Raw genomic sequence first — 178147 nt, forward strand, 5'->3', positions numbered from 1 at the left:
ATTAAAACTTTTCGAGGCAACAAATGATAGCAGCTATTTAAAGCAGGGAGTTGAAATATACGAATGGACGCAAGGTAATTTGCAGGACAAAAGTGATTTTCTGTATTTCGATAATATTGGTCTCAACGGAAAGGTAGACCGTAGGAAATTCACCTATAATAGTGGTCAGATGTTGCAGGCCTCGGCTTTGCTTTATAAGCACACAAATGACAAAAAATATTTAATTGAAGCCCAAAATATTGCAGCTTCGGCAATCAGTTATTTTACAAAGGATTTTACCACAGAAAGTGGCCAAATAATTCGATTGTTCAAGAACACCGATAACTGGTTTAATGCGGTACTTTTTCGTGGTTACATCGAACTTTATTTACTGGATAAAAATCCGGAATATCTTAACATTTTTCAACAAAATATGAATCAGATCTGGACTGCGGCAAGAGATGAGAACGGATTATTCAGTAAAGACTGGAGTGGTAAAAATGAAGATGAATACAAATGGTTGCTTGATCAGGCCAGCTTGGTGGAAATTTGGGCTAATTTAGCGGCTACATTATAATTTAAATCAACATGAACAATAGAAGAGAATTTATTAAAACAGGAGTTCTTGCAACCGGAGGTTTGGCATTGGTTGGAGGAAAAACTGCCTGGGCGATGTCAGGATCGACATACGTGACTAATCGCCCGGCAGCAGGCGAACGTAATTTTGTGTCGAAAGCTGTGGAAGAAACAATCGCAGCAGCAAAAGCAAAAATCAAAGATCCGAAACTGGCCTGGATGTTCGAAAACTGTTTCCCGAACACTTTGGATACGACAGTTGAGCACGGAACATTGAACGGCAAACCAGATACTTTTGTAATTACCGGTGATATTCATGCCATGTGGTTGCGCGATTCTACCGCACAAGTTTGGCCTTACATGCCGTTAGCCAATGAGGATGAGAAATTAAAAACTTTGCTTGCCGGAGTTGTTCATCGTCAAACGCAATGTGTTTTACTCGATAGTTATGCCAACGCTTTCAACAAAACAAAGGAAGAAGAAGTACACTGGATGAGCGATATGACGGATATGAAACCCGGTTTGCACGAGCGCAAATGGGAAATTGACTCCTTGTGTTATACCGTTCGTTTGGCCTATAATTATTGGAAAACTACCGGCGATAAAAGTGTATTTGATGCCGACTGGCAGAATGCAGCAGCTTTAATTGTAAAGACATTTAAAGAACAACAGCGCAAAGATGGCCTGGGACCTTATAAATTTCAGCGCGAAACACCTCAGCAATTAGATACGGTTGCCAATCATGGTTATGGTCGCCCACTTAAACCAGTTGGGCTGATCAACTCCACCTTCCGTCCATCGGATGATGCTACAACCTACGGCTTTTTAATTCCTTCAAATATTTTTGCAGTTGTATCCTTGAGACAGATGGCTGAAATCAGCAATGAAGTAACAGGTGATAAGGCGTTTGCAAAAGAATGTTTGGCGTTGTCAAAAGAAGTGGATGCGGCAATTAAGGAATATGCCATTGTTGACCATAAAAAATACGGTAAAGTTTATGCATTTGAGGCTGATGGTTTTGGCAACCATACTTTTATGGACGATGCCAATGTGCCAAGTTTACTGGCTTTGCCCTATCTCGGCTTGGTTGACAAGGAAGACAAAATTTACCAAAATACACGCAAGCTGGTTTGGAGCGAAGACAATCCATATTTCTTTAAAGGAAAAGCTGCCGAAGGAATTGGCGGTCCGCACGTGGGATACGATATGGTTTGGCCAATGAGTATTATTATGCGTGCGATGACGAGTTCGGATGACAAAGAGATTAGCTGGTGTATTAAAACATTACGCGATACGGATGCCGATACCGGTTTTATGCACGAAACTTTCCATAAAGATGATCCTGCGAACTTCACCCGATCGTGGTTTGCCTGGGCAAATACTTTGTTTGGCGAGTTGGTTTTAAAATTGATTAACGAAGGGAAAGAGAACCTGTTAGAAGTTTAATTTTCCATACAAAAACAGCAGTTAGAGATTCTCTGATCTCTAACTGCTGAAATAAAACTATGAATAAAATTATCTGTCTTTTCTTGCTGGCCTTGGCACTATTCTCCGGATGTAAATCTGATGAGAAGCCGAAAAAACCTAATATCGTAATCATCATGGCCGACGACCTGGGCTATTCGGATATTGGTTGTTACGGTGGCGAAATACAAACACCCAATTTGGATGGTTTGGCCGCAAACGGTGTGCGATTTACGCAGTTTCATAATGCGGCACGTTGTTGTCCAACACGTGCGTCGTTGCTAACCGGAAAATATCCACATCAGGTGGGACTTAATCTTAATGGGCAAACCCTTTCAAGAAATGCTGCAACCATTGCCGAGGTGCTAAAAGAAAATGGCTACCATACAGGAATGGCCGGGAAGTGGCATCTTTCTGAAACCAAAGGATTACCCAGTCATGAAGAGCAACTGTTGTGGCTTTCTCACCGCTTAGACAGCAGTATTTTTGCCCCACTTGAATCGTATCCGAGCAACCGTGGTTTTGAGGAACATTGGGGTGTAATTTGGGGAGTGGTTGATTATTTCGATCCGTTTAGTTTGGTGCACAACGAAGAAGCCATTGAAGAAGTTCCGGATGATTTTTATATGACAGATTTTGTTACCGACAAGTCGATCGACATGGTTGATGAATTCAGTAACGACAATAAACCTTTCTTTTTATATGTCGCCCACACAGCGCCACACTGGCCGTTGCATGCGTTGCCCGAAGACATTGCCAAATACAAAGGAGTTTACGATGAAGGCTGGGATGTTTTGCGTCAAAAACGTTATCAGGGATTGATCGAACAGGGCATTGTAGATCCGGAAAATGCTCCGTTGGCAAAAAACGAATCCGGCAAATTGTGGGCCGATTGCGAGCGAAAAGAGTGGGAAGCAAAACACATGGAAGCGCATGCAGCTATGGTCGATCGTCTGGATCAGGGAGTTGGCCGCTTAATTCAGAAACTTAAGGAAACAGGTGAGTACGACAATACTGTTATTCTTTTTCTTGCCGATAACGGAGCATCGCCCGAACGTGGTTACCCACCGGGTTTCGATCGTCCCGGACATAATCGGGAAGGTGAAGAAATTGTCTATGGAGATTTTGATCGTCCCGGAGATGAGCTAACCTGGGGATATTTGGGAGATGCATGGGCAGGCGCTATTAACGCACCTTTTCGTTACTGGAAAAAGGAATCGTACGAGGGCGGAAACTGTACGCCATTCATTGTTCATTGGCCGGCCGGTTTAAAAGGAAAAGAGAATACCATTAATCAGGGAGTAGGGCACGTAATTGATATTTTACCCACCTGTCTTGAGTTGGCAGAAGCCGATTACCCCTTAGTTGTGAACGGTTTGGAAACAACGCCGGTTGAGGGAAATTCCATCATCCCGCTTTTAAACGAGGAAATAACAACAACCCACGATACGCTTTTCTGGGAACACGAAGGTGGCAAAGCTTTACGCATTGGCGATTGGAAAATATCGGCACTGAGCAATGGAGATTGGGAATTATTTAATATGGCAAGCGATCGCACCGAAACCAATAATCTTGCCGAAGAAATGCCCGAAAAGGTGGAAGAAATGGTAGCTGTTTGGAAACAGGAATATAAACGAATATTTCCGTCGAAAGAATAATTCTCGCGATACTTTTTGTACCCGAATAGTTAAAGGTCTTAAGAAATTGTTCTTAAGTTTGTGATCAACTAAAACTAACTATTCCATTATGATATCGTATCAAACAATTCTGTCATTTCTGATTCTTTCAGTACTATTAATTTCGTGTAATTCAAAAGAAGAACAAACATCTACCTATTCTACACAACCAAATATTGTTATCATCTATCTCGATGATTTGGGCTATGGCGATGTAAGTGCTTATGGTGCTACCGAAATTCAAACGCCTAATATCGATCGTTTGGCAAGCGAAGGCGTAATGTTTACCGATGGGCATGCATCGTCGGCAACTTGTACTCCAAGTCGTTATGCACTGTTAACCGGCGTTTATCCATGGCGCAACAAGGATGCAAAGATTCTGCCAGGCACTGCGCCGCTGATCATTGATACTGCTCAGATAACCATTCCCAAAATGTTAAAAGAACAAGGTTATTACACCGGTGTTGTTGGTAAATGGCACTTGGGTTTGGGAACCGGTCATGTAAACTGGAATGAGCACGTTTCGCCCGGACCAAACGAAATTGGTTTCGACTATTCTTACATTATGGCAGCTACGCAAGACCGCGTACCAACTGTTTATCTTGAAAATGGTTTGGTTGACGGACTCGACCCCAATGACCCTATCGAGATTGATTATCAGAAAAACTTTGAAGGGGAACCAACAGGTCTTGATAATCCGGAGTTGACGACCATGGAATGGCACCACGGGCACAATAATTCAATTGTGAATGGAATTCCACGCATTGGTTTTATGAAAGGTGCCGAAAAGGCAAAATGGAGCGACATAAATATGGCAGATCATTTTCTGGAAAAGGCACAAAACTATGTGAAGCAACACAAAAACGAGCCTTTCTTTTTGTACTACGCACTGCAACAGCCACATGTTCCGCGTACTCCAAATCCGCGGTTTGTTGGAAAAACTGATTTGGGGCCGCGTGGCGATGTGATTGTAGAGGCCGACTGGTGTATCGGAGAATTTATGAAAACCCTGGAAGAAGAAGGAATTCTGGAAAATACATTGATTATATTCTCAAGCGACAACGGCCCCGTTTTGAATGACGGCTATTATGATGATGCTGTTGAACGAATTGGCGATCATGATCAAAATGGAGGATTACGAGGTGGCAAATACAGTTTGTTTGAAGCCGGTACGCGTGTTCCGTTCATCACGTATTGGAAAGGAAAGATCGAACCTATAAAATCAGATGCTTTGGTTTGTCAACTCGATATTCTGGCATCATTGGCAAAGCTAACAGGTGTTGAAGTAAGTTCAACCGACAGTCAGGATTTATTGGATGTGTTAACGGGAACATCGACAAAAGGACGGGAAGAGTTGGTTTTGGAAGCCTCAACGAGAACTGCATTTCGCAAAGAAAACTGGTTAATGATTCCGCCATACAACGGGCCTGCAGTGGCAGCGCATGTAAATATTGAATTGGGGAATTCACCAGAACTTCAGCTTTACGATTTGAGCAGCGATCTGGGACAACAAAAGAATCTTGCGAAGGATAATCCGGAAAAACTAAATGAAATGATCAGGGATTATAAGGAGATTGTAGGAGCTCAGAATTTGGAGGTGGAGGAGTTGGAATTGAAATAGGAGGTCTATAATTTCTACATCTTTGATCAAAATAAAAAAAGCAACAAACTAAATTAGATTGTTGCTTTTTTGCTGGGTGCCCAGAACAAGACTCGAACTTGCACGGGAAAATCCTCCCACAAGGCCCTCAACCTTGCGTGTCTACCAATTCCACCACCTGGGCATTAATTTTTTTGAACGTGCCTGCAAAACTATAAAATTTCTTTAAACCTTATTACTTCAATTTGTTTTTTTGCAGTTCCTCGCACTTTCCAGCCAATATTAATTATTGCGTTCGTATTGTTCTTCCAGTTCAACATTTTTAATTGTGCCATCAACAACGGTCACAGTGTAGCGCGATGTTTTTTTGACCTTAGGCGTAACCATCGGATCGAGAGCAAGTTTATGCTGGCTGATTTCAGTGCTTTCCAGCATTTCTATTTTTTGGAAAATATAAATGTCACCACTTTCCTTGTTAAAAACGGTTTGAGGTTTTCCCAATTCCGATTCTAACGACGACAACGGTTTGCCAACATATGTTTTTTGCAGATTTCGTTGCGAGCTGCACGACACCAAAATGACCAAAGCAACAATAAATAATAAAGCTCTCATGTACTTAATTTTGCCCAAAGAAAACCAGAAAAAATGAAATCCGCCGGCTTTTAATCCTATTTAACGTTTTTGGTGTTAAAAAACTGTTGTCTTATTGTTGAAACTTAACCGACTTGCCAATTAATATTTTTTATCTTTGCAGCGTGTTTTACAACATGTTCTTAAATTAATATTTCGCTGCAAAATGATCCAATTCTTTAAAACTCAAAGTAACAGTATTATCGCAGTTTATTCTGCACAGCCCTTGGGCGACGAAAATACCGAAAAATTGGTATGGCTATTTTCAGGAGCCGAAAGTTTAAAACCTCAGCAAATGGATGGCTGGTTTGTTGGCCCGCGTAAGGAAATGCTTACGCCGTGGAGTACCAACGCCGTTGAAATTACCCAGAATATGGGTATTGAAGGCATCCGCCGCATGGAGGAATTTTTCGAGGTAGAAAACGAAAAAGCAAAGTTCGATCCAATGCTTCAGGCAATCTATAAAGGGCTTGATCAGCAGATTTTTGCGATCGACAAAGAACCCGACCCGATTTTAAATATTGAAGATATTGCAGCGTACAACGAACAGGAAGGGTTGGCTTTAAGCGACGACGAGATTCAATACCTGAATTCGGTGTCGAAAGAAATGGGACGCCCGCTTACCGATGGTGAGGTTTATGGTTTTGCCCAGGTAAACTCGGAACATTGCCGCCACAAAATATTTAACGGAACCTTCATTATCGATGGAAAAGAGATGGAATCGTCGTTATTCCAAATGATTAAAAAAACATCGAAAGAGCATCCGAATAAAATTGTTTCAGCATACAAAGACAATTGTTCATTTGTACAAGGTCCGGTTGTTGAGCAGTTTGCTCCAAAAACACAAGACAAACCCGACTTTTTTGAAGTAAAAGATATTGAAACGGTTCTTTCTTTAAAGGCCGAAACACATAACTTCCCAACCACGGTTGAGCCATTTAACGGTGCAGCAACCGGTACGGGTGGTGAAATTCGCGACCGTATTGCCGGTGGAAAAGGAGCTTTGCCAATTGCAGGAACAGCAGTTTATATGACTTCTTACCCACGCACAGAATCGATGCGTTCGTGGGAGCAGGCAACCGAAGAACGCGAATGGTTGTATCAAACTCCGGAAGAAATTCTGATAAAAGCATCAAACGGTGCGAGCGATTTTGGTAACAAATTCGGTCAGCCGCTAATTACCGGTTCGTTACTTACTTTCGAGCATTTCGAAAACTTCGTGAAATACGGTTACGATAAAGTAATTATGCTTGCAGGAGGTATCGGTTTCGGAAATAAAAAAGACAGTCTGAAGGACGACCCTGAAAAAGGCGATAAAGTAGTTTTGCTTGGTGGCGATAACTACCGCATTGGAATGGGCGGTGGAGCTGTTTCGTCGGTTGCAACCGGTGAATTTGAAAACGCCATTGAGTTGAATGCTGTGCAACGTGCCAACCCTGAGATGCAAAAAAGAGCTTACAATGCCATCCGTGCATTGAGTGAAGCTGATGATAATCCAATCGTTTCCATTCACGACCACGGTGCAGGCGGTCACCTGAACTGTCTGTCGGAACTGGTTGAAACTACCGGTGGAAAAATCGATACATCGAAATTGCCTGTTGGCGATCCAACGCTTTCGCAGAAAGAAATTATTGGTAACGAGTCGCAGGAGAGAATGGGACTGGTTATGAAACCGGAACATGTTGAATTGCTTCGTAAAATTGCTGATCGCGAACGTGCACCGATTTACGAAATTGGTGAAACAACCGGCGACATGCAGTTTACTTTCGAGAACTCAACAACCGGCGAAAAATCGATCGACTGGCAGTTGGGTTACATGTTCGGAAATCCTCCGAAAACAATAATGGAAGATGAAACCATCGTTCCTGAGTTTGACGAATTAGAATACAACTGGGAAGAAATATATGACCTGGTAGAACAAACTATTCAGTTGGAGTCGGTAGCAAGCAAAGACTGGTTGACCAACAAGGTTGACCGTTCGGTAACTGGACGAATTGCCAAACAGCAATGTGCCGGCGAATTACAATTGCCATTAAATAACTGTGGTGTTATTACACTCGACTACCAGGGGAAAGCCGGTTTTGCAACTGCAATCGGTAATGCGCCGGTGGCTGCTCTTGTAGATGCTGAAAGAGGTTCGGTGCTATCAATTGCCGAATCGCTGACAAATATTATTTGGGCGCCAATGCCTGATAAAATCAAAAGTGTATCGTTGAGTGCCAACTGGATGTGGCCGGCTAAAAATCCGGGAGAAAATGCCCGAATTTACAATGCCGTAAAAGCTGCCAGCGATTTTGCCTGTGCCTTGGGAATCAATATCCCGACCGGTAAAGACTCGATGTCGATGACACAGAAATACAAAGACGATGTGGTATTGGCTCCGGGAACGGTAATCATTTCATCGTCGGGCGAAGTTACCGATGTGAAAAAAGTTGTTGAGCCTGTATTGGTGAACGACGAAAGTAAAGAGATTCTTTACATCGACCTGTCGTTTATGGAACGCGCATTGGGTGGAAGTGCTTTTGCACAGTCGATCAATAAACTGGGTAAAGTTGCTCCAACGGTTGTCGACCCTGCAAAATTTGTAACTGCATTTAATAAAGTTCAGGATCTTATCGAACAAGAACTTATTCTTGCCGGACACGATGTGGCTTCGGGAGGTTTGATCACTGCATTGTTGGAAATGTGTTTCGCCAATGTAAAAGGCGGAATGAAAATAGATGTTACTGCTTTCGAGGAAGAAGATCTGGCGAAAATATTATTGGCCGAGAACCCCGGAATTGTTATTCAGTGTGCTGATAACGACGAGGTGAAAAAGCAACTGACTGAGGCCGGTGTTGACTTCCTGTCGTTAGGTTTCCCGGTTCCTTACCGCAAAGTAAGAGTCGTGAACCGTACGGTTGAAGCCGATTTCGATATCAATACACTGCGCGATTTGTGGTTTAAAACGTCGTATTTGTTAGACCGTAAACAAAGTGGAGAAGAAAAAGCGCTAGAGCGTTACCAGAATTATAAAAATCAGGCTTTAAAATTCGATTTTAAAGATTTTACAGGAAAAGCTGCCGACTTGGGCATCGATCTGAAACGTCGCACTGCTTCGGGTGTAAAAGCTGCAATTATCCGTGAGAAAGGTGTTAACGGCGATCGCGAAATGGCATATGCGATGTACCTTGCCGGAATGGATGTGAAAGACGTTCACATGACCGACCTGATTGCAGGACGCGAAACACTGGAAGACGTAAACATGATCGTTTTCGTTGGTGGTTTCTCTAATTCCGATGTTCTTGGTTCGGCAAAAGGTTGGGCCGGAGCATTTAAATTCAACGAGAAAGCAAGAGTTGCATTGGAGAAATTCTACCAACGTGAAGATACGCTGAGTTTAGGTGTTTGTAACGGTTGCCAGGTAATGGTGGAGCTCGGCGTTGTTTATCCGGAGCACAGCATTCAGCCAAAAATGTTGCACAACGAATCGGGCAAATTCGAATCATCGTTCCTGAATGTTGATATCCAGGACAATAAATCGGTGATGTTGGAAAATATGGCCGGAATGAAACTGGGAATCTGGGTGGCACACGGCGAAGGTAAATTCTACCTGCCGTTTAACGAAGACCAGTACAATATTCCGATGAAATACAGCAACGAAGGTTATCCGGGTAATCCAAATGGATCGCACTTTAACGCTGCGTCGTTGTGTTCGGATAATGGTCGTCATTTGGTAATGATGCCTCACCTTGAGCGTGCTTTCAAACCGCACCTTTGGGCCAATTACCCTGCCGACAGAAAAGCCGATGAGGTTGCACCATGGATTCAGGCTTTTGTAAATGCCAAAAACTGGATTGAAGAGAGAACGAAATAGGAAAGTTTTGAGATACAAAAAAGCCGCTTCAATTATTTTTGAAGCGGCTTTTTTATGGTTCAATAATTTTTATTGTACGATCATTTTGGCCCCCAGTTCATCGGCAAATTCTTTACCTTTAAACTTCTCAACAATCTTTAACGCAAATTTGATGGCTACGCCGGCACCTTTTCCTGTGATTATGTTTTCGGCTTCTTCCACCGCTTCTCCGGTAATAATTGCTCCATGTAATTCATCTTCAAATCCCGGGTAACAAGTTGCTTGTTTTTCTTTAAGCAAACCCAGGTTACCAAAAACCATTGGAGCAGCACAAATAGCGGCCAGTGGTTTTTTCATATCTTCAAAATTCAAGATTTGTTCTCGCAGGCCACTGTGTGCTTTTAAATTTGCTGAGCCCGGCATTCCTCCCGGAAGCACAATCATATCGATGTTATCGTAATCCAGATCTTCAAATAAAGTATCGGCTTTAACGGTAATTTCGTGTGCTCCGCCAACTTCCATAGAATTATTCATGGAAACAACGGTAACCTCAAAACCGGCACGGCGAAGTACATCAATAATACTTATGGCTTCAATTTCTTCAAATCCTTCGGCTAAATGAACTGCAATTTTCTTCATACTCTTAATTTATAATTTGAAATAATACCCCTCTGTCAATCCGCGCTTAAGCCTTACGCTGACGTCTCCACTAAAATTAGGGAAAAAATAAGGTATAAATTATTTTATAAAAATAAAAAAGATTTAGGGTTCGCGCAGGAATAAGGATGTCTTCTTTTTAAAAGATGACATCCTTTTATTCCATAAAAAAAGGCCTTCAAAATTGAAGACCTTTTAAAAACCAATACACGTTATCTCTATTATTAATTTTCTGAATATTCGTTTAATGCTTTCTCAAGTTTTTTACGGGTAAAGAAAATGCGGCTTTTAACTGTACCTAAAGGTAAATCAAGTTTTTCAGCAATTTCTTTGTATTTGTATCCTTCTAAAAACATGCGGAAAGGAACGCGATATTCATCTTCTAAAGCGTTAATGCTTTTGTTAATTTCTTTTGAACTGTAGAACGAATCAGGCGCAGGATAAACTTTGTCTTTCGAGAACATCAGATGGAAATCGTTGTTTGTACCATCAAAGGTGTTCTTTGTTTTTACGTTTCTACGGTAGTCATTAATGAAGGTGTTCTTCATAATGGTGTAAATCCATGCCTTGAAATTCGTGTTCTGTGTAAACTTGTCACGATAAGTTAATGCCTTAAGGAAAGTCTCTTGCAACAGATCGTCAGCTCTTTCCGAGTCAGCAGTTAAACTTAATGCATAGTAATGCAATTTGTCACTCAAGCCGAGTAAAGCGTTATTAAATTGAATCTGAGTCATGGCGTCTTATTTTTAATTTGTCTAAACAAATTTAAGTCAATCGGGTCCCTTTTTGCAAATAAAAGCTGACATAAATCAGTTGATTCTATCTATGCTGGATAAAGATTCTCTATTGCGGTAACGTGTTGATTGGTCAAAGGTTACGGAAACCATTGTTAAGTCTGTGTTTCCATAGGGAATAGCTGTTATAGAGGTTGTCGATATCTGGTTGTAAAGCTTATATTTGTCATTCGAATTTGCGGCAGGATGAGTCGATAATCTAAAAAACTTACAAAATTGAGTGCATGCTGTCGTTTAAAATTCAAACAGAGACATTATGAAAAATTCAAATTTTAATCATGATGCGCCATCTGTTTTAACTTTCAGAAAGTGGGGAAGGAAGAATTATTCTTCTTTTCTAACTGTCAGGAAACAAGTTGTCATTTCAGTATTATCGGTAGTTTATTTGCTATCAGCACCGGTAATTACAATGGCTACTGTTCAAGACACTTCTGAAGTTAAAATGGAGTACGACCTTGATGAGATCGAGGTTAGTGCGCAACGAACACCTGCATTGTATTCGCAGGTTGCACGGATAATTTCCGTGATTGAGAGTAAAGAAATTGAGGCGGCGCCTGCTCAGAGTGTTCAGGACCTGTTAGAGTATGTTGCAGCTATCGACGTACGGCAACGGGGAACTGAAGGAGTACAGGCGGACGTTAGTGTTCGCGGTGGTACTTTTGACCAAACGTTAATCCTGCTTAACGGCATCAACATCACCGACCCGCAAACCGGCCATCACAATTTAAATCTTCCAGTTAGTTTAGCCCAAATCGAACGAATCGAAATTCTCGAAGGACCGGCTGCACGTGTTTACGGACCCAATGCTTTTTCGGGGGCTATTAATATTGTAACGCGTCAGTCTGCAGATTCTGAAATTTCTGCTGCTGTTTCGGGTGGTAGTTTTGGTTATTTCGATGGAAATTTAGCTGGCTCGTTTTCAACCGGAAAAATGCAGCACATGCTTGCCTTTAACGGAAAACGATCGGACGGTTACACCAACAACACTGATTTTGATGAGCTGAATGGTTTTTATTCCAACCAGTTGAATACCGAAAAAGGTGTGTTGAAGTTTCAGTTGGGCCTTTCGGAAAAAGGATTTGGTGCGAACAGCTTTTACACGCCAAAGTACCCCAATCAGTACGAAGCCACAAAAACATTGTTCACCTCGCTGAAATGGGAAGGAAACGGACCATTGCACCTCACTCCGGTGGTTTATTACAGGCGGCATCACGATCGGTTTGAACTGTACCGAACCGACAAGTATCAACCAACGAACGACGGTTACAACGTTTGGCAAAACGACACACTGCCGGGCTGGTATTCGGGGCACAATTATCACCTAACGAATGTTTATGGCGCGAACCTGAACTCGTGGGTAAAATGGGCGGCCGGAAAAACTGCATTTGGTGTTGAATTCCGCCGCGAACAAATTTACAGTAACACGCTGGGTATCGATATGGACGAGCCAAAAGATGTCCCGGGAGAAGATGCACAATTTACCAAATCGGATGACCGGAATACGGTTTCCGGATTTTTGGAACATGCCTATTACATTAATAACTGGACGTTCACTGCTGGATTGATGGCGAATTACATTTCGGGAAGTGACCTGGGATTAAATGTCTTTCCGGGAATTGATGTGAGTTATAATGTATCGGAAGCTGTGAAAATCTATTCAAGTTACAACACTTCATTACGCATGCCAACTTTTACCGACCTTTATTACGATGGTCCGTCGAACATTGGTAACCCCGATTTGAAACCTGAAAAATCAGCCACTTTAGAAGGTGGTTTAAAACTACGGTCGAAACTGGTGCGCGGACATGCAGTACTGTTTTACCGCCACGGAAAAGATATTATCGATTGGGTGAAAGAAGACCCAACATCAGAAATATGGCAACCCCAAAACTTAACCGAAATAAATAACCTGGGAACTGAAATTCAGGCACAGAGGCTGTTCCGAAATGAGTTTGGAAATCGGTATCCGAATTTGCAAATCAGTTACCTATATAATAATGTAGAAAAAGGCAATGCCGATTTTGTGTCGAACTATGCATTGGATAACCTTAAACATAAACTGGTTGGATCGCTTAGCGAGCAGCTGGCAAAAGGTTTAACACTCGATCTGCATTTTGTTTTCCAGGACAGGGAAGGAAGCTACACCCAATTTGAGAATAAAATGCCTGTTGGCGAAGTGGCTTACGATCCGTTTTGGATTTTCGATGGTAAGCTGAATTATACGAGAAATAAGTTTAGAATATTCGCTTCAGTAAACAATATTTTCAACAAAAAATACAACGATATTGGCAATGTTATACAACCGGGCCGATGGTTTAAAACCGGAATAGCGTATAAAATTGGCTTTAATTAAGTTGTTTTTATGTTTGGTTTAAATTCTTAATTATTAATATTTTGAGCCGGGAGTTTGCTTAAGGAAGCGGGCTTCCGGCTCTTTACTTGACGGCACTCACTTTTTGAAATCTACAAAAATTGTATCTTCGCCGAAAATTAGATAGTCATGTTAAAAGGTATATTAGCAATTTCAGGACATTCGGGGCTGTTCAAAATGCTTGCCGAAAGTAAAAACAGCATTATTGTTGAATCGTTAGACACAAACAAACGTATGCCGGTTTATTCAACCGCAAAGGTATCGGCTTTGGAAGATATAGCCATTTACACTTACGAAAGTGATGTGCCGTTAAAAGACGTTTTTAAAGCCATTTCTGATGCAGAGGATGGCGGAGCTGCTCTCTCTCACAAATCATCGGGAAATGAGTTAAAAACTTATTTCGAAAAAGTACTGCCAGAATATGATCAGGATCGTGTATATGTTTCTGATATAAAGAAGGTGTTACAGTGGTACAATGCTCTGCAGGAAAAGGAAATGCTTGATTTCTCAGAACCTGAAGAGGAAGAAACAACTGACGAAAAAGAAGATTAAAACAGTTTATAATTGTTAACGGCTTTGGGATTTCCCAGCGAGTCGTTTCGATCAACAAGAATATTAAAAAGTTTTGCAGTGGCAAGCGCATCGCCGGCAGCGCGGTGCCTGCCATTGATCTCAATTCCCAAATCGGTACATAGTTTTCCTAACGAATAAGATGGGTGTCCGGGAAGTAATTTTCGCGACAATTTTACCGTACACATCGTTTTTCGATGATAGTCGTAACCTAAACGCGCATATTCTTCTTTAATGAACTTATAGTCGAAACTTGCATTGTGTGCAACAAAAGTCCGGCCCATTGTCATCTCGATAATCTTTTTTGCTACCTGGTAAAATTTTGGTGCCGTTCTCACCATCTCATTATCTATTCCTGTAAGTTCTGTAATAAAAAAAGGAATATCCATTTCTGGATTTATCAGCGTGGAAAAGGAGTCAGTAACCTCTTGTCCATTATGTTGGTAGATGGCAATTTCGGTAATTTTACCGTTTTTATAACTCTGCCCGGTTGTTTCTATATCGATTATTGAAAACAAAATGTTTAATATTTTGAATTAATTGAATTGAAATCTTTAAATTTGTTAAAAAATATTATTAAGCATGAAATTAAGGCATAGAACTTTTTTTGATTCGTGGAAATTAATTTCTAAATTGCCCTAAGAATTCAACAAACAACAAAAAATAATTTCAAAACTATGAAAAAATTTACTCTTTTCTTATTTGCATTGGGTTTGTTCATTGGTTCTGCCATTGCTCAAAATTCCGATAATAAATGGGCCATCGGTGTAGGACCTGGTATTGACTACAATATTGAAACAGATGATACCGGTGTTCTCGCTAATTTCTACATTAGCCGCTATTTGAGCCCAAGATTTGATTTAATGCTCGATAACAGATTGTCTTTCACTGATGGAGGTACAGATGTATTTGCTACCTTACTTAACCTGCGTTTGAAACTTTATAATGAAGATATGGCAATCCAGCCATTCCTTTTTGGTGGACCTGGTTATATGTGGGATAATCAGGCAGACGGTGTTACATTTGATTATGGTGCCGGTTTGAAATTCCCTGTTGGCGAAAAAACATCGCTATTTATAGCAGGTTCATATGTTAATAGTATAGAGGGATATCATTCTGGGCAACCGGAAAAAGGATGGACTGACGAACATTTCATGGTTACCAGTATCTTGGAATTTGCCATGGGTAAAGCCAAAGATGAAGATGGTGACGGTGTAAGTGATCGTAAAGACGAATGTCCAGGTACGCCTGCAGGAGTACAAGTAGATGAAAAAGGTTGTCCGATCGACACTGACGGTGACGGAGTTCCTGATTATAAAGATGACTGTCCTACAGAACCTGGCCCAGCTTCTTTAAATGGTTGTCCTGACAAAGATGGTGACGGTATTGCCGATAAAGATGATGAGTGTCCTGATACTCCTGGATTGGCTAAATTCAACGGCTGTCCTGATTCAGACGAAGACGGAGTTCCTGATCCAAAAGACAAATGTCCTGATACACCAAAAGGATGTCCTGTTGACGCTGACGGTTGTCCGCTTGATTCAGACGGCGACGGTGTAATCGACTGTGAAGACGATTGTCCTTCAGAAGTAGGTCCTGCAAGCAACAATGGTTGCCCAGATTGGAGTGAAATTTCAATTCCAACTATCTACTTCGATTTCGACAAATCAACTCTGAGACCAGAAGCTCAAGCTGAATTGGATAAATTAGCTGATCAATTGAACGCTGCTAAAGAATACGACATCGTAATTGGTGGTCACACTGATGACATTGGTACAGAACAATACAACATGGGACTGTCTGAAAGACGTGCTCAGGCTGTTGTTAAGTACTTACTGAGAAAAGGTGTGAACAACGCTTATGTAGGTTCTAATAACTATGGTGAAACTAAACCGGCTGTTCCTAACACAACATTAGAGAACAAACGCAAAAACCGTAGAGCAGAATTTGAAGTTGCAAAAGTTCGCAAGTAAGCTTTAATTAAATATTATCGAAAAGCTCTGTCATTTGGCAGGGCTTTTCTCGTTTATGGCTGTAATGTATTATATTTGCGGTCTCAAAAAAATAAGCTTGATTATGAGTATCGAAAGTTTGATTCAGAAAGGAACCGTTGAAGGAATGAAGTCTTTATACGGTGCAGATTTACCAGAAAACCAGGTACAGGTGCAGAATACCCGAAAAGATTTCGAGGGCGATATAACCGTTGTGGTGTTTCCTTTTTTACGATACTCAAAAAAAGGACCGGAGCAAACTGCCGAAGATCTTGGAAAATACCTTGTTGAAAACATTGAAACCGTAGAAAACTTCAATGTAATAAAAGGTTTTCTGAATTTGGAGATCAGCCAGAATTATTGGCTCGGCGTTCTTAAAAGTAGCTTTGCGAATTCGGAATTTGGATTAAAACCGGTTACCGACGATAGTGAGTTGGTAATGGTTGAATACTCGTCGCCAAACACCAACAAACCGCTTCACCTTGGCCACATCAGAAACAACCTGTTGGGATTCTCTATCTCTGAGATTTTGAAAGCCAACGGTAAAAAAGTGGTAATGACCAACATTGTAAACGACCGTGGTATCCACATCTGTAAATCGATGTATGCCTGGAAACAATGGGGTAACGGAGAAACTCCTGAAAGCATAGGAATGAAAGGCGATCACCTAGTTGGAAAATACTACGTTGAATTCGATAAACATTACAAAGCTGAAGTTGCTGAACTGGTTGAAAAAGGTGTTTCGAAAGAAGAAGCCGAAAACCAGGCACCATCAATTATTGCAGCCCGCGAATTGCTTAGAAAGTGGGAAGCAAAAGATGAGGAGACAGTTGAGCTTTGGAAAATGATGAACAACTGGGTGTACGCAGGTTTTGACGTAACTTACAAAACACTTGGTGTTGGTTTCGATAAAATTTATTACGAGTCGGACACTTACCTTATTGGTAAAGAAGAGGTGTTGAGAGGTCTGGAAGAAGGTACTTTTACAAGACGCGAAGACAACTCGGTTTGGGCCGATCTTACCGGTGACGGATTGGATCAGAAAATACTTTTACGTAGCGATGGTACCTCGGTTTATATGACCCAGGACATTGGTACGGCCAAAATGCGTTTTAACGATTATTCGATCGACAAAATGGTTTACGTGGTGGGTAATGAGCAAAACTACCACTTCCAGGTGTTGGCTATTTTGCTGGATAAACTTGGATTTAGCTGGGGAAAAGATTTGTACCACTTCTCGTATGGCATGGTTGAATTACCATCAGGAAAAATGAAATCTCGCGAGGGAACCGTTGTTGATGCCGACGACTTGGTTGACAACATGGTGGAAGTAGCCCGCGAAATGTCGGCTGATTTAGGAAAACTTGATTCGCTAACAGGTGACGATGCCGAGAATACCTTTAAAATGATTGCCCTTGGTGCGCTGAAATATTTTATTCTGAAAGTAGACCCACGTAAGAATATGATGTTCAACCCGGAAGAATCGATCGATTTTAACGGAAATACCGGGCCATTTATTCAGTACACTTACGCACGTATTAAATCGGTTCTGCGCAAGGCTGCCGATCAAAATATTACTATTGACGAGAATGTGACTGTTGAATCGATTTCATCAAAAGAAAAGGATTTAGTGAAACGTATTTCGTTATTTCCTGCAGCTGTGGAAGAAGCCGGCGACAATTACAGCCCGGCAATTATTGCCAACTACTGCTACGAATTGGTAAAAGAATTCAACCAGTTTTATCACGATCATACAATACTTGGAGAAGCTGACGAAAGTGTGAAAAACTTCCGTCTGGTGCTGGCGTCAGCCGTTGGGCAGGTGGTACAAACCGGTATGGGCTTGTTGGGTGTTGAAATGCCAGAAAGAATGTAGATCCAATAATCAGAACAAGCGCTAAATAAGCATTACAGATAGCTGTATCATATAACAACCCGTTTCAATATTTAATTTGAAACGGGTTGTTTGTTTATAGCTTTTTATATCAATGTGATTTTAGGTCGAAAAACCTTTTAAAAAAGAAAGGAGGCCATCTTCAAAGCCTCCTTAATGTCTTTTGCAATTTGATGTTGCACTTCTGATTTAATGGTTGAAAGAGGTTTGCACTTCCTTCCTTGTCCACTTATATATTCTGAAAAATGGGGAAAGGTAACCTTTAAATCTTTAGATATGTTGCTATTTAAAACCGTTCTAATTGGAAAGTTTTGGTGGCTAACGGCTTATAAAAAATCGCTCCAGCGTTTTAATAAATCACGTTTGCAACTTTCGGCAATAAACGGATCGTTTACCGCTTCTTTTACTTTTTCATCAAATTCATCGGCATAAAGTAGGGTGTAAACTTCGTGTATCGATAGCGATTGTTTTTTGTCGATAAGCTCCATGCTGTCGCCGTGATTTACGTGGCCATTTTCCAAAATCCTGACATAAACACCCGAAAAACCGGAGTCGACAAACTGGCGTACAATATTGTTATCGTTAAACCTGAACTGCAGTTTAAAACAAGGTTGGCGTGGTTGGGTAACCTGTACGACGGCCTCACCAATTTTATAAGTGTCTCCTATATTTATTTCCTTTTCGTGCAGACCTTCCACTGTAAGGTTTTCGCCAAACATTCCCCAGGGCAATTCTAAATCAGGATAAAGGTTTTGCCAGTATTGGTAATGATCCGCTGAGTAGAGGTAACATGCTTTATCAACGCCGCCATGGTATCTGCGGTCCATCACATTGTCGTGTTTTACATCTTCTTTACCCAGAAAAATCCCCTTGTCAACACCAAATTTGTACAAACCGGTTGGGACCTCTTTTCCCTTCCATTCAATTATCCGGGCTTCAGCAATATTTGTTGAGATGATTTTCATTTTTGTGTTATTTCGATCCGTAAGTTGACGGAGAGAAATCTGGTTTAATTGGCTGCAAAGTAACAGATCTCGCAGTCATTCTTTCTTTAAGCTAACAGAGCGAACTGCTAACTGCGACTGTAAACTGATTAAGCTATCTTCCGTTCCTTTTTAATGTTCTCGTAAGCCTGATTTACTTTTTGGAATTTCTCTTTTGCAGCATTCTGCACTTCGTCACCCAGTGTGCTAACTTTATCTGGGTGGTATTTCATTGCCATACGACGGTAAGCTTTTTTCACATCGTCGTTGCTGGCCGATCGGTCAATTTCAAGTATTTTGTAATCGCCATCGGTATTAGGAACAAACATGGCCTGAATCGATTCAAAATCGTTATTTCCGATACCCATCTGATTACAAATATGTGTAATCAACTTTTGCTCTTCCACATCAACCTGACCATCGGCATGGGCAATTCCAAACAAAAAATGAACCAGCTGCAGGCGTGCCGAGTAGTTCATGTTTGCTTTTATCTGCTGGCAAACTTCGTTAACCGGAATGGTTTGTTGCAGCAGGTCGCGTAACATTTTAATGGCTTCCTGTGCCGAGTCTTCGCCAAAGTTGTGCACCATAAATTTCTTTACATAGTCGAGCTCCGATTTCAGCACTTTTCCATCGGCTTTCATTACGGCAGCCACCAAAACCAAAAGGCTCATTACATATCCGCCGGTGGTAGTTGTTCTGCTCGAGTAGCCAGTTCGTGTTCCACGTTGCACGGCTTCCTGGCCGCCATCGAATATCGAACCTATCGTAAAACCTATAATTGCGCCAATAGGACCGCCGGCAAAAGCACCTAGTCCGGCTCCTATCCATTTACCAAATTTTGCCATATTCTTTTAATTGTTTATCGATTTCAATGATTTGAGGAATCAATAATGTTTTGTTGTCGTTTTTAATTTCTTTTGAAGCGAGTTCGCGTTTCTGCTCATCGTTCCATTGTTTGCCCATCCGTTCTTTAACAGCTTCAACTGTTGAACCATCTCGCTTCGTTACGCGGTCGATCCGCATATTTTCGGGTGCAGTTACTAAAATCGTATAATCCATCATTTTATAGAAACCGCTCTCAAAAAGAATCGCCGCTTCGTGAACGACGTACGGACTGTTTTGCTGGTCTGCCCAAATCATAAATTCCTGCCGCACCACGGGATGAATTAAACCGTTTACCTTCTGCATCTCTGCGTTATCAGTAAAAATGATGCCAGCCAGCTTTTTCCGGTCAATTATGCCGTTTGGTGAATAAATGTCGTGGCCATACCAGTCAATAAGTCCGGTTTTGATTATCTCATGCGAATTCACCAGTTTTTTTGCCCAAATGTCGGCCTCAAAAACAGGAGCTCCCAGAAGCTTGAAAACCTGGCAAATTACCGATTTTCCGCTTCCAATTCCACCTGTAATACCAATCTTTAAAGCCATTTTTTAATACGTTTCAATGAGGTATTCTACCGATTCTGGAGTAAAGCGCGAAATCTCAACAAACGATGGTTTATCGGCTATGTTCACCCTCAGGCGGCTTTCGCTGTTACTAATCGATGCATAATCAACCACTGCCCGAAAGTCGGCATCCGAAATATTGTCGAATTCACTCAAGCCTACAATGCAGTTAAGCGTGAGTTCCGATGGGAACAATTTAATCCTCACATCGGCCGGTTTGTTGATAACCTGTATAGGAAGGCGAACCTGTTTTTCGGTGTATTTTTCCACATCAATTTGCAATAGCACCTCGGCCGGAACAACAGTGGTGGGCTCCGGATGAATGAGTTTTACATTTCGGGTAATCGTTTTATCCACTTCTTCGAACGACCGTTGTGTAGTGGAGAGAAAACGAACCGTATCGACTACCGACGCGGGACCTGTAATTTTAACTTCCGAAGGTTTTACCTGCACCGGATTTTTTAGATTAAACTGAGGTTTAAATTCGATTGAAACATCGGCTTTTACCGGAACCGTTTTGGTTTTTAAGCTGTCGAGAACGATTCGGATGATATCAGGATTAACCTGCTGCAGGCTAATTTCGTTACTAATCTGGCTCGAAATTCGTCGGATTAAAGTATTGCTTGCTACCAGATACGTGCCGTTGTTCGACTCCAGATTCTGCGTAATATTCGTCAGGTTTAAAATAATGGGCGAATACGAAAAATTGAGTTTATGGCGCAAAAGAGTAAAACCGTGTGCATCAACTTTTAGATCAAGTTTTTCAGGAGGTTTATTGGCCAAAAACTGGTGGTTGGGCGGACTTACATACCGAACGGGGTAAGCGATAGTTGTAGAGTAATCTTTTTCCAAAGCATTTAAAAACCAGAGCACTGTGGCGATAACCACGCAAATTAAATAAACGATTACTCGTTTGTCGTTTTTAAGTTGCTCAATTTTTAAATAGCCCGTTATTTTTTCAATGTTCTTGTTCATTCCGGTAAAACAGCAAAATTAACGAAAAGTAGCAATTAATACCGACATCAAAAACGAAGCTTGCAAAATTCCTCTTGCAAGCTTCGTTTTTTAAGAAATGTATATTTCAAAGTTTTAAATTCTCAAACGGTTTTTAAATTCCGGGGATACTCGATTTTAAAGGCGTGAAATTTGAGTCGTCGATAACTACTGTATTACCAACTGAAACATCGCGCGCCGAGAACAAACCCAGAATACGTTTCCCGTCGTTGGAACTCAGGTTGCTTGGTACATTTGCGGGCGGAACACTAAACGGACTTCCGGCCCAAGCCTGATCATTCAGTGCCCAGTAAAAGTCGTATACTGCCGATGAAATTGAAAGTTGTTCTACACGTATGGTGTCTCCATCATGCAGAATTTTATCTTCCTCTTCTTCTTCCCAGTCAAGATAGATAAGCATGTCGTAAATGTAATTACCGTCAACCAGTTCATCGCTGGCAAAAGCCAGATCCTCTGCATCGTACAGAAGCTCGTCGTTAATGTAAATATCCCATTTATAATAATGCCCCAAGCCAGGCGTTTCCTGCGAATTAATGAAAATACCCAGGTATTCGTAATCACCTATATTACTTAAATTTACTTTTACTGTATCCAATATCTCAACTTCCTGTAAATAATCTTCTGCAGTAATTACTGTTCCGTCCGGTGTTGTAATTGTTAAGGTGTATGTGCGGCCGCTAACTCCCGGATAAGTAGTTCCGGCAGGCAATACATAAATTCCTGTAGTTCCTTGTTCTTCGAGTGTTACGGAATTTGGCGAATCGGCATTGTCGCTTAACACAACCACGGCATTATTGATTACCGGGTTTTGTGCTGTTTGATTTACCGCAAGCGTGCGTTCCAATTTTACATAAACGTTGTTTTCTGCTTTTGTGTTAATGTACGCTTCAACGGCTATCAGGTCAATATCTTCGTCGTTTAGTTCCACGTCAACCACATCTTCGCAGGCGGTTAATGCAACAATCGCAAACAGAAGAATGATAATTCCTTTTATTATTTGTGCTGTTTTCATGGCGTTTAAAATTTAAAGTTATAAGTGATTGATGGGATAGGGGCTCCGATAATCGACAGGCGGATAAATTCCGTTTGATTCGGATTATCTTCGTTTGCTCCGGGAGTAATCGAATAGGCATTTCTTCGTCCGTAAACATTGTACACCGATACGTTTATCGATTGTTTAAAACGTCGGTTCACATTTTTTTTAAAGTCGTAAGTAAACGACAGGTCAAGTCGGTTATAATCAGGAATCCGGTTGCTGTTGCGGGCCGAATATTCGTATACCTGGTTTCCCTGAACATAGTATTTGGCCACCGGGTACGATGTTGGATTTCCGGTTGCATAAACAAAGTTGGCTGCAAAATTCCAGCGGTCGTTCAGTTGGTAACTCGATACCAGCGAAAGGTCGTGAGTGCGGTCGTACGACGATGGGTATGGATTTCCGTTGTTGATACCCGGAATTTCGCGTTCGGTTTTCGACCATGTGTAACCCGCCCAACCGGTAAGTTTTCCTTTCGATTTTTTCACCAGTGCTTCCAATCCTTTCGAAGTGCCCGAACCGTGCAGCAATTCAGTTTCAATTGCATCGTTCAGGAATAGTTCAGCTCCTTCAATATAGTCCAAAACATTTTGCATGTCTTTGTAATAAACCTCAACCGATGTTTCCCACATATTTTGCTGAAAGTTTCGGAAATAACCTAGCGACACCTGGTCGACTTTTAGTGGTTTTATGTATGTGCTCGATGGTAGCCAAATATCCAGCGGAGTAGGCGACTGCGTGTTCGAAATAAGGTGCAGGTTTTGCACCATCCGGTTGTACGATCCTTTTACCGAGCTGTTCCGGTCGAGCGTATATTTCATGCTGAAACGTGGCTCCAAATGTACAAATGCATCACCAATTTTATCCTTCTTCCCGTAGCTGATGGTTTCGATAAGTTCATTTTCATCAGGATTTTCAGGATCCTCGTAAATGTTTACTTCTCCTTTACCAACCTGCTGGAAATGACTTAAGCGCACGCCGTATTGCATTGAAAAACGATCGGAGATCTTCTGTTCGTTCGAAAGATAAACCGCACTTTCAATGGCGTTGTAGTGCGCCAGTTCCATATCCGAAAACATCGAGTTATCGCCGTTGGTAGTAATCTTACCCGGGCGGAATTCATGTCTGATGGTATTCACCCCAAACTTTACGGTGTTTTGGGGATTTGCAAACCAGGTAAAATCCGCTTTTCCGTTGTAGTCTTTTATTCTTGATGACCAATCGAAGTTATCAGCATTCTCTCCCGGAACTCCAAGTTTGTAATCGTAGTTGGAAAAAATGGCCGAAATATTCATAAAAATCTTATCGCCGAAAATGTGGTTCCAGCGGGCTGTTGCGGTGGCATTTCCCCAACGCATGTACATCGATTCGCCCATCTCAAAAACATCTTCGCCCATATACCCCGAAAGATAAATGCGGTTATTGTTGTTGATAACGAGATTCGATTTTCCATTTAAATCGTAGAAATACATGGTGTTATCTGCCAGCTCATCTATACCGGCAGCTTTACCTAAAATATCGTAGTAAGTGCGGCGTCCGGCCAGTAGGAAACTCCATTTATCTTTAATAATTGGGCCTTCCAAAGTTAAGCGGCTCGACAGGTTTCCAATTCCGCCATCGAAACCAAACTGTTTGGAGTTACCATCTTTTTGGCGGATATCGATTACCGACGATGCTTTTCCGCCGTATTCGGCCGGAATACCACTTTTGTACACCTGAATATCTTTAATGGCATTTGAGTTAAATACCGAAAAGAAACCCATCAGGTGCGAGGCATTGTAAACCGGTGCTTCGTCAAGGATCATCAGGTTTTCGTCGGGGCCACCGCCACGAACGTACAAACCCGAACTGGCCTCACCGCCACTTTGAATACCGGGCAACAGCTGAATGGTGCGGATAATATCCACTTCGCCCATAAATGCCGGAAGTTTCTGAATGGTTTTCACCGGAAGTTTTTCCATTCCCATTTCAATACGTTCCACATTGGCATTGGCAGCTTCGCCGCTTACAATAATCTCTTCCATTACTTCGGTGTTTTCCTGTAACGAAAGCGAAATGTTTAGACTTTCCCCGGCATCAATCTTCTGTTTAATGGTTTGGTAACCGATAAACGAAACCTGAAGCGTGTAGCTTCCTTCGGGAATGGTAAGAGAGTAAAATCCGTAGGCATTTGATGCGGTGCCCTGTTTCAGTTCTTCAACATAAACCGTAGCACCAATCAGCGCTTCTCCGTTGGAAGCGTCTCTGAGGTAACCACTTAAGGTAATGTTCTGTGCTTGTACTGCAACTCCGGTTGTAAGGAGAAGGAGTAACATCATTGTTTTCATCATTTTTTGGCTTTTGTTTCTAATTGTTTTCTGTTTTTGGATGTTTGGCTGAACATCCACATTGTTTTCTAGCTCCAACAAAAGTAATACATCATATAAATCTGCTTTTATAAATCCGACCAATGGACGTTTTTAGTCGACAAGCGATACGAATTTATATTTTTGTTGTTTCTGTAAATAGTGACAGCAAAAAATGAGGAGGGTTACAGTTTAAGGAAAACTTTTTTGAAATTAGTGTTGAATAATAACCTTTTGCGAGTGTTGAAATGCATCGGAACTAACGGTTACAATATAGGTTCCGTTGGTAAGGTCTTGAACAGTAATTCGTTCGTTGCTGTAGGCAGTTTTATAAACTTTACTTAGCTGACCTTTTGTATTATAAATTTGAACGGTTAATTGCTGGTTGAATTGTTGATCGGGGTGGAAAAACTGGAACGATGACGAGGCAGGGCTCGGGAAAATGTAAGCCGATTCGGTAGACAAATGGCTGGTGTTATCGCGCCAATCGCGAATGCCGTTATTGTTTGAATCGATTGGATTGCAGCTACTGGCAGTTGAATTTTGCCAGTCAGAACCTTTTGTCATTTGGTCAAAAAAATCGTCGAGCCCATCTCGGTCCTGGTCGGCAAACAATAACTGAATACCGGCCTTATTTTCCAAGGATAAATTGGAAGCTTCAATCAAATCACTTACACCGTCGCCATCCGAATCTTTATCTATCATATCGGGTAGCCCATCTCGGTCAGTGTCAACCGGATTGTAGCAAGTGCCACCCATTTCTGTATCGTAGGCATCGTCCCATCCGTTTTGGTTGGCATCAATACCTGAAGGCGCAATGTAGTTATGTTCCTGTTGCCATTCGATGTTATCGGTTATTCCATCGTTGTCGCTGTCGATATCGAAATTATTTGGAATACCGTCATTGTCGGAGTCCAGTCCTATTCCGTCTAGATAATCCGGAAGTCCGTCGTTATCATTATCCATGTCGGCGTAATTCGGAATGTCATCCAAATCAGCATTTTCTATAACTTTAATGAATACACTTCCCAATGCACTGTATTCATTGTCAGTAAGTTCTTTAATGTAATATTCGAAACTGAAGTTACCCACAAATTTTTCCGGTATCTGCAATCTGAAATGCCCGTTTTTCTCCATTGTAAGCAAAGCCTCTCTCGGAGAAGCAGCAAAGATGATCTCAATTTTGTCTCCGTTCGGATCATAATCGTTAATCATTACGTCTCCGTAAAATACCAGATCGTATTGGGCAGCAAGAATAAAGGTGTCGTTTTGAGCCACAGGTGGAACGTTCCAATCATTTTCGCTGGTTAGATTCGATGCTCCGAGAATTGTAGAAAAACTAATAAGAAGTACCAAAAGGAGCACGCCCTGTTTCCATATTTTGGCCTGTATTTTCAAAATGGGTTCGTATTACACAAATGTACGCAGATACTGAGGGGGTTACACAATAATAATTGCTGAATTGGAGGTGTAAGAAGTTTGTTTTTTTTGCGTATATAGCTTAGCGAAGCTAGGCATTATTGTATTATCTGTAAGGAAATATAACCTTATAGTAGGTGTTATATTGAGTGTTGTCTAAGGAATTGAGTGATAAAGCTTCGCTTACTCTATTTTAATTGTGATGAGTTTCGAACAATAAGCTCCGTTTCCATCATAATCGTTTCGTAAGTTTGGGGTTTTGTTTTGCTGCTAATTTGTTTGATTAATAGTTCAGCAGCTTTCTGCCCCATCTCAAAACCGGGCTGTTTAATGGTGGAAATTGAAGGTGTTACCAGCTCGCTAAACGGCTCGTTACTAAAACCCACAATAGCAATATCTTCAGGCACTTTAATGCCCTTTTCATTTAGATAAATAATGGCACTCAATGCTGTGGTGTCGTTGGCACAAAAAATGGCATCGGGTCTTTCTTTTGTTTTCAGAATCTTCTTAATGGCATTCAGTCCGTCTTCGCGAGTAAGGCTGTTGTGCAAAATCTGGTCTTCGTTAATCTCAAGTCCTGCATCGCTAATTGCCTGTCGGTAACCGGCTTCACGTTTTGCGTAGATTTGCAGGTTGAGAGGTCCGCCAATATGCGCCACTTTTTTTCGGCCTTGTTCAATCAAATGCTGCGTAGCCCGGTAGGCTCCGCCAAAATCGTCGACAACAATTTTATGCGCCGGAATTTCTTCAACGATCCTGTCGAAAAAGACCAGTGGAATATTTCTTTCCGAAAAAAGTTTCAGGTGATCGTAGGTTTGGGTTTCCATTCCAATCGACAAAATCAATCCATCAACACGGTTCGAAAACAAAGAGTGAGCAATGGTACTTTCCTTTTCCAGCTTATCGTTCGATTGCGAAATGGTAACCGCAAATCCCTGTTTGTAAGCTACCTCTTCAATTCCGGAAATAACCGATGAAAAAAAATGACGATTGATCAGTGGAACAATTACGCCAATAGTATTGGTGCGCCGGGTACGTAAATTTGCCGCCATAACATTGGGCCGGTACCCCATTTCAATGGCCGCTTTTTTGATCTTTTTCCGTGTCGCTTCGCTAATCAGTGGATTGTCTTTTAAGGCACGCGAAACAGTGGAAGCCGAAATATTCAGCTTTTTGGCGATATCGTGAATTGTAATTTCCGGTTTTTGCACCATTTGTAGTGTTATTTAACGGCAAAGTTAAGAATATTTTTAATCAATGCAATCGATTGCAATTCTATTTCTTTCTTCTTACATTTGCAGAATTAGATCGTTTTAAGAATAAAAAATTAAATATTATGGCAACAATTTATGAAAGAAGGTATGCTTATCATCCTGAGGATTTTAAGAAATACGATACAGAAAAAATCAGAAAAGAGTTTTTAGTGGAAAACCTGATGGAAGAAGGTAACGTTCGTATGGTTTATTCTTCGATTGAACGTTACATTGTTGGTGGTGCAGTTCCAACAACCGACGACCTTCCGCTGGAAACTATCGACCCGCTAAAAGCTGCCTATTTTTGCGAGCGCCGCGAAGTTGGTGTAATGAATGTTGGGGGCACCGGAACTGTTGTGGTTGACGGAACGGAGTACAAAATGAATTACAAAGATGCTTTGTACATTGGCCGTGGAAGCAAAGAAGTTACTTTTAAATCGGATGACGCAGCCAAGCCTGCACACTTTTATTTTAACTCGGCGCCGGCACACAAAGAATATCCAACCAAACAGGTAACACTGGCCGATGCCAATGTGCTGCATTTGGGAAGTCTGGAAACATCGAACGAGCGAAATATTAACCAGCTGATGATTAACACGGTTGTTGACACTTGCCAGCTGCAAATGGGAATGACTGAATTAAAACCGGGAAGCGTTTGGAACACCATGCCGGCACATCAGCACACTCGCCGTAACGAGGTTTATTTCTATTTTGAAGTTCCTGAAGAACAGGCTGTTTGTCATTTTATGGGCGAGCCACAGGAAACACGTCACATCTGGATGAAAAACGAACAAGCGGTGATTTCTCCTGAGTGGTCGATCCACTCGGCTGCCGGAACGTCAAACTACATTTTTATTTGGGGAATGGCAGGCGAAAACCTGGATTACACCGATATGGATGTTATTCAACCACAGGAATTGAGATAGGATACTTCGAAATCAATCAACAAAATTAACTGAAAATGATACAGGAATTATTCGACCTAAGCGGAAAAGTTGCACTGGTTACCGGTGGAACCCACGGCATTGGAATGGCCGTTGGAGTGACGCTGGCAAAGGCAGGCGCTAAAGTTTGTGTGAATGGTCGCTCGGACGATAAATTGGCCGATTGCAAAACAGAATATGCCAAAGCGGGAGTTGATGTTTATACCATAAATTTCGATGTTACCGACGAGGTAGCTGTTGATAAGGGGATTTCGACGATTGAAAAGGAAGTTGGCCCGATTGATATTCTTGTAAATAACGCAGGAATTATAAAACGTATTCCTATTCTTGATTTAAAAGTTGACGACTTTAAGGAAGTAATTGATATTGATTTGGTTGCTCCGTTTATTGTGGCTAAACGTGTTGCTCCTAAAATGATTGAGAACCGTTCGGGAAAAATCATAAATATGTGTTCGATGATGAGCGTTTACGGCCGTAATTCAGTGTCAGCTTATGCTTCGGCAAAAGGTGGTTTGAAATTGTTAACAGCAAATATGTGCTGCGAGTGGGCAAAATACAATGTGCAGATCAACGGAATTGGTCCGGGTTACATTGCCACGCCGCAAACTGCGCCGATCCGTGAGGGAGCTCATCCGTTTAACGATTTGGTGATGACACGTACGCCGGCAAACCGTTGGGGCGAACCCGAAGACGTTGGAAATGCAGCCTTGTTTTTGGCATCGAAAGCTGCCGATTTTGTAAACGGACAAGTGCTTTATGTCGACGGTGGAATTTTGGCCAATTTCGGTTACGTAAAAGGCGAAAACGATATTTAGTAATTAACTGGGAAATAGTGTATTGGAAACAAAAGTGCGAAATGGTAGCTTGTTTCTGATACACTTTTTTTATTCAATAAAACTAAACCAATCATGAAGAAAATTATTCCATTTGGTATTTTGTTTCTGATACTGTTTGCTTCGTGTACGCAGCAACCTAAAGTTTCGCTTAAAAATCCTTTGGCGGAAGAACGAAGCGATGAAGTGATCGTATTTTCCCGCGAAGAAATTGCAACAAAAATTGCGTTGGAAGAGGGCAAATTTCCTGTTTTTAAGACCAGTGATAAGACGATTCCCAGCCAGGTTGACGATTTGGACGGCGATGGAAACTGGGACGAAGTTGTTTTGTTGATGGATTTGAAAGCCAATGAAACTGTGGAAGCGACAATCGAATTGATCTCTGAATCGGATTATCCAAAAGTTGAAAAACGCACCAATCTACGATTGGGAATTCATCAGGAAGACGGATCGTACAAAGAAGTGGATTACTACGAAGCTGTTCCGGTTAGCGAGCCTTTTAAAATTATTGCACAAGGAGAAGGCGTGACCTGGGAAAATGACAAGATCGCATTCCGGGTTTATTTCGATTGCCGAAATGTAAAAGACTTGTTCGGTAAACGCAAACCGGTAATGGTGGCCGACGATGTTCATACGCCGGCTATTCCTGATTATCATGTTTTGAACGATTGGGGAATGGACGTTTTGCATTGTGGCAGCTCACTGGGATCGGGTGGAATTGCGTTAATGAGAAATGATTCATTGTATCGGTTGGGATCGACCGATGTTTACGAATACCAAAAAATAGTTGAAGGTCCGATCCGTTCGGTTTTCGATTTGAAATACGCAGGGTGGCATGTTGATGGTGAAGAGATGGAAGCTGTGGAACGCATTACCATTTATCCCGGGAAATACTGGTTTGAGTCGGATGTAACGGTTTACGGATGTGCTGAAGGCGATCAGATTGTAACAGGTATTGTTACCTCGCAATTGAAAAAGGATCCGTTCCAATTTGAGGTGGCTGATTTTACTTGTATTGGAACCCACGATGTACAATCGTTGAATAATGATGAGCTAGGAATGGCAGTGATTGTTCCTAAAACAGAAGCTGGTAAAATTGGACGGACCAGCGATATTAACTGGTTTGAAAAAGGTTTTAAAACTGTGCCGGAAAAAGGTTTTAGCAACATCATTTCAGAAACGTATTACATCGGGCAGAAATGCAAAGATGCCCAATCGGCGAAACATCATTTCTTTTCGGTTTGGGGACTGGATAAAGACCAATGGAAAACGGAAGAAGGTTTCCGGGAGTACATTTCTGACGAGGCTGGAAAGTTATCTTCACCAATTCAAAAACTTTAGTCTAATTGTGATAAAGTTACACTGAGCGAAGTCGAAGTGTAATCCAACAATCTTCGACTACGCTCAGATTGACTTTCGAAATAGAAATTCAGCAGGTGAATATTATTCCTTGCACCGTCTTTCACGGCGGTGATATCGAATAACAAGATGAAACTGATTTTTTTAGGATTTTTGTGAAATTTAGTTTACAAAAATCCTAAAAAAATCTATGATTAAAGGAGCTTTTTTATCACCGCTCTAAAGAACGGTGCAAAAGATAGTCACCTGCTGAATTTTTTATTTTAGAAACTTCAGAGTTCCCCCTTTTTGGATGTCTTCGTGATTTATTTTCGTAGCACTTTCTTTACCGTTTAATTTAACGGAAGAGAAAACGTTTGACGATGTTGCTCCGTCGGCTTTTAATACAAACTTTCCACCCGGATAATAATCCTTATCCAGATTAAGTGTTACCTGCTTAAATATTGGCGACGACAGTTGATATTCGTTGCTTCCCGGGCACATCGGGTAAAAACCCATTGCACCAAAAACATACCACGCCGAGAGTTGTCCGGCATCGTCGTTTCCTGAAAGTCCGCCGCGACCTAATCCGTATTCTGTGCGCAGGATGTATTTTACTGTTTTTTGCGTTTTGTCCCACTCGTTGGTGTAATTAAACAGGAAAGGAATATGATGACTGGGCTCGTTGCCGTGCCAGTAAAGTTTATCGTCAATAAGATTGTTCAGCTTGTCGCTAAAGGTATTTTCGCCACCCATTAAACCGATCAATCCTTCAACATCGTGCGGTACAAACCAGGTGTAATGTTTTGGTGTGCCTTCGGTAATAAAAAATTGCTCGGTATTGGCATTAAAATCTTCGTAAAAATGCCCGTCGGCATATTTTCCGTTTACCCAGCCCTGGCTTTCATCAAATACATTTGAATAATTGTACGAGCGGGTAAGCAGATCATTATAATCGTCGGTTTTTCCCAATTTCTGCGCCAATTGAGCCACGCACCAGTCGTTGTAAGCATATTCCAATGTTCTGGAAACCTGCTCATTGGTGTGAAAAGCATCGGCAACTACATCGTCAAGTGGAACATATCCAAACTCGATATATGACGTTAATGCACGGCGTCCTTTTCCATCCTTATAAGCCTCTTCCTCCGGTGTTTCGTAGGCATTTTTTCGCATATATCGGTAGGCCTTTTCCAAATCAAAATCGAAACCTTTCATGGCCGCATCGCAAAGTATCGAAGTACTGTGGTCGCCAATCATTGCCGATGTGTAATTGTTCCACATCGGGAAAATAGGAAGCCAATCACCATCTTCAGCTTTTTCAACAAGCGATTTTACCATGTCGTTGTATTCTTTTGGGGCAATAAGGCTCAGCAATGGCATTTGTGCCCTAAAAATATCCCAGTTCGAGAAGTCACCATAATAATCAAAATCGCTGTTGTTTTTGGTTTCGTATTGTTTCGAAAAAGCCGGGTAGTCGCCGTTAACGTCGCTCATTAAACGCGGGTGAAATAATGCATGATAAACAGCGGTGTAAAATTTGGTAAGTTCTTCCTGGTTTTCCGATTCCACATCAATACGTCCGAGGTAATCGTTCCAGGTGTTTTCCGTATTTTGTTTGGTGGCATCAAAATCCCAGTCGGCAATTTCGGCCTCCAGGTTTTTACGTGCATTTTCGATACTGGTAAACGAGGTGCCAACTTTTAGTTTTACGGGAGAATCACCCTCGGTGCTAAATGTTACATAAGCACCAATCTTTTGCTCATCCTTACGTTCGGTGGTTCCGTGTTCGTATTCAAAATCTCCCCATGTACCGTATTTTACGATTTCGTGGTCGAATTTAGCCACAAAATAACCTGATATACCTGCCGGTTGATCTTGGCCGCTATAAATTCGATAGGCCGGATTGTAGCCATAGACTTCCTGTTTTTCCAGGTCGATTTTTATGTATCCTTTGCCTTGATCGCTGTTGATGTCGAACATGATGGTAGGATTTTTCTCCTCTAACCACGAGAAACGAAAAAAGCCGCATCGTTTGGTTGCGGTCATCTCCGACAAAATGGTTTTCGCCGGAAATAAAAATGAAGCGTAAGCCGGCGACAGATTTTCGGTTTTCATTAAAGTCATGGTTTGGCGCTGCACCGGTTGAAAGCTAAAACTGGTTCCCAGTTGAGTAGGGTAGATGGTAAAAGAACCATAATCCTGCGTGCACGATCCGCTGAGCCAGTGTGTTGCCCGAAAACCTTGAATCATGGTTTGGCCCGTATAAAAAGGCGCAATACATTTTTCCTCGTTATCGTAAATTTGCGGCGTCCATTGCGTCATTCCGAAAGGAGCTGTTACTGCCGGAATTGTTTGTCCGTTACTCACATGGTCTCCGGGATGATCTTTCGCTGCTAAGGTTGATGCCGGCCCCGTTCCAATTAGCGGATCGACATAACTCAGGTAATTTTTTTCGGTTTTTTGCGAGCAGGAAAACAGGAGTACAAGTATAAGCAGATACCAGTTCTTCATTTTTAGTTAGATTTTGTTAGGAATGCCAAATTTAAAATTTTCGGAAAAAACGGATACTGATTTTCAGATTAAAAAATAAACAGTTGAATCCATCCCTGTATGATCTCCCCGGTTTCAGGATCGAGTTGCGAGCCGTACATACTATGAGGAATGGAATAAACGATCAACATAACTATCGACGCTACAATTGTAAATACAGGGCGTTCTTTTTTACGGTTCATAACAAATGCCAGTATCCAGAAAATAAAGGCTACCAGTGTTTTATTATCGGTTAAGTCCCAGGCAAATGGAACGCCGGCCCAGGCTTCGCCAAAAGCATGCAATTGAACCATTGGTCCCAAAATCATACCGCCAATAAGTAGGGTGACCAGTGTAACGGTGGTGTAAAATTTATAACGTTGATGCCTGAAAACAGCCATGATTCCGGCCAGGTTTCCGAGCAGCATGGCAAAGAACATAAAAAAGATATGTGGTGCCAGTATCGATGAGGGAACAGCTCCTTTAAAACGAATTACTACCAGCGATTCTTTTGAGTAGGCAGTGGTGCCGGTGTCGTCGGTAATTTCAATATAGTATTGAATTTTACCTGCAGCCGGCTGCTCGGGTACCGGTGCAAACCATCCTTTTTCTTCGGTAATATTAAAAACCTTATTCATCAGGTAGGAATCAACCGGTTTCTCTTTATAAACAAAGTCAACCGATTGGTAAGGATCATTCGAGAGGAACTGTTTATAAAACAAACGGGCATTAATATTTTTATCGTCGATAGCCAGTTTTACCTCTGTGTTGCTGCCTATTTCGATGCTGCGTACCAGTTTAACTTCGTAACTGGTATTGTTAACTTCTACCGGTAGTTTTTTGTCGTAAGTGGGGCCTGTTTTTCGTTGGTAGATAACAGCAGCAAGGGTAATAACAATGGCTAATAACCAATAAAGTACTTTTTTCATTCTTAGCAGTTTTGAATAATAATACAATTATATAAATGATTTTCTGAATAACTAGGGCATGAAAAGGATACATGTCATTTTTATAAAAATAGTTTACTACTTGTAATTGCGTGGGTTAGGATTGGTTTTCATTGTGTCGAAGTTACATTTATGTTTTCTAATACATTGCCTACATAAACGATGTTTAAATGAAAAATATATTTTAGCAAGCAAATCAAAAATATTCGACTAGTATTTTTGATTATAGACTAAAACTAACGAAGATTACATTTACTAACTAACTAATTAATTAAACTTATGGATGGACCACACTGATCCTTATGTAGAATTGTAGGTTCACTACAATTCAATTCAGAATAATTTTTATTCAAATTTCTATTTATTAATACCAAAACTTAAAATCTATGGAAAAAAATCCTTTAAGAGGTTTTTTAACCTTGCTTATGATGTCTGTATTCATGGCATTTTCTCTAGGTTCTTATGCGCAAACAGCTGTTACCGGTACTGTTACCGGTGAAGATGGCGTGGGGATACCTGGTGTGTCGATTGTGATTGTAGGAACTACTCAGGGAACAATCACCGACATTGATGGTAATTACACGTTAACGTTACCTGATGGTGCAGAGAAATTGACTTTCTCTTACATTGGTATGTTAACACAGGAGGTTGAGATTGCCGGGCAATCAACAATTAACGTAGTTATGAAAGCCGATGTGATCGGTGTTGACGAGGTAGTTGTTGTAGGTTACGGTACTCAAATGAAAGAAGAATTAACAGGTGCTGTTTCTTCTGTATCAGCTGAAAAGCTGGAGACTACATCAGAAACCAGTGTTGCCAGTCGTCTTCAGGGACAGGTTGCCGGTGTGACTGTTACTTCTGCCAACCGTCCGGGTGCTGATGCTACCATCCGTATTCGCGGTATTGGAACCATTAACGATCCTGATCCATTGTATGTTATCGATGGTGTACCTTCAGGACCTGGTAACAACATCCCTCCGGGGGATATTGAAAGTATTTCAGTATTGAAAGATGCTTCTTCGGCTGCTATTTATGGTACACGTGGTGCAAACGGTGTTGTAATTATTACTACCAAACGTGGACGTGCAAACCAACAACCTAACATTAACTTCTCGGTTCGTACGGGTGTTACCAAAGCAACAAACCAATACGATTTGTTGAACACACAAGAGTATGCTGATGCTGTTTGGTTACAATATGCTAACCAAGGAGTTGCTCCAAATCATCCTCAGTATGGTTCAGGTTCTTCTCCGGTAATTCCTGATTATATTTTACCTGCTGGTGCCATGTCTGGCGAAGTTGATGAGTCTTCTTACAGTTATCCAAATGGTACAATATTTAAGGCAAATAAACAAGGTACTGACTGGTACGATGAAATTTACCAAACCGGTATTATTCAAGAGTATGATCTTTCTGTAAGTGGTGGTGGTAAAAATTCTACCTACGCGTTTTCTGCCAATTACCTGGATGAAGAAGGTATTTTGAAATGGACAGATTTTAAACGTTATACCATGCGTATGAATGCGGATGCCAAATTTAACGACTGGTTAAAAGTTGGTGAATCGGTACAGGTTGCGTATATCGATGAACATGGTGCATTTGGAGACAATGGTGAAGGAACTGCAATTTCGCATGCCTATCGTTCGCAACCAATAATTCCTGTTTATGATATTAGTGGTGTGGAATTTGCCGGTAGTAAAGCTAACGGAATGGGTAACGCTGCCAACCCTGTACAAATTCTTTGGGATGCACGCGATAACAATGGTAAATGGATGCGTATTTTAGGTAATGCATTTGCTGAAGTTACTTTGGCCGAAGGTCTTACAGCCAAAACATTATTTGGTGCCAACTGGAGCCAGGGTAATACTAAAAATTATGTACTGCCTACTTATGAGCGTTCTGAGCCAAATACTGTAAATGGTGTTGACTTCTTGTCGCAATACAGTTTGCAATGGAACTGGTCGAACACTTTAAACTATAGCAAAACATTTAACGATGTTCATAAGCTGAATGTATTGGTTGGTACCGAAGCAATCGACAATTACTGGCAAGACTTAAATGCAAGCCGTCGTGTATATTTCTCTGAAGATCCTAATTACATGCAACTGGATTCAGGTGAAAGTAACAAAGAAAACGATGGTAATGCATCAGAATGGTCTATGTTCTCGGTATTTGGTCGTGTAAACTACAACTACATGGGTAAATATTACCTGGAAGGTACAGTACGTCGTGACGGTTCTTCTCGTTTCAGCGACGATAATAAATATGCTGTTTTCCCAGCTGCCTCAGCTGCATGGGCAATCACCGAGGAAAACTTCATGCAAGGATCTCGCAGTTGGTTAGATATGTTGAAATTGCGTTTAGGTTGGGGTATGTCGGGTAATGACCGTATTGGTAACTACAACTCGTACTCAACTTATGCAACCGATGCTTATCGTTCGTCGTATGCTATTGACGGATCGAATACCGGAGCAGTTTCAGGATTTATGCCTTCTACATTGGGAAGTACCGAGGTAACCTGGGAAACTACAAAAACTATAAATATTGGTATCGATGCTAATATGTTGGATAATCATTTGGCTATAGCTCTTGATTTATGGAAACGTAATACTGAAGACATGTTGTTCCGCGAACCTATTCCTCAGGTGATGGGTATTGCAACGGCTCCTTATGTTAACGTTGGTGAAATGGAAAACAAAGGTTTTGATTTTGAAGTATCGTATAACAACACTGCTGTAGGTGGCGATTTAACTTACAATATAAGTATGAATTTGTCGCACTACAAAAACGAGATTTTGAAACTTTCAGGAGATCCTGACCGCTACGTAGACGCAGCAACAGAACGTCAGAAAGTATATACCCGTTTTGCGGCCGGTACTGCATTCCCTGAATTTTATGGTTACATTGTTGATGGTATCTTCCAGACTCAGGCTGAAGCTGATGCTCACGCACCTTATAGCGATACTGACTACAACCAGCCAGGTCACTTTAAATACAGAGATGTAAATGGTGATGGAACAATCACTGCCGCTGACAGAACATTTATCGGAAGCCCACATCCTGATTTAACCGGTGGTTTGAACATGAATGTTGGTTATAAAAACTTCGATTTAACCATGTTCTTCTATGCCAGTATTGGTAACGAAATGGTTAATTACGTAACTCGTTGGATCGACTACGGTCAGTTTACAGGAGGTTTAAGTAAAGATGCATTGTACAACACTTGGGGAAGTCCTTACCTGGATGACAACTCAAAAGCTAAATTACCTATGCTTGACTTAAGCGACATTTCACAGGAACCATCTACTGCATTCATCGAAGCTGCATCGTACTTGCGTTTGAAAAACTTACGATTGGGTTATACTGTTCCTAAATCGTTGCTTGACAGAGCCGGTATTAAAAGTTTAAGACTTTACGGACAGGTATCTAACGTATTTACTCTAACCGGTTACAGCGGTCTTGATCCTGAAGTAAATGCTTCTGGTACTTATATGGGTATGGATATGGGTGCATGGCCTACACCACGTCAGGTTATGTTCGGTGTTCAACTCGGTTTATAACAGTTAATTTAATTTGAATATAAAACAGATAAGAATTATGAAAAAACTATCAATATTAATGGTTGTAGTGTTCTTACTAACCATGTCATATTCATGTTCTGAAGATTTCCTTACCAAGGAACCTCCGGGCTCATTATCCGAAAATCAGCTCTATAGTGCTGATGGTATTGAAGCACTGCTGATTGGTACCTATGCGATGGTAGGTGGTAGTTCTCTTTGGGAAATTTCGTGGGGAGCATCCATTCAAAACTGGACTTATGGTTCGGCCGCCTCAGACGATGCTTATAAAGGTTCAGAGCTTACCGACCAGTCGCCTGCAAACGACATAGAGCATTGGGTGGTACAGTCTACCAATAACTACCCTGCAGACAAATGGCAGTGGGCTTTTGGTATGGGAGTTGACCGTGCCAATAAAACCTTGAGAATTATTGATTTGGTTGAATCAGAAGGAGGTATTACAGCTGATGAGGCTAATGCATACAGAGCAGAAACCCGTTTCCTTCGTGGTTTGTTCTATTTTGAAGCACGTTTGGTATTTGGTGATTATGTTCCAATATTGGACGAGAATGTAGAAGATCCAACTCAGGTAAGTAACGAGAATGCTGATGGTGCAGTTCTTAAATTTATCACCGATGATTTGGCTTTCGCTGCAAGTAATCTTCCAGCATCACAAGGTCAGGTTGGTCGTGCAACAAAATATGCTGCAATGGCATTGGCTGCAAGAGCATATCTGCAAGACTTGAAATACACTGAAGCAGAAGCATTGATTGATCAGATTATTGCAAGTGGTGAGTTTACTCTTGCCGGTGACTTTATGGATAACTATAACATTGCAACTAATAATAACGAAGAATCAATCTTTGAAATTCAGGCTAATGTTAACGATATTAATGAGTCACTAAATGCTGAAATGGGGATTGGTTTGAACTGGCCTCACGGTGGCGACATCGGTATGTGCTGTGGATTCCACCAGCCTTCTCAAAACCTGTTTAATGCCTACAAAGTAGATGCAAACGGTTTGCCAATGTTCGATACTTTTAACGATACCGATTTGGCTAACGACCAGGGTGTTGCATCGGAAGATGAATTTATTCCTACTGATCATGCTTTGGATCCACGTGTAGACCATACAATTAGCCGTCGTGGTATTCCTTACAAAGATTGGGGTATTAACAGGGGAAACAACTGGATTAGGTATCAGGCTGATGGTGGGCCATATTTGCCTGTTGCAAAACCATTCTTTAACAAATCGGAGCGTTTTAGCTTATCTACTACTACCGGATGGCAAACCGGTATCAATGCCAATAATTATCGTTACCTGCGTTACACTCATATTATTCTTTGGAAAGCGGAATGTGCAGCAGCAGCTGGTCATTTAGATGAGGCTTTAACTTATGTAAATATGATTCGTCAGCGTGCAATGGATAGCGAGCAAGTAATGGGTAAAGTTTTAATTAATAAGTTACCTGGTGGTTCAGATGGCGTATATCCATGGGGCTTCAATACAACAGATGCTGATTATATGACTGGAGGAGATGTTGACTGGACTCAACCAGCCGCAAACTACCAAATTGGTTTATATACATCGTTTGCCGATGCAAATGCAGCAATGGAAGCAGTACAATGGGAGCAACGTTTAGAGTTGGCTACCGAGGGTTTCCGTTTCTTCGACTTGCGTCGCTGGGATAATCTTCCTAACAAAATTGGTGGTAAGAGCATGGCAGAAGTGCTAAATGATTTCGCTCGTGGTGATGAGAGAGTACGTACATCAGAGGCGAGTATGGTAGGTTATACTTTTAGCGACAACGATAAGTATATGCCAATTCCACAGGCTCAGTTAGATCAACAAATCGGTATTCTGGAACAACGTCCGGAATACAAGTAAATAAATAGAGATTTGGTTTGAATGAGAGAGGGGCTGAAAAGTCCCTCTTTTTTTATACATTTAATCAACCAAAATCACAACCGCTAAACCATTAACTATGAACCTTTACAAACGTCTGGTAATACTCATTCTTGTTCTGGCATCTAGCTCTTGTTCTGATGATTTTCTTACCAAAGAACCACCTGGAATTGATTCTGAAAATTATTTTATGGATGCAAAAGGAATTGATGCTTTGCTCATTGGTACTTATGCCATGGTTCAGGGCAGTTCATTATGGGAGACTTCTTGGGGAGCGTCTATTCAAAACTGGACTTTTGGTTCGGGCGCATCTGACGATGCTTATATAATTCCGGATATTACCACAAGTAGCGATGTTAATCGTATAGAGTATTGGGATGTTGCAGCAACAAATACCTATTGCGAGGATAAATGGAAGTGGGCATTTGGTATGGGGATTTTTCGTGCAAACGATGTACTTCGGGTGTTGGCAAAAACAACAGATATTACCTCGGAAGAAGAGACAGAGTTTGAAGCGGAAGCACGTTTTTTGCGGGCACTATTCTATTTTGAAGCCTGGCTGGTGTTTGGCGATTACATTCCACTTATCGATGAAAATGTGAAAGATCCTTCTTCTGTTTCCAATGTTAACGACGATGGAAACGTATTGAATTTTATTATAAACGATTTGAAGTTTGCCTGGGAAAACCTTCCCGATACGCAGGAAGAAGTTGGACGCCCGACCAAATATGCTGCAATGGCTCTGGCGGCTCGTGCTTATCTCGAAGAATTGGAATATGCGCAGGCAAAACCTTTGCTCGACGAAATTATCGCCAGCGGGAAGTATGCATTAATGCCCAACTTTTTTGATAATTTCAGAATAGAGAAGAACAATAACATCGAATCGATTTTCGAGATTCAGGCAACTGTAAATGATGTAAATGAATCGTTAAACGCCGAAATGGGAATTGGATTAAATTGGCCCCACGGAGGTGATATTGGCATGTGTTGCGGGTTTCATCAAACATCGCAAAACCTTGCCAATGCATATAAAGTTGACGAGAATGGATTACCGCTTTTTGACACCTTTAATGATACCGATCTGAAAAATGATCAGGGGCTCCGTTCTGATGAGCATTTTACGACGGCAAGCGATTTACTCGATCCAAGAATTGACTGGACCATTAGCCGCCGTGGAATTCCATTCCTTGACTGGGGGATTAACCGTGGTTATGATTGGGTTCGGCATCAGGTTGATGGTGGCCCGTATTTACCGGCCATAAAAACTTTTTTCTACAAATATCAACGTTACACTTTATCAACAACCACCGGCTGGATGACCGGTATAAATGCCAATAATTATCGCTATTTGAGATACGCACATGTATTGTTGTGGCGGGCCGAGGTGGCTGCCGCAGAAGGCGATCTGCCTACTGCACTTGATTTGGTAAACCGCATAAGGCAACGTGCCGGAAACGAAGTGGTAATGGGAAAAGTGCTGATCGATTCCTTGCCTGAATCGGTTTATCCGTGGGGCGAAGGTACCACTGATGATGATTTCCAAACCGGCGGCGCTGTAGATTGGGATCAACCGGCAGCCAACTACAAAATAGGCTTGTATACTTCGTTCGCAAATGCCGACGAGGCGATGCGCGCAGTGCAATGGGAACAGCGCCTGGAATTTGCTACTGAAGGCCGACGCTTTTTCGACCTGCGGCGCTGGGATAACTTGCCCAACAAGATTGGAGGAATGAGCATGGCAGAGGTACTAAATAATTTCAGAGAGAGTGATTTAAGGATTCGGTCATCATATAATTGGCTAAATGCGGAATTTACCAATGATGAAAAATATATGCCGGTGCCTAAAGATCAACTTGAAATGCAGCCCGGGGTTTTACAACAACGCCCCGAATATATTGGCGAAGATTAGTAAACATAAAATAGAGCTTAATTCTTTTATAAATATTCCCCTTCAGTCAACATCTCTTTGTATATGCACAATAGATTTATATTTTTACGGTGATTTGCCGATTGTGCTATCCTAAGTTCAGTGGCAAATTTTAATTTTTTATCTCAACTTTTAGAATGGCACTGAATTATCTTTTCATTTTCTTTTTTGTAGTCGCTTTTGTAATTGCCCTAGTGAAGCTTGTGTTTTTAGGCGATACACAGGTTTTTACCGATATGGTGCAAGCCACTTTCGATATGGCCAAAAACGGTTTCGAAATTTCGCTGGGACTAACCGGTGTGCTTACGCTGTGGATGGGGATTATGAAAATAGGGGAGAAGGGCGGAATCGTTCATGTGTTCTCGAAAGTGATTGGGCCGTTTTTTAATAAGTTGTTTCCTGAGTTGGGGAAAGAACATCCGGCGCACGGTTCTATTTTGATGAATATTGCAGCCAATATGCTTAACCTCGACAATGCCGCAACGCCAATGGGTTTGCAGGCTATGAAAGAAATGCAGGCAACCAACCCCGATAAAAAAACGGCGTCGAATGCGCAAATTATGTTTTTGGTGCTGAATACCTCGGGACTTACCTTACTGCCCATAAGTATTATGGTTTACCGCGCGCAGCTGGGCGCTGTAAATCCATCCGACATCTTTATTCCAATTTTATTGGCTACCTATTTTTCTACCATTGCCGGACTGATTTCGGTAGCCCTTTACCAGAAAATAAACCTGCTTGATAAAACCATTTTGGCCTACCTTGGTGGATTAACGGCCATTATTGTTGGTATCATTTGGTACTTCTCAACGCTCGATAAAGATGCCATTACACAGGTATCGAACGTGGCCAGTAACTTCATCTTGTTTACGGTAATTGTGGCCTTTATTTTAATGGCCTTGTTCCGAAAAGTGAATGTTTATGAGGCTTTTATTGAAGGGGCAAAAGACGGCTTTAAAACGGCGGTGAAGATTATTCCTTACCTGGTAGCTATTTTGGTGGCTATTGGTGTATTCCGTGCTTCGGGAGCTATGGACTGGGTAGTTGCCGGTGTTACGTGGTGTTTTGAGCAAATGGGCGTTAATGCCGATTTTACACCGGCCTTACCAACAGCTTTAATGAAACCGCTTAGCGGAAGTGGTGCCCGCGGAATGATGGTAGATGCCATGACAACTTATGGCGCCGACTCGTTTGTAGGCCGAGTGGCAAGTACTGTGCAGGGCGCTACCGATACTACTTTTTATATTCTGGCGGTGTATTTTGGTGCCGTTGGAATTAAAAATACCCGTTACGCCGTAATTTGTGGTTTAATTGCCGATTTTACCGGAATTATCGCATCGATATTGCTGGCGTATCTTTTCTTCTATTAATCATTGAGGTTCTCGTAGTTTTTTTGGAGTTTCAAAAGCATGTTTTCAACTATCCGTTGATTGGTAAAGAATATACTTTATACTGAAAGAACCATACAGGTTAAAGGGATAACTTAGTAGTGCTAAAACATACATTGAACAAGCTCAACCTGTCTTTGCGCTACTTAAAACAGTCTTCGCATCACACAAAACAGTCTTCGCGCCACACAAAATAGTCTTCGCACGACTGTAAATAGTCTTCGCACGATTGTAAATGGTCTTCGCACGACTGAAAACTGACTTCGCGTCAGGTGAAGAATGCTCCGCGCTACCCAAAACTGACTCCGCGTCAGGTGAAGAACGCTTCGCGCAGGCGAAAATGTGTTCCGCGCTACTTAAAATGAGCTGCGCTCTAACTAAATTGTGTTTCGCTTAAGTTTGAAAATAAAAGTAAATTAATCTATTGAATCGTAAACCACGACCTTATTCCACAAGTGTTGGTTTTCCTCTACAAACTTTAGGTGAATAGGATCAACCTGGTACGAATCCTGGTCGGCCTGACTATCGAACATTGCCATATACGAAACCGAATAGGAATGATCTACTACATCGCGATCTTCGGTAGATGCCGGAAAACCAATATGGCTCAGTTTAATTGTTTTTACTTTAGTGAGTTGATTCAAAGCTTCAACCAGTTGTGTTTTATGCTGTTCATTTGCCGGTTCTTTAAGCCAAAAGAATACATGATGGATCAGCGCATCTTTGATTTTTACTTCTCCGGCGGTGGCGCTTTTCGAAAAAGGGAGTATAGCCGATAAAGTAACTCCCGCAATAGCTTTTTTTAAAAATGATCGTCTGTTTTTCATCTTAAAACTTATTTACGGTTTGTTTTAATAAAACCAGCTTGGTTAGCAATTGCTCTAACAAATCAAGTCGCAACATATTGGCACCATCCGATTTTGCTTCAGATGGATTTGGATGTGTTTCAATGAAAATACCATCTGCACCAACTGCGATTCCGGCGCGTGCAACAGTTTCAATCAATTCCGGTTTGCCACCGGTTACTCCGCTCGATTGGTTGGGTTGTTGCAGCGAATGCGTAATATCGAGAACTACCGGCACATTCATTTCTCTCATTACAGGAATTCCGCGGTAATCCACAACCAAATCCTGGTAGCCAAATGTTGTTCCTCGTTCGGTAAGCGCGATGTTATCGTTGCCGCTATCGCGCACTTTGTTTACTGCAAATTGCATAGCTTCGGCCGAAAGAAACTGTCCTTTTTTGATGTTTACCACTTTGCCGGTTTTTGCAGCGGCCACCAGAATATCGGTTTGGCGGCACAGAAAAGCTGGTATCTGCAGCACGTCAACATATTCGGCAGCCATCGCGGCTTCGTCGGCCGTGTGGATATCGGTAACCACCGGAATATCGAAAGTCTCTTTTACTTTTTGTAGGATCTTTAATGCTTTTTCGTCGCCAATTCCTGCAAACGAATCGATGCGTGAACGGTTAGCTTTTCGGTACGAGCCTTTAAATATGTACGGGACCTTGAGTTTCTCGGTAATGGCAACTACTTTTTCAGCAATTTCCATAGCCATGGTTTCGCTCTCAATGGCGCACGGGCCGGCCATTAGAAAAAAGTTGCCCGCGTCGGCATGTTTAAGATTTTTAATCGTAGGAATCATGTTCTGAATTTTAGTTGGTAAAGGTAGTAAAAGAATGATTTCTTACTGCACTCTAGCATAATGTCAATAGTACTTAGTCAGGCCGTCATGCTGAATTTATTTCAGCATCTACGGAAAGATGGGATTCCGAATCCGTCAATTGACGGACGGAATGACGTAGCCGAAATGTGGGAATAGACATGACACTAATCGGCGTCAACATAAGCCTCGTATTCCCAGCCGCCGCCAAGCGCCAAATAAAGTTTTACTACCGATTGCAGGTAATTCATATACGAATCCGACACTTGCAACTGCGCACTAAACAGCGAACTTTGCAAATTGATAAATTCGAGAAAAGTAGTAACTCCTTCTTCGTAGCGCACCCAGGCCAGGTCGAGTGCTTCCTGCGAAAGATCGAGTTTTTGTTTTTTTATCTCTAATTCTTTTTGGTACGAATCAATGGCAATCACAGCATCCTGTACTTCCTGCAGAGCCAGGTAATACGACTGAATGTAGTTGTTTACCAAAATATTGTATTCTTCCTGTTGCACGGCAATCGATTTATTTATTCTTCCTGCATTGAATATCGGCCCCAACAAATCGGCAGCCAGCTCGGTAAATATCATCGACGGATCGGTGATTTGTGCCCCCACATCAAGCGATAAGGTTAGGTTAGGATAACGCAAAGCTTGCGTGGCATCGATAACACGTAGTTGTGCTTTTAATTTCTTTTCGTTGATAAGGATATCGGGGCGGCGTTGTAGCAAATAAACAGGGACACCCAGCGGCATTTCCGACGTAATTATTTGTCTTTCGAGTGGCAGTCCGCGCGGAATAGATTTTGGTGCCGATCCTAAAACAATGCTAATGGCATTTTCCAGTTGTCCGCGGGCACGAATCAAAGACTCCAGCGTAACTTCGGCATCTTTCACTGCAATTTCTGATTGGTTAACATCAACTTTCGAAACAAAACCGCCTCGGTAGCGTGCACCGATAATGTCGTGAAAATCGTTCATGTTCACGATCATATTTTCGGCCACAATAATTTTATTGTCGATATCGCGCAAAGTAAAATACAAACTTGCAATTTGCGTTACCAGCGTTGCTTTCACCTGTTGATAACCAATTTCGGTAGCGAGGTAAGCCTCCAGTGCGGCATCGCGCTGGTTGGTGAGCTGCCCCCAAAAATCGAGTGTATACGAAACATTTGCCAATGCTGCCACGCTGCCTTTAAATGTTCCCGACGACAAGGAGTTTGCCGAAGTGGACGCACTTCCTCCGTAGTTTACCGCCGGAATCAACATGGTTTTTGCAATTTCGTACTGCAACTCCGACTGTTTTATCGAGGTCGCCATGTTTTGCACCTGCAGGTTGTTTTCCAGTCCTTCGCGAATGAGTGAAATCAGTGTGCTGTCGTTAAAAATTTGCCACCAGTCAACATCCGAAAAACTGCTGCTGTCGGCAACTGCGTCAGTATAAGTTTCCTGAATTTCAATTTCAGGTTGAGTGAATTTCTCGTGAACATTGCACGAAAAAACAAACATTCCGAGCAAACAGGTGATAAGCGAATATGTAATTTTATTCTTCAATTGCTGAGATTTTAGGATTATTAAAAGTTGTCACCACAACATAGGCCAAAGTGGTGTAAACAATGGCAATTCCGATCTGGAACAAACGATTCCAGAGTTCGCTGCCTGCTCCACTGGTTGAGGTGGAAATTATTCCCATAATCACAATAAAAGTATTAAAACTTGTTGCGAAAACAGGTGCTATTTTTTTGGTAGAAAACAGGTTGATCAAAAAAAAGAATGCTACCGACAAAACCAGGAAAATATAGAACAGATAGGCGGGTACAATAATTAGCAGTTGATAGGCCAAAACGCCAAAGAGTCCTCCCAGCATGTTGGCTGCAATTATTACCAATCCTTTTTTTGACTGGTAAACAAATGGATCGAAACCGAGGATGATTGTAAAAACAAGTGTAAGCGTTCCTACGGTGGCGTTAAAAAAATAGAATAGTACCACCAAAGGGAAAATTACCAGCACACCGTTTAGCGCTACTTTGTTCATGTCGAGCGGATTTGGAGGCGCTGCACTTTTCTTTTTTGTGTCAGTGGCACTTATTGGTTTATCGGGAAATAACGCGAACGCTATTTTTACGATGATCAGTGCAATGATCAGATTCAGCAATAAAACCTGTAGAATTATTCCACCAATTGCGTTGGCAGTTATGCTGTTAAACGGTATGAGCACAACCAACATTAAAAATACCAAACGGATAGGGGCGGGTATTTTTACCAGTTTGAAACTCCAGAAAATCGACAGGGCGAGTAATGGCAAAATTACAAGTGGGTAGTCGATTATACTGTTGCCCAGAAATACGCCGATAGACCCAAGAACATATATTAAAAACGGGACAATAATTTCCTTTTTTAACCCGAGTGCCTGTTTCCCCGGACCGATAAACATCATGGTTAAAATGGCGGTCAGGTGAGGAGCCGGATAACCCACAGTGGTGGCAAAAACCAGAGCAAGCGAAACGGCAAATACAGCACGTAAAACCGGGTATTCGTTTCTTAAATCAGCAAAATATGTTTTGATCTTATCGGACATACGAAAGTTTCGACATGATTCTGATGCGTAAACGGGCAATCATATTCAGTAGTGGTTTTGTGCCGGTATAAACTACAATTTCGGCCTGGCTGCCCTGGCGTAGTTTGCTAACAATTTCTTTGTCTTCCAGCTCAATCATTACCGGAAAACGTTGCGGATCTCGCAACCAACCCTGCGCCGATGACACTTTTGGCAAACCATTCGGGTTGGTATTGTCAACCGATACGCCGTATGCAATACTGGTAAGTTTACCTTCGAAAACTTTACCGGGTTCAATGTCAAAAATCAATTCCACTTTATCGCCAAGTTCCGCTTTTGCGAGGTTGTTTTCTTTAAGATTAGCCTGAATCCACATTTCGCTGTTCGATACCAGCGACATGAGTGAATGCCCTGCTGCGGCAAAATAGCCATCTTCAATGTTAAAACTTTCCACAATTCCGTCGGATGGAGCAACCACAGCTGTATAACCCAAATTTATTTGCGCATTCTCGAGATTGTTTAATGCGGCTTTTATTGTAGGATTACTTTCGTTAAGTGGTCCCAGAGCTTCGGTTTGACGCTCCAGATCGGCTTGTGATGATTTTACCGATTCGATTGCCTCGAGGTATGAAGCTTCCGACCGGTCGATGTCGGCCTCCGAAAGAGCTCCTTCGTTTTCGGCCAAAACACGCTGGGTGCGTTCCCAGTTTTTTGTCGATCGTTCGAGTTTAACTTTTGCGCGGCTTAAACGTGCCTGCGCCGATTTTAACGACGACTCACCGGCATCAATCGACTGAATGGCTTTTTCAAGGTTCGATTCGGCAACTTTTACGGCAATTTCGTACGATGTTGGATCGATGATAAAAAGCGTGTCGCCTGCTTTTACCCGCGAGTGCTGGGTAACATTTGTTTTTATAATATAACCGCTAACCATCGGGGCCACCGGCAATACGAATCCTTTTACCCGCGCCTGATCGGTATGTGGAGTATGACGATCGGAGAGGACATTGATTATAAAAATAAATACCGTGATGATGAGCACGATAAGACTTATTTTCTTTACCGGACTTTTTTTCGCTGGTGTTTCCTGTTGTTTGTTTTCAACCGGATCTTGTTCTTTTGGTTCAGTTTTATCGCTGCTTGCCATTTTGTTCTCGTAATGTTTTAAATATAATTTGAATCAACGAATACATCAGTGCTGTTGACCATCCAATTAGCATAATTCCGTTTATTGCTTCAATTCCTGAAAATATTTTCCACTCCGAACTGATTGTCATATCGCCATAACCAAGCGTTGTAAAAGTAACTATCGAATAATAAAAAATGTCGTGGAAACTGGCAAAGTCGGGCTGTATTGCAGGGATGAGATATAAACAAAAGGCCCAGATCAATGAGTGGATTGCATGCAGAAATGTTAGAAACAAGAAGGAATAAACAAGCAGGCGTAATATTCGCAGGTTGTTGAGGTGTTTTTTCCACTCGTTAATAACACTTACCGTTTTTCGTGTGAGGTAAATATTTGCCCACGCCTGAAGGACAACATTAAAGGCGATTATGGCAAATCCAATGAATAGAATTTTAAACATTTTAATTAAGATTTTTGAATAACAGTATAATCGCCAGACAGAAAGGTCGGGAATTAAACTTGCGTTTTGTTAAAATTACATAATACTAAAACGTAAATCAAGAGCTGGAATGAATTTCTGTTGATTGTTTTTGAAGTTGACGGGGGGAGTAGGGGGTTTCTATAAAACACAAATGGGAACTATTCTGTTACGAATAGCTCCCATTCACTCTCCAGTAACCGAAGTTACTATTGGTGCCAGGTTACGGTTATTACGACCGGCGTTGGCTTTTTCTTTCGAATCGGCTTTTGCCTTAACGTTCCGGCTTAGCTTTCTACGGCTCGGCCTTCCGGTTGTCCTTTCGGTAATCGCGCTTACCTTCCTGAACGAAGTGTCTTTCAGTGTATTCAGCTAATCCCTAAGGATGTCCCCTTTCCAATCAACGGGTTTGAGTTGCCTCGTTTTCGTTGTGCAGTTTCGCAGCTAAGACCTTGATCTTTTTACTTCCTGCCTGATGACCCAATCTTGAAAGAACTTCTGGAACTTCTTTCAGATGATTGCCTGAACTTTGATACTCCAGAATATCGCGTTCAAACTTCAGCTTTTTCATTGTGCCGCCCCGAGGGGTGGGATGAAATGGTTCCGGTTCCGACTAAGAAACTTTTCCCGTTTCCACAATTTCCAAGCAGCCTTTTATCGCTCACCTGATAGATCAAATATACAGCGAAAAATAAAAAATGCAAGTGATTTTCAGTCGTTTATATCCACCATGAATTAACCGCGGTTATCAACAATTGTTAATAAGGTCGTTTAGTATTTTATCTGCGCTACACACCTATTTTATCCACAACCACTGGAACTTGATCGGATCAGCTTCGGTTGGACGAATACTGAGTTCGATAGTGTAAAAACCTTGCTTGGGGAAATCGATCGTACCTATTTTATTCGACTCGAAATTATCGATGTGCCAATTCTGAATAGGCTCACCAACTGTTTGCCCGGTTGGATGCACCGAATGATACAATTCTTGCCCTGCAGCCTTTAATACAATCTGGCTATTGTTTCTGTTGCCCTGAAAACTATACGACACATCTACTCTTTTTGCACCCGGTTTGTCAACGTATATTTTCCAGCTAAAATCAGTAACTCCATCAGCCGCTACAAAAGCCGGAACCGTTCCGTATTTTGCCGGAGGCGTAATTTCCATTGATTTGGGTTGCGGGTTCTGATTTCCGGGAAGCAATGAATAACCACCGTCAGTTGTTTTGGCAACCAGCCCGTCCGTTATCTCCGGTTTCGATTGGTATTCAACAACTAACACCGAAACATACGGATCCGGTTGGTCAGAAGGTAACGCGACTTGTGTGAAAGCGCCGGAGTGCGAAAAGGAGAGGGGCGATTTCTGCTTATCGGCCAACAGGTAAATTTTTTCAGGACTTGCTGAAATGCCGGTTAGGTTCAGATGTTTGTTCAATGGCCAATTATAAACATGCAGGAATAATTTAAAAGTGTTTCCATCTTGTTTGCAGGTAATTTTTCCCCAGTCGTGCAGATCTTTGTCCAGATCAAAAGCTTCGGCGCCGTAAATCGATTCGCCGTTTACCTGCAGCCATTTTCCCATTTCAAGCATCCGCTGCGAAATTTCGTAAGGTACATCGCCGTTGGCACGTGGCCCGATATTCAGCATAAAATTACCATTCAGACTAACGTTGCCGATTAACGATTTTAATAATGTGGTTGTGGATTTCCATTGCGAATCGGATGAGTGAAATCCCCAGGAATGTGCAACTGTTGCCGGCGATTGCCACGGGAAATCTTCTTTCTTGTCGCCAAGTTGGTTGTCGCCCAGTGTTTTGTAATCAATGTCGGGGTCTTCTTCAATCGACAAACCCAAACGTGAATTAACCAGGCAGTTGGGCTGCAACTCTCGAATCAGTGATTTTAGCTGAAGCAATTGTTCTTTGGTAACGATACTTTCGGAGTGGTGGATCCACATATCGAACCAGAGCATTGAAATCTCTCCATAATTGGTTAACAATTCGGTGATTTGTGGTATCACTTTTTGCTGCCAGTAGCGGTCATAGTCACTTTCCGAAATTTTATAAATCTCACGTGTATGATCCCAACCCAGCGGGTGTTCCCAGTCAACCCAGTGCGAATAATACAGACAAAGTTTAATGTTGTGTTTTTTGCAGGCCTCAGCCATTTCTGCAATAATATCGCGTTTTGGGTTGGTGTAATTGCCCAAATCGTAATCGCTTACTTTGCTGTCCCACAAACCAAAACCATCGTGGTGTTTGGCAGTAATGGTTATGTACTTCATTCCCGACTTTTTCGCCAGAATTACCCATTCTTCGGGATCAATTTCGTCCCATTGAAAGCGGTCGAGAAGCGTAACATATTCGTCGCGATCAATCCGGTTTCGGTATAAAATCCATTCGGCGTAATCGTTGTCGTTGCGCAGTTTTTCACCTTTCCAATAACCTTCAGCTCCGCTGTACACCCCCCAGTGAATAAACATTCCAAAACGCGAATCAGTGAACCATTGGGCGCGTTCGTTGGTATTTTTCTGGCCAAATGAAGGTAAACTGCAAAGCAGACAAACAATAACAATCAGGTTTTTCATAAGTCGGTTAGTTAGTTTTAATAGGTAATATTGCACTACGACAAGCGGTTTTTAAAATCTTCGTATCTAAATTTTCGAACGATGTCTAGTTTGTCATCCTTTGTCCAGATGGCAATTGCCGGATGATTAACACCGTTAAACATGGTGGTTTTTACCATGGTATAATGAATCATGTCAAGGAACACAATTTGCTCGCCAATTTGCAGTTGGCGGCCAAAATCGTATGCTTCCATAAAATCGCCGGCAAGGCAGCTACCGCCTCCCAAACGGTAAAGATGCTGGCTTTCTTCTGATGGATCTTTGGCTCCAACAATTTTCGGGCGATAAGGCATTTCAAGCGTGTCGGGCATGTGGGCTGTGAATGAAACATCCAAAATTGCAGTTTTTACGCCTTTGTGTTCCACAATATCCTGAACGGTTGATACCAATACTCCGGTTTCCCATGCAATTGCACTGCCGGGTTCCAAAATCACTTTTACATCGTATTTTTTTCTGAAAGCAGTGAGCAACTGAATTAAATGTTGGTGATCGTAACCTTTACGTGTCATTAAATGACCGCCGCCCATGTTCACCCATTTTACCTGGTGCAGGTATTTACTGTATTTGTTTTCGAGGTTCTTAAGTACTTTTTCCAGGCTGAATGAATCCGATTCGCACAACACATGAAAATGAATGCCTTCAATACCCTCGGGGAGTTCATCCGGCATTTCGTTGCTGCCAACACCTAAACGCGATCCCGGTGCACTTGGATTATAAAGATCGGTGCCAACATCAGAATATTCAGGATTTACGCGAATTCCGCAGGAGATTTTGTGATCAGCAGTTTGAGTACGTTCGTAATATTTCTCAAACTGTTTGACTGAATTAAAAACAATGTGGCTGCTGTAACTCATCAATTCATCAAATTCATGGTCGAGGTACACCGGCGAATAAAGATGTGCACGGGTTTTCATCTCCTCGAAACACAAACGAGCTTCGTACAACGAGCTGGCTGTTGCACCCTTTAAATACTCACGCACAATGGGGAAGGCGCTCCACATGGCAAATCCTTTAAATGCAAGGATAATCTCAATCCCAGCTTCTTGTTGAACACTGTTGATCAGTTCAAGATTTTTACGAAGCAGTTTTTCATCGAGCACAAAAGCTGGCGACGGTATTTCTTTATAATTCAAAGTCTGAAATTTTAGCGGTTAAATAAAAAGCCCCAAGTTATTAACCCGGGGCTCGAAGCAAGTATGTTGTTACACTTCAAGATCGCCATTAATCTCTTCGTTCCACGGCAGTCCGTGTTCTCCGATTTTTTCCATAAACGGATCCGGATCGAATTCCTCAACGTTAAATACGCCTTTGCCCTGCCATTTTCCGGTAAGCACCATCATGGCACCCAACATTGCAGGTACACCTGTCGTGTATGAAACGCCTTGAGTACCAGTTTCTTCGAATGCTTTTTGGTGACTACAGTTGTTCCAAACGTAGTAGGTTTTTTCTTCGCCGTCTTTTACACCTTTAATGCGGCATCCGATCGATGTTTCGCCGGTGTATTTATCGCCAAGATCTCCCGGATTTGGAAGTACCTCTTTCAGGAACTCCAACGGAATAATGTCAACACCTTTGTATTTTACCGGATCAATGCGGCTCATTCCAATATTCTGGATTACACGAAGGTGAGTCAGGTATTCCTGGCCGAAAGTCATCCAAAAACGAGCCCGTTTTAAACTTGGGAAGTTTTTGGTCAGCGACTCCAGCTCTTCATGATAAAGAACGTATGAATCTCTTGCACCGATATTCGGGTAATTTAATGCCTGTTTAATTTCAAAAGGTTTGGTTTCTACCCATTGGCCATTTTCCCAGTAACGTCCGTTTTGAGTGATCTCGCGGATGTTAATTTCCGGGTTAAAGTTGGTGGCAAATGCTTTACCATGGTCGCCGCCGTTGCAATCTACAATATCTAGGTAGTGCATTTCATCAAAATGATGTTTGGCTGCATGCGCCGTATAAATGCTGGTTACGCCCGGATCGAATCCGCAACCCAGCACAGCCATAATGCCTTTTTCTTTAAAACGATTGTGGTAAGCCCACTGCCAGCTATATTCGAATTTAGCTTCGTCTTTTGGCTCGTAATTGGCAGTATCTAAATAATTTACGCCGGTCTCTAAACAGGCATCCATAATCGGAAGATCCTGGTACGGAAGCGCAACATTGATAACCAACTCCGGCTGAAACTCTTTAATCAGCGCAACAGTATCGGCAACATTATCGGCATTCAACGACGCCGTTTTAATTCTGCCTTTACCCACTTCTTTTGCTATTACATCGCACTTAGAAACGGTACGGCTGGCCAATAAAATTTCTGAAAAAACTTCCGGGTTATCTGCACACTTGCTGGCAACCACACGGCCAACACCACCTGCTCCAATTATTAAAACTTTACTCATTTTCTTGTTTAATCATTTTAATTCAATAACATAAAATTATTCATATGAATATTGTAATTTCGTATGAATATTGCAAAAAATCAGAGACAAATTAAGCATTTTTTTTGATGAGTGAAACTTTCGAAAATAAAGATTTTAATACAAATGGTGTGGGGCTGAAAAACGGCAACTTTATTGGGCTTCCGTTTGATGAAAAAACTGCTGAAGTTGTGCTGTTTCCGGTGCCGTGGGATGTTACAGTTTCGTATGGAGAAGGAACGGCAGAGGCTCCGAAAAAAATTCTGGAAGTTTCGTCGCAGCTTAATTTATTCGATTTGGATGTAAGAGATGCCTGGAAACGCGGCATTTATTTTCAGCCGGTAAGCGAGGCGGTTATGAAGATCAGAAATCAGCTTCGTCCAAAAGCTGTCCGATATATCGATTTTTTAGAAAATGGGGGAGTTGTTGCTGAAAATGCAGAAATGCAACAAACTTTATTGGAGATTAACGAACAGTGCGAGGCCATGAACTTTTTTGTGTATCGTGAAACCAAAAAATTGCTCGATGCCGGTAAAATTGTGGGATTGATTGGTGGCGATCACAGTACGCCGTTGGGTTATTTAACCGCACTGTCGGAAAAATACGAGCGTTTTGGCGTGGTTCAGATTGATGCGCATCTTGACCTGAGAAATGCTTACAAAGGATTTACCTATTCGCATGCATCTGTTTTTTACAATGCTGTGCAAATGCCCGAAATTAAAAAGCTGGCGCAGGTTGGAATTCGTGACTGCTGCGACGAAGAAGTTGAGTTTGCCGAAAATAACGACCGCATTAAAATGCATTTCGATGAGCAGCTGAAAGAAGAACAATTTAATGGTGCAAGCTGGGACGAACAATGCAACGAAATTATTAGCGAATTACCCGGCAATGTGTATATCAGTTTTGATGTTGATGGTCTGGATCCGAAACTTTGTCCGCAAACAGGAACGCCTGTTCCGGGAGGGGTCGATTACAACCAGGTTGTTTATCTGTTTAAAAAGATTTTGAAAAGTGGCCGCCGCATTATTGGTTTTGATGTTTGCGAAACTGGAAATGCCGAGTGGGATGCCAAAGTTGCCGCCAGGATTATATATAAACTCAGTTGTTTGGCCGGTTAATTTTGATTGGTGCCACTTATTTTCTTACTTTGAAAGAACGTTTCCATTTGTTTGGAATATTAAAATAGAAGAGTGTTTGGGCAGATTTCATTTTCTGACGCAATTATTCGAAAAAAATATTTTTATTTGCGTTTTGAAAAAAATACAAAAACACTAATAATTTTTATGGCTACGTAGATGAAGAATACTTATTTTGATTTGATTGAGCAAAGCTACTACTTTCCGCAGGAAGGCTTTGATTTAAGAGGTGATTCGTTAACCTTTCACGGAATCTCTTTAAAATATCTGATTAAAAAATACGGTACCCCGTTTAGGTTTATATACCTGCCGAAAATTGGGGAACAAATAAAAAAATCGCGTAACCTGTTTAACAAGGCCATTAAAAAGAACAATTATAATGGCAAATATTATTACTGTTATTGTACAAAATGTAACCACTTTTCGCATGTGGTTAACGAGGCATTAAAACACAATGTAAACCTCGAAACTTCATCATCGTACGACATCGATCTGATCCTGCATCTTTTTAAGGATAAAAAAATCGATAAGAACCGGAAGATCATTCACAACGGATATAAAACGCAGGAATACCTTACGAAAATCATTGAACTGCAACGACTTGGTTTTAAGAATAATATTATTGTTTTAGATAGTATTAACGAGCTTGACCGAATTGAAAAACTGGCCAATGGCGAAACAGTAAAAGTGGGTATCCGCATGGCGATAAACGAAGAATCGCAGTCGGCGTATTACACCTCTCGTTTGGGAATCAGGCACACTAATATTCCGGAGTTTTTCCAGCAAAAAATTAAAGGCAAGAAAAACATTGAATTGAAGATGCTTCACTTTTTTGTTGACTCGGGGATTAAAGACAGTTTGTATTTCTGGGGCGAGTTCCAAAAAGCAATGAAGCTTTATGTGGAGCTGAAAAAGCAGTGCGACACACTCGATTCGTTTAACCTTGGTGGAGGTTTTCCAATTCGTAACCACCTTGGTTTTGAGTACGATTACGAGTACATGATCAAGGAAATTGTTTCGAATATAAAAACGGCCTGCTCGGCTGAAAATTTACCTGATCCGGATATTTACACCGAGTTCGGAAAATATACGGTTGGCGAAAGTGGAGCAATAATTTTTGAGGTGTTGGAGCAAAAACAGCAAAACGATACCGAAAGCTGGTACATCATTAACAACAGTTTAATGAATACCATTCCTGATTCGTGGTCGATTTTTGAGAAGTTTATTTTGCTGCCTATCAACAAATGGAACAACGAATACAAACGTGCCAATATTGGCGGTATCAGTTGCGACCACTCGGATTATTACAACTCGGAAGACTTTAACCAGGAGGTTTTACTTCCTGCTTATTCTGATGATGATAAGGAGCCGTTGTACCTTGGATTTTTCCACACGGGAGCCTATCAGGATGCCATTAGTGGTTACGGCGGAATTAAACACTGTTTAATTCCGGCACCAAAGCATGTAATTATCGATCGCGATGAGAAAGGTAATTTCTTCGATTATGTGTATCGTAACGAGCAGTCGGCAGATGAAATGTTCAAAATTCTGGGGTATACCAAGGACGAGGAATAGTTTTCAGTCTCAGTCTCAGTTTACAGCTTTAGTTGTTTGTCATTTCGGGATAGAGAGAAAAATCTTTTCCCGGGTGTCGTTATATTTGATTAATCTTATTATGTGATCGAATGGAGATGCGTATTTAATTTCAAACATCAATCTTTCATCAATCTCCATCAATCCTTTCCGGCGGCATAATGGCTTTGCAAAATCATTCAACCTTTTTCGGGGAACTGTGTTTTTCTTAAAAAAAACTATATGTCAGTTACTGAAATTATAAAAAACCGAAGAGCGACACCGCCACGTTTATTTGCAAAAAAAGACTTGCCAAACGGCTCGGTGGAGGAGTTGCTGAGAAGTGCCAACTGGGCACCAAATCATAAAAAAACGGAACCCTGGCGATTTAAAGTGTACCGTGGCGAAGCCAAAGCCAAACTGGCTGCCGATGCCAAAGCCTTACTGCTGGAAAAACAAAAGGAAGGATATCCGGTTGCTCCGGAGAAAATCGAAAAGTTTGCATCAACCATTGAGCGTGTACCTGTGGCAATTGCGGTAATTTTGCAGCCTGATTCTGCCGGTCGTTTACCGGAGTGGGAAGAAATTGCGGCGGTTTCTATGGCAGTGCAAAATATGTGGTTAACAGCAACTGAAATGGATCTGGCTGCCTTTTGGGCAACGCCGGGTTTTATCGAGTTGTTCGATGAATTGCTTGAGCTGGAAAACAACCAAAAAAGTATGGGCTTCTTTTACGTTGGGCAGGTAATGATGGATTTTCCTTCGCCGGGACGTCGAGACTGGAAGGAAAAAATTGAATGGAAAGATTGAAATTGTTACCTTCAGCTTTTCAAAAATTCTGAATCATGCGTATACTGGGAGTCTTTTTATTTCTTGTCATGTGTTTCACTGCACTGGCACAAACCGATCAGGATTTATCAACTTTGGTTGACGGGAAAGATTTTCCGAATCCTGTTTTTATTTCACCTGATCCGCCAAAGCCGATTAAAGGCTGGGAAATGACAAGTGTATCGGAAGAAAAGGTGCTAAAAGGAGAATATCCCGGTGAGATTATCAAATTCAGATTTAAAGGAACTGCTATTGGTATTTTGGTATACTCCGACAACAATTCAGGAATTATTGAGTATAGCCTTGATGGACAACCCTGGTTTGAGTTGGATGTTTTTTCAAATCAGCAGGATGCAACATTAAAAGGTTTTACGCTGGATAAAGATTTAAAAAACAGAAAGCACACACTGCAAATTCGGATTGTCGAAAAGCGGAATCCTGAAAGTTCAGGAACCAGCATTGCATTACGATCATTTTATTTCAACAAAGAATAAAAATGGAGCTTCATTTGAAGCTCATTTTTCTTGTATTCTATTTTATGTTTTCAAGCACATCAACCAGGTGTTTCCAAAACTTTTCAGTGGTTGAAATGTCCAGCCTTTCATCGGGCGAGTGAGCTCCTTTTATAGTTGGCCCAAAAGATACCATGTCGAGGTGTGGGTACTTCTCGAGGAACAATCCGCATTCCAATCCGGCATGAATAGAGCGAACAACCGGTTCGTTACCAAATAGCTTTTTGTAAGACTCAACTGTGGTTTTTAAAATGTCAGAATTCGGATTTGGCGTCCAACCCGGATAACCGTCGCTATGTTTTACCGTGGCTCCGGCAAGGTTGAAAACAGCTTTTACGGTTTCGGCGGCATAATATTTTCGTCCTTCAATTTCGCTGCGCTGACTGGTAGTTACTTCTATTTTATTGTCGTTAGTAAATTTAACCGAAGCCAGGTTGGTTGAGGTTTCCACCATGTCTTCCATACGCGAACTCATTTCCAAAACACCATGCGGACAAGCATAAACAGCATTTAAAAGTTTGTTTTGTGTATCTGCATCAACCACAAAAGTCGGTAGTTCAACTTCTATACAAGTGATTTCCAGTTTTGGCTCTGCAAACTGAAATTCATCTTTTATCGAAGCCGCCATTTTGTTGAATGAAGCCAACACTTCATCTTTTTTATCGACAGGAATTGTGATAATTCCATAAGCTTCGCGGGCAATGGCATTACGTAGATTTCCGCCGTTAAATTCTGCAAGACGGATTTCAAAATCCTCGTTCCAGTTCCACAAAAAGCGGTTGAGGATTTTGTTAGCGTTTCCACGGTTTTTGTGAATATCGTCGCCAGAGTGACCACCTAAAAGTCCGCTAACTGATATTTTTAAACCGATTGCGTTTTCGGGAGTTTCTTCCTGTTGGAAATCAAAAGTAGCGAGCGTATCTATTCCTCCGGCGCACCCTATAAATAGTTCACCTTCGTCTTCCGAATCGAGGTTTAACAAAACAGAACCTGAAAGAAAGCCCGGCTGCAAATTAAAAGCCCCTGTTAATCCGGTTTCTTCGTCAACGGTAATCAGACATTCAATTGGGCCGTGTTTTAACTCATTTGAAGCCAGCACCGCCAGTTGCGCTGCAATACCAATTCCGCAATCGGCTCCCAGTGTTGTTCCGTTTGCTTTCACCCACCCGTCAACAATCATCGGCTCAATGGCGTCATTATCAAAATCAAATTCCTGGTCCGAATTTTTTTCGCAAACCATGTCCATATGCGTTTGAAGAATAACGGTTGGCGCCTGCTCCATGCCTTTACTGGCAGGCTTTTTTATCACTACATTCCCAATTTTATCAGTGTTTGCTTCCAGTTTATTTTGCTTTGCAAAATCAAGTAAATATTGTCTTATCTTCTCCTCTTTTTTCGATGGCCGTGGTACCTGGCAAATCTCCTCGAAATAGTTAAAAAGAGGTTGCGGTTTTAACGCTGCTAATGTTTTCATTTTCTAGAAATTTAGAAGTACAAAGTTGGAAAAATGAAAGGAAAAATTTGTTGACAGATGACAGGTCTGAAATCGGTTAGTTAATACGAGTGTTTCCCGGTATCCCAGCCTTTTTTACTTAATAGTTTTTCGCCAGATTCTATTGCTCCGCTCTCAATTTCTGTACCCATCGAATCGTTCCATCGGTTGAGATAGCCAAACAAAGCAACCACTCCGGTTATTTCCACTATCTCGCCTTCATCCCAATACTTTCTTAAGTTTTCTGCAATTTGGTCGTCAACACTATTTGGAATAATAGACGCTGCAAATGCAAAATCAAGTGCTGCACGTTCAGCTTCAGAAAAGGCCGGCTGCGTTTTATATTCCCAAATGTTATCGAGTTTTTCCTGTTCGGCGCCGTAACGTTCTGCAGCTCTGATGGCGTGTGCCTGGCAATAACGACAGCCTGCGGCATTGCTGCTAATGTAGGCAATCATTCGTTTCAAAGCACTGGTAACACGTCCCTGGTTTTCCATCACAGCCTTGTTCATTTCGATAAATGCATAAGCAATGCGCGGCCGGTGATGCATGGTTTTTACGCTGTTGGGACAAAATCCAAGTGTCTCTTCGTAAAATTCGATCAGTTGTTGTAATTCAGGATCAGAATCTCCGGTTTTTGGAGCTACAAGTGGTTGTTTCATTTTCTAAAAAATTATTCGTTAATGGTTCCTCGCTGGCTTAATAGAATGGCGAACGGACGTGTGCCCGGAAATTCCGACATTATAATTATCAGTATAACAGTGATTGGTACACTTAAAAGCATGCCTGAAATTCCCCAGATCACGCCCCAAATGGCCAGCGTTAGAAATACTACCAGCGGGCTGATGTTTAACGTGTTTCCCATTAGTTTCGGTTCAATGAAGTTGCCAACTACCATTTGAATGGCGCCAACAATGGAGAGAACCAATATTCCCGGAGTGATTTCGCCAAACTGCAGGATGGCAAATATTGCAGGAAAGGCTGTTGCAATCAATGATCCGATAGTTGGAATAAAATTGAGAACAAAGATCAGAAAGGCCCAGAAAATTGGTGCATCGATACCAATAAAAAGTAAGGCAAAATAACTCAGAAAACCAGTTAAGAGACTGGTCAGGGTTTTCAACGCAACATAGTTTCCAATGGAGTGATCAATTTTATCGACCAGTTTTTTTACGTGCTCATGACGTTCTTTATCCGGGTACATGGCCTTTAACTTCTTCGGAAAAATCGGCTCTTCCAACAGTAAAAACAGGAGGTAAAGTAACACGGTGAATGCGTTTCCAAACAACCCTGTTAAAGTGCTTAACAGCGACGAAAGAATACTCCCGAAGTTCAGATCTTTTGCAAAATTTCCGGCCATATTCATGAGGTCGATATCGAATTGCTGGTTGATCTGCTGAGCTATCTTATTTACGTTGGCTTCGTAAACCGGCAAGGTTGTCGACAGCGTTTTAATGTTTTTTGAGATCATGGTAACGGCAAGTGTCAAAAAGCCAATCAATACCAATGCCGAAAACAGGGTGATGATCCATTTGGGCATGCGGCCAATGAATTTCACTTTCACCAGTAATTTTTTAATTACCCGGATGAGGAACCAAAACAGAATGGCCAAAATAAACGGGATAATAATTGACTGGGCGTAAATACAAACCACAACAATTGTGATAAGGACTAAGAAAATGTAGATTTTTTTGCTTGTTTCCATGATCAGCGATTATTTGGGGAAAATACAAAAAACTTTGTTGCCTGTTTGTTATTGCTTAAATTTTGTATGTTTGTTGTAGTTTTTACAATAAGTATGCTATGACCTTTAAAATTAAAGAACTTACCGGACTTTTAACCCTCCTCCTGTTATCAGTTTCATTACATGCACAAGTGTCGCTTCCATATGTTTTTAGCGATCATATGATTCTGCAACGCGAAAAGCCGATTCCTGTTTGGGGATGGGGAACACCCGGAGCAGATTTAACTATAACCTTTGCTGGGCAGGAAGTATTGACGACCACCGATGAAGATGGAAAGTGGAGGATAAATTTGGTGAAAATGGAAGCCGGTGGTCCTTATGAAATGAAAGTTTACGAAGGTGAAAATGAGGAGGCATCAGTCGTTTTTCAGGATGTGTTGATAGGTGATGTGTGGTTCGCATCAGGGCAATCGAATATGGAATGGCAGGTGCAGCAGGCTGATGGTGCTGATGAGGAAATACCGGCAGCTTTAAACGAAAAGATTCGTCTGTTTAATGTGCCTCACGATATAAGTATCACTCCGCTGGATAATACTCTGGAAACTGCGTGGAAAGTTTGTGATTCGACCAGTGTTGGAGAAGCTTCGGCAGTGGCCTATTATTTTGCCAAGAAATTGCAACAAACCACTAATATTCCTATTGGTATTTTACAAAGTAGTTGGGGTGGAACGCCGGTTGAAGCATGGACCAGCCGCGAGATGTTGCTTTCGGAACCGGTGATGCAAAATAAAGTATTGCAGAATGATACGGTTACTGAAGATCATTTTGTAAAAGATAGTCTTAATCTGGTCAAGTTCTGGGATATCGTTTACAATCCAAAAAATGGAATGGACACCATAATTCCTAATCCTGATTTTAAGGACGGTGACTGGAAAACAGTAACTGTGCCGGGTAATGTTAGCGAATGGGAACCTGAGTTTTACGAGGGCATGATCTGGTTGCGAAAAACAATCGAATTGGATGCGCAGTTTGTTGGCAAAGAATTGACTTTGAATCTTGGACATCCGGAAATGAATTACTCGCTGTATTTCAACGGAGCTGAAATCTGTAAAACACAGTGGAATGCCAATCTTACCCACGATTATAAAATTCCTGCAGCGTTGTTACAAAAAGGTGAAAATACCATTGCATTACGAATGGCTGCTTTGTGGGGAGGGGGAGGAATCAATCCTCCGGCTGAAGAGATTTATCTGAGCAACGGTGCTGAAAAAATAAGTCTCACCGGCGAATGGAAATACAAAAAGGATCTGGAACAAACGATTCCGACCATTCATAACTTTCAGTACTATCCATCTTATTTATATAACGCGATGATTAATCCTGTTGTGCCATATGGTTTAGCCGGTTTTATCTGGTACCAGGGGGAGGCAAACGAAAATATGGCTTACGATTACAGAATGCTTTTACCGTTGATGATCAACGATTGGCGGATACGTTGGCAGCAAGGATTTTTGCCATTTCTGTGGGTGCAGTTACCTAATTATATGAAAAAGGATGCTAAACCGGCTGATGGGAAATGGGCCGTATTGCGTGAGTCGCAAACCAAAACTCTACAGTTGCCAAATACCGGAATGGCTTGTATAATTGAATTGGGAGAAACAGATAATATTCACCCCACCAATAAAACTGATGTGGGAAATCGTTTGGCAGCGGTGGCTCAAAAACTGGTTTATAACATGGATGTTCAGGCATCCGGACCGGTTATGAAATACTACAAAATTGAGGGCAACAAAATCCGCATTCAGTTTACTGAAATTGCGGACGGATTATCTACATCGGACGGCGAAGCAATTACAGGTTTTGCCGTTGCCGGTGAAGATCAAAAGTTTTATTGGGCCGATGCAAAAATTGTTGCTGATGAAATTATTGTAAGTGCCAAAGAAGTAGAGAACCCGGTTGCAGTGCGCTATGCATGGGCAAATAATCCGGATTGTAATTTGGTTAACAGTGCGGGATTGCCGGCGCTTCCGTTCCGCACCGATAATTGGAGAGTCATCACTCAAAAATAATACAGGAGATTATTTAAAACCAATAGCAGCCAGTCCCACCCAGTGTTTGGTAGTCGCAATGGCAGTTTTACCCATTTTTAAATCCTGCACCGGTATTTCCGGGTGGCTGATTGTCGTTTCATACGCCAGTGGAATTCCTTCCAACGATGCAGCATTGGTAAGCTGCTGAAAACGGTTGGCCACTTTTAATCCCATCGGAACCGAATACCGGCCACACCACGTCCATTTGTATTCTTTGAAATTGTCAGCCTGAACAGTGTAGTTTATAAACTGATCTGTTTTGTCGTTGCTAAGATCTCCGGTGAAACAGTTTGCTATAATTTCGTGCTCGTATTCCATCGCTTTTTCATATCCGATGCTATCGCAGCCAAAGCGGGCGTAATTATTACCACCCCATTCTTCGCAACCATAATGAACTGCATCGGTTGTTATCAGCAGTGCAATATCTTTTCCCCATTCTAATTGCTGAGTGCTTGTAATATCTTTTAATGCCGCAGCAAATGATTCAGCAATGCTGTTCATTCGACCTTTTTCCATGTAAGGAACAAGCACGCTTACTATTTCTGTTGCTTTGTTTTGATGCTGTAGAAATGGAATCATTGACTCTATTGATTGCTCCACAAGTTGCATGCTGTCGTGAACCACATAATATTCGTCCGGCATTTTTTCCATTAACTGCTCGCGAATTGGAGAAACTTTAACGGTTCCATACGGTCCTTGCCAGGCATCGAAACTATCAAATACAAGTTGGTTTTCGAGTTGAAAATTGCGGGCTTTGTGTGCCACTCCAAAAATGATCAGTGTTTTTGCCTTCAGGTTTTTCAGCACTGCAGGATATAACCAGCCGGCGTATGCATAGTCGTCGTGCGGACAGATGGCAGTGCGCCAAACGGTATTTTCTGGTTGCGCTGTTTCTGCTAATTCTTCACCAAACTGCGTTGAAATTCTCGATACGATAGAATCCATCTGCCAATCGAGATGCGCAAAACCAACAGTGTCTACTACAGGACGAATATTTTGTTTCGCCTGTTGTGTTTTTGTGTTAGTGCTACAACTGCAAATCGCAAGCAATGCAAACAGACTGAAAAATAAATGGAGTATTTTCATAGAACAGATTTTCCGCTAACTAAAGATCAGATGCTGATTTTAGCCGACTCAGCTAATCCCCACTCTTCTTTCATGGCAATTCCAAGTTTCTCCAGCTCCGTTAAAATAGGTTCGTAAATGGTTTTAGAAACCGGAATCTGAACACCTTTATCTGTAATTTTTCCATCCAAAATCATTTTAACAGCAATGGCGGCCGGTAAGCCAACTGTTCGTGCAATGGATGTATCTTCTTTGGTAGCAAAATCCAGCAATCGCGATTTCACAACTTCTGTACTTCCGTCGGCATTTTCAACCAAAAACGAGTGGAGCATAATTACCATATCGCGGGCACCTTCGGGCAGCATCATTTTTTTTAGCATCAGATCAGTTACCATGTCAAAGTTCGATCCTTCATCCATTGCTACCATATAATCGCTGAAAAGACCCAACCACTCCATCGCTAAAATAGCTGGACTGTCGATCGGCAATCGCAGGCGTTCAGCAGCTTTCTCTTTTATGTTGGCCGGATATACTTCGAGCTGACGGGCCATAATCTTTTTGTAGGTTTTTCCGGCAAAACTTTGTTTGTCGTAAGTAAAAAGTCCCAAAGATTTCATGGCGTCCATAATCTGGCACCAATTCGGGTAACGGAAAGTGCCGCGGTACATCGTTGCAACATCTTTCAATCCGTAAATATCAATGTATGCCAGCGAGTCGCGATTTGGGTAAACCTCCATTTCACTAACTTCGGGGAAATCAATTTTCAATGGATTCTTAAAAAGGTCTTCTGTTGGTAGCTCAACAACTTTGCCGCCTTTTAAATATTTTGCACCGTTGTTTCCGGCCATGATCACACCTTTTGGCGACCATGAAAATTTGTATTTAAACGGGTTGTTAGTTTCTTCGGGTGCTGCCAGCGCGCCGCATAACGAGTAAAACTCCTTAATCTTGCCACCTTTGTCCTGCACCTTGTCGATAATTCGCATGGCAGTCATGTGGTCAAATCCCGGATCTACACCAATCTCATTCAGAATAATAATTCCCGCTTCTTTTGCTTCCGCATCCAATGCTTTCATTTCGTCGGAAACATACGATGTGGTTACCATGTTTTTTTTGTGTTTGATACACAATTTGGCAACGCTAACATGATGTGCGTATGGCAGCAAACTCACGGTTAAATCGTGCGATGCAATTAACTGGTCGAGTTGAGTAAGATCATCGGTGGTCCATTGCAGCGCATTGCCGTTGGCGCGGTTTCTGATTAATTTTTCGGCTTTTGCAATTGTGCGGCTGGCAATGGTTAATTCTATTTGGTTTTCAAGAATATAATCGGCAAGCGGTTTGGCTACCATTCCGGCGCCAAGTAATAGTACTTTCATCTTATTAAAATTGTTTTTCTAAAAGGCATAAGATGGAACTCGCATGATGGTTATAATGCCTATTTGTGACAATCTTTTTCATGCTCGTTTCATCTTTTCTGCTTTCTGTTGTTTCCAATTATTCAAACGAAATTTTTATGAATTCGTTCGATAATTTTCACCCTGGTTTTTATCTGAATTTATTGTCCTAATTAAAAAGTAAATGGATTTTTAGCTGATTCAATAAATTACTTTTTTTCAGCCCCTTAAGTTGGTGAAAAATTATTTAACAAAAGATGATATCTGCCATTTTTATAAATTATCCTAAAATTCATGGACTTTTGACATAAAATTTCATAAATTGTGCACATGGTACAATCGTATTCATGTCCTGTATTTTTCTATCAAGGCATGCCTGAATGCCTCGATGACGATACGGTTTCACATTAGCTGCAACCGCAGCATTTTTTATTCCACAACTCTTATTGACGCTTGTCAATACTTTTTACTGAATTAGTTCCTTTCAAATCGGTGTCGATAAGACGGATTCGGAATGAAGCGCAACAGCCTGCCTGCATGGTTCGTATAAAACTATGTATGTGCGATTGTGTGTTTTTATGAAATTTTCAAAATGAACTTTTAATATCAAAAGAGATGATCAGTACGAAAGAATCATTAAACGTTGATGAAATGATGCGTGCTTACGATTTTACGCCCGAAACAATACAAACTATTAATAGTGAGGAACTTTTGCCTGCTGGCTTAATTCGCCGACTGCAAAAATGTTATCCTAAGTATTCCCAATTTTCAAAACAAAAGGAACCACTTTTTAAAGGGAAAACACATTATTCAGGATTGATCGGTTTTCGCGAAATTTTGCATGTACTAAAAGCAAATGGTGTAGAGATTGACCGTATAAAAGAACGCGAGTTTTTCCTGGAAGTGTACCGTTTTATGGCTACCAAACATATCCTGAATACCATCGATTGGAGCAACTATAAAAATGATCCGAATTACTACCTGGTATTTCCACAGCCGGATATGATTAACAAAGCAGATGTACAAAAATACCAGGATGCCGAAAGCGATGACGAACGACGGAAAGTTGTTGAAGCGTACCAGTTAAAAACCAATCCGCACGACGGCAAACAGAAGCTGAATAAACCTTTCTTTTACAATGAAGAGGGGCAAATAGAAATTCTGGAAGGTAGCCAGCATAAATATCCGCCAATTAAACTAATTCTGGATGCCGGAACACAAAACTGCTTTGCTTTTTGCACTTACTGTTTCAGGCATGCGCAGGTTCGTGGCGATGAGGACATGTTTGTGCAGCGCGATATCCGCCAGGTGCACAATTACCTGAAAAAACACAAAGAGGTTACCGACATTTTAATTACCGGGGGAGACGCGGGCTACATTTCTTTTAAGCGTTTAAAAGAATACCTCACTCCAATTTTAGAAGATGAAGAGCTACTGCACATTCGCACGCTGCGGATCGGTTCACGGGCTATCACTTTTCATCCTGAGCATCTGCTCACCGATCAATTCAAAGAAATTTTGGAATTACTGAAAATGACCGTTGAAAATGGTGTTCAGGTAGTTTGGATGTCGCACACATCAACACCGCGTGAATTGTTGAATCCTGGAGCAATTGTTGCCATTCAGCGCCTGAAAAAATATGGCATCAAGGTGAAAAGTCAGAGTCCGATTATGAACACGATTAGTTTGTATAAGGATGAAAATGGGAAAGTGGATGTGGATCGTTCGGCACAAAACTGGATCGATTTGGGAAATATTATGGCCATGGTTGGAGTCGGTTTCCATTCGATGTATTGCGCAAGGCCAACCGGCGAGCATCATCATTTTACGGCTCCATTGGCCGACATTACTAAAGTATTCAACAAAGTATATCGCAGTCTGGCGTCGATAAATCGTCCGTCGCGTTACATCACCATGACTTCCTCTGCAGGAAAGACTTCACTGATGGGAACAACTGTGATTGACGGTGAAAAAGTGTTTGTTCTCAAATTCAACGAAGCCCGGAACATGGAGTGGATGGACCGCGTATATTTTGCAGAGTACGATGAGCAGGAAAATACGATAGAAAAGTTAAAGCCATACAAGGCCGACAAATATTTCTACGAAGATGAACTGGAAGAGATTGAAGGAAGGCTGGAAGAGGCGTTAAAAAGAGAATCGTTAAAAATGGCAAGACATGATTAACAAGATCGTGAATTCGGCAAAAGAAGCGGTTGCCGGAATTTTCGATGGAGCAACCGTAATGATCAGTGGTTTTGGTGAAGCCGGCAGCCCGGTGGAATTGATTCACGCATTGGTCGATCAGGGAGCAAAAGACCTGACAGTGGTAAGTAACAACGCCGGAAGCGGTCATGTTGGTCTGGCAGCACTCATCGAAAACCGACAGGTGAAAAAGATTCTCTGCTCTTTTCCACGTACCGCTATTTCTGTTGTTTTTCCCGAGTTGTATCGGGCCGGCGAAATAGAATTGGAGCTGGTGCCGCAAGGGACGTTAGCTGAACGAATTCGTGCCGGAGGTGCGGGAGTTCCTGCATTTTATTCACCCACAACCGTTAACACGCCTTTGGCAGAAGGCAAAGAAATACGTGAGTTTAATGGCAGGCAATACGTGATGGAAGAAGCTATTCATGCCGATTTCGCTTTGGTAAAATGTTCAGCTGCCGATAAATACGGCAACCTCATTTACAACAAAACAGCCCGCAATTTTGGGCCGGTTATGTGTATGGCAGCCAAAACAACAATCGTGCAGGCCAAACAAGTGGTTGAACTTGGAAGTATCGATCCTGAACATGTTGTAACACCGGGAATTTTTGTTCATCGTGTAGTAGAAATTTCCAATCCTGCAGACGAATCAAAATTGGTTGCCGAAAATGTAAAATACCATGGAATCAGACAATAAAAATATAGGATGGAGCACCAGCGAAATGGCGCAAAAAGTTGCCATGGACATTTACGATGGTGCGTATGTAAATCTGGGAATCGGCATTCCTGAAATGGTTGCCGGTTTTATCCCTGAAGGTCGCGAGGTGATCTATCATACCGAAAATGGATTGCTGGGTATGGGACATGTTGCTGAGATTGGTGGTGAAGATCCGGAATTAGTGAATGCCGGTAAAAAATATGTAACGGCTATTCCCGGAGCGGCTTATTTTCATCATGCCGACAGCTTTGCAATGATACGCGGCGGCCACATCGATATTTGTGTGCTCGGTGCTTACCAGGTATCGGAAGAAGGCGATCTGGCCAACTGGTCTACCGGAAATCCAAATGATATTCCTGCAGTGGGCGGTGCCATGGATTTGGTGGCCGGGGTGAAAACCATTTTCGTGATTACAAAACACACCACTAAAACCGGCGAATCGAAGATTGTAAAACAGTGCACTTATCCTTTGACAGGGAAAAATGTGGTGAGTCGCATCTACACGAATTATGCAATAATTGATGTCAGAGATAAACAGCTTTACGTGCGGGAACTGGCTCCCGGAGTGAGTTTTGAGTTTTTGCAAAAACATACTGAAGCAACATTAAATCAGTAAAAAAAGATGGCTAAAAAAGAAAATAGCGAAGAAATCTATAACAAGGCGCGCCAGGTAATAAGTGGCGGTGTAAGCCGGAATACGGTTTTCCGGATGCCTTATCCGAATTATGCCAACAGTGCGTCGGGCTGTTATATTACCGATATTGACGGTACCGTGCGCACCGATTTTGCCAATAACATGGCGGCACTAATTCATGGGCATTCGTTCCCGCCAATTGTCGATGCAGTTATTGAACAGCTAAAAAAAGGAACAGCATACACGCTTGCTTCCGAAATTGAAGTTGCTTTTGCCACTCACCTGATCGAACGCGTGCAGAGTTTTGAGCGTATTCGTTTCATGAATTCAGGCACGGAAGCAGTAATGGCCATGATTAAGGCATCGAGGGCGTTTACCGGCCGGCCAAAAATTGCAAAAGCTGAAGGTGCTTATCATGGCACTTACGATTTTGCCGAGGTCAGTCAAATGGCAGATCCATCGAACTGGGGAAAAGAAGATCGTCCCAGCAGCGTTGCGCTTGCTCACGGAACACCGCCATGTGTAACAAAGGACGTGGTCATTTATCCATACAACAACATTGAGCGAACGTTGAATATTTTGGATAAACATGCTGAAGATATTGCCTGTGTTATCGTCGATCCGGTTCCTCACCGCGTGGGTTTGGTACCGGGGAACAATGATTTTATTGAAGCACTTTACAGCTGGACACGTAAAAATGAGGCCTTGCTGGTTTTCGATGAGGTGGTAACTTTTCGTGTGAATTATGGCGGAGCACAGGAAAATTATAGTGTGAAACCGGATCTTACTTCGTTAGGAAAGATTATCGGTGGCGGATTTCCTGTAGGTGCTGTTGCCGGAAGAGCCGATGTGATGCAGGTGTTCGATCCGCATGAAAAGAATCTTCTGTTGCCTTATTCCGGAACGTTTTCGGCTAATCCGATAACCATGACTGCCGGTTATCAGGCAATGAAATATTATGATGCGGAAGCGGTAAAACAGCTAAATCTACTCGCCGATGTGGCGGTTAAGCAGATTCGTGAAGCCATTAAACTCGCAGATGTTCCGGTTTCAGTAACAGGCGCCGGTTCGATGTTTCGTATGCATCTTCGTCCCGCTCCGCCCACAACATACCGTGAGGCTTATCTGGACAAAGAAGGCAAAAAGCTGGTTAATGAATTATTGGATTTCATGTATTACAAAGAAAATACCTTGATGATCAACACCTTTTCGTGCATGCTTTCAACAGTCATGACACAAAAGGAAATCGATCAGTTAACAGAAGGGCTACACAGGGCTTTCAAAGCACTAAAACCAAAGATTGAAAAACTAAACAAAGTATAACTATGAATGACGTTTTTATTTGCGATGCTATACGCACGCCGGTTGGAAAATATGGAGGTTCGCTGTCTGCGATTCGGGCAGATGATATGGCGGCCATTCCCATAAAAACTTTGTTGGAGCGTAACAATCAGATCGTCCCGGCAGCGTTTGATGATGTGTTAATAGGATGTGCCAATCAGGCGGGAGAAGACAACCGAAATATTGCACGGATGGCTTTGTTGCTGGCCGGAATGCCGGAATCGGTGCCCGGAGTGACGGTGAATCGTTTATGTTCTTCTGGAATGGAAGCTATTGGAATTGCAGCGCGGGCAATAAAAGCCGGTGAGGCGGAGCTGATAATTGCCGGCGGCGCCGAAAATATGTCGCGATCGCCATTGGTAATGCCAAAAGCTACACAGGCTTTTTCCCGAAATGCGGAAATCTATGATTCCACAATCGGCTGGCGTTTTGTAAATGATAAGTTTCAGGAGAAATATGGAACAGATCCGCTGATTTGCACGGCCGAAAATCTGGCCACAGAGTTTCGGATCAGTCGGGAAGATCAGGATCTTTTTGCACACAACAGTCAGCTAAAAACGGCTGAAGCACAAAAAAACGGAGCACTGGCGAGTGAAATAATTCCGGTTTCTATACCACAACGAAAGGGAGATCCGATAATCTTTGAAAAGGATGAACACCCGAGGCTGACTTCCCTTGAAAAGCTGGCATCGTTGAATCCGGTTTACGGTCCGGGAACAACAGTAACTGCTGGTAATGCTTCCGGTATTAACGATGGTGCAGCGGCCGTAATTGTAGCTTCGGAGGCAGCAGTTAAGAAGTTCAATCTGACGCCGAAAGCCAGAATTCTGGGAACTCAGGCTGCCGGAGTGCCACCACGCACCATGGGAATTGGACCGGTACCGGCTACCAATAAGCTTTTGAAACGACTGGCAATGACTTTGGATCAGATGGATATTATTGAATTAAATGAAGCATTTGCAGCTCAATCGCTGGCTTGCATCCGTGAGTTTGGAATGGCAGACGACGATCCCCGATTGAATCCGCTTGGCGGAGCAATTGCACTCGGTCATCCGCTGGGAATGTCAGGAGCACGTTTAGTTACAACAGCAATTTACCAGCTGCAGAATTCAAACTCAAAATACGCGCTTTGTACCATGTGTGTTGGCGTTGGTCAGGGAGTTTCAATAATCCTGGAAAAAGCTTAAAAAACGTGCGAATGAAGCTTATGATATTATAAAACGTATGACCCCTCCGGCCTCCCCAAAGGGGAGGAGAAGTTCCCCCTGGGGGGATTTAGGGGGTCAATAAGAAGAGGAAATATTTACGAAAAACATAAAAATACTACAATGAAAATTGACATCTCAAAAGAATTAAAACAGTTAGGAATTAATGAAGTTAATAATGGTGTTTGCACCGGAACAGAATGGAAAACAACGTCCGGTGCAGCAGTTGAATCGTTTTCGCCATCGGATGGCGAATTGATTGCAACCGTAAATCAGGCAACAGCAGCCGATTATCACGAGGTCGTTGAAAAAGCGAAAGACGCTTTTAAAGTCTGGCGAATGGTGCCGGCTCCGAAACGTGGCGAGATTGTGCGCCAGATTGGGTTAGAACTTCGTAAATATAAGGAGCCACTCGGAAAACTTGTTTCGTACGAAATGGGTAAAATTTATCAGGAAGGTCTTGGCGAGGTGCAGGAAATGATTGATATCTGCGATTTTGCTGTTGGCCAGTCGCGTCAGTTATATGGTTTCACCATGCATTCGGAACGGGAAAAGCACCGCATGTACGACCAGTATCATCCGCTGGGAATTGTGGGTGTGGTTTCGGCCTTTAACTTCCCGGTTGCTGTTTGGGCGTGGAACGCAATGATTGCTTTGGTGGCTGGCGATGTCGTTATCTGGAAACCATCGTCAAAAGTGTTTTTATGTGCCATTGCGGTACACAACATTGTTGCCAAAGTTTTGCAAGAAAACGATGTTCCTGAAGGAGTTTTGAACCTCGTTGCTGCCGGCTCAAAAGAATTGGGCGACGAGTTTTTCAGCGACAAAAATATACCGTTGGTGTCGTTTACCGGCTCAACAAAAATTGGGAAGAAAGTTGGCAGTCTTGTCGGTCAGCGTTTGGGAAAAACCATTCTGGAACTTGGTGGAAACAATGCTATAATAATCACTCCTGAAGCCGATCTGGAAATGGCACTTCGTGCGGTTGTTTTTGGTGCAGTTGGTACTTGCGGTCAGCGTTGCACTTCCACACGCCGCATTATCGTTCACGATTCGGTTTACGAAGATTTCAAAAACCGTTTGATTGCCATTTACGAGCAATTGCCAATTGGTCATGCTTTGGATGAAAAAACACTGGTGGGTCCGCTGGTTGATCGTTGGGCGGTGGATACTTATTTGGCCGCCATTGAAAAGGTAAAAGCTGAAGGTGGAAATCTCCTGATTGGCGGAGAAGTGCTGTCGGGAGAAGGTTACGAGTCGGGTTGTTTTGTAACGCCGAGTATCGCCGAAGTGGAAAATCATTATGAAATCGTTCAGGATGAAACTTTTGCTCCACTGCTTTATATGCTCAGGTATTCGGAACTCGAGGAAGCCATTCGTTTGCACAACGATGTGCCACAGGGATTGTCGTCGGCAATTTTCTCAACGCACATGTTGGAAACCGAGAAATTCCTGTCTCATGAGGGCTCGGATTGTGGAATTGCCAACGTAAATATTGGAACGTCGGGTGCCGAAATTGGAGGTGCTTTTGGTGGTGAAAAAGAAACAGGTGGTGGTCGCGAGTCAGGTTCCGATGCCTGGAAAGCCTACATGCGCCGCCAAACAAATACAATAAATTACAGTACAGAGCTTCCGTTGGCTCAGGGAATTGAGTTTAATGTGTAGTAATATAGTTAGTGATACCCTTACTCAGAGTGAGGGTATCACTAAAAAAGGAATTAGCGAAAAACTATGAAAAACATATTAATTTTTGGAGCCGGTAGGTCGAGCGTATTTTTGCTCACCTACCTGGCCGAACGTGCGGCAAAATATCACTGGCACATAAAAGTTGTTGACGCCGAAGAAAGTGATCTGGCAAAAGCGTTAAAATTGCCTTTTTCCATTTTAAATGTGCGCGATGAATTTGCCCGAGACCAGGAAGTTCGTGCTGCCGATCTGGTAATTTCCATGTTGCCGGCGCGCTTTCATAAACTGGTGATGCAATCATGTCTGAAATTCTCGAAAAGCTTGTTTACCGCTTCGTACGAAAGAAAAGAAATACAACAGGTTGAAGAGGAAGTGAAAAGTAAAGGCTTATTGTTTTTGAATGAATGTGGTTTAGATCCCGGATTGGATCACATGTCGGCTATGCGCGTGATCAACGAAATAAAACAGGAAGGCCATCAGTTGGAGGCTTTTGAATCGTTTACAGGTGGTTTGGTAGCACCCGAATCGGATGATAATCCGTGGCATTACAAATTTAGTTGGAATCCGCGAAATGTAGTGTTGGCCGGTCAGGGCGGACCTGCAAAGTTTATTCAGAAAGGAAAGGTGAAATACATTCCTTACAACCGATTATTTCGCAGAACTGAGTTGATTGAGATTGATGAATACGGCTGGTTTGAAGGTTATGCGAACCGCGATTCGATGAGTTATATCGAAAAATATGGATTGCAGGAAGTTCCCACAGTTTTTAGAGGAACTTTGCGGCGCCCGGGTTTTTGTAAGGCGTGGAATGTATTTGTGCAATTGGGAGCTACCAGTGACGAGTACTACATTGACAATGTGGAAGACATGACTTACCGCGAGTTTATCAACTCCTTTTTGTATTACCATCCTGCTACGGTCGATCTGAAATTGTATCATTCAATGCAAATTCCGATGGACTCGGAGATCATTCCAAAGCTGGAGTGGTTAGGTATTTTTGAGAACCGGAAAATAGGTTTAAAACGCGCCACTCCTGCCCAGGTAATGGAAAAGTTGCTTTCGGAAAAATGGCAGTTGATGCCTGAAGACAAAGATATGGTTGTGATGTGGCACAAGTTTGAATACCTGGATCGCGACACTAAGGAGAAAGTGGAGAAGAACAGTTCGTTGGTGGTTATTGGCGAATCGGGAGAAAAAACAGCCATGGCAAAAACAGTTGGTTTGCCGCTTGCCGTTGCAGCAAAATTGTTTCTTACCGACAAATTAAACCACTGCGGAATTTATATACCAACGCATCCCGATATCTACGAACCCATTTTAGATGAACTGGAAGATTTTGGAATAAAATTCACCGAAACGGAGAAAGGGTTGGTAGGTCAGGGAAATGTGGTTTAAAAGGAGAGACTTCTCCTTATTTTACCAATTTTAACACGGATAAAACGGCACAGTGGTCGGAAGCGATTTCGTCGCAAATAACTTTAGTTTCTACCACTTGCCACTTTTCGGCAGGCCTGAAAAATATGTAATCGATTTTGATTTCAGGATCGTCGGATGGATAAGTTAAGGCTCCCTTTTGATCGCTTGCAGTCCAGTATTTATTTAGGATTGAGATTGGCTCGCTGTTGGGAATCGCATTTAAATCGCCGGCTAAAATCGATGGGTATTTGCATGATGCGAAAACCTCGTTAATTGTATTTACCTGATCAATTCTGTCGGAGCTGGTTTCCTGGTGCTCCAAATGCGTTCCGATAAAACTGATCGTATCGCCCGATTCCAGTTGCACCAGTACTTGCAGTGCCGCGCGTGGTTCATTTTCCGGGGAATGAGGAAGTGGAACATTTTGGCTCGAAAGAATGGGCATTTTTGTCAGGATCCCTTCTCCGTATCCGCCACCATCGTATGGCATGGCAATACCAAATAACGGTGACATTTTAGTTCTCCATCCTAATTCGGTAACCAAATCGTAGTTTCGGGCACGATTAGTTTTAAAGTCAACCTCCTGCATGGCTACCAGATCGGGGTTTGTATTCCTAATTACCGATGCGATCTTGTCCAAATCAAAATCGCCTTTGGTTGTTGCTCCGTGCAGAATATTGAAAGTTAATACTCGAACCGTTATTTCATTCTCTGAAGTGTTTTGTGCAGAAAGTGCATTGAATGTAAAAACAATAGTAAGTATAGAAAGTAGCAGTTTCGTAATTTTCATAGATCATAAATTAGCGGTGTGAAGTTAGAGATTAAATTTTTGAAATTCCATTTTTAATATAACTTTGATTTCAAACAAACTTTACCTGAAATGATGACCAAAAAAATCAACTTATCCGCGTTTATTTTCTTCTTTTTTATATTGGTTTCGTGCCAGAGTGAGCAGCAAAACTGGACACATTTTCGTGGTTCGAATATGGATGGCCATGCCAATGTAGAAACTGCTCCGCTGCATTGGAGCGATACTGAAAATGTAGTTTGGAAAGTGCCCGTAAAAGGATTGGGCTGGTCGTCGCCTGTTGTTTTTGATGGGCAGGTTTGGGTGACTTCGGCTGAAGAAGATGGAACCGAATTTTATGTCAGTTGCTTTGATCTGAATTCCGGTGAACTTTTATCTGAAAAAACATTGTTCAACTCTGAGGAGCCGCAGCGTATTCATCCCACCAACTCGTATGCAACGCCAACACCGTGTATTGAAAAGGGTAGAGTTTACGTGCATTACGGAAGTTTTGGAACGGCCAGTATCGATACCAAAAGTTTTGAAGTGATCTGGAAACGCGATGATATGCCTTGCGAACACATGCAGGGACCGGCTTCATCGCCAATAATTTACAAAGATAAATTGATCGTGCATTTGGAAGGAACTGAAGATCCTTACGTGGTTGCGCTGGATAAAGAAACAGGAGAAATAATCTGGAAAAGTGTTCGCCCAAAAGAAATATACGATCCGTTGCAACCGGTTTTTAGGAAATCGTACCAAACGCCGATTGTGGTTACTGTTAATGGAAGAGATTTACTGATCAGCAACTCGTCTTTTATGTGTTTTGCCCACGATGTAAATACCGGCGAGGTGATTTGGACTTTTCAGTATGGCGATGATTCAACGGTGAGTCAGCCTTTGTTTTATAATGGTCTCGTTTTTATAAATTCAGGATGGATATTTGAAGATGGAAAACCAAATTTTACGCGTGAGTTTGCTATCAATCCGACAGGAAAGGGCGATGTAACAGAAACGCATCAGGTTTGGATGTACGAAGACGAGGTGCCACAAATTCCAACGCCGGTAATTGTCGACGATAAAATGTACATGGTTCACGATCGTGGAATGGTAACTTGTTTGGATGCAATGACCGGAAAAGTTATCTGGAAAGAAAAATTAAGAGGCAATTTTAATTCGTCGCCGATTTATGCTGGTGGAAATATTTACTTTATCAATGTAAAAGGATTTTGTACAATCATAAAACCCGGCGATTCATTTGAAAAAGTTGCCGAAAACGATCTCGGTGAAACAGTAAAAGCAATACCTGTTTTTGTTGGCGACAAAATGCTTTTACGAACACAAAACAACCTTTTTTCAATTAAATCAGTGAGACTATGATTTTGTTTGCAAAATCATTTAGCTGAACTGATCCCGAGCGAAGTCGAGGGATCTCATCGATTTTTAATCCCCGCATCCTGATACAAAGAGCATCATTAATAGATTTTTTTATAAAAAAATCGCGTGATTTCGTTCAAAATCAAGGTTTGCTTCCGCGAACTGTTGAAAAATACAACACCTGTTGAATAATTCAACATGGGTATAACATGCACATTATCAGTATTGAAGGTTGTATTCTCAAAATGACTGTTGAAAAATACAACACTTTGTTTTGCTTTTAAAATGGCAAATAAGTGTATAATGTGCAGAAAGTCAATGAGTTAAATTGTTTGGTATCATAGTTGGATTAAGCGTTTTTAGCTGGAAAAGAATCTGTAAAAAGGATTCAAGGCCTGTAAAAAAACGATAAAATTAATTCAACAATGAGAACCAGGATTTTAACGACCGTAGTGCTGCTCCTGCTAATAGTTAGCGGTGCGAGAAGCCAAAACGCCGAAAACCAGGCGATAAATGATCAGGTAAAGATTTTTACAACTCTCGAAATGCGTAACCTCACTGAGGTATGGATCGATAAATATCGGCAAACCAACACCGATTTTAACTTTGAACTTACTCCTGTTAGCCGTGCTGAAATCAACAGCAAGATTGAAGGAGACAATTCGATTGCCATTGTTATGCAGCAAGCTGATGTTTCGTCAAATATTGGTGAAATGTGGCAGCTGACGCTGGGGCGCGAAGTGGTGGTAACGGTTTTTAATAAAGCTAATCCATTGGCAAAAGAGCTTGCCGAAACAGGAGTTTCTGTTAATAAACTGGCAACAGTTTTTCAGAACAACAACAAAAACTGGGGCACATTAGCGGGCAATGAAAATCATAAACCTGTTAATTTTTATGTGCTGGATGAGCCGGAAGTAAAAGTGTCGGTAGCAAAGTTTTTGGAAGTTGATCTAACTGAAATCAACACATTAGAATCGCTGTCGCAAGCCAATTTTCTAAAAGCTGTAAAAAACGATGTAAATGCCATTGGATTTTGCAGGTTGTCGGCGATTACTGATTTGGATCAACAGGATTTTGCTGAAAATATCGCGTTACTTCCAATCGACCGAAACAAAAACGGACGGCTGGATTATTACGAAAATATTTACGCCAGTTCGGAACAGTTTGAGCGGTCGGTTTGGATCGGGAAATATCCGCATTCGATGATATACAATATATATGCAGTTTCTTCTGCTTTCCCCGAAAATGCTGAAATAAACAACTTTTTGAGTTGGATTACTTCTTCGGGCCAAGTATTAGTTGCGCAGAATGGATTTACAGAATTGGTTCATTCGGAAAAACAATCGAATCTCGAAAAGCTAACTCCTCCGGTTTTAATGGCCGAATACGAAACGGCAAGCACAAGATCCACAGCGTTCTTCCGAATTGTTGTCGCTTTTTTGGGGGTTCTCGTGGTGTTTTTTGTTGTTCGCCATTTCATCCGCAAACAAAAGGCGAAAGCCCCGCTACTTAATAAAACAAGGTACGTGAAGCTATTAAACGAAGCCTCTCTCGATTTCCCAAATGGCTTGTATTTCGATAAAACGCATACCTGGGTTTTTATGGAAGAAGGTGGCCGGGTAAAAATGGGAGTCGATGATTTCATTTCGAATGTTACCGGCGATTATACCCGCCTTATCATGAAAAGTCCGGGCGAAAAAGTAAAACGAATGGAGCCGGTGGTCACGCTGATCCGAAAAGGAAAACAAATTACGCTGAATTCTCCGGTTTCGGGAACGGTAAAAGAGATCAATGAAAGTTTGGTTGCCGATCCGTTTATCATTAATAATGAGCCTTATGGCGAAGGTTGGGTGTATAAAATCGAGCCATCGAACTGGCTTCGGGAAACGCAGTTTTTTAAAATGGGAAATAGCTATCGCGAGTGGATAATTGGAGAGTTCAGTCGGCTGAAAGATTTCCTGGCATGCTCGCTCAATATCATGAATCTGGAAGAGGGAAAACCGGCCTTTCAGGAAGGTGGTGAACTCATGTTGCATCCGTTGAAAGACCTTGATCCCAAGGTGTGGGAAGACTTTCAGAACTATTTTATCAATACTGCTGATACGCACTAATTACCTAATAAACATTTTAAGTAACAAACCATGAGTATAAACAGAAGAAGTTTCTTCAAGGCATTGGGAGTAACGGGAGCTACATTTGTTTTCGGGAAAGAAGCACCGGCTAGACCCGCCAACGAAGAAGTGACAGAATTCAAAGCCATTTTGTACGATTCTACAAAATGTATTGGTTGCCAAACCTGTGAGTTTTCGTGTGCCGAAGCGCATAATTTGCCCGAGCCGGAAGATTTTCCGGAAATGGGTGTTGTGCGAAAAACCGATGAAAACCGGCGTACTGTTGTAAATTCTTACGATACTTCGATTGGCGAAGTGTACGTAAAACGCCAGTGTATGCACTGTAATGACCCAGCCTGCGGAGCAGCTTGTTTAACGCAGGCGATGCACAAAACCAAGGAGGGGCCGGTAATTTGGCGCGAAGACAAATGTATGGGCTGCCGTTATTGTATGGTTTCCTGTCCGTTTGATGTGCCGAAGTTTGAATATGATAGTCCGAACCCAAAAATTACAAAATGTAACATGTGTTTCGAGCGGCAGGAAGAAGGGAAATTGCCGGCCTGTGTGGAAAACTGCCCGGGAGAGGCGCTACTATTTGGCACCCGGCGCGAATTAATTGCTGAGGCGCGTCGAAGGATCAGCGAAAATCCGGATGTTTATTACGATCATATTTATGGCGAAACCGAAGCCGGAGGAACTTCATTTTTGTATTTGTCTCCTGTTCCTTTTGAAGAAATCGGTTTTAATACCGGCATTCAAAAAGCTTCGTATCCATCGTTAACCAAAGGATTTTTGTACAGTGTTCCTGCAGTATTTGTGCTGTGGCCCATGATGTTGCTGGGAATTCAGGACGCCACAAAAGATAAACAACCTAAAACTGAAGATCATGAATAATACCATAAGCGTACCTTTAAGCGAAGAAAAAAAGAGCCGTTGGAAATTTTTCCTTGGAGAGCTAAAACCCAAAGGGAAAATGTTTACCTGGTTCAACGTTATTTCCATACCGATAATGCTACTCGGTCTTGGGTTGATCGTTATCCGTTTTTGGAAAGGAATCGGATCGATTACCAACCTCACACAAGAAGTGCCATGGGGATTGTGGATCGGTTTCGATGTAGTAACCGGAGTTGCTTTTGCCGGCGGTGCATATGTGGTAACCTTCATGGTTTATATCCTGAATATGAAAAGCTATCGTTCCATTGTAAGGGTAACCGTGTTAAATGGATTTTTGGCCTACGTATTTTATGCAGGTGCTTTGCTGCTCGATCTGGGGCGTCCGTGGAATGTTATCAACCCGATAATCGGTAACGGATTCGGAACCAGCTCAGTACTGTTTTTGGTGGCCTGGCATTTTCTGCTGTATATGCTGGCCGAATTAATCGAATTTTCGCCAGCCATTGCCGAGTGGCTTGGTGCAAAAAGAGCCTGTAAAATCCTTTCAGGAATGACTTTGGCAGCTGTGATCTTTGGCATCACTTTGTCAACACTTCACCAATCTGGACTGGGAGCTTTGTATCTGATGGCAAAGGAAAAAATTCACACGCTGTGGTACTCCGAGTTTATACCCATCCTGTTTTTTGTATCAAGTATTTTTGCCGGCTTGTCGATGGTGATTTTCGAAGGATCGATTACGCACAAAGTTTTTAGTGATCAGATCAGCGAAAAGAACCACGAGCAGCATCACAAAATTCTTCGTGGATTATCGAAGGTTTGCACAGGCGCATTGTTTGCCTACTTTTTCCTGCAGGTACTGGTGTTTGTTCACAGCAAAAACTGGGATTACCTGAGTACGCCGATGGGCTATTGGTACCTAACCGAAATGCTCGGTTTTGTGCTACTTCCCATGCTGCTTTTTTATTATAGTTACCGAAACAACAATATTACGCTCATTAAAGTGGCATCGGTAATTACCATGCTGGGTGTTATTGTTAACCGTCTGAATGTTACGGTGATCGGTTTCCGCTGGGATGCTGCCGTGCACTACGTTCCGTCGTGGATGGAAATTGTGGTTACCATGGCCGTTATTTTTACCGAAATATGGATTTTCCGCTGGGTGATCAACCGTTTACCGGTGTTGCGCGAATCGCCGTCGTGGGCAAAAAATATGCATTAACATTTAAAAGCGAACAAAATGGAAGGATTTACATATTCAAATCTGTTTGATACAAAAGGAATCGAATACATTGTAGTTATCATATTTCTTTTGTTGCTGATCCCTTTCTGGGTGATCGTGAACCGAAAAAGCGAAGTCGTTCAGCATATTCAGCAAGGCATTCGCGTTCTTACTACCAACTTTTTGCGTATTCCGAAAGGTTTGTTTTTCAGCCCGAATCACACCTGGATGTATTTGGAGAAATCGGGGCAGGCAAAAATCGGACTGGATGATTTTCTGCAAAATGTGCTGGGAGAAATTTCAATACTTCATCTGAAATCGACCGGTGATACGGTAAAAAAAGGCGAAGTGCTTGCGATAATCGAGCAGGGAGGAAAACAACTGCGTGTTCACTCGCCGTTGTCCGGAGAAATTGTGGCGGCGAATGTGCCCTTGGAAGATGCTGTGTCCGGCACGAATGAACTCGAAGCTGGATGGTTATATTCAATCGTTCCGGCCAGTTGGCAAAAAGAAACTTCGGGATTTTTATTGGGTGCCGAAGCTGCAAACTGGTTTACCGACGAGATAACACGCCTAAAGGATTTTTTGAATATCAATCTGGCGCGGCAGGCAGGCGTTTCCACCGTTTTGGCTTTTCAGGAAGGTGGTGAACTGGAACCTAATCCGCTGGAAAAAATGGACGCCGGTATTTGGGATGAATTTCAAAATGAATTTATGGAGGAGCAGCGCTGATTAGTGAAAGTTTTTGTTAATCATTTGTTCTTTTTCGTACCTTGGAGGTTTCTTATAAAAAAACCGATTGACTGACTCGTGATGAATAAAAACGATGATAATAGTACAACTACGTCCGGCCGGAAACAGCGGGATTCCTTTCCAAAATTTATACGGCGTTACCTGAGTTTTCGTTCGTCGATTTATGCCCGGGTAATTTATATAATTGCTATACTTTCGTTGTTTTTGTTTATCTCTTACAGCCTCATTTTTAGGTCGGTTTACGAAGGATATCTACGCACTGTTATTCGCCAGCAGGGAGATAATATAGGGTCGATTGTTGAAGGGTCGCTTTATTATTCAATGTTGAAAAACGATAAAAGTGCCCTGCAAAGTACGCTCGATATTATCAATTCCATGCCGGGTATCGACGAGGTAAACATGTACGATAATGCCGATAGTTTGGTGTATTCTACTTCGATTGTTGCCGACTCGCTGATGAGAAACGGCCCCAACTGCATGAGTTGTCACGATAACTTCTCCGACTTGTTTCCCACAAAGCAGAAAGCGTATCGCATCATCGATTTTAAAAGTCCTTGCAACATCGAGCAAAACGATAAAGGGCACCGGCAACTGTTGGTGCGAACGCCCATTTTAAACGAACGATCGTGTTATGTGAGTGCTTGTCACGCACATAGTCAGAATGAAGAAATATTGGGGTCGCTGATCATTAAAGTACCTTTGTCGGAGCTTGATTCGGCCGTTAACAAATCCTCCACGGAATTCTTTTTACTGGCCATTATTGTAACCATAATTCTGGTTTCGCTGCTTATATTTTTTACCAAGAATAAGATTCAGAAACCGTTGAACGAAATTATTGTTGCCAGTGAGGAAGTGTCGAAAGGCGACCGTAGCCGCCGCCTTGAAATTAAACCATACCTCTTGGAAGATATGCGTTCTGTATCGCTGGCATTTAATAATATGCTCGATAACCTGGATGCTGCCAACCGCGAGCTGGAAAACTGGTCGCATCAGTTGGAATACAAAGTGCAGCGAAAATCGGAAGAGTTGGCTGAAATTCAAAATGAGTTGATTCATATTGAGCGGATTACATCGCTGGGTAAATTGTCCTCGTCGGTAGCTCACGAAATCAATAATCCGCTTTCCGGAATTTTGACTTACAGCAAGTTGGTAGCCAAAAAACTGGCGAAACTCGATTTACCCGATGATTCAAAAGACTCGATGCTGAAACATCTGAAAGTGATTGAAAACGAATCAAAACGTTGTGGTAGTATCGTTCGGGGACTGCTTGATTTCTCACGAAAAGATCAGGAGAATTTTGAACAACATTCCTTGAATCATATTCTTAAAGAATCGTACACCTTAATGGCGCATCAAATGCACATTGCCGGCATTCATTTTTATACCGATTTTGCGGCAACATCCGATCTGATTCTTTGTAACGATAACCAGATAAAACAGGTGTGCGTGGCCTTGTTGGTTAACGCGCAGGAAGCGGTTACTACCAATGCCGAGGTGCTGATAAAAACATCGAACCCTGATGCGGAACACATAAAAATGGACATTATCGACAACGGAGTTGGAATTGCCAAAGAAGACATTTCGCGCATTTTTCAGCCGTTTTATTCGGCTAAACAACGCGCCAGCGGAATAGGATTAGGATTAGCTATTGTTCACGGAATTGTGCAAAGCCACAAAGGTAAAATCGAGGTGGTTTCGGAACCCGGAAAAGGAACGACAATGTCGGTTGTATTTAATTTGATAACCAAAGAAGATCAGTGATATGAAGACAAGCATTTCCATATTAATAGTTGACGATGAGGAATCGGTTAGGGATTCGCTCTATAACTGGTTTATTGAGGATGGATACGAGGTTGACAGCGCCGCCAACGCCAAAGAAGCGCTCTCGAAAATCGAGTCGGGAAATTTTGATATTATACTGGCCGATATTAAAATGCCCGGGATGGACGGACTGGAAATGCACCGGCGCATTAAAGAATTCGACAGCGCCGCCATTGTAATTGTAATGACTGCTTTTGCATCGGTTGAAACGGCCGTTCAGGCATTAAAGGACGGTGCTTTCGATTATATAACCAAACCTTTCGATCCGGATGATCTGTCTCACCTGATCCGGAATGCAGCACGGCAAATCTCGCTGCGAAGTGAAAATGAAACACTCAAAAATAAAATTGTAACGCTGGAGAATATCGAAGATATTGTGGGCAACAGCGAAAGTATGATCCGCGTGTTAAAAGAGGTTGAAAATGTGGCGGCATCAAGTTCGTCGGTAATTATTACGGGCGAAAGCGGAACAGGGAAGGAGTTGATTGCACATGCCATTCATTCCAATTCGCCGCGTAAGTTTTTCCCGATGGTTACCGTTCATTGTGGTGCCTTGTCGGAAGATTTGCTGGAGAGCGAGTTATTCGGGCACGAAAAAGGTGCGTTTACCGGGGCGATGTTCAACCGCAAAGGTCGTTTTGAAATGGCCGACGGAGGTACCATTTTTCTGGATGAAATTGCAACCATTTCGATGAAAATGCAGGTGGAACTTTTGCGCGTGCTCGAATCGAAAACCTTTACCCGCGTGGGTGGAAACAAAGAGATAAAATCGGATTTCCGGATTATTTGCGCAACCAACAAAGACCTGAAAAAAATGGTTGCCGACGGTTCGTTTCGCGAGGATCTATATTACCGGTTAAATGTGGTGAATATTGCCATTCCGCCACTCCGTGATAGAAAAGAAGACATCCCGATGTTAGTAAGCTATTTCATTAAAAAATACTGCACTTCCATGAGCCGCGATTTGATCACCATCGATCAGGCTGCTTTGCAACGGCTCGAAGAATATAATTACCCCGGCAATGTTCGTGAGCTGGAAAACATGATCGAACGTGCAATAGTTGTTGGAAACGGGAAGGAGATCCGTTTGAAAGATCTTCCGCTGGAAACCGATAGCGTTACCGATTCGAACGACAGTTTGGATGAACTGGAGAAAAAATACATTCAGAAAACGCTGGAAAAATACGATTGGAACATCAGTCGCTCGGCTAAGGTTCTTCAGATCGACCGGGTAACTCTGTACAATAAAATTAAAAAGTATCAGCTTAGTTCACCCAAAAATTAGTGGGTTGCTGAGCTTTGATAAACACGCGTAAACGGCTGGTTAGCGCAATTAAAACACTTAATTTTTTGAAAGAAAAAGGGATAACGCTGGTTGTTCAGGGCAAGTTCGAAAAGAGGGTTCTCGACCAAATGACCTGGGACATAGAAGTCGCCTTTGGGTGGCCGGTTTCGGTTGTGCCTTTTACCCACGATATTCTCCCTTATTTCGATGCTGCTCGAAAACAATACGACGCCAATCGTTTACTGGATTTGGTTCATCGTGAGTATTCAGCCAACTCTGTAAAGACCATCGGGCTTTTCCAGGTCGATATTTTTATTCCCATTTTAACCTACATTTTTGGGCAGGCTCAACATAACGGAAGCACCGGAATTGCCTCCCTTTATCGCCTACGAAATCAACAATACGGGATGAAAGGAAACGAAAGACTTTTGTACGATCGGTTCCGAAAAGTAGTGATCCATGAGTTGGGGCATGCGTTTGGGCTCATTCATTGCCACGTGCCGGTTTGCGTTATGCGCCCCGGAACTTATGTGGAAGACATCGACCAAAAAAAGCCGCAGTTTTGCAATAAATGCAGGGAGGAATTGGAGGCTTCACTTGATTCTATCTGACTTGGTTTGATTCAGTAGTTCTTGAACGCAGATTACGCAGATTTTGCAGATTTACCTAAGGATGTCATCTTTTTGAAAAGATGACATCCTTTTCTAATTCCCAATGTGAGTTTCATCTACATTCCCATTGCATTTCCGGCGATGTCAATTATTTGTTCAAATTGCTGCATATTTTGCAAATCGAGCGTTCCTGTAATGTAAATGATCATGCTGTTACTGATCAGTAGAAATTCATTCTCATCTTTACCGTCTTTTTTGTAAAACGATATTTTCGAGCGTTGGTCTCTTTGCGTCATCAGTCGCGTATAATCTTTTAGGTTGGCATTCTCCATAAATATATTGTAGAATTCTTCGCCCAACTGCATGCGGTTTCCACCGCCCGGCTGAATCATTTTTAGTTGATGTAACTGGCTAAGGTATTCTTTATACTCAGGACCAATTTCCCTTGATTCCGACATCATTTTAAACATGTCTTTTGTTACCTCGAAATAAGAGGCATCCTCACGATTGTCGATTAGTTTAAAGGCCTGATCGATATTTTTGTTTCCATCTTGTGCCAGGCTGCAGAAACTAATAAATAGAAAAAATAAGATGAATTTTGTTCTCATGATTAATTGATTTTAAGATCTTTAATTGGATTATCAAATTGGATATCTAAATTTCTCAACGATTCTACTTCACTGAGTGGAGCGTTGATTCGTTTTGCGTTTTCAAGATTGCCAAGGCAAGTGTTCATTTCTTTCGAGAACTGATACAAAGCCAGCTTGGTATTTTCCTGTAGCTCGGCTAACTCATTTTCTGTTAATGTGATTTGTTTTTCGTTGCGGGTATGATTTAAACCAACAACAACCAAACTCACCACCAGTAGAATTGAGGCCGCATAGGCGAACAATCGTTTTGGTTGCAGAAAACGTTGTTTTTTATGTTGTTCTAATTTTTCGAACGGATTAAAGTCCGGTACTTCTGCATTTATCCGGTCGTTCAATTGTTGGTACGATTGGATAAACTCCTGTTCCAACGAATTTTCATTTTCGCTTGCGCTGAAATCTTTCAGATCGAAATCTTCATCAAGAAAGTGTTTTGATTTTTTGCTACACATTTGCTAACTCCTCCTTAAAAATTTCAAATAATTTTTTTCTTCCTCTCGAAACATGTACCCGAATTGTATTCGCGCTTTGTTCCATAATATCACCTACTTCTTCGTAGTCCAGTCCCTGAAAATCTTTTAACTCTATTGCCATTCGTTGCTGATCGGGTAATTGGTGTAATTCCTGTTTCAGCTTTTCTACCAGGTCAATGGCATCAAACCGTGTTTCTTCCTGCGCTTCGTGAACGTTTGCCAACAGGTAATTTTGGTGGTGTTTTTGTTTTCGCAGCACATCGAAACAATGGTTTTTAACCGTATTCATACAATAGCTTTCCAGGTTTTTCGCATTGTCGAGCAAACGCCTGTTTTTCCACAACTTCAGCACCACCTCCTGAACGGCATCCTGCGCGTCGTTGCTGTCTTTTAGTATGCTGGCGGCAAACCTGAACAGTTTGTCTTTGTGTTGTATTATCAGTTTTTCAAAATCGCTGCTTGTCATGCTTTTTAGGCTCTTGCTTTTATGAATTACGTTCGAATGCCGATTTCATAACACGCTAAGGTAAAAAAATGCAATCATTGTGTAGTATTCCTTGCGCGGATAGCTGATTTTTAGTGCTTTGTGTGCCCCGATATTAAATTTAAATATAAGAAGCACTTTATTCATAGGTATGCTGACATTACACTGCAAAACTTTCTTACATTTGCGCGCCGATTCCGGAATAAGGTTTTGAGGTCATAAATAATTGATTGAAAACAAATAATGAGATTCGGTGTTGGTAAATTGGATTAGAAAAAAGTAAAATGACAGAAATCAGAAACATTGCAATTATTGCACACGTTGACCACGGTAAAACTACTTTGGTTGACCGAATACTTCACCAGGTAAAATTGTTCCGCGAAAACCAGGAGGTTCAGGAACTTTTACTGGATAACAACGATCTGGAACGTGAGCGTGGAATTACCATTCTTTCGAAAAACGTTTCGGTGCGCTACAAAGACACCAAAATTAACATCATCGATACACCTGGGCACAGCGACTTTGGTGGCGAGGTGGAGCGTGTATTGAACATGGCCGACGGTGTTTTATTGATTGTTGATGCTTTTGAAGGACCAATGCCACAAACCCGTTTTGTGCTGCAAAAAGCCATCGAACTGGGATTAAAACCAATGGTGGTGGTTAACAAAGTTGATAAAGAAAACTGTACACCCGAAATTGCTCAGGAGAAAGTTTTCGACCTGATGTTCAGCCTTGATGCTACTGAAGAGCAGTTGGACTTCCCAACCGTTTACGGATCGGCAAAAGCAGGATGGATGGGACCGGATTGGCAAACTCCAACTGAAGATGTTGTTTATTTGCTCGATCAGATTTTGGAACATATTCCGGCGTCGCAAGCCAAAGAAGGAACTGTGCAAATGCGCATTACTTCGCTTGATTATTCATCGTACACCGGCCGTATTGCTGTAGGAAAAGTTACCCGCGGCGAGTTGGTTCCGGGATCGAGAGTTTCGCTGGTAAAACGCGATGGAAGCATTATAAAATCGGTAGCAAAAGAGTGCTACTTGTTTGAAGGACTCGGAAAAGAAAAAACAAAAGATCCGGTTCCGTGTGGCGAAATTTGTGCCGTACTCGGCCTGGAAGGATTTGATATTGGCGATACTGTTGCCGACGCTGAAGAGCCTGAAGGTTTAACACCGATCCAAGTGGATGAGCCGACAATGAGTATGACATTTGTGTCGAATAACTCACCATTTTTTGGACGCGACGGTAAGTTTGTAACTTCCCGCCAAGTGCGCGACCGCCTGTTCAAAGAAACCGAAAAGAACCTGGCATTGCGCGTTGAAGAAACCGATTCGGCAGATTCATTCCGTGTTTATGGTCGTGGAATTCTTCACTTGTCGATTCTGATTGAAACCATGCGTCGCGAGGGGTACGAAATTCAGGTAGGTCAGCCACAGGTAATTGTTAAAGAAATTGATGGTGTAAAATGTGAGCCGATCGAGGCCTTAACCGTTCAGGTTCCTGATGAATTTTCGGGAAAAGTAATTGAATTGGTTACTGCCCGTAAAGGCGATATTGCAAATATTGAAGTTAAAGACGAACGTGCACATTTGGAGTTTTATATTCCATCGCGCGGTTTGATCGGCCTACGTAACCAAATGCTTACAGCAACCGAAGGTGAAGCTATTATGGCGCACCGCCTGAAAGGTTACGAACCTTGGAAAGGCGAGCTGGGCGTAAAACGAAACGGTGCTTTGATTTCGCTGGAAACAGGAACTTCAATTGCTTATTCGATTGATAAAATGCAGGATCGCGGACGTTTCTTTGTTGAGCCGGGAGACGAAGTTTATGCCGGTCAGGTAATTGGTGAATATACCCGCCAGGATGATTTGACCATCAATATTATACGTACCAAAAAGATGTCGAACATGCGTTCTTCAGGTGCTGATGAAAAAACATCGATTGCTCCGGCTATCAAATTTTCGTTGGAAGAGGCAATGGAATACATCCGCAACGACGAGTACATTGAGGTTACACCAAATTTTATGCGTATCCGTAAAATTTACCTCGATGAGCATGAACGTAAACGCCGTGCAAAAATGATCAGCGAATAAAACAGATCAAAAAATATAGAAAGGCAGGTTGATATCAATCTGCCTTTTTTTGTGTAGTCTGTTCTATATATAGATTTTATTGACCCCACCTAGCCTCCCCAAAGGGGAGGAATTATCCCCCTTTGGGGGATTATAGGGGGTCTTGGATGTCGGATTTGTAAGAAAACAAAATTGTGTCCAATTGTTACTTATTCCCAAAAACAGCTAATTCAATCAAATCATTCACTGCCGTTTTTACAATTCACACATATGTTTTAATCCCATTTTCTGGCGTGCCGAATTGTTAATAATTTCTAAACCAATCCTAAACATATCTTACTATTTAGATAGCTGATAAATTACTTGTAAGCATTGCTAATGTGTGCTTTTGGTTCTATTTTTAGGAGCAAAACTTAACTGTAAAGTCATGATCAGAAAATGTTTATTTCTTGCTTCGGCACTGCTTTTTTCAACAATAATTTTATTCGCCCAGGAGCCAACTGTTTGGCGCGGCCAAAATAACGGAGTTTACCCGGAAACGGGCTTATTAAAAGAGTGGCCGGCTAATGGTCCTGAAATTTTGTGGACTGCTGAAGGATTAGGTGAAGGACACTCGTCGCCGGTTTTTGCCAACGATAAAATTTATTTGTCGACCATGATCGATGGCGAAGGTTTTATCTTCATTTTCTCGCAAACCGGGGAAGTAATCAAGAAGGTTTCGTACGGAAAAGAATTTACTGAAAGTTATCCGGGAGCGCGCTCGTCGGTTGTAGTGGCAGGCGATTTGATGTACATCTACAGCGGATTCGGAATTCTAACTTGCATGGACTCAGAAACCGGAGATGTAAAATGGCGCAAGAGCGCATTCGAAGATTTTGATGGTGCAAATATTCGTTGGGGTGTAACAGAAACTGTTCTGATTGACGGCGATGTTTTGTATTTAACTCCCGGCGGAAAGAAAAACAATATGGTGGCGCTGAATCGTACCACTGGCGACCTGATCTGGACTTCAGCTGGTAAAGGCGAATTATCAGCCTATTGCACACCGCTGCTGGTGGAGCTTCCGGCGCGGAAATTATTAGTTACTCACACTGCCGATCATATTATCGGTGTTGATGCCAAAAACGGACAGTTGTTGTGGGATTATCCACACACCAACCGCTGGAGCGTTCATCCGAATACACCGCTTTTCTACAACGGTGATCTGTTTTGTTTTAGCGGTTACGGTAAAGGTGGCGTAAAACTTGAGCTTAGCGACGATGGCAGCAGCGTTACCCAACAGTGGGATAAAGTGGAGCTCGACAGCCGCATGGGAGGAATGGTTGTGGTTGACGGATATATGTACGGATCGGGCGATAACGCGCGCGAATGGCGTTGTGTAGACTGGGAAACTGGCGAAGAAAAATACGTTTCAAAAGATATAGCAAAAGGCGTTACCATTTATGCTGACGGAATGTTGTATTGCTACAGCGAACGTGGCGAATTAGCACTGGTTAAATCTACACCCGAAGGTTTCAATATCGTTAGCCAAACAAAAGTTGAACTGGGAACAGCCCAACACTGGGCACACCCGGTAATCAACAATGGCCGCCTGTTTGTGCGCCATGGTGATGTGCTCATTGCCTACAAAATAAAATAGAAACGTGCACAGAAAAAAGGATGTTTGCAAGGTAAACATCCTTTTTTAGCCTGTATTTGTCGCATGTTTTTGACGACCAAAAGCTCAAAAACTATATTTGAGAAAAAATCATGAACGATAACCAATTACCAATATTTTTCCGCTACCGCTTTTTATGGCACCTCTTGTTTTGGGTGGTTGTTTTTATTGGCTATTGGCTCACCTACGGCGGATATCTCGATCATTATTACGCGGAATTTATCATCGGTCTCACGCTGTTACCCGCACGAATCATCGGAACTTACACGATGATTTATTTGATTTTGCCTTTTGCTTTGGAGAAAAAGAAGTTCGTAACATTTGGCGTCCTTACTTTAATTCATGCGCTGCTGTTTGGCTTCCTGATTTACATGTCGTACTACTTCCCGAATTTATTTCCTGAGTTTTTCGATTACTCACAGTTGCCGCTGTTTTACGTACCTAAAATTCTGAGTAAGATTATTTCTAACTACGGAATTCCGGTGTTGGCAGCCTTTATAATTGTATTTAAAAAGTGGTACATCGACGAGCTAAAGAATAAAAAACTGGCAGAAGAAAAGCTGGAGGCCGAATTGAATTTCCTGAAGTCACAGGTTCATCCGCATTTTCTTTTTAATACGCTGAATAACCTTTATGCACTCACATTGATCAAATCGGAAAAGACTCCTGATATTGTTTTGAAACTCTCGGGTTTGCTCGATTATATGATCTACAAAAGCAACGACGATTTTGTTCCGCTAAAAGAAGAAATTCAGATTATTGAAAGTTATGTGGAATTGGAAAGCATGCGCTACAATAATCGCCTCGACCTCAAATATAATGTTGACGGAGAAGTTGACCACCATAGGATTGCGCCGCTGATTTTATTGCCATTTATTGAAAATGCATTTAAACATGGCGCCAGCAAAGACCGTAAAAATCCGAAGGTAGACATCGATATTAAGATTGACGAAAAATGCCTGACTTTGCAGGTGACGAATTCAATCCATCCCGAGAAGGAAAAGGAAGAAAAACTGAATGAGGGAATAGGATTGAAAAATGTGCGCCGGCGTTTGGAGCTGCTTTATCCAAAATCGCATAAATTGACGATTGATAAACAGGATACGAAATTTGAGATTAACCTAAAAGTGTGCTGGACCAATGAGTAAAACAAGGTGCATGATAGTTGATGATGAACCGCTTGCGATTGAAGTGTTGAAATCGCATATTCAAAAGCTGGATTCGTTGGAAATTGTTGGGTCTTGTGCCGATGCCATTGAAGCTTTCGATTTCCTAAAATCGCACAATGTCGACCTGGTTTTTCTCGATATCAATATGCCGGAAATGAAAGGAACCGACCTGGTTAAAACCCTGAAAAATCCGCCGGCCATTGTTTTTACTACTGCCTATCGCGAGTACGCCATTGAAAGTTACGACCTGAATGTGTTGGATTACCTGTTGAAACCCATTTCGTTTGAGCGCTTTTTACAGGCGGTGGAAAAATACAATCAGCAAAATCTGTTGATAGAAGAAGTTTCATTACATAAAAACAACGGTGATTCAGAATACATTTATCTACGCGAAAAAAACGTGATTCATAAAATACCGGTTACCGAAATAGTGTATGTGGAGAGTTTTGGCGATTACCTGAAATTGCACACACCTGACAGGGAAATCAACAGTCGCTGTACCATGTCGGCGCTCGAAAAAGCACTGCCCGATAAAAGTTTTATCCGGGTGCATCGCTCATTTTTGGTAGCTGTTAGTCGCATTACTAGTTTTAGCCCGGTAATGGTGGCAGTTGGCGACAAAGAGTTCCCGATAGGAACGCGGTACCGTGAAAAGACCTTTGAAAAACTCGATTACAATTCATTCTTAAACAAATAAACCATGAAGATTGCACTAACACTTTTAATTACCGCATTTACTTTTTCGTTAAGCGCACAGGTTACGCAGTGGCGCGGACCAAACCGAGACGGGCATTTCACCGAGACTGGTTTGCTGAAACAGTGGCCCGAAGATGGACCTGAATTGCTAATGAAAGTTGAAAAAATTGGAAAAGGATATTCGTCGGCAATTGCCGAAGGAGATATGATTTACACCACCGGAATGATCGACACGCTCGATTACCTGACCGCGATCAATCCTGACGGTTCGTTTAAATACCAGGTGTCGTACGGATTGTCGTGGAAAAATTCGTATCCCGACACACGATGCTCGCCGGTAATTGATGGCGACCGTATTTATGTACAAAGTGGAATGGGGCAAGTTGCCTGTATAAATAAAGAAACCGGTGAAGAAATCTGGGCTAAGGAAGTTGATAAAGACTATGAAACCGATTATCATGTTTGGGGAAATTCAGAAACTCCTCTTATTCTTGATAATATGGTAATTTGTACACCGGGCGGAGACAAAACCAGTGTTGTTGCACTTGATAAAATGACCGGAGAAGCGATCTGGCAAAGCGAGTCGGTTGGTGGAGCACGCGGTTATGCATCGGCAACGGTTTACGAGCTTAACGGTAAACGTTATATTTTGGCTGTTACCGCAAAAGAAATTCTGGCATTGGTACCTGAAACCGGCGAAGTTGCCTGGCATTACCGACATTTCGATCCGGAAAAGTGGACGTGGCAGGAAAATGGTATGATCTGGACAAATACTCCGCTGGTTAAAGGCGACGAAGTGTTCATATCAATGGGTTACAATTACGATGCAGCCATGTTGAAAATTGGTGCCGATGGCAATTCTGTTTCAAAGAAATACACCAACACTGTGCTTGATAATCATCATGGCGGACTTGTATTGGCCGACGGTTATGTTTACGGATCGAACTGGGAGAATAACAGCAAAGGAAACTGGGTTTGTATGGACTGGGAAACCGGTGACATAAAATACGAAACCGAATGGGATTCGAAAGGTTCGGTGGTGATGGCCGACGGATTATTATATTGCTACAACGAGCGCGGAAATGTTGGCTTGGTAAAACCAACTCCTGAAGGTTTTGAAGTGATCAGCAAGTTTAAAAATACCGAGGGTGCCGGACCGCATTGGGCGCATCCGTTTATCGCAAATGGCAAGCTGTATATTCGCCATGGCGAGGTGTTAATGATGTACAATATTAAAGCTTAACCCGGCGTTAACTCAAGTTTGCAGCAAAACCGTTATCTTTCTACTTTTTACCTGAATTAATGACTAAAAGAACCATAAATATCATTCTGATCTCGATCGGTACCATTGGATTTATTTCTATTTTTTGGTGGTTAAATGCCGATCCTACAAAAGATTTTACCGTTAATCTTGAAGGCGCTGATAATAGAGGAAAAGGAGTTCCTCCGCAGGAAGTTACTATTGGCGAGCATTTTGAGGAACTGGCCTCTGATTATCAGGTTCTGGAAGAGACCTGGACTAACTTTCGTGGTGCCGATTACGACAATATTTCGAAGTCGCCGGTAAAACTGGTGGAAAGTTTTGGTGCAGATGGACCGAAAATTCTTTGGTCGAAAAAATTAGGTGAAGGACACTCAGGAGCTGCAATCTACAAAGGTTTAGCTTATGTACTCGATTACGATGAGGAAGAGCGCGCCGATATTTTACGTTGTTTTTCGGTAGTTAGCGGAGAAGAGCAGTGGCGACGTGGTTATGATGTGGCCATTAAACGAAATCACGGAATGTCGCGAACTATTCCGGCAGTTACCGAGAAATACATTGTAACGATTGGTCCGAAATGCCACGTTATGTGCCTTGATCGCGAAACCGGAGATTTCCGTTGGGGGCTCGATGTGGTAAAAGAATATCAGAATGAAATTCCGTTTTGGTACACCGGCCAATGTCCGTTAATCGACAACGGTGTGGCTATTATTGCCACCGGAGGAAGTAAAATGATGGTGGCCGTTGATTGCGAAACCGGTGAGAAATTATGGGAAACACCAAATCCCGAAGGTTGGAAAATGTCGCACTCATCAGTTATACCCTATACTTTTGGCGGACGAAAAATGTATGTGTACAGCGCCATTGGAGGCTTACTTGGAGTGGCTGCCGACGGACCTGATGCCGGACAGATTTTGTGGGAAACATCGCAGTGGAACCACTCGGTTGTTGCACCATCGCCGGTTTGTATGCCCGACGGAAAGATTTTTATGACCGCAGGTTACGGAGCCGGAAGTATGATGTTACAACTAACGGAAAGCAACGGCGCTTTCACGGTTGAACCTCTTTATGAATATGCACCAAAAGAAGGACTGGCATGTGAGCAGCAAACGCCGATTTTCTGGAATGGTTACTTGTTTGGTATCGTTCCGAAAGATGGTGGTGCCAACCGAAATCAAATGATTTGCGTGAATCCTGATGATACAAGAAAAGTGGTGTGGACGAGTGGTAAGGAAACCCGTTTTGGCCTCGGACCCTATTTTATTGCCGACAATAAAATGTTCATTCTGAGCGACGACGGAACCCTCACTATTGCACGCCCAAGCACCGAGAAATACATTCAGTTGGAACAGGTTAAAGTAATTGAAGACGGGCACGATGCCTGGGCGCCTTTTGCCCTCGCCGACGGCTACTTATTGTTGCGCGACGCGGAAACGATGATCTGTATCGACCTGAATGTGAATGGATAGATAAGAAAAAATAATTTGCCCAATGGGAAATAATACAAAAGGAGAATATCAAACCCGATGTATTCGAAGATTGATAAATCAAGGATTAAATAGGGAGCAAGTGGTCAAACTGCTAGCTGATGAATTTAATTCATCAGAAATATGGGCAATCGGTAGAATGAATACTTATGAAGGTAAAACTAAGGGCTATGGACCGATGGGAGAAAACGATCCTTGTTTTATCATTCAAAGATTTATTGAAAAAGGTTTTAGTCGAGAGCAGATTATTAACATTCTAATGGATAAATATGCTTATTCAAAAAGAAGGGCAATATTGAGGATGAATCGATATGAAGATGACTATGGATTTAATCTTATTAAATAGATTCTGCGTATCAGTGTTTAAATGAAAAGAATTATACGAATATGAAGAACAAAGGAATCGTAATATTTCTGATTGTACTGGCGGTGGTAATCGTTGGCATAATGGTGGTTGACTGGTACTCGAAGCGTCCGGATAACATGGATGCTAATAAATTTGAGTTCAGTGTGGATGAGTTTCGGAATGTTCCGGAAGAGCTGGTGAAGTACAAAGAAACCCGGAATTTTAACCTGGGCTTTGTTTTGGCAGAAGCACTTGAAGTTGCCAACGACAAAATATATGCAGTTGGCGATCAGGAACTGAAGATCGTTGATTTTTCGGGAACCCTGCTGGGCGAGGTTGGTTTCCTTGACGAACCTCACGGATTGGATGTGGTTGGCGATACCATTTATGTGGTGTTCGAGAAATTTGTGTGGATCGTTGATGAAACCGGCACAACCATTCATAAATGGGAAGTTGAAGGTGAAGACACCTACCTAACTTCGGTTGCGGTTGATGGCGAAGATATTATGGTTGCCGATGCCGGTAACCGACGCGTTCTGCGTTTTAATCACCAGGGAGAAATTGTAAATGAGTTTGAAGGAAAAACGGATGACGATTTAGCACACGGTTTTATTATACCAAGTCCATATTTCGATATTGATATAAATGCATATGGCGATTTGTGGGTGGCCAATCCGGGAATGCACACTTTGGAGAATTACACCAAGGAAGGACGCTTACGCGAGTTCTGGAAAGCTTCCGGAAATCAAACCGAGAATTTTAGCGGATGTTGCAATCCTGCCCATTTTTGCTTTTTGCCCGATGGCAGTTTTGTTACCAGTGAAAAAGGTTTGGTTCGCGTGAAGATCTACAAAGCTTCAGGCGAATTTTCAGGAGTTGTTGCACCGCCAACCAAATTCGATGAAAAAATTGAAGGACAGGCACCCGATGTTGCTGTCGATGAGAATGGAAATATTTATGCGCTTGATTTCGACAGAAATGTATTACGTGTGTTTGAGCCAAAAATATCAGAATAGACAATTTTAAGGAGATGAAACGAAAAGAATTTATAAGAACAACAGGCCGGCTTTTACTTCTCGGAGGAATTACCGCTTCTGCAGGTTATTTATTCGTGAATAAAAAAGTGTCTGCCGCATGTTCGGTTTCCCCAACTTGTAAAAACTGTGGCAAGGTTACGGCATGTATTAATCCGGAAGTTAAACAGGAGCGGGGAGAAGTGGAGATAACTCCATAAAGGTTCTGTTTTTATAGCCCCGGTTTTTAACCCGGGGGAACGAGTGAAACGAGTAGGAAGGCGCTTTTGGTAAGTTGATTGAAAAACAAAATTATTAAGCGCCGAAAAAGCAAACGTTGATTAGAAAGAACAAATGGAAAATAACAGCAAATCACAAAGTCGCCGAAAATTTATACGGAATGGGGTACGTGCCTCATTGTTGTTGTCGTTGGGAGCGGTAAGTGTTTCGGCGCTTCGTAAGGTAAGTGGCGATGATTATGTGTGGCAGATCGATCCGTTTAAATGTACGCAATGCGGACGCTGTGCAACGGAGTGTGTGTTGAATCCTTCGGCGGTAAAATGTCTTCATGCATTTGATTTATGTGGTTACTGCGATTTGTGTGGCGGCTACCTGAAACCAGATGCCAACGCACAAAGTACAGCTGCCGAAAACCAGTTGTGCCCAACGGCAGCTATTGAGCGTCGTTTTATCGAGGAACCCTATTTCGAATATCATATCGATGAGGATTTGTGCATTGGTTGTGCAAAATGTGTTGCCGGATGTACTTCGTTCGGGAATGGTTCGATGCATCTGCAGATCATGCACCATATTTGCGTGAATTGTAACGAATGTTCCATCGCCAGGGTTTGCCCGTCGGACGCCATAAGCCGGGTAAAAGCCAGTGAAGCCTACAACGTAAAAGGCGACTTTACAAACAATCCTGAAGCCTGATATTTAAAATGAGAAATCAACTTAACCAAAATAGCCACGAGCCACGAGTTACTAGCCAAAAGCAAAAGAGATTCTTCGGATTTAGGTCAAAATCTGTGTTTTTCACTTTTGCCTTTTTACTTTTCACTTTTGCCTTTAATCTTTTGTCTCTTGACTTGTCGGCTCAGAAACAACGTTTCCCAAAACCTGAATTCGATACGGGTTACACGCAGCCAACGCCGGTAACACCTGAACCGCGGGCACTGGCAATGGAATATTTCGATGTGCTGATACTCATCCTTGTTTTGGCGGCAGCAACTTATTTTGCCGTAAAAAGCCGTTCGCGACAAGGTATTTTGTGGCTGTCGATATTTACGCTCGTTTATTTCGGGTTCTACCGGAACGGTTGTATTTGCAGCATCGGAGCTATACAAAATGTTACGCTCACCTTTTTCGATTCGGCCTATGCCATTTCGCTAACGGCCTTATTGTTTTTTGTCATTCCGCTGGTTGTTACGCTCTTTTTTGGGCGAACGTTCTGTGCCGGTGCCTGTCCGTTGGGCGCCATTCAGGATTTGGTGGTGGTAAAACCCATAAGTTTGCCAAAATGGTTAAACAAAACACTCGGACTGATTCCCTATTTATACCTGTCGCTGGCCATTCTTTTTGCTGCAACAGGAACCGATTTTATCATTTGCCGATACGATCCGTTCGTGGGAATTTTCCGCATGGATGCCAAATTTCTGATGATCGTTTTGGGTGTGGCATTCTTATTGATGGGAATGTTTGTTGCCCGTCCGTATTGTCGCTTTTTGTGTCCTTACGGAGTGCTGTTGAGCTGGATGTCGCGTTTCTCAAGCCGGCATCTTACTATCACGCCATCAAAATGTATTCAGTGTAAATTATGTGCCAACTCGTGTCCTTTTGATGCTATTGATTTCCCGACTAACGAGAAAGAAGTAGTGAAATCAGGATTGGGGCCAAAACGTTTTATAACCTACGCTTTGATAATTCCGTTGTGGATTGCACTGGGTGTATTTGTGGGGGCCAAATCGCATACTTTCTTATCGAAAGCAAATCAGGATGTATACCTGGCAGAATTGCTGATTGAACATCCTGAATTGAAAAATGATCCGGATAATATTGATGTACAAACTTTCCTTGCCTCAGGAAAACCGATGGAGCAGCTGGTAAGTGAAGCCACAGTAATTCGTGAGAAATTCTACATCGGAAGTATGATAGCCGGAGGATTTATGGGATTGGTAATTGGAATGACTTTGTTGAATACTGTGGTGTTCCGTAAACGTCAGGATTATGAGCCGCACAAAGGAAATTGCTACAGTTGCGCAAGGTGTGTTGATTATTGCCCCGTGGAAAAATAATATTGAATAAAAAAAGAAGAACCAAGATAAGATGAACAACCAGGATAAACTAAAACTCTCGCAGAACATCGCTGTAATCGCAGGTATTTTTTGCGCTGCTGTTGCGCTGCTGCTTTTATTAAATTTTTGGCAGATCACGAAAACCGACCCTATTGAAAGTAAAGCTTTGGAAGCGTTGGTTGAGCGGCTAAAAGACGATGCCAATAACGAGGAGTTAAAAGAAGAGATTCGCAACTTCGATTTGCTGGCCCGCAAGGCCTATTTTAATAGTCAATGGCAAGTGGAAACCGGTGCTTACATGCTGCTTTTCGGTGCCATTGTATTGGCTTTTGCATTGCGGGTTTATTACTCTGCAAAAAGTAAAATTGAAGAGCCTGAGAAAGTATTGGAAAATGAAGTTGCCAGCCGGATAATTGCCCAAAAGGGAATTATAATTGTGGGGGCGGCTGTTATGGTTTTGGCGCTGCTGGCCTCCTTCTTGTCAGTGAACCAGCTAAAATCATACGATGCGTCGGCTTTGGTAGCCGAAAACGAAACATCAGCAGAAGATCCTGTTGAAGTTATAAATGTTGCACCGGCACAAACTACTACCAATCAAGTTCCGGAAGAAGTTGCCGACCAAGAAACAGCTGATTCCGAGAATGTAGTAGAAGAAACTGAAACCGAAGCTCAACCTGAAGAGACTGTTGCGGAAGCACCGACAGAAGCTCCGAAATCTGCAGCTGCATCATCGGGAGTGACGCTTGATCAAATTCAGAAAAACCATAATGCGCTCCGTGGTCCTTTATCGCAGGGAGTGATCATGCATAAAAATATTCCGACAGAGTGGGACGGCGCTGCCGGAACAAATGTGCTTTGGAAAGTTGAAGTGCCCAAACATGGATTTAACTCTCCAATTATATGGGGCGATAAATTGTTTGTTGCAGGTGCAGATAACACCACACGAGAAGTGTATTGTTACAATCGTAACGATGGAAAATTGCTGTGGACCGGAGTTGCGGATAACATTTCAGGATCGCCGGCTACACCACCGCGTGTAACCGATGATACCGGTCTTGCTGCACCAACTTTAACCACCGACGGGAAAGCTGTTTTTGCCATTTTCGCTACCGGCGACGTAATTGCTTTCGATATGAATGGCAAACGAGTTTGGGCAAGAAACCTGGGTGTTCCGGATAACCACTACGGACATTCATCGTCGCTGGTAACCTGGAACGGAAAACTCATTGTTCAATATGATACTAACCGTGGTGGAAAAGTGATGGCCCTGGACAACAAATCAGGCGAAACGGTTTGGGAAACACAACGTAGTGCAAAAATTTCATGGGCAAGTCCGGTATTGGCCGAGGTGGATGGTAAATATCAGGTGGTATTAATTGCTGATCCAACCATTGCCGGATATGATGTGGAAACTGGTGAAGAACTTTGGTCGGTTGAATGTATGATGGGCGAGGTTGGTGCATCAGTTGGTTATGCCGATGGAATTGTAGTGGGAGCAAACGAATATGCACGAATGGTAGCCATTGACATCCGCACACATGAAGTGCTTTGGGAAGATGATTTTTACCTGCCCGAAGCTGCCAGTCTTTTGGCACACGACGGATTGCTTTTTGCTGCAACCAGTTATGGCGTTTTTGTGTGTTACGACCTAAAAGAGGGAGAATTGCTTTGGGAAGATGATTTTGGCTCGCCGGTGTATTCATCGCCGGTTTATGCCGATGGTAAAGTATTCCTGATGGACAACGACGGTGTTATGCGCATTTATGAGTTTTCAAGAGAACTGAAAAAAGTTGGCGAAAACCCACTGGGCGAAATGTCGGGTCCTACGCCGGCGTTTGCCGATGGACGGATTTACATTAGAGGAGAGAAAGACTTGTATTGCATAGGGAAGTAATTTGAAATTGTCATTCCGAACGAAGAGAGGAATCTGTTACAAAAGTTAAAGATGCTCATTCGCTTTGTTTTCGAAATGATGAAGGGAAGCAACATTTATGACAGAAGAAAATAAATATATCGATCAGCTCATCGGTGAAAAAGGCGTAACAAAAAAGAGCCTGATTCCTATTCTTCAGGCCATTCAGAAAGAATACAATTATCTGCCTGAGGAAATTTTGAGAATGGTGGCTGAAAAGACTGAGATCAGTCTGGCTGAGATTATTGGAGTGGCCAGTTTTTACTCGCAGTTTCGTTTGCACCCGGTTGGCGAGCACATGATAAAAGTGTGTGTGGGAACGGCGTGCCACGTAAAGGGTGCCGGTCAGGTTTACGATGCTTTTCGTCGTGAATTGAAGCTGACAGATGGTCAGGATACAGAGGATTCAGGAAAATATACATTGGAGCAAGTCGCTTGTTTAGGCTGTTGTACATTGGCACCTGTAGTTCAAATCGATGAAACTACTTATGGACACGTGGCATCCGATCAGGTTGGACAGCTTATTGCCGATTTTGAAAGTCTAAAGGGAACTAAAAACTCGAAAAAGGCCCGAAAAGCTGATGGTTCAGAAATTCAGGGAGAGATACGAATTGGACTTGGATCGTGCTGTGTAGCCAGTGGAAGTAAGGAAATTCAGGAGGAAGTGGAGCACGTGGTGAACGATAGTGGTTTGCGCGTGAACCTGAAACATGTGGGCTGCGTGGGAATGTGCCACCAGGTGCCTTTGGTTGAGGTGGTTCCGAATGAAGGTGAACCTACGCTCTATGCCAAAGTTAAACCCGAGGATGTAAAAAATATTGTAGAAAGTCATTTTCAGGCACCGGGCTTATTTGCCCGTTTGAAAAATAAATTAATACACACGGTTGAAGATATTCAGACCGACCGTAACTGGGACGGAATTGAGCGCTACGAGATCAGCATGCGCGAGAAACCTGTTGCTTCATTTTTAGGGAAACAGGTGCCAATTGCCACTGAATATCGAGGAATTATCAATCCGCTTGATATCAATGAATACCTGAGTCGCGGAGGTTTTTCGGCCGTGGAAAAGGTGCTGAACAAAATGGAGCCCGATGAGGTGATCCGCGAGGTAAAAGACAGCGGAGTCAGAGGTCGTGGTGGAGCAGGATTTCCAACAGGACTAAAATGGGAGTTGGTAAAAAAGCAGGAAGAACCTGAAAAATATATCATTTGTAACGGCGATGAAGGTGATCCCGGAGCTTTTATGGATCGTATGTTGCTCGAGTCGTATCCGTACCGGGTGATTGAGGGAATGATCATTGCCGCTTACGCCGTGGGCATCCACCAAGGATATTTTTATATCCGTGCCGAGTATCCGTTGGCGGTAAAACGTATTCGCGAGGCCTTGAAAATATGCAAGGCTAAAAATTACCTCGGAGAAAATATTTTAGGTAGTGGTTTTAATCTCGAACTGCAGATCTACGAAGGTGCCGGTGCTTTTGTTTGTGGTGAAGAAAGTGCACTTATCGCTTCCATCGAAGGAAATCGTGGTTTCCCAAGAATGCGCCCGCCATTTCCGGCGGAGAGCGGTTTGTGGGGAAAACCAACACTGGTAAACAACACCGAAACGTTAGCTCAGATTTCTTATATTTTACGTGAGGGATCCGAGGGATTTTCAAAAATCGGATCAGGAAAAAGTACCGGAACAAAGGTTTTTGCACTGGCGGGTAAAGTGGCCCGTGGCGGACTGATTGAGGTACCGATGGGAATTTCCATTAAACAGGTTATTGAAGAAATTGGAGGAGGAATTGCCAATGGGCGCCAGTTTAAGGCGGTTCAGATCGGTGGTCCGTCGGGTGGTTGTATTCCGGCCGAACATTCCAATACGCCAATCGATTTTGAATCCCTGGGAGAAATGGGAGCAATGATGGGATCAGGTGGTCTTGTTGTGCTCGACGACACCGATTGTATGGTTGATATTGCCCGTTATTTCCTTTCATTTACACAAGAAGAATCATGCGGGAAATGTACGTTCTGCCGCGTTGGAACAAAGAGAATGCTCGACATTCTTGATGGTATTGTTAGTGGAAAAGGCAAAAAAGGTGACATTGAAGAGTTGGAGCACCTGGCAGAGTGGACAAAAAAAGGAAGTCTTTGCGGACTGGGAAAAACAGCGCCAAATCCGGTGTTAAGTACCTTGAAACATTTCCGTGATGAATACGAAGCTCACATCAACGGCACATGCCCGACCGGAAAATGTGCCGAACTGATCACTTATTCGGTGAACGACGAGTGTATTGGTTGTACAAAATGTGTTCAAAAATGTCCGGTTGATGCGATTCCGTTCACGCCGCACGAGAAACATAGTATTGATACGGAATTGTGTATAAAATGTGATGCGTGCAGAGCAGCTTGTCCGGTTGATGCAATTGACGTGAAATAATCCAGTATCCAGAAAAATGATTAAACTAAAAATAAATAACAAAGTAGTTGAGGTTGAACAAGGAACTTCGGTGATGAAAGCCGCACAACAACAGGGAATTGAGATTCCGAATATGTGTTGGCACGACGAGCTGGAGCACTTTACTTCCTGCATGCTTTGTATGGTAAAAGACCAGAAAAACGGTAGACTTTATCCGTCCTGTTCGGTAAAAGCAGTGGAAGGAATGGAGGTGATTACGGATGATCAGGAGATTGCTGATTCACGAAAAACTGCACTGGAGTTGCTTTTAAGCGAACATGTTGGCGATTGTGAAGGTCCGTGTCAGGTGGCTTGCCCGGCGCACATGGATATTCCGCGCATGAACCGGTTGATTGCTGCAGAAAAATTTGATGAAGCGCTGGCCGTTGTAAAAAAAGACATTGCTCTGCCTGCAGTTTTAGGACGCATTTGTCCGGCTCCTTGCGAAGGTGCCTGCCATAGAAAAACCGTTGACGAGCCTGTATCAATTTGTTTATTAAAACGAATTGTGGGAGACAACGGAGTGGAACCAACAGCTCCTGAAGTTGAAAAAACAGGGAAAAAAGTGGCTGTAATTGGTGCCGGTCCGGCCGGATTGGCAGCCGCCTATTACATGCAACTGAAGGGAATTGACATAACTTTGTTTGATAAAAATGAAAAAGCCGGCGGTCTGCTTCGAACTGAATTGAGCGAAGAAGTTTTGCCAGTGGATGTGCTTGATAAGGAAATTGAAGCGATAATAAAAACCGGTGTTGAGTTTCGTGGAGGGCAGTCGATTGGAGCCGAAGACTTTGATCAGCTAAAAAAGGATTTTGATGCGGTGGTGTTGGCTTCAGGTACAATTACTGATGATTCGGAAAAGTATGGTCTGAAAGCCGGGCCCAAAGGAGTTATTGCAGACAAAACAACTTATCAAACTTCCGACGAAAAAGTTTTTGCCATCGGGAATGTTTTGCGTTCATCGCGTTTAGCAGTTCGCTCGGTTGGTCAGGGAAAAGAAGTGGCTTTTTCTGTTCTGCAATTTTTGGCCGGACAGGAGATAAAAGGTGAACCGCGTTTATTTAATTCGCGCTTTGGAAAGATGGTAGCCGACGAGTTTGCCGAGTATCTGAAAGAGTCGGTGGAAGGTAAACAGAAGATTCCGGAACATGGAAAGAATGCCGGTTTTACCCGAGAAGAAGCCATTGCCGAAGCAAAACGATGTTTGCATTGCGATTGCCGCGCCATTGATAATTGTAAACTGCGTGAGTATTCCGACCAATATCAGGTGGATCAGAAACGCTTTAAAACCAGCGAACGCCGGAAAATTACAAAACAGGTCAATCACGATTTGGTGGTTTACGAATCACAAAAATGTATCAAGTGCGGAATTTGTGTACGCCTGACCGGAAAATACCAGGAGAAGTTTGGTTTTACTTTTATTGGCAGAGGTTTTGATGTGGAGATTGGCGTTCCGTTTAACGAAGACCTGAAATTAGGATTGACTGAAACAGCACGAAAAGTTGCTGAAGGTTGCCCAACCGGAGCAATCTCGTTAAAGAATGATGAATGAAGAATGTCGATTAACGATTTTTGATTGAGTCGGCAGTTGGCAAATTGCAATAGGCAAACTAATGTTTCCTATGTGCCTATTGTGGTTCAAAAAACAAGGCAAAAGTTTAAAGTAGAAAGGCAAAAATAGAAAGACGAAAGATGATGTGTCATCCTGAGCGAAGTCGAAGGGTGTTTGTTGAATAAAGATTTAAGAATGAGTCGACAATTGACAAATAGAAATAGGCAATCTCCTATTGTTTTTCTATGTGTCTATTGTGGTTCAAAAAAAATAAAAATGCTGAGTGTTGATTAACGATTTAAGGTGAGAATCTGCAATCAAAATTCGTTAATCAGTATTCGCAAATCAAAGAGTTTATGAAGTATTGGATAGTTACTTTTTTAATAATAATGAGTTTTGGGGCTGTTGCTCAGCCTTCCGATTCGTGGCCTATTTTTCGCGGTGAGCAACATCTGTCAGGTGTTTCAAAGACAACACTGCCGGATTCTCCGAATCTTTTATGGGTTTTCGAAACCGGCGATAATATCAAAGCGGCACCGGTAGTTGCCAATAATAAAGTAGTGATCGGTTCAACCGATGGCTTCGTTTATTGCGTTGATACTTCTGGAGAGCTTTTGTGGAAATTCAATACTGAAAATTCAATTGAAGCACCAGCACTTATTTTGGATAATACGGTTTATGTTGGAAATCTGGATGGGATGCTGTTTGCGCTAAATCTTGATAACGGCGAAAAACTTTGGGATTACGAGTGTGAAAACCAGATAATCGGCTCGGCAAATTGGTGGACAGAAGATGGAACAACCTATATTTTTATGGGCAGTTACGATTACTATCTTCATTGTGTTGACGCTAAAACCGGTGAGCTGAAATGGAAATACGAGTCGGATAATTTTATCAACGGAGCAGCTGCCTGTGCCAATGGGAAAGCCATATTTGGGGGCTGCGACGGCTATCTTCACGTGGTTGATGTAACGACAGGCAAGCTGGTAGAAAAAATTGATGTGGCTACCTATGTGGCCGGGTCGATAACTATTGAAAATGATAAAGCTTATGTTGGTGATTACGATGGCCGATTTTTTCAGGTTGATATTGAAAGTGACAAAACTACCTGGGTATGGTCCGACGAAAAAACCAACTTGCAGTTCATCGCTTCTCCGGCTTTGTTGGGCGAAAAAGTATTAACAGCCAACCACAACAAATTTCTGTATTGTTTCAACAAAAATACAGGCGAGAAACTTTGGGAATACAACACCGGACGGCAGGTGGAGGCCTCTCCGGTAATTGTTAAAAATAAGGTAGTTGTGGCGAATATGCGTGGCGATTTGGCCATCGTGAACCTTTCGGATGGAAAGCCTGTTTGGACTTATGAAATAGGAAGCCAGATCATCAGTAATCCTGCGGTGGCCAACGGTCAGCTTTTTGTGGGAGCATACGATGGAAACATTTATTGTTTTGGCGAATAATTGCCCTTTTATTCTTCCGGCTTCTAAATATTTAGCGCATGAATATAATTCAAATCATACCCGGATCAGGTGGCAGCTTTTATTGTGGTAATTGCCTGCGCGATAGCAAATATGTGGATGCCTTGCGAAAATTGGATCACCAGGTGGTAAAAATTCCAATGTATTTGCCGCTTTTTTCAGATGAACACGACATTTCCGACATCCCGATTTTTTATGGGGCCATCAGTACTTATCTCAAGCAGGTTTATCCCATTTTTAGGAGAGCACCGGCTTGGTTCGATAAGCTGTTGAATTCAAAACCCATGATGAAAATGGCAGCCTCAATGGCAGGATCTACACGTGCAAAAGGATTGGAAGACATGACCATTTCGATGTTGCTGGGCGAACAGGGCGAGCAAAAAGAAGAATTGGAAAAAATGGTTGATTGGATTGCTGAACATTGCAAGCCCGATGTAATTCATATCTCCAATGCATTATTGCTTGGCCTTGCAAAACGTTTGAAAGAAAAGGTTGGAGTTCCGGTGGTTTGCTCGCTACAGGATGAGGATGTGTGGGTTGATGCCATGCAACCTCAGTTTCAGCAACCAATTTGGGATTTAATGCATGAACGTGCCGAAGATGTGGATGCCTTGGTTGCCGTCAGCAATTATTTTGCCGATGAAATGAAAAAGCGCATGCGTCTGGAGGATAAGAAGGTGCACACATTTTACCTGGGCGTTGATGTGGAGGATTATCCATACATCCCCATTAAAGAGAAACCGAAAAATGTTGGTTATATTTCGAGAATGTGCCACAAAGATGGTTTCGATATTGTGGTGGATGCTTTTATCGAATTAAAAAAGAAAGCCGGTTTTGAGGAGGTGAAACTGATTGCTACAGGAGGTTTGACCGGCGATGATAAAAAGTTTTTTAAGGAACAAAAACATAAGCTGAAAGAGGCTGGTTTATTGCATCAATTTGAGGTAGTGGAAGAGTTTGAAGGAGCTGCCCGCCATGAATTTTTTAAGCAAGTTGCCATGATTTCGGTTCCGGTTCGTATCGGCGAAGCATTCGGGATGTATTTGTTGGAAGCAATGGCGTCAGGAGTTCCGGTGATACAACCTGCTTTGGGAGCTTTTCCTGAAATTGTGGATGTTTCAGGTGGAGGTGTAATCTATTCGCCAAATACACCTGGAAAATTAAGTGAAAGTTGGGCCGAACTATTGAATGATCCTGGAAAATTAGAAAAGCTGAGCAAAGCTGGTTATGAAGGAACAAGCAAGAAATTTAATATACATAATCATGCAGCAGAAATTGTTGAGCTGTATGAAAGTTTGAAGAAATAAACTTAGCGTCTTTGCGCCATAGCGGTAAAACGAAACATAATGCTATTACAACTTAAACAAATTTCAAAAGGTTACGGAGAAGCCGGAACACACAGCTTTCGTCCGGTACTAAAAGAGCTGAATCTTGAACTGGAGAAAGGTCAAAAAGTGGCCATCATAGGACCAAGTGGCTCGGGAAAAACAACTTTGCTGAATTTGGTGGGGGCACTGGATACACCCGATTCCGGGGAGGTAATGTTTAATGGCACCAATATCACTGGTTACAACTCAACTCAATTGGCCGCTTTTCGTAATCAGAACCTTGGTTTTGTTTTTCAAATGCATCATTTAATGCCGCAGTTGAGTATGTGGGAGAATGTGTTGCTGCCGCTTTTACCACAAGGCAAGGTTACGAAAGAACAAAAAGACTGGGCAGAATACCTGATCAATAAAGTTGGTATTTCAGAGCAACGTAACCAGAAACCATCAGAAATGTCGGGAGGTGAGTGCCAGCGCACTGCTGTGGTTCGTGCGCTAATCAATAAACCTGAATTGATTCTTGCTGATGAGCCAACCGGGGCGCTTGACGAGGCCAATGCCAATGCTCTTTCTGAGCTGCTTATTCAACTCAGCGAAGAGGAAGGTGTGACCTTGGTGACGGTAACTCACTCGGCAGAGTTAGCCCAAAAAATGGATACGAAATTTTTACTGAAAAACGGACAATTGGAACAAGAATAATCTCCCCTCTTTGAGGGGAGTACGGCAAAGCCGGGAGGGGTGATTATGACCAAATTTCAATACATAATAAAATCTTTTCTTCATTATTTTAAGGCCAACTTGTTGGTTGCAATTGGTGTGGCTATCAGTACTATGGTTTTAACTGGCTCACTTGTTATTGGCGATTCGGTGAGGCACAGTTTAACCCAGGCAACCTTTTATCGTTTGGGTGAAACAACGCATCTGGTAGCTGTAAAAGAGCGCTATTTTCGTCAGGAAATGGCTTCGGAGATGGAAGCTGCAAATTCGGATCTAAAAGCTACTTCTGTGCTTTTGTTGGAGGGAATGGCTGTTGCCGATGGAGGTCAGGAACGTGCAAATAAAGTTCAGGTGGTTGGCGTTGATACTGATTTTGAGGAAATCGCTAACACGCCGTTTTTTGCAGAACTCCAAAATAACGAGATTGCCATAAGCGAAAATTTGGCGGAGCGCTTGCAAAAAGGAGCCGGTGATAATATCCTGGTTCGAATAAAAAAGGCCAGCTTAATTCCGATGAATGCGCCGTTTGTGTCGGCAGAAGAAACAAGTGTTGCCATGCGTGCAACCATAAAAAAAGTGGTTAGCAAGGAAGAGCTGGGACGCTTTAGTTTGAAAAACTCGCAGACGGCACCGTACAATATTTTTATGTCGATTGAACGTCTCAATCGTTTAATGGAATTTGAAGGAAAGGCGAATCAAATTCTGGTTTCTACTGAGTTGGAAACAAACGTCGTTTCAGAAGTAGTAAATAGCTGTTTAACGCCCGCTGATGCCGGTTTGATATTAAAGATATTTGATGATAAACGTGAAGTGGAAATTTCTACTGAGCGGGTTTTTATGGAGCCAAAAATTTCTGATCTGCTCAGAAGTTTGCCTGGAGCAGATATGATATTGACTTACTTTGTAAATGCTATCGGCCATAATCAATCTTCGGTTCCCTATTCATTTGTGTCGTCGGTAAATGACCCAAAACTGGCTCAAAATGAAATAATATTAAACCGTTGGGCAGCCGATGATTTTAATGCGAATTTAGGAGACACCATCCGTTTAGAATATTTTGAGATTGGTCCTTTACGCCAGTTGGTAAATAAAGAGGCGGAGTTTATTTTAAAGGAGATTGTTCCGATGGATTCGCCATTGGCAGATCCAACGCGAGTACCTCATTTGCCGGGATTATCCGATGCCGGTCATTGCCGCGAGTGGGAAGCCGGTGTGCCGATAAATTTGGATGCCATCCGCGATAAAGACGAAAAATACTGGGACGACTATAAAGGCACACCGAAAGCATTTATTTCAACGGAGAGTGCTTTGCAACTTTGGTCCAACCGTTTTGGTGACTACACTGCTGTGCGCTATCCGGTTGGAACATTTAGTGAGGATGAATATAAAACGGAATTTGCTGCCGCTATTTCACCTGCTGATTTGGGAATGATCGTTGAACCAATTCGTGAACAGGGAGTACATGCAGCTCAAAACGGTACCGATTTTAGTGGACTGTTTATCGGATTAAGCTTTTTCATTCTTGTCGCTTCAATCATTCTAACGGCTTTGCTTTTCCGTTTAAATCTTGAAAGTCGTTCAACACAAATCGGACTGCTGGTAGCTCTGGGATTTCAGCAGAAAGATATCCGTAGTTTCTACCTGTCTGAAGGTTTTGTGGTTTCGTTGTTTGGTGGAATTGTTGGACTGGTGATTTCAAATTTTTACACCACGTTGGTTTTCCGCATATTAAATTCGTTGTGGTTCGACATTGTTCGTACCAATGTGCTCGAAATACAATTGTTGCCATCAACCTTGGTAATCGGATTGGTTATCAGTTTGATCGTTTCATTGGGTGCCATTGCAATTTCATTGCGGCGCTTTCAAAAACAAAAAGCTGTTGAATTACAAAAGCAGATCGCCGTTAAAGAAAGCCGCCTGAAAACACGACTTCTGAATGGTGTGTTGTGGGGAGCTTTAGCTTTGTCGGTTGTGGTTTTTGTTATGCAAATGTTTGCCAAGCAGGCCGATGCTTCAATGTTTTTTATGTCGGGCGGATTAATGTTGCTTGGTTTGTTGTTGTTGTTCAGAAAGATGTTGACGAAACGTGAGGCTAAAAAATCTCGCGAATTTGAGTTTAGTCAGTTGTCAGCGATAAACCTTACCCGTAATATCAGCCGGTCGACTACCATTGTTACGCTTTTTGCCTTGGGAACATTTATCGTTATTTCAACCGGTTCGTATAAAATGGATTTGATTGCCGGAGCCAACAAAAAAACAAGTGGCACAGGAGGCTTTTTATATTTTGCCGAAACCACCATGCCCGTTCTTTTCGATATTAATAACGAGGACAAGAAGGCGGAGGAAGGAATCTACGAAGATTTTAACGTGGTGCAGTTCCGCAAAGTGGATGGAGATGATGCCAGTTGCCTGAATCTGAATCGTATTGCGCAGCCCGCAATTTTGGGTGTTGATGCAGCCAATCTGATCGGGCGTTTTGATTTCGCTGCAAAGATGAAAGGTTTGGATGCTGATCCGTGGCAAAGTTTGGAAACTGATTTTGATGACGGAACTATTCCTGCTATTGCCGACCAAACTGTTATTCAGTGGGGGCTCGGCATGAAAGTGGGTGATGTGATACTGTACCAAAACGAATTGGGTGATACGTTAAAATTGAAACTGATCGCCGGAACAAAACCATCTGTTTTTCAGGGTTATGTAATTATCTCGAATAAACATTTTTTGAAAAATTACCCAAGTAGTTCGGGATCGAATATCTTTCTGGTGGGTGGCGATGCAGAAAATGAAACCGCAATTGGCGACGAGTTGCAATCGGTATTCCGCGACTATGGTTGGGAGATGGAAAGTGCGGCAAAACGACTAGTCGAGTTTTATTCAGTAACAAACACTTATCTTTCGATATTCCTTGCTCTTGGCGCGTTGGGATTAATTTTGGGGACCATAGGATTGGCAGTGATTCTGGCTCGTACCATCTTAGAGCGTCGAAGGGAAATTGCCCTTATGCAAGCCATTGGATTCACCAAAAGCTCCGTCTTTAAGTTGCTCAGAAACGAGTACTTGTTGCTGCTGATATCGGGTGTATTGCTTGGTTTTGTTACAGCGGTTGTGGCAACTTTGCCGGCATTTTTGTCTACCAATACCGATGCATCAATTTCAACTGTTGCAATTGTTGTGGCGCTGATTCTTGTAAATGGAGTGGTTTGGATTACCGGATTAAGCTGGTTCTCGCTGCAAAAAAGATCATTGATCAATTATCTGAAAACAGAATAGTTGTGGCGGAAAGTTACGATTTCGATCATGAAAATGGTTAGTTCTTCGTTAAATGTAAACAAATTGTTGTATTGCACTTTTCTTTAAAACCTTTCAGAATGAGCATTTGTTGCACAAGTAAAAGTTACACAAATGCCAGTAAATATACCCGAAACAGCTCAAAAGAGAGTCGTAATTATAGGAGCCGGTTTTGCCGGTTTGCGCCTAGCCCGGAAGTTATATAAACACAATTTTCAGGTCGTACTGATCGACCGGAATAATTATCATCAGTTTCAGCCATTGTTTTACCAGGTGGCAACATCGGGGCTGGAGCCCAGTTCCATTTCATTTCCGCTGCGAAAAGTATTTCAGAAATCAGAAAATGTATTTATCCGGATTGCCGAAGTAAATAAAATCATGTCGGAAAAGAAGTTGATCGACACAACATTGGGCACGGTTTGGTACGATTACCTGGTTATTGCTACCGGAGCAACTACTAATTTCTTTGGTATGGAAAGTTTCGAAACCAACAGTATTCCAATGAAGTCGGTTTCTGAGGCTTTGTTTTTACGCAATACTTTGCTCGAGAATTTTGAAAAAGCAGTGACCATTCGCGATGAGGAAGAAACTAAGCGGCTGCTAAATATTGTGGTGGTTGGTGGAGGACCAACAGGCGTGGAAGTCTGTGGTGCACTGGCTGAAATGAAAAAGTTTGTTTTGCCCAAAGATTACCCCGAGCTTGACTTTAATCTGATGAATATTACCCTGGTTGAAGCGAATGCGCATTTATTGGCCGGGATGACTGAGGAAGCAGGCAAAAAGGCACTAAATTATCTTAGCAATCTTGGAGTTGAGGTGAAACTGAAACATAAGGTTGTGAAATACGATGGAAATACCGTGGAGCTGGAAGATCGGGAGGATCTCGAAACCCGGTCGCTTATTTGGGCTGCAGGCGTAAAAGGGCAAATGCCCGACGGGATTAAAAAAGAAAATGTGGTTCGCGGAAATCGTATAAAAGTGGATGCTTATAACCGTATCGAGGGCTGCGAAAATATTTTTGCCATTGGCGATATTGCCTACATGGAAACAACGAATTATCCGCAAGGGCATCCTCAGGTGGCGCAAGTGGCTTTGCAACAGGCAAGTTGTCTGGCAGAAAACCTAAGGAAGATGCAGAAGAAAAGTACGCTGCGTGCATTTAAATATCGCGATAAAGGCTCGATGGCAACCGTTGGACGAAACAGGGCAGTGGTTGATTTGCCCGGATTGCGTTTTGCCGGATTCCCTGCCTGGCTAGTTTGGATGTTTGTTCATTTAATGTCGATTGTTGGCGTAAAAAACCGCCTGGTAATTTTTATCAATTGGCTTTGGAATTATATGACTTACGACCAGTCGCTTCGGTTAATCATCCGGCCTTCAGTAAAAAGTGTTGAGTGGCAAAATCGTCAGAAATAAACTGGTTTTTTATGTTCGATTCTTCATTCGTGTCGTTCTGCAAGTTTTTAGGGGCTGAACTTCAATGTTCATTTTATTTATCGGAAGGATCTGGTGTCGTAAATATTTCATTTTAACAATAACTGTCTTAATTTTACAAGTTCGAGTTAATATTTAGTAGCAATGGAAGAGCAGAATGAGAAATTTATGCGGGCCGCTATCGAGCTTGCTAAAAAGGGGATGGATGGTAATCACGGTGGCCCGTTTGGTGCCGTGGTGGTTAAAGACAATAAAATTATCGCAAAAGGATACAATCAGGTAACTTCATCGAACGACCCGACTGCACATGCTGAAGTTGTCGCGATACGGGAAGCGTGTAAGGCTTTGAATACTTTTCAACTGGAAGGATGTACGGTTTATACTTCTTGCGAGCCGTGCCCGATGTGTTTGGGTGCCATTTACTGGGCTCGCCCCGATAAGGTGGTTTTTGGTGCCACCAAACAAGATGCGGCAAGTGCACAGTTTGATGATCAGTTTATTTACGATGAACTGGAGAAAGAACTCGACCGCCGACACATACAATTTGAAAATATGATGCGTAAAGAAGCCCGCGAGGTTTTTGAAGCGTGGAATAAAAAGGAGGATAAAAAGGAGTATTAACCGTGTCCGCATTCCGAAGTGTTTTGTAGAATGCCACTCAGCGATATTTTTCTTATTTTTATTGCATGGTCGGCGAAAAAAATCAGGATCAAAACAAACGAAGCGAAGAACTGGAGCTAGAGCTTTCAAAGCTAAAACTAGAATTGGAGAATTCCAGGTTTCAGGAAGAGCAGGAGCGCGAGAAACGTTTGTTTTACCAAATGATTGCCGAGTTTGCTTTTGCCTGGGAGTTGTGGTTTGAACCCAATGGAAATATAAAATACTGTTCGCCCTCGTGTTCCGATCTTACAGGATATACGGCCAACCAAATTATTGCATCGCCGGGAATTGCTGCTTTGCTGGTTTACGATGCCGACAAAGAGAAATACAACAACTTTTTAACCGGAGCATTGAATCAAACACTGGTTAATCAAACCCTCGAATTTCGTGTGCTGACGCGTACCAAACAACTTCGATGGTTTATGATGAATGTACGCGGTGTGTACGATAAAATTGGCAAATACCTTGGAATTCGTGCATCGGTGCTGGATATTAGTCGCCTGAAACACGCCATGGGGCACATATCAGAATTGGAGCGTACAAAAGAATTCGACAGCCGAAACAAACAGCGCCTGCAAACCGAGCTGGAGATGAAAGACCGTGAGCTGGTTTCGTTTTTATTGCAATTGTCGCAGAAAAATGAGTTGTTGAATAAAGCGGTTCACCTGCTTCAGTCGGATGATGCGACGAAATCGAAAAAAGCTACTTCGCTGGTTCTTCAGTTAAAAGAGTTGTTGGAAGCCAATGCCGTTCAGCCGGTTGATTGGTCGATGGTAGAAAATCAGGTAGATAAAATTCATCCCGGCTTTCTCGATCGATTGCAAAAACGACATCCGGTGGTTTCGGTCAACGATAAAAAGTTGTGTTCCTACATTCGTTTAGGTTTGTCGAGCAAGGAAATTGCCGGTCTTCTGAATATTACTTCAAAAAGCGTGGAAATCTCCCGCGTACGATTGCGTAAAAAACTGGGCATTAACGCAAAAATCCGCCTGGTAAATTATTTGGAGCAATTGTAATATTAGGTATTTTGTTGGTCTTCTGTTTTTATTTGTTATGTTGTGTCTATTGTTAAAATGCAGTAATACAATATTTGGAATATTTATTGTTAGGTTGTTTGTTGTTTTTGATGTGTTGTTGTTAGGTTGTGGAAAGTGATGAAATACTATTTTTGCCATAACTTTGGTTTTCAAAATAGTCCGCAATGACACAAAACACAGAAAGTAACTACCGAAATCTATATGATGAGGAAATAGGGCAGCTCGTTCATCAGGGGTGTTCTTCTTCCGATTGGAGTTTAATAAAAGTTTCGCACGATTTTATTCCCGATTGTATTGAGAACTGCAAGTTTTCAGGCTCTATCCGCCTAAACAGTTTTGCCGGATCTGTGAAGCTGATTGGGGGAATTACCTTTAGGACAGGTATTTACAATGCCTGGCTGCACAATTGCGAGGTTGGGAAAAATGCCCTGATTCACAATGTGAGAAGTTACATCGCAAATTATAGAATTGAAGAAAATGTGGTTATTCATAATATCACGACGTTGGCTGTTGATGGCGAAACATCGTTTGGTAACGGAGTGGTTGTTGAAGCAATAAACGAAGGTGGAGGCCGTGAAATTCCTATTTACGATTACCTCTCTACGCATGTTGCCTACATGATGGCCTTGTACAGACACCGGCCTGAAGTGGTGCGTTCGCTAAAAAATATGGTTGCCGATTACACCAAATATGTAAGCAGCGAAATGGGAGTGATTGGAGCCGATTCGAAAATACTAAATTGCAATACCATATTGAACGTTAAAACCGGACCGGCTACCATAATTGATGGTGCGAAGAAATTGCACAACGGAAGTATAAACAGTAATTACGAGGCTCCTGTAAAAATTGGTGAGGGAGTGATTATGGATGACATTATTGTTAGTTCAGGATCGAAAATCACCGACGCCACGCTGGTTTCGAAATGTTTTATTGGCCAGGGTTGTGTGCTCGATAAACATTATTCGGCAGAAAACTCCTTGTTCTTTGCTAATTTCCAGGGATTTCACGGTGAGGCCTGTTCCATTTTTGCCGGGCCTTACACGGTTACCCATCATAAATCAACTTTGCTGATTGCCGGTATGTTTTCGTTTTTAAATGCCGGAAGCGGATCGAACCAAAGTAACCATCTATACAAATTGGGGCCAATTCATCAGGGAATTATGGAGCGTGGCGCAAAAACCACCAGCGATTCTTATGTGTTGTGGCCATCTCGTATTGGTGCTTTTTCGCTTGTTATGGGGCGCCACTATAAACATTGCGATACTACCGATTTCCCGTTTTCGTACCTGATCGAGAGTAAAGACGAAAGTATTCTTGTGCCGGGTATCAACCTGAAAAGTATTGGAACCATTCGTGATACGCAGAAGTGGCCAAAACGTGATAAACGAACTGATTCGAACCTGCTCGATTTGATTAATTTCAATCTGTTGAGTCCTTACACCATTGATAAAATGGTAAAAGGCCGGGAGAAATTGGTAGATATTCAAAAATCTTCGGATGATAAAATCGAAGCTTACACTTACGATCGCATGAAGATCGAGAAGCATGCACTCGACAGGGGAATTCAGTTGTACGAAATGGCGATCTGGAAGTTTTTGGGTAACTCGTTGATCACACGCCTGAATGGAAATGAATATAAAACCGCAGCAGATATTCAAAATGCCCTGCGACCCGATATGAAATTTGGGAAAGGATACTGGGTCGATCTGGCAGGGATGATCTGTCCTTTTGAGGCGCTCGATCAGTTGTTGCAGTCGGTAGAAAATGGTTCGGTGCAGTCGCTTGAGGAAGTTAACTCCGCATTGGCAACCATGCACAAGAATTACTACAACTTCGAATGGACCTGGGCTGTAGATGTACTGGAAAGTTTTTATGGAAAAAGTATTTCAGAGTTCGAGGCGTCGGATGTGATTACCATTGTAAAGAAATGGAAAGAAAGTGTGCTGGGAATTGATCGCTTTTTGTATGAGGATGCGCGGAAAGAATTTTCGATGAGTAAGATGACAGGTTTTGGTGTTGACGGGCAAGACGGCGCGCGTGAGCTTGATTTTACCGAAGTGCGTGGCGAGTTTGAAGATAATGATACCGTGAAAGAAATTAAGGAGCACATGGAGAAAAAGGAACGACTCGGGAGCCGGGTTATTGAACAGATGATGCAGGTGCGAGAATTCAAGCAAACAGTTGAAAATAATAGTTAACCCAAATAATTGAATATGTGTGGAATTGTAGGATATATAGGCGATAAAAAAGCATTCCCGATCCTGATCGGAGGGCTGAAAAGATTGGAGTACCGTGGATATGATTCGGCGGGAGTAGCTTTGTTAAATGGTTCACTCGAAAACTATAAAAAGAAAGGCAAAGTTTCGGATCTTGAAGATTTTGTAGCTGGCAAAACTGATGACGGAACCGTTGGGATTGGGCATACGCGTTGGGCAACACATGGCGAGCCAAGCGATAAAAATGCGCATCCTCATGTGTCCATGAACGGTCACTTTTCAATTGTCCATAATGGTATTATCGAAAATTTTGCGCAGCTGAAACGTGATCTGGAAGCACACGGATATGCTTTTGAAAGTGATACCGATACGGAAGTACTTGCCAATCTTATCGAGTATTTTTATTTGCAGGATGATGAATTGTCGTCAGAAGCGGCGGTGCAGTTGGCTCTGTCGAAAGTGGTGGGGGCATACGGAATTGCAGTACTTTGTAAAAAGGAAAGCGAGAAAATTGTGGTCGCCCGAAAAGGCAGCCCGCTTGTTGTTGGATTGGGAAGCGGTGAATATTTTATTGCAAGCGATGCTTCGCCAATCGCGGAATACACTAATCAAGTGATCTATCTGAATGATGAAGATATTGCCATTCTGCAAAAGGACGGCTTCACGCTAAGTAATGTCCAAAATAATCCGGTTTCGTTGAAGATCAGTAATATTGATATGGAAATCGGGGCGATGGACAAAGGCGATTACGATTATTTTATGCTCAAAGAAATTCACGAACAGCCAAAAACCATTGAAGAAACTTTTCGCGGACGTTTGCAAAACGATTATTCCGAGATTGTGTTGGGAGGCTTACTAAATGTTTTTCCAAAAATCGAGGCTGCCAGGCGGATTGTAATTATTGGTTGTGGAACATCGTGGCATGCCGGGCTGATTGCCGAATACCTGTTTGAAGAATATGCGCAGGTTTCAGTTGAAGTGGAATATGCTTCAGAGTTTCGTTATCGAAAGCCGGTGTTGTCGTCGGAGGATGTGGTAATTCTGATCAGCCAAAGTGGTGAAACTGCCGATACACTGGCTGCTCTGGAACTGGCCAAATCAAAAGGAGCAACAGTCCTCGGAATTTGCAATGTGGTGGGATCAACCCTGTCGCGCGAAACCGAGGCAGGCGTTTATACACATGCTGGTGTTGAGATTGGTGTAGCCTCAACAAAAGCATTTACAGCGCAGGTTACAGTGCTCACGATGATCGCTCTGAAATTGGCCAAACGCAAAGGAACTATCAGCGATGAGGAATACAAAACTTTGGTAAAAGAGCTGGCTGAAATTCCTGAAAAGGGTCGGGCAATTCTGGAAGATGGAGAGAAAATCAAAAATATCGCAGAGAAATATCAGGAGGCAGTAAATGCGCTGTATCTGGGACGTGGTTATTTGTTTCCTGTAGCACTTGAGGGCGCTTTAAAGTTAAAAGAGATCTCCTACATTCACGCTGAAGGTTATGCTGCAGGCGAGATGAAACATGGCCCGATTGCATTGGTGGATAATAATTTGCCGGTTGTAGTTGTGGCGCCTCAGGATGATTATTACGAAAAAGTGGTGAGCAACATTCAGGAGGTAAAAGCCCGGAAAGGAAATGTAATTGCTGTTGTAACCGAGGGCGACAAAGGGTTAAAGGAGATGGTAAACGATGTAATTGAAATTCCAAAGTCGCATCCGGCAGTGGCGCCTTTACTGGCAGTAATTCCATTGCAGTTGCTGGCCTATCATATTGCTTTACTTAAAGGTTGTAATGTTGACCAGCCTCGTAATCTGGCCAAATCGGTTACAGTGGAGTAGTCTTAATGTTTTATGAATTTCTGACGATGAACAATAGTGTTTTCCTTCATCAAATTTATTATATATAAGCCACTTGTGAGATTATTTAAATTGTTTTCCGTTGTTGGATTTTGTAGTGTTTGTTCCAAAACTTTGTTCCCTAAACCGTCTGTCAGAACCATCTGTAATGGTGTTGAATTATTAATTTCAACAATGACTTTGTCTGTAACTGGATTAGGATAGATTTTGATATCATCCGAATCAAAAAGGTTCTGAACTCCAACTTCAACCTCGTTTGTTATCTCAATAGTAAAGGATTTAGAAAACATACCACCTTTCCCATCTTCCGATTGAATTCTAATTGAATATGAGTTTTGTGATTCATAATCAAACATCACATTTGAGAGAAGTTTGTTATCCTTTATAGTAAAGTATTGATTACCAGAATCGCCACTCCCTGATGCTAAATAAAATGTGTGTGAATCCATTGTATCAGAATCAACCGTTGTGAGTATTCCAATCTCTGTTTCCTCATCCGAATTTTCTGAGATTGAAGTATTGGATAGATTTATATTAGTTGGTGGTTCATTCTCATATATTACCTCAAATGGGGAAAAAACAAAATCCAAGTTCATATCCATAATGGGTTCAAAAAATGGATTCTTATCAAATATCATTTCAGAATTACCATCAGAATCGATATCTAAAAAATGTATATCGGAAGGAAATCCATTTAAAGATATATCAAAAGTTGAAAAATATCTTGGTTCAAAATATGTCCCATTGTTTTTAAGATAAGATATTGATATTGGTTCAGTTTCTTTAAACCATGTTTCTCGATTAAAACATAAATCAGTGAATCCATCACCATCCATATCTACAAAAATAGGTGTATTCGGAGGACTTAATTTATTTACATTTAAATTATCGGGAAATACCTTCTCTGTTACCTCAACTAACTCTCCATCGACAACTTCAAATCCTCGAAATAAGGTTTTAAACTCCCCACTGGTATCATAATAACAGTTATATTCGGAATTAATTAAATACAATAAGAATAAATCAGTTTCTTCATTGAATTTAAGGATTGACAATGGATTACCTTCGGTACCAACTTTAATATTATCTTCAAACTCATATAAAATTTTTCCTACCTCTTCGTTTAAATCTACACCTTCTTCACTTCCCTCGTAAACGAGAAGTGTAAAAGTTCTTGTAGTATCATTGGAGTTGGTACCTAACATTATTACATCTTGAAAACCATCCTTATTTAAGTCATAATTTTCAAAATCTACAATTTCTTCATAATTAGTGCTATACTCTCCCTGAAATACAACTTTTTCACCATAATCCCATGAATATATTGTTGTAATCTCTTTCCCATTTTCACCCCAATTTTTTAATTTTCCAATGAACTCGTATTCATCGTCATTATCAAGTTGAATAACTGAACCGTCTGTACATATCGGAATTAATGAATCAACAGAGAAAGTTCCATCCCCATTATTGATATAAACCATTGTCGGACGATGTCTATTTTCTCCGTAATAATCTGGTCTATTCTCGTCTAATCCATGATAAACTTCTGGACCAGAAAGTAAATCAGAAAATCCATCATTATCAATATCAACTTTGGTGAAATGACATCCTTCTGATTTTTGGTTATATATAAAGCCCACTTCATAGACCAAGGAGTCAGTATCAGAATTAGTACCGAGAAATACCCCCCATCTAGAAATTATTTTTTCTTTTTCTTTATCACTCAAAATTGTAGAAACATCACCAACACTATATTGATAAATCTGTGATACAATATCATTAATTCCATCTCCATTCATATCTTCAATTATTGGATTTCTAAGACCCATATTTTGTGAGAATACAGTTTCACCATTAGAATCCTTTTCTAGTAGTAAATCTTCGGTATTCTCCTTTATCAGAACATCAAGATTATTTTTAATGTAATTAGAAATAATAAATTCTTTTTTCTTGTCTTTTTTTAGATTATCAAATGGATAAAGGTCAACCCAACAATCATTTGTTGTAATTGAATTCGAATTGGTATTATTTGGACACACTTTATTTCTGTCCAAAATCCAATCATAGAACTCAAAGTAAAATCTAATTCCCGTCAAAAACTCATTATCCTCTAATCCTATAATTTCACATAAGGGTTGATGTGAATTATATACAAAAACATTTTCATTATCTGTTTGAGATAATTCTATGAAGATTTTATCTGTAGAATCCTGAATCCTCTCCTTTATGTCAAATTCTTCTTCATTTAGGTAGTTAGATGAATCTGGTAGTAACCTTTTAATTCTTACACTCAGGATTTCCATTTTCAGTTTCTTATCAGAAGTAAAAATCTCATCCAAAGAATATTCATTCAGTAATGAATCAACTGTGTAGGTAACCATGAAAGTATCATTCACTGAGAAATTACTTCTTGGATAAACATCAACCGTTTGTGAAAACAGATTGAATTGAGATATAACAATAATAAATGAGATAAGAATTAGAATTTTGGTATAATAGTATTTCATCAATAGTTTGATTAAAGGTTTGTTTACCAAAACTAACTAATTATGTTGAGATTCGGTTCTTTGTTTAAACAAAGCATAACTTGTGTGTTTTAGTATGAGAATCTAGTAGGGTTATTCCTTGATTTCTTACAACGAGATTTTGTGTGGTTCGCATGTAGTTCTTCCTCGGTATATTTAGCGAATGAAATACTTATCGCATAAAATAGCTCGCTTAACGAACTATTTAAGTCGGTGGTCGATAAAATTATTCGCATCAAATCATTTGCGTAACTTTACTATCAGATTAGTTATTGACTTATAATCCTGTTTTACAGATGAACGGCAAAATAGCAATACCCAAAAAGTTCTATTTTATCTTGTTTGCTTCGGTTATTGCTATTTGCTTGTTCTCGTTCACCATCGGCCGCGAACTCTATGCCGATAAAACAGAAAGTATTTTCTCGTTTGGTCTTATTCATTTTGCCGGTTATCTTTTCTTTTTGCTCATGCCTGTTGAGGTGGCATTTATCTATTATTTACCTTATTATTCCGGATTTGACCTCATTGCCACGGCTATGGGGACCGCTATTGTTGCGCAGTGTATCGATTATGTAATTGGTCGCTTGCTTCGTCCGAATAAAATTATTGAACTGATGGGGCAGAAGCGGATTGAAAAAGCCGAGCTAAAAATCAAGAAATTTGGTATGCTTACGATTTTTATATTCAACCTGTTTCCCCTGTCGTCACCGGTAATTGCTTTGGCGGCCGGAATGTTGCGTTACGATTTTCGAAGGTTTCTGGTGGTAAGTATTTTGGGGCTTCTGCTGAAATATGTGGTTATATACCTACTGTTTAAAGGTTAAAATTCAGTAGCAAGGCAAAAGTAAAAAGTGTAAAGGCAAAAGTCTTGCAAGTTACAAGCTTCGAGTATCTAGCATCTAGCATCCGGTATCCAGCATCCAGTTTTCCTAATTCTCGACCCGAATAACCCGATGTTCGATTTCGCTTCTACTATTTTGTCAAATTATTGGCATTGGTGCATAAAAGGATTTTGTCCTTATAAAATAAGTGTAACTTTGCCGCCAGATTTTTAAAAACAAAAAATTATGAAGGCATTTGTATTCCCTGGTCAGGGAGCTCAATTCCCGGGAATGGGAAAGGATTTATATGAAAATTCTGCTGAAGCAAAAGCATTATTCGAAAAAGCAAATGATATTTTAGGTTTCAATATTACCGATATTATGTTCGAAGGTGAAGTTGAAGATCTGAAACAAACAAAAGTGACCCAACCAGCCATTTTCTTACACTCGGTATTGTTGGCAAAAACCTTAAAGGATTTTGCTCCTGATATGGTTGCAGGTCATTCATTGGGCGAGTTTTCGGCACTGGTTGCTAACGGAACACTGAACTTTGAAGACGGTTTGAAACTTGTTGCGCAACGTGCAATGGCAATGCAAAAAGCATGCGAAATTGAACCTTCAACAATGGCAGCTATTGTTGGTTTGGAAGATGCAGTTGTTGAGGAAGTTTGCGCTGAAATCGACGACGTGGTAGTTCCTGCAAACTACAACTGTCCCGGGCAGTTGGTAATTTCAGGTTCTGAAGCCGGAATTGATAAAGCTTGTGCGTTGTTAACTGAAAAAGGTGCAAAACGTGCGTTGAAACTGGTTGTTGGTGGCGCTTTCCACTCGCCATTTATGGAGCCTGCCCGCGAAGAGTTGGCTGCTGCTATCGAGGCAACAACTTTTAATCAGCCAACTTGTCCGGTGTATCAGAATGTTGATGCAAAACCGGTTTCTGATCCTGCTGTGATCAAAGAAAACCTGATCGCTCAGCTTACTGCTCCTGTAAAATGGACACAGATCGTTGAAAATATGATCGCCGACGGCGCTACTTCGTTTACCGAAGTTGGTCCGGGTAAAGTTTTACAAGGTTTGGTAAAAAAAGTGGATCGCAAAATGGAAACTGTTGGTGTAAACAGTTACGAAGGATAGGTCTTCGACTTCGCTCAGACTGACATTTGGATTAGCGAAAAAAAAGCTACATAAAATTGATAAATAAAAAATCCCGGACCTTTCGAGTCCGGGATTTTTTTATGCTATTAAAAGTCTGATTAATCCATGTGTTTTTGAAGCATCCGGTAAATGGTGGATTTTCCGATTCCTAATTTCGATGCTACCAGGCGTACATTCTGATTGTATTTATTCAAAAAGAATTTTACGATTTCGTTGTTATATTCCTCCAGCGTTTTTTCCTGGGCAAGCAGGTTCTGCACACTTTCATCAACGTTCATATTCAGGTGGCTGGCTTTTATCACATCGCGGCTACACATTACGCATGCCAGCTCCATAATTGCTTTCAGCTCCCTGATATTACCGGGGTAGTGGTAGTTTGATAACATTTGTTTTGCTTCCGATGAAAGTGTTTTGGGCTCCATGTCATTTTCGCGGCAAAACTCATCAACAAAAAACTTGGCCAGTAAAATTTTATCGTTTCCACGTTGGCGCAACGGTGGAATTTCAATCGGCAAACCAAGCAAACGATAATAAAGGTCTTGTCGGAACTGGTCGTCGCCCGACAAAGTAGCCAGATTTTTATGCGTTGCCGAAATAATGCGTACATCAAGTGGTATTACATCGTGTCCTCCCAGGCGTACTAACTCGCGTTCCTGTAAAACGCGTAACAGCTTTGCCTGAAGATTTAAGTTCAGGTCAGCAATTTCGTCGAGGAAAAGTGTACCTCCGTTCGCGGCTTCAAATTTTCCGATCTTTTGGAAATCGGCGCCTGTAAAAGCGCCTTTTTCGTGCCCGAACAATTCGCTCTCAATCAGTCCGTCGGGGATGGCCGACACGTTTACAGCTATAAACGGTTTGGCACTTCGTTTCGAGTTGTAGTGAATTCCTTTGGCAACCAGTTCTTTACCGGTTCCTGTTTCCCCGGAAATGGATACCGAAATATTCGTTTGAGTTGCTTTGTTCATTAACTCAAAAACGTGCTCAATTTCGCGGCTGTTACCTTTAATAAGGTTTTTGAAATTGTATTTTTCAGCAACAGCTTCTTTTAGGTTCGTATTTTCCGTTTGAAGCTGATCTGTTCTGTAAATATTTCGGATAATGTTGCTTAGCTTTTCCCGGGTGTCGGGAGCTTTCATAATGTAATCGTAGGCTCCGTTTTTCATCAGCTCGATAGCTGTCGAAATATCGTCTTGTGCTGAAATTACGATTACATGGGTATTCGGAATCTTCTCCTGAATTTTGGCCAGCACTTCTTTCCCTGTCATATCGGGAAGTGTGTAGTCAAGCGTTACCACATCAGGCTTTTCGCTCATTGCGTTAATGAAGTCTGTCCCGTTGTGAAACACTTTTACCTGTAATTGATCATCTAAAAGCTGCTTTTTAAGCACCCTGGCATAAAGCACATTGTCTTCCACAATGTACACTTTGTAGTTGTTTTTGAGTTTTTGGTTGGCCATTTTCTTTTATTTAGAGTTCTTAAAAATAATGAAATGTGATGATCTATCAAATAAAATGTCCAAATATTGGAAAATAATCACGAGAGATTCCCATTTTTAAATTATTTGTCCCGATTTTCCTTGATTTTACAGGGATTTGTAAGTTTTACCACTTATGTTTTTGCGTGCCAAAATTTCACTGCCTATCGAATTCTTTATTCATTTCTGCAGTATTTTATTAAAAATGGCCTTCCTGTTTTGTAGCCCGCTTTCATTTTGGCATCGTTATTTCGAAAAATCTAAATTCATTTTTTGTGATCGTTACAGATGGCATGTATAAAATGTTGGAATTTTAAAAGAGGAATGGCAGGTGTAATTGAAAATGTATTGTTAAATTTAAACAAACGAATTTCAAAAAAAGAAAGAATGAATTATTCCGCATTTCACAAACTAAGTTATGGCTTGTATTTAATTGCTACCGAATTGAACGGCGAAAAGGCCGGGTACATCGGAAACACAGCTTTTCAGATTACTGCCGAGCCATCGAAAATTGCCATAAGTTGTAATAAAAATAACTACTCCGCCCAAAAGATTATTGACAGTAAAAAATTCTCGATCTCTGTGCTGAAGAAGGAAGTTGACACTTCGCTGATCGGAAAGTTCGGGTTTATGTCGGGAGCCGATATTGATAAATTCCAGGGAGTTGAAACCATTACTGCAAAAACCGGTGCTCCAATTGTTGTTGATTCATCGGTAGCGTGGTTCGATTGCAAGGTGATTGATTACGCCGATGTAGGCTCGCACTATTTAATTACTGCTGAAGTGGTTGACGGCGATAAACTATCGGATGAAGAGCCGCTGACTTACGCGTATTATCATGCCAAGTATAAAATGCGTTCACCGAAAAATGCGCCTACTTATATTGATAAAGATAAGTTGGAGGATGAGCCCGAACCGGTCGTTTATGATGAGGTGGTTGAAGAGACAGAGGAAGCTAAAAAAACGGAAAGTGAAGATGGAGTGTATTCGTGTAATATTTGTGGTTTTCAGTACGATCCTGAAGAAGGAGATCCTGCACTTGGAATACCTCCGGGAACGCCTTTTGAAGACTTGCCTGACGATTGGAAATGTCCGATCTGCAATGCTTCAAAAGACGATTTTACGAAGGTTTAATAAGCTGTTAAACGCTATAACGTTCGGTGAGTGCCATCGCAAAATGGTTTATTTTTGGAGTGTTTGCATTGACAAAGCCAAACTTCCTTTTTCTCATCGATATCGAATGGCAGTGGAGTAAATTCCGTTCCCTGGTGCGATCCGTCGCAAAAGGGTTGGTTTTTACTTCGTCCACAGGCGCACCAATAATAGGTGCCCGGTTCAAGCGTTAGTGCTTTTGGTGCTTTTTCAGCTATTACAGGTTTCTTCATACATTAAAATTTTTGTTATCATTGGCACCGGATTGAATTTATTCCAAAAAGAAACTTCTTTGAACGAATTCAATTTTGTGCTCAGTTTTTTGTTTTACGTTCAATAAATATACAAATATGTTGCGTAATATTTTGTTTAGTTGCCTCTTTATTTTTCTATGTGTAACCGCGGTATCGGCGCAGGAAAAACAGCTGTTTTATGTAGGAACTTTTACTTCGGAAGGCTCGGAAGGAATTAACTACTGCAGTTTAGATACCGAAACCGGAGACATTGATTTGCTCACCACTTTTAAGGGAATTGATAATCCATCGTTTTTGCGTTTAGGCCCCGATAAGGAGTTTTTGTATGCCGTTTCGCGCACCACGCCTGAGGTTGAACCGTCGGGAGGATATGTGGTGGCGTACAAGTTGGATGAATTTGGAGGACTGCACTTTCTGAATAAACAAATTGCAAACGGGAGCGGACCTTGTCATGTTGATGTTTCACCCGACAGAAAATATGTGGCAATTGCAACGTATGGAGGAGGAACCACTTCGATTTATCCGGTGAATGAAGATGGCAGTCTTGAAAAAGCACTCACAGTTGTGCGAAACTCCGGAAAAAGTGTGCATCCGAATCAAACGCAACCACACGCGCACTCGATAAAATTTTCGGCAAAAGAACCGAGCATTTTTAGTGCCGATCTTGGAACTGACCAGTTAAACATTTTCCATTTCGAGGATGGCAGTTTAGGACGTTACGAACAGGAATTTGTAAAACTGCCGGCCGGCTCGGGACCGAGGCATTTTGTTTTTCATCCAAGCGAAAATGTAATTTATGTGATAAACGAACTAAACTCCACCATTTCGGCAGTGCGTAAAACGGGAGAAAAGTGGTCGGTGTTTCAAAATATATCAACCTTGCCAAAAGATTTTGATGGCGAGAGTTATTGCGCCGATATTCATTTCTCGAAAGACGGAAAGTACTTGTATGGCTCAAACCGTGGGCACAACTCTATAGCTGTTTTTAAAGTAAAAGCCGATCAGGAATTGACATTTTTAGGAACAGTACCGGTTGAAGGTGACTGGCCAAGAAACTTTGGAATTACACCCGATGGAAACTGGATGTTGGTTGCCAATCAACGCAGTCATAATATCACCGTTTTTAAACTCGATGTTGAATCCGGAATGCCAGAATACAGCGGGAAACAAATAAGTTTGCCGGCTCCGGTTTGTATCGAATTCCGGTAGTTTTTAGCTCAGCTTAGTACTGATCAGTTTTATAAATTCTTCGCGCGTAGCTACTTTTTCAAAAGCACCTGTAAAATCCGAAGTGGTTGTAATTGAATGTTGTTTTTGTACACCACGCATTTGCATGCAAAGGTGTTGTGCTTCAATAACAACGGCAACTCCCAGTGGTTTCAGCGTGTCCTGAATACAATCTTTAATTTGCGTTGTTAGTCGTTCCTGCACTTGCAAGCGACGAGCAAAAACATCAACAACACGTGCAATTTTACTTAACCCGGTAATGGTTCCGTTGGGAATGTAGGCAACATGCGCTTTTCCGATAAACGGAAGCATGTGGTGTTCGCACATCGAATAAATCTCAATATCTTTTACGATAACCATTTGGCGGTAGTCCTCTTTAAACATGGCCGAGGTTAAGATTTCAACAGGATCCATTTGGTAACCCTGCAACAGAAACTGCATGGCTTTTGCCACTCTTTCCGGCGTTTTGTCGAGCCCCTCGCGCGATGGATCTTCGCCAACTATCTGCAAAATCTCCTTGTAATGCCCTGAAAGTTGTTCGGTTGCTTCTTCGTTGTATAAATCAGTTCGCTGGTATCCGTTTGAGTTATTATTCTTTAATGAACACATTGTTGTTAGAATTTTAATCCATACAAAGATTAACTTTTTTTTATAAAATCAGTATGAATGAATAGATGGATTTGATAAGGAGTGAGACGATGACTTGTGATAAAAGCAAGGATGAAATACAGATGTAGTGTGATAACAGACATTGATTTGAAACGTATCGGAGACGGAAAATACAAAATCTAATTTATGGAAATTTTGATTGTAGCAGCCACTACAATGGAAATAAAACTGATTGTTGATGAGCTGGAAAAAGTAGAGGAAGAAAGTCACTTTGTAAAAACTTACCGATTTGGAGACTTCAATATTGATATTTTGGTATCAGGAATTGGAAGTTCGTTTGCCACTTTTCATTTAACAAACGCACTTCGCGAGAAAAAATACGATGCCGTAATTAATATTGGTTTGGCCGGAAGCCTTACACAGGAGCTTAAAATTGGTGAGGTTGTGAACGTAGTTAGCGAAGAATTTGCTGATTTGGGTATTGAGAAACAGCATGAATTTCTTACGTTATTCGAATCGGGATATATTGGAATAAACGATTTCCCGTTTGAAAACGGTTTGTTGAAAGCAAGTAATTCAAACGGTTGGATAAAGTTGAAAAAAGTAAAAGGAGTTACCACTAATAAAAGTTACGGACGCGATACCAGTATTGCCGAAATGCGCGAAAAATTTACCGCACATGTAGAGTCGATGGAAGGTGCAGCAGTATTTTATGTTTGCAATTGGATGGGGGTAAAATGCTACGAAATACGATCGATATCGAATTATGTAGAACCCCGCGACTCGGCAGAATGGAATATTCCTTTGGCACTTGAACGCCTGAAAGAAGCTTTGTCAGTCATCTTAAAACAAGTACCTGCACCTGTGGGTTAAGTTCGTTCTACACCCTTAATTTTTAAGTATAGCTGACATAAATCTCGGTCTATTCTCCCAAAGTGTTAAATTATAGTAGGAAAAGCAACCATTTTTACTCCGGATGCATCTGTTTATGTACAATTTTTTGGCAATTCAAAAAAGTTAAATTTATTTTGCGTTGCGTACAATAAAAACCAAAGTGGCTGGTTCTTTATTACAAAAGCCACATTTTTCAGAAAACAGAGTTTTTGCTGTACCAAACGAAACCGCTTTAAAATGATAGTTGTAACAGGAGCAGCCGGGTTTATCGGAAGTTATTTAGTAGGAAAACTCAATCAGGCAGGATACAAAGACCTTATTTTGGTTGACAAGTTCGATGACCCCTGGAAAGATTTAAATCTTCTGAAAAAAGATTACCGCGAGTACATTGATCGGGATGAGTTTTTTAAATGGTTAATTAAAAATGCACAGGACGTGGATTTTATTTTTCATTTAGGGGCGCGTACCGATACAGTGGGGCAGGAGCCGGAGCTCTATCAGCAACTCAACTTAATATATTCACAACGTCTTTGGAATATTTGTTCCGAAATTCAGGTACCACTTCTTTACGCATCGTCGGCCGCTACTTATGGTAACGGCGAAGATGGTTTTTCTGATGAGCATCAAAAAATTCGGGATTTGCGACCGCTTAATTTATACGGTTGGTCGAAACACGATTTTGATGTGTGGGCGCTGAAACAGTTTCGCACACCTCCGTTTTGGGCGGGTATGAAATTTTTTAATGTTTACGGACCAAACGAATACCACAAAGGCCGAATGGCTTCGGTGGTGTTACACGCTTATAAAACCATAAAAGAAACAGGGCACATGCAGTTGTTCCGCTCGCATCATAAAGCGTATAAAGACGGTGAACAAAGCCGCGACTTTATTTATGTGGAAGACATTGCCGATGTGATGATGTATTTTATGGAGAACCAGGATAATTCGGGAATTTATAATGTAGGTACCGGAAAAGCCCGTTCTTTTCTCGACCTTACCAAAGCTGTGTTTAGCAGTATGAATATAAATCCGGATATCTCGTTTATAGATACACCCGTTGATTTGCGCGGAAGGTACCAGTATTTTACCGAGGCGGAAATGCAGAAATTGCGCGATGCCGGTTACAAAAAACCTTTTGTTGAATTAGAGGAAGGCGTTAGCGAGTACGTTAATAAATACCTGATGGCGGAAGCCTGTTTTTAAATTCCGGTTTCGTTTTTTACCCGAATAATTTTAATTTTACCTCAAACAGCGATTGATGAAAAAGATTTTTCTTCACCTTCTTTTTGTGGTAATTGTAGTAGCCGATTTAATTGGCGAGTATTTACAGAATCCCCAAATCGATCATATTGCAAAGCCTTTACTTTTAATCTGGATTGCGGGTTACTTCTTTTTGCACTCAAAGAACATCGATAAAAAGGTGCTGCAGCTCGTCGGAGCAGGATTTCTTTTTTCGTGGATTGGCGACTTGCTGATGATGTTTGCTGCTGATTTTACCTGGTTTGTTTTAGGGATTGCGTCGTTTTTGGTGGCGCAGGTATTCTATATTTTCCTGTTTTTGCGCACCATCGATCTTTCGGGGAAAATGCCTTTTTTAAAGAAAAAGCCTATGTGGCTGATCCCATATCTGGCCTTTGGCTTAATTGTTTATATTGTTCTTTTTCCACAGCTTGATTTAGTGTTGCGTTTTGCCATTTTTGTGTATATGGTTGCTATTTTAACCATGTCGGCAATGGCGCTTAACCGCTATGGAAATGGCCACCCGGTAAGTTTTAGCCTTGTGTTTGCGGGCTCGTTGTTTTTTGTTTTGTCCGATTCGCTGATTGCAGTCAACCGTTTTCTGGTGGCAATTCCCTTCGAAGGTTTATTTATAATGACAACCTATATTGCTGCCCAGTACTTAATAATGATGGGATTATTAAAGCAGTACGAATAAAAAATCCCGACTGATCAGCCGGGGTAAATTGTTTTTCTGAGATTATTACAGTGGATTTTTTTTTATTCTCGATCCCTCACTCTGTAGCTACGGTGTACACATAAACTTATTTGAAGCCATTTTAATAGCCGGTTTTCAATATGCGGCGCAAGGAGTGCCTCAATTTTAAACCTCGGTAGCAATTGCGCCTTTTTCTCTTTTGCTTTAATTCCCAGGGCTGCGCTTCCTTCGCTCGCTTACCCTGGGTTAATCGATTACGCACCTTTGGTGCTTTAAGCCCCGAATGGGGCGACAGTCAATAACCCGGTGCGTGTGGCTGAGTTTACGAAGCCACTTAGCGCCGGGTAGCGGAGCTACAAAAAAATCGTTCGGCGAATAAAATTGATTCGGATTGCCCGATTGTTCCGAACGAAAAATTGTTACCAAAAAATTGAAAATGGGAATTCAGCATTTATGTACAACGTAGTCGCACTGAAGGGAGCTTCCCTCTCAATGGGAGTCAGCTATTAGCTGATTTCTGCGTTACATTAATGCTGTTTTCTCTTGCTAAGGGAAAATGTCGACAGACAAAAGGGTAATGTATACAAAAGACACGCTATATTATTTCCGGACAAGCACGGTTTTAGTTTACGCAAATATCTTACTGTTTGAAGCTATAATTTTATCGATAAATATTAAAACCGAAACAGCAATAGTAATTCCGGCAATGCTTAAAGGCAAAGTTCCCAGTTTGCTGAAGAACGAATCGTAACTCTGCGTTAATCCTTGTCCGGCTTCGGGGAGCAGTTGCCCAATTTGGCTGTCGGCCTGCATGCCGGTGTTGCTTACAACGAAAATGGCTGCCAGTAACATCACAAAAAGTATCGAAATAATCCAGAAACCTTTTCCAAGTATCCTTTCCGACTTAATTTGTTCGAGTGCACTATCCTCCTCAAAAATCTTATTCATTACCTGCACCGTAAAACCCGATCCTGGTTTTTCCAGTTCCATGTTTTGCAGGAATGCTTTTAATTTTATGTCTTCCAATTCGTTCATAATATAGTGTATAATTCATCCTTCATTAATTCATTCAAAATAGTATAGAGCTTTTTGCGTGCTCTGTAAAGCTTCACTTTTGTATTGCTCTCCGAGAGTTTTGTTACTTTGCTGATCTCTTCGATCGATTGTTCCTCGAAATAATACAAAAGTATCAGTGTGTATTCATCTTCCGGTAGTTTATCCATGGCAGCTTTTATGGCTTGCGCCCTGTTTTCTTCCGGTATTCCATCCAGGTTCATTTCATCAGCTTCGTCGGCAATCTGCACATCGTCGGTTGATGCAAAATGCATTTTTCGTTTCCTGACTTCCGAAATACAATTGTTGTACGTAATGCGGTAAAGCCAGGTCGAAAATTTTGCAGTGCCTTTAAAGGTGTGCAACGACTTGTAAGCTTTTATAAAAGTCTCCTGCGCCATTTCTTCGGCGTCTTCACGATTTTTAAGAACTTTCATTGCAATGGAAAAGACAATATCCTGGTATCGCTCAACGATATAAGAATAGTAATTGGTCTGTCCGGCCTTTACTTTTTCGATGTAATAGATATCATCTTTCTGCTCCATTCGCTCTTTTGACGTAATAATGAATTGCAGGTTACAAGTTACGAAGAAAAAGTTTCTTGCAGATGGCGCGGATTACACAGATAATACCTTTTCACCACAATAGGCACAATAGAGATCATTAGTTTTCTGAGAGGGAATTTATTGTTTCACGCAGATTACGCTGATATCGCAAATTGAATTAATGATAAAGGAGGCGTATATATAGTAATGATTTCTACTGTGTCTTTTTATTAATTGTATTAAATCCGCGTTTATCTGCGAAATCTGCGTGAAATGAATCATCAGCAAGAAAAAAATCTGAAAAGTTGTAACCGCAGAAATAAAGTCGCGTCATAAGAGCGAAAACAGAAAAAAAAAAACAATTTAAAAATTAATATCATGGAAGGAATTTTCGTACCAATCGGTTTTTTTCTGGCAATCTTCGCCATCTTGTATGTTTACTGGACAACACGTACAAAAGAGCGCCTGGCGCTGGTAGAAAAAGGGCTTAATGCCGGAATATTTAAAGGTGAATGCTCGCAGCTTGCACTGGTAAAGTGGGGAATCTTTTTAATTGCTGTAGGATTAGGCGTACTTGTAGGATTTGCGTTATCAAACGTAATTAATGAAGTTGTAGCCTTCTTTACCGCAATCCTGGTTCTCGGAGGAGTTGGCTTAATTGTAGCTTACGTTATTACTTCGAAACTGTTGAAAAAGAAAGAGGAATAGTTAGCAGAGGGGACACAATAAAAAAGCGGATGAGTTATTTTTACTCATCCGCTTTTTTTATGTTACTCCGAATAAAAGCGAATTACTTTTCGTATAGCTTCCTGGCACACCGGGCAAAAACCTTCGGCTTCGTTGGTGTTCATGCGGCAGTCGATATGCGGACTGTAAATCCCTTCGGCCATGTAGCCGCCACCTTCGTATACTCCAACGGTATTTCGGTATTTATCTTTTCGTGGTGTTGGAACCGGCGTGTCCGCGTCGATCATATTTTTCCATTTCTTATCGAAATCAACCAAAGTGGTAATGTTGGGTTCCCAAGGTTCAATTTCAAGGTTGTAGAAATCTTCGTAAGCAACTGCCGAATTGTAATATTCATCGCCCAAACCAGCAAATCCATGACCAAATTCGTGAACGATAATTTTTGGTGTCAGTTCATTGTCGGCTGTGCAAACGGTAACAAAATTATAGAATCCGCCGCCGCCGTAACGCTCGGTATTCACCAGCACGTAAATCTGATCGTAAGGAACGCTTGCAGCTGCATCGTATACCGTTTTCATATCGGCAGTAGTCAGGTAACGCGGCAAATCGAAGGTGTAATAGCTGGTATTAAAATAAGTGTTTTTGTAAATGTGTTCGCCCGGAACGTCGGTTCCCGAATCTGCTGAAGGAGCAAAAACAGCATGCACATTAAAGTTGGCTTTCTCCGATTTAAAAGGTTCGGTATCGAACAAATACCCCGAAACTTTTGCAGCATCAGCATAAAAATCTTCCATTTCGGCAGCGGTGTAACCTTCAGCCAAAATTGCGATATCTACTTTTTTTGCCGGATCGCCGTTGTTAACAATATCCTTTGTTTTAAAGCCGGGCGTTTCTTCCTTCAAAATAAAATAATCTTTAGGGTCGATATCAGTGGTATAAATTGTTTTAAATGTTCCGTCCCACTGGCGGGCATCAATTTCAAGGCGCACATCGTTTTTCGGAAACGGAAAAAGCGCTGCCTGGTAAAACGTTTTATTGCTGGTTTTGGCGTCGGCAGTGGTTTGCCACTCCTGGAAAAGCGTGCTAAAACCTTTGCTGTAAATCAGCTCGTCGCTTTTTACATCGAAAACGCGGTAACGGTAACTTCCGTAATTAAATACATCGATGAGGTTTATTTTCGAACCACCCCAAAATGGCTCCTGTTTCATTTGCTGCGGATAAACCACAACTTCTTTACTGTTTCCGCCCAGCAGAAAATCGAACCGAAAAGTTTTGTCCTTAAAATACGTATTGAATTTCGGCTGTGCGAACGATAAAAAGGGGATTATTAATAGAATAAAAGAAAACTTCAACTTCATTTTATGCTCATTTATTATTTTTGGCTGAAAATAAGGATACATTTAGACACAAAGTATGACATATGCAACCACTTTTCTTTTAACACCGGTTATTGATAAAATCAAGTTGTCGATATTATTCGTTTCTCAGAACAAATAGCGTTTTTTAATCTCAACTATTAATAATAAATTGATGACTGATTTTATAGAAGTGTTAGTATTGCACGACTTTTTGAATAAACCGAAAAATAAGCTTTAAACAAATGAATATTCTTTATAGATATCTGCTTGATCATATCCGTGAAATCGGAACAATGGAGATTTTGGCCAAACCTTTAGCTGCATTAATTTGCCTCGTGCTTATTGTTTTTGTGGCGTGGTTTGCACATTTTGTAACACGGAAGATCTTTTTGGCGATCGTTCAGCGTATAGCGCGCCGTACCAAAACACATTGGGATGATATTTTAATTGAAAACCGCGTTTTTAAAGGGCTGGCACATTTGGTGCCTGCATTTATATTGTATTATACGGCCGATTTTTCGTACCCCGATATTCACCAGCAGGTGAGTGAACTGGCGCCGGAGGTTTACAAATCGTTATCGCAAGATTATTACTGGGGACTTACTGATCTGTTGACCAAAATATCGCGGATTTATTTTATTGCGATTATCGTTTTTGTGGCCAACTCGACTTTAAATGCTGCATTGCAGATTTATAATACTACCGAGTTTGCGCATAACCGCTCGATAAAAGGATATGTGCAGCTGGTGAAGATCTTTGTGTTTTTTATGGCAGGCATTCTGCTGATCTCTGTTTTGCTGGGAAAAGATCCAACAGCATTGCTGGCCGGTTTGGGAGCTATTGCCGCAGTTTTATTGTTGGTTTTTCGCGATACGATACTGGGGTTTGTGGCTTCTATTCAGCTGTCGGCAAACGATATGGTGAAGATTGGCGACTGGATTCAAATGGAGGCGCACCGTGCCGACGGAACAGTTATCGATATTACTTTGAATACGGTAAAAGTTCAGAACTGGGATAAAACAATTACCACCATTCCAACTTATGCGCTGGTTTCCGAGTCGTTCTTTAACTGGAAAGGAATGGAAGAATCGGGTGGGCGACGTATAAAACGTTCGGTTGCCATCGATACCAATACCATTAAATTTTGCGATGCTGCCATGTTGGAGCGTTTCGAAAAGTTCGACCTGATTCGGGATTACGTGAATGATAAGGAGCGCGAACTGAAAGAACACAACAAAGGCCGGAATTTGAAAGATGAGGACTTTATAAGTGGACGTCATCAAACCAATGTTGGTATTTTCAGAAAGTACCTGGAAGTGTACCTGCGCCAGCATCCGAAAATCAAACAGGATCTTACCTTTTTAGTTCGCCAGTTGCAACCGGCAGGCAAAGGTTTGCCAATTGAAATATATGTGTTCAGCGCCGACCAGGAATGGGCAAAGTACGAAGCTATCCAGGCCGATATTTTCGACCATATTTTTGCTGTTATTCCGGAGTTCGAATTGCGGGTTTTCCAAGAACCTTCAGGTGCTGATATTGAAAAGATTGCGCGTCGGTAATCCTTGTGAAAAATCCTTCGGTTTATACTTTTTTAAAAAATCAGTTTCTTACAATTTGTAAGTAATAATATGTTTTAAAGCATCTCAGATTAGTGATTGTAAATTTTACCTACATTTGTGCTATAATTTGAAACTAACTCAGAAGATTTGAAACATGAAGTCGAATGATTATTTAGAAGAAAAACCGGCTGAAATTGATGAGCTGGACGAAAAGATATTAAAGCTTATTACAAAAAATGCCCGAATACCTTTCTTAGAAGTTGCCCGTGAATGTGGAGTTTCAGGTGCAGCTATTCATCAACGTGTTCAGCGCCTGTTAAATATTGGTGTTGTACACGGAAGCGAATTTGTTGTTAGTCCGCAAAAACTGGGCTACAACACTTGTGCATACATGGGGATTTACCTCGACAAGGCTAAGTACCACACACAGGTTGCCGAAGCTTTGCGAAATATTCCGGAAGTGGTTGAGTGTCATTACACAACAGGGCCGTATGCCATTTTTGTGAAAATTCAAACAAAAACCAACAAGCATTTAAAACGTTTGATCGACGAGCAATTGCAGGATATTGAAGGAATTGCCCGCACAGAAACGTTCATGTCATTGGAAATGGATTTTAAACGACAAGTACCTATCAAATAAAAAAAGGCCGGTTTTTAACCGGCCTTTTTTATGCGTTATCGTATTATGTCTTATATGAGGTCCGTATCAATACCTAAAGGTTTATTTTGTTCTGAATATCAATTCGTTTACCCCATTCCCTAAAGGGAGCGAATTGATTGTCTCTGCTCCCTTTAGGGGAGGGGTATTCAGAGAAAATCAATTTGCGTTTTAGGTCTGAACGGATATAAATAATGTCTTAATCTTCTGTGTAAACAAAATTGTACGATTCGTCGTGTTGACTAATGTCCAAACCAACTTTCTCTCCGTGAGGTGAAATTCGCATCGGAACAATCATATCGGTTATTTTGTACATCAACATCGAACCTCCGAAAGTAAAAATTCCAACAATTACCAGTGCCAGTAAGTGATAAAGGAAAGTGGTGATCTCTCCGTGAATCAAACCTACTTCGTTGGCAAAAACTGCGGTAAACAACATACCTGTAATACCACCCATTCCGTGAGCAGGGAATACATCCAGCGTGTCGTCCAGTTTCGATTTTGTACGAAGTGTAATGGCGTAGTTACTAATAATAGCGGCAATTACACCAATAAATATACTCGAACCAACATTTACAAATCCGGCGGCCGGCGTAATGGCAACCAAACCTACTACAAGTCCGATGGCAGCACCAACGGCAGATGGTTTTTTACCTTGTGCGGCATCAAAAAAGATCCAAGTTAACATGGCCGCTGCCGATGCGGTATTGGTATTAACCAGCGCTGATGCAGCAACAGAATCGGCTGCCAGTGCTGAACCGGCGTTAAAACCGAACCAGCCAAACCAAAGCATACCTGCACCTAATAAAATGTAAGGAATGTTTGCCGGCTTAATTTCTTTGTTGGCATCTTTTCTTCTTCCGAGGAACATCGCCCCTGCCAAAGCTGCAAAACCTGCCGACATGTGTACAACTGTTCCACCGGCAAAGTCAAGTACTCCCCAGTTGCGCAGGAATCCGTTCGGATGCCAGGTCCAGTGAGCCAGCGGTGCATAAATAAACAATATAAAGAGTACCATAAACAACATGTAGGCTCTGAAGCGCACTCTTCCGGCAAAAGATCCGGTGATAAGAGCCGGTGTAATTATGGCAAATTTTAGCTGGAACATTGCAAAAACTGCAAACGGGAATGTTGGTGCAAAATCGGGATGCGTTCCTCCATTCACTCCTCTAAACATAAAGAATGTTAATGGATTACCAAACAATCCAAAACCTTCGCCTCCAATACTATCGCCAAAAGCAATACTAAAACCAACTACAACCCATAATACACTTACAATTCCCATGGCAATATAACTTTGCAGCATGGTAGAAATAATGTTTCTCGACTGGATCATTCCTCCGTAAAAGAATGCTAATCCCGGAGTCATTAACAATACTAAACCTGTTGCAGTCAGCATCCAGGCCGTATCTCCGGCATCGAGGTTCGAAGTGTCAATTTCTCCAACTCCTGTAGGAATAATTACGCCGAGCGCGGCAACAATTACCAAAAGAGCCAGAATAAACCACCAACTAGTTGAATTTTTCATGTCTATAATTTTAAGGTTACTAATTTCAAGTCTGTACAGCACCACGCAACTCAGAATTTCAAGTTGAAATTGAGTTGTTTTTTGTTGCTGAAATAAAGCTGTCTATACCTGTTTTAGATTTTTATTGCTGTCTGTTTTTATAAAAATCTGTCATAAAAGTATTAATTAACATGAAAATGGTAGTCATTTGTAGAAGATTGAAAGTAATAGAGGTCTTAAATTAACAAACTGATAATATTTTTGCATTTTTTGTAAGTCTGGGCCACTTTGTTGTGATTTTGTTACTATATTGTGTTTACGCTTACTTTACTTTGAAATTATGTTAGTTTTTTGATACTTTTGTAGAAAATTGTTAAAGATGACTTTGAGGAATAATTTAGACGACTGGGATTTAAAAATTCTGGATATAATTACCAAAAACGCAAGGATACCTTTTAAAGATGTTGCAAAAGAAGTGGGAATTTCTCGTGCAGCTGTACATCAGCGAGTTAACCGAATGGTAGATTTGGAAGTGATCGTTGGATCGGGCTACCACATTAATCCCAAAAAGGTTGATTTTAAAACCTGTACCTACATTGGTATCTACCTCGAAAAAGGAGGTTTATTTAGCGAAGTAGTTAAAGGTTTGGAAGAAATCCCTGAAATTGTTGAGTGTCACTACACAACCGGAGCATACGCCATTTTTGTTAAAGTTTACGCCAAGGATAACGAGCACTTAAAAAATATCTTAAGCGGAAAAATTCAAAAAATTAGTGGTGTTGCCAGTACCGAAACTTTTATTTCTCTAGAAGAGTCATTTAAGCGTACAATTCCTGTAAATGCCTAATTTCGTTGTCTGACTGCTTCGTAAATCATTAAAGCAGCAGATACCGAAACATTTAAAGATTCAATCTGTCCTAAGATCGGAATTTTTAATTGTTCGTCGGCAAGTTTCAGAATTTGAGCAGAAACACCCGTGTCTTCTGATCCCATAACAATGGCCAGTGGCGATTTCATATCGGCATTCGAGTAAAGTTTGTCGCCTTTTTCGGTGGCAGCAACTATTTTAATGCCCGAATCTTTTAGAAATCGGACCGTGTGGTACAGGTTATTTGTTTTGCAGATTGGAATATTATGAATAGCACCTGCCGATGTTTTTACAGCATCGGCACCAATACGTGCCATTCCTTTTTCAGGAATGATAATCGCCTGCACTCCGGCACATTCGGCCGAACGGGCAATCGCTCCAAAATTACGCACATCGGTGATCTGGTCTAAAACAAGCAGGAGGGGAGTTTTACCTTCTTCGTAAATTCCCGGAATTACGGTTTCAATATTGTCAAACTCGATGGGTGAGACAAAAGCCAGCACTCCCTGGTGATTTTTTCGTGTAATACGGTTGATCTTCTCGATAGGAACATACTGAACGCCAATCTCGTTTTCTTTTATCAGCTCTTGAAGCTCCGAAATCAATTCGTTACGCAAACCTTTTTTTATCAGGATTTTGTCGATTGTTTTGCCTTTTTTAATGGCTTCGATTATCGCTCTTGTTCCAAATAGAAAATCCTCTTTATCTATTCCTTTTTGTCTCATCATTTTTTATTTACCAGGTTTTTTTAGCCTTCCAGTTTTCCAGTTCTTCGTGGGCGCTTTCCCAATCGAGCATACTTTGTTCCAGCTTCGATTTTAGTTTTTCGTATTGCTCAAAAATCGAATGGTCGTCAATATTGTCAGGACTGGCAAGCAGCTTATCCATTTCTTCGATTTCGGTCTCCAGTTCCGCAATCTTTTCTTCGGTTTGCGTTACACTTTTCTCCATTCGCGAAATCGTACGGTTGATCTCTTTCTTTTCGTCGAATGAAAGCTCATCCTTTTGTTTTTCCGAAGTTACAACTTTTTCGGTTTTTGTATTCTTCTTCTTGCTTTCCAATTCTTTCATCGACTCCATTTTCTTACGGTACAGAAAATCGAAAATGCCTCCCAAATGTTGTTTAGCCTTTTTGTTTCTGAACTCGTAAATGCAATTCACCAAACCATCAAGAAAATCACGGTCGTGCGATACTACCAGTACCGTTCCTGAGAAATTTGCCAACGCATTTTTCAAAATCTCTTTCGAGCGCATATCGAGGTGGTTGGTCGGTTCATCGAGAATCAGAAAGTTAACCGGCTCAAGCATTAAGCGAATCATTGCCAGTCTCGATTTTTCGCCACCACTTAATACTTTTACTTTTTTATCGATGTCTTCGCCGCGAAATAAAAACGCTGCCAGGATATCCCTGATTTTAGTACGGATATCGCCAACCGCAATTTCGTCTATCGTTTCAAAAACGGTAAGCTCTCCGTTAAGTAATTGTGCCTGGTTTTGAGCAAAGTAGCCAATTTTAACATTGTGCCCCAATTTCATCGAACCGTTATGCTCCAGCTCGTTCATAATAATTCGAGCAAGCGTTGTTTTGCCTTCTCCGTTACGGCCAACAAACGCTATCTTTTCACCATTCTCGATGTTGAGGTTGATATCGTCGAGCACGTGCAACGAATCGTAATATTTGCTGATGTGTTTGGCCTCAACCACAACACGACCTGAGCGGGGTGCCGGCGGGAAGCTGATTTTTAGTGCCGAATTGTCTTCTTCTTCAATTTCAATCCGATCCAGCTTTTCCAGCTGTTTTACCCTCGATTGCACCTGCACCGCTTTTGATGATTTGTACCGGAACCGTTCAATAAACCGTTCGGTATCTTCAATCATTTTTTGCTGGTTAGTGTAGGCTGCCAGATTAATCTCTCGCTGTTCGGCTTTCCAGTCCATGAACTTGGTATAGTTCATTTTCTGATCGGTAATTTTTCCCAGCGAAATTTCGATGGTGCGGTTACAAACGGCATCAAGAAAGGCTTTATCGTGCGAAACCAAAATAACTGCTCCGCTGTATGTTTTCAGAAAATCTTCCAGCCACTGAATTGATTCGATATCGAGGTGGTTGGTCGGCTCATCCAGTAAAAACACATCGGGCTTTTTTAGTAGCAATTTTGCCAGCTCAACACGCATACGCCAACCTCCGCTGAATTCCGAGGTCATCCGGTCGAAATCAGTTCGTTCGAAACCCAATCCCATAAGCGTTTGTTCGAGTTCGGCTTCGTAGTTGTCGCCGCCTAAAAGCTGGTAACGTTCGTTGTATTCGGTAACCAGGTCGAGTTTCTTCAAGTATTCGTCAGAATGATAATCTTCGTTCTCGGCAATTTCCTGATTGAGGTGCGCTATTTTCTTTTCAATAGCCAGTAGCTCTTCAAAAGCCTGTGTAACTTCATTTTTAAGCGTGCGCGTATCCGAAACCACCATTTGCTGAGGTAAATAACCAACGCTTGTTTCTTTTGGCACGGAAACCACTCCGGCAGTTGGTGTTTCAGTGCCTGTAATAATTTTTAGCAGCGTACTTTTTCCGGCTCCGTTTTTACCAATCAGTCCAATTCGGTCTTTTGGATTAACCAGGAAACTGATTTCTTTAAACAGTTCGAAACCGCCAAAACTGAGATTTATTTTATCTATCGATATCATTCTGTACAAAAATTGCCCAAAGATAATTATTTCGTACAGACGGGACAGCGCAAAAAGGGGAGTGTGATTCATTGTTCATATTGGGTGGGGAGTGGAAATATATTACAAGTGTGAAAGCTATGAAAAAATGAAAAGAGGACATTTTTTTGCCTCTTTTCATTCAGTGATTTAGATTAGGTTTATTTTATAATCCAATCTGTATAAGTGTCACCGGTTGAAATGGCTAGCTCAGAAAACTCCTGTTGGACAGTTTGTAATTTTGCCGCCGCTTTTTGGCCGAGTTCAGTCAGGACTCCTTCTTCTTCCCAATATTTATCGCGAACCTTTTCTGAGTCCATGTAATAAATAATTCCCAAAGTATTTTCATGTTCACCTCTTTCTCCTTTGGCGGCAATCATTGTTATTCCCTCGAATGCCTCGTTATATGCGGGGATAAATTTCTTGATCATGAATTCTTCCAATTGTTCAGTGGTTACATTTGGTTTTAATTCATACTGGTCAAAAATGTGAAATCCAAGAACACAGCCTTTGTTCAATGTTTGGGCCGATAAAAGTCCGGAGAATAAAAAACATGCGAATACCAATACTAATTTTTTCATAATAGTTAATTTTTGGTTTAACAATATCTGGTTGTCGCAAAGAAATTGGGTGGAGAAAAGATTAGATAAGTTACAACATATTCACATTTTATGCAATATGTTTGGATGTTCAAAAAGGAGCTGGTCAGTGATTTATAGACTTTCTAGTCGTATTGTTTACGAGGTGTTATTTATTAATGAATCTGATGAATGGTACTAAAACGCAAGAAGGTTAAATTAAATACTATTTGGTATTTAAATGTAAAAGCCGTAACTTGTATACAGTAATTTAAAAAGATAAATTATAAGGGTAGAATGTGTATCTTGATTGGTTTATGTTTAGGGGTTTGTAAAATTATCAATCATCTTCAAAAAAGCGTCCATAAATATTCTACCCTTTTTCTTGAACTACAACCGAAATAACATATAGTTAGTCTTCAATTACAAATATTAGTGGTAACGAAAAGAGCGTCAGCTGGATAGCTCTTTTCTTTGCGTATATGCCTTTCGTTTTGCGGGAATCGGTTTGGTTTTTAACCAGGGGATTAAAAAGAAAAAAGGAGCCCGGTAAATACCTGACTCCTTTAGTTTTCAGTAGCGAGAGGCGGGCTACATTTAATTTACAATTATAAATAGTTTAATTGCTTTAAAGCCTTTAAAAATAGGTAGTGTAGAACTATTTTATAAAATTGTTTTACCTTCATGTAAAGCTAGTTCATAAAAATGTAAATGATTTGTGTCTCAGTTGTGTCCAATTATTGTATCTTTGAAATACAGATAATCAGGTTATTAGAGTTAATTGTTCTTCGGGTCTCAAGCTTAATAGATATAAGACACGTGGGACACAATTGAAAATTACCATGCCGAACTATAGTTTTGTATTACGGAAACCCTATAAAACGGGCGTTTCTGAAGAGTTGAAGAAAAGAAAGCAGTTAGGTAAAAACATTTCATCATTACTTAATCAAGATCAAACGCCGGTTTTACTCTTTATTAGTTTCGATAGGGAACACCGATTTAAATGTAAAACTGGCATGCAAGTTTTTCCTGCACATTGGGATTTTGTCAAACAAAGAAAGAAACAACAGGCACCGGGAGCTCAGAAATTCAATAAATCACTAAACCGGTTATTGGAGAAGAGCCAGGAGTACTATAGCACTATTATGGAGGAGGCGGAACTCAAACAGCCTTCTTATGATGAAATCAAAAATAAGCTTCAGGATTTTATATTTGATTTTCAGAATCCAAGGTTAAAAGAAGAGAATGGATTTTTCGATGTTTATAAAGAATTTATTCGGAGAAAGACGGCTGAGCTCCATCCGAGAACAATCCAAAAATTTAATACCTCGAAAACTGTATTAAACAAGTTCACTGATAAGTATTATCGAAGATTTGACTTTGATAAGATAGATGTGAATTTCATTGATTCATATCGTCATTATTTGTTATACGAAGCAGAGAACCAGAAGTCGGAAGAGGATGGTTATCGCGATGATACGGTATCAAAATTCATAGAGAATTTAAAGAATTTTCTTCGTTGGAGTTTCGAACGAGGATATCATTCGAATACAATATTTCAACATTCAGAGTTTAGAAGCAAACGAGATTCGAATGTGGACATAGTGACATTTAGCATCCAAGAATTGAAACAGTTCTATGATCACGACTTTGGAAAGGATGATCACCTGGACCGGGCTCGAGATCTATTTTGTTTTGGAGCTTTTACCGGCCAGCGTTGGAGTGATGTTGCAGGCTTTAAGAAGGATCAGGTTATTGGTGATACTTGGATTTTTCAAGCTTATAAAACGAAGAAAGAAACTATTATCCCACTAGTCGGATATGCCGCGCCAGCACTGGATATACTTAAAAAGTATAAATATAAACTTCCGGAAATAAGTAATCAGAAATTAAATGACAACCTGAAGGTAGCAGCTGAAAAGGCCAAGTTAAAGAGGGTTGTAAAGATAACCAGAAAACAAGGCGTAAAATCAATTGAAATTGAAGAACCTATTCATAAGGTAATTTCAACACATATGGCCCGGCGGACAGCTGTTTCTATATTGTTGAACATTTATAAAATGCCGGTACCTCAAGTAATGGAAATAACTGGCCATAGTGATTTTAAAACTTTGAAGAGGTACATCGACGATGATAAAGATGCTTTAAGAAATAATCTTGCCCAAACCAAAAGCGTTAATCAAATTATGGAGGTGGTTAAGTCTGCATAATTACAAAACTTGACAAAGTTAATAACGTTCTTCATAACTTAAATTCTTGATTTGCTAGGTTAAAAATAAGAATCACCTTAATTTTACTCCATCGTAAAGCCTATCTCACGTTCGCGTGGGACGGGCTTTTTTTATGCAATTTTTTAAGATTTAAAGTTATGAGTTTAGAAGAATTAGTAAAGAAAAACACGCCGGGGGTAGGAGCCAATGTGCAGCTCTTTGTTACACCCGAAAGTCTAAATGATTTTGCGCGAAGTGTGGCAGCAATGACTGCAACGGAAATGATTCAGGGGTTAAAAATCAATGAAAAGCCTCTAAGTGAAAAAGAAGCTTGCGAGAAGTATAATAAAACTCGTCAGTCTTTCTCAAAGTATCGAAAGCAGGGAAAGATCAGGTACCATCGACTTGGTCGTGAGATCCTTTATTATGATTCGGAGCTGCGTGAGGATCTGGCTAATTTCTAAACTGCGTAACGGCTTCTGTTATAGTCATTGAGTAAAAGAATAAACTATTAACGAAGCATTTTATATGGATCAAAAAGCTAAAGACGAAAAGAATGAAGAGCATGTTATTTTATTGGATCTTCACAACGGAAGCCTGGAGATAGAAAAACTTCAGGATATTCCCAGAGCCTGGCCAATGGGTCAGTTCTGCTCACTACGCACCGGTACGTTTTCAGAGATGGATAGTCTACGCCGGGCGTTAATCAGTAATAATTTAAAAACCCTTATGCGCAATGCCTGATAAAACAAATAGCGCTGAATTCAGGGGTATTTGGATTTCCAAGGAGATTATGGAAATGCCGGATCTTAATTTGATCGAAAAGTGCATGTTGGCGGTAATTGTTTCTCTGTCTTCAAATGGTCAGAAGTGTACAGCTTCCAATGCGTATTTCGCGAAGCTCTTCGGATTAACCAAAAAAAGGATTTCCGCTATACTAAACGACCTCCGCCGAAAAAAGAGGATAGGTATCCTTGTAAAAAGGGATAGGGTATCCTCAGAAGTAGAGATGCGGGTATGTACACCAATCGGGATAGGTATCCCTAAAAAAGCGGAAGAGATAGAAAAGCCTATAAAAAAGGATTATAAAAAAGGGAATAACACACCGCAATTCAATTTCAAAAAGTCTCTTATCGATCTGGGAGTTGAGGAGAGGGTTGCTATTGATTGGTTAAAAGTAAGATCTGAGAAAAAAGCCTCCAATACTGAGACTGCATTTACAGCAATTAAAAATCAAATAGAAATTTCCGGATTATCAGCAAACGACTGCATAAAGAAAGCAGCAGAAGAGAGTTGGAAGGGTTTTAAAGCAAGTTGGTTAGATGAAGAATATAGGACAAATAACAAAAGAGGCGAAAAAGGAGCTGAAACAGCGAGAACAGTTGAAAACATCATTGCCGAAATTGAACAAACGCAGCGATAAGTATGAACGATTTTATTGAAATATCAGGAAAGCAAATCAGACTGTCACAGCAGATCAATGGGGTAATAGCTCCTATTGCTGAAGATGTATTTGAAATTGTTGGGTTGGAGCCGCTTTGCATTGGTGAAAAAATAAAACGGTTTTATGACTTACTAGAATTGAATGCCGATTATGCAGTTAAGTACGTTTGTTACGAATGCGATATCAGAACCTCCAATGCAAGAATAAGAATCACCAGGTATCTTTTGATTGATTTGGGAATAAGGCTCACGAATACAGAGGACAAATACTTAAAACGCGAAGAATTTATTATTGCTTCATATCAGCTGGGGAACCTATTTGATATTTGGTTTTCGAAGCAAAACGTGTTGAAGATGCTTGAGAGAGTAGGATTTAATGTTGAACTAAATAGTTTTTAAAATGGCAGAGAAAAAAGAAAAAGTAGACGCGATTTGGAAGGATGAAGCCGCTATCAAAGAGCGGATTAAAGAATCCGAGCAGGTTTTACCTGCAGCAAACAAGGCGCTGCAAATTATCAAAGACGAAGGGATATCTCCCACGCCGGAACACTTAAAAGGGTTTATAACGGGAGGTGGAGATTACATCATTGGTGTACTGGGCAGTATTGCCAGAAAGGACATCGATAAAATGGATCTCAAGCTTGATAAGTTGAAACAGTCTTTTCTACGTGATGCTACGGCAATAAATGAAAAAAGAGCTTCAGAAACTCACGCTGAGCTGTATCGGGTCATGAACGCCGGTAAGGTGAAAGCTGATGATATGGAAGTATCTGCGGGTAAAGCAGGACTTAAGAAATCATTTTTAGAAGCGGTTGAGGAACAGTTCACTGTTGTATTGAATACACCGGCACGAAAAGAGATGTGGGAGGCGATACAGAGCTTTGTGGCAGCATTCAATAAAATGGAAAATGTCGCTGAGAAATCAGGCATTTTATCGCTGCAAGATACAATCGATGTGGATGAAGCATTCATACTTAAAATGCACAAAGAAGGCAATTATGCCCGAGCAGAACCGGATCCGAGTTTCTTCTTAGGCTTCCAGGGAATTGGTAGACTTGGATCAAGGGAGATCGATAAAGAATCAAAAAAGTAAACACTTAAAATTTAGAAATCATGGCTAAGGAAATTTTAACATTTGAAGAAATTAGAGAGCAACTAAAAGGAACTAATTACGATGGAGATGATTGGGTAAATGAATGTTACAGTTGGGTCAATAGTAAAGGCCAAACCGTTAAACAGTGGATCGAATTCATGGACATGACTGAAGCTGACTTTAAGGAATTGATGAAAAAACCCGGTTTTGGCGATATGGGACCAGCTGTCTTGTTAAATATTGACGAAAACGGAGACGTGTACACAAACAGCTAAGATTTTCAGTTCACTTTTTTATTGAGCACAGGCTTGCTTAAGGGGTTCGATATTGATCGGATCCCTGCTTTAAACATCTGATAAAATGAGCACGAACCGAAATATAAAATTGACCGCAAAGAAAGAGAAGTTTTGCCAGGAATACCTGATTGATTTAAACGCAACTCAGGCGGCTATTCGTGCCGGTTATTCAAAAAAGACAGCACGAAGCCAGGGGCAAAGGCTGTTGACAAATGTTGACATACAGGACCAAATATCAAACCTGCAAAAAGAAGCCCGGAAAAGCGCTGATATTACCCGAGAAGAGGTATTATCCACATTGGCCGCAATAATGCGTGCAAAGCTCCCGGACTACTTTACAGACGGTAAAAAGATGGACCTGGAAAAATTGACCGATGAGCAAAAGCTTGCTCTCGAATCTATCCGGGTAACGAAGTCCAGCTTCTCAGTAAAGCTTACCTCCAAGATATCCGCAATTGAACGTATTAACCGGATGTTGGGATATGATTTGCCAGAGGATCTGAACGTGAATATTAATAAGCTCAGTGATGATGATCTGGATAATTTACTCATGAAAATAGCTGCGAGAAATGGATAGGGAATTTTTGAAAGGATTGACAAAGGAAGAGAAGGTTGAATTGGTTAAGAAATTCGCCAACGGAAATATTCGAAAGGTTGGAAGGCAATACATCGATATGACAGATAATGGTTTTATCGGAATTCTTTCAACGGCCGATGGTAAGAAGTATGCAAATGGTGACAGGACAGCGGAATTGACTGATGATTTCTTTAAAGAATATGAAGGATCATCTATTGAAATTCCTGACAATGGACGTGATAATTGGTAAAAACAAAAAGACAGAAAACGAGCATGTAAAATGGAAATATGTATAAATCAGAGAGCATCATTGAAAAATAATAGCTGATTATCAGTTGCTTATATTTCTATTTCACACAATAAACATTATAGGACATGGCAGAAACAAGTAAAAATACAGCAAAAGGGAAGGTTTATGATCCCGTAATTACGGTAATCATTGACGGAATTAAAAGGTTATTCCTTTTCCAAAAAACCTTGTACCGGATTGAAACGGACAAGGCAAAAAAGGACCAGCTTTTAAAGGATTTGAACGAGGCAAAAAAAGATCTGTCGCAGATTGTTGCGGTGCTTGATATTGTTCGCCGAGAGCCGATTGAAAGTATTACGATAAAGACAGCTTCCGGTATTTATGATTGTTCGCAAATGGAACCTTCTGAGCTTTCCGATAGTGAGCTGTCTGATTTGATTTTAGAATTACATGAGACATTGAAATGAAAGGTCGAATTATTGTAAAAAATACCGCTAACGTTATCCGGGCCATACATCGACAGGCAGATGTTGCGGATGAGCTAATGATAAAGGCGCTACAGTATGTAGGTGAAACCTTTGTCCGTGAAGCCCGCTTGAATAGACAGTTTCAGGATGACACCGGGAACCTGCAGTCGTCGATAGGATATGTGATTGTTAAAGACAGAAAGATCATTAGGCGTGCCATAAAGGGTATAGGATCAAATAGTACATCTGAAGGTAAAGAGGCTGGTGAGCGATTGGCTGAAGCTATTGCAATTACGTTGCCTAATGGGATAGGGTTGGTTGGTGTGGCAGGGATGGAATACGGAATTTATGTTGAAGCAATGGGCGTTGATGTAATCTCGGGTTCGATACCGGCTACAAGGAAGCTATTGAAAGAGATTACTAAAGGACTAAAATAGAAACACAAAACTGAAATATTATGAGCATTGGAGGTGGTATACAGGGCTTGCACTTCATAAACACTATGAGCAACGCCGACTTAAAGCGAAAATCAGCGGAAGCTGAGGGTATAATTGGAGGAATGGGACGAAACATTGGGAAGTTAGCACCTTTTGCCCCGTTGGCAGCCGGAAGTCTAATTCTAGCAAAGTTGGGGGACGATGCTTACGACTTCTCCAATGAGTTTTCAAAAGCGATGCGAGAAGTACAAACGATCTCACAGGCTACACAGGAAGACTGGGAGGGAATGAGCAAATCTATTATTGATATGGCCGCCAATGGTCCCGACGACGCGATCCAGTTAGCACAAGCTTATTACCAGATAGCATCTGCAGGTTATGATGGTGCTGCAGGTCTTAACTTGCTGGATGTTTCAAGTAGAGCAGCCACGGCCGGTATTACGGACACAAAGACAGCTGCAGACGGTCTAACAACCATTCTCAACGCCTGGGGAAAGGATGCAACAGAAGCCGAACAGGTGGCAGATGTTCTTTTCAAAACGGTTGAAAAAGGAAAGGTAACTTTCCCGGAATTAGCTCAGAATATTGCTCAGGTGGCACCAATGGCCAGCGCAATGAAGATCTCCCTGGAAGAGATTCTGGGGGCAACAGCTTCATTGACGAAACAGGGTAATACTACCAGCATGGCCATGACTCAAATCAGACAAGCCATTATAGGTTTAAATGAGAATTTGGGTGATGGTTGGAGTGAGGCGATGACATTTCAGGAAGCTCTACAGGCTGTACGTGATATGGCTGGCGGTTCTGATACCGCCTTAAAAGACATGATGGGTAGGATTGAAGGTGTAAACGCTGTATTGGCTCTAACCGGGGATAAAGCAATAGCTGCGGCAGATGATCTTAAAACGCTGTCAGAGGCCACAGGATCGATGCAAACAGCCTATGAAACAATGATGCTTGAGGCTGACAATAAATGGAGCCAGGTTCATAATAAGTGGCAGCGTGAGCTATCACAGGTAGGTGATAAACTAAAAATTACATCTTCAGGACTTGCGGATTTTTTTAACCGGATCCTCACTGATGAACAAGCTGACGTTATCGGACCAGCTTCTCAGTCAGCAATAAATAACCTTTTTTCAGACCTCAATCAGCTTGATGATAAAGAAGCCAAACTCAAGCTTATCACTGATAAGATTATCGAGTTGAAGAATGAATATGTGAGTTTAGGTCAGGAATCCGCTCAATGGGAAAAAGTACAGCCTAGTTGGTTGCAGCGTCAAGCCGAGAATTTTAACGCGGCTTTGGGATTTGGACCAGCTACATTGACAGGACGATATAACCAGGCAAACCTTGAAATCGTTCAGAAGGATATTGCAATCAATCAGGCAGTGCAGAAAAAGCTTGAAGAGATTTACCGTCAGGTTTTGAATTCTGCAGGTGACTCAGGATCCGGTGGCGGTGGAGGTGATAAACCAAAACCCTGGACCGTGGGCGATAGTCAGGCAGAGATTGAACGACTTAAAGAACAGCTGGGTACCGTATCGATCGAACAGGAGGTTGAGCTCCGATTTAAAATTGCCGATGAACAGGCGAAGGTTGATGAGTTTTATGGGAAGGTTCGTGACCGATTTAACCAGGCTATAAACGAGAGTTGGGAGGCTCCATTTAATCGAACTGTTGGGGCAGATGGTACTAATTCGGAAACAGCATCTAAGGGTAACGCCTCTAAGCTTATCGAGGATCAAACCAAAGCCTACAAAGAGCAGACTAAAGAGATCACCAAGCAGCTTAAACCGATGAAGCAGCTCACCCAGGAGGGCGCTAAGCAGCTTGAAAACGAGCATGACAAAATAGATACTCAACGCACTCAGGCTGACAATAATGAGCAGCTTGTAAAAGGGCTTCAGGATAGTTCTCAATTATTAGGGGCTTTGAGCTTTGCAATAGGTGAGATTAACACGGAAGCCGGGGAGGCTGTTGGTCGTATGGCTGATATTGCGATGAATGCCGCAAACATGGCTCAGAATATTGTCGCCGGTAACTGGGTTGGTGCAATATCATCCGGAATCGGAATTATCGGCAATTTATTTGCCTCCTGGAATGAATCATCCGAAAGTCTTGCAGAAAGACAACAACGGATTAACGAAGAATCTCTCGAACTCAATGATATCTTAAGGGAAAGAATCCGACTACTACAACAAGCCGGTTTAATATCGCCGTCAGAAGCTGCAATCGCCGATTTGGATGAGTTAAGAGATAAACTTGAGTTATCCAAAAATGAACTCGATCAATACACTCACTATGTATTACAAAACGGAGAACGGACCGGGGTATCTATTAAGGAAATGATGGATACTGTTTATGGCGGTAACTGGGGAGTTCAGGAATTGAATGAGATGCTCGGCGGAATGGATGAATTTGAGAAAAAGTATCTGGAACTCACCGGCACTGTTGGATATACTTACCATCCTCTTTCTCATTTAACGTTCATCGATGAGAACGCTTTTAACGAGTCAGTAAATAGCATTTTACAAACGGCTGCAGATATTGGTACCGCTTTACAAGATCGGTTAGGCTTTGATGCTGATACTATATCGGGCGCAATAATTGACGGCTTAAATGAGGGCTATGATTCGGCTGTTGACTTTTCTGATACGTTTGAAGATCTGATGAGACAGGCAATGATAAACTCTCTGCAAACTAAATATCTGGATGGCCCGGTTCAGGCGTGGAGCAAGTATTTCGCCGAATTTATGGATGACGGCGCGATTGATCCGGTAGAGCGGGAAAAACTTCAAAACGGATTTACAAATGATACCGGTGATTGGATTCAAGGTTGGAACCAGATAATAGCATCGATGCAGCAAGGTACCGACCTTATGGAAGAAGCTACCGGGATTGACTTATTTGGCGGAAGTGGAGATAATACGGAGGCGCTTCAAGGCATTCAGCGAAGCATTACAGAAGAAACAGGATCCTTGCTAGTTGGTCAATTTTCGGCAATGAGAGAAAGCCAGGTAGGCATGAACGAAACCATGATGGATCAGCTCGGTATTGCAGAAGAGCAGTTGGAAATGCTACAGGAAATACGCGACAATACCTCATATAATCACAACCTAGCAGATATTAAGCAGGGTATTGACGATCTTAATACAAATATTAAACAGGGTTTGAGCGTTTAGCTTTTTGTTTCCTTATATTTACTCATGCGAAGGGCTGGCCGGTTGGCTGGCCTTTTTTTCGCGATTCATTATGTCAGCCTAAATGTTAAAACATTCAAAATAAAGAGTGTTGACTATTAGATACTTAGATGTTTGGATGTGCAACTTGCGAATAATAAATATATTTTTTATATATTGCAGCCAAAATGCGGTAGGAGTCTACAAATGATCTATTTGTAGTAGTGAATCAGATGAAAAACTAAACATTTATGTGCAAAGCCTCAATCGAGTTAATGTTATATGCCGAGTATATAAGAGAGTTGGCAGATAACAACAGCGCCGATATTTTTCATAACGCAGGTGCCCAATATGCAAGCATTGTCTTTGCGAATATATTTCGTAAAGCTAAATACCATGTTCGTATTTATTCTAAAGCTATGAACCAGAAGGTTACGGCGAATAAGGACTATTTAAAAGAGTTACGTGGATTTTTAGATAGAGGGGGCAAGTTAAGTGTTATGGTGGAGGATGTTATCGATCCCCAAGGTAAGCTAAGCACTTTGCTTGGATACTATCCCGACAATGTTAAAATAAAACCTAATGTTGGCCAGGTTTTTAATTATAAGGATAAATCTGGTGAAACATATCCGGTTCATTTTGCTACCGCAGATGGCCAAATGTTTCGAGTTGAGAATGATGTTAATGGTCACAAAGCTAGGGGGTCATTCAATCAAGTTGATGATTCGAAAAAGCTCGAGACACTATTTGATAAGGTTTTTTCAAGTTAATTTCCCTGATGAATATTGAAATTTATCACTTCAATACTTACTGGAGTTTTATTTTGACCTTAAGTTTTGCTTATGCATTTGCTAATAAATCATTTGCAAACCATGTAAGTAACTATTTTAGTAGGGTCTCTTTTGACGATCCAAATAATAGGTTTCGTGGATTAGTAAAAAGGCTTTCTGTAATAAAGAAAGAATTTGAGACTCTCAGTAAGCCCGGTGGTAGTGCAGAACATCAGAGGGATTACAATAATTACCATAAAGACTTTACGGAGTGTAAAAAGAAGGAGAAAAAGTTTGAGGAGAACTATGAGCAATTTAATACTTCATTATTTTTAACCAAAAACTTTAAATCGCTTTGTTACCTCTCGGGAGCATTAGCTCTTATTCTTATAGTGGCAGGGGGATTTTTACGTGAGTCTGAAATTCTGGATAGTGTTTTCGATGGAATTAGACTAGGGGTTTACGTTTGGTTATTTTTCATAGCTATTTTTATTGTTTTTGATGTTTGTTTCCGAAAATTGAAATGGGTTCGGAATTTAGGTTATGGAAGAAGTTTGTTGATGGTTGCTGTCTTGCTACTAATTACGCATGTATATGTTATTTATTTGTTGCATTGGCATGATAAGGCTCCTGTAGTACATACAAATAAATCATTCACAATAATTTATTTAATATGCCTGGAGGGATTTCATTATGTGGTCTATTTTATCATTGCGGTTGTAGTTTACAGGCGTTGGTGCAAAAGTGCAGATACGGAATTAGAAAATCTTGAGTCAAGCATTTCGGATTTGGAAAGAAGATTAGTGCCGTTTAAGAAATTTGAGGATTGGACAATTGATTCGATTTCAATCTCTCAATAAGATTAGAATCTACAATCTGCTATTTCACATTGCCGTAAAAATAAATCCGTTTTCCTGACATTCGATCGATTCAAGGTGTAAGTTGACCTGAGAGGATATCTATCGGAATACAATCGGGAAATGCACTACAGCAGGAAGATAATCGGTCGAAATGTTTACACTTGTTACAGCTGCTTTCTATACTGAAATATTCGTGCCGGTCATTAATGATATGGTCCTTAATGGAATTTATAAACCTATTGATCTCTTCCAGGCTTCGTATTTGTCTCGGGTAATTCCCAGCTTTCGGGGAGATAAATGGACCATTGGTAATGGATTAATAGGATCTTTCATTAATCGGTCGATTGTTTTTCTACTCCGGTCAAGGTCTTTCATAACATCCTTAGTCGTCAGGATATCGGAGCCGGAAGTATCAGGCTCTTTTAATTTTGACACCTCTTCGCGTAAACTCTTTACTTCAGCTATCAAAGCTGAAAGGTCGGCCTCTTTAACAAGAACCTTATTCTCAAACACCTTGAGCAAATCATTCATTTTCAATAGTTTTTAAAGGTTGTAATGTGTTTTGAAGTCGGAAGAGTCCTAATTAAAGGGTTCAGAGTCCTTAAGGGGCAAAGGGTTTTAGTCCAGGCGTGACTATTTTTTTTTATTCACAATTAATTCGGTCCCGCAGTTGGGGCACTTAAAGTCAAAGTTTTGTTTTTCTTCTTTCGTTGGGATGAATAATTCCCGGATATCTACATCAAGAACCTGAGCGATTTGTTTCAATAGTTCCGGCTTTGGAAAATGATTTCCATTAATGATATTTGAGATAGTGGCGGGAGTAACATCTACCAATTCCGCCAATTCTTTGCCGGTTTTCCCTTTCTCTTTTAAAATCTCCTTCAGTTTTAACATGATGTTTCATTCTTGAATTCAAACAAAGTTATATAAAATTATAGTAAAACTAAATAAATAATCAAAAAATTATAGTATTGCTTGCATTGAATTATAATAATACTTACATTTGTTGAGTAAAAATTATAGTAATGCTAAATGAAATGGATTTAAGACAAATAACAACATCGAAAACCAACCTGATTAAATCAATCGGAATTGGCGGTTATCTGGAAATGTTTTTGGACCATTTAAAAGCTCAGCCCGGAATTACCAAAGCTGAGGTATTTGATACTTACTACCAGGTTAGAACTGAAACCTTAAAACAATATGCACTATGAAAATCATCTTTCAATCACTAAATGTATCGATAAGTAGTGAGGTTCTCTCTGCCGGAGAGCACGCTCATATAACGCAATTGGCTGAAAAGTCGAATAGCGGTAAGGAACTCAGTTCAGAAGAGAGCAGCTTTATTGAATCTATGGCCAGCCGGTCAAATCACTTTGTTTCGAATTATTAAACCTTAAAAAGAATAGAGATATGGAAAATCAAATTACGACCATCACAATTCCCTCAGGTCATGCCAATCATGAAATTACATTGGATGGACCTTACATGTATGTTTGCACATCGAAAATCGATTTACGGGAATTGATTAAGCTCTGCGAAATACAAGAATTAAAGGAGACAGGAATCGCATTAAAAGAGTCTGTTTTTAGAACCTCACAGTTAATGGCTGCATTCATTAACACAGGACTTGAAGGTGTCAAAGAATGCGATATTGCACCTAGTACGCATGATATTTGGTTAATACACGAACTTGAGAAGTTTTTGAGTTCTACGGAGTGGATTGATCAGCATCCAAAAGTGAAGGAATAATTATTAAACGCTTAAAACTGAGAATCATGGAAAATCAAAAAATTAAGTATGTTTTTGAAAACGTTAGTGGTAATAAAAGTATGGTTACTATTGAAGGTGATACAATTAAATTCGGTGGACAGAAATTTTCACTGGCGAAGCTTGAGGACCTATTAACACAGGAAGAGCCTAGCCGTGTTTCCAAGGCACTTAACAGTGTTGTTTACGGTTTGGCCCAAGTAACCGCTGAAGCAATTAACAATAATGCCGTCGTTCAAGGTTTGTTACCCACGTCTACGGAGATTTACTATGCAAAGCTGCTTGCTGAATCCTTTGCAGAATTAGAAGTGAAATAACACGCAGATATTTGATAGAGCCTCCTTCGGGAGGTTTTTTTATGCCTTGGTTGCTTCAATAATCCTGATTACATATTCGAATAGGCCCATCTTTACCAAAATATAAATCAGCAGTAAAGCAATTATACCTATTCCAAAAATATGGAGCCAGGATAGCATAATGGTTTTCAGATTTAACTCTACATTTTCAAGTGACCATAACCAAAATTTGATTGTTGAAGTTCCTTGACGTTTTTCACTCTTCTGTGTCGACTGCTTTTTTTCAGACATAATTTACGCTTTAAAAATTTGCAATCGACAGAGCCCTGCCTCGCCCTGCGAAAAAGGGAATTCCCTTTGGAATATGAAAGGACAACATTTGATGGCATAGTATCTCGTTGATTTTAAGGCGCTTTTTGAAAAGTGTGTTCAGGGGGTTTGAAAAGCAGTATCGCAAATCCGATACTGAAGTATGCTCTATTTCCCTCATTTGTGGTATTGAATCAAGATCCTTATCCCAGTACCTTTGACTTGAAACATTTAAAATATTAAGTCATGGAAACAAGTAAGCGAGTTACAGAGATCAGAAGAGAGTTGAACATCACCCAGGCGGAACTTGGTCGCCGGTTGGATGAGTCTATTCAGTACATTAATAAGGTTGAATCCGGGGCCATAAATCTTAAGCAAGCCACAATGATTAAGCTCTACCAGCGGCTCCGGGTCAACCTTAACTGGCTTTTAACAGGCGAGGGGGCAAGGTTCATATCCCCTCAGGACTAAAACCTTTACCCATGGAAGGACACTGAACCCTTTATTTGGTACTTTATTGATATCTTTGAAGTTATGATCTCAGAATTGAAAAATATGAGCTTGGAGGATCTCTTGGAACACTTCTTAATAACCAGGGGAGAGGGTGAGCTTTATGAGCTGGTCCCGTTGTTGATCATTGCGGCCGGTTCGGAAGAAGAGGTTACCAGGATCCTTACGCGAATCCGTGATGAAGGGAAATCACTCAAGGCTTACTATCCGGAATTTGATTCCGTGGTACCTGCAGGTGAATACATTGGTGAAATCGAAGACGGGGCTTTGTATTTGGTTTAGGGACATGATCGTAACTAATTCAAAGTATTTCTTAACAAAGTTTATAAAACTATCCAGAATGAGTGGGAAAATTGCGCAGTCATCAAAGTACGAAATTCTACTGTGGTAGTTCCATTGTTCTAATAATGAGCTATATGATATCTAGTTCGGTTGTTTTTGGAATAAACATTTGTTACATTTGAAAAAACAACCAAAAACAACCTTTAATACTACACTAATGAAAAAGTTAATTTACCTAACCATCGCTGTTATTCTATTTTCGTGCTCTGATGAAGATAACAGCCTGCAATCAATTGAGATCGATCGCGATCAAATCACAATGCATTATGATGAAGATGAACAACTCGGTATTATTTATAATCCGCTTGATGCCGATGAAACGCCTCCGGTAACATGGTTTAGCGAGGATAATAACGTTGTTGATGTTTCTTCAGCAGGAGTAGCCGAGGGGGTTCGCGTTGGAGAGACCCGTATCATGGCGCAAACAGAAGGAGGCGAATTCCAAGATTATTGCGATATTATAATTGAACCATACAGTAATTTGTATGCAATTCCATGTGTCGATTTGGGCTGTTCGATGTCAGATGTAAAATCTTTTGAAACCAGGGAACTTGTAGCTGAAGTTGAGGACGGTTTGCTTTATGAGGGTGATAACTCGGATGTTGAAGGGATTTTATATGTGTTCGATTCAGGAAAACTTCAGGGAGCATCTGTTTTGCTGGAAGAGAATGACGATATTGTTGATAAGCTTATTTTGTATTTGCAAGAACGGTATGAATATCTGGGAGGGGATGATGAGATGTTTATTTTTAGTGTTAATCCCGACGTTGTAGCAATTATAACCGTTACCTATGAAATGGGGCTAATGGTTACGTACATGGAGGATGTAAGAGATAAAAGTGCTATTCTTGGAAAACAAGAGCCTACCGCAGAACAGAAAATTTTATTGAATAAAATACGCGAACGGTTTAAATAGTGCCGGTAACGAGAAATATATAATAAAATAATTGGTCAATCCGGCGTGTATATGAAATCGGGGCGAATAGGAAGCAGAACCTATCGAACCGACACTAACTTAATTAAAAGCTGCAAGGGTTCAAATAAGCCACATAACAAGCCCTGTTTTATATACTTTGTTGTGTGCAGTACGGTATGACACCAAAAGAAAAGGCAATTGAAATAGTAAAAGAACTTGAGGAGTATTTAGATACAAATGATGTTTATTGGAACGTGACTGATGATGCAAAAATATGTGCAAAAAAATCAATTAAATTAACTACTGATAATTCAGAATATTGGCAAAAAGTAATTGCCGAAATTGATAATTTACCTACATACATACAAGATGTGGAGTAGTATTGCACACAACAGCCATATAGTGGGGGACCATCACAATGGGCTGGACGTTTGGTTGGCTCATTGCAACTAATGATTAGGACGAACGTTCTTTATTAATGTACTTGAATATTTACAACAAGATTTTAAAACCAATAATTATGAGAGAAATGATCGGTATTTTTATGGATGATCAAACTGCAGGTATGAGGCCTTTAGTTGTGCTTAAGAAGATTGCAGAGATTTCAGTGGATGATCTTCAGGCATATGAGGGATTGACGGAGGATGATAAGATAGAATCTTTTATAAAAGAGAATCAAATGATAATAAAAAACACTAGGTGTAAAATTGTCAAGTACAAAGAGTATATAAAAACCAATTATAATTAATGATAACAACAAAATTATGCTTTCAGATTTTTTTAGAATTAACCTGCCATATGGTTTGGCAAGAAACAACAATGGGGAATGGATGGCTTTCAATCGTGAATATATGCCATTAGGATTTAATAGTAAGGATCACAAAACAGATTTCTTTCCAGAAAAAGAAATTGAAGGATCGCCGATTTATACGCGATATAAAGGTTTGACGGAAAAGGTACTTCTTAGTATTGCAGCCAGAGATGGAGAGTCTGTAAGAAGAGATGATAAGGGCGAGATTTATGAAGTGTGGCTGTATAACGATGGTACAAATCCCATGAATCAATCTAGCAAATCAAATTCTTATTGGAAAGAATACTGGGACAAATTGGAGGTTCTTTCAAAACTGGAAAGAAAATAAATACCAAAGAAATATTTAAAAGCCGGACTAAAATCCGGTTTTTTTTTATGCTGTTTTATAAATGCTCAAATTCATCAAAATGTCCTATATGTGTCCCAAATCAAAATCAAAAAAGCCTGTATCCGTTATGAATACAGGCTATCTGTTGTTTTTTCAGTAGCGAGAGGCGGGCTTGAACCGCCGACCTCATGATTATGAATTAGAAATCTTGGATTTTCTTTAATTTTCATGAATTTGTAAATGTTTGATAACAGATTGCATTATAGGTGGTTATGTGTCTTGTTTGGTGGTTTTTATTTTGCTGCTTTTGGATATAATCGTTAGATTTGTGTGCAAATTGTGTGCAAATTATTTGATTTGTACACTGAAAATTTACTCCGATGTTTAGCTATTCAAACAATGGAATTACCATCGCATCAATCTTGGATCAAAGAAGGGAATTAAAAGAACAAACTTACCCTATAAAGATACGAGTAACTTTTAAAAGAAGAAGAGTTTATTATTCAACTGGCAAAAGTTTAAGTAAAGCCGATTGGGAAAAGTTACCGATAACCAAAAGCAAAAAACAGATCTCGTTAAAAACTGATGTTCAACATTCTTTTGATAAAGTTAAGTCAGCAGTTGTGAAGTTGGAACGTGACGATAAGTTTTCTTTTATTGTTTTAAATAATTATTTAGGAAACGGTGTTGGTGATACCTTGAACGTTTGTTTTAAAACAAAGTTAGATTCATTACTTCAAAACGATCAGATAAATACCCATGAGTACTATAGCTATGCCTTGAAAAGTATTGAAAGTTTTGCTGGAGAAAATATCCCCTTGGATTTTATTACTCCAGAGTGGTTACAGAAATATGAAAAATTTCAATTAAAAGAAGGAAAATCCTATACAACAATTGGAATGCGAGGTCGCGCAATCCGAACAGTTTTGAATAGTGCAAAAGAAATAGGATTAATAAAGGAGAGCCAATATCCTTTTGGCCGGGGTAAATATAAAATACCAACAGGTGAAGGACGTAAATTGGCCTTAAATCTGGAGCAGATTAAGAATCTAATTACTTATACCGATGGTAGTGAAGCAACTGAGCACTACCGTGATCTATGGTTCTTTTCCTATCTCTGTAACGGAATCAATTTTGCTGATCTGATTACATTAAAATATTCCAATATTAAAAACGACGAACTATATTTTATACGATCAAAAACAATTAAAACATCAAGGATTAAAAAGGATATTTGTGCGGTAATTACACCCGAGATGCAAGCAATAATGGATAGGTGGGGAACGAAAGATAAAAATCCTGATAATTACATATTTGGCTTTTTAAAAGGAGGTGAAACTCCTTTAGAAATAAAGAAAAGAACCCGGGATGTAATCAGTAATTGTAATAGGCGGCTAAGAAAGATAGGTAAAGCAATGAATATTGCTGGGCTTAGTACCTATACGGCCCGCCACTCTTATGCCACAGTCCTTAAAAGATCGGGTGCGAACATTGCTTATATCTCAGAAAGTTTGGGCCATAAGGATCTGAAGACTACAGAAAACTACCTGGCTTCCTTTGAAAAGGAAGAACGGGTAAAGAATGCGAGTTTATTAACTAACTTTGGAGAATAAGCAGAATAATTAATGGAAGAATTATTATATAAATTGTTGCAAAGTCCTGTCGAAACAGAGGTTTTGGAGTTTAAGGAAGCCAAAAATCAGTTTGATAAGGACAAGCTTGGCAAATACTTTTCAGCATTAAGCAACGAAGCGAACCTGACTGGGAAGCCGGAGGCATGGTTGTTATTTGGAGTAAATAATGATAAAAATATTGTTGGAACACAAATATCGGATAAACAACTGAACGAATATAAAAAGGAAATTGCAACAAATACTTCTCCTACTCTCAGTTTTATTGCTGTTCATCGGGTTGCGGTTGCACAAAACAATGTCCTGATGTTTCAGATTCCGGCTGCTCCAAAAGGAATGCCCGTTGCATGGAAGAATATGTTTTATGCCCGCGACGGAGAAAGTTTAACGGGATTAAACATTAACAAGATTGAACGTATTCGAAATCAACAAACGAATCTTGATTGGAGTGCCGAAATTGTACCTGATGCGACAATAAAAGACTTATCAGTAGAAGCCATAAAAAAGGCAAGAGAACAATTTGCTGAGAAACATCCTAAGTTGAAGGATGAGATTCTAACATGGGATGACATTACGTTTTTGAATAAGGCCAAAATTACCATCAACGGCCAACTAACGCGTGCAGCTATTATGCTGCTTGGCAATCCGGAATCGGATACTTTTATAAATCCGGCATCATCAAAAATCACCTGGATATTGCGCGACCGTGACAAAATTGAAAAGGATTATGAACACTTTTTTTGTCCGTTATTACTTGAAGTTGAGAATGTATATGCAAAAATCAGAAACCTGAAATACCGTTATCTGAAATCCGGCACATTGTTCCCTGATGAGGTCGATCAGTTTGAACCATATATTATTCGTGAAGCATTAAACAACTGTATTGCTCACCAGGATTATACTTTAGGAGGAAAGATTAATGTTGTTGAAAGGGAAGATGGTTTTCTTACATTTAGCAACTTAGGACACTTTATTCCCGAATCGGTTGAATCGGTTATTACTGCAGATGCTCCTGAAGAACAATACCGGAACCCGTTTTTGGCAAATGCAATGGTAAATCTGAATCTGATTGACACCATTGGAAGCGGTATTAAGAAAATGTTTGTCATTCAGAAGAATAAATTTTTTCCGTTGCCTGAATATAATCTTGAGAACAATAAGGTTACGGTGACAATTACAGGGAAAGTACTTGATGAAAAATATGCGCAGAAACTTGCGTTGATGCCAGACTTAAGCCTTGATGATATAATTTTGCTAGACAAGGTGCAGAAAGGGAAATCGTTAACTGATGAAGAGATAAAGACTCTTCGGACAAATTTTTTAATTGAAGGACGTAAACCTAATTTTCACATTTCTTCCGTGGTTGCCGAAAAAACAGGGCAACAAAATGATTATATCAAACAAAAGGGTATTGATGATGAGTACTGTAAAAAGATAATTATTGATTATTTGGAAAAGTTTGGTGAAGGTAGAAGATCTGATTTTGAGGAAATTCTTTTGGATAAGCTTCCTGATATTCTGGATATAGCACAAAAGAAGAATAAAATAAAAAACAATTTGCAGATACTTAAAAACACGGGAATTATTGAACCACATGGTAAGTTGTGGAAAATGTCTAACAAAGGATAGTATAGATATTTTCTAGACATTTAATAAAGTGTGATGTGTTTTATGTTGTTGTATATCAGTAGGATAAAATGTCTAATTCCTGTTCTTTAAAAATAAATTAGATATTCTTAGACAAAAAAAAAGTAATATGCCCCGTCGCAAACAATACAAAATACCAGCCAGAGAAATGGAAGTTTATGATGCAATCGTAGCAGAACTGCAGCAAAAACCAGAACTGGCTGATTACGATATGAATACCCTCGAAATATCGGTGAGAAAGAAAATCAATCCTCGTATTCAGAATATTGATAAAGCTATTGAAAACCTGGAAAGGTATATGGTTGTGAACAAAGAATTCATTCGAATAGTAAACGGTGAGGCGATTGTTCTGAAAAAAGATATTGCCAAAATGCTAAAAATTTCGAGGCCAACCCTTGATAAATGGATTAAGGACGGATTTATAAGCTCTGTAAAATCAGAAGTAATGGACAATACAGAGATCTTCCCGCCTGACTTGATTCTGAAACAACTTCAAAATCAAAAGAAGAAAATGTAAAAAAAACTTTTCAGTTTTACATTGATATACTTTATATCGTTTTACTCCCATTCGAATTTTGCTTAACTCAACTTGAGGATTTATTTCAATATTTAATCACTATTTACTTCTTTTTGTCTCTTTGCGTAAGGCTATTTATCTGTTTGACTGCCAGTTGTATTCGTTTTTATTTTGCTCCTGAGTTAATTAAAATTTAGGTGTAACCATAAAACGGAATACTATGTCAGACATTATTGTAACAACGCCCGATGAACTACGGGCAATCGTAAGTGAGGCCGTATCACAGGCGCTGCCGAAACAGGCTCCCCAACCAAAAATTGATACCATGACTTTAGACGATACTTTGAAATTGTTAAAGGAACATGGCTATCCCACGTCAAAAGCAAAAATCTATAAGTTGACTTCTACTGGTAAAATACCATGCAAAACGTATGGTAATAAGCTGGTCTTTTCGCGGAAGGAGATACTTCTGTGGGCAGAAAATCAGACAAAATCCCGACACGATTCTTCCAAAATAGATTTAACACTTGCCCGAAGTGCCAGACGAAAAATGTAAGCACTATGAATGACAAAACACAAGAAAACCAAAATAATCGCCAATACGTCCGCGTTGGAACTACCTTATATAAGATCGTTCAAAGACCGCTTATCAGTGGCGATTTTGTAGAGGAGAAAATCCCCTGGAGTTATGAAACGCTTCGGCAGGATTTCGGGAAAAACAACCTTCCGGAAATCGATAAATACGATGGCTTTTGCATCATTCCTGACCATATTCATTATAAACAAGTACACGGTACATTTTTAAATCAGTACGAACCACTAAATTATAAGCCTGCGCCAGGTGAGTTTCCATACATCCGAATGTTTCTTAATCATATTTTCAGAGAGCAAATTGAGCTTGGACTGGACTACATCCAGCTCCTTTACACAAAGCCCACACAAATACTGCCTATTTTGTTGCTGGTTTCCAAGGAGAGTAATACAGGAAAGACAACCTTTCTTCGCTTTTTGAAAATGATCTTTGGTAAAAACTCGACATTCAACAATAACGAAGATTTTCGCAGTCAGTTTAATGCAGATTGGGCAAACCGACTTTTGATACTGGTTGATGAGTTGCTTATCAATAAAATCGAAGATACCGAGAAAATAAAAAATCTCGCAACTGCCATTGATTATAAGATGGAAGCAAAAGGCAAAGACCGGAAAGAGATTGAATTCTTTGCCAAATTTGTGCTCTGCTCCAATAAAGAACACAATCCCATCATTATCTCCAGGGAAGAAATCCGTTTTTGGATCCGAAAGGTGCATACAATAGAAAAGGACGATGTTTACCTGAAGGAGAAAATGGCTAAGGAAATTCCGTACTTCCTGCACTTTCTTCTTCACCGGGAACTTTCTACAAAAGATCAGTCACGGATGTGGTTTAGCCCCGCAGCGATAGAAACTCCGGCTTTAAGAAAGGTAAAAAGATACAATGTCAATAAAGTAGAGATTGAACTGGCTACTTATTGTTACGATGTTATGGATGGTTTAGCACTGGATAAAATGTGGTTCTGTCCCAAAGACCTCACAGAGGTAATACGTGAAGCCGGTTTACGTGCAGACATTGGTTTGGTTCGTAATATTCTCAAAGACAACTGGGGGCTAAGCTCACATAATAATAGTGAATACAGTTTTTATTATATCGACCCAAACGGAGAAATAGCCCCGGTGAAAAGAAAAGGTCGATATATGGAGATCACAATGTCTCAAATCAATAAAATCCTGTTGTAATGTTGTGGGCTTCTATGTAAACCATTGAAATCTAGTAGGTAAAATATAACAACAACATTACAACAACGGCACAACAAAATCTGGTTTGTTGTAAACAAATAACCACATTCAAACTGCTTGTTGCAGACTTGTTGCTTCTGTAAGCAATTGAATCACTTCTAGTTAACCATGTTTTGCAACAAAACAACAAAAAATCAAAACTTATGGCACTGTCAGAAATAAAACGACTAAGTATCAGGGATTATCTCAATATGAATGGGATCCGGCCCAAGAAAAATTTTAATAGCTACGGTATGTATTTATGCCCATTTCGTGAAGACCAAAATGCAAGTTTAAAAGTGGATTATCAGAAAAATATCTGGTATGATTTTGGAATAAACGAAGGCGGTTCAATTATAGACCTCGTAATGAAAATGGATCGCTGTTCTTTTTCTGAAGCTGTCACTCACTTGGAAAAGCTTACTACCGTGCCCAAACGGAATTATTCTTCTTTTCACCGGGAAAATGAATTGAACAATACGAAAGGCAATGAATTGGCAATTACCGTTCGTGATGTCCGGAGCATCTCTCATCCAAAACTGGTTGACTGGGTAAATACCAGAAGGATTGATTTGTCGCTGGCAAATCTGTATTGCCGCGAAGTTCACTACCAGAACCGTGATCGGATGTACTACTCAATTGGATTTGGTAATGACAGTGGAGGTTATGAACTGAGTAGCCCTTCGGGATTTAAAGGTTGTGTTCCTCCCAAAGAAATTTCTACGGTAAATAATGCCAGTTATGTCTGTCTGGCTTTTGAAGGATTTTGGGATTTTCTTTCCTACTTGACTTTACAAAAAACCGAAAAGACACCATACGATGTGGTTGTTTTAAATTCGGTGGCCAACGTCCAAAAGGCACTTCCTTTTCTAAAAATGCACACCAATATCTTTACTTATTTGGATAATGATGTAAGTGGACGAAATGCCTTTCAGAAAATTAAATCATCCTGTCCGCAAGCTCGCGATATGTCCAAACGATATTCCATTTACAAGGACCTGAATGAGTATCTCTGTTCCAGGATGCGGATACATAAGGACAGAGGGATGGAGCTATAGGGTACTGACTTTTTTCAACGGAGCAAGTTTGTGTTTCGGTCAGACCGAAACCTTGCTCTGCGAGGCAAAAACATCCCGCCGGTCTCATAAACAATTAAACAGGAAAGTAAGATGCGAATGATAAAAAACAGAAATACGAACGGCAGACCCACCAAACCTCCTTCCGTAAAAAAGAGCTATAAAATTACCATTAAGATGGATACGGAAGAATATTATTCATTAAGAGGTAAAGCAGGTGTTGCAGGAATGAATCGCAGCGAATTTATTCGCCGGTGCATTCGTTCAAGTGAAATAAAACAGCGGCTTAGTCCAGAACTGATGGGACACATTCGACAGCTCTGTGGTATGGCTAACAATATTAATCAGATTGCACGAACAGCAAATGCTGCTGGTTACTCCGAAGTACACATGCGGTGTCTTGCTATAAATCAGCGTCTGGATGGGGTGATTAAAAAGATTGAGGATGATTGCTAAAATAACTCAGGGAGGTGGTTTTCAGGGAGTAGTAAATTATATCCTGGATAAAAAGGATGCCCGTTTATTACATGGAGAAGGTGTACGGTTAAAAGACAGACGTACAACTATTCAGGATTTTAACACACAAAGCAAATTGAAACCTAAAATCACGAAACCAGTGGCACATATATCTCTTGACTTTTCAGTACAGGACAAACACCGTCTAACCGATCAGTCGATGATCAGGATCGCACAAGAATATCTGGATAAAATGGGCTATGGCAATACGCAATATATTGTTGTTCGTCATTTTGATACCGATCATCCACATATACACCTGGTGATAAACCGAATCGATAACAACGGTAACCGGATATCGGACCAAAAAGAAAAACTGCGGAGTACTAAAATATGTATGGAAATAACCAAAAAATATGGTTTTTATATTGCCAAGGGAAAAGAGAATGTAAAAGTTCACAGGCTCCGAGAACCTGATAAAAGCAGGTATGAGATATATTATTCGTTAAAATCAGCCATCCCAAAAAGTAAGAACTGGCTGGAGTTAAGAGTCCAACTTCAGAATTCAGGAATCTCAACTGAGTTCAGAAAGAACGGTAACACAGAAAAAATCCAGGGAGTGAGGTTTGGCAAAAATGGGTATGAATTTAATGGATCAAAAATCGACAGGGCCTTTAGTTATTCCAAAATTAATTATCAGCTGCAGCAAAATCTACTGGCAGAGCAGATAAGTCTAGACCATCAACACAAGCCCGGTCAAACTCAAGATCTTTCTGATGTGGCAGGAGCCACGATTTCATATATGCGGGAACTATCCCAGTTGATGGATCGATCAGCAGACAGGGATAAAATGCGCAGCAAAGAAAAAATATATAAAGTCAAGCGGCAAAGAGGGAGAGAAGAGGGGCGAGGATTGTAATTTTAAATCGTTGAATTATGGGTGTTGGAAAAATAGATGCTTCCACAGTTTTTACGCTGTTCGAAGAATTAAAACAAAAAATTGATAAGTTAGGTAACGGAACAGTCTCAGGGGAACAAACGAAACTGGATACAGAAGAAATTGCAGTCTTACTTCATGAATTCCGTAACCAAGTTAAACAAACGCAATTTTCAACCGAGCAATTAAGAATATTACAAAAGAATATGGTTACAGCATCGACTTATACCATTCGCGAAGTCGGTAAAAATCTTTCAGCGGTAAAAAGGGAGCTAAAGGCCACAATTTCTCCCATAAACGAACGGATTGACCAATTAAAAATACCAAAAGATGTTATTGTTAGGAAGGAACACCACATTAGGATCGATTTTAGGAATAGTAAGGCTGTCATCACCATTATTTCTATGGCGCTTGCTATTTTGCTTTTACTGGGCGGTAACGTTTGGCAACTTAATACCAATGGAAAGCTAAGAGATAATGATTTGAAATATAGATATATTAAACTCAAAGGCGAAGTAGATACTAAGGTTTTGTCTCAGCTGGAATCAATTTTTACTTATAACCGGGACCGGGATGTTATCTCAAAAATTCGTAAACAGGTTAAAAGCTATGAACAGATGGTTAGGGAGCATGCTGAGGAAATGGAGAGAGAAAGATTTGGCTCAGAATAAGATTGAAATAAGAGGGAGCTCTGGAAATAGCCTAAAATAAACTTTTTAAACATATTTGAATAAATTGCAAAACAGCACTGCGTCCAATCTTTAGTCTGTAGTCCAGAATTCCTTTTTTTGCAAAAAAGGAACAAGAAGTAGAACTAAACTGTAGTTTTGTTTCTGAATAAACAAATTGAAAGATGACAACATTAAAATTTGCTTTGTTGCTCTCCATGTTGTTTCAGCTTATTGCAACAATACTCGCCATAAGTTTAATTCGTCGCACGCGTTTTAACATTTCGTGGATATTAATTTCAGGCGCATTCATTTTAATGGCTTTGCGGCGACTTTTAGATTTTTCCAATTTGTTTTGGAATTCGCAACTGTTACCGAACAATGAGACCAACGCCTGGATCGGTGTTTCTATTTCGGTTCTCATTTTTGTGGGGGTAATTTTTATCAAGAAAATTTTCAACCTGCAAAAGGAAATTGAAAAGCTGAGGGAAGAGAATGAGCAAAAAGTGTTGTCGGCCATGATCAACACCGAAGAAAAAGCCCGGCAAACTTTTGCCCGCGAACTGCACGACGGAATGGGGCCGGTACTTTCCTCGATAAAAATGACACTGAGCGCGATAAAAACCGAAAACCTTTCTTCAGTAAACCAAAAGATTATTGAATCTGCTCATGCTGCGGCAAGTAATTCAATTCTTACGCTAAAGGAAATCGCCAATAACCTGAGTCCGCACCTTTTGAAAAATTACGGACTGCAACAGGCACTCGAATCGCTTGCATCACAGCTTTTTTCGCAAAAACAAATTGGCTGGGAATTCGATTTTCAAATTGATGAAAAATTGCTGCCAGACGCCATGAGTATCAACCTGTACCGTATTGTTTCGGAATTAATGAACAATAGTTTTACGCACGCGAATCCGCAAAAAGTTTATCTCGAAATTAAGCGAAACGACGCGTTTTATCACCTTCGCTACATGGACGATGGCATTGGATTTGAGTACGAACATGGAAAAGAAAGCAGTAAAAACAAAGGGATGGGAATGAATAATATTTTTTCGCGCACAAAATCGTTAAACGGCCATTATACAATTGTTACTGCGCCCGATAATGGTTTTTTAATCGAATTTTATTTCCCGGTAAGCACAAGCAACAATGGATAAAATTGACATTTATATTGTAGACGACCACGCACTTTTTCGGCAGGGGCTGAAACTGCTGCTTACGAACCTGAGTTTTGTGGGCGACGTTTTTGAAGCCAACAATGGCGAAGAGTTTATATCAGGTCTGAAAAATCATCCGGTAGAAATAGCCCTGGTTGATATTGAAATGCCCGTGATGAACGGGATTGAAGCCGCAAAACGAGCTAGGGAACTTCAGCCGTCTATAAAAGTCCTGGCCTTATCGATGTACTCCGAAAAAAATTATTACCTGAGTATGATTGATGCCGGAGCTTGTGGTTTTTTGCTAAAAAATTCAAATTTCGAGGAGGTTGAAAAGGCAATTGCCGCGGTAAGAAACGAGAACAGTTATATTTCGATTGAAATATTAAACGATATTTTGAAGTACCCCGACAAATGCGATTTTAATACCATCGACAGCGACTTAACCGAACGCGAAACAGAAGTTTTATTGCTGATATGCAATGGGCTTACAAACCAGGAAATTGCCGAAAAACTAGTGCTAAGCAAACGCACCGTAGATAAACATCGCGAGAATCTGTTGCTGAAAACACAATCGAAGAATACGGCCAGCCTGGTTATTTACGCCATAAAAAGCGGCTTACTTCAAATCTGAGAATTTCGTAACTACGTATAAAAACGTAGTCTGATTTTTACGTTTTTAAACTGTTCCCCGTGTGGTTTTGCCAAAATACTTTTGTAAGCAAGTTTTAATACAAAAGTTATGTTTGAAACCAAGCGGTGTTTAAAATTGATAATAGGTTCGGAAAGATCGCAATCAATTTCCCGGACGAAATATATTTTCACTTTTTTTATTGTTTGTCTGCTGTCGAATAGCGGATTCGCACAATTCACAGTTGATGCCCAACTCCGTAACCGTTTCGAATTGCGCAACGGATATCGGAAACTAGCAGCCGAAGGAACTACTCCGGCGGCAGTAATTTCGCAGCGTACCCGCCTGTCTTTTTCCTTCGAAAACGAACATTTAAAATTAAAAATAACGCCGCAGGATGTACGGATTTGGGGCGACGAACAACTAAGCAGTTCTACCGGTGTTTATGGCGATGAAGCCTCGCTCGATTTATTCGAAGGTTACGTGCAGATAAAAACGGGCGCTAAAGGCTGGCTTTCGGTTGGCAGGCAGCAGCTGGTTTACGATAATCAGCGCATTCTTTCGGCCCGAAACTGGAACCAGAACGGAATTGCTTACGATGCCCTGATTTATAAATGGCAATCGGACGATTGGGACATACACGCCGGAACGACCTGGAACACTGCCGGGAACAATACCGCTGATAATTTTTACGATCCAACCCGAATTAAAACGCTGAATTTCGTTTGGGCCAAACACCGTTTCTCAGAATCCTGGAATTTATCGGTTTCGCATATTGCATCAGGAGTCACTCAAACAGAAACCGATAACAAACTTTTTTTCAAACAAACCATCGGACTATATACAACTTTTACTAAAGACCGCCTGAATGTGATGGGAAACCTTTATTATCAGTTCGGGAAAAATAATTCAGCAAAAAAAGTAAGTGCCTGGATGGCCAACTTTGATTTGAAGTATCAAAGTGGAAAAATTACGCCGGGCATTGGCCTAAGTTATTTGTCGGGAAATAAAAATACGAACGAAAAAAACGATCATCTTTTTGATGTATTGTATGGCTCGCGGCACCGTTTCTACGGTAGCATGGATTATTTCAGTAATTTCAGTAAGGACACAAAGCAGGGTGGTTTGGTATATTATTATTTTTATTTCGATGTGAAAATCACGGCCAAAACCAGCCTGAAAAACATGGGGCAATATTTCACTTTGGCACAGGTAAATGAAACTACTCCTTCGGATAAAAAGCTGGGCTATGACAACGATCTGGTTTTGAAACATAAATTTTCAGACTGGGGAGCGCTTGAATGTGGCTATTCATTTTTTCTGCCCACGCGTTCACTGAAAACGCTGCAGGAAGTGGTAGATCCCGGTTTCGCTCAGTTTCTGTATTTACAGTTAACGTTTGTTCCCACATTATTTAAAAATTGAAGTTTAAAATTTGAAATGTTATAATTATGAAATCAATAGAAAGCACTTTAATCCTGGTTATTCTAGTGTTGTTTACTGCCTGCACCTCAACAAAAAACAAAGAACAGACCATCAGCCTTTCGGGGGCCTTTGCTTTGTATCCGCTGGTTGTAAAGTGGAGTGAAGAGTATCAGAAAGAACATCCCGACGTTCGGTTTAATATTTCAGCCGGAGGAGCCGGGAAAGGAATGGCCGATGCGCTTTCGGGCACGGTAGATCTTGGAATGTTTTCGCGCGAAATCTCCCAGACCGAAATAGATAAAGGTGTTTGGTGGATTGCTGTTACAAAGGATGCTGTTATCCCAACCATCAATGCCGCAAATCCGGTGGTTGAAACGCTTAAGAAACGGGGAATTACCCGCGAAGAATTCAAGCGTCTTTACATCAAAGACAACTACACGAACTGGAACCAGATAGGCGGGATAAGCATGGATCAGCCAATTAATGTCTTTACGCGTTCTGATGCCTGTGGTGCTGCCGGAACCTGGGCTGCTTATCTTGGTAGCAAGCAGGAAGACCTGAAAGGCGTTGGTGTTTTTGGCGATCCCGGCCTCGCCGATGCTGTGGTGAAAGATGAAAAGGGAATCGGTTTTAATAATACCATTTACCTGTATGATGTTAAATCCGGAAATAAAAACCCGGGTATTGAAGTGATTCCGATTGATGTTAACGAGAACGGGCAGCTGGATGCAGATGAAGATTTTTACCAGACTTTTGGCCAGGTGCTGTCGGCAATCGCCGCAGGAAAATATCCTTCGCCACCGGCACGCGAGCTTTATCTGGTTGCAAAAGGCAAACCGGGCAAGCAAGCCACGCTCGATTTTCTAAAATGGGTGGTCAGCCAGGGCCAACAATTTGTTTCTGATGCCGGTTATGTACCTTTAAACGAAACGAAACTGAAAGAGCAATCCACAAAACTAAATGACTAAAAAATCAAAACAAAAATGCGAAAAGCACAATGAATAAAAAACGGAAAATAGCTGATATTTTAGTAAATATCTGGATGCGGATTGGATTGTATCTTTTGCTGTCCATCCCGGTATTTATTGTCATTGGCTTATTCTGGAAAGCCGGTCCACTTCTGAAAAGCCAGTCGCTGGCAAACCTGCTTTTTTCAAGCCGGTGGTCTCCAATGAAAGGGGAGTTCGGTTTTCTGCCCTTCATTTTCAGTTCGGCTTATGTAACTGTTTTGGCTTTTCTGCTATCGGCACCTCTGTGTTTATTTGCAGCGATTTACCTCACACAGTTCAGTAAACAGCGTTTGTTGAATTTTATGCTTCCGGTTATCGATATTCTTGCCGGAATTCCATCGGTTGTTTATGGCGTTTGGGGAATTCTGGTAATTGTACCCTTGGTTTCCGACGGTATAGCTCCATTTTTCGGTACAAGCAGTTCGGGCTACAGTTTACTTGCTGGCGGAACAGTCCTGGCTGTAATGTGCATCCCCTATATGCTGAATATGCTGATTGAAGTGTTTCATACCATTCCTGTGGGGATGAAAGAAGCATCGCTTTCGTTGGGAGCCACATCCTGGGAAATGGTTAAACATGTGATTCTCAGAAAAGGATTTCCCGGAATTATTTCTGCATTTGGTTTGGGAATTTCCAAAGCTTTTGGCGAAACCATTGCCGTTTTAATGGTGGTTGGAAATACGCTGAACATTTCTCTTTCGCCGCTAAAACCCGGTTATCCCTTGCCGGCTTTAATTGCCAACAATTATGGTGAAATGATGTCGATTCCCGATTACGATTCGGCGCTGATGTTTGCAGCCCTTTTATTGTTTGTAGTGATTCTTATTATCAACCTGTTTTTCAGGTATTTCATTCATAAAGGCGAAAAAGTATGAATCGTTTAAAAATTATTGAAGAATGGATTTTTAAGATTATTTCTTTTATCGCGGCCTATTCCGTAGTATTAATTTTGCTGTATCTGCTGCTTGTGGTTTTTAAAAAGGGAATTGGGGCGCTATCGTGGGAAATTATTCTTTCAATGCCCGAAGGCGGTTATTATTTTGGTGGCGATGGTGGTATTCTGAACGCGATTGTGGGTTCTTTTTACCTTTCGGTGGGTGCCACATTTCTGGCTGTAATTATCGGATTACCGGCAGCATTGTTTATCAATGTGCAGCTCATCAGGTTAAAGCGGACACAAAACACCATTCGTTTTTTTCTCGATGCCCTTTGGGGAATTCCATCCATTGTTTACGGTGCCTTTGGCTTTGCCGTCATGTTACTTTTAGGATTGAATGCCTCGCTTTTGGCCGGGATTATTACGGTGGCCTTGCTGATTACGCCCATTTTAGTGAGGGCGTTCGACGAGGTGTTAAAAACAATACCTGTAGAACTTCAGGAGGCCTCTTTTTCGTTAGGTTCAACAAAAACAGAAACGGCGCTAAAAGTGCTTTTAAAACAGGGGTTAGCTGGTTTTATAACGGCTTTGCTACTTGCTTTCGGTCGTGGCATTGGCGATGCAGCTTCGGTACTTTTTACTGCTGGTTTCACCGATAATATTCCTGTAACATTCGACGAACCGGTTGCCACTCTACCGCTGTCCATCTTTTTTCAGCTCAGCTCGCCAATCGAAGAGGTTCGACAACGGGCTTATGCGGCTGCGGTTGTGCTTACTATTATCATTTTAATTATCAGTGTTTCGGCACGAATCCTTTCAAAACGCTATTCAAAAAACAGCATAAAATGAATTCAATGACTTTGTCATATCAATCACAACTAACTGCGAGGCGAGCTGTTTCGCAGAATGAAATAAAAGTTTCGGAATTAAAAGAAGCAGCCCCGATAGTTGAAATAAAAGGTTTGAATGTTAGAACAAAAGATGGGGAAATCCTGAAAAATATCAATCTCGAAATTCCAAAAAATAAGATTGTAGTATTGCTGGGGCCTTCGGGCTGCGGGAAAACCACGCTGCTGAAAAGCTTAAACCGCCTGACCGATCTGCATAAAGAACTAAAAGTTTCGGGACAGATTCTTATTGATGGACAGGATATTACGAAAGCTGGTCAGAACCTTGCTAACATGCGCCAGAAAATGGGACTGTTGTCGCAAAGGCCTTTTCCTTTACCAGCCTCAATTTATAAAAATGTGGCTTACGGATTAAAACTAAAAGGTATCCGCTCGAAGAAACTAATTTCACACAGCGTGGAAACCAACCTGAAAAGAGTGGGTTTGTGGAACGAGGTTCAGGATCGCTTAAAGAGTCCTGCGAACAGTCTTTCAATCGGGCAACAGCAAAGACTTTGCCTGGCACGCGGACTAGCCGTAAAACCCACCATTATTTTAGCCGACGAACCAACCTCAGCACTCGATCCCATTTCGACAAAGATTATCGAAAATCTATTTAAAGATTTAAAGAAACATTACACTATAATTTTGGTAACCCACGTGTTGCGCCAGGCATTACGACTGGCCGACCATGTTGTATTTATGTACTATGGCGAAATTATTGAGCAGGGGCATCCCGACGACATTTTGAAAAATCCGAAAACAAAAATCTTAAAGAAGTATCTGATTGATGGGAATTAGGTGTTTCTTTATTATTGATTACGCTAATTAACAATCATTGATTTATGAACGAGTTTATTTAGTTTTTCTGTCAACGAAATTATCGGGTTTGACGGACGAATATTATGGTATCAAGCTGAGTGGCTGCAAAATTCTAATGTGTTTTTTTGCCTATTTTGCACATAACCAGGTTAATCAAACGCAATTTTCAAACGAGCAATTAAGAATATTACTGAAGAATATGGTTACAGCATCGACTTATACCATTTGCGAAGTCGGTAAAAATCTTTCAGCGGTTAAAAGGGAACTGAAGGCTACAATTTCACCCATAAACGAACGGATTGATCAATTAAAAATACCAAAAGATGTTATTGTTAGGAAGGAACACCACATTAGGATCGATTTTAGGAATAGTAAGGCTGTCATCACCATTATTTCTATGGCGCTTGCTATTTTGCTTTTACTGGGCGGTAACGTTTGGCAACTTAATACCAATGGAAAGCTAAGAGATAATGATTTGAAATATAGATATATTAAACTCAAAGGCGAAGTAGATACTAAGGTTTTGTCTCAGCTGGAATCAATTTTTACTTATAACCGGGACCGGGATGCTATCTCAAAAATTCGTAAACAGGTTAAAAGCCATGAACAGTTGGTTAGGGAGCATGCTGAAAAGTTGGAAAGAGAGAGATTTGAAGAGGTACAAAATTGAAATTGTTAGACAGAGTTCATGTTACAGTCTCCTCAACATCATAATATAGATCCTACTCATTAAACACAATCATCAATATTTTATAAAATCTTTATATCAATCAAATTTATCTTTATAAAATCTTGATATCATAACTAGTTCCTTTGTATTAGTAACAGTAACAGATTAAACTATGTCTTCTTTTTGGAATACTGTGGGTATAATCATACTGATAATTGCCTTTGTTTATGTACTATCTGTGACAGTAACAACATTGGTAAAATTTATGAAAGACGATGATGATTAAAGAAACTCAGAATTTAGGCTAAAAAATAAAGTGGAGTTCTTAAATCAAAATATGTATAGAGGATAGTATGGACAAGATCATAAACTTCAGGTTAACTTCGAAAATACTTAGCAGAAATGTATTCATTGTTTCACTGTCAATTTTAGTTTGCTCCATCATCGCTCTAATTTATGCTGAACCGATATATCCGTTTTTAATATCCTTTTTAATTTCATTTACAATAGCTTTTATATTGTTTCTGATATCGAAAACGGAAAATGGAGATACTGAGTTAAACCGAAAAGATGCCTATTTTTCCGTAACAAGTTCGTGGCTTTTAATGACTTTATTGGGAAGTCTTCCTTATGTAATTTCAGGAAGTATTCCCGTATTTGTCGATGCTTTGTTCGAATCAGTTTCTGGTTTTACAACAACCGGATCTTCTATTTTAACCGATATTGAATCGCTGCCAAAATCCATTTTATTTTGGCGAAGTTTAACCCACTGGATTGGGGGAATCGGTATTATTGTATTGGTAATACTTATAATGCCAACCTTGCAAATTGGCGGCTACCAGTTGTTTACAATGGAGTCGTCGTTGCAGGAAAAGATACATCCCAAAATAAAATCGGTAGGTCAACGTATTCTTGCCATTTACGTGCTGCTTACGGCTGCCGAAGTTGTTCTTCTACTGCTGGGAAAAATGAATTTGTTTGACAGTGTTTGTCATGCGTTCGGCACCATCGCCACTGGAGGATTTTCTCCTAAAAATACCAGTATCACCGATTATTCGCCTTACATACAGTATGTAATAATGATATTCATGTTGCTGGCAGGAACCAATTTTGTGATTCATTATTACATCTTAAAAAGAGAATTCGGAAAGGTTAAAGAGAACGAAGAGATGAGATTTTATTTTGCCGTTGTATCTATTGTTGGGCTAATCATTACTTTGGTTTTGTTTTTCAAGATGAACAAACCTTTTGAGGAAGCGTTTCGCGAAGCCTTTTTTCAGGTCATTTCAATTGTTACATGTACTGGTTTTGCTTCAGCTGATTATTTAAACTGGCCGGTATTTGCCTGGGTTTTTATATTCCTGATAATGTTTCTCGGAGGTAGTACCGGATCTACTGCCGGAGGAATCAAAATGGCTCGGCACCTGGTATTATTAAAAAACATTCGACGAAATTTTCGTGAATTTCTACACCCCCATGCCATTTTACATTTGAGAATTAACGGTAGGCCGATAAATGATGAAACTAATAGAACCATCCTTTCCTTTATAAGCATCTATTTCATTGTTTTTGTTATCGGGAGCATTCTAATTGTAGCTACAGGAGTGGATATAAGAACGGCGAGCAGTTCGGTAGCAACCTGCATGGCTGGTATCGGTCCTGGGATTGGAACAGTTGGCCCGGCAAGTAATTTTGCTCATCTCCCTGCGAACAGCAAAGTCCTACTTTCTATCTTAATGATTATCGGCCGGCTTGAGATCTACACTGTAATTGTTTTGTTTACTAAAAAGTTCTGGCAACATTAACTTTAAAAATGATGATAAAATGCTAAAAATGACCATCTATATTTACAAATAAGAATATATGCGAGCAACTCTTTTAGCTTTCAAGGTGCTACTTCGGGATACACATACAATTTTCAAAAGTGACTTATTGTCAATTTTTATAATATCCTTATCACATTCCACGATTCTTTATAAAACATTTATAAAATCGTCCTCAACTTTGCTTTGTAGATTTAGTACGAATGAAACTTACAGCTTGGGATATTATAGGGATAATCGTTTTAGTATTGACATTTCTTGTCATCATTGTTAAAGCGTTGTGGCTTCTAATTAAATACTATATACGCTTGAATAAGTAGATGGTTTGAAAATGATAGATTCAGAAATTTAAACTAAAAACAATATCTTGTACAGGCTAATTTATTTGCGAAAAAAGGATACCAGAACAGTCATGCCCAAAATAAAATTTATAAATTATTCGAATTCAACCCTATTTTCACAAAAAATAAAGCACTACCTTCTGGCTATAATTATTGTTAGCGTTACGGCTTTACTTTGCATCCCGCTTTCAAATACCCAAAGCTATTATGTTGT

At 41.0% G+C, this 178147-nt stretch carries 159 protein-coding genes and 1 tRNA gene (1 of these 160 running past the window's edge); 112 read left to right on the plus strand and 48 right to left on the minus strand.

Annotated features, from left to right (window positions below):
- From QZ576_RS02570 to QZ576_RS02585, 4 genes are all read left to right on the plus strand, one after another.
- Positions 1 to 556 carry the 3' portion of a glycoside hydrolase family 76 protein gene (locus QZ576_RS02570; protein WP_297093831.1) on the plus strand. It extends 617 nt beyond the left edge of the window, so the window shows 556 of its 1173 coding nt (coding positions 618-1173); the start codon falls outside the window, past its left edge; the stop codon is at positions 554 to 556.
- Between the two features lie 11 nt (positions 557 to 567).
- Positions 568 to 2001: a glycoside hydrolase family 125 protein gene (locus tag QZ576_RS02575; RefSeq protein ID WP_297093832.1), complete on the plus strand. Its 1434-nt coding sequence runs from the start codon at positions 568 to 570 to the stop codon at positions 1999 to 2001.
- A 59-nt stretch (positions 2002 to 2060) separates the two neighbouring features.
- Positions 2061 to 3677 (plus strand): arylsulfatase, encoded by a 1617-nt coding sequence (locus QZ576_RS02580; protein WP_297093833.1) that lies wholly within the window; start codon positions 2061 to 2063, stop codon positions 3675 to 3677.
- A gap of 88 nt (positions 3678 to 3765) precedes the next feature.
- On the plus strand, positions 3766 to 5316 hold the full coding sequence (locus tag QZ576_RS02585; RefSeq protein WP_297093834.1) for an arylsulfatase: 1551 nt from the start codon (positions 3766 to 3768) through the stop codon (positions 5314 to 5316).
- 77 nt (positions 5317 to 5393) lie between these two features.
- On the opposite strand, the gene QZ576_RS02590 is transcribed toward QZ576_RS02585, so the two are convergent.
- A tRNA-Leu gene (locus QZ576_RS02590) sits at positions 5394 to 5479 on the minus strand.
- Between the two features lie 98 nt (positions 5480 to 5577).
- Entirely contained in the window at positions 5578 to 5907 is a 330-nt protein-coding gene (locus QZ576_RS02595; protein WP_297093835.1) for a hypothetical protein, read from the minus strand.
- 184 nt (positions 5908 to 6091) lie between these two features.
- Here QZ576_RS02595 and purL point away from each other — a divergent pair, with 184 nt between their 5' ends.
- Positions 6092 to 9781 (plus strand): phosphoribosylformylglycinamidine synthase, encoded by a 3690-nt coding sequence (gene purL / locus QZ576_RS02600; protein WP_297093836.1) that lies wholly within the window; start codon positions 6092 to 6094, stop codon positions 9779 to 9781.
- Positions 9782 to 9850: 69 nt separating this feature from the next.
- On the opposite strand, the gene QZ576_RS02605 is transcribed toward purL, so the two are convergent.
- The gene (locus QZ576_RS02605; RefSeq protein WP_297093837.1) at positions 9851 to 10399 is read right to left on the minus strand and encodes a DJ-1 family glyoxalase III; all 549 of its coding nucleotides are present in this window, start codon (positions 10397 to 10399) and stop codon (positions 9851 to 9853) included.
- Between the two features lie 242 nt (positions 10400 to 10641).
- Positions 10642 to 11151, minus strand: coding sequence for an RNA polymerase sigma factor (locus QZ576_RS02610; RefSeq protein ID WP_297093838.1), 510 nt, complete (start codon positions 11149 to 11151; stop codon positions 10642 to 10644).
- Positions 11152 to 11467: 316 nt separating this feature from the next.
- Between QZ576_RS02610 and QZ576_RS02615 the strand changes: the two genes are divergently transcribed.
- Both QZ576_RS02615 and QZ576_RS02620 read left to right on the plus strand, forming a co-directional pair.
- Positions 11468 to 13564 (plus strand): TonB-dependent siderophore receptor, encoded by a 2097-nt coding sequence (locus QZ576_RS02615; protein ID WP_297093839.1) that lies wholly within the window; start codon positions 11468 to 11470, stop codon positions 13562 to 13564.
- Positions 13565 to 13711: 147 nt separating this feature from the next.
- Complete coding sequence (locus QZ576_RS02620; RefSeq protein WP_297093840.1) at positions 13712 to 14134, plus strand: DUF5606 domain-containing protein; 423 nt, start codon at positions 13712 to 13714, stop codon at positions 14132 to 14134.
- On the opposite strand, the gene QZ576_RS02625 is transcribed toward QZ576_RS02620, so the two are convergent.
- Positions 14131 to 14670, minus strand: coding sequence for a PolC-type DNA polymerase III (locus QZ576_RS02625; RefSeq protein ID WP_297093841.1), 540 nt, complete (start codon positions 14668 to 14670; stop codon positions 14131 to 14133). The genes QZ576_RS02620 and QZ576_RS02625 overlap by 4 nt on opposite strands.
- Before the next feature lie 159 nt (positions 14671 to 14829).
- Between QZ576_RS02625 and QZ576_RS02630 the strand changes: the two genes are divergently transcribed.
- On the plus strand, positions 14830 to 16125 hold the full coding sequence (locus QZ576_RS02630) for an OmpA family protein (RefSeq protein WP_297093842.1): 1296 nt from the start codon (positions 14830 to 14832) through the stop codon (positions 16123 to 16125).
- Positions 16126 to 16228: 103 nt separating this feature from the next.
- Positions 16229 to 18019, plus strand: coding sequence for an arginine--tRNA ligase (gene argS / locus QZ576_RS02635; protein WP_297093843.1), 1791 nt, complete (start codon positions 16229 to 16231; stop codon positions 18017 to 18019).
- A gap of 344 nt (positions 18020 to 18363) precedes the next feature.
- Here argS and QZ576_RS02640 read toward each other — a convergent pair whose 3' ends face one another.
- The 8 genes from QZ576_RS02640 to QZ576_RS02675 all read right to left on the minus strand — a co-directional run bounded on the left by QZ576_RS02640 (position 18364) and on the right by QZ576_RS02675 (position 27497).
- Positions 18364 to 19002 carry an MOSC domain-containing protein gene (locus tag QZ576_RS02640; protein ID WP_297093844.1) on the minus strand — a complete coding sequence of 213 codons (639 nt, stop codon included), beginning with the start codon at positions 19000 to 19002 and terminating at the stop codon, positions 18364 to 18366.
- A 128-nt stretch (positions 19003 to 19130) separates the two neighbouring features.
- The gene (locus QZ576_RS02645; protein WP_297093845.1) at positions 19131 to 19868 is read right to left on the minus strand and encodes a TerB family tellurite resistance protein; all 738 of its coding nucleotides are present in this window, start codon (positions 19866 to 19868) and stop codon (positions 19131 to 19133) included.
- Entirely contained in the window at positions 19852 to 20451 is a 600-nt protein-coding gene (gene coaE / locus QZ576_RS02650; protein ID WP_297093846.1) for a dephospho-CoA kinase, read from the minus strand. The genes QZ576_RS02645 and coaE overlap by 17 nt, the downstream gene beginning before the upstream one ends.
- Before the next feature lie 3 nt (positions 20452 to 20454).
- Positions 20455 to 21444, minus strand: a complete 990-nt coding sequence (locus QZ576_RS02655) for a CdaR family protein (RefSeq protein ID WP_297093847.1) — start codon at positions 21442 to 21444, stop codon at positions 20455 to 20457.
- A gap of 133 nt (positions 21445 to 21577) precedes the next feature.
- Positions 21578 to 22495: a DUF4249 domain-containing protein gene (locus tag QZ576_RS02660; protein ID WP_297093848.1), complete on the minus strand. Its 918-nt coding sequence runs from the start codon at positions 22493 to 22495 to the stop codon at positions 21578 to 21580.
- A gap of 5 nt (positions 22496 to 22500) precedes the next feature.
- Entirely contained in the window at positions 22501 to 24849 is a 2349-nt protein-coding gene (locus tag QZ576_RS02665) for a TonB-dependent receptor (protein ID WP_297093849.1), read from the minus strand.
- Between the two features lie 228 nt (positions 24850 to 25077).
- Complete coding sequence (locus QZ576_RS02670; RefSeq protein ID WP_297093850.1) at positions 25078 to 26262, minus strand: T9SS type A sorting domain-containing protein; 1185 nt, start codon at positions 26260 to 26262, stop codon at positions 25078 to 25080.
- A gap of 209 nt (positions 26263 to 26471) precedes the next feature.
- Entirely contained in the window at positions 26472 to 27497 is a 1026-nt protein-coding gene (locus QZ576_RS02675) for a LacI family DNA-binding transcriptional regulator (RefSeq protein WP_297093851.1), read from the minus strand.
- Positions 27498 to 27619: 122 nt separating this feature from the next.
- Between QZ576_RS02675 and kduI the strand changes: the two genes are divergently transcribed.
- From kduI to QZ576_RS02690, 3 genes are all read left to right on the plus strand, one after another.
- Positions 27620 to 28462: a 5-dehydro-4-deoxy-D-glucuronate isomerase gene (kduI, locus tag QZ576_RS02680; RefSeq protein WP_297093852.1), complete on the plus strand. Its 843-nt coding sequence runs from the start codon at positions 27620 to 27622 to the stop codon at positions 28460 to 28462.
- A gap of 35 nt (positions 28463 to 28497) precedes the next feature.
- Positions 28498 to 29295, plus strand: coding sequence for a gluconate 5-dehydrogenase (locus tag QZ576_RS02685; RefSeq protein ID WP_297093853.1), 798 nt, complete (start codon positions 28498 to 28500; stop codon positions 29293 to 29295).
- 93 nt (positions 29296 to 29388) lie between these two features.
- On the plus strand, positions 29389 to 30654 hold the full coding sequence (locus QZ576_RS02690) for a DUF4861 domain-containing protein (RefSeq protein WP_297093854.1): 1266 nt from the start codon (positions 29389 to 29391) through the stop codon (positions 30652 to 30654).
- Between the two features lie 276 nt (positions 30655 to 30930).
- On the opposite strand, the gene QZ576_RS02695 is transcribed toward QZ576_RS02690, so the two are convergent.
- Together QZ576_RS02695 and QZ576_RS02700 are read right to left on the minus strand one after the other, a co-directional pair.
- Positions 30931 to 33162 (minus strand): GH92 family glycosyl hydrolase, encoded by a 2232-nt coding sequence (locus QZ576_RS02695; RefSeq protein WP_297093855.1) that lies wholly within the window; start codon positions 33160 to 33162, stop codon positions 30931 to 30933.
- Between the two features lie 68 nt (positions 33163 to 33230).
- Positions 33231 to 34109 (minus strand): hypothetical protein, encoded by an 879-nt coding sequence (locus QZ576_RS02700; RefSeq protein WP_297093856.1) that lies wholly within the window; start codon positions 34107 to 34109, stop codon positions 33231 to 33233.
- Positions 34110 to 34513: 404 nt separating this feature from the next.
- Here QZ576_RS02700 and QZ576_RS02705 point away from each other — a divergent pair, with 404 nt between their 5' ends.
- From QZ576_RS02705 to QZ576_RS02720, 4 genes are all read left to right on the plus strand, one after another.
- Positions 34514 to 37687: a TonB-dependent receptor gene (locus QZ576_RS02705; protein WP_297093857.1), complete on the plus strand. Its 3174-nt coding sequence runs from the start codon at positions 34514 to 34516 to the stop codon at positions 37685 to 37687.
- A 37-nt stretch (positions 37688 to 37724) separates the two neighbouring features.
- Positions 37725 to 39572 carry a RagB/SusD family nutrient uptake outer membrane protein gene (locus QZ576_RS02710; protein WP_297093858.1) on the plus strand — a complete coding sequence of 616 codons (1848 nt, stop codon included), beginning with the start codon at positions 37725 to 37727 and terminating at the stop codon, positions 39570 to 39572.
- Positions 39573 to 39669: 97 nt separating this feature from the next.
- Entirely contained in the window at positions 39670 to 41499 is a 1830-nt protein-coding gene (locus QZ576_RS02715; RefSeq protein ID WP_297093859.1) for a RagB/SusD family nutrient uptake outer membrane protein, read from the plus strand.
- 155 nt (positions 41500 to 41654) lie between these two features.
- Positions 41655 to 42887 carry a nucleoside recognition domain-containing protein gene (locus tag QZ576_RS02720; RefSeq protein WP_297093860.1) on the plus strand — a complete coding sequence of 411 codons (1233 nt, stop codon included), beginning with the start codon at positions 41655 to 41657 and terminating at the stop codon, positions 42885 to 42887.
- A gap of 434 nt (positions 42888 to 43321) precedes the next feature.
- On the opposite strand, the gene QZ576_RS02725 is transcribed toward QZ576_RS02720, so the two are convergent.
- The 6 genes from QZ576_RS02725 to QZ576_RS02750 all read right to left on the minus strand — a co-directional run bounded on the left by QZ576_RS02725 (position 43322) and on the right by QZ576_RS02750 (position 48709).
- Positions 43322 to 43732: a Dabb family protein gene (locus QZ576_RS02725; RefSeq protein WP_297093861.1), complete on the minus strand. Its 411-nt coding sequence runs from the start codon at positions 43730 to 43732 to the stop codon at positions 43322 to 43324.
- 1 nt (position 43733) lies between these two features.
- Positions 43734 to 44552: a 3-deoxy-8-phosphooctulonate synthase gene (gene kdsA, locus QZ576_RS02730; RefSeq protein ID WP_297093862.1), complete on the minus strand. Its 819-nt coding sequence runs from the start codon at positions 44550 to 44552 to the stop codon at positions 43734 to 43736.
- Between the two features lie 185 nt (positions 44553 to 44737).
- A complete protein-coding gene (locus QZ576_RS02735) occupies positions 44738 to 46120 on the minus strand; it encodes an efflux transporter outer membrane subunit (RefSeq protein WP_297093863.1) in 1383 nt (460 codons plus the stop codon).
- Positions 46110 to 47144, minus strand: coding sequence for a hypothetical protein (locus QZ576_RS02740; RefSeq protein ID WP_297093864.1), 1035 nt, complete (start codon positions 47142 to 47144; stop codon positions 46110 to 46112). Before QZ576_RS02740 ends, QZ576_RS02735 begins: the two co-directional genes overlap by 11 nt.
- Positions 47134 to 48270, minus strand: a complete 1137-nt coding sequence (locus QZ576_RS02745) for an HlyD family secretion protein (RefSeq protein ID WP_297093865.1) — start codon at positions 48268 to 48270, stop codon at positions 47134 to 47136. The genes QZ576_RS02740 and QZ576_RS02745 overlap by 11 nt, the downstream gene beginning before the upstream one ends.
- Positions 48254 to 48709 (minus strand): potassium channel family protein, encoded by a 456-nt coding sequence (locus tag QZ576_RS02750; protein ID WP_297093866.1) that lies wholly within the window; start codon positions 48707 to 48709, stop codon positions 48254 to 48256. Before QZ576_RS02750 ends, QZ576_RS02745 begins: the two co-directional genes overlap by 17 nt.
- A gap of 172 nt (positions 48710 to 48881) precedes the next feature.
- Here QZ576_RS02750 and QZ576_RS02755 point away from each other — a divergent pair, with 172 nt between their 5' ends.
- On the plus strand, positions 48882 to 49103 hold the full coding sequence (locus tag QZ576_RS02755) for a hypothetical protein (protein WP_297093867.1): 222 nt from the start codon (positions 48882 to 48884) through the stop codon (positions 49101 to 49103).
- Positions 49104 to 49127: 24 nt separating this feature from the next.
- Here QZ576_RS02755 and QZ576_RS02760 read toward each other — a convergent pair whose 3' ends face one another.
- From QZ576_RS02760 to QZ576_RS02775, 4 genes are all read right to left on the minus strand, one after another.
- A complete protein-coding gene (locus QZ576_RS02760; RefSeq protein WP_297093868.1) occupies positions 49128 to 49298 on the minus strand; it encodes a hypothetical protein in 171 nt (56 codons plus the stop codon).
- Between the two features lie 225 nt (positions 49299 to 49523).
- On the minus strand, positions 49524 to 51314 hold the full coding sequence (locus QZ576_RS02765; protein WP_297093869.1) for an alpha-L-fucosidase: 1791 nt from the start codon (positions 51312 to 51314) through the stop codon (positions 49524 to 49526).
- Between the two features lie 35 nt (positions 51315 to 51349).
- Complete coding sequence (gene nspC / locus QZ576_RS02770) at positions 51350 to 52486, minus strand: carboxynorspermidine decarboxylase (protein ID WP_297093870.1); 1137 nt, start codon at positions 52484 to 52486, stop codon at positions 51350 to 51352.
- Between the two features lie 69 nt (positions 52487 to 52555).
- Positions 52556 to 53749, minus strand: coding sequence for a saccharopine dehydrogenase family protein (locus QZ576_RS02775; protein WP_297093871.1), 1194 nt, complete (start codon positions 53747 to 53749; stop codon positions 52556 to 52558).
- Between the two features lie 107 nt (positions 53750 to 53856).
- Here QZ576_RS02775 and QZ576_RS02780 point away from each other — a divergent pair, with 107 nt between their 5' ends.
- The 4 genes from QZ576_RS02780 to QZ576_RS02795 all read left to right on the plus strand — a co-directional run bounded on the left by QZ576_RS02780 (position 53857) and on the right by QZ576_RS02795 (position 57797).
- The gene (locus QZ576_RS02780; protein WP_297093872.1) at positions 53857 to 54885 is read left to right on the plus strand and encodes an agmatinase family protein; all 1029 of its coding nucleotides are present in this window, start codon (positions 53857 to 53859) and stop codon (positions 54883 to 54885) included.
- Between the two features lie 177 nt (positions 54886 to 55062).
- Positions 55063 to 56478, plus strand: coding sequence for an arginine decarboxylase (locus tag QZ576_RS02785; RefSeq protein ID WP_297093873.1), 1416 nt, complete (start codon positions 55063 to 55065; stop codon positions 56476 to 56478).
- A 240-nt stretch (positions 56479 to 56718) separates the two neighbouring features.
- On the plus strand, positions 56719 to 57285 hold the full coding sequence (locus QZ576_RS02790; RefSeq protein WP_297093874.1) for a nitroreductase: 567 nt from the start codon (positions 56719 to 56721) through the stop codon (positions 57283 to 57285).
- Between the two features lie 35 nt (positions 57286 to 57320).
- On the plus strand, positions 57321 to 57797 hold the full coding sequence (locus QZ576_RS02795; RefSeq protein WP_297093875.1) for a hypothetical protein: 477 nt from the start codon (positions 57321 to 57323) through the stop codon (positions 57795 to 57797).
- Positions 57798 to 57834: 37 nt separating this feature from the next.
- On the opposite strand, the gene QZ576_RS02800 is transcribed toward QZ576_RS02795, so the two are convergent.
- The 3 genes from QZ576_RS02800 to QZ576_RS02810 form a co-directional block, all read right to left on the minus strand.
- Positions 57835 to 59289, minus strand: coding sequence for an aminoacyl-histidine dipeptidase (locus QZ576_RS02800; RefSeq protein ID WP_297093876.1), 1455 nt, complete (start codon positions 59287 to 59289; stop codon positions 57835 to 57837).
- A gap of 80 nt (positions 59290 to 59369) precedes the next feature.
- Positions 59370 to 59969: a carboxymuconolactone decarboxylase family protein gene (locus QZ576_RS02805; protein WP_297093877.1), complete on the minus strand. Its 600-nt coding sequence runs from the start codon at positions 59967 to 59969 to the stop codon at positions 59370 to 59372.
- An 11-nt stretch (positions 59970 to 59980) separates the two neighbouring features.
- Positions 59981 to 61012 carry an AI-2E family transporter gene (locus QZ576_RS02810; protein WP_297093878.1) on the minus strand — a complete coding sequence of 344 codons (1032 nt, stop codon included), beginning with the start codon at positions 61010 to 61012 and terminating at the stop codon, positions 59981 to 59983.
- 98 nt (positions 61013 to 61110) lie between these two features.
- Here QZ576_RS02810 and QZ576_RS02815 point away from each other — a divergent pair, with 98 nt between their 5' ends.
- Positions 61111 to 63060 (plus strand): sialate O-acetylesterase, encoded by a 1950-nt coding sequence (locus QZ576_RS02815; RefSeq protein ID WP_297093879.1) that lies wholly within the window; start codon positions 61111 to 61113, stop codon positions 63058 to 63060.
- A gap of 9 nt (positions 63061 to 63069) precedes the next feature.
- On the opposite strand, the gene amrB is transcribed toward QZ576_RS02815, so the two are convergent.
- Complete coding sequence (gene amrB / locus QZ576_RS02820) at positions 63070 to 64167, minus strand: AmmeMemoRadiSam system protein B (protein ID WP_297093880.1); 1098 nt, start codon at positions 64165 to 64167, stop codon at positions 63070 to 63072.
- A gap of 26 nt (positions 64168 to 64193) precedes the next feature.
- Entirely contained in the window at positions 64194 to 65525 is a 1332-nt protein-coding gene (locus tag QZ576_RS02825) for a saccharopine dehydrogenase C-terminal domain-containing protein (RefSeq protein WP_297093881.1), read from the minus strand.
- 633 nt (positions 65526 to 66158) lie between these two features.
- On the opposite strand from QZ576_RS02825, the gene QZ576_RS02830 reads away from it, so the two are divergent.
- From QZ576_RS02830 to QZ576_RS02860, 7 genes are all read left to right on the plus strand, one after another.
- Positions 66159 to 67727, plus strand: a complete 1569-nt coding sequence (locus QZ576_RS02830; protein WP_297093882.1) for a hypothetical protein — start codon at positions 66159 to 66161, stop codon at positions 67725 to 67727.
- A complete protein-coding gene (locus tag QZ576_RS02835; protein WP_297093883.1) occupies positions 67720 to 68442 on the plus strand; it encodes a 3-oxoacid CoA-transferase subunit A in 723 nt (240 codons plus the stop codon). Before QZ576_RS02830 ends, QZ576_RS02835 begins: the two co-directional genes overlap by 8 nt.
- A complete protein-coding gene (locus QZ576_RS02840; protein WP_297093884.1) occupies positions 68426 to 69079 on the plus strand; it encodes a 3-oxoacid CoA-transferase subunit B in 654 nt (217 codons plus the stop codon). The genes QZ576_RS02835 and QZ576_RS02840 overlap by 17 nt, the downstream gene beginning before the upstream one ends.
- A gap of 6 nt (positions 69080 to 69085) precedes the next feature.
- Positions 69086 to 70420, plus strand: a complete 1335-nt coding sequence (locus tag QZ576_RS02845; RefSeq protein WP_297093885.1) for an aspartate aminotransferase family protein — start codon at positions 69086 to 69088, stop codon at positions 70418 to 70420.
- A gap of 2 nt (positions 70421 to 70422) precedes the next feature.
- On the plus strand, positions 70423 to 71625 hold the full coding sequence (gene pcaF, locus QZ576_RS02850) for a 3-oxoadipyl-CoA thiolase (RefSeq protein ID WP_297093886.1): 1203 nt from the start codon (positions 70423 to 70425) through the stop codon (positions 71623 to 71625).
- Between the two features lie 141 nt (positions 71626 to 71766).
- Positions 71767 to 73308, plus strand: a complete 1542-nt coding sequence (locus QZ576_RS02855; RefSeq protein ID WP_297093887.1) for an aldehyde dehydrogenase family protein — start codon at positions 71767 to 71769, stop codon at positions 73306 to 73308.
- A gap of 66 nt (positions 73309 to 73374) precedes the next feature.
- Positions 73375 to 74724 carry a saccharopine dehydrogenase C-terminal domain-containing protein gene (locus tag QZ576_RS02860; RefSeq protein WP_297093888.1) on the plus strand — a complete coding sequence of 450 codons (1350 nt, stop codon included), beginning with the start codon at positions 73375 to 73377 and terminating at the stop codon, positions 74722 to 74724.
- Positions 74725 to 74740: 16 nt separating this feature from the next.
- Here QZ576_RS02860 and QZ576_RS02865 read toward each other — a convergent pair whose 3' ends face one another.
- The gene (locus tag QZ576_RS02865; protein WP_297093889.1) at positions 74741 to 75535 is read right to left on the minus strand and encodes an endonuclease/exonuclease/phosphatase family protein; all 795 of its coding nucleotides are present in this window, start codon (positions 75533 to 75535) and stop codon (positions 74741 to 74743) included.
- Between the two features lie 90 nt (positions 75536 to 75625).
- On the opposite strand from QZ576_RS02865, the gene QZ576_RS02870 reads away from it, so the two are divergent.
- The 8 genes from QZ576_RS02870 to QZ576_RS02905 all read left to right on the plus strand — a co-directional run bounded on the left by QZ576_RS02870 (position 75626) and on the right by QZ576_RS02905 (position 85603).
- Entirely contained in the window at positions 75626 to 76912 is a 1287-nt protein-coding gene (locus tag QZ576_RS02870; protein WP_297093890.1) for a PQQ-binding-like beta-propeller repeat protein, read from the plus strand.
- 422 nt (positions 76913 to 77334) lie between these two features.
- Positions 77335 to 79020, plus strand: a complete 1686-nt coding sequence (locus QZ576_RS02875) for a hypothetical protein (RefSeq protein ID WP_297093891.1) — start codon at positions 77335 to 77337, stop codon at positions 79018 to 79020.
- A gap of 30 nt (positions 79021 to 79050) precedes the next feature.
- Positions 79051 to 79914: a 4Fe-4S dicluster domain-containing protein gene (locus QZ576_RS02880; protein WP_297093892.1), complete on the plus strand. Its 864-nt coding sequence runs from the start codon at positions 79051 to 79053 to the stop codon at positions 79912 to 79914.
- Positions 79907 to 81133 (plus strand): NrfD/PsrC family molybdoenzyme membrane anchor subunit, encoded by a 1227-nt coding sequence (gene nrfD / locus QZ576_RS02885; RefSeq protein ID WP_297093893.1) that lies wholly within the window; start codon positions 79907 to 79909, stop codon positions 81131 to 81133. The genes QZ576_RS02880 and nrfD overlap by 8 nt, the downstream gene beginning before the upstream one ends.
- Positions 81134 to 81151: 18 nt before the next feature.
- Positions 81152 to 81865: a hypothetical protein gene (locus tag QZ576_RS02890; protein ID WP_297093894.1), complete on the plus strand. Its 714-nt coding sequence runs from the start codon at positions 81152 to 81154 to the stop codon at positions 81863 to 81865.
- Positions 81866 to 81946: 81 nt separating this feature from the next.
- Complete coding sequence (locus QZ576_RS02895) at positions 81947 to 83647, plus strand: ATP-binding protein (RefSeq protein ID WP_297093895.1); 1701 nt, start codon at positions 81947 to 81949, stop codon at positions 83645 to 83647.
- Between the two features lies 1 nt (position 83648).
- The gene (locus QZ576_RS02900) at positions 83649 to 84992 is read left to right on the plus strand and encodes a sigma-54 dependent transcriptional regulator (RefSeq protein WP_297093896.1); all 1344 of its coding nucleotides are present in this window, start codon (positions 83649 to 83651) and stop codon (positions 84990 to 84992) included.
- A gap of 65 nt (positions 84993 to 85057) precedes the next feature.
- Positions 85058 to 85603 (plus strand): archaemetzincin family Zn-dependent metalloprotease, encoded by a 546-nt coding sequence (locus QZ576_RS02905; RefSeq protein WP_297093897.1) that lies wholly within the window; start codon positions 85058 to 85060, stop codon positions 85601 to 85603.
- 116 nt (positions 85604 to 85719) lie between these two features.
- Here the strand turns inward: QZ576_RS02905 and QZ576_RS02910 are convergent, their stop codons facing one another.
- From QZ576_RS02910 to QZ576_RS02920, 3 genes are read right to left on the minus strand one after another with little or no spacing between them, the layout of a single operon-like run.
- On the minus strand, positions 85720 to 86211 hold the full coding sequence (locus tag QZ576_RS02910) for a DUF4252 domain-containing protein (RefSeq protein ID WP_297093898.1): 492 nt from the start codon (positions 86209 to 86211) through the stop codon (positions 85720 to 85722).
- A 2-nt stretch (positions 86212 to 86213) separates the two neighbouring features.
- Entirely contained in the window at positions 86214 to 86702 is a 489-nt protein-coding gene (locus tag QZ576_RS02915; RefSeq protein ID WP_297093899.1) for a hypothetical protein, read from the minus strand.
- Entirely contained in the window at positions 86695 to 87189 is a 495-nt protein-coding gene (locus QZ576_RS02920; RefSeq protein WP_297093900.1) for an RNA polymerase sigma factor, read from the minus strand. Before QZ576_RS02920 ends, QZ576_RS02915 begins: the two co-directional genes overlap by 8 nt.
- Positions 87190 to 87491: 302 nt before the next feature.
- On the opposite strand from QZ576_RS02920, the gene typA reads away from it, so the two are divergent.
- The 23 genes from typA (at position 87492) to glmS (ending at position 119103) form a co-directional block, all read left to right on the plus strand.
- Positions 87492 to 89303, plus strand: a complete 1812-nt coding sequence (gene typA, locus QZ576_RS02925; protein WP_297093901.1) for a translational GTPase TypA — start codon at positions 87492 to 87494, stop codon at positions 89301 to 89303.
- A 406-nt stretch (positions 89304 to 89709) separates the two neighbouring features.
- On the plus strand, positions 89710 to 90921 hold the full coding sequence (locus QZ576_RS02930) for a PQQ-binding-like beta-propeller repeat protein (protein WP_297093902.1): 1212 nt from the start codon (positions 89710 to 89712) through the stop codon (positions 90919 to 90921).
- Positions 90922 to 91031: 110 nt separating this feature from the next.
- Positions 91032 to 92087 carry a sensor histidine kinase gene (locus tag QZ576_RS02935; protein WP_297093903.1) on the plus strand — a complete coding sequence of 352 codons (1056 nt, stop codon included), beginning with the start codon at positions 91032 to 91034 and terminating at the stop codon, positions 92085 to 92087.
- Positions 92088 to 92097: 10 nt separating this feature from the next.
- Positions 92098 to 92805 carry a LytTR family DNA-binding domain-containing protein gene (locus tag QZ576_RS02940; protein WP_297093904.1) on the plus strand — a complete coding sequence of 236 codons (708 nt, stop codon included), beginning with the start codon at positions 92098 to 92100 and terminating at the stop codon, positions 92803 to 92805.
- Positions 92806 to 92808: 3 nt separating this feature from the next.
- Positions 92809 to 94047, plus strand: a complete 1239-nt coding sequence (locus QZ576_RS02945; protein WP_297093905.1) for a PQQ-binding-like beta-propeller repeat protein — start codon at positions 92809 to 92811, stop codon at positions 94045 to 94047.
- Positions 94048 to 94106: 59 nt separating this feature from the next.
- On the plus strand, positions 94107 to 95534 hold the full coding sequence (locus QZ576_RS02950) for a PQQ-binding-like beta-propeller repeat protein (protein ID WP_297093906.1): 1428 nt from the start codon (positions 94107 to 94109) through the stop codon (positions 95532 to 95534).
- Positions 95535 to 95556: 22 nt separating this feature from the next.
- Positions 95557 to 95898: a hypothetical protein gene (locus QZ576_RS02955; protein ID WP_297093907.1), complete on the plus strand. Its 342-nt coding sequence runs from the start codon at positions 95557 to 95559 to the stop codon at positions 95896 to 95898.
- Between the two features lie 41 nt (positions 95899 to 95939).
- Positions 95940 to 96914: a hypothetical protein gene (locus QZ576_RS02960; protein ID WP_297093908.1), complete on the plus strand. Its 975-nt coding sequence runs from the start codon at positions 95940 to 95942 to the stop codon at positions 96912 to 96914.
- Between the two features lie 14 nt (positions 96915 to 96928).
- Entirely contained in the window at positions 96929 to 97132 is a 204-nt protein-coding gene (locus QZ576_RS02965; RefSeq protein WP_297093909.1) for a hypothetical protein, read from the plus strand.
- 133 nt (positions 97133 to 97265) lie between these two features.
- The gene (locus QZ576_RS02970; RefSeq protein WP_297093910.1) at positions 97266 to 97844 is read left to right on the plus strand and encodes a hypothetical protein; all 579 of its coding nucleotides are present in this window, start codon (positions 97266 to 97268) and stop codon (positions 97842 to 97844) included.
- An 8-nt stretch (positions 97845 to 97852) separates the two neighbouring features.
- Positions 97853 to 99205: a 4Fe-4S binding protein gene (locus tag QZ576_RS02975; RefSeq protein WP_297093911.1), complete on the plus strand. Its 1353-nt coding sequence runs from the start codon at positions 97853 to 97855 to the stop codon at positions 99203 to 99205.
- Positions 99206 to 99236: 31 nt separating this feature from the next.
- On the plus strand, positions 99237 to 101099 hold the full coding sequence (locus QZ576_RS02980; protein ID WP_297093912.1) for a PQQ-binding-like beta-propeller repeat protein: 1863 nt from the start codon (positions 99237 to 99239) through the stop codon (positions 101097 to 101099).
- Positions 101100 to 101196: 97 nt separating this feature from the next.
- On the plus strand, positions 101197 to 103539 hold the full coding sequence (locus tag QZ576_RS02985) for an NAD(P)H-dependent oxidoreductase subunit E (RefSeq protein WP_297093914.1): 2343 nt from the start codon (positions 101197 to 101199) through the stop codon (positions 103537 to 103539).
- 16 nt (positions 103540 to 103555) lie between these two features.
- The gene (locus tag QZ576_RS02990; protein WP_297093917.1) at positions 103556 to 105109 is read left to right on the plus strand and encodes a 2Fe-2S iron-sulfur cluster-binding protein; all 1554 of its coding nucleotides are present in this window, start codon (positions 103556 to 103558) and stop codon (positions 105107 to 105109) included.
- Positions 105110 to 105465: 356 nt separating this feature from the next.
- On the plus strand, positions 105466 to 106572 hold the full coding sequence (locus tag QZ576_RS02995; RefSeq protein ID WP_297093919.1) for a PQQ-binding-like beta-propeller repeat protein: 1107 nt from the start codon (positions 105466 to 105468) through the stop codon (positions 106570 to 106572).
- Between the two features lie 38 nt (positions 106573 to 106610).
- Positions 106611 to 107897, plus strand: coding sequence for a glycosyltransferase family 4 protein (locus tag QZ576_RS03000; RefSeq protein WP_297093921.1), 1287 nt, complete (start codon positions 106611 to 106613; stop codon positions 107895 to 107897).
- A 39-nt stretch (positions 107898 to 107936) separates the two neighbouring features.
- On the plus strand, positions 107937 to 108614 hold the full coding sequence (locus QZ576_RS03005; protein ID WP_297093922.1) for an ABC transporter ATP-binding protein: 678 nt from the start codon (positions 107937 to 107939) through the stop codon (positions 108612 to 108614).
- A 45-nt stretch (positions 108615 to 108659) separates the two neighbouring features.
- The gene (locus tag QZ576_RS03010) at positions 108660 to 111902 is read left to right on the plus strand and encodes an ABC transporter permease (protein WP_297093924.1); all 3243 of its coding nucleotides are present in this window, start codon (positions 108660 to 108662) and stop codon (positions 111900 to 111902) included.
- Between the two features lie 132 nt (positions 111903 to 112034).
- On the plus strand, positions 112035 to 113336 hold the full coding sequence (locus tag QZ576_RS03015) for an NAD(P)/FAD-dependent oxidoreductase (protein WP_297093926.1): 1302 nt from the start codon (positions 112035 to 112037) through the stop codon (positions 113334 to 113336).
- A 162-nt stretch (positions 113337 to 113498) separates the two neighbouring features.
- On the plus strand, positions 113499 to 113975 hold the full coding sequence (locus QZ576_RS03020) for a nucleoside deaminase (protein WP_297093928.1): 477 nt from the start codon (positions 113499 to 113501) through the stop codon (positions 113973 to 113975).
- A 65-nt stretch (positions 113976 to 114040) separates the two neighbouring features.
- Complete coding sequence (locus QZ576_RS03025; protein ID WP_297093931.1) at positions 114041 to 115030, plus strand: PAS domain S-box protein; 990 nt, start codon at positions 114041 to 114043, stop codon at positions 115028 to 115030.
- Between the two features lie 185 nt (positions 115031 to 115215).
- Complete coding sequence (locus QZ576_RS03030) at positions 115216 to 117249, plus strand: DUF4954 family protein (protein WP_297093932.1); 2034 nt, start codon at positions 115216 to 115218, stop codon at positions 117247 to 117249.
- A 15-nt stretch (positions 117250 to 117264) separates the two neighbouring features.
- On the plus strand, positions 117265 to 119103 hold the full coding sequence (gene glmS, locus QZ576_RS03035; RefSeq protein ID WP_297093935.1) for a glutamine--fructose-6-phosphate transaminase (isomerizing): 1839 nt from the start codon (positions 117265 to 117267) through the stop codon (positions 119101 to 119103).
- Positions 119104 to 119105: 2 nt separating this feature from the next.
- Here the strand turns inward: glmS and QZ576_RS03040 are convergent, their stop codons facing one another.
- Complete coding sequence (locus QZ576_RS03040; protein ID WP_297093937.1) at positions 119106 to 121628, minus strand: T9SS type A sorting domain-containing protein; 2523 nt, start codon at positions 121626 to 121628, stop codon at positions 119106 to 119108.
- A 314-nt stretch (positions 121629 to 121942) separates the two neighbouring features.
- Here QZ576_RS03040 and QZ576_RS03045 point away from each other — a divergent pair, with 314 nt between their 5' ends.
- Positions 121943 to 122470, plus strand: a complete 528-nt coding sequence (locus QZ576_RS03045) for a VTT domain-containing protein (RefSeq protein ID WP_297093939.1) — start codon at positions 121943 to 121945, stop codon at positions 122468 to 122470.
- A 243-nt stretch (positions 122471 to 122713) separates the two neighbouring features.
- The gene (gene fabD / locus QZ576_RS03050; RefSeq protein WP_297093941.1) at positions 122714 to 123601 is read left to right on the plus strand and encodes an ACP S-malonyltransferase; all 888 of its coding nucleotides are present in this window, start codon (positions 122714 to 122716) and stop codon (positions 123599 to 123601) included.
- Positions 123602 to 123720: 119 nt separating this feature from the next.
- On the opposite strand, the gene QZ576_RS03055 is transcribed toward fabD, so the two are convergent.
- Positions 123721 to 125079 carry a sigma-54 dependent transcriptional regulator gene (locus QZ576_RS03055; RefSeq protein WP_297093943.1) on the minus strand — a complete coding sequence of 453 codons (1359 nt, stop codon included), beginning with the start codon at positions 125077 to 125079 and terminating at the stop codon, positions 123721 to 123723.
- A 405-nt stretch (positions 125080 to 125484) separates the two neighbouring features.
- Here QZ576_RS03055 and QZ576_RS22530 point away from each other — a divergent pair, with 405 nt between their 5' ends.
- Positions 125485 to 126231: a flavin reductase gene (locus tag QZ576_RS22530; protein ID WP_367270440.1), complete on the plus strand. Its 747-nt coding sequence runs from the start codon at positions 125485 to 125487 to the stop codon at positions 126229 to 126231.
- A 14-nt stretch (positions 126232 to 126245) separates the two neighbouring features.
- On the opposite strand, the gene QZ576_RS03070 is transcribed toward QZ576_RS22530, so the two are convergent.
- Entirely contained in the window at positions 126246 to 126482 is a 237-nt protein-coding gene (locus QZ576_RS03070; protein WP_297093944.1) for a CDGSH iron-sulfur domain-containing protein, read from the minus strand.
- A 117-nt stretch (positions 126483 to 126599) separates the two neighbouring features.
- On the opposite strand from QZ576_RS03070, the gene QZ576_RS03075 reads away from it, so the two are divergent.
- The gene (locus tag QZ576_RS03075; protein ID WP_297093946.1) at positions 126600 to 127712 is read left to right on the plus strand and encodes a lactonase family protein; all 1113 of its coding nucleotides are present in this window, start codon (positions 126600 to 126602) and stop codon (positions 127710 to 127712) included.
- A gap of 3 nt (positions 127713 to 127715) precedes the next feature.
- On the opposite strand, the gene folE is transcribed toward QZ576_RS03075, so the two are convergent.
- The gene (gene folE / locus QZ576_RS03080; RefSeq protein WP_297093948.1) at positions 127716 to 128339 is read right to left on the minus strand and encodes a GTP cyclohydrolase I FolE; all 624 of its coding nucleotides are present in this window, start codon (positions 128337 to 128339) and stop codon (positions 127716 to 127718) included.
- A 186-nt stretch (positions 128340 to 128525) separates the two neighbouring features.
- Here folE and mqnB point away from each other — a divergent pair, with 186 nt between their 5' ends.
- The 3 genes from mqnB to QZ576_RS03095 all read left to right on the plus strand — a co-directional run bounded on the left by mqnB (position 128526) and on the right by QZ576_RS03095 (position 131169).
- Positions 128526 to 129212 (plus strand): futalosine hydrolase, encoded by a 687-nt coding sequence (gene mqnB, locus QZ576_RS03085; protein ID WP_297093950.1) that lies wholly within the window; start codon positions 128526 to 128528, stop codon positions 129210 to 129212.
- A 258-nt stretch (positions 129213 to 129470) separates the two neighbouring features.
- Entirely contained in the window at positions 129471 to 130436 is a 966-nt protein-coding gene (rfaD, locus tag QZ576_RS03090) for an ADP-glyceromanno-heptose 6-epimerase (RefSeq protein ID WP_297093952.1), read from the plus strand.
- A gap of 55 nt (positions 130437 to 130491) precedes the next feature.
- Complete coding sequence (locus tag QZ576_RS03095) at positions 130492 to 131169, plus strand: lysoplasmalogenase (RefSeq protein ID WP_297093954.1); 678 nt, start codon at positions 130492 to 130494, stop codon at positions 131167 to 131169.
- 627 nt (positions 131170 to 131796) lie between these two features.
- Here QZ576_RS03095 and QZ576_RS03100 read toward each other — a convergent pair.
- On the minus strand, positions 131797 to 132204 hold the full coding sequence (locus QZ576_RS03100; protein ID WP_297093956.1) for a hypothetical protein: 408 nt from the start codon (positions 132202 to 132204) through the stop codon (positions 131797 to 131799).
- Entirely contained in the window at positions 132201 to 132767 is a 567-nt protein-coding gene (locus QZ576_RS03105; protein WP_297093958.1) for a sigma-70 family RNA polymerase sigma factor, read from the minus strand. The genes QZ576_RS03100 and QZ576_RS03105 overlap by 4 nt, the downstream gene beginning before the upstream one ends.
- A gap of 378 nt (positions 132768 to 133145) precedes the next feature.
- Here QZ576_RS03105 and QZ576_RS03110 point away from each other — a divergent pair, with 378 nt between their 5' ends.
- On the plus strand, positions 133146 to 133475 hold the full coding sequence (locus tag QZ576_RS03110) for a DUF6249 domain-containing protein (RefSeq protein WP_297093960.1): 330 nt from the start codon (positions 133146 to 133148) through the stop codon (positions 133473 to 133475).
- A 62-nt stretch (positions 133476 to 133537) separates the two neighbouring features.
- Here the strand turns inward: QZ576_RS03110 and QZ576_RS03115 are convergent, their stop codons facing one another.
- Complete coding sequence (locus QZ576_RS03115) at positions 133538 to 134812, minus strand: M64 family metallopeptidase (RefSeq protein WP_297093962.1); 1275 nt, start codon at positions 134810 to 134812, stop codon at positions 133538 to 133540.
- A 242-nt stretch (positions 134813 to 135054) separates the two neighbouring features.
- On the opposite strand from QZ576_RS03115, the gene QZ576_RS03120 reads away from it, so the two are divergent.
- Together QZ576_RS03120 and QZ576_RS03125 are read left to right on the plus strand one after the other, a co-directional pair.
- Positions 135055 to 136371: a mechanosensitive ion channel domain-containing protein gene (locus QZ576_RS03120; RefSeq protein ID WP_297093964.1), complete on the plus strand. Its 1317-nt coding sequence runs from the start codon at positions 135055 to 135057 to the stop codon at positions 136369 to 136371.
- A gap of 154 nt (positions 136372 to 136525) precedes the next feature.
- Positions 136526 to 137011 (plus strand): Lrp/AsnC ligand binding domain-containing protein, encoded by a 486-nt coding sequence (locus tag QZ576_RS03125; protein WP_297093966.1) that lies wholly within the window; start codon positions 136526 to 136528, stop codon positions 137009 to 137011.
- Positions 137012 to 137228: 217 nt separating this feature from the next.
- Here the strand turns inward: QZ576_RS03125 and QZ576_RS03130 are convergent, their stop codons facing one another.
- Positions 137229 to 138557 (minus strand): ammonium transporter, encoded by a 1329-nt coding sequence (locus tag QZ576_RS03130; RefSeq protein WP_297093967.1) that lies wholly within the window; start codon positions 138555 to 138557, stop codon positions 137229 to 137231.
- Between the two features lie 358 nt (positions 138558 to 138915).
- Here QZ576_RS03130 and QZ576_RS03135 point away from each other — a divergent pair, with 358 nt between their 5' ends.
- Positions 138916 to 139383 (plus strand): Lrp/AsnC ligand binding domain-containing protein, encoded by a 468-nt coding sequence (locus tag QZ576_RS03135; protein WP_297093968.1) that lies wholly within the window; start codon positions 138916 to 138918, stop codon positions 139381 to 139383.
- Here QZ576_RS03135 and rlmB read toward each other — a convergent pair.
- From rlmB to QZ576_RS03150, 3 genes are all read right to left on the minus strand, one after another.
- Positions 139380 to 140132 carry a 23S rRNA (guanosine(2251)-2'-O)-methyltransferase RlmB gene (rlmB, locus tag QZ576_RS03140; RefSeq protein WP_297093969.1) on the minus strand — a complete coding sequence of 251 codons (753 nt, stop codon included), beginning with the start codon at positions 140130 to 140132 and terminating at the stop codon, positions 139380 to 139382. The genes QZ576_RS03135 and rlmB overlap by 4 nt on opposite strands.
- Positions 140133 to 140139: 7 nt before the next feature.
- Positions 140140 to 142086 (minus strand): ABC-F family ATP-binding cassette domain-containing protein, encoded by a 1947-nt coding sequence (locus QZ576_RS03145; RefSeq protein WP_297093970.1) that lies wholly within the window; start codon positions 142084 to 142086, stop codon positions 140140 to 140142.
- Between the two features lie 179 nt (positions 142087 to 142265).
- Entirely contained in the window at positions 142266 to 142685 is a 420-nt protein-coding gene (locus QZ576_RS03150; RefSeq protein WP_297093971.1) for a hypothetical protein, read from the minus strand.
- An 839-nt stretch (positions 142686 to 143524) separates the two neighbouring features.
- Between QZ576_RS03150 and QZ576_RS03155 the strand changes: the two genes are divergently transcribed.
- The 14 genes from QZ576_RS03155 to QZ576_RS03220 all read left to right on the plus strand — a co-directional run bounded on the left by QZ576_RS03155 (position 143525) and on the right by QZ576_RS03220 (position 154264).
- Positions 143525 to 144892, plus strand: coding sequence for a tyrosine-type recombinase/integrase (locus QZ576_RS03155; RefSeq protein WP_297093972.1), 1368 nt, complete (start codon positions 143525 to 143527; stop codon positions 144890 to 144892).
- A gap of 158 nt (positions 144893 to 145050) precedes the next feature.
- Positions 145051 to 145356, plus strand: a complete 306-nt coding sequence (locus QZ576_RS03160) for a helix-turn-helix domain-containing protein (RefSeq protein WP_297093974.1) — start codon at positions 145051 to 145053, stop codon at positions 145354 to 145356.
- A gap of 64 nt (positions 145357 to 145420) precedes the next feature.
- Entirely contained in the window at positions 145421 to 145636 is a 216-nt protein-coding gene (locus QZ576_RS03165; RefSeq protein ID WP_297093976.1) for a hypothetical protein, read from the plus strand.
- On the plus strand, positions 145629 to 146315 hold the full coding sequence (locus QZ576_RS03170) for a helix-turn-helix domain-containing protein (RefSeq protein WP_297093978.1): 687 nt from the start codon (positions 145629 to 145631) through the stop codon (positions 146313 to 146315). Before QZ576_RS03165 ends, QZ576_RS03170 begins: the two co-directional genes overlap by 8 nt.
- A 2-nt stretch (positions 146316 to 146317) precedes the next feature.
- A complete protein-coding gene (locus QZ576_RS03175; RefSeq protein WP_297093979.1) occupies positions 146318 to 146734 on the plus strand; it encodes a hypothetical protein in 417 nt (138 codons plus the stop codon).
- A gap of 1 nt (position 146735) precedes the next feature.
- Complete coding sequence (locus QZ576_RS03180; RefSeq protein WP_297093982.1) at positions 146736 to 147428, plus strand: hypothetical protein; 693 nt, start codon at positions 146736 to 146738, stop codon at positions 147426 to 147428.
- Positions 147429 to 147448: 20 nt separating this feature from the next.
- Positions 147449 to 147703, plus strand: a complete 255-nt coding sequence (locus QZ576_RS03185; RefSeq protein WP_297093984.1) for a hypothetical protein — start codon at positions 147449 to 147451, stop codon at positions 147701 to 147703.
- Positions 147704 to 147788: 85 nt separating this feature from the next.
- Positions 147789 to 148301, plus strand: coding sequence for a terminase small subunit (locus tag QZ576_RS03190; protein WP_297093986.1), 513 nt, complete (start codon positions 147789 to 147791; stop codon positions 148299 to 148301).
- Positions 148294 to 148551, plus strand: a complete 258-nt coding sequence (locus QZ576_RS03195; RefSeq protein ID WP_297093987.1) for a hypothetical protein — start codon at positions 148294 to 148296, stop codon at positions 148549 to 148551. The genes QZ576_RS03190 and QZ576_RS03195 overlap by 8 nt, the downstream gene beginning before the upstream one ends.
- A gap of 125 nt (positions 148552 to 148676) precedes the next feature.
- Complete coding sequence (locus tag QZ576_RS03200; RefSeq protein WP_297093989.1) at positions 148677 to 149018, plus strand: hypothetical protein; 342 nt, start codon at positions 148677 to 148679, stop codon at positions 149016 to 149018.
- Between the two features lie 77 nt (positions 149019 to 149095).
- On the plus strand, positions 149096 to 149455 hold the full coding sequence (locus QZ576_RS03205; protein ID WP_297093991.1) for a hypothetical protein: 360 nt from the start codon (positions 149096 to 149098) through the stop codon (positions 149453 to 149455).
- Between the two features lie 20 nt (positions 149456 to 149475).
- Positions 149476 to 152637, plus strand: coding sequence for a phage tail tape measure protein (locus tag QZ576_RS03210; RefSeq protein ID WP_297093993.1), 3162 nt, complete (start codon positions 149476 to 149478; stop codon positions 152635 to 152637).
- A 248-nt stretch (positions 152638 to 152885) separates the two neighbouring features.
- Positions 152886 to 153404: a hypothetical protein gene (locus QZ576_RS03215; protein WP_297093994.1), complete on the plus strand. Its 519-nt coding sequence runs from the start codon at positions 152886 to 152888 to the stop codon at positions 153402 to 153404.
- A gap of 8 nt (positions 153405 to 153412) precedes the next feature.
- Positions 153413 to 154264: a hypothetical protein gene (locus tag QZ576_RS03220; protein ID WP_297093996.1), complete on the plus strand. Its 852-nt coding sequence runs from the start codon at positions 153413 to 153415 to the stop codon at positions 154262 to 154264.
- Positions 154265 to 154492: 228 nt separating this feature from the next.
- Here the strand turns inward: QZ576_RS03220 and QZ576_RS03225 are convergent, their stop codons facing one another.
- Positions 154493 to 154795: a hypothetical protein gene (locus tag QZ576_RS03225; protein WP_297093998.1), complete on the minus strand. Its 303-nt coding sequence runs from the start codon at positions 154793 to 154795 to the stop codon at positions 154493 to 154495.
- A 102-nt stretch (positions 154796 to 154897) separates the two neighbouring features.
- Entirely contained in the window at positions 154898 to 155158 is a 261-nt protein-coding gene (locus tag QZ576_RS03230; protein WP_297094001.1) for a helix-turn-helix domain-containing protein, read from the minus strand.
- A gap of 143 nt (positions 155159 to 155301) precedes the next feature.
- Here QZ576_RS03230 and QZ576_RS03235 point away from each other — a divergent pair, with 143 nt between their 5' ends.
- The 3 genes from QZ576_RS03235 to QZ576_RS03245 all read left to right on the plus strand — a co-directional run bounded on the left by QZ576_RS03235 (position 155302) and on the right by QZ576_RS03245 (position 156351).
- Positions 155302 to 155478 carry a hypothetical protein gene (locus QZ576_RS03235; RefSeq protein ID WP_297094003.1) on the plus strand — a complete coding sequence of 59 codons (177 nt, stop codon included), beginning with the start codon at positions 155302 to 155304 and terminating at the stop codon, positions 155476 to 155478.
- Positions 155479 to 155677: 199 nt separating this feature from the next.
- The gene (locus QZ576_RS03240; RefSeq protein WP_297094005.1) at positions 155678 to 156016 is read left to right on the plus strand and encodes a hypothetical protein; all 339 of its coding nucleotides are present in this window, start codon (positions 155678 to 155680) and stop codon (positions 156014 to 156016) included.
- 26 nt (positions 156017 to 156042) lie between these two features.
- A complete protein-coding gene (locus tag QZ576_RS03245) occupies positions 156043 to 156351 on the plus strand; it encodes a hypothetical protein (RefSeq protein WP_297094007.1) in 309 nt (102 codons plus the stop codon).
- 39 nt (positions 156352 to 156390) lie between these two features.
- Here QZ576_RS03245 and QZ576_RS03250 read toward each other — a convergent pair whose 3' ends face one another.
- Entirely contained in the window at positions 156391 to 156621 is a 231-nt protein-coding gene (locus QZ576_RS03250; protein ID WP_297094009.1) for a hypothetical protein, read from the minus strand.
- Between the two features lie 264 nt (positions 156622 to 156885).
- Between QZ576_RS03250 and QZ576_RS03255 the strand changes: the two genes are divergently transcribed.
- The 24 genes from QZ576_RS03255 to QZ576_RS03370 all read left to right on the plus strand — a co-directional run bounded on the left by QZ576_RS03255 (position 156886) and on the right by QZ576_RS03370 (position 177574).
- On the plus strand, positions 156886 to 157110 hold the full coding sequence (locus QZ576_RS03255; RefSeq protein WP_297094010.1) for a helix-turn-helix transcriptional regulator: 225 nt from the start codon (positions 156886 to 156888) through the stop codon (positions 157108 to 157110).
- Positions 157111 to 157212: 102 nt separating this feature from the next.
- Complete coding sequence (locus tag QZ576_RS03260; RefSeq protein ID WP_297094012.1) at positions 157213 to 157431, plus strand: hypothetical protein; 219 nt, start codon at positions 157213 to 157215, stop codon at positions 157429 to 157431.
- A gap of 217 nt (positions 157432 to 157648) precedes the next feature.
- The gene (locus QZ576_RS03265; protein ID WP_297094014.1) at positions 157649 to 158407 is read left to right on the plus strand and encodes an Ig-like domain-containing protein; all 759 of its coding nucleotides are present in this window, start codon (positions 157649 to 157651) and stop codon (positions 158405 to 158407) included.
- A gap of 176 nt (positions 158408 to 158583) precedes the next feature.
- Positions 158584 to 158787: a hypothetical protein gene (locus QZ576_RS03270; RefSeq protein ID WP_297094016.1), complete on the plus strand. Its 204-nt coding sequence runs from the start codon at positions 158584 to 158586 to the stop codon at positions 158785 to 158787.
- Positions 158788 to 158927: 140 nt separating this feature from the next.
- Positions 158928 to 159155: a hypothetical protein gene (locus QZ576_RS03275; RefSeq protein ID WP_297094018.1), complete on the plus strand. Its 228-nt coding sequence runs from the start codon at positions 158928 to 158930 to the stop codon at positions 159153 to 159155.
- Between the two features lie 16 nt (positions 159156 to 159171).
- Entirely contained in the window at positions 159172 to 159546 is a 375-nt protein-coding gene (locus QZ576_RS03280) for a hypothetical protein (protein ID WP_297094020.1), read from the plus strand.
- A gap of 380 nt (positions 159547 to 159926) precedes the next feature.
- Positions 159927 to 161159, plus strand: coding sequence for a site-specific integrase (locus QZ576_RS03285; RefSeq protein ID WP_297094022.1), 1233 nt, complete (start codon positions 159927 to 159929; stop codon positions 161157 to 161159).
- 12 nt (positions 161160 to 161171) lie between these two features.
- On the plus strand, positions 161172 to 162806 hold the full coding sequence (locus QZ576_RS03290) for an RNA-binding domain-containing protein (protein ID WP_297094023.1): 1635 nt from the start codon (positions 161172 to 161174) through the stop codon (positions 162804 to 162806).
- Between the two features lie 127 nt (positions 162807 to 162933).
- Positions 162934 to 163341 (plus strand): hypothetical protein, encoded by a 408-nt coding sequence (locus QZ576_RS03295; RefSeq protein WP_297094025.1) that lies wholly within the window; start codon positions 162934 to 162936, stop codon positions 163339 to 163341.
- A 220-nt stretch (positions 163342 to 163561) separates the two neighbouring features.
- Entirely contained in the window at positions 163562 to 163897 is a 336-nt protein-coding gene (locus tag QZ576_RS03300) for a helix-turn-helix domain-containing protein (RefSeq protein ID WP_045027782.1), read from the plus strand.
- A gap of 5 nt (positions 163898 to 163902) precedes the next feature.
- Positions 163903 to 165114: a DUF5906 domain-containing protein gene (locus QZ576_RS03305; RefSeq protein WP_297094029.1), complete on the plus strand. Its 1212-nt coding sequence runs from the start codon at positions 163903 to 163905 to the stop codon at positions 165112 to 165114.
- A 203-nt stretch (positions 165115 to 165317) separates the two neighbouring features.
- Complete coding sequence (locus tag QZ576_RS03310; RefSeq protein ID WP_297094031.1) at positions 165318 to 166211, plus strand: CHC2 zinc finger domain-containing protein; 894 nt, start codon at positions 165318 to 165320, stop codon at positions 166209 to 166211.
- A 195-nt stretch (positions 166212 to 166406) separates the two neighbouring features.
- Positions 166407 to 166685 (plus strand): MobC family plasmid mobilization relaxosome protein, encoded by a 279-nt coding sequence (gene mobC, locus QZ576_RS03315; RefSeq protein WP_297094033.1) that lies wholly within the window; start codon positions 166407 to 166409, stop codon positions 166683 to 166685.
- Positions 166675 to 167604: a relaxase/mobilization nuclease domain-containing protein gene (locus QZ576_RS03320; protein ID WP_297094034.1), complete on the plus strand. Its 930-nt coding sequence runs from the start codon at positions 166675 to 166677 to the stop codon at positions 167602 to 167604. Before mobC ends, QZ576_RS03320 begins: the two co-directional genes overlap by 11 nt.
- 17 nt (positions 167605 to 167621) lie before the next feature.
- Positions 167622 to 168293, plus strand: coding sequence for a hypothetical protein (locus tag QZ576_RS03325; protein ID WP_297094037.1), 672 nt, complete (start codon positions 167622 to 167624; stop codon positions 168291 to 168293).
- Between the two features lie 182 nt (positions 168294 to 168475).
- Positions 168476 to 169447 carry a histidine kinase gene (locus tag QZ576_RS03330; protein ID WP_297094039.1) on the plus strand — a complete coding sequence of 324 codons (972 nt, stop codon included), beginning with the start codon at positions 168476 to 168478 and terminating at the stop codon, positions 169445 to 169447.
- A complete protein-coding gene (locus QZ576_RS03335) occupies positions 169440 to 170081 on the plus strand; it encodes a response regulator transcription factor (protein ID WP_297094041.1) in 642 nt (213 codons plus the stop codon). The genes QZ576_RS03330 and QZ576_RS03335 overlap by 8 nt, the downstream gene beginning before the upstream one ends.
- Before the next feature lie 135 nt (positions 170082 to 170216).
- A complete protein-coding gene (locus QZ576_RS03340) occupies positions 170217 to 171503 on the plus strand; it encodes an alginate export family protein (RefSeq protein WP_297094057.1) in 1287 nt (428 codons plus the stop codon).
- A gap of 26 nt (positions 171504 to 171529) precedes the next feature.
- A complete protein-coding gene (locus QZ576_RS03345) occupies positions 171530 to 172471 on the plus strand; it encodes a substrate-binding domain-containing protein (RefSeq protein WP_297094043.1) in 942 nt (313 codons plus the stop codon).
- 29 nt (positions 172472 to 172500) lie between these two features.
- Positions 172501 to 173388 (plus strand): phosphate ABC transporter permease subunit PstC, encoded by an 888-nt coding sequence (pstC, locus tag QZ576_RS03350; RefSeq protein WP_297094045.1) that lies wholly within the window; start codon positions 172501 to 172503, stop codon positions 173386 to 173388.
- Positions 173385 to 174239 carry a PstA family ABC transporter permease gene (locus QZ576_RS03355; RefSeq protein WP_297094047.1) on the plus strand — a complete coding sequence of 285 codons (855 nt, stop codon included), beginning with the start codon at positions 173385 to 173387 and terminating at the stop codon, positions 174237 to 174239. The genes pstC and QZ576_RS03355 overlap by 4 nt, the downstream gene beginning before the upstream one ends.
- Positions 174240 to 174244: 5 nt before the next feature.
- Positions 174245 to 175078, plus strand: a complete 834-nt coding sequence (locus QZ576_RS03360) for a phosphate ABC transporter ATP-binding protein (RefSeq protein WP_297094049.1) — start codon at positions 174245 to 174247, stop codon at positions 175076 to 175078.
- Positions 175079 to 175166: 88 nt separating this feature from the next.
- Complete coding sequence (locus QZ576_RS03365; RefSeq protein WP_297094051.1) at positions 175167 to 175769, plus strand: hypothetical protein; 603 nt, start codon at positions 175167 to 175169, stop codon at positions 175767 to 175769.
- Positions 175770 to 176122: 353 nt separating this feature from the next.
- The gene (locus tag QZ576_RS03370) at positions 176123 to 177574 is read left to right on the plus strand and encodes a TrkH family potassium uptake protein (protein WP_297094053.1); all 1452 of its coding nucleotides are present in this window, start codon (positions 176123 to 176125) and stop codon (positions 177572 to 177574) included.
- The last annotated feature ends 573 nt before the right edge of the window (positions 177575 to 178147 follow it).

Source organism: uncultured Draconibacterium sp., from assembly GCF_913060805.1.
Classification (GTDB): domain Bacteria; phylum Bacteroidota; class Bacteroidia; order Bacteroidales; family Prolixibacteraceae; genus Draconibacterium.

Bases quoted from the DNA above. Each gene is read 5' to 3' on its own strand.
- QZ576_RS02845 (WP_297093885.1), top strand. From the start codon at position 69,086: ATGGCTAAAAAAGAAAATAGCGAAGAAATCTATAACAAGGCGCGCCAG.
- QZ576_RS02870 (WP_297093890.1), top strand. From the start codon at position 75,626: ATGATGACCAAAAAAATCAACTTATCCGCGTTTATTTTCTTCTTTTTT.
- QZ576_RS02890 (WP_297093894.1), top strand. From the start codon at position 81,152: ATGGAAGGATTTACATATTCAAATCTGTTTGATACAAAAGGAATCGAA.
- QZ576_RS03335 (WP_297094041.1), top strand. From the start codon at position 169,440: ATGGATAAAATTGACATTTATATTGTAGACGACCACGCACTTTTTCGG.
- QZ576_RS03095 (WP_297093954.1), top strand. From the start codon at position 130,492: ATGAAAAAGATTTTTCTTCACCTTCTTTTTGTGGTAATTGTAGTAGCC.
- mqnB (WP_297093950.1), top strand. From the start codon at position 128,526: ATGGAAATTTTGATTGTAGCAGCCACTACAATGGAAATAAAACTGATT.
- QZ576_RS03170 (WP_297093978.1), top strand. From the start codon at position 145,629: ATGCCTGATAAAACAAATAGCGCTGAATTCAGGGGTATTTGGATTTCC.
- QZ576_RS03280 (WP_297094020.1), top strand. From the start codon at position 159,172: ATGCTTTCAGATTTTTTTAGAATTAACCTGCCATATGGTTTGGCAAGA.
- QZ576_RS02895 (WP_297093895.1), top strand. From the start codon at position 81,947: ATGAATAAAAACGATGATAATAGTACAACTACGTCCGGCCGGAAACAG.
- QZ576_RS03185 (WP_297093984.1), top strand. From the start codon at position 147,449: ATGGCTAAGGAAATTTTAACATTTGAAGAAATTAGAGAGCAACTAAAA.
- QZ576_RS02610 (WP_297093838.1), bottom strand. From the start codon at position 11,151: ATGACTCAGATTCAATTTAATAACGCTTTACTCGGCTTGAGTGACAAA.
- QZ576_RS02620 (WP_297093840.1), top strand. From the start codon at position 13,712: ATGTTAAAAGGTATATTAGCAATTTCAGGACATTCGGGGCTGTTCAAA.
- QZ576_RS02675 (WP_297093851.1), bottom strand. From the start codon at position 27,497: ATGGTGCAAAAACCGGAAATTACAATTCACGATATCGCCAAAAAGCTG.
- QZ576_RS03230 (WP_297094001.1), bottom strand. From the start codon at position 155,158: ATGTTAAAACTGAAGGAGATTTTAAAAGAGAAAGGGAAAACCGGCAAA.
- QZ576_RS03210 (WP_297093993.1), top strand. From the start codon at position 149,476: ATGAGCATTGGAGGTGGTATACAGGGCTTGCACTTCATAAACACTATG.
- QZ576_RS02795 (WP_297093875.1), top strand. From the start codon at position 57,321: ATGCGTATACTGGGAGTCTTTTTATTTCTTGTCATGTGTTTCACTGCA.
- QZ576_RS02595 (WP_297093835.1), bottom strand. From the start codon at position 5,907: ATGAGAGCTTTATTATTTATTGTTGCTTTGGTCATTTTGGTGTCGTGC.
- QZ576_RS03150 (WP_297093971.1), bottom strand. From the start codon at position 142,685: ATGAAAAAATTAGTATTGGTATTCGCATGTTTTTTATTCTCCGGACTT.
- QZ576_RS02900 (WP_297093896.1), top strand. From the start codon at position 83,649: ATGAAGACAAGCATTTCCATATTAATAGTTGACGATGAGGAATCGGTT.
- QZ576_RS03320 (WP_297094034.1), top strand. From the start codon at position 166,675: ATGATTGCTAAAATAACTCAGGGAGGTGGTTTTCAGGGAGTAGTAAAT.
- QZ576_RS22530 (WP_367270440.1), top strand. From the start codon at position 125,485: ATGAATTATTCCGCATTTCACAAACTAAGTTATGGCTTGTATTTAATT.
- QZ576_RS02950 (WP_297093906.1), top strand. From the start codon at position 94,107: ATGACTAAAAGAACCATAAATATCATTCTGATCTCGATCGGTACCATT.
- QZ576_RS03145 (WP_297093970.1), bottom strand. From the start codon at position 142,086: ATGATATCGATAGATAAAATAAATCTCAGTTTTGGCGGTTTCGAACTG.
- QZ576_RS02810 (WP_297093878.1), bottom strand. From the start codon at position 61,012: ATGGAAACAAGCAAAAAAATCTACATTTTCTTAGTCCTTATCACAATT.
- QZ576_RS03215 (WP_297093994.1), top strand. From the start codon at position 152,886: ATGTGCAAAGCCTCAATCGAGTTAATGTTATATGCCGAGTATATAAGA.
- QZ576_RS02695 (WP_297093855.1), bottom strand. From the start codon at position 33,162: ATGAAGAACTGGTATCTGCTTATACTTGTACTCCTGTTTTCCTGCTCG.
- QZ576_RS03325 (WP_297094037.1), top strand. From the start codon at position 167,622: ATGGGTGTTGGAAAAATAGATGCTTCCACAGTTTTTACGCTGTTCGAA.
- QZ576_RS03240 (WP_297094005.1), top strand. From the start codon at position 155,678: ATGGAAAATCAAATTACGACCATCACAATTCCCTCAGGTCATGCCAAT.
- mobC (WP_297094033.1), top strand. From the start codon at position 166,407: ATGGATACGGAAGAATATTATTCATTAAGAGGTAAAGCAGGTGTTGCA.
- QZ576_RS03100 (WP_297093956.1), bottom strand. From the start codon at position 132,204: ATGAACGAATTGGAAGACATAAAATTAAAAGCATTCCTGCAAAACATG.
- QZ576_RS02775 (WP_297093871.1), bottom strand. From the start codon at position 53,749: ATGAGTAAAGTTTTAATAATTGGAGCAGGTGGTGTTGGCCGTGTGGTT.
- QZ576_RS03285 (WP_297094022.1), top strand. From the start codon at position 159,927: ATGTTTAGCTATTCAAACAATGGAATTACCATCGCATCAATCTTGGAT.
- QZ576_RS02790 (WP_297093874.1), top strand. From the start codon at position 56,719: ATGTCAGTTACTGAAATTATAAAAAACCGAAGAGCGACACCGCCACGT.
- QZ576_RS02580 (WP_297093833.1), top strand. From the start codon at position 2,061: ATGAATAAAATTATCTGTCTTTTCTTGCTGGCCTTGGCACTATTCTCC.
- QZ576_RS03110 (WP_297093960.1), top strand. From the start codon at position 133,146: ATGGAAGGAATTTTCGTACCAATCGGTTTTTTTCTGGCAATCTTCGCC.
- QZ576_RS02910 (WP_297093898.1), bottom strand. From the start codon at position 86,211: ATGAGAACAAAATTCATCTTATTTTTTCTATTTATTAGTTTCTGCAGC.
- QZ576_RS02945 (WP_297093905.1), top strand. From the start codon at position 92,809: ATGAAGATTGCACTAACACTTTTAATTACCGCATTTACTTTTTCGTTA.
- QZ576_RS03345 (WP_297094043.1), top strand. From the start codon at position 171,530: ATGAAATCAATAGAAAGCACTTTAATCCTGGTTATTCTAGTGTTGTTT.
- QZ576_RS03070 (WP_297093944.1), bottom strand. From the start codon at position 126,482: ATGAAGAAACCTGTAATAGCTGAAAAAGCACCAAAAGCACTAACGCTT.
- QZ576_RS03125 (WP_297093966.1), top strand. From the start codon at position 136,526: ATGAAGTCGAATGATTATTTAGAAGAAAAACCGGCTGAAATTGATGAG.
- amrB (WP_297093880.1), bottom strand. From the start codon at position 64,167: ATGAAAATACTCCATTTATTTTTCAGTCTGTTTGCATTGCTTGCGATT.
- QZ576_RS03270 (WP_297094016.1), top strand. From the start codon at position 158,584: ATGACACCAAAAGAAAAGGCAATTGAAATAGTAAAAGAACTTGAGGAG.
- QZ576_RS02805 (WP_297093877.1), bottom strand. From the start codon at position 59,969: ATGAAACAACCACTTGTAGCTCCAAAAACCGGAGATTCTGATCCTGAA.
- QZ576_RS02980 (WP_297093912.1), top strand. From the start codon at position 99,237: ATGAACAACCAGGATAAACTAAAACTCTCGCAGAACATCGCTGTAATC.
- QZ576_RS02975 (WP_297093911.1), top strand. From the start codon at position 97,853: ATGAGAAATCAACTTAACCAAAATAGCCACGAGCCACGAGTTACTAGC.
- nrfD (WP_297093893.1), top strand. From the start codon at position 79,907: ATGAATAATACCATAAGCGTACCTTTAAGCGAAGAAAAAAAGAGCCGT.
- QZ576_RS03135 (WP_297093968.1), top strand. From the start codon at position 138,916: ATGACTTTGAGGAATAATTTAGACGACTGGGATTTAAAAATTCTGGAT.
- typA (WP_297093901.1), top strand. From the start codon at position 87,492: ATGACAGAAATCAGAAACATTGCAATTATTGCACACGTTGACCACGGT.
- QZ576_RS02955 (WP_297093907.1), top strand. From the start codon at position 95,557: ATGGGAAATAATACAAAAGGAGAATATCAAACCCGATGTATTCGAAGA.
- QZ576_RS03275 (WP_297094018.1), top strand. From the start codon at position 158,928: ATGAGAGAAATGATCGGTATTTTTATGGATGATCAAACTGCAGGTATG.
- QZ576_RS02825 (WP_297093881.1), bottom strand. From the start codon at position 65,525: ATGAAAGTACTATTACTTGGCGCCGGAATGGTAGCCAAACCGCTTGCC.
- QZ576_RS02785 (WP_297093873.1), top strand. From the start codon at position 55,063: ATGAAGAATACTTATTTTGATTTGATTGAGCAAAGCTACTACTTTCCG.
- QZ576_RS03175 (WP_297093979.1), top strand. From the start codon at position 146,318: ATGAACGATTTTATTGAAATATCAGGAAAGCAAATCAGACTGTCACAG.
- QZ576_RS03190 (WP_297093986.1), top strand. From the start codon at position 147,789: ATGAGCACGAACCGAAATATAAAATTGACCGCAAAGAAAGAGAAGTTT.
- kdsA (WP_297093862.1), bottom strand. From the start codon at position 44,552: ATGATTCCTACGATTAAAAATCTTAAACATGCCGACGCGGGCAACTTT.
- QZ576_RS02995 (WP_297093919.1), top strand. From the start codon at position 105,466: ATGAAGTATTGGATAGTTACTTTTTTAATAATAATGAGTTTTGGGGCT.
- QZ576_RS03120 (WP_297093964.1), top strand. From the start codon at position 135,055: ATGAATATTCTTTATAGATATCTGCTTGATCATATCCGTGAAATCGGA.
- QZ576_RS03310 (WP_297094031.1), top strand. From the start codon at position 165,318: ATGGCACTGTCAGAAATAAAACGACTAAGTATCAGGGATTATCTCAAT.
- argS (WP_297093843.1), top strand. From the start codon at position 16,229: ATGAGTATCGAAAGTTTGATTCAGAAAGGAACCGTTGAAGGAATGAAG.
- QZ576_RS02760 (WP_297093868.1), bottom strand. From the start codon at position 49,298: ATGAAAAAGCTGAAGTTTGAACGCGATATTCTGGAGTATCAAAGTTCA.
- QZ576_RS02585 (WP_297093834.1), top strand. From the start codon at position 3,766: ATGATATCGTATCAAACAATTCTGTCATTTCTGATTCTTTCAGTACTA.
- purL (WP_297093836.1), top strand. From the start codon at position 6,092: ATGATCCAATTCTTTAAAACTCAAAGTAACAGTATTATCGCAGTTTAT.
- QZ576_RS03045 (WP_297093939.1), top strand. From the start codon at position 121,943: ATGAACGGCAAAATAGCAATACCCAAAAAGTTCTATTTTATCTTGTTT.
- QZ576_RS03075 (WP_297093946.1), top strand. From the start codon at position 126,600: ATGTTGCGTAATATTTTGTTTAGTTGCCTCTTTATTTTTCTATGTGTA.
- QZ576_RS03165 (WP_297093976.1), top strand. From the start codon at position 145,421: ATGGATCAAAAAGCTAAAGACGAAAAGAATGAAGAGCATGTTATTTTA.
- QZ576_RS02915 (WP_297093899.1), bottom strand. From the start codon at position 86,702: ATGTGTAGCAAAAAATCAAAACACTTTCTTGATGAAGATTTCGATCTG.
- QZ576_RS03020 (WP_297093928.1), top strand. From the start codon at position 113,499: ATGGAAGAGCAGAATGAGAAATTTATGCGGGCCGCTATCGAGCTTGCT.
- QZ576_RS03005 (WP_297093922.1), top strand. From the start codon at position 107,937: ATGCTATTACAACTTAAACAAATTTCAAAAGGTTACGGAGAAGCCGGA.
- QZ576_RS02965 (WP_297093909.1), top strand. From the start codon at position 96,929: ATGAAACGAAAAGAATTTATAAGAACAACAGGCCGGCTTTTACTTCTC.
- rfaD (WP_297093952.1), top strand. From the start codon at position 129,471: ATGATAGTTGTAACAGGAGCAGCCGGGTTTATCGGAAGTTATTTAGTA.
- QZ576_RS03160 (WP_297093974.1), top strand. From the start codon at position 145,051: ATGAGTTTAGAAGAATTAGTAAAGAAAAACACGCCGGGGGTAGGAGCC.
- QZ576_RS02835 (WP_297093883.1), top strand. From the start codon at position 67,720: ATGATTAACAAGATCGTGAATTCGGCAAAAGAAGCGGTTGCCGGAATT.
- QZ576_RS03015 (WP_297093926.1), top strand. From the start codon at position 112,035: ATGCCAGTAAATATACCCGAAACAGCTCAAAAGAGAGTCGTAATTATA.
- QZ576_RS02745 (WP_297093865.1), bottom strand. From the start codon at position 48,270: ATGGCAAGCAGCGATAAAACTGAACCAAAAGAACAAGATCCGGTTGAA.
- QZ576_RS02970 (WP_297093910.1), top strand. From the start codon at position 97,266: ATGGAAAATAACAGCAAATCACAAAGTCGCCGAAAATTTATACGGAAT.
- QZ576_RS02660 (WP_297093848.1), bottom strand. From the start codon at position 22,495: ATGAAAACAGCACAAATAATAAAAGGAATTATCATTCTTCTGTTTGCG.
- QZ576_RS03130 (WP_297093967.1), bottom strand. From the start codon at position 138,557: ATGAAAAATTCAACTAGTTGGTGGTTTATTCTGGCTCTTTTGGTAATT.
- QZ576_RS03115 (WP_297093962.1), bottom strand. From the start codon at position 134,812: ATGAAGTTGAAGTTTTCTTTTATTCTATTAATAATCCCCTTTTTATCG.
- QZ576_RS03255 (WP_297094010.1), top strand. From the start codon at position 156,886: ATGGAAACAAGTAAGCGAGTTACAGAGATCAGAAGAGAGTTGAACATC.
- QZ576_RS03355 (WP_297094047.1), top strand. From the start codon at position 173,385: ATGAATCGTTTAAAAATTATTGAAGAATGGATTTTTAAGATTATTTCT.
- QZ576_RS03370 (WP_297094053.1), top strand. From the start codon at position 176,123: ATGGACAAGATCATAAACTTCAGGTTAACTTCGAAAATACTTAGCAGA.
- QZ576_RS02855 (WP_297093887.1), top strand. From the start codon at position 71,767: ATGAAAATTGACATCTCAAAAGAATTAAAACAGTTAGGAATTAATGAA.
- QZ576_RS02665 (WP_297093849.1), bottom strand. From the start codon at position 24,849: ATGATGAAAACAATGATGTTACTCCTTCTCCTTACAACCGGAGTTGCA.
- QZ576_RS03225 (WP_297093998.1), bottom strand. From the start codon at position 154,795: ATGAATGATTTGCTCAAGGTGTTTGAGAATAAGGTTCTTGTTAAAGAG.
- QZ576_RS02800 (WP_297093876.1), bottom strand. From the start codon at position 59,289: ATGAAAACATTAGCAGCGTTAAAACCGCAACCTCTTTTTAACTATTTC.
- QZ576_RS03300 (WP_045027782.1), top strand. From the start codon at position 163,562: ATGTCAGACATTATTGTAACAACGCCCGATGAACTACGGGCAATCGTA.
- QZ576_RS02880 (WP_297093892.1), top strand. From the start codon at position 79,051: ATGAGTATAAACAGAAGAAGTTTCTTCAAGGCATTGGGAGTAACGGGA.
- rlmB (WP_297093969.1), bottom strand. From the start codon at position 140,132: ATGATGAGACAAAAAGGAATAGATAAAGAGGATTTTCTATTTGGAACA.
- QZ576_RS02875 (WP_297093891.1), top strand. From the start codon at position 77,335: ATGAGAACCAGGATTTTAACGACCGTAGTGCTGCTCCTGCTAATAGTT.
- QZ576_RS02990 (WP_297093917.1), top strand. From the start codon at position 103,556: ATGATTAAACTAAAAATAAATAACAAAGTAGTTGAGGTTGAACAAGGA.
- QZ576_RS02935 (WP_297093903.1), top strand. From the start codon at position 91,032: ATGAACGATAACCAATTACCAATATTTTTCCGCTACCGCTTTTTATGG.
- QZ576_RS03250 (WP_297094009.1), bottom strand. From the start codon at position 156,621: ATGTCTGAAAAAAAGCAGTCGACACAGAAGAGTGAAAAACGTCAAGGA.
- QZ576_RS03200 (WP_297093989.1), top strand. From the start codon at position 148,677: ATGGCAGAAACAAGTAAAAATACAGCAAAAGGGAAGGTTTATGATCCC.
- QZ576_RS02630 (WP_297093842.1), top strand. From the start codon at position 14,830: ATGAAAAAATTTACTCTTTTCTTATTTGCATTGGGTTTGTTCATTGGT.
- QZ576_RS02645 (WP_297093845.1), bottom strand. From the start codon at position 19,868: ATGGCAAAATTTGGTAAATGGATAGGAGCCGGACTAGGTGCTTTTGCC.
- QZ576_RS02715 (WP_297093859.1), top strand. From the start codon at position 39,670: ATGAACCTTTACAAACGTCTGGTAATACTCATTCTTGTTCTGGCATCT.
- QZ576_RS02700 (WP_297093856.1), bottom strand. From the start codon at position 34,109: ATGAAAAAAGTACTTTATTGGTTATTAGCCATTGTTATTACCCTTGCT.
- QZ576_RS03000 (WP_297093921.1), top strand. From the start codon at position 106,611: ATGAATATAATTCAAATCATACCCGGATCAGGTGGCAGCTTTTATTGT.
- QZ576_RS03205 (WP_297093991.1), top strand. From the start codon at position 149,096: ATGATAAAGGCGCTACAGTATGTAGGTGAAACCTTTGTCCGTGAAGCC.
- QZ576_RS02655 (WP_297093847.1), bottom strand. From the start codon at position 21,444: ATGAACAAGAACATTGAAAAAATAACGGGCTATTTAAAAATTGAGCAA.
- QZ576_RS03305 (WP_297094029.1), top strand. From the start codon at position 163,903: ATGAATGACAAAACACAAGAAAACCAAAATAATCGCCAATACGTCCGC.
- QZ576_RS02830 (WP_297093882.1), top strand. From the start codon at position 66,159: ATGATCAGTACGAAAGAATCATTAAACGTTGATGAAATGATGCGTGCT.
- QZ576_RS02865 (WP_297093889.1), bottom strand. From the start codon at position 75,535: ATGAAAATTACGAAACTGCTACTTTCTATACTTACTATTGTTTTTACA.
- QZ576_RS03265 (WP_297094014.1), top strand. From the start codon at position 157,649: ATGAAAAAGTTAATTTACCTAACCATCGCTGTTATTCTATTTTCGTGC.
- QZ576_RS03180 (WP_297093982.1), top strand. From the start codon at position 146,736: ATGGCAGAGAAAAAAGAAAAAGTAGACGCGATTTGGAAGGATGAAGCC.
- QZ576_RS02725 (WP_297093861.1), bottom strand. From the start codon at position 43,732: ATGAAAAACAGACGATCATTTTTAAAAAAAGCTATTGCGGGAGTTACT.
- QZ576_RS03360 (WP_297094049.1), top strand. From the start codon at position 174,245: ATGACTTTGTCATATCAATCACAACTAACTGCGAGGCGAGCTGTTTCG.
- QZ576_RS02780 (WP_297093872.1), top strand. From the start codon at position 53,857: ATGAGTGAAACTTTCGAAAATAAAGATTTTAATACAAATGGTGTGGGG.
- QZ576_RS03245 (WP_297094007.1), top strand. From the start codon at position 156,043: ATGGAAAATCAAAAAATTAAGTATGTTTTTGAAAACGTTAGTGGTAAT.
- kduI (WP_297093852.1), top strand. From the start codon at position 27,620: ATGGCAACAATTTATGAAAGAAGGTATGCTTATCATCCTGAGGATTTT.
- QZ576_RS03040 (WP_297093937.1), bottom strand. From the start codon at position 121,628: ATGAAATACTATTATACCAAAATTCTAATTCTTATCTCATTTATTATT.
- pcaF (WP_297093886.1), top strand. From the start codon at position 70,423: ATGAATGACGTTTTTATTTGCGATGCTATACGCACGCCGGTTGGAAAA.
- QZ576_RS03105 (WP_297093958.1), bottom strand. From the start codon at position 132,767: ATGGAGCAGAAAGATGATATCTATTACATCGAAAAAGTAAAGGCCGGA.
- fabD (WP_297093941.1), top strand. From the start codon at position 122,714: ATGAAGGCATTTGTATTCCCTGGTCAGGGAGCTCAATTCCCGGGAATG.
- QZ576_RS02740 (WP_297093864.1), bottom strand. From the start codon at position 47,144: ATGTCCGATAAGATCAAAACATATTTTGCTGATTTAAGAAACGAATAC.
- QZ576_RS03025 (WP_297093931.1), top strand. From the start codon at position 114,041: ATGGTCGGCGAAAAAAATCAGGATCAAAACAAACGAAGCGAAGAACTG.
- QZ576_RS02575 (WP_297093832.1), top strand. From the start codon at position 568: ATGAACAATAGAAGAGAATTTATTAAAACAGGAGTTCTTGCAACCGGA.
- QZ576_RS02840 (WP_297093884.1), top strand. From the start codon at position 68,426: ATGGAATCAGACAATAAAAATATAGGATGGAGCACCAGCGAAATGGCG.
- QZ576_RS03010 (WP_297093924.1), top strand. From the start codon at position 108,660: ATGACCAAATTTCAATACATAATAAAATCTTTTCTTCATTATTTTAAG.
- QZ576_RS02985 (WP_297093914.1), top strand. From the start codon at position 101,197: ATGACAGAAGAAAATAAATATATCGATCAGCTCATCGGTGAAAAAGGC.
- QZ576_RS02605 (WP_297093837.1), bottom strand. From the start codon at position 10,399: ATGAAGAAAATTGCAGTTCATTTAGCCGAAGGATTTGAAGAAATTGAA.
- QZ576_RS02920 (WP_297093900.1), bottom strand. From the start codon at position 87,189: ATGACAAGCAGCGATTTTGAAAAACTGATAATACAACACAAAGACAAA.
- QZ576_RS02720 (WP_297093860.1), top strand. From the start codon at position 41,655: ATGGCACTGAATTATCTTTTCATTTTCTTTTTTGTAGTCGCTTTTGTA.
- QZ576_RS03030 (WP_297093932.1), top strand. From the start codon at position 115,216: ATGACACAAAACACAGAAAGTAACTACCGAAATCTATATGATGAGGAA.
- coaE (WP_297093846.1), bottom strand. From the start codon at position 20,451: ATGGCTTTAAAGATTGGTATTACAGGTGGAATTGGAAGCGGAAAATCG.
- glmS (WP_297093935.1), top strand. From the start codon at position 117,265: ATGTGTGGAATTGTAGGATATATAGGCGATAAAAAAGCATTCCCGATC.
- QZ576_RS03295 (WP_297094025.1), top strand. From the start codon at position 162,934: ATGCCCCGTCGCAAACAATACAAAATACCAGCCAGAGAAATGGAAGTT.
- QZ576_RS02860 (WP_297093888.1), top strand. From the start codon at position 73,375: ATGAAAAACATATTAATTTTTGGAGCCGGTAGGTCGAGCGTATTTTTG.
- QZ576_RS02960 (WP_297093908.1), top strand. From the start codon at position 95,940: ATGAAGAACAAAGGAATCGTAATATTTCTGATTGTACTGGCGGTGGTA.
- QZ576_RS03330 (WP_297094039.1), top strand. From the start codon at position 168,476: ATGACAACATTAAAATTTGCTTTGTTGCTCTCCATGTTGTTTCAGCTT.
- QZ576_RS02615 (WP_297093839.1), top strand. From the start codon at position 11,468: ATGAAAAATTCAAATTTTAATCATGATGCGCCATCTGTTTTAACTTTC.
- QZ576_RS02940 (WP_297093904.1), top strand. From the start codon at position 92,098: ATGATAGTTGATGATGAACCGCTTGCGATTGAAGTGTTGAAATCGCAT.
- QZ576_RS03055 (WP_297093943.1), bottom strand. From the start codon at position 125,079: ATGGCCAACCAAAAACTCAAAAACAACTACAAAGTGTACATTGTGGAA.
- QZ576_RS02710 (WP_297093858.1), top strand. From the start codon at position 37,725: ATGAAAAAACTATCAATATTAATGGTTGTAGTGTTCTTACTAACCATG.
- QZ576_RS03155 (WP_297093972.1), top strand. From the start codon at position 143,525: ATGCCGAACTATAGTTTTGTATTACGGAAACCCTATAAAACGGGCGTT.
- QZ576_RS03195 (WP_297093987.1), top strand. From the start codon at position 148,294: ATGGATAGGGAATTTTTGAAAGGATTGACAAAGGAAGAGAAGGTTGAA.
- QZ576_RS02755 (WP_297093867.1), top strand. From the start codon at position 48,882: ATGGGAACTATTCTGTTACGAATAGCTCCCATTCACTCTCCAGTAACC.
- QZ576_RS03220 (WP_297093996.1), top strand. From the start codon at position 153,413: ATGAATATTGAAATTTATCACTTCAATACTTACTGGAGTTTTATTTTG.
- QZ576_RS02685 (WP_297093853.1), top strand. From the start codon at position 28,498: ATGATACAGGAATTATTCGACCTAAGCGGAAAAGTTGCACTGGTTACC.
- QZ576_RS02750 (WP_297093866.1), bottom strand. From the start codon at position 48,709: ATGTTTAAAATTCTATTCATTGGATTTGCCATAATCGCCTTTAATGTT.
- QZ576_RS02815 (WP_297093879.1), top strand. From the start codon at position 61,111: ATGACCTTTAAAATTAAAGAACTTACCGGACTTTTAACCCTCCTCCTG.
- QZ576_RS02705 (WP_297093857.1), top strand. From the start codon at position 34,514: ATGGAAAAAAATCCTTTAAGAGGTTTTTTAACCTTGCTTATGATGTCT.
- QZ576_RS02765 (WP_297093869.1), bottom strand. From the start codon at position 51,314: ATGAAAAACCTGATTGTTATTGTTTGTCTGCTTTGCAGTTTACCTTCA.
- QZ576_RS02640 (WP_297093844.1), bottom strand. From the start codon at position 19,002: ATGAAAATCATCTCAACAAATATTGCTGAAGCCCGGATAATTGAATGG.
- folE (WP_297093948.1), bottom strand. From the start codon at position 128,339: ATGTGTTCATTAAAGAATAATAACTCAAACGGATACCAGCGAACTGAT.
- QZ576_RS02930 (WP_297093902.1), top strand. From the start codon at position 89,710: ATGATCAGAAAATGTTTATTTCTTGCTTCGGCACTGCTTTTTTCAACA.
- pstC (WP_297094045.1), top strand. From the start codon at position 172,501: ATGAATAAAAAACGGAAAATAGCTGATATTTTAGTAAATATCTGGATG.
- QZ576_RS03235 (WP_297094003.1), top strand. From the start codon at position 155,302: ATGGATTTAAGACAAATAACAACATCGAAAACCAACCTGATTAAATCA.
- QZ576_RS03290 (WP_297094023.1), top strand. From the start codon at position 161,172: ATGGAAGAATTATTATATAAATTGTTGCAAAGTCCTGTCGAAACAGAG.
- QZ576_RS02690 (WP_297093854.1), top strand. From the start codon at position 29,389: ATGAAGAAAATTATTCCATTTGGTATTTTGTTTCTGATACTGTTTGCT.